Source organism: Micromonospora sp. CA-111912 (assembly GCF_050948415.1).
Classification (GTDB): Bacteria; Actinomycetota; Actinomycetes; order Mycobacteriales; family Micromonosporaceae; genus Micromonospora.
The window spans coordinates 2,334,518-2,565,203 of the sequence record NZ_CP192007.1; the positions used below are offsets into that span (position 1 = coordinate 2,334,518).

The 230,686-nt window shown below is 73.1% G+C and carries 183 protein-coding genes, 5 pseudogenes and 1 riboswitch (2 of these 189 cut by a window edge); of the genes and pseudogenes, 102 read left to right on the forward strand and 86 right to left on the reverse strand.

The window, feature by feature from the left end; translation table 11 throughout:
* A protein-coding gene (locus ACQPZO_RS09825) for an ATP-binding protein (RefSeq protein ID WP_433349002.1) crosses the window boundary here: on the reverse strand, window positions 1-1,453 show its 5' portion. It extends 1,394 nt beyond the left edge of the window; 1,453 of the gene's 2,847 nt are visible here — the first part of the coding sequence; it begins with the start codon at window positions 1,451-1,453; its stop codon lies beyond the left edge, outside the window.
* 475 nt (window positions 1,454-1,928) lie between these two features.
* The gene (locus ACQPZO_RS09830; protein WP_433349004.1) at window positions 1,929-4,763 is read right to left on the reverse strand and encodes an AAA family ATPase; all 2,835 of its coding nucleotides are present in this window, start codon (window positions 4,761-4,763) and stop codon (window positions 1,929-1,931) included.
* A 1,599-nt stretch (window positions 4,764-6,362) separates the two neighbouring features.
* On the opposite strand from ACQPZO_RS09830, the gene ACQPZO_RS09835 reads away from it, so the two are divergent.
* On the forward strand, window positions 6,363-7,745 hold the full coding sequence (locus tag ACQPZO_RS09835; RefSeq protein ID WP_433349006.1) for an AMP-binding protein: 1,383 nt from the start codon (window positions 6,363-6,365) through the stop codon (window positions 7,743-7,745).
* Between the two features lie 27 nt (window positions 7,746-7,772).
* On the opposite strand, the gene ACQPZO_RS09840 is transcribed toward ACQPZO_RS09835, so the two are convergent.
* Window positions 7,773-8,207 carry a cold-shock protein gene (locus ACQPZO_RS09840; RefSeq protein WP_433349008.1) on the reverse strand — a complete coding sequence of 145 codons (435 nt, stop codon included), beginning with the start codon at window positions 8,205-8,207 and terminating at the stop codon, window positions 7,773-7,775.
* A gap of 158 nt (window positions 8,208-8,365) precedes the next feature.
* Between ACQPZO_RS09840 and ACQPZO_RS09845 the strand changes: the two genes are divergently transcribed.
* On the forward strand, window positions 8,366-9,028 hold the full coding sequence (locus ACQPZO_RS09845) for a 4'-phosphopantetheinyl transferase family protein (protein WP_433349010.1): 663 nt from the start codon (window positions 8,366-8,368) through the stop codon (window positions 9,026-9,028).
* Window positions 9,029-9,049: 21 nt separating this feature from the next.
* Here the strand turns inward: ACQPZO_RS09845 and ACQPZO_RS09850 are convergent, their stop codons facing one another.
* Window positions 9,050-10,459 (reverse strand): acyl-CoA synthetase, encoded by a 1,410-nt coding sequence (locus ACQPZO_RS09850; protein ID WP_433349012.1) that lies wholly within the window; start codon window positions 10,457-10,459, stop codon window positions 9,050-9,052.
* Window positions 10,460-10,722: 263 nt separating this feature from the next.
* On the opposite strand from ACQPZO_RS09850, the gene ACQPZO_RS09855 reads away from it, so the two are divergent.
* The 3 genes from ACQPZO_RS09855 (at window position 10,723) to ACQPZO_RS09865 (ending at window position 13,330) form a co-directional block, all read left to right on the forward strand.
* Window positions 10,723-11,511, forward strand: coding sequence for an HAD-IA family hydrolase (locus ACQPZO_RS09855; RefSeq protein ID WP_433349014.1), 789 nt, complete (start codon window positions 10,723-10,725; stop codon window positions 11,509-11,511).
* A gap of 137 nt (window positions 11,512-11,648) precedes the next feature.
* On the forward strand, window positions 11,649-12,596 hold the full coding sequence (locus tag ACQPZO_RS09860) for an ATP-binding cassette domain-containing protein (protein WP_433349016.1): 948 nt from the start codon (window positions 11,649-11,651) through the stop codon (window positions 12,594-12,596).
* On the forward strand, window positions 12,593-13,330 hold the full coding sequence (locus tag ACQPZO_RS09865; protein WP_396674120.1) for an ABC transporter permease: 738 nt from the start codon (window positions 12,593-12,595) through the stop codon (window positions 13,328-13,330). The genes ACQPZO_RS09860 and ACQPZO_RS09865 overlap by 4 nt, the downstream gene beginning before the upstream one ends.
* A gap of 100 nt (window positions 13,331-13,430) precedes the next feature.
* Here the strand turns inward: ACQPZO_RS09865 and ACQPZO_RS09870 are convergent, their stop codons facing one another.
* Window positions 13,431-14,402, reverse strand: a complete 972-nt coding sequence (locus ACQPZO_RS09870) for an IS481 family transposase (protein ID WP_433344784.1) — start codon at window positions 14,400-14,402, stop codon at window positions 13,431-13,433.
* A 303-nt stretch (window positions 14,403-14,705) separates the two neighbouring features.
* Here ACQPZO_RS09870 and ACQPZO_RS09875 point away from each other — a divergent pair, with 303 nt between their 5' ends.
* Window positions 14,706-15,017 (forward strand): DUF5988 family protein, encoded by a 312-nt coding sequence (locus ACQPZO_RS09875; protein ID WP_433349020.1) that lies wholly within the window; start codon window positions 14,706-14,708, stop codon window positions 15,015-15,017.
* A gap of 99 nt (window positions 15,018-15,116) precedes the next feature.
* Here the strand turns inward: ACQPZO_RS09875 and recD2 are convergent, their stop codons facing one another.
* Window positions 15,117-17,372, reverse strand: coding sequence for an SF1B family DNA helicase RecD2 (recD2, locus tag ACQPZO_RS09880; RefSeq protein ID WP_433349022.1), 2,256 nt, complete (start codon window positions 17,370-17,372; stop codon window positions 15,117-15,119).
* A gap of 182 nt (window positions 17,373-17,554) precedes the next feature.
* On the opposite strand from recD2, the gene ACQPZO_RS09885 reads away from it, so the two are divergent.
* On the forward strand, window positions 17,555-19,408 hold the full coding sequence (locus ACQPZO_RS09885) for a SpoIIE family protein phosphatase (RefSeq protein WP_433349024.1): 1,854 nt from the start codon (window positions 17,555-17,557) through the stop codon (window positions 19,406-19,408).
* Here the strand turns inward: ACQPZO_RS09885 and ACQPZO_RS09890 are convergent.
* Complete coding sequence (locus ACQPZO_RS09890; protein ID WP_433349026.1) at window positions 19,368-19,883, reverse strand: 2'-5' RNA ligase family protein; 516 nt, start codon at window positions 19,881-19,883, stop codon at window positions 19,368-19,370. The two genes, ACQPZO_RS09885 and ACQPZO_RS09890, sit on opposite strands and share 41 nt — an antisense overlap.
* 82 nt (window positions 19,884-19,965) lie before the next feature.
* Between ACQPZO_RS09890 and ACQPZO_RS09895 the strand changes: the two genes are divergently transcribed.
* Window positions 19,966-20,475: a mycothiol transferase gene (locus ACQPZO_RS09895; protein WP_433349028.1), complete on the forward strand. Its 510-nt coding sequence runs from the start codon at window positions 19,966-19,968 to the stop codon at window positions 20,473-20,475.
* 39 nt (window positions 20,476-20,514) lie between these two features.
* Here ACQPZO_RS09895 and ACQPZO_RS09900 read toward each other — a convergent pair whose 3' ends face one another.
* On the reverse strand, window positions 20,515-21,564 hold the full coding sequence (locus tag ACQPZO_RS09900) for an NAD(P)-dependent alcohol dehydrogenase (protein ID WP_433349029.1): 1,050 nt from the start codon (window positions 21,562-21,564) through the stop codon (window positions 20,515-20,517).
* A 185-nt stretch (window positions 21,565-21,749) separates the two neighbouring features.
* Between ACQPZO_RS09900 and ACQPZO_RS09905 the strand changes: the two genes are divergently transcribed.
* From ACQPZO_RS09905 to ACQPZO_RS09915, 3 genes are all read left to right on the forward strand, one after another.
* Entirely contained in the window at window positions 21,750-22,208 is a 459-nt protein-coding gene (locus tag ACQPZO_RS09905; RefSeq protein ID WP_433349031.1) for a hypothetical protein, read from the forward strand.
* A 4-nt stretch (window positions 22,209-22,212) separates the two neighbouring features.
* The gene (locus tag ACQPZO_RS09910) at window positions 22,213-23,253 is read left to right on the forward strand and encodes a polyprenyl synthetase family protein (RefSeq protein ID WP_433349033.1); all 1,041 of its coding nucleotides are present in this window, start codon (window positions 22,213-22,215) and stop codon (window positions 23,251-23,253) included.
* A 74-nt stretch (window positions 23,254-23,327) separates the two neighbouring features.
* Complete coding sequence (locus tag ACQPZO_RS09915; protein ID WP_433349035.1) at window positions 23,328-24,239, forward strand: DUF72 domain-containing protein; 912 nt, start codon at window positions 23,328-23,330, stop codon at window positions 24,237-24,239.
* Here ACQPZO_RS09915 and ACQPZO_RS09920 read toward each other — a convergent pair.
* The 7 genes from ACQPZO_RS09920 to ACQPZO_RS09950 all read right to left on the reverse strand — a co-directional run bounded on the left by ACQPZO_RS09920 (window position 24,223) and on the right by ACQPZO_RS09950 (window position 31,107).
* Window positions 24,223-24,618 (reverse strand): hypothetical protein, encoded by a 396-nt coding sequence (locus ACQPZO_RS09920; protein WP_433349037.1) that lies wholly within the window; start codon window positions 24,616-24,618, stop codon window positions 24,223-24,225. The two genes, ACQPZO_RS09915 and ACQPZO_RS09920, sit on opposite strands and share 17 nt — an antisense overlap.
* A gap of 97 nt (window positions 24,619-24,715) precedes the next feature.
* On the reverse strand, window positions 24,716-25,345 hold the full coding sequence (locus ACQPZO_RS09925; RefSeq protein WP_433349039.1) for a hypothetical protein: 630 nt from the start codon (window positions 25,343-25,345) through the stop codon (window positions 24,716-24,718).
* Window positions 25,346-25,413: 68 nt separating this feature from the next.
* On the reverse strand, window positions 25,414-26,646 hold the full coding sequence (locus tag ACQPZO_RS09930; RefSeq protein WP_433349041.1) for a cellulose binding domain-containing protein: 1,233 nt from the start codon (window positions 26,644-26,646) through the stop codon (window positions 25,414-25,416).
* A 74-nt stretch (window positions 26,647-26,720) separates the two neighbouring features.
* Complete coding sequence (locus ACQPZO_RS09935; protein WP_433350912.1) at window positions 26,721-27,575, reverse strand: alpha/beta hydrolase family protein; 855 nt, start codon at window positions 27,573-27,575, stop codon at window positions 26,721-26,723.
* A gap of 83 nt (window positions 27,576-27,658) precedes the next feature.
* Window positions 27,659-28,870 carry a glycosyltransferase gene (locus ACQPZO_RS09940; RefSeq protein ID WP_433349043.1) on the reverse strand — a complete coding sequence of 404 codons (1,212 nt, stop codon included), beginning with the start codon at window positions 28,868-28,870 and terminating at the stop codon, window positions 27,659-27,661.
* A gap of 361 nt (window positions 28,871-29,231) precedes the next feature.
* Window positions 29,232-29,414: a hypothetical protein gene (locus ACQPZO_RS09945; RefSeq protein WP_433349045.1), complete on the reverse strand. Its 183-nt coding sequence runs from the start codon at window positions 29,412-29,414 to the stop codon at window positions 29,232-29,234.
* A 469-nt stretch (window positions 29,415-29,883) separates the two neighbouring features.
* The gene (locus ACQPZO_RS09950; RefSeq protein ID WP_433349047.1) at window positions 29,884-31,107 is read right to left on the reverse strand and encodes a globin domain-containing protein; all 1,224 of its coding nucleotides are present in this window, start codon (window positions 31,105-31,107) and stop codon (window positions 29,884-29,886) included.
* A 179-nt stretch (window positions 31,108-31,286) separates the two neighbouring features.
* Between ACQPZO_RS09950 and ACQPZO_RS09955 the strand changes: the two genes are divergently transcribed.
* The gene (locus ACQPZO_RS09955) at window positions 31,287-31,712 is read left to right on the forward strand and encodes an RrF2 family transcriptional regulator (RefSeq protein WP_433349049.1); all 426 of its coding nucleotides are present in this window, start codon (window positions 31,287-31,289) and stop codon (window positions 31,710-31,712) included.
* Between the two features lie 48 nt (window positions 31,713-31,760).
* Here the strand turns inward: ACQPZO_RS09955 and ACQPZO_RS09960 are convergent, their stop codons facing one another.
* Window positions 31,761-33,017, reverse strand: a complete 1,257-nt coding sequence (locus tag ACQPZO_RS09960; protein WP_433349051.1) for a hypothetical protein — start codon at window positions 33,015-33,017, stop codon at window positions 31,761-31,763.
* A gap of 398 nt (window positions 33,018-33,415) precedes the next feature.
* Here ACQPZO_RS09960 and ACQPZO_RS09965 point away from each other — a divergent pair, with 398 nt between their 5' ends.
* A complete protein-coding gene (locus ACQPZO_RS09965; protein WP_433350914.1) occupies window positions 33,416-35,455 on the forward strand; it encodes a DNA gyrase/topoisomerase IV subunit B in 2,040 nt (679 codons plus the stop codon).
* 77 nt (window positions 35,456-35,532) lie between these two features.
* Entirely contained in the window at window positions 35,533-38,022 is a 2,490-nt protein-coding gene (locus tag ACQPZO_RS09970) for a DNA gyrase/topoisomerase IV subunit A (protein ID WP_433349053.1), read from the forward strand.
* Between the two features lie 123 nt (window positions 38,023-38,145).
* Here ACQPZO_RS09970 and ACQPZO_RS09975 read toward each other — a convergent pair whose 3' ends face one another.
* The 3 genes from ACQPZO_RS09975 to ACQPZO_RS09985 all read right to left on the reverse strand — a co-directional run bounded on the left by ACQPZO_RS09975 (window position 38,146) and on the right by ACQPZO_RS09985 (window position 41,693).
* Window positions 38,146-39,492 (reverse strand): uracil-xanthine permease family protein, encoded by a 1,347-nt coding sequence (locus ACQPZO_RS09975; protein WP_433349055.1) that lies wholly within the window; start codon window positions 39,490-39,492, stop codon window positions 38,146-38,148.
* A gap of 133 nt (window positions 39,493-39,625) precedes the next feature.
* Window positions 39,626-40,261 carry an alpha-ketoglutarate-dependent dioxygenase AlkB gene (locus ACQPZO_RS09980; protein WP_433349057.1) on the reverse strand — a complete coding sequence of 212 codons (636 nt, stop codon included), beginning with the start codon at window positions 40,259-40,261 and terminating at the stop codon, window positions 39,626-39,628.
* A 106-nt stretch (window positions 40,262-40,367) separates the two neighbouring features.
* Window positions 40,368-41,693, reverse strand: a complete 1,326-nt coding sequence (locus ACQPZO_RS09985) for a polysaccharide pyruvyl transferase family protein (protein WP_433349059.1) — start codon at window positions 41,691-41,693, stop codon at window positions 40,368-40,370.
* 310 nt (window positions 41,694-42,003) lie between these two features.
* Between ACQPZO_RS09985 and ACQPZO_RS09990 the strand changes: the two genes are divergently transcribed.
* The 4 genes from ACQPZO_RS09990 (at window position 42,004) to ACQPZO_RS10005 (ending at window position 46,294) form a co-directional block, all read left to right on the forward strand.
* Window positions 42,004-43,227 carry an acyltransferase family protein gene (locus ACQPZO_RS09990; RefSeq protein WP_433349061.1) on the forward strand — a complete coding sequence of 408 codons (1,224 nt, stop codon included), beginning with the start codon at window positions 42,004-42,006 and terminating at the stop codon, window positions 43,225-43,227.
* A gap of 159 nt (window positions 43,228-43,386) precedes the next feature.
* On the forward strand, window positions 43,387-43,854 hold the full coding sequence (locus ACQPZO_RS09995) for a hypothetical protein (protein WP_433349063.1): 468 nt from the start codon (window positions 43,387-43,389) through the stop codon (window positions 43,852-43,854).
* Between the two features lie 131 nt (window positions 43,855-43,985).
* Complete coding sequence (locus ACQPZO_RS10000) at window positions 43,986-44,747, forward strand: hypothetical protein (RefSeq protein ID WP_433349064.1); 762 nt, start codon at window positions 43,986-43,988, stop codon at window positions 44,745-44,747.
* 318 nt (window positions 44,748-45,065) lie between these two features.
* Window positions 45,066-45,208: riboswitch (cyclic di-AMP (ydaO/yuaA leader) on the forward strand.
* A gap of 222 nt (window positions 45,209-45,430) precedes the next feature.
* Complete coding sequence (locus ACQPZO_RS10005) at window positions 45,431-46,294, forward strand: C39 family peptidase (RefSeq protein ID WP_433349066.1); 864 nt, start codon at window positions 45,431-45,433, stop codon at window positions 46,292-46,294.
* Window positions 46,295-46,465: 171 nt separating this feature from the next.
* Here ACQPZO_RS10005 and ACQPZO_RS10010 read toward each other — a convergent pair whose 3' ends face one another.
* The 4 genes from ACQPZO_RS10010 to ACQPZO_RS10025 form a co-directional block, all read right to left on the reverse strand.
* Window positions 46,466-48,178: a CDP-glycerol glycerophosphotransferase family protein gene (locus ACQPZO_RS10010; RefSeq protein WP_433349068.1), complete on the reverse strand. Its 1,713-nt coding sequence runs from the start codon at window positions 48,176-48,178 to the stop codon at window positions 46,466-46,468.
* 43 nt (window positions 48,179-48,221) lie between these two features.
* On the reverse strand, window positions 48,222-49,724 hold the full coding sequence (locus tag ACQPZO_RS10015; protein WP_433349070.1) for a D-ribitol-5-phosphate cytidylyltransferase: 1,503 nt from the start codon (window positions 49,722-49,724) through the stop codon (window positions 48,222-48,224).
* Window positions 49,725-49,866: 142 nt separating this feature from the next.
* On the reverse strand, window positions 49,867-50,667 hold the full coding sequence (locus ACQPZO_RS10020) for an ABC transporter ATP-binding protein (RefSeq protein ID WP_433349072.1): 801 nt from the start codon (window positions 50,665-50,667) through the stop codon (window positions 49,867-49,869).
* The gene (locus ACQPZO_RS10025) at window positions 50,660-51,562 is read right to left on the reverse strand and encodes an ABC transporter permease (protein WP_433349074.1); all 903 of its coding nucleotides are present in this window, start codon (window positions 51,560-51,562) and stop codon (window positions 50,660-50,662) included. The genes ACQPZO_RS10020 and ACQPZO_RS10025 overlap by 8 nt, the downstream gene beginning before the upstream one ends.
* Before the next feature lie 161 nt (window positions 51,563-51,723).
* On the opposite strand from ACQPZO_RS10025, the gene ACQPZO_RS10030 reads away from it, so the two are divergent.
* The 3 genes from ACQPZO_RS10030 to ACQPZO_RS10040 all read left to right on the forward strand — a co-directional run bounded on the left by ACQPZO_RS10030 (window position 51,724) and on the right by ACQPZO_RS10040 (window position 54,646).
* Window positions 51,724-52,404 carry a TetR/AcrR family transcriptional regulator gene (locus ACQPZO_RS10030; RefSeq protein WP_433349076.1) on the forward strand — a complete coding sequence of 227 codons (681 nt, stop codon included), beginning with the start codon at window positions 51,724-51,726 and terminating at the stop codon, window positions 52,402-52,404.
* Between the two features lie 92 nt (window positions 52,405-52,496).
* On the forward strand, window positions 52,497-53,606 hold the full coding sequence (locus ACQPZO_RS10035) for a DegT/DnrJ/EryC1/StrS family aminotransferase (protein ID WP_433349078.1): 1,110 nt from the start codon (window positions 52,497-52,499) through the stop codon (window positions 53,604-53,606).
* A gap of 44 nt (window positions 53,607-53,650) precedes the next feature.
* Window positions 53,651-54,646, forward strand: a complete 996-nt coding sequence (locus ACQPZO_RS10040) for a Gfo/Idh/MocA family protein (protein WP_433350916.1) — start codon at window positions 53,651-53,653, stop codon at window positions 54,644-54,646.
* A 51-nt stretch (window positions 54,647-54,697) separates the two neighbouring features.
* Here the strand turns inward: ACQPZO_RS10040 and ACQPZO_RS10045 are convergent, their stop codons facing one another.
* Complete coding sequence (locus ACQPZO_RS10045) at window positions 54,698-56,344, reverse strand: glycosyltransferase (RefSeq protein WP_433349080.1); 1,647 nt, start codon at window positions 56,342-56,344, stop codon at window positions 54,698-54,700.
* Between the two features lie 36 nt (window positions 56,345-56,380).
* Between ACQPZO_RS10045 and ACQPZO_RS10050 the strand changes: the two genes are divergently transcribed.
* From ACQPZO_RS10050 to ACQPZO_RS10065, 4 genes are read left to right on the forward strand one after another with little or no spacing between them, the layout of a single operon-like run.
* Window positions 56,381-57,697 carry a glycosyltransferase gene (locus ACQPZO_RS10050; RefSeq protein WP_433349082.1) on the forward strand — a complete coding sequence of 439 codons (1,317 nt, stop codon included), beginning with the start codon at window positions 56,381-56,383 and terminating at the stop codon, window positions 57,695-57,697.
* A 28-nt stretch (window positions 57,698-57,725) separates the two neighbouring features.
* Window positions 57,726-58,289 (forward strand): hypothetical protein, encoded by a 564-nt coding sequence (locus ACQPZO_RS10055; protein ID WP_433349084.1) that lies wholly within the window; start codon window positions 57,726-57,728, stop codon window positions 58,287-58,289.
* Complete coding sequence (locus tag ACQPZO_RS10060) at window positions 58,286-59,674, forward strand: glycosyltransferase (protein WP_433349086.1); 1,389 nt, start codon at window positions 58,286-58,288, stop codon at window positions 59,672-59,674. The genes ACQPZO_RS10055 and ACQPZO_RS10060 overlap by 4 nt, the downstream gene beginning before the upstream one ends.
* Window positions 59,671-60,291, forward strand: a complete 621-nt coding sequence (locus ACQPZO_RS10065; protein ID WP_433349088.1) for a hypothetical protein — start codon at window positions 59,671-59,673, stop codon at window positions 60,289-60,291. Before ACQPZO_RS10060 ends, ACQPZO_RS10065 begins: the two co-directional genes overlap by 4 nt.
* 51 nt (window positions 60,292-60,342) lie before the next feature.
* On the opposite strand, the gene wecB (ACQPZO_RS10070) is transcribed toward ACQPZO_RS10065, so the two are convergent.
* Entirely contained in the window at window positions 60,343-61,431 is a 1,089-nt protein-coding gene (gene wecB, locus ACQPZO_RS10070) for a non-hydrolyzing UDP-N-acetylglucosamine 2-epimerase (protein ID WP_433349090.1), read from the reverse strand.
* Window positions 61,432-61,750: 319 nt separating this feature from the next.
* Here wecB (ACQPZO_RS10070) and ACQPZO_RS10075 point away from each other — a divergent pair, with 319 nt between their 5' ends.
* The 4 genes from ACQPZO_RS10075 to ACQPZO_RS10090 all read left to right on the forward strand — a co-directional run bounded on the left by ACQPZO_RS10075 (window position 61,751) and on the right by ACQPZO_RS10090 (window position 68,736).
* A complete protein-coding gene (locus tag ACQPZO_RS10075; RefSeq protein ID WP_433349092.1) occupies window positions 61,751-63,229 on the forward strand; it encodes a glycosyltransferase family 39 protein in 1,479 nt (492 codons plus the stop codon).
* 698 nt (window positions 63,230-63,927) lie between these two features.
* Window positions 63,928-65,490 (forward strand): glycosyltransferase family 2 protein, encoded by a 1,563-nt coding sequence (locus ACQPZO_RS10080; protein ID WP_433349094.1) that lies wholly within the window; start codon window positions 63,928-63,930, stop codon window positions 65,488-65,490.
* Between the two features lie 4 nt (window positions 65,491-65,494).
* The gene (locus tag ACQPZO_RS10085; RefSeq protein ID WP_433349095.1) at window positions 65,495-66,778 is read left to right on the forward strand and encodes a nucleotide sugar dehydrogenase; all 1,284 of its coding nucleotides are present in this window, start codon (window positions 65,495-65,497) and stop codon (window positions 66,776-66,778) included.
* A gap of 209 nt (window positions 66,779-66,987) precedes the next feature.
* Window positions 66,988-68,736 carry a CDP-glycerol glycerophosphotransferase family protein gene (locus ACQPZO_RS10090; protein ID WP_433349097.1) on the forward strand — a complete coding sequence of 583 codons (1,749 nt, stop codon included), beginning with the start codon at window positions 66,988-66,990 and terminating at the stop codon, window positions 68,734-68,736.
* Window positions 68,737-68,810: 74 nt separating this feature from the next.
* Here ACQPZO_RS10090 and ACQPZO_RS10095 read toward each other — a convergent pair whose 3' ends face one another.
* Window positions 68,811-69,350, reverse strand: coding sequence for an acyltransferase (locus tag ACQPZO_RS10095; RefSeq protein WP_387018632.1), 540 nt, complete (start codon window positions 69,348-69,350; stop codon window positions 68,811-68,813).
* A 158-nt stretch (window positions 69,351-69,508) separates the two neighbouring features.
* A complete protein-coding gene (locus ACQPZO_RS10100) occupies window positions 69,509-69,847 on the reverse strand; it encodes a DUF952 domain-containing protein (RefSeq protein ID WP_433349099.1) in 339 nt (112 codons plus the stop codon).
* A 152-nt stretch (window positions 69,848-69,999) separates the two neighbouring features.
* Between ACQPZO_RS10100 and ACQPZO_RS10105 the strand changes: the two genes are divergently transcribed.
* Together ACQPZO_RS10105 and ACQPZO_RS10110 are read left to right on the forward strand one after the other, a co-directional pair.
* Window positions 70,000-70,656, forward strand: coding sequence for a response regulator transcription factor (locus ACQPZO_RS10105; protein ID WP_387018637.1), 657 nt, complete (start codon window positions 70,000-70,002; stop codon window positions 70,654-70,656).
* A gap of 6 nt (window positions 70,657-70,662) precedes the next feature.
* Window positions 70,663-72,027 (forward strand): annotated as a pseudogene (locus tag ACQPZO_RS10110) (ATP-binding protein); the annotation flags it as partial.
* A gap of 193 nt (window positions 72,028-72,220) precedes the next feature.
* Here ACQPZO_RS10110 and ACQPZO_RS10115 read toward each other — a convergent pair.
* The 4 genes from ACQPZO_RS10115 to ACQPZO_RS10130 form a co-directional block, all read right to left on the reverse strand.
* Window positions 72,221-73,174, reverse strand: coding sequence for a TAXI family TRAP transporter solute-binding subunit (locus tag ACQPZO_RS10115; protein ID WP_433349102.1), 954 nt, complete (start codon window positions 73,172-73,174; stop codon window positions 72,221-72,223).
* A gap of 79 nt (window positions 73,175-73,253) precedes the next feature.
* The gene (locus ACQPZO_RS10120) at window positions 73,254-73,946 is read right to left on the reverse strand and encodes a hypothetical protein (protein ID WP_433349104.1); all 693 of its coding nucleotides are present in this window, start codon (window positions 73,944-73,946) and stop codon (window positions 73,254-73,256) included.
* A 131-nt stretch (window positions 73,947-74,077) separates the two neighbouring features.
* Window positions 74,078-74,875, reverse strand: coding sequence for a peroxide stress protein YaaA (yaaA, locus tag ACQPZO_RS10125; protein WP_433349105.1), 798 nt, complete (start codon window positions 74,873-74,875; stop codon window positions 74,078-74,080).
* A gap of 68 nt (window positions 74,876-74,943) precedes the next feature.
* Window positions 74,944-76,557: a hypothetical protein gene (locus ACQPZO_RS10130; protein WP_433349108.1), complete on the reverse strand. Its 1,614-nt coding sequence runs from the start codon at window positions 76,555-76,557 to the stop codon at window positions 74,944-74,946.
* A gap of 130 nt (window positions 76,558-76,687) precedes the next feature.
* On the opposite strand from ACQPZO_RS10130, the gene ACQPZO_RS10135 reads away from it, so the two are divergent.
* Window positions 76,688-77,728 carry an App1 family protein gene (locus tag ACQPZO_RS10135; RefSeq protein WP_396674075.1) on the forward strand — a complete coding sequence of 347 codons (1,041 nt, stop codon included), beginning with the start codon at window positions 76,688-76,690 and terminating at the stop codon, window positions 77,726-77,728.
* A gap of 67 nt (window positions 77,729-77,795) precedes the next feature.
* Here the strand turns inward: ACQPZO_RS10135 and ACQPZO_RS10140 are convergent, their stop codons facing one another.
* Window positions 77,796-82,172, reverse strand: coding sequence for an FG-GAP-like repeat-containing protein (locus ACQPZO_RS10140; RefSeq protein ID WP_433349111.1), 4,377 nt, complete (start codon window positions 82,170-82,172; stop codon window positions 77,796-77,798).
* 242 nt (window positions 82,173-82,414) lie between these two features.
* Between ACQPZO_RS10140 and ACQPZO_RS10145 the strand changes: the two genes are divergently transcribed.
* From ACQPZO_RS10145 to ACQPZO_RS10155, 3 genes are all read left to right on the forward strand, one after another.
* The gene (locus tag ACQPZO_RS10145; protein WP_433349113.1) at window positions 82,415-88,957 is read left to right on the forward strand and encodes an RHS repeat-associated core domain-containing protein; all 6,543 of its coding nucleotides are present in this window, start codon (window positions 82,415-82,417) and stop codon (window positions 88,955-88,957) included.
* A gap of 19 nt (window positions 88,958-88,976) precedes the next feature.
* Window positions 88,977-89,321 carry a hypothetical protein gene (locus ACQPZO_RS10150; protein ID WP_433349115.1) on the forward strand — a complete coding sequence of 115 codons (345 nt, stop codon included), beginning with the start codon at window positions 88,977-88,979 and terminating at the stop codon, window positions 89,319-89,321.
* 462 nt (window positions 89,322-89,783) lie between these two features.
* Window positions 89,784-91,808: a family 10 glycosylhydrolase gene (locus ACQPZO_RS10155; protein WP_433349117.1), complete on the forward strand. Its 2,025-nt coding sequence runs from the start codon at window positions 89,784-89,786 to the stop codon at window positions 91,806-91,808.
* 816 nt (window positions 91,809-92,624) lie between these two features.
* Here the strand turns inward: ACQPZO_RS10155 and glgB are convergent.
* The 3 genes from glgB to ACQPZO_RS10170 form a co-directional block, all read right to left on the reverse strand.
* Window positions 92,625-94,727: a 1,4-alpha-glucan branching protein GlgB gene (gene glgB, locus ACQPZO_RS10160; protein ID WP_433349119.1), complete on the reverse strand. Its 2,103-nt coding sequence runs from the start codon at window positions 94,725-94,727 to the stop codon at window positions 92,625-92,627.
* Entirely contained in the window at window positions 94,715-96,808 is a 2,094-nt protein-coding gene (locus tag ACQPZO_RS10165) for a maltotransferase domain-containing protein (RefSeq protein WP_433349121.1), read from the reverse strand. The genes glgB and ACQPZO_RS10165 overlap by 13 nt, the downstream gene beginning before the upstream one ends.
* An 82-nt stretch (window positions 96,809-96,890) precedes the next feature.
* Window positions 96,891-97,739, reverse strand: a complete 849-nt coding sequence (locus ACQPZO_RS10170) for an SDR family oxidoreductase (RefSeq protein ID WP_433349123.1) — start codon at window positions 97,737-97,739, stop codon at window positions 96,891-96,893.
* Between the two features lie 235 nt (window positions 97,740-97,974).
* Here ACQPZO_RS10170 and ACQPZO_RS10175 point away from each other — a divergent pair, with 235 nt between their 5' ends.
* Entirely contained in the window at window positions 97,975-98,586 is a 612-nt protein-coding gene (locus ACQPZO_RS10175) for a dihydrofolate reductase family protein (RefSeq protein ID WP_433349125.1), read from the forward strand.
* Between the two features lie 200 nt (window positions 98,587-98,786).
* On the opposite strand, the gene ACQPZO_RS10180 is transcribed toward ACQPZO_RS10175, so the two are convergent.
* A complete protein-coding gene (locus tag ACQPZO_RS10180) occupies window positions 98,787-99,047 on the reverse strand; it encodes a winged helix-turn-helix domain-containing protein (RefSeq protein ID WP_433350918.1) in 261 nt (86 codons plus the stop codon).
* A 165-nt stretch (window positions 99,048-99,212) separates the two neighbouring features.
* On the opposite strand from ACQPZO_RS10180, the gene ACQPZO_RS10185 reads away from it, so the two are divergent.
* Window positions 99,213-99,410 (forward strand): hypothetical protein, encoded by a 198-nt coding sequence (locus tag ACQPZO_RS10185; protein WP_433349127.1) that lies wholly within the window; start codon window positions 99,213-99,215, stop codon window positions 99,408-99,410.
* Window positions 99,411-99,426: 16 nt separating this feature from the next.
* Window positions 99,427-100,623, forward strand: coding sequence for a helix-turn-helix domain-containing protein (locus ACQPZO_RS10190; RefSeq protein WP_433349129.1), 1,197 nt, complete (start codon window positions 99,427-99,429; stop codon window positions 100,621-100,623).
* Window positions 100,624-100,636: 13 nt separating this feature from the next.
* On the opposite strand, the gene ACQPZO_RS10195 is transcribed toward ACQPZO_RS10190, so the two are convergent.
* On the reverse strand, window positions 100,637-101,131 hold the full coding sequence (locus ACQPZO_RS10195) for a DUF3592 domain-containing protein (protein WP_433349131.1): 495 nt from the start codon (window positions 101,129-101,131) through the stop codon (window positions 100,637-100,639).
* 878 nt (window positions 101,132-102,009) lie between these two features.
* Here ACQPZO_RS10195 and ACQPZO_RS10200 point away from each other — a divergent pair.
* Window positions 102,010-105,222, forward strand: a complete 3,213-nt coding sequence (locus ACQPZO_RS10200; protein WP_433349134.1) for an RHS repeat-associated core domain-containing protein — start codon at window positions 102,010-102,012, stop codon at window positions 105,220-105,222.
* Window positions 105,223-106,270: 1,048 nt separating this feature from the next.
* Here ACQPZO_RS10200 and glgA read toward each other — a convergent pair.
* Window positions 106,271-107,482 carry a glycogen synthase gene (gene glgA, locus ACQPZO_RS10205; RefSeq protein ID WP_433349136.1) on the reverse strand — a complete coding sequence of 404 codons (1,212 nt, stop codon included), beginning with the start codon at window positions 107,480-107,482 and terminating at the stop codon, window positions 106,271-106,273.
* Between the two features lie 70 nt (window positions 107,483-107,552).
* Here glgA and glgC point away from each other — a divergent pair, with 70 nt between their 5' ends.
* Window positions 107,553-108,785: a glucose-1-phosphate adenylyltransferase gene (gene glgC, locus ACQPZO_RS10210; RefSeq protein WP_433349138.1), complete on the forward strand. Its 1,233-nt coding sequence runs from the start codon at window positions 107,553-107,555 to the stop codon at window positions 108,783-108,785.
* 66 nt (window positions 108,786-108,851) lie between these two features.
* Window positions 108,852-110,495, forward strand: coding sequence for a phosphoglucomutase (alpha-D-glucose-1,6-bisphosphate-dependent) (gene pgm / locus ACQPZO_RS10215; RefSeq protein WP_433349140.1), 1,644 nt, complete (start codon window positions 108,852-108,854; stop codon window positions 110,493-110,495).
* Here the strand turns inward: pgm and ACQPZO_RS10220 are convergent.
* The 4 genes from ACQPZO_RS10220 to ACQPZO_RS10235 form a co-directional block, all read right to left on the reverse strand.
* On the reverse strand, window positions 110,482-111,255 hold the full coding sequence (locus tag ACQPZO_RS10220; protein WP_433349142.1) for a GNAT family N-acetyltransferase: 774 nt from the start codon (window positions 111,253-111,255) through the stop codon (window positions 110,482-110,484). The two genes, pgm and ACQPZO_RS10220, sit on opposite strands and share 14 nt — an antisense overlap.
* On the reverse strand, window positions 111,240-111,935 hold the full coding sequence (locus tag ACQPZO_RS10225) for a sugar transferase (protein WP_433349144.1): 696 nt from the start codon (window positions 111,933-111,935) through the stop codon (window positions 111,240-111,242). The genes ACQPZO_RS10220 and ACQPZO_RS10225 overlap by 16 nt, the downstream gene beginning before the upstream one ends.
* A gap of 227 nt (window positions 111,936-112,162) precedes the next feature.
* Complete coding sequence (locus tag ACQPZO_RS10230; protein ID WP_433349146.1) at window positions 112,163-115,273, reverse strand: M14 family zinc carboxypeptidase; 3,111 nt, start codon at window positions 115,271-115,273, stop codon at window positions 112,163-112,165.
* 108 nt (window positions 115,274-115,381) lie between these two features.
* Window positions 115,382-116,659 carry a glycosyltransferase gene (locus ACQPZO_RS10235; protein WP_433349148.1) on the reverse strand — a complete coding sequence of 426 codons (1,278 nt, stop codon included), beginning with the start codon at window positions 116,657-116,659 and terminating at the stop codon, window positions 115,382-115,384.
* A 108-nt stretch (window positions 116,660-116,767) separates the two neighbouring features.
* Between ACQPZO_RS10235 and ACQPZO_RS10240 the strand changes: the two genes are divergently transcribed.
* From ACQPZO_RS10240 to ACQPZO_RS10260, 5 genes are all read left to right on the forward strand, one after another.
* Entirely contained in the window at window positions 116,768-117,895 is a 1,128-nt protein-coding gene (locus tag ACQPZO_RS10240) for a glycosyltransferase (RefSeq protein ID WP_433349150.1), read from the forward strand.
* Between the two features lie 3 nt (window positions 117,896-117,898).
* Window positions 117,899-119,203 carry a glycosyltransferase family 4 protein gene (locus ACQPZO_RS10245; protein WP_433349152.1) on the forward strand — a complete coding sequence of 435 codons (1,305 nt, stop codon included), beginning with the start codon at window positions 117,899-117,901 and terminating at the stop codon, window positions 119,201-119,203.
* 99 nt (window positions 119,204-119,302) lie between these two features.
* On the forward strand, window positions 119,303-120,235 hold the full coding sequence (locus ACQPZO_RS10250) for an NAD-dependent epimerase/dehydratase family protein (protein ID WP_433349154.1): 933 nt from the start codon (window positions 119,303-119,305) through the stop codon (window positions 120,233-120,235).
* Window positions 120,235-121,644: a lipopolysaccharide biosynthesis protein gene (locus ACQPZO_RS10255; protein ID WP_433349156.1), complete on the forward strand. Its 1,410-nt coding sequence runs from the start codon at window positions 120,235-120,237 to the stop codon at window positions 121,642-121,644. The genes ACQPZO_RS10250 and ACQPZO_RS10255 overlap by 1 nt, the downstream gene beginning before the upstream one ends.
* Complete coding sequence (locus ACQPZO_RS10260; protein ID WP_433349158.1) at window positions 121,625-123,025, forward strand: glycosyltransferase family protein; 1,401 nt, start codon at window positions 121,625-121,627, stop codon at window positions 123,023-123,025. Before ACQPZO_RS10255 ends, ACQPZO_RS10260 begins: the two co-directional genes overlap by 20 nt.
* 54 nt (window positions 123,026-123,079) lie before the next feature.
* Here ACQPZO_RS10260 and ACQPZO_RS10265 read toward each other — a convergent pair whose 3' ends face one another.
* On the reverse strand, window positions 123,080-124,333 hold the full coding sequence (locus tag ACQPZO_RS10265) for an O-antigen ligase family protein (RefSeq protein WP_433349160.1): 1,254 nt from the start codon (window positions 124,331-124,333) through the stop codon (window positions 123,080-123,082).
* A gap of 562 nt (window positions 124,334-124,895) precedes the next feature.
* Between ACQPZO_RS10265 and ACQPZO_RS10270 the strand changes: the two genes are divergently transcribed.
* The 4 genes from ACQPZO_RS10270 to wecB (ACQPZO_RS10285) are packed head-to-tail and all read left to right on the forward strand — an operon-like array spanning window position 124,896 to window position 129,413.
* Window positions 124,896-125,936, forward strand: a complete 1,041-nt coding sequence (locus tag ACQPZO_RS10270; protein ID WP_433349162.1) for an SDR family NAD(P)-dependent oxidoreductase — start codon at window positions 124,896-124,898, stop codon at window positions 125,934-125,936.
* Complete coding sequence (locus tag ACQPZO_RS10275; protein WP_433349164.1) at window positions 125,930-127,057, forward strand: NAD-dependent epimerase/dehydratase family protein; 1,128 nt, start codon at window positions 125,930-125,932, stop codon at window positions 127,055-127,057. Before ACQPZO_RS10270 ends, ACQPZO_RS10275 begins: the two co-directional genes overlap by 7 nt.
* Window positions 127,054-128,292 (forward strand): glycosyltransferase family 4 protein, encoded by a 1,239-nt coding sequence (locus ACQPZO_RS10280; protein WP_433349166.1) that lies wholly within the window; start codon window positions 127,054-127,056, stop codon window positions 128,290-128,292. Before ACQPZO_RS10275 ends, ACQPZO_RS10280 begins: the two co-directional genes overlap by 4 nt.
* Window positions 128,289-129,413, forward strand: a complete 1,125-nt coding sequence (gene wecB, locus ACQPZO_RS10285) for a non-hydrolyzing UDP-N-acetylglucosamine 2-epimerase (RefSeq protein WP_433349168.1) — start codon at window positions 128,289-128,291, stop codon at window positions 129,411-129,413. The genes ACQPZO_RS10280 and wecB (ACQPZO_RS10285) overlap by 4 nt, the downstream gene beginning before the upstream one ends.
* A 30-nt stretch (window positions 129,414-129,443) precedes the next feature.
* On the opposite strand, the gene ACQPZO_RS10290 is transcribed toward wecB (ACQPZO_RS10285), so the two are convergent.
* Together ACQPZO_RS10290 and ACQPZO_RS10295 are read right to left on the reverse strand one after the other, a co-directional pair.
* Window positions 129,444-130,499 (reverse strand): GNAT family N-acetyltransferase, encoded by a 1,056-nt coding sequence (locus ACQPZO_RS10290; protein WP_433349170.1) that lies wholly within the window; start codon window positions 130,497-130,499, stop codon window positions 129,444-129,446.
* Window positions 130,496-131,629 carry a DegT/DnrJ/EryC1/StrS family aminotransferase gene (locus tag ACQPZO_RS10295; protein WP_433349172.1) on the reverse strand — a complete coding sequence of 378 codons (1,134 nt, stop codon included), beginning with the start codon at window positions 131,627-131,629 and terminating at the stop codon, window positions 130,496-130,498. Before ACQPZO_RS10295 ends, ACQPZO_RS10290 begins: the two co-directional genes overlap by 4 nt.
* A 302-nt stretch (window positions 131,630-131,931) precedes the next feature.
* Between ACQPZO_RS10295 and ACQPZO_RS10300 the strand changes: the two genes are divergently transcribed.
* A complete protein-coding gene (locus ACQPZO_RS10300; RefSeq protein ID WP_433349174.1) occupies window positions 131,932-132,897 on the forward strand; it encodes a DUF389 domain-containing protein in 966 nt (321 codons plus the stop codon).
* Window positions 132,898-132,926: 29 nt separating this feature from the next.
* Here ACQPZO_RS10300 and ACQPZO_RS10305 read toward each other — a convergent pair whose 3' ends face one another.
* The 3 genes from ACQPZO_RS10305 to yidD all read right to left on the reverse strand — a co-directional run bounded on the left by ACQPZO_RS10305 (window position 132,927) and on the right by yidD (window position 136,540).
* Window positions 132,927-133,358: a hypothetical protein gene (locus ACQPZO_RS10305; protein ID WP_433349176.1), complete on the reverse strand. Its 432-nt coding sequence runs from the start codon at window positions 133,356-133,358 to the stop codon at window positions 132,927-132,929.
* Between the two features lie 41 nt (window positions 133,359-133,399).
* On the reverse strand, window positions 133,400-135,865 hold the full coding sequence (locus ACQPZO_RS10310; protein ID WP_433349178.1) for a Tex family protein: 2,466 nt from the start codon (window positions 135,863-135,865) through the stop codon (window positions 133,400-133,402).
* Window positions 135,866-136,027: 162 nt separating this feature from the next.
* Window positions 136,028-136,540: a membrane protein insertion efficiency factor YidD gene (gene yidD, locus ACQPZO_RS10315; protein WP_433349180.1), complete on the reverse strand. Its 513-nt coding sequence runs from the start codon at window positions 136,538-136,540 to the stop codon at window positions 136,028-136,030.
* A 134-nt stretch (window positions 136,541-136,674) separates the two neighbouring features.
* On the opposite strand from yidD, the gene ACQPZO_RS10320 reads away from it, so the two are divergent.
* On the forward strand, window positions 136,675-138,186 hold the full coding sequence (locus ACQPZO_RS10320; RefSeq protein WP_433349182.1) for a deoxyguanosinetriphosphate triphosphohydrolase family protein: 1,512 nt from the start codon (window positions 136,675-136,677) through the stop codon (window positions 138,184-138,186).
* 42 nt (window positions 138,187-138,228) lie between these two features.
* Here the strand turns inward: ACQPZO_RS10320 and ACQPZO_RS10325 are convergent, their stop codons facing one another.
* From ACQPZO_RS10325 to ACQPZO_RS10335, 3 genes are all read right to left on the reverse strand, one after another.
* The gene (locus ACQPZO_RS10325) at window positions 138,229-139,368 is read right to left on the reverse strand and encodes an MBL fold metallo-hydrolase (RefSeq protein ID WP_433349184.1); all 1,140 of its coding nucleotides are present in this window, start codon (window positions 139,366-139,368) and stop codon (window positions 138,229-138,231) included.
* Between the two features lie 156 nt (window positions 139,369-139,524).
* Window positions 139,525-140,535 carry a serine hydrolase gene (locus tag ACQPZO_RS10330; protein WP_433349186.1) on the reverse strand — a complete coding sequence of 337 codons (1,011 nt, stop codon included), beginning with the start codon at window positions 140,533-140,535 and terminating at the stop codon, window positions 139,525-139,527.
* A 117-nt stretch (window positions 140,536-140,652) separates the two neighbouring features.
* The gene (locus tag ACQPZO_RS10335; RefSeq protein WP_433349188.1) at window positions 140,653-141,837 is read right to left on the reverse strand and encodes a zinc-dependent alcohol dehydrogenase; all 1,185 of its coding nucleotides are present in this window, start codon (window positions 141,835-141,837) and stop codon (window positions 140,653-140,655) included.
* 225 nt (window positions 141,838-142,062) lie between these two features.
* Between ACQPZO_RS10335 and ACQPZO_RS10340 the strand changes: the two genes are divergently transcribed.
* On the forward strand, window positions 142,063-143,031 hold the full coding sequence (locus ACQPZO_RS10340; RefSeq protein ID WP_433349190.1) for a peptidoglycan DD-metalloendopeptidase family protein: 969 nt from the start codon (window positions 142,063-142,065) through the stop codon (window positions 143,029-143,031).
* A gap of 83 nt (window positions 143,032-143,114) precedes the next feature.
* Here ACQPZO_RS10340 and ACQPZO_RS10345 read toward each other — a convergent pair whose 3' ends face one another.
* The 3 genes from ACQPZO_RS10345 to ACQPZO_RS10355 are packed head-to-tail and all read right to left on the reverse strand — an operon-like array spanning window position 143,115 to window position 146,445.
* On the reverse strand, window positions 143,115-143,876 hold the full coding sequence (locus ACQPZO_RS10345) for a succinate dehydrogenase/fumarate reductase iron-sulfur subunit (protein WP_433349192.1): 762 nt from the start codon (window positions 143,874-143,876) through the stop codon (window positions 143,115-143,117).
* Window positions 143,873-145,810 carry a fumarate reductase/succinate dehydrogenase flavoprotein subunit gene (locus tag ACQPZO_RS10350; RefSeq protein ID WP_433349194.1) on the reverse strand — a complete coding sequence of 646 codons (1,938 nt, stop codon included), beginning with the start codon at window positions 145,808-145,810 and terminating at the stop codon, window positions 143,873-143,875. Before ACQPZO_RS10350 ends, ACQPZO_RS10345 begins: the two co-directional genes overlap by 4 nt.
* Window positions 145,811-145,812: 2 nt before the next feature.
* Entirely contained in the window at window positions 145,813-146,445 is a 633-nt protein-coding gene (locus ACQPZO_RS10355; RefSeq protein ID WP_433350920.1) for a succinate dehydrogenase cytochrome b subunit, read from the reverse strand.
* A gap of 134 nt (window positions 146,446-146,579) precedes the next feature.
* On the opposite strand from ACQPZO_RS10355, the gene ACQPZO_RS10360 reads away from it, so the two are divergent.
* Window positions 146,580-147,509 carry a LysR family transcriptional regulator gene (locus ACQPZO_RS10360; protein WP_433349196.1) on the forward strand — a complete coding sequence of 310 codons (930 nt, stop codon included), beginning with the start codon at window positions 146,580-146,582 and terminating at the stop codon, window positions 147,507-147,509.
* 199 nt (window positions 147,510-147,708) lie between these two features.
* The gene (gene rfbB / locus ACQPZO_RS10365) at window positions 147,709-148,749 is read left to right on the forward strand and encodes a dTDP-glucose 4,6-dehydratase (RefSeq protein WP_433349198.1); all 1,041 of its coding nucleotides are present in this window, start codon (window positions 147,709-147,711) and stop codon (window positions 148,747-148,749) included.
* Window positions 148,750-148,832: 83 nt separating this feature from the next.
* On the opposite strand, the gene hrpA is transcribed toward rfbB, so the two are convergent.
* Window positions 148,833-152,900 (reverse strand): ATP-dependent RNA helicase HrpA, encoded by a 4,068-nt coding sequence (gene hrpA, locus ACQPZO_RS10370; protein WP_433349200.1) that lies wholly within the window; start codon window positions 152,898-152,900, stop codon window positions 148,833-148,835.
* Between the two features lie 98 nt (window positions 152,901-152,998).
* On the opposite strand from hrpA, the gene ACQPZO_RS10375 reads away from it, so the two are divergent.
* A complete protein-coding gene (locus tag ACQPZO_RS10375) occupies window positions 152,999-153,442 on the forward strand; it encodes a cytidine deaminase family protein (RefSeq protein ID WP_433349203.1) in 444 nt (147 codons plus the stop codon).
* A 37-nt stretch (window positions 153,443-153,479) separates the two neighbouring features.
* Here the strand turns inward: ACQPZO_RS10375 and ACQPZO_RS10380 are convergent, their stop codons facing one another.
* Window positions 153,480-153,839, reverse strand: a complete 360-nt coding sequence (locus ACQPZO_RS10380; RefSeq protein WP_396674001.1) for a YciI family protein — start codon at window positions 153,837-153,839, stop codon at window positions 153,480-153,482.
* Window positions 153,840-153,980: 141 nt separating this feature from the next.
* On the opposite strand from ACQPZO_RS10380, the gene ACQPZO_RS10385 reads away from it, so the two are divergent.
* From ACQPZO_RS10385 to ACQPZO_RS10405, 5 genes are all read left to right on the forward strand, one after another.
* Window positions 153,981-156,041 carry a multicopper oxidase family protein gene (locus ACQPZO_RS10385; protein WP_433349206.1) on the forward strand — a complete coding sequence of 687 codons (2,061 nt, stop codon included), beginning with the start codon at window positions 153,981-153,983 and terminating at the stop codon, window positions 156,039-156,041.
* 53 nt (window positions 156,042-156,094) lie between these two features.
* Window positions 156,095-157,141 (forward strand): FecCD family ABC transporter permease, encoded by a 1,047-nt coding sequence (locus ACQPZO_RS10390; protein ID WP_433349208.1) that lies wholly within the window; start codon window positions 156,095-156,097, stop codon window positions 157,139-157,141.
* A complete protein-coding gene (locus ACQPZO_RS10395) occupies window positions 157,138-158,202 on the forward strand; it encodes a FecCD family ABC transporter permease (protein WP_433349210.1) in 1,065 nt (354 codons plus the stop codon). Before ACQPZO_RS10390 ends, ACQPZO_RS10395 begins: the two co-directional genes overlap by 4 nt.
* Before the next feature lie 89 nt (window positions 158,203-158,291).
* The gene (locus ACQPZO_RS10400) at window positions 158,292-159,143 is read left to right on the forward strand and encodes an ABC transporter ATP-binding protein (RefSeq protein WP_433349212.1); all 852 of its coding nucleotides are present in this window, start codon (window positions 158,292-158,294) and stop codon (window positions 159,141-159,143) included.
* A gap of 11 nt (window positions 159,144-159,154) precedes the next feature.
* A complete protein-coding gene (locus ACQPZO_RS10405; protein WP_433349214.1) occupies window positions 159,155-160,096 on the forward strand; it encodes an ABC transporter substrate-binding protein in 942 nt (313 codons plus the stop codon).
* Window positions 160,097-160,192: 96 nt separating this feature from the next.
* Here the strand turns inward: ACQPZO_RS10405 and ACQPZO_RS10410 are convergent, their stop codons facing one another.
* Together ACQPZO_RS10410 and ACQPZO_RS10415 are read right to left on the reverse strand one after the other, a co-directional pair.
* Entirely contained in the window at window positions 160,193-161,146 is a 954-nt protein-coding gene (locus ACQPZO_RS10410; protein WP_433349216.1) for an endonuclease domain-containing protein, read from the reverse strand.
* A 364-nt stretch (window positions 161,147-161,510) separates the two neighbouring features.
* Window positions 161,511-162,158 (reverse strand): hypothetical protein, encoded by a 648-nt coding sequence (locus ACQPZO_RS10415; RefSeq protein ID WP_433349219.1) that lies wholly within the window; start codon window positions 162,156-162,158, stop codon window positions 161,511-161,513.
* 290 nt (window positions 162,159-162,448) lie between these two features.
* On the opposite strand from ACQPZO_RS10415, the gene ACQPZO_RS10420 reads away from it, so the two are divergent.
* Window positions 162,449-163,354, forward strand: a complete 906-nt coding sequence (locus tag ACQPZO_RS10420; RefSeq protein WP_433350922.1) for an aminoglycoside phosphotransferase family protein — start codon at window positions 162,449-162,451, stop codon at window positions 163,352-163,354.
* Window positions 163,355-163,562: 208 nt separating this feature from the next.
* Here the strand turns inward: ACQPZO_RS10420 and ACQPZO_RS10425 are convergent, their stop codons facing one another.
* Window positions 163,563-166,076: a DEAD/DEAH box helicase gene (locus ACQPZO_RS10425; protein ID WP_433349221.1), complete on the reverse strand. Its 2,514-nt coding sequence runs from the start codon at window positions 166,074-166,076 to the stop codon at window positions 163,563-163,565.
* A gap of 148 nt (window positions 166,077-166,224) precedes the next feature.
* Window positions 166,225-166,854 (reverse strand): tRNA (guanosine(46)-N7)-methyltransferase TrmB, encoded by a 630-nt coding sequence (gene trmB, locus ACQPZO_RS10430; RefSeq protein ID WP_433350924.1) that lies wholly within the window; start codon window positions 166,852-166,854, stop codon window positions 166,225-166,227.
* Window positions 166,855-167,069: 215 nt separating this feature from the next.
* Here trmB and ACQPZO_RS10435 point away from each other — a divergent pair, with 215 nt between their 5' ends.
* From ACQPZO_RS10435 to ACQPZO_RS10450, 4 genes are all read left to right on the forward strand, one after another.
* Entirely contained in the window at window positions 167,070-167,792 is a 723-nt protein-coding gene (locus ACQPZO_RS10435; RefSeq protein WP_433349223.1) for a hypothetical protein, read from the forward strand.
* A gap of 98 nt (window positions 167,793-167,890) precedes the next feature.
* Window positions 167,891-168,553 carry a class F sortase gene (locus tag ACQPZO_RS10440; RefSeq protein ID WP_433350926.1) on the forward strand — a complete coding sequence of 221 codons (663 nt, stop codon included), beginning with the start codon at window positions 167,891-167,893 and terminating at the stop codon, window positions 168,551-168,553.
* Between the two features lie 596 nt (window positions 168,554-169,149).
* On the forward strand, window positions 169,150-169,749 hold the full coding sequence (locus ACQPZO_RS10445; RefSeq protein ID WP_433349225.1) for an RICIN domain-containing protein: 600 nt from the start codon (window positions 169,150-169,152) through the stop codon (window positions 169,747-169,749).
* A gap of 546 nt (window positions 169,750-170,295) precedes the next feature.
* Window positions 170,296-170,787: an RICIN domain-containing protein gene (locus ACQPZO_RS10450; protein WP_433349227.1), complete on the forward strand. Its 492-nt coding sequence runs from the start codon at window positions 170,296-170,298 to the stop codon at window positions 170,785-170,787.
* Between the two features lie 432 nt (window positions 170,788-171,219).
* Here the strand turns inward: ACQPZO_RS10450 and ACQPZO_RS10455 are convergent, their stop codons facing one another.
* From ACQPZO_RS10455 to ACQPZO_RS10465, 3 genes are read right to left on the reverse strand one after another with little or no spacing between them, the layout of a single operon-like run.
* Complete coding sequence (locus tag ACQPZO_RS10455; protein WP_433349229.1) at window positions 171,220-171,540, reverse strand: antibiotic biosynthesis monooxygenase family protein; 321 nt, start codon at window positions 171,538-171,540, stop codon at window positions 171,220-171,222.
* A 39-nt stretch (window positions 171,541-171,579) separates the two neighbouring features.
* Complete coding sequence (locus ACQPZO_RS10460) at window positions 171,580-172,377, reverse strand: exodeoxyribonuclease III (RefSeq protein ID WP_433349231.1); 798 nt, start codon at window positions 172,375-172,377, stop codon at window positions 171,580-171,582.
* Between the two features lie 37 nt (window positions 172,378-172,414).
* On the reverse strand, window positions 172,415-173,335 hold the full coding sequence (locus ACQPZO_RS10465) for a proteasome assembly chaperone family protein (protein ID WP_433349233.1): 921 nt from the start codon (window positions 173,333-173,335) through the stop codon (window positions 172,415-172,417).
* 410 nt (window positions 173,336-173,745) lie between these two features.
* Between ACQPZO_RS10465 and ACQPZO_RS10470 the strand changes: the two genes are divergently transcribed.
* From ACQPZO_RS10470 to ACQPZO_RS10480, 3 genes are all read left to right on the forward strand, one after another.
* Entirely contained in the window at window positions 173,746-174,738 is a 993-nt protein-coding gene (locus tag ACQPZO_RS10470) for a peptidase M23 (protein WP_433349235.1), read from the forward strand.
* Between the two features lie 100 nt (window positions 174,739-174,838).
* The gene (locus ACQPZO_RS10475) at window positions 174,839-174,985 is read left to right on the forward strand and encodes a hypothetical protein (protein WP_201754126.1); all 147 of its coding nucleotides are present in this window, start codon (window positions 174,839-174,841) and stop codon (window positions 174,983-174,985) included.
* A 47-nt stretch (window positions 174,986-175,032) separates the two neighbouring features.
* Window positions 175,033-175,794, forward strand: coding sequence for an EcsC family protein (locus tag ACQPZO_RS10480; protein ID WP_433349237.1), 762 nt, complete (start codon window positions 175,033-175,035; stop codon window positions 175,792-175,794).
* Window positions 175,795-175,811: 17 nt separating this feature from the next.
* Here the strand turns inward: ACQPZO_RS10480 and ACQPZO_RS10485 are convergent, their stop codons facing one another.
* Together ACQPZO_RS10485 and ACQPZO_RS10490 are read right to left on the reverse strand one after the other, a co-directional pair.
* Window positions 175,812-176,660, reverse strand: coding sequence for a GDSL-type esterase/lipase family protein (locus tag ACQPZO_RS10485; protein ID WP_433349239.1), 849 nt, complete (start codon window positions 176,658-176,660; stop codon window positions 175,812-175,814).
* Between the two features lie 154 nt (window positions 176,661-176,814).
* Window positions 176,815-177,453 carry an antibiotic biosynthesis monooxygenase gene (locus tag ACQPZO_RS10490; protein WP_433349241.1) on the reverse strand — a complete coding sequence of 213 codons (639 nt, stop codon included), beginning with the start codon at window positions 177,451-177,453 and terminating at the stop codon, window positions 176,815-176,817.
* Between the two features lie 230 nt (window positions 177,454-177,683).
* On the opposite strand from ACQPZO_RS10490, the gene ACQPZO_RS10495 reads away from it, so the two are divergent.
* The 8 genes and pseudogenes from ACQPZO_RS10495 (at window position 177,684) to ACQPZO_RS10530 (ending at window position 183,899) form a co-directional block, all read left to right on the forward strand.
* Window positions 177,684-177,947: a DUF6343 family protein gene (locus ACQPZO_RS10495; RefSeq protein WP_433349243.1), complete on the forward strand. Its 264-nt coding sequence runs from the start codon at window positions 177,684-177,686 to the stop codon at window positions 177,945-177,947.
* Between the two features lie 12 nt (window positions 177,948-177,959).
* Window positions 177,960-179,372 carry an NADP-dependent succinic semialdehyde dehydrogenase gene (locus ACQPZO_RS10500; protein WP_433349245.1) on the forward strand — a complete coding sequence of 471 codons (1,413 nt, stop codon included), beginning with the start codon at window positions 177,960-177,962 and terminating at the stop codon, window positions 179,370-179,372.
* Between the two features lie 38 nt (window positions 179,373-179,410).
* The gene (locus ACQPZO_RS10505; protein ID WP_433349247.1) at window positions 179,411-180,373 is read left to right on the forward strand and encodes a TIGR03885 family FMN-dependent LLM class oxidoreductase; all 963 of its coding nucleotides are present in this window, start codon (window positions 179,411-179,413) and stop codon (window positions 180,371-180,373) included.
* Between the two features lie 37 nt (window positions 180,374-180,410).
* Entirely contained in the window at window positions 180,411-181,982 is a 1,572-nt protein-coding gene (locus tag ACQPZO_RS10510) for a Na+/H+ antiporter (protein WP_433349249.1), read from the forward strand.
* The gene (locus ACQPZO_RS10515) at window positions 181,982-182,239 is read left to right on the forward strand and encodes a UBP-type zinc finger domain-containing protein (RefSeq protein WP_396673978.1); all 258 of its coding nucleotides are present in this window, start codon (window positions 181,982-181,984) and stop codon (window positions 182,237-182,239) included. The genes ACQPZO_RS10510 and ACQPZO_RS10515 overlap by 1 nt, the downstream gene beginning before the upstream one ends.
* A gap of 186 nt (window positions 182,240-182,425) precedes the next feature.
* Window positions 182,426-182,791 (forward strand): annotated as a pseudogene (locus ACQPZO_RS10520) (snapalysin family zinc-dependent metalloprotease); the annotation flags it as partial.
* A gap of 45 nt (window positions 182,792-182,836) precedes the next feature.
* A complete protein-coding gene (locus ACQPZO_RS10525; RefSeq protein WP_433350928.1) occupies window positions 182,837-183,556 on the forward strand; it encodes a S1 family peptidase in 720 nt (239 codons plus the stop codon).
* Between the two features lie 184 nt (window positions 183,557-183,740).
* The gene (locus ACQPZO_RS10530) at window positions 183,741-183,899 is read left to right on the forward strand and encodes a hypothetical protein (protein ID WP_433349251.1); all 159 of its coding nucleotides are present in this window, start codon (window positions 183,741-183,743) and stop codon (window positions 183,897-183,899) included.
* A 179-nt stretch (window positions 183,900-184,078) separates the two neighbouring features.
* On the opposite strand, the gene ACQPZO_RS10535 is transcribed toward ACQPZO_RS10530, so the two are convergent.
* The gene (locus tag ACQPZO_RS10535) at window positions 184,079-186,700 is read right to left on the reverse strand and encodes a glycoside hydrolase family 9 protein (RefSeq protein ID WP_433349252.1); all 2,622 of its coding nucleotides are present in this window, start codon (window positions 186,698-186,700) and stop codon (window positions 184,079-184,081) included.
* A 222-nt stretch (window positions 186,701-186,922) separates the two neighbouring features.
* Here ACQPZO_RS10535 and ACQPZO_RS10540 point away from each other — a divergent pair, with 222 nt between their 5' ends.
* Window positions 186,923-187,651: a PP2C family protein-serine/threonine phosphatase gene (locus tag ACQPZO_RS10540; RefSeq protein WP_433349254.1), complete on the forward strand. Its 729-nt coding sequence runs from the start codon at window positions 186,923-186,925 to the stop codon at window positions 187,649-187,651.
* A gap of 60 nt (window positions 187,652-187,711) precedes the next feature.
* On the opposite strand, the gene hrpB is transcribed toward ACQPZO_RS10540, so the two are convergent.
* Window positions 187,712-190,246 carry an ATP-dependent helicase HrpB gene (gene hrpB / locus ACQPZO_RS10545; protein ID WP_433349256.1) on the reverse strand — a complete coding sequence of 845 codons (2,535 nt, stop codon included), beginning with the start codon at window positions 190,244-190,246 and terminating at the stop codon, window positions 187,712-187,714.
* A gap of 306 nt (window positions 190,247-190,552) precedes the next feature.
* Here hrpB and ACQPZO_RS10550 point away from each other — a divergent pair, with 306 nt between their 5' ends.
* Genes ACQPZO_RS10550 through ACQPZO_RS10560 form a run of 3 tightly spaced genes read left to right on the forward strand, consistent with a single transcriptional unit; the run spans window position 190,553 to window position 193,338 of the window.
* Window positions 190,553-191,179, forward strand: coding sequence for a GOLPH3/VPS74 family protein (locus tag ACQPZO_RS10550; RefSeq protein WP_433349258.1), 627 nt, complete (start codon window positions 190,553-190,555; stop codon window positions 191,177-191,179).
* Between the two features lie 42 nt (window positions 191,180-191,221).
* Entirely contained in the window at window positions 191,222-192,748 is a 1,527-nt protein-coding gene (locus ACQPZO_RS10555; RefSeq protein ID WP_433349260.1) for an APC family permease, read from the forward strand.
* Window positions 192,745-193,338 (forward strand): GNAT family N-acetyltransferase, encoded by a 594-nt coding sequence (locus ACQPZO_RS10560; protein ID WP_433349262.1) that lies wholly within the window; start codon window positions 192,745-192,747, stop codon window positions 193,336-193,338. The genes ACQPZO_RS10555 and ACQPZO_RS10560 overlap by 4 nt, the downstream gene beginning before the upstream one ends.
* 181 nt (window positions 193,339-193,519) lie before the next feature.
* On the opposite strand, the gene ACQPZO_RS10565 is transcribed toward ACQPZO_RS10560, so the two are convergent.
* Complete coding sequence (locus ACQPZO_RS10565; RefSeq protein WP_433349264.1) at window positions 193,520-194,347, reverse strand: SigB/SigF/SigG family RNA polymerase sigma factor; 828 nt, start codon at window positions 194,345-194,347, stop codon at window positions 193,520-193,522.
* Window positions 194,348-194,818: 471 nt separating this feature from the next.
* On the opposite strand from ACQPZO_RS10565, the gene ACQPZO_RS10570 reads away from it, so the two are divergent.
* Window positions 194,819-195,571 carry a hypothetical protein gene (locus tag ACQPZO_RS10570; protein WP_433349266.1) on the forward strand — a complete coding sequence of 251 codons (753 nt, stop codon included), beginning with the start codon at window positions 194,819-194,821 and terminating at the stop codon, window positions 195,569-195,571.
* On the opposite strand, the gene ACQPZO_RS10575 is transcribed toward ACQPZO_RS10570, so the two are convergent.
* Window positions 195,520-197,097 carry a phospholipase D family protein gene (locus ACQPZO_RS10575; protein WP_433349268.1) on the reverse strand — a complete coding sequence of 526 codons (1,578 nt, stop codon included), beginning with the start codon at window positions 197,095-197,097 and terminating at the stop codon, window positions 195,520-195,522. The two genes, ACQPZO_RS10570 and ACQPZO_RS10575, sit on opposite strands and share 52 nt — an antisense overlap.
* Window positions 197,098-197,242: 145 nt before the next feature.
* Between ACQPZO_RS10575 and ACQPZO_RS10580 the strand changes: the two genes are divergently transcribed.
* Window positions 197,243-197,371, forward strand: coding sequence for a hypothetical protein (locus tag ACQPZO_RS10580; protein ID WP_433349270.1), 129 nt, complete (start codon window positions 197,243-197,245; stop codon window positions 197,369-197,371).
* Window positions 197,372-197,443: 72 nt separating this feature from the next.
* Here ACQPZO_RS10580 and ACQPZO_RS10585 read toward each other — a convergent pair whose 3' ends face one another.
* Together ACQPZO_RS10585 and ACQPZO_RS10590 are read right to left on the reverse strand one after the other, a co-directional pair.
* Window positions 197,444-198,430, reverse strand: a complete 987-nt coding sequence (locus ACQPZO_RS10585) for a pirin family protein (protein WP_433349272.1) — start codon at window positions 198,428-198,430, stop codon at window positions 197,444-197,446.
* Window positions 198,431-198,441: 11 nt separating this feature from the next.
* On the reverse strand, window positions 198,442-198,921 hold the full coding sequence (locus ACQPZO_RS10590) for a MarR family winged helix-turn-helix transcriptional regulator (RefSeq protein ID WP_387018878.1): 480 nt from the start codon (window positions 198,919-198,921) through the stop codon (window positions 198,442-198,444).
* Between the two features lie 154 nt (window positions 198,922-199,075).
* On the opposite strand from ACQPZO_RS10590, the gene ACQPZO_RS10595 reads away from it, so the two are divergent.
* Complete coding sequence (locus ACQPZO_RS10595; RefSeq protein ID WP_433349274.1) at window positions 199,076-199,606, forward strand: GNAT family N-acetyltransferase; 531 nt, start codon at window positions 199,076-199,078, stop codon at window positions 199,604-199,606.
* 145 nt (window positions 199,607-199,751) lie between these two features.
* Here the strand turns inward: ACQPZO_RS10595 and ACQPZO_RS10600 are convergent, their stop codons facing one another.
* Window positions 199,752-200,339 carry a general stress protein gene (locus ACQPZO_RS10600; RefSeq protein ID WP_433349276.1) on the reverse strand — a complete coding sequence of 196 codons (588 nt, stop codon included), beginning with the start codon at window positions 200,337-200,339 and terminating at the stop codon, window positions 199,752-199,754.
* A 226-nt stretch (window positions 200,340-200,565) separates the two neighbouring features.
* Here ACQPZO_RS10600 and ACQPZO_RS10605 point away from each other — a divergent pair, with 226 nt between their 5' ends.
* Both ACQPZO_RS10605 and ACQPZO_RS10610 read left to right on the forward strand, forming a co-directional pair.
* A complete protein-coding gene (locus ACQPZO_RS10605; RefSeq protein ID WP_433349278.1) occupies window positions 200,566-202,410 on the forward strand; it encodes a glycoside hydrolase family 15 protein in 1,845 nt (614 codons plus the stop codon).
* Complete coding sequence (locus ACQPZO_RS10610) at window positions 202,410-203,189, forward strand: glucose 1-dehydrogenase (protein ID WP_396673962.1); 780 nt, start codon at window positions 202,410-202,412, stop codon at window positions 203,187-203,189. The genes ACQPZO_RS10605 and ACQPZO_RS10610 overlap by 1 nt, the downstream gene beginning before the upstream one ends.
* 119 nt (window positions 203,190-203,308) lie before the next feature.
* Here ACQPZO_RS10610 and ACQPZO_RS10615 read toward each other — a convergent pair whose 3' ends face one another.
* Complete coding sequence (locus tag ACQPZO_RS10615; protein ID WP_433349280.1) at window positions 203,309-204,715, reverse strand: glycoside hydrolase family 6 protein; 1,407 nt, start codon at window positions 204,713-204,715, stop codon at window positions 203,309-203,311.
* Between the two features lie 129 nt (window positions 204,716-204,844).
* Between ACQPZO_RS10615 and ACQPZO_RS10620 the strand changes: the two genes are divergently transcribed.
* Window positions 204,845-205,357: a metallophosphoesterase family protein gene (locus ACQPZO_RS10620; protein ID WP_433349282.1), complete on the forward strand. Its 513-nt coding sequence runs from the start codon at window positions 204,845-204,847 to the stop codon at window positions 205,355-205,357.
* A gap of 121 nt (window positions 205,358-205,478) precedes the next feature.
* On the opposite strand, the pseudogene ACQPZO_RS10625 reads toward ACQPZO_RS10620, so the two are convergent.
* Window positions 205,479-205,637: pseudogene (locus ACQPZO_RS10625) on the reverse strand (XRE family transcriptional regulator); the annotation flags it as partial.
* A 94-nt stretch (window positions 205,638-205,731) separates the two neighbouring features.
* Here ACQPZO_RS10625 and ACQPZO_RS10630 point away from each other — a divergent pair.
* The gene (locus ACQPZO_RS10630; protein ID WP_433349284.1) at window positions 205,732-206,697 is read left to right on the forward strand and encodes an NAD(P)/FAD-dependent oxidoreductase; all 966 of its coding nucleotides are present in this window, start codon (window positions 205,732-205,734) and stop codon (window positions 206,695-206,697) included.
* Between the two features lie 214 nt (window positions 206,698-206,911).
* Here the strand turns inward: ACQPZO_RS10630 and ACQPZO_RS10635 are convergent, their stop codons facing one another.
* The gene (locus tag ACQPZO_RS10635; RefSeq protein ID WP_433349287.1) at window positions 206,912-208,189 is read right to left on the reverse strand and encodes a cation:proton antiporter; all 1,278 of its coding nucleotides are present in this window, start codon (window positions 208,187-208,189) and stop codon (window positions 206,912-206,914) included.
* Between the two features lie 129 nt (window positions 208,190-208,318).
* The gene (locus ACQPZO_RS10640) at window positions 208,319-208,483 is read right to left on the reverse strand and encodes a hypothetical protein (RefSeq protein WP_433349290.1); all 165 of its coding nucleotides are present in this window, start codon (window positions 208,481-208,483) and stop codon (window positions 208,319-208,321) included.
* A 242-nt stretch (window positions 208,484-208,725) separates the two neighbouring features.
* Here ACQPZO_RS10640 and ACQPZO_RS10645 point away from each other — a divergent pair.
* Window positions 208,726-208,905 (forward strand): annotated as a pseudogene (locus ACQPZO_RS10645) (DUF397 domain-containing protein); the annotation flags it as partial.
* Between the two features lie 55 nt (window positions 208,906-208,960).
* Here ACQPZO_RS10645 and ACQPZO_RS10650 read toward each other — a convergent pair.
* Window positions 208,961-211,087, reverse strand: a complete 2,127-nt coding sequence (locus ACQPZO_RS10650; RefSeq protein ID WP_433349291.1) for a SpoIIE family protein phosphatase — start codon at window positions 211,085-211,087, stop codon at window positions 208,961-208,963.
* A 211-nt stretch (window positions 211,088-211,298) separates the two neighbouring features.
* Between ACQPZO_RS10650 and ACQPZO_RS10655 the strand changes: the two genes are divergently transcribed.
* Window positions 211,299-212,186, forward strand: a complete 888-nt coding sequence (locus ACQPZO_RS10655) for a mechanosensitive ion channel family protein (protein WP_433349293.1) — start codon at window positions 211,299-211,301, stop codon at window positions 212,184-212,186.
* A 54-nt stretch (window positions 212,187-212,240) separates the two neighbouring features.
* Here ACQPZO_RS10655 and ACQPZO_RS10660 read toward each other — a convergent pair whose 3' ends face one another.
* A complete protein-coding gene (locus ACQPZO_RS10660; protein ID WP_433349295.1) occupies window positions 212,241-212,615 on the reverse strand; it encodes a DUF6401 family natural product biosynthesis protein in 375 nt (124 codons plus the stop codon).
* A 164-nt stretch (window positions 212,616-212,779) separates the two neighbouring features.
* On the opposite strand from ACQPZO_RS10660, the gene ACQPZO_RS10665 reads away from it, so the two are divergent.
* Window positions 212,780-213,226: a hypothetical protein gene (locus ACQPZO_RS10665; RefSeq protein ID WP_433349297.1), complete on the forward strand. Its 447-nt coding sequence runs from the start codon at window positions 212,780-212,782 to the stop codon at window positions 213,224-213,226.
* A 45-nt stretch (window positions 213,227-213,271) separates the two neighbouring features.
* Here the strand turns inward: ACQPZO_RS10665 and ACQPZO_RS10670 are convergent, their stop codons facing one another.
* On the reverse strand, window positions 213,272-213,484 hold the full coding sequence (locus tag ACQPZO_RS10670) for a hypothetical protein (protein WP_433349299.1): 213 nt from the start codon (window positions 213,482-213,484) through the stop codon (window positions 213,272-213,274).
* Window positions 213,485-213,683: 199 nt separating this feature from the next.
* Here ACQPZO_RS10670 and ACQPZO_RS10675 point away from each other — a divergent pair, with 199 nt between their 5' ends.
* Window positions 213,684-214,880, forward strand: a complete 1,197-nt coding sequence (locus ACQPZO_RS10675) for an MFS transporter (RefSeq protein WP_433349301.1) — start codon at window positions 213,684-213,686, stop codon at window positions 214,878-214,880.
* A 109-nt stretch (window positions 214,881-214,989) separates the two neighbouring features.
* On the opposite strand, the gene ACQPZO_RS10680 is transcribed toward ACQPZO_RS10675, so the two are convergent.
* The 4 genes from ACQPZO_RS10680 to ACQPZO_RS10695 form a co-directional block, all read right to left on the reverse strand.
* Window positions 214,990-215,253, reverse strand: coding sequence for a hypothetical protein (locus ACQPZO_RS10680; RefSeq protein ID WP_350882246.1), 264 nt, complete (start codon window positions 215,251-215,253; stop codon window positions 214,990-214,992).
* Between the two features lie 110 nt (window positions 215,254-215,363).
* A complete protein-coding gene (locus ACQPZO_RS10685) occupies window positions 215,364-215,825 on the reverse strand; it encodes an SRPBCC family protein (protein ID WP_433349303.1) in 462 nt (153 codons plus the stop codon).
* Between the two features lie 52 nt (window positions 215,826-215,877).
* Entirely contained in the window at window positions 215,878-216,294 is a 417-nt protein-coding gene (locus tag ACQPZO_RS10690) for a DUF2795 domain-containing protein (protein WP_433350930.1), read from the reverse strand.
* Between the two features lie 84 nt (window positions 216,295-216,378).
* On the reverse strand, window positions 216,379-217,359 hold the full coding sequence (locus tag ACQPZO_RS10695) for a YihY/virulence factor BrkB family protein (RefSeq protein ID WP_433349305.1): 981 nt from the start codon (window positions 217,357-217,359) through the stop codon (window positions 216,379-216,381).
* A 196-nt stretch (window positions 217,360-217,555) separates the two neighbouring features.
* On the opposite strand from ACQPZO_RS10695, the gene ACQPZO_RS10700 reads away from it, so the two are divergent.
* The gene (locus tag ACQPZO_RS10700) at window positions 217,556-217,957 is read left to right on the forward strand and encodes a ChaB family protein (RefSeq protein ID WP_433349307.1); all 402 of its coding nucleotides are present in this window, start codon (window positions 217,556-217,558) and stop codon (window positions 217,955-217,957) included.
* A 32-nt stretch (window positions 217,958-217,989) separates the two neighbouring features.
* On the opposite strand, the gene ACQPZO_RS10705 is transcribed toward ACQPZO_RS10700, so the two are convergent.
* Window positions 217,990-219,423: an aldehyde dehydrogenase family protein gene (locus tag ACQPZO_RS10705; RefSeq protein WP_433349309.1), complete on the reverse strand. Its 1,434-nt coding sequence runs from the start codon at window positions 219,421-219,423 to the stop codon at window positions 217,990-217,992.
* A 72-nt stretch (window positions 219,424-219,495) separates the two neighbouring features.
* Between ACQPZO_RS10705 and ACQPZO_RS10710 the strand changes: the two genes are divergently transcribed.
* Window positions 219,496-221,100: a phytoene desaturase family protein gene (locus ACQPZO_RS10710; protein WP_433349311.1), complete on the forward strand. Its 1,605-nt coding sequence runs from the start codon at window positions 219,496-219,498 to the stop codon at window positions 221,098-221,100.
* 82 nt (window positions 221,101-221,182) lie between these two features.
* Here the strand turns inward: ACQPZO_RS10710 and ACQPZO_RS10715 are convergent, their stop codons facing one another.
* Both ACQPZO_RS10715 and ACQPZO_RS10720 read right to left on the reverse strand, forming a co-directional pair.
* Complete coding sequence (locus ACQPZO_RS10715; protein ID WP_433349313.1) at window positions 221,183-221,950, reverse strand: polyprenol monophosphomannose synthase; 768 nt, start codon at window positions 221,948-221,950, stop codon at window positions 221,183-221,185.
* Window positions 221,951-222,069: 119 nt separating this feature from the next.
* Window positions 222,070-222,498, reverse strand: a complete 429-nt coding sequence (locus tag ACQPZO_RS10720; RefSeq protein WP_433349315.1) for an SRPBCC family protein — start codon at window positions 222,496-222,498, stop codon at window positions 222,070-222,072.
* 156 nt (window positions 222,499-222,654) lie between these two features.
* Here ACQPZO_RS10720 and ACQPZO_RS10725 point away from each other — a divergent pair.
* The 8 genes and pseudogenes from ACQPZO_RS10725 to ACQPZO_RS10760 form a co-directional block, all read left to right on the forward strand.
* Window positions 222,655-224,325: pseudogene (locus tag ACQPZO_RS10725) on the forward strand (HAD-IIIA family hydrolase); the annotation flags it as partial.
* An 80-nt stretch (window positions 224,326-224,405) separates the two neighbouring features.
* On the forward strand, window positions 224,406-225,380 hold the full coding sequence (locus ACQPZO_RS10730) for a glycosyltransferase (protein WP_433349317.1): 975 nt from the start codon (window positions 224,406-224,408) through the stop codon (window positions 225,378-225,380).
* Entirely contained in the window at window positions 225,365-226,582 is a 1,218-nt protein-coding gene (locus ACQPZO_RS10735) for a glycosyltransferase (protein WP_433349319.1), read from the forward strand. Before ACQPZO_RS10730 ends, ACQPZO_RS10735 begins: the two co-directional genes overlap by 16 nt.
* Window positions 226,582-227,370 carry a D-sedoheptulose-7-phosphate isomerase gene (locus ACQPZO_RS10740; RefSeq protein WP_433349321.1) on the forward strand — a complete coding sequence of 263 codons (789 nt, stop codon included), beginning with the start codon at window positions 226,582-226,584 and terminating at the stop codon, window positions 227,368-227,370. Before ACQPZO_RS10735 ends, ACQPZO_RS10740 begins: the two co-directional genes overlap by 1 nt.
* A gap of 12 nt (window positions 227,371-227,382) precedes the next feature.
* Window positions 227,383-228,888, forward strand: coding sequence for a PfkB family carbohydrate kinase (locus ACQPZO_RS10745; RefSeq protein ID WP_433349323.1), 1,506 nt, complete (start codon window positions 227,383-227,385; stop codon window positions 228,886-228,888).
* Between the two features lie 11 nt (window positions 228,889-228,899).
* A complete protein-coding gene (locus tag ACQPZO_RS10750) occupies window positions 228,900-229,586 on the forward strand; it encodes an SDR family oxidoreductase (RefSeq protein ID WP_433350931.1) in 687 nt (228 codons plus the stop codon).
* Window positions 229,583-230,581 carry a glycosyltransferase family 9 protein gene (locus ACQPZO_RS10755; protein ID WP_433349325.1) on the forward strand — a complete coding sequence of 333 codons (999 nt, stop codon included), beginning with the start codon at window positions 229,583-229,585 and terminating at the stop codon, window positions 230,579-230,581. The genes ACQPZO_RS10750 and ACQPZO_RS10755 overlap by 4 nt, the downstream gene beginning before the upstream one ends.
* Window positions 230,565-230,686, forward strand: the 5' portion of a protein-coding gene (locus ACQPZO_RS10760) for a DNA topoisomerase IB (RefSeq protein WP_433349327.1). Its footprint extends 862 nt past the window's final position; 122 of the gene's 984 nt are visible here — the first part of the coding sequence; its start codon is at window positions 230,565-230,567; its stop codon lies beyond the right edge, outside the window. The genes ACQPZO_RS10755 and ACQPZO_RS10760 overlap by 17 nt, the downstream gene beginning before the upstream one ends.

Below are 230,686 nucleotides of genomic sequence, written 5' to 3' on the forward strand. Positions count from 1 at the left end.
CGCTGACCGCCTCGGTGGCCTCGTCCACCCGGCCCTGCCAGAGCAGGTACGGCACGGTGGACAGGGCTGCGGTGGTGGACCACCCGGCAGCCCGGGCGGCCTGCACCAGCTCGGTCAGGTGCCCGTTGACGGTCAGCGGGTTGACCTGCCAGCGGGCGTTGACCAGCATCGCGGTGTTGGTGCTGCGCTGCTGCTCGTCCACCTCTGCCCGGCCGAGCAGGCGCAGGCAGGCGGCGGCGAGGTCGGGGCGGCCCGAGGCCAGCGCCTGCCCGGCGGCGTCGGAGAGCACCGGCACCGACCAGGCGCCGTCCGCCCAACCGGCGGCGACCAGGTGCTCGGCGATCACCCCCGGCTCGGCGCCGTGCTCGTGCAGCACCTCGGCGGCGCGCTGGTGCAGGGCCCGACGCTCCTCGGGGGACATGTCGGCCAGGATCGAGCGCAGGATACGCGGGTGGCGTAGCTGGTCGATCTCCATCAGCCCGGACGTGCGCAGCACCCGCACCGCCGGCACGGCGGACTCGGGCACCACGTCGAGAAGGTGACCGAGCAGCTCCGTCGGGGCCGGGCGGTTCAGCACCGCCAACGCCTGGGCGACCCGCCGCACCCCCGGCTCGTGCCGGTAGAGGCAGCCGAGCACGGCCTGGTCGAACCCGTCGCCGTCGGCCGGGTCGGAGGTGGCGTCGTCGGCCGATTCGGCCCGGCCCCGCTCGTCGAGCAGGGCCCGGGTGAGCAGTGGATTGCCGCCGGTCATGCTGAGCAGGCTCTCGGCCGCCTCCCGGGCCTGCGCGTCCTCGGTGTCGTCGCCGATCATCCGGGCGATGGCGTCGACGGTCAGCGGCGGCAGGCTGATCCGGGAGAAGTACGGCTGGCTGAGCAGCTCCGCCCGGAACAGCGGGTGCGACGGGCGCAGCGTCGACGCCTCGGCGAGCACGATCATGATCCGTGCGTGCCGCAGCCGGCGGGTGACGTAGAGCAGGCAGTGCAGCGAGGCCGGGTCCGCGTGGTGCACGTCGTCGACGGTGAGGACCAGCGGCCCGGACCTGGTCAGGTCGAGCAGCGCGGTGAACAGCCCGTGCAGCAGCGGTGCCCAGGCCTGTTCCTCGGCGGCGACCCCATCGGCCGTCTCACCGCCGGGCTCCGGCAGCGGTACGGCGGAGGCTGCGTCCCGCATCAGCTTCTCGACCCGGTCGGCCGACTCCTGGTCCAGCCGCGCGCTGTGGAACAGCTGCCCCAGGACCCCCAGGCGGAGTCCGCGTTCCGCCCGCGAACCGGCCGCGTTGAGCATCCGCCCTCCGGCGGCCACCACCCACCCGTCGAGCGTCTCCAGCAGACTCGTCTTGCCGCTTCCCACTGCGCCCGTCACCAGCGCCACGTGTCCGCGTTGCTGCTCCTCGCAGGCGCGAAACGCCCTTCGGAGCAATGCGATCTGTTCGTCCCGCTGCACCAGAACCACTCGTGTCAGCCTCTCTCATATGTGGTGCCGAACCGGGTTACCGGTGCTGACCGACACCACCCCTCCCGAGCCGCACGGCAGCCCTCTCACCGCTCCCACCCGGCGCGCCGGATAGGGGTGAGGCACACCGGGCCGCCGTGCCGGGTGGACCTGTGATCTTCCTGTCGGACCGCGCTCCCCAGCGGGCGGTCCGGAATTCTCAGGCGAGTCTGGCACCGGGTCGGGTGTGCGACAACGGCCTTGAGACCCCATCGTTCCCGCCCGAAACCTACGGATCTCATTCGCCGATAGGGGTTGCGGAAGGGGGTAGGAGGGGAGTGCCCGCCCGGGGACGAAATCGGCTGGGACACGATGGACGGTCCGCTACGGCGCCGTGACTCAATGTTGCCACAACGCCGTCGCCGACACCTGTCCAGCGCCTCCACAAGCGAACGGCAGGGGCCGGCGGGAGGTGGGAGAAGCAGACGGGCGAGGGCTAGCGCTCCGGGTCGCCCGGGGTCGACGGCGCGTCGCCGTGCCCCGTCGGGGCCGGGCCGGGGCGGCCCAGGCGCAGCCGGACGGCGAGGTCGCTGCGGGAGTTGACGTCGAGCTTGCGGTAGATCCGGGTCAGTCGCTGCTCGATGGTGCTGACCGTGAGGAAGAGCCTCTCGGCGATCTCCCGGTTGGTGTGGCCCCGCGCGGCCAGCGTGGCCACCCGCGACTCCGCGTCGCTGAGGCCGTCGACCAGCACCGCCACGTCGGGGGCGGCCTCGCCGGACCCGGCGGCCCCGGTGGCGACGCTGGGCCGCAGCAGCGGGATGCCGCACTCCTGGGCCAGGGTGTGGGCCGCGCGGATGGCGTTGCGCGCCTGCCGCAGGTCGCCGACCTCCTGGTAGACGTGGCCGAGGTCGACGAGGCTGTGGGCGAGTTCCGCCCGGTCCCCGCACTGGCGCAGCAGCCGGACGGCGGCGCGCAGGTGCTGGATCCGGTCCGGCCCTTCCCCCGTCGCGGCCAGGACGCGCAACGCGAACCCCCGGTACCGCACGTGCGTGGGCCGCAGCCGGGTGAGCTCCTCGCGGACCAGCTTCTCGGCCTGCTCTCGGCGACCCATCCGCAGCAGTGCCCGGGCCGACTCGGTCCGCCAGGGTACGAGGGCGGGCAGGTCCAGCCGCCAGGAAGTCATCAGCTGACCGCAGAGCTGGAAGTCGGCGAGGGCGGCCTCCGGGCTCCCCGTGGCCAGGGCGTACAGGCCGCGCGCGTGCAGGTAGTGCAGCCCGAACGGTGTCTCGAACATCGTCTGGGGCACCGGGACCTGGAGGCAGCCGGCCGCGGCGTCGAGTTCCTCCATGAGAGTGAGTGCCCGCAGGCGGACGGCGAGCGGTATCCCGATCACCACGCCCCAGCCCTTGTGGGAGAGTTGGGCCAGCGCGGTGTCGGCGAGGTCCCGGGCCCGGCTCAGGTCGCCGAGGTGCCCGGCGACCACCGCCTTCATGGCGGTGATCACCCCTGCCGGGGTGGGCTGCCGGTGCGCCGCCGAAGTGCCGCTCAGCTTCTCGGACCAGTCGCCGGCCAGCTCCAGCCGGTCGGCGTAGATCGTCGCGATGAGGGCGCAGATGGCGGTCCACATGTTGCGCTCGTCGTCGAGCCTGATGGTGGACAGCACCCGTTCGGCGTCCTCGACCACGCCGACGTCGCCCCGTTCGAGCACGGTGCGTAGCATGGTCACGCCCTGGAGCCGCCGCTTGACCCTGGCCAGGGTCAACGGGTCCCGGAGGGCCGGCGATGGCATCGGCCGGTTGCCCGTCGCCCTGGGGTAGAAGGTGGACATCCACCCCTTGATGATCATCAGTGCCGCGGCGGAGCCCGGGTCGGCGCTGTCGGCGCGTTCGCCGAGGTGGTGGACGAGCTCGACGGCCTTGTCGATCTGGCCGTGCCAGAGCAGGTACTGGATGGGGCTGGCGGCCTGCCGGCTGCTGAGGTGCCCCGCCCGTACCGCGGAGGCGACGCCAGGCAGGTGGGGGACCGCGGCCTGCGGGTCCAGCCGCCACTCGGCCCGGGCGAGGGCGGAGCGGATGCGGGCTCGCAGGCAGGCGTCGGTGCAGTCGCGGTTGGCCCGCCGCAGGTAGCGCAGGGCGGTACCGGGTTCGCCGTCGATCAGCGCCTGCTCGCCGGCGTCCAGCAGGGTCTGGGCCATCCACGGCTCGTCCAGCTCCTCGGTCCTGACCAGATGGCGCGCGATGCGCTCCGGCGCGGTGCCGTCCTCGTGCAGCAGGCAGGCGGCCTCCCGGTGCAGCCGGGCGCGTTCCTCGGCCGTCATCCCGTCGAGCACGGCCTGGACCACCGCCGGATGTCGCAGCCCGTCCGCGGTGACCAGGCCGCCGCTGGTCGGCCCGTCGATCGCCTGCAGCGCCGACTCGGCGCGGACGTCGACGAGGTGGGACAGCAGGCTCCCGTGCAGCGGCTCCCCGGTCACCGCGAGCGCCCGGGCGGCCTTGAGCACCAGGTGCTCGCAGCGGTAGAGGCAGCTCAGCACGGCCTCCCGGAACGCCTCGCCCACGACTGGCCGGTCCGGGCGTTGCCCGGTGGTGGCCAGGTGGTCGTCGCTGAGCGCCCGCACCAGCAGCGGGTTGCCGGCGGTGATCTCGTGGCACTCGTCGGCGATACGGCGGGCGGCGGGCGCGCCGAGTCGGGCGGCGAGGAGTTGGTACGTCCCGTCGGCGGTGAGCAGGGGCAGTCGGATGCGGTGCAGCCGCGCGGGTTGCAGCAGCTCGGCGTACACCTCGGGATGCCACGGCCGGGTGCGGGGCGACTCGGTGAGCACGATCAGCACGGGGAGGCCGGCGATCCGCCTCGCCGCGTAGTCCAGACAGCGCAGTGAGGGCATGTCGGCGTGGTGGGCGTCGTCGACCGCGATGACCAGGGGTGCCCGGCTGGCCAGCTCCACCAGCGCGCTGCCGAGCGCGGCGGTGGTCAGGGCGGGGCCCTCCAGGTCCCGGTCGTCGGCGTCGCCCCAGGCGAGGGCGCCCCGGTCGATCAGCCGGCCGAGGCGCTCGCGGTCGCCGTCGCCCAGCGGCGCGGCCCGGACGAGCTGACGGATGACCTCCAGCGGGACGGTGCGCTCGGCGCGGGACGCGCCGGCGGCGAGGAAGCGGACGCCGGACCCGGCGACCTGCCGGGCGAACGCCTGCAGCAGCGTGGTCTTGCCCCCGCCGACGGGGCCCGTCAGGACGGTCAACGGCCGGTCGTCGGCGAGTCGGCCGGCCGGCCGGAGCCGGTCGGCGAGCCGGTGCTCCAGGAAGGCGAGCTGGCTGCTCCGTTCGGTCAACTCCATGGTCGTGGCCTCGGAAGGAGCGCGGGGTCCGCCGACACCGGGTGCGCCATCTTCCCAGGGCTGCCGAGGGGCCTGACGACATCGGAGACCGGCAATTTTCGACCCATTCCCAGATAGGCGAATATAGACAGCCGTCTCATTCGGGAGACGTGCCATCGATTAACTTGACTGCATGGCGCCTCTGAATCGTGGCCCCACCAGCTTCATCGGCAATTCCCGCCCCCTCGGGGCTTGTCCCTCGCTATCGACCGCTGTGCATGGTGGAGTATGTCAGCCCCGGAATTGGGCGGCAAGCCGGAAGTTGTAAAGGATAGGCAAACATCGGTTCGGTGCGGACGGGGTGGCACCTGCCCTGCCGCACCCTCCGCAACGGAAAGTCGTCAGCCGAATTCGTAACGTGATGCAGTTCGTGGAGTGGGCCGCTCGCGGGCGCTTTCGGCACTTGCCGGAGATTGGTGGGGAGGTGTCGCGGCGTTCGGCGCCGGTGCCCGCGCCGCCGTCGCGGGTGTTCGGGCGACGCGCCCGGCGGCCTGCCCGTCGGGCGTCGTGTCCGGAGCAGGTGGCCCGCGCGAGCGGCGGCCCCGGAATCCGCTTTTCGTGCCCAGGGTGGCCGGTCGCGGCCCGGGCCCGGTTCGCCCGTCCGGCGCCGGGCCGTCGCCGTGTGTGAAGAAGGTGCAGCTCAGGACCCCGATCGCGGGGCCCGGCACCGACGGGTCGGGCTGAAATCTGGTGCTCACCGGGCCGGGGTGTGCCGCCGGCGGACTCCGCCGCCGGGCCCCCGGGTGGGTGGGGCCGGCGGCGGACCGGCAGCACACCCCGGGCCGGGGCTTCCGGTGCGCCTCCCGGTTGCCGAGAGGTCGGTACCCCGTCGGCGAAAGTTAAAAGAATTCGCCTTCCGCTCCGGCGCGCCCGCCCTGCGGGTGCGCGCCGGTCGCCGGCTGGCCCGCGTTCGAGGACGTCGCTAACGGCGGATGAAACGGGAGGATCCGCATCGGCGGCATCGCCGCACTCTTGCCCGATTCGAACCTTTAACAGCGGATAGGCGAGATAGACGTTAATTAAGACATATGTGGCGTCGGCGGTTGTCCGTGCGCCGCGTTCGCGCGGTTGCCACAATGGCGTCCGATGCATTCGGTCGGCGGCTCCGCCTCAATACCGCGAAGGCCGACCTGAATCTGATCGCCATTCTACTGCAATGGTCGTCGCCAATTATTCCCGACCCCGTCCGGACCGAGCTTCCTCGAATGTGCGTCCCGGCGGAATGTGCCGCCGCGGCGCCCTCGCCCCGCTGCCGCCCCGCCGTCGCCCCACGCCCGTCCTGCCCCTGTCTTACCGTCGCACTCCGAGCCGGCGCGGATCGCGTCCTACCTGGCCCGTCGGCCCGTCACGCCCCGGCAGCCCGCCCGCCAACGGCGCGGCGGGCCCGCGCGGCTAGGGGTTGTGCCAAGCGAATGGGCAGCCTAATTTCGGAGCACCCGCGCGGACAGCGGGGAAGGCCGGATATGGGGCTGCACGCACCCATGACGCGAAGGGTTCTGTGGCCGTGATGTCCCAGCCACTGCCGAGACTCCACCACGTCCCCGACAGGGGTTTACGGAGATGACACTGCTGCCGGCACTGTGCGGTCACGGTACCGACCGGGCCGACGCGGTCAGGGTCGCCGGGCGGACCCTCTCCAGCGAAGCGCTGCTCGGCTGCGTGAACGCGGTCGCCGACCGGATTCGGGGTGCCGGCGCGGTCGCCGTCGATGCGACCCCCAGCCTGGAGGCGGTGGTCGGGATGGTGGGCGCCGTACGCGCGGGCGTGCCGCTGGTGCCCGTACCGCCGGGCGCCGATGAGCGGGAGCGCAGTCGCATCCTGCGCGAGGCCGGGGTGACCGTGGTCCTCGGCCGGGACCGCCCCGGCAGCCTCGGCCTGCCGGTTGTTCCGGTCGACCTGCGGCAGCGATCCTGGACCCGGCAGCCCGAGCCGGAGCCGGGCGCCGACGCGGTGATCCTCTACACCGGAGGCACCAGCGGGCCGCCGCGCGGCGTGCGCATCTCCCGCCGGGCCATCGCCGCCGGCCTGGACCTGCTGGCCGACGCGTGGCGCTGGACCGGGGACGACGTCCTGGTCCAGGGCGCCCCGCTGTTCCGGGCGTACGGCCTGGTGGTCGGGCTGCTCGGCGCGCTGAGGGTGGGCAGCCGCTTCGTCCACCTCGACCGGGAGGCCGTCGCCGGCCCGGCCGGCACCCTGTACCTGGCGGTGCCCGGGCAGTGGGCGAGGATCGCCCGGAACCGTCACTGGGCGCACAGCCTAGCCGGCGCCCGGCTCCTGGTCTCCGGGGACGCCCCGCTCGTACCCGCCGTGACCGAACGCCTCCGGCTGCTCACCTCGCACTCGCTCCTCCAGGGCTACGGCACCACCGAGACCCTCATCGCGTTGGCCGGGCGGGTGGACGCCCCGCCGGCCGTCGGCGCAGTCGGCGCGCCCCTGCCCGGGGTCCAGGCCCGGGTCCTGGGCCGGGACAACCTGCCGGTGCCCAACGACGGCGAGTCGGTCGGCGAGCTGAGCATCCGGGGGCCGACGCTGTTCAGTGGATACGTCGACCGGCGCGGGCAGCGCACCGGCACCGACGGGTGGCACGCCACCGGTGACCTCGCGACCGTGGCGGCGGACGGGTCACACCGGATCATCGGACAGCGCCGCACGGACGTCGTGCACGGTCGCGTCCGCGTGTACGCCGGCCAGGTCGAGGAGGCGCTGCTGGGTCATCCGGGGGTCCACGACGCAGCCGTGGTCGGTATCCCGCACCCGGTCCTGGGCGAGCAGGTCACCGCGTACGTCGTCGCCGCCGAGGGGCTCACCGCCCAGGCGCTCATCGACCACGTCGGGCGGTACCTGTCGGCCTGCCAGCGGCCCCGTCGGGTGCACTTCGTTGACGAGCTGCCGCGCAGCGTGCAGGGTCGGATCAGGAAGTCGCTGCTGATCGCCGCCGGCTGAACGCGCCCCGGCCGGTGCGCCGGAGCGTCAGCCCTCCACCCAGCCGTGCCGTCGGGCCAGCGCCAGCATCCGGGCGCGTACCGCCAGGATCTGCGCGCCCGTCAGGTCCGGCACGGCGGTCAGCAGGGCCTCCGTGGTCTCCGCGAAGAAGGCCCGCTCGGAGAGCACGTCGCACAGGCCCTCCTCGTCCTCCGCGCCCGCCGGGACCTCCCGGGCGCGCACGGCACCGGCCGTGGCGCTCCGATCGGCGCCGGGGGCGGGGCCGATCACCCGCACCGTGAGCGCCTTCGGGCCGCGGTCGCTCTCCACCGCCTCGTACTCCACCGGTACGCCGGGCACCATCGTCCACTTGTCGCCATCGACGGTGTTCGCGTGGACGAACACGTCGTCACCGCCGTCGTCCGGGGCGATGAACCCGTAACCCCGCACCTCGTCGAACCGCACCACTTTGCCTCTGAGCATCGCTTTCCCGCATCCGTCCGACCACTCCGCACGCTCCGGCCACCCGGGCCGGCACGCCACAGACTGGCAGGCGCCCCGGGCGGCGGGCACCCGTACCTTACCCCTATCGACCACCCCAGGGTGCCGGTGCGGCGACCCGACGCACCTACCATCGGCGGGTGATCGAGCAGATCCTGCCCCCCTCCGTGGCCGTGGCCGAGTCCTTCGAGGATCCCGCCGGACTGACCCTGTTCCCCGAGGAGGAGGCGCTCGTCGCGAACTCGGTGCAGAAGCGGCGCCGGGAGTTCACCACCGTGCGGCACTGCGCCCGCCGGGCGCTCGGTGAACTGGGCGTCGAGCCGGTGCCGATCGTCTCCGGCGCGCGCGGCGCCCCGGCCTGGCCGGCCGGGATCGTCGGCAGCATGACCCACTGCGACGGCTACCGGGCGGCAGTCCTCGGTCGGGCGGCGGCATTCGCCACCCTCGGGGTGGACGCGGAGCCGCACGCGCCGCTGCCCGAGGGGGTGCTCGAGGCGATCGCCCTGCCGGCCGAGCGGACCCGCACGGCCGCGCTGGCCGCCGCCCGTCCCACGGTCTGCTGGGACCGCCTGCTGTTCAGCGCCAAGGAGTCGGTGTACAAGGCGTGGTTCCCGCTCACCGGCCGGTGGCTGGACTTCGCCGAGGCGGACATCGTCGTCGACCCGGCCGGGACCTTCGTGGCCGAGCTGCTGGTGCCCGGCCCGGTGCTGGGCGGCGTGCCGGTGACCGCCTTCACCGGCCGGTTCCTGGTGGGCCGGGGTTTGGTGCTCACCGCGATCAGCATCCCGACGCCCACCGCCTGAGCGGAGCCGACCGGCGGCCGGTCAGTCGGCCGTCAGCCTCGTCTTCTGCACCTTGCCGAGGGCGTTGCGGGGCAGCGCGTCGACGAACCGCACCTCGCGGGGGCGCTTGTGCGCGGACAGTTGGCGGGCCACGAAGTCGATCAGCTCGGGCCCGTCCACCCCGTCACCCACCACGTACGCCGTGACCTGTTGGCCCAGGTCCGGGTGCGGGGTGCCGACCACGGCGGCCTCCCGGACGCCGGGGTGCGCCAGCAGGGCGTCCTCCACCTCGCCCGCGCCGATCCGGTAGCCGCCACTCTTGATCAGGTCGGTGGCGGCCCGGCCGACGATCCGGTGCCAGCCGTCCGGGTCGACGGTGGCCACGTCCCCGGTGCGGAACCAGCCGTCCGGGGTGCGGGTCGCCGCGTCGGCGTCCGGCCGGTTGAGGTACCCGTCGAAGAGGGTGGGCCCGCACACCTGGAGCTCGCCCATCGCCGCGCCGTCGGCGGGCAGCGCCGCGCCGTGCTCGTCGACCACCCGGGTACGCACGCCGGGCAGCGGCACGCCGACCGTTCCCGGCCGGCGGGGCCCGTCGGCGCGGGCGCTGACCGTGATCAGCGTCTCGGTCATCCCGTACCGCTCGACCACCCGGTGGCCGGTGAGCGTGGCGAGATCGGCGAAGACCGCCGCCGGCAGGGCCGCGCTGCCCGAGACGAGCAGCCGCGCCGGGCGCAGCGCCCGCGCCGCGTCGGGGTCGGCGGCGATCCGGGACCACACGGTGGGCACGCCGAAGTAGACGGAGCCGGCCGCCGCCGCGTACCGGTCGGGGCGGGGGCGGCCGACGTGGTGCAGCCGGCTGCCCAGCCTCAGGGGGCCGAGCACGCCGAGCACGAGCCCGTGCACGTGGAACAGCGGCAGGCCGTGCACCAGCAGGTCGTCCGGGGTCCAGGACCAGGCGTCGGCGAGGCCGTCCAGGCAGGCGGCGACCGCCGCCCGGGAGATCACCGCGCCCTTCGGGGCCCCGGTCGTCCCGCTGGTGTAGAGGATCAGCGCGGTGCCGGCCGGGTCCGGCTCCGGGTGGACGGTGTCCGACCCGCGGCTCGGGTCGACCGGGACCACCGGCGGGCCGGCGCCGCCGACCGGCTGCGGGCCGTCCGCCGGGACGAGCAGCGCCGCCGCGCCCGAGTCGCGCAGGATGTGCTCGCGCTCCATCGGCCCCGCGTCCGGCGGCACCGGTACGACCGCCGCGCCGGCGGTCAACGCGCCCACCACCGCGACCACCGTCTCCAGGGTGGCGGTGGCCTCGACGGCCACCCGGTCGACGCCGCGCAGCTCGTCGGCGACCGCCGCGGCCCGGCGGCGCAGCTCGACCCAGGACACCGCCCGGTCGTCGACCCGGACCGCGCCCGGGCGCTCGTCGTCGGACTCTGCCAACCAACGCAGCAACGTCATGCCCTGCGCCCCTCTCCAGCGGCTCGGATCCGGCGCCGCCCGGCGCGCTGGGAGTCGACGCCACGCCGGACCGTCGCCGGCCCGCCGGCCCGGCCGGATCGCCGGTAGGGTTCGCGTGGGCGTCGGCGGGGTGCGCGTCGTCGCCGGAGGCCCGGCACGGCGGGTCCCGGGACGACCCGACCGTAGTCGGGGCGCCCCCGGCCCGGCCACCCCTACCGGCCGCCGCCGGCCGTGTCGTCGACGTCGCTCAGGAGGTGCCGCCGGTGACCGGTGAGGCGGGAGACCGGCGGGACGCGTCCGGCCCGGTCCGGGCGGTCGTGTTCGACCTCGACGGCGTGCTGGTGGACAGCCTGGCCGTGGCCCGGGAGGCGTTCGCCCTCGCGTACGCCGAGGTGGTCGGCGACGGGGTGGCGCCCGTCGAGGAGTACTGCCGGCACCCGGGCCGGTACCTGCCCGAGGTGCTGGAGCTGCTGGGTCTGCCGGCGGCGATGGCCGGCCCGTTCGTCCGGGAGAGCAGCCGACTGGCGTACCGGGTGACGCCGGTCGACGGGGTGGTCGAGCTGCTGGGCGTCCTGCGTGGGCGGGGGCTGGGCCTGGCCGTGGCCACCGGGCGCAGCGGGAAGCGGGCCCGGGACCTGCTCGGTGGGCTCGGCATGCTGCCGCTGGTCGATCACGTCGTCGGCGCGGACGAGGTACCCCGGCCGAAACCGGCCCCGGACATCGTGCGGCGGGCGCTGGAGCTGCTCGGGGTGCGCCCCGGCGAGGCGGTGCTGCTCGGCGACGCACCCGCCGACCTGGTCAGCGCCCGGGCCGCAGGGGTGGTGGCGGTCGCCGCGTTGTGGGGTGAGTCGGGCCGGGAGGTCCTGCTCGCCGCCGGCCCCGACGCCGTGCTCGCCCGCCCGGCGGATCTGCTGCCGCTCTGCCCGCCACCCGGTCCCGGGTCGCCCACCGCCCGGCCCGGCGCGGCGACGGGCACGCGCGGTGACCGGCGGGCACCCCTGTCGGGCCGTTCGGCCCCGGATGACACCCCGGTTCGTCAGCCGATGGGTTGATTCGTGATTCAGATCGCCGGATGATGTCCGGCGTCGGTCGCCGCCGCGCGGACCGATTCCGCGTACCGCAACACGCCGCGATCCCAGAGGGTCCCGCCCTCCCGACGGCAACCCGCACGTGACGGAGGACGACGCCAATGCCGGTCATCGAGGTGGAGCACCTGCACAAGCGGTACGGGGAGAAGGTGGCCGTCGACGACGTGTCCTTCACCGTCGAGCAGGGCGAGATCTTCGGCGTGCTCGGGCCGAACGGGGCGGGCAAGACGACCACCGTCGAGTGTGTGCAGGGGCTGCGCCGCGCCGACGGCGGCACCGTGCGGGTGCTCGGACTGGATCCGATCCGGGACCGCACCGAGGTGCGCCAGCGCGTCGGCGCCCAGTTGCAGGAGAGCCAGCTCCCCGACAAGCTGCGGGTCCGCGAGGCGCTGGATCTCTACCGCTCCTTCTACCGCCAGAAGGCCGACATCGACGAGCTGCTCGCCGACCTGGGCCTGGCCGAACAGCGCAACACCGCCTTCCACAAGCTCTCCGGTGGGCAGAAGCAGCGGCTCTCGGTGGCCCTGGCGCTGGTCGGGCGCCCCGAGGTGGCCATCCTCGACGAGCTGACCACCGGCCTGGACCCGCAGGGCCGGCGGGACACCTGGGACCTGGTCGAGCGGATCCGCGACCGGGGCGTCACCGTCGTGCTGGTCACCCACTTCATGGAGGAGGCGGAGCGGCTCTGCGACCGGCTGGCCATCATCGACACCGGCCGCATCGTCGCCATCGACACCCCCTCCGGCCTGCTCACCCGCGTCGGCACCGAGCACCGGGTGCACTTCCGCCCGCTCGACGGGCTGGACGACTCGTTGCTCGCCGCCCTGCCCGCGGTGACCGGGGTCAGCCGCAGCGGCGACGAGGTGACCGTGACCGGCCCGGAGGAGGTGCTCCAGGTGGTGCTCGCGGCGCTGACGGAGCACAAGGTCCGGTACGCCGCCCTCCGGGTCGAGCAGCCCACCCTGGACGACGCCTTCGTCTCGCTCACCGGTCGCCACGCCGGCCGGGCCGCCGCCCCCCAGAAGCCGACCGACAAGAGGCCCTCGTGAACGCCCTGACCAAGCTCATCGCCGTCGAGATGAAGCTGTTCGTACGCGAACCGGTGTCGCTGTTCTTCGTCTTCGTGCTGCCGATCGGCCTGATGCTCGTCTTCGGGCTGCCCCAGCGGGGATCGTCCACCCAGGGCACCGGGCAGCACGGCGAGCTGACCTTCCTGCCGGCGCTCGCCCTGGCCCTCACCATCGGAATGCTGGCGCTGTTCACCCTGCCGATGGCGCTGGGCGTCTACCGCGAGCGGCGGGTGCTGCGCCGGCTCGCCACCACCCCGGTCCACCCGGCAATGCTGCTGGTCGCCCAGGTCGTGGTGAACCTGGTGATGGGGGTGGCCGGCGCGGTGGTCACCGCGATCGGCGTACGGTTCCTGCTCGACCAGTCGTCCCCGGCGAACATGCCCGGCTTCGTGCTGGCCTTCCTGCTCGGCGTGGCGTGCCTGTTCGCCATCGGCCTGCTCATCGCGGCGCTCGCGCCGTCGGCCCGGGCGGCGCAGTCCATCGGTCCGGCGCTGTTCTTCCCGCTGCTCTTCCTCGCCGGGGCCTGGCTGCCCCGCGACCAGATGCCGACCGTGCTGGCCCGCATCGCCGACTACTCGCCGCTGGGGGCCACGGTGGACACTCTCGCCGCCTCGTGGGCCGGCGACAGCCCGGCGCTGTCGCAGCTCCTCGTCCTGGCGGCCACCGCGGTGCTCGGATCCGTGCTGGCCACCCGCTTCTTCCGCTGGGAGTGACGAGGGCCCAGCGGCGCTGCCGGAAGTGAAGCGAGGGCCCTTCCCGCCCGGGTGGCGGGGAGGGCCAGTCCCGTCTGCGCCGATCCGAATGCCGTTCGCCCTAGGTGTAATGCCCAGCACCGTTGTTGACGCGGGTGATGGGTGGTTTGCCGCCGAGTGAGGTGTGGTTGCGGTGGTGGTTGTAGGTGTGGATCCAGGTTGGTAGGGCGTCGGTGCGGTGTTGGTTGCTGGTGTAGGGCTGTTGGTAGGCCCATTCGTCGAGGAGGGTGCGATTGAAGCGTTCGGCTTTGCCGTTGGTCTGTGGGCGGTAGCGGCGGGTGAAGCGGGCTTGGGCGTTGAGGTCGGCCAGGGCGTCGCGCCAGGCTCGTGAGCGGCGGTAGGCCATGGCGTTGTCGGTCATGACTCGTTCGATGTGGGTGATGCCGTGGGTGGTGAAGTGCTCGGCGGCGCGGCGGAGGAAGCTGGCGCAGGTGTCGGCTTTTTCGTCCGGGTGGATTTCGGCGTAGGCGAGGCGGCTGTGGTCGTCGATGGCGCAGTGGACGTAGTCGAAGCCGACGCGGGTGGCGTAGCGGGCGCGGCGGCTTTCGATGCTGTCGCGGCCGTGGACGCGCCAGCCGCCGCCGTCGCGCAGGCGGCCGAGCTTCTTCACGTCGACGTGGATCAGTTCGCCCGGCCGGTCCCGTTCGTAGCGGCGGATCGGCTCGCCGGTGGGCCGGTCCAGCCAGGCCAGACGGTGTAGGCCGTGGCGGGTCAATACCGCGTGCACCGTGGAGGCCGGTATGCCGAGTAGCGGCGCGATCCGGCGAGGTCCGAGTTTGCGGTCCTGACGTAGTTGACAAATCGCTGTCTCGACCGTGGCTGGAGTCTTGTGGGGCAGATGGTGAGCGGTGCTGGGTCGGTCCCGTAGTCCTTGATCTCCCTCAGCACGCCACCGGGCCAACCACTTGTAGCCGGTGGCGCGGGAACAACCCAGCTCTTTCACGACGTGGGCCACGGGTCGGCCCTCGCCGACGACACGCGCGATCAACAGCCGCCGGCCGTGCACTGTCAGACGGGCATTACGGTGGGGCATGAGACCTCCGGTCCGGTTGTGGGCGTCAGCACCTCACACCTCGCCGGAGGTCTCACCTCATATCAAGCCGCCACGCCGTCAACAACGCTCATGGTCACTACACCTAGGGGTTGTTAAGGGTGTTCGGGTATTGTGACCTGAATTACATTCAACCTGAACGAGGCCGGTCACCGGGGCGCGGGAGGGCGTTCTCCCGCCACCCGTTCCGTGTCCGCGGAACGGGGTGTCGCCCCCGCCGGTGACCCGCGCCGCACCGACGACTCACGCGTCCGGGGCGGAGCGACAAGCGACGGAGGTCGTGCGATGACAGATTCTTCCGAATCCGCCACCGTTGTCAGGACAGCGGACCGGATCGTCAACGATGACGACCGGAGCGCCTGGTCGGCGCGGGTGCCGATCGGCGGGGACGCCGCCAGCATCATCGATGTGGTGTTGGAGGGCGGCCCGACCAATCTCCCCGCCGAGCAGCGCAGCCACCGGATCTCTCCGGCGGAGGACAAGATCAAGGTAAGCCACTACGGCGGGTACGAGCACTTCGAGCGGGACTCGGTCCGGGTCGCCGACGAGCTGCCCGTGGTCTTCCGCTGGACCGGCCGCACCAGGATCGCCGAGTAGTCGAAGGCCGCGCCGGGCGGTCGTCGGCGCCACGCGCACCGGTGGCGCCGACGGCGGCCGGGCGCGGTCCGGCCGCCGCCGCCCCGACCGGGCCCCGGCTCAGGCCCGGTCGGGGGAGAGCCGGTGGGTGAGCGCGGTGTGCCGCCGGCCGGTGCCCGCGGTGCGCACCGCGATGGCGAGCGCCTTGCGCGACCCGGCCAGCACCACCAGCTTCCGGGCCCGGGTGACCGCGGTGTAGAGCAGATTCCGTTGCAGCATCGTGTACGCGCTCATGGTCACCGGCACCACCACCGCGGGATACTCGCTGCCCTGCGACCGGTGCACCGTGATGGCGTACGCGTGCTGCAACTCGTCGAGCTCGTGGAACTCGTAGCCCACGTCCTCGTCCTCGTCGGTGCGTACGGTCAGCGTCTGGTCGTCCAGGTCCAGGGCGGTGACCACCCCCACCGTGCCGTTGAACACCCCGGCGGTGCCCTTGTCGTAGTTGTTGCGGACCTGGATCACCTTGTCGCCGATCCGGAACACCCGGCCGCCGTGCCGCCGCTCCGGGGCGCCGTCGCGGTGCGGGGCGATCGCCTGCTGCAACAGGGTGTTCAGGTTGCCGGCGCCAGCCGGGCCGCGCAGCATCGGGGTGAGCACCTGCACGTCGCGGGGGCGCAGGCCGAACCGGCCCGGGATCCGCCGGGCCACGATGTCGACCACCTGTTCGGCGGTGACCTCCGGTTCGTCGCTGGGGAACAGGAAGAAGTCGGGGTGCTCACCGAACACCGGGGCCTGGCCGGCGTTGATCCGGTGCGCGTTGGCCACCACCCCGGACTCCTGCGCCTGCCGGAAGATGCGGGTGAGGCGGACCCGGGGCACGGTGTCGGCGGCCAGCACGTCGCGCAGCACCTCGCCGGCGCCGACCGAGGGCAACTGGTCGACGTCGCCGACGAGCAGCAGGTGCGCGCCGGGCGGGACCGCCTTGACCAGCTTGTTGGCGAGGATCAGGTCGAGCATGGACGCCTCGTCAACCACCATCAGGTCGGCGTCGATCGGGTTGTCCCGGTCGAAGGTGGCGTCCCCGCCGGGGCGGAGCTGGAGCAGCCGGTGCACGGTGGTGGCCGGGTGGCCGGTCAGCTCGGTGAGCCGCTTCGCCGCCCGGCCGGTGGGCGCGGCCAGCACGATCTTCGCCTTCTTCGCCGCGGCCAGCTCGATGATCGACCGCACGGTGAACGACTTGCCGCAGCCGGGACCGCCGGTGAGCACGGCCACCCGGGAGGTCAGCGCCAGCCGTACCGCCTGCTCCTGCTCCGTCGCCAGCTCGGCCCCCGTGCGGGCCCGTAGCCAGGCCAGCGCCCTTGGCCAGGCCACGTCGGCGAAGGCTGGCATCCGGTCCACCGGGTCGCGCAGCAGCCGGACCAGGCTCGCGGCGAGGGCCGACTCGGCCCGGTGGAACGGCACCAGGTAGACCGCCGGGATGACGGCACCCTCGTTGCTGCGGTTCGGCACCGCCTCGCGGACCACGCCGTCCTCGGTGGACACCAGGTCGGCCAGGCCGGCGGCGACCAGCGTCGCCGGCACCTCCAGGATCGCGGCGGCGTCGGCGACCAGGTTCGGCTCGGGCAGGTAGCAGTGCCCGCCGTCGGCGGCCTCGGAGAGGGTGTAACGGATGCCGGCGCGCACCCGCTGAGGGCTGTCGTGCGGGATGCCCACGGCCTTGGCGATGCTGTCGGCCGTCCGGAACCCGATGCCCCACACGTCGGCGGCCAGCCGGTACGGGTCGTCGCGCACCACCGCGATCGACGAGTCGCCGTACTGCTTGAAGATGCGCACGGCGTGCGAGGTGGAGACGCCGACGCCCTGGAGGAAGATCATCACCTCCTTGATGGCCTTCTGCTCCTGCCACGCCGCGCCGATCGCCGCGGTGCGCTTCTGGCCCAGGCCGTGCACCTCGACCAGCCGGCCGGGTTCCTCCTCGACGACCCGCAGGGTGTCCACGCCGAAGGCGGCCACGATCCGGGCCGCCATCTTCGGGCCGATCCCCTTGATCAGTCCCGAGCCCAGGTAGCGCTCGATGCCCTGCACCGTCGCGGGCAGCACGGTGGTGCAGTGCTGCACCTCGAACTGCCGCCCGTAGCGCGGGTGTGAACCCCACCGGCCGACCAGCCGCAGCCGCTCCCCGGGCTGCGCGCCGGGCAGCGGGCCGACGACGGTGAGCAGGTCGTCGCCGGAGCGGTCGGTGGCGACCCGGGCGATGGTGTACCCGGTCTCCTCGTTGGTGTAGGTGACACGTTCCAGCACCGCCTCGAGCACGCTGCCCCGCACCGGGGCGGCCGCGGTGTCGGCGGTCGGCGCGGACGGGTTGGCGGACATCGTGACGATGATGGCAGACCTCCCGCCCGGGGTGCCGTGGCGGCCCGGGGGGTCGGGTCCGCGGTGGCGCTCGCCGCGACCGGCGACCCGGACGCGGCTACGCTGGCTGGGATCAGACCGGCCAGTGGGCACCGCCCGCGCGTCGCCGGTCCGGGCGACTGCCCGGGGCGACGGGAGGACCGATGCACGCTGACCACGCGGGTCGTACCGCCGACCCGGTGGATCCCACCCGGAAGGCCCGGCTCGCGTCCCGGCTCGGCGGAACGGTGGCCGCCCGCTGGTTCGAGGCGCTCTACGAGACCCCGCTGCTGTTCGCCGCCATCCTCGACGACGCCGGCCGGGTGCTCGACGCCAACCAGCCCGTCGTCGAGGGCTGCGGCCTGGAGCGCGCCGAGGTGCTGGGCCGGCCGTTCTGGGCGTGCGGCTGGTGGACCCCGGACCCGGAGCTGAGCGCCCGGCTGCGCGGCTGGTGCGAAGCCGTGCTGCGCACCGGCGAGCCGCTGCGGACGCGGAGCCACTTCTTCCTCGGCGACGGCACCCGGCGCCTGGTCGACCTGGTGCTCTTCCGGGTCGGCGACGACGACGGGGCCGGCTACCTCATGGTGACGGGCCTGGACGTCACCGACGCGCTGGCCACCCAGCGGGAGCGCGAGCACCGGGTCGACGTGCAGGCGGACGCCCTGCACCAGGTGGCCGAGGCCCGGCAGCGGGCGATCGAGACGGTGCGGCGCGCGGAGTGGCGCGCCGAGGAGCGGCTGCGTCGGCTGGTCGTGGTGGCCCTGGAACTGCTCGGCGCGGAGACGGTGGCGGACCTCACCACCATCGTCGTGGACCATGCCGTGCCGGTGCTCGGCGCCGACGGCGGCGCGCTGGTCGTCCGGCAGGGGACCGACCGGCTGCGCGTCGTGGTCGGCGAACGACTCGGGCGGCAGGTGCAGGCCGGCGGCGACCTGCCGTACGACAGCCCGCTGCCGGCCGGCCACACCGCCCGCACCGGGGAGCTCCTGCTGCTGCCCGACCGGGCGGCCGGGCTGGCGTTCACCCCCCAGATGGCCGAGGTCTACCGGATCACGGAGCGCGACGCCTGGGCGTTCCTGCCGCTGCGCGTCGGCACCGGGCTGCTCGGCGCGCTGGCGGTCTCCTGGCGCGACGAGCGGGAGTTCGCCCCCGACGAGATCGCCGTGCTGGAGGCGTTCGCGGCGCAGACCGCCCAGGCGCTGGACCGCATCCAGCACCTGCGGGCCCGCCGGGAGAGCGCCCTGGCCGCGCAGCGGCTCTCCGAGGCGTTGCAGTACAGCCTGCTCACCCAACCGCCGACCGCGGCGCTGCTCGACATCGCGGTGCGCTACCAGCCGGCAGCGCACGAGGCGAAGGTCGGCGGCGACTGGTACGACGCCTTCGAGACCGCCGACGGGGCGACCATGCTGGTCGTCGGCGATGTCACCGGGCACGACCGGGAGGCGGTCGCCGCGATGGGCCAGATCCGCAACCTGCTGAGGGGCCTCGGCTACGACAGCGGCGACGGCCCGGCGGCGCTGCTCGGCCGCCTCGACCGGGCGTTGCGCGGCCTGCGGGTCGGTGCGCTGGCCACGGCGGTGCTGGGCCGGGTGGAGCGCGACCCGGAAGACCCGCCCGGAATGCGCCGGCTGCGCTGGTCCAACGCCGGCCACCCACCGCCGTTGCTGCGCGGGCCCGACGGGTCGGTCCGGGTGCTCGCCGCCCATGACCTGCTGCTCGGCGTCGACCCGGACGCGAACCGCCGCGAGCTGGTCGTCGAACTGGCCGAGGGCAGCACCCTGGTGCTGTACACCGACGGGCTGGTCGAGCGGCGCGACGGCGTGCTCGACGACGGGATCGAGGTGCTGGCCCGCCGGCTCGCCGAGATCGGCGACCGCCCCGCCGAGGAGGTCTGCGACCTGCTGCTCCGGGTGGCCCCGCCCGGCCACGAGGACGACATCGCCCTGCTGGTGATGGGCCTGCGGCCGACCGCGCCGGTCAGGGCAGCGGCCGGCAGACGCCCCGGGCGTGGTCGGTGACCGCCGCGCCGACCACGGTCGCCTCCAGTGGCAGCACCTCCAGGCAGCGCCGCACCGCGGCGGACAGCAGGGCGTTGGGCACCCGCATGGACAGCGTGCAGTGCGGCACCCAGCGCCCCGGCCGGTAGTGTTCGGCCAGTCCGACGCCGGCGGCGGCGAGCCGGCCGTGCACGAGCGCGTGGTGGGCCAGCAGCTCGGCGTTGGGGGCCGGCCCGAGCCACAGCACCCGCCCGACGAACTGCCCGGCGTGCTGGAACGTCAGCCGCAGCGGCGCCGCCACCACCGTGCCGGCGAGGGCCGCGGCGACCTGCTCCGGGTCCAGCCGCGGGGCCACCGCCAGCGACACGTGCGGCCGGTGCCGCCGCTCCAGCAGGGAACGCATGCTCTGCACCCCCTCGGACTCCAGCGCGTCCCACAGCACCCGGATCCGCCGGGTGGCGTCGGTGTCCAGATACAGCTCCAGTGCCGCGACCACGCCGACCACCCTAGGGCCCGAGGTTTGCCGGCCCGCTGACGCGGTACTGCGTCGGGGGAGTCCAGCGTCGAGGAGGAACCCGGTGGACGTGAGTGATGTGCTGACCGAGGCGTACGGCCGGCTGCCCGGGCTGGTCCGCGGCGCCGTCGACGGTCTGTCGCCGGAGCAGCTGCGCCGGGCGCCGGCGACCGGCGCGAACCCGGTGGGCTGGCTGGTGTGGCACCTGACCCGGATCCAGGACCACCACGTCGCCGACCTGCTCGACGCGGAGCAGGTGTGGGTGACCGGGGGCTGGGCGGGCCGGTTCGGGCTGCCCGCCGACCCGGACGACGTCGGCTTCGGGCACACCCCGGAGCAGGTCGCCACCGTCCGGCCGGAGAACGCCCAGGCGCTGCTCGACTACTTCGACGCGGTCGCCCAGCGGACCCGGGGGCTCCTCGCCGGGCTGCGGCCGGCGGACCTGGGCCGGGTGGTCGACGAGGCGTGGGACCCGCCGGTGACCCTCGGGGTGCGGCTGGTCAGCGTCATCGATGACGACCTACAGCACGTCGGTCAGGCCGCGTACGTGCGCGGCCTGCTCGGGGCGGACTGACCGGGCGGGGCCACGCGTCGTGCGCGGCCCCGCCGCCGGTCACGGCACGATGACGGCGCGGCCCTCCAGGGACCCGTCCCGTATCTGCCGGTACGCGTCGACCGCGTCGTCCAGCCCGAACGTGGTGATCTTCGGCCGGATCAGCCCGCGCGCGCCGAGGTCGAGCACCTCGATCAGCTCGGGCCGGCTGCCCCAGTACGTGCTCTGGATGCTGAGCTCGTACGGCACGGAGAAGAACGAGACCGACAGCGTGCCGCCGCCGATGCCGACGACGGTGAGATCCCCGACGGTGCGGGCGGCGGCGGCGCCGAGCGCCATCGTGGCGTCCACGCCGACGAAGTCCAGGACGACGTCCGCGCCCCGGCCGCCCGGGGTGGCCCGCCGGATCTCCTCGGCGGTCCGGTCGCCGGAGCGCAGCGTCAGGTCGGCCCCGTACTCCTCGGCGAGCTTGAGCGCGTCGGCGCGGGTGTCCACCGCGATCACCCGGGCCGCCGTGGTGGCCTTGAGGATCTGCACGCCGACGTGCCCGAGACCACCGACGCCGATCACCACGGCGGTGCTGCCCGGCGGCAGCTTGTGCCACGATCGCCGGACGGCGTGGTACGGGGTGAGGCCGGCGTCGGTCAGCGGCGCCGCCTCCACCGGGTCGAGGCCATCGGGCAGTGGCACGATGTGCCGGGCGTCCGGGACCAGCTCGTACTCGGCCATGCCGCCGTCCAGGCCGAGCCCGCCGCCCCCGCCCGGCACGGGCGCCCCGGCCGGGTTCTCGCAGTACGGGTCCACGCCGACCCGGCAGCGGGCGCAGGTGCCGCAGCCCCACGGGCCGTAGACGGCCACCGGCTGGCCGACCTCCAGGCCGGTGACCCCGGCGCCGAGGGCGTGCACCCAGCCCGCGTTCTCGTGGCCGAGGGTGAACGGCGGGTTCCAGGGGACCGCGCCGGCCTCGAAGTCGTGCATCAGGTGCAGGTCGGAGTGGCAGGCACCGGCACCGCCGATCTTCACCACCACCTGGCCCGTGCTCGGCGTGGGCTCGGGCACCTCGACCAGTTCGGGTTCGGACTTCCACCTCGGCAACCGCAGCGCGCGCATCCGTGTCTCCCGTTCTCCGCGTCGGGCATCTCCCCGGTGACCTGCCCTTTCGTCGCCCGAACAAACGGGCGGCGGCCACGAGAGCCGCCGCCCGTCCGGCCGGGTCGGGATCCTTACAGTCCGCCGCTTCGCCTCCCCTTCGGTGCGAGACTCCGCCTCAGGTGAACGTCGGTGGAGGAGAAGCCATGTCAGACCCGAACGCGCAGGCCAGAGGCTCCGACGAGCGGTTCGACCGGGTCGGTGGGACCTTCTCGGAGGCGGTGACGCGGGCGGCGTCCGTGCTGGAGGAGGAGCTGGCCGGGGGCGTCGACAGCGCCCGGCGGCTCACCGAGCGGCTCACCGCGGACCGCCGGGTCGACCCGGCGGCGTTCGACGAGGTGGTGGGGCGGGTCCGTAAGGACACCCACTCCCTGATCGACATGGTGGTCGGCCAGCTTCCCGCTCCGGCCTCCGGCGACGACCTCACCCGCCGGTACGCGGCGGACGCCCACGACGCGCTGGACAGCCTCCTCGACCTGGCCCGGCTCACCCCCGAGTTCGCCAACGGGCTGCTCGACCGGGTCTCCGCCGGCACCCGCCGGGCCGAGGGAGACCCGGTGGCCGCCCCCGACGCCGAGCCGGGCGCACCCACCGACGGCCGCTGAGCCGGTGACCGCCACCGTGACCGACGGCCCGGTCGACACGCTGCTCGCGCGCTACCGGGCCCGCACCATGGCCACCCTGCTGGCCGAACTGCCCACCGGCGGCCCCCGGTATCTGTACGACCTGGTGGCCGACTACCCCGGCCGGTCGGGCAAGGGGCTGCGGGCGGCGCTGTGCGTGGCGACCTGCCGCGCGTTCGGCGGCACCGACGACGACACCGTGGTGAACGTCGCCGCCACCGTCGAGCTGTTCCACAACGGATTCCTCATCCACGACGACATCCAGGACGGCAGCGAGCAGCGTCGGGGCGCCCCCACCCTGTCGGCCCGCTACGGGGTTCCGGTGGCGCTGAACGTCGGCAACATGACGAACCTGCTCGCCCTGGAGCGGCTGCTGGCCAACCGGGACCTCCTCGGCTCCGGCACGACCTGGGAACTGGTCGAGCAGACCCGGTTGATGCTGCGCCACTCCCTGGAGGGGCAGGCCATCGAGATCGGCTGGATCCGGGACAACGCCTGCGACCTCACCCCGGACGACTACTACCGGATGTGTCTGAAGAAGACCTCCTGGTACACGTGCGTGTATCCGTGCCGCACCGGCATCCTGGCCATCGGCGACGGCCGGCCCGGGATGGACCGGCTGGACCGGTACGGCTGGTTCCTCGGCGCGGCCTTCCAGATCCAGGACGACGTGCTCAACCTCGTCGGTGACTACGCCCGATACGGCAAGGAGATCTCCGGCGACCTGTGGGAGGGCAAGCGGACGCTGATCCTGATCGACTTCCTCGATCGGTGCACCCCGGCCGAGCGGGAGCGGGCGGTGCGCTTCCTCGGTGCCGCCCGCGCCGCGCGGACCGCCACGGAGGTGCGCTGGCTGCACCGCCGGCTGCTCGCGTACGACAGCGTGGCGGCGGCCCAGGGACAGGCCCGGGACCTGGCCGACGCCGCGCGCACGGAGGTCGCGGCGGCGCTGGGCGAGCGGGCGGACTCCGAGGACGGCCGGTTTCTGATCGCCCTCGCCGACTACGTCGTCGACCGGTCCCGGTGAGCCGCGGGCGGTCAGCCGGCGCGACGGCGCCGCTCCGGTTGCCGATCCGGCCGGGGCGCGGTCCACTGATCCACATGGGCGAGATCAAGGTGGGCACGTCGTCGTGGGCCGACCGGATGCTGCTGGGCTCCGGCTGGTACCCCCGCTCGGTCAACACCCCCGCCGGCCGCCTCCGCCACTACGCCGAGCGGTTCGCACTGGTCGAGGTGGACACGTCCTACTACGCGGTGCCGACGCCGGAGACCACCGCCGGCTGGGTGGCCGCCACCCCGCCCGGGTTCACCTTCGACGTCAAGGCGTTCAGCCTCTTCACCGGCCATCCCACCCCGGTCGCGGCGCTGCCCCGGGACCTGCGACCGGCCGGCGGCCCGTCCCGGATCCGGTGGCGGGACCTGCCCGCCGGGGCGTACGACGAGCTGTGGAGCCGGTTCCGTGCGGCGCTGGAGCCGATCGCGGCGGCCGACCGGCTCGGCGCGGTGCTGCTCCAGTTCCCGCCGTGGCTGGCCCGCAGTGCCGCGGCCGAACGGCGGATCGTCGCCACGGCCGAGCGGCTGCGGCCGTGGCGGGTGAGCGTGGAGCTGCGGCACGCCTCGTGGTTCACCGAGGACGCCGTCCTGCGCACGCTTGCCCTGCTGCGTGAGCACGACCTCTCCTACGTCTGCGTGGACATGCCGCAGGGGTTCGTCTCGTCGGTGCCGCCGATCCTGGTCGCCACCGCCGCACCGGCCGTGGTCCGCTTCCACGGCCACAGCGCCGCCTGGGCCAGCGGAGACAAGCAGGACAAGTACCGGTACGCCTACGGCGAGCGCGAGCTGCGGAACTGGTCGCGGCTGCTGGTCGAGCTGGCCGACACCAGCGACGAGCTGCACGTCCTGTTCAACAACTGCTGCGGCGACCAGGCCCAGCGCGACGCCGCCCGCCTGGTGGAGGTCCTGGCGGAGGCGGGCGTGCCGGCCGGTGGGGCGCCGGTCAGCCGCGCCGGTTGATCCCCTCCGGGTGCATCCCGGTCGCCTCCTCCAGCGCGTTGTCCGGCAGGTCCCCGCCGGCGCTGTCGTTCGGGAACGCGCGCCGCGACGGCGCCGGGTCGGGTGGCGCGCCCGGACCCGCCTCGGCAACCGGCCTGTCCTCGATGTTGCCGAACCCGTGCCGCCCCGCGGGCCCGGTGGGCTCGGCGGGCGCGCCGGCCCGCCGGTCACCGAGGCTCCCCTGCGGCACGGCGGTCTCCTCGCTGCCCTCGTCCATCGGGGAGTCCTCGCCGGCCCCCCACGGCGGCCCGGCGTCGAACCCGTCGCTGGTGCCGAACGGGGCGGCGGACCCCGGTCCGCGTTCGTCCCCGCCGGTCGTCGATCCGTCCCTGCTCGTCATGGCCACCTCGCTGGTCGGGTCGGGTACGGGCGCTGATCGCCCGCCTGCGCGCCGCCCATGCCCCACCGGTCCGATCGGGCACGGGCGGCGTGGCGGGTCAGCGGCCGGACATGGCCATGTGCCGCCTGGCCGCGCCCATGGCGGCCACCTTCCCCATCGCCCTGGGCGCGCTGGCCAGCCCACCGGCGCGCCCGAGCAGACCCCGGAGGACCTGCCCCGGCTTCTGCTGCTCACCCATGTACGCGCTGACCACCACCAGCGCGCCGGTGAGCGCCGGGACGGCCCACTGGAGCAGCTTCAGCTGCCGCTGGCAGGAGGCCACGTTGGTCGGCGTCTGCGGGTTCGGCTCGGTCGTCCCCTCGACGGACGGGCCGCCCGCCTTCTCCAGCCGCATGCCGAGCAGCCGGCTGTACCCGGTGACCGCGAGCGCGGCGACCGTCAGGGCCGTCTTCACCGTGCTCACCCGGGCCACCCCCGACTGGGCGAACACCCGGGGGCTCTCGGTCGTCAGCTCGCCGACCGCGCCGGCCAGGTGCGCGCCGATCGCCGCCGCGTTGACCGGGGTCCACCGGGCCCACCCGGCCGAGGCCACCGGCAGTCGCTGGGTCGAGTCGTTGATCTGTGCCGCAGCGCCGTTGACGCCGAGCGCTCCCATCAGGGAGCCGCCGAACCAGGCAGCCAGGCCCAGGTCGTGCATCGAGCGCAGTGCGGTGTGCCGTTCGGACATCTGATCCCCTTCCACGGTACGGGCGATGCGGCATACCCACCGATCGGGGGAGTACGCACCGTGACCGGTCAGAGGCCGTAGCGGTTCTTCAGGTGGCGCCACCAGTCGCGGAACATCCACTTGTCGAACTCGGTGATGGTCGTCGCGCTGCCGGCCTTCATCAGGAAGCCACCGACGCCGGTGGGCGTCCAGTCGTAGAAGTCGTCGAGCCCGAAGGTGTGGCCGATCTCGTGCAGCAGGATGTGCATCGAGTCGGTGTTGAGGTTGGCCATGAAGTACTCGCGGCCGACCCGTTGGCCCCAGTCGCCGCCCGCGCCGCCGCCGAACCCGTCGGTCAGCCACAGGGACTGGTCGTAGTGGTGGCTGGTCCCACCGGGGCAGTTCGGGTACTGGCCGCTCTGGTTGAAGAACCGGCCGCAGGGCTCGGCGCACTGCGGGGCGTTCTCGCGGATGTTGTTGACGTAGATGTCGACGGAGTTGTCCGACCACTGCAACTGGTTGCGGTCGCGGACGGCCCAGCCGACGACCCGGACGGGCACGTCGCCGTACGGCCAGCCGTTGTGGCCGGCCATGACGTCCATCCACTTCTTGTACTGCCGGGAGAGCGCGGCGTGGATCTGGTCGCGCTGGGCGGCGGTGACCGTGGCGCCGGAGTCCCAGCGCACGCAGAAGTTGAGGTAGCCGCGGTTGGCGGAGACCTGGTCCCAGCCGTAGTTACGGAAGCCGTACAGGTTGGTGTAGGTGCTCTCCTGGTGGGCCCACACCTCGTTCAGCGGGGTCACCAGGTTCGCCGGCGGGCTCCACCCGGAGCCGGGCGGCCCGGTGGTGGGCGCGGGCGTGGTGGGGGTCGGTGCCGGGGTGGTGGGGCCGGGCGTCGGGGCGCCGGTGCACGTCACGCCGTTGACGGCAAAGGACGCGGGGGCCGGGTTGCTCGCCGCGTTCCAGGTGCCGTTGAAGCCGAACGTGGCGCCGCCCCCGGTGGGCAGGTTGCCGTTGTGGCCGACGTTCGTCGCCGTGACCCGGGCGCCGCTCTGCGCGACGGTCGCGTTCCATGCCTGGGTGACGGTCTGCCCGGCGGTGAAGGACCAGGTCAACGTCCAGCCGGTGAGGGGGTCGCCGAGGTTGGTCACGGTGACGTTCGCGCCGAAGCCGCCGGGCCACTGGTTGGTGACCTGGTAGTCGACGCGGCAGCCGGCGGCTGCGGCCTGGGCGCCGGTGACCGCGAGGCCCGCGCCGGCTGTGGTGGCGAGGGTGGCGACGACGGCCGTCGCGAGCCGGGCGCCTGTTCGGGACAGTGTCATGGATCGTCCTCCGCCTGGGCCCGGTGACCGCCCGGCTCGACCACCAGGGAGAGTTTGATTGTTGTGAATATAAATTAACCCGAGTGGCGGGAGCCTGGCAAGCCGGCGGCGAAGGCGGCCACCCGCGCGGCCACCGGCGCGCTGGCGCGTACCCAGACGAAGTGGTCGAGCGGGGCGGCGGCCTGCGCGGTCGTGTAGCGCTCGCGCGCGACGGTGGCCGCGGCGAGCTTGCCGCAGAGCTGGTCCAGGGTGGCGTGCGGGGTGTACTGGTCGTCGTCCACGCTCACCGCGAGGACGGGGACGTCGAGCGTGCGCAGCGCCGCCTCGACGTCCACCCCGTCGAGGGTGGGGAAGCGGCCGGTGCGGGCCGTGTACGCCCAGTCCCGGATCACCCCGCGCGCCTGCCGGCCGCCGAAGCCCCAGCCCGGCCAGACGCCGAGCAGTCGGGCGGTCGCGGCGATCCCCTGGGTGTACGGCAGGACCCCGTACCTGCGTGGGGCCGGGTAGCCGCGCCAGTACGGCACGCCGACGGCGACCAGGGCCAGCCCGTCCACCGCGTCCGTGCCGTGCAGGGCCAGGTGCAGCAGCGCGGCCTGGCCGCCGAGGGAGTGCCCGAGCAGGATCGTCGGCCGGCCGTCCAACCGGGGCTTCAGCGCGGCCAGCACCGCGCCGACGTCCGCGGCCAACTCCACGTAGCCGTACCGGCAGGCCCGGCTCGGCGCGGGGGTGCTCGCTCCGGTGCCGCGCAGGTCGGCGACGACCACAGCGAGGCCGGCGGCCCGCAGCTCGGCGGCGAACGGCCGGTAGTACCGGGCCCGTACCCCCATCGCGGGCCAGATCACCACCACCGGGGCGTCGGCGGCCCCGTCGGGTTCGGGGTACACCTGCACCCCGAGCCGGGCGCCATCGACGTCGACGAACTCCTGCATGTACTCCTCGGTCGCGCTCACCGGCCCAGCGTACGGCCGTAAGCTACCGGCGGGTAGCAAGGGGTGGCGTGGGTGCCCGGCGGTCAGGCCGCGGCCGGAGCCGGCACCGGGCGGGCAACGGTGGCCACCGCCTCGTACACGACGTTGAGTTGCTCGGCGCAGCGCCTCCACGAGTACCGGCTACGGATCCGGTCCAGCGCCGCCGTGGCGTACGCGAAGCGCCGCACGTTGTCGCCGAGCAGCCGGCGGATCGCGGTGCCCAGTGCCCGGGGGTCGCGCGGCGGCACCAGGTCGCCGGTGAGCCCGTCGATGACGGTGTCGGCGATGCCGCCCACGTCGGTGCCGATCACCGGGACACCGCAGGCCATGCCCTCCAGGGCGGTCAGGCCGAACGGCGCGTGCCACGGGGCGGCGACCAGCAGGTCGGCCGAGCGGTACCAGGCGGCCAACTTCTCGCGGGGCACCCCGCCGATCAGCTTCACCCGGTCGGCCACCCCGCAGGACCGGGCGAGGGCGGTCAGGCGCCGGGCGGAGCCGTCGGTGGGCAGTTTCTCGGCCGGCGGGCCGCCGACGATCACGCACTCGGCCTCCGGCGCCGCGGGCATGGCCCGGACGACCTCCTCGAAGCCCATGCTCTCCGTCAGCCGGCCCACGGTCAGCACCCGGGGGCGGGCCGGGTCACGCGGGGCGACCGGGCCGTCCGGGCGGAAGATCCGCTCGTTGACCCCGGCGGGCACCAGAGACATCCGGGACCGGGGCACCCCGAGGCGGACCAGCTCACCGATCTCGTCCTGAGACTGCACCACCACCCGGTCGGCAGCCCGGCCGAGCGCACGCTCGTAGCCGGTCCGGCCCGGTGGGCCGGTGTCCCGTGCGCCCCGCTGCGCCGTGCCGAGGGCGTGGTAGGTCAGCACCACCGGCACCCCCGTGCGCCGCCCGGCGTGCACGGCGGCGAGCCCGCTCCGCCAGAAGTGGGCATGCGCGACGGCGGGCAGCCAGGCGTCGCGCCAGTGCCCGGCCAGCCACCGGCCGAACTCGCCGGTGTGCGGCAGCAACTCGTCGCCGGGCAGCAGGCGCGGCGGTCCGGCCGGCACGTGCAGCACCTCGTAGCCGTCCGGGGTCGCCACCGCCTCGGGCAGGGTGGGGGAGTCGCGGCGGGTGTAGACGCGTACCTCGTGGCCCCGGTCGACCAGGGCCGCCGCCAGCTCCGCCACGTGCGTGTCCTGGCCGCCGGTGCTCCTCCCGCTGAGGGCGGCGAGCGGGCTGGCGTGCTCCGAGATCATCGCGATCCGCATTCTTCCTCCTCCATCCGCCCGTCCCGGCCGGCGGGGACCCGTCGAGCCGGCGGGGTCCCTGGACGCGCACGTCAGGTCCCTACCCCCGCCTTCGCGTCCTAACCTCCTCGGCCCGCCCGGTCGTCGCGCCCACGACCGGTCGACGAGTAGGTCACCGGAGCCAGGAAGGCCGGTGGCCGACGCGCCGCCCCGTCCACAGTGGCGGGCGCGGGCGACGGCGAGGACGTCGTCGGTGACGGTGGTGGGACGTCCGCCGTGCCGGCCGGCGGCGGCTGCGGCGCGTAGTCCGTCGAGGGTGCGGTCGCGGATCAGGCTGCCGCTGGAACGCCGGATCGAGACAGCTCCCAAGAGCTTCCCGGTGTTATTCGCGCCGGAGGTCTTCGCTGCTGGTTCTGAGCAGGGTGCCGCCGTAGACGACTGCGGTGAGCAGCACGACGGCGGTTGCCGTGAGGCCAACCTGTATGAGCAGGATCTCCCCGAACCGGCGCGTGGTGACCCCGGTGATCTCGATGGCGACATGGACGGCACCCGCGGTCGCCGCCATCGCCGATGCCGCCGGCGGGCGTGGCTGATGTCGTATCCGACTCAGCTCCATAGGCGCCGGGAGGCATACCTGCCGTGGAGCGGCGCCCACGCCAGGAACACGAGAGGCCGGCAGAAGCGTCATGCTCCGCGAGCGTTGCACAGGGGGCAGCAGAGCAAAGGGGGGCGCTGCGGTGTTGCCCGCTGGTCGGCGACGACGTCAGCGTCGGCGTTCCCGCCCCCGTCCCGTCCTTGGGGTGGGACTTCACGATCGTCTGCTGATTTCGGAGAACTCGCCCGGCGTGTCGTCTCACAAATCAGCAGACGATCATGGCACGACAGGCTGCCGTGCACCCCAGACCTCTTGATCGTGAACCGCCCGCCCGGGCCCACCCCCGCCCAGCCCTCGCCGCCGGCCCGTCAACCAGCGCCCCGGCTGAGGCACCACCCCCGGCTGGCACCGCCGGTATGCGGGCGGGGCCGGCGGCGGGTCAGGCCCCGTCGCGGAGCATGCCGGGGCCGAAGACCTCGTAGGCGATCCGGTCGCTGGGGACGCCGCGGCGCAGCAGGTTGCTGCGGACCTGGTTCATGAACGGCAGCGGGCCGCACAGGTGGACGTGGGCGCCGGGGGCGAGCGGGATCAGCTCCGGGTCCACGCGCCCCGGGCTGACCCGCACCGGCAGTTCGGCGAGCGGCCCGTCGGCGGCGTCGACGTGCTCGTACCAGAGCGCGGTGCGCAGGTTGGACAGGGCGTGGTGCAGCCGGGGCAGCTCGTCGCGGAGCACGTGCGCGGTGCCGGCCCGGTCGGCGTGCACCAGCGTCACCGGCCGCTGCGATGCGGTGGCCGCGAGGTGCTCCAGCGCGGCCATCGCGGGGGTGAGCCCGATACCGGCGCTGACCAGCACCAGCGGTCCCTCCCCGGCCACGGCGCTCACCTCGCCGAACGGCGGGCTGAGTCGCAGCGTGTCGCCGACGGCCACCCGCTCGTGCAGGAATGTGGAGACCATGCCGTCAGGCGCGCCGGCGGTGCCGCGTACCCGCTTCACGGTGATCCGCCACCGGGCCGCGCCGGGCCGGCCGGAGAGGCTGTACTGCCTGATCTGCTGCCCCCGGCCGCCGTCGAGGTCTACCGCGACGGAGACGTACTGGCCGGGGACGAACTCCGGCACCGGGCCGCCGTCGGCCGGCTCCAGGCCGAACGACACGACGTCGGCGGTCTCCTGGACCCGCTCGGCCACCTGCCATGCCCGCCAGACCGACTGCCCCTCGGCCACCCCGGCGCCCTGGTAGAGCCGGGCCTCCCGGGCGATCAGCTCGCAGGCCAGCAGCCAGTACGTCTCGTCCCAGGCCGCGGCGACCTGCGGGGTGACCGCGTCGCCGAGCACCTCGCCGACGGCGGCGAGCAGGTGTCGGCCCACGACGGTGTATTGCGCCGGGGTGATGCCGAGCGAAACGTGCTTGTGTGCGATCCGGTCCAGGATCGGCCCCCACGGCGCGTCGCTGGCGCCGACCAGGTGCTCCGCGTACGCGACGACGGCGGCGGCCAGCGCGGCCTTCTGCTGCCCGGTGGCCTGGTTGCCCCGGTTGAACAGGTCCAGCAGCTCCGGATGGGCGTCGAACATCCGCCGGTAGAACCGGCCGGTGATCGCCTCGCCGTGCGCCTGGACGGCGGGCAGGGTCGCCCGCACCACCGCCGCTGATGACTCCGTGAGCATGACATGTCCTCCTGCGGTCGTCCGTTGTCGTCCGCTTGCGTCGACGACGTGCCCAATAAACAGGAGTCCCAGATTCCTCTTCAGGGTCGAAGGTCCCGGTTGAGGAGTCGCCTGGATCACACCGGGGGCGGGTCGCCCGGCCCGGGTCACCGCACGTCCGCGGTGGCTAGGGTCGGTGCGTGAAGCTCAACCGGTCCACGGACATGGCCCTGCGGATCGCCATGCTGACCGCCGCCTCCCAGGCCCGTACGACGGTGGACGAGCTGGCCGAACAGCTCGCGCTGCCGCGCAGCCACGTCGCCAAGGTGGTGCAGCGGTTGCAGAGGATCGGGGTGCTGGTGACCATCCGGGGCCGCTCCGGTGGGGTGGTCATCGCCGAGGCGGCCGGCGAGCTCACCGTCGGGGCGGTCGTGCGGGCCTTCGAGGGCGACGACGAGGTGGTCTCCTGCGAACAGCCGGCCTGCCCCCTGGCCGCCGACTGCCGGCTGCGTGGTCAGCTGCGCCGCGCGCAGGAGGCGTTCCTCGCCGTCCTCGACGAGACGCGGCTCGGCGACCTGGTCGACGGCCAGACCGGCCCGCTCCTGCTCACCCTCGGCCGGAGATGACGAAGGGGCCCCCGGCAACAGGGGCCCCTTCGCACCGGCGGTGGGCGGTCAGCCGACGCTGATCGTCCCGTCCCCGGAGCGGACGCAGGCCACCGCGCGAGCGGTGGTGGAGGAGGCCCCGGCCAGGCAGCGGCCCAGCACCTGGTGTCCGGCCACGTTGGGGTGCCACGACTCCTGGCACGTCTGGAAGTAGCTCACGCAGGTGTTGGCGATCCGCTGGATGGCGATCTTGTCCTTGCCGGCGAGGCTGGTGACGAAGGTGCCGGTCGCGCCGTCCTGGAGCCGGATCGGCGTGGCGAGCGCCCCGGACGGGCTGGTCGGCTGCTCGCAGAGCCGGGCGCCGTCGAACGCCCGCTGCACGTTGAGGTAGACCAGGTCGGCGGCGGGGAACTGGCTGGCCAGGCTGTCGCGCGTCGCGCGGACCAGGGTGCCCAGCCCGGAGGAGAAGTTGTGCCCGGGCCGCAGGCTGGCCCGGTGGATCGGGCAGCCGGCCGCGTACCGCTCGGCGCCGAGGTCCCGGAACTTGTCCCGGTCGTCCTGCCGCCCGTCCTCCTCCCAGTAGTTCGAGGCCAGGTCGAACGGCAGCGGGTTGGTGTAGTCCTGGAACACGATCCGGTGCTGGCCGTCGGCGTCGATCTGGTCGAGGGTGGTGAGGATCTGCCGTACGGCGGCGGTGGTCTCCGCGGTCGCGGCGCTCAGCTGCGCCGCGGTGGCCAGGTCGGCGTCGCTGCACGGCTTCTGCTCCACCGGCCCGCCGAGGTACGCCCAGAACTCCCACCAGCCGGTCCACGCGTCGGCGATGAACCGGTTGGCGCACTTCTCCGCCACGCTGCCGAAGGTGAACGAGCTGTTGTTCGAGCCCAGGCCCACCAGCACCAGGTCGATGTCGTGGGTCTGGCCCACCGCGCGGAGCTGGTCGAGCTGGGAGGCGACCGAGCGCCCCTTGACCCGGTTGACCGACGCGTTGCCGATGTCGTACGGCTGCCCGCCCGAGCAGGCCAGGTTGAACCGGTCCTGGATGCCCGGCAGGTTGGCCTGGAACAGCGAGGCGTTGGGGGAGCGGTGGCAGAAGTAGGCGTTGCTGTTCGGCGCGGTCCAGCCGGGGAAGCCCTGGCTGATGCCGTTGACGTCGGAGACCGGGGAGTAGGCCCCGGCCCCCTCGCCGCTGATGAAGCTGTCGCCGAGCGCCACGGCGGCGGTGGGGAGGGCGGCAACCGCCGGGGCGGGCGGTGCGACGGCGGTCGACAGCGCCGCCGCCGCGACGGTCAGCACCGCCGCGAGCGCGGTACGACGGAACACGGACATACGCGTCCTCCATCAGTCCATGGAAATATGAAAGTTTCTATGAGGCGGTGATCACATCACGATCGAGTGACGGGCGTCAACGTCCGGCCATCCCCGCACGGGTTCGGGCAGGGGCGTCCCGGGACCGCCGGGCCGTGGCGCGGGCATCTCGTCCGGGGTTCGCCGGGCGGGATGAATCCCGGGGTCGGTGGCGTTGCCGCAAAGGTGGACGTCCTCCGGGCCGCCCATTGGCAGGGCCGCCGCCGGCGGCGGGGCGACCCGCACACTGCGGGGTGCCTACGTCCTGTCCCACCTCCCGGTTAGGCTCGCTGCGGCGCGCCGCGCGATGTGATCGAGCCGGTGAGCGGCACCACACCGCCGAGACCTGGGAGTACGACCAGTTGACCGCACAGCCTGAGATGCTCTACGGGGCCGACGACCTTACGCACCTGGAGGGCCTGGACGCCGTCCGCAAACGCCCCGGCATGTACATCGGCTCCACAGACAGCCGTGGCGTGGGTCACCTCGTCAACGAGATCCTCGACAACTCCACCGACGAGGGTGTCGGGGGCCATGCCACCCGGGTCGAGGTGATCCTGCACGCCGACGGCTCGGTGCAGGTCGACGACGACGGCCGGGGCATCCCCACCGACGTGCACGCCAAGTCCGGCATCTCGGGCGTCGAGCTGGTGCTCACCCGGCTGCACGCCGGCGGCAAGTTCGGCGGCTCCGGCTACAAGACCTCCGGCGGCCTGCACGGCGTCGGCGCCTCCGCCGTCAACGCCCTGTCCCGCCGCTTCGACGTCACGGTCCGCCGCAGCGGCAAGGTGCACGCCATGTCGTTCCGGCACGGCGTGCCGGGGGTCTTCGACGGCCCCGGCCCCGACGCCCCGTTCACCGCCGGCCCGGGTCTCCAGGTCGCCGGCGCGATGAAGCGCGGCACCGGCACCGGCACCTCGATCCGCTACTGGCACGACGCCCGCTACTTCGAGACCGGCGCCGCACTGGACGTCGATGCCGTGCGGCTCAAGCTGCGCAACACCGCGTTCCTCGTTCCCGGCGTGAGCTACCTGCTGCGCGACCTCACCGGCGAGGAGCCGGTCGAGGAGACCTTCCACTTCCCCGCCGGCCTGACCGACATGGTGGAGTTCCTCGCCCCGAGCGGCGACCGGCCGGTCTCCGGCACCCTGCTGGTCGTCGGCGAGGGCACCTACCGGGAGAACGCGGCCGACGCCAACGGCGTCATGCAGTCCAACGTGCAGCGACGTGCCGAGGTCGAGGTGGCGTTCCGCTGGGGCACCGGCTACGAACGCACCGTCGAGTGCTTCACCAACACCATCCGCAACGCCCACGGCGGCACCCACCGCAAGGGCTTCGAGCGCGCCATGGCCCGCACCCTCGCCGACGCGGCCCGCAACGCCCGAGGGCTGCTCAGGCCCAAGGAGGACGCGCCCACCCTGGACGACGTCCTGGAGGGGATGACGGCCGTGGTGCACGTGCGGATCCCCGAGCCGCAGTTCACTTCGCAGACCAAGGACGAGCTGTCCACCGCCGGCATCACCAAGGTGCTCCAGGGGCTGATCGAGGCGCACCTGAAGGCGTGGTTGGAGGACCGCCGCACCAAGGTCGAGGCCCGCACGGTGCTCCAGAAGATCGTGGACGCGGCCCGGGTCCGGCTGACCCAGAAGCAGCAGAAGGACGCCGCCCGCCGCAAGACCGCCCTGGAGGGCGCGTCCATGCCTCCGAAGCTGGTCGACTGCCGCGCCACAGGTATCGACAGAAGTGAATTGTTCATCGTGGAGGGGGACAGCGCCCTCGGAACAGGCCGGCTCGCCCGATCCGCCGAGTACCAGGCGCTTCTCCCGATTCGCGGCAAGATCCTCAACGTGCAGAAGGCCAACCTCCAGCAGGTGCTGGACAACGCCGAGTGCGCGGCGATCGTCCAGGTGCTCGGCGCCGGCTCCGGCCGCACCTTCGACCTGTCGGCGCTGCGGTACGGCCGGGTGCTGATCATGGCCGACGCCGACGTGGACGGCGCGCACATCCGTACCCTGCTGATCACGCTCTTCGCCCGGTACATGCGCCCGCTGATCGAGGCCGGCCGGCTCTACGCCGCGATGCCGCCCCTGCACAAGATCACCACGAAGGGGCGCAACCCGCAGACCACCTACACCTACACCCAGGCGGAGATGGAGGCGTTGGTCCGCAAGCTGGAGAAGTCCGGCAAGCAGATCGTCACCCCGATCCCCCGGTTCAAGGGCCTCGGCGAGATGAACGCCGACGAACTGTGGGACACCACGATGAACCCGGCCACCCGGGCGGTCCGCCGGATCACCCTCGACGACGTCGACGCCGCCGAGCGGATCCTGGAGCTGCTGATGGGGGAGAAGGTCGAGCCACGCCGCAACTGGCTGATCGAGTCCGCCGACCGGGTCGACCGCGACGCCATCGACGCATGAGGACCGCCCGCCGCCAGACCGTGGCCCCCCGGGGACAGCGCCGGCCGACCGTGGCCCGCCGAGGAGAGAGCTGAACCATGGCACGCCGTAAGAACACCGGTCCCCGGGCGGACCTTGCCGCCTTCGATCAGGCTGGCGCGCGGGTCTTCGACAACCCGCTGGTCACCGAGGTCTCCGACTCCTATCTGGAGTACGCCTTCTCGGTGATCCACTCCCGCGCCCTGCCGGACGCCCGGGACGGCCTCAAGCCCGTGCACCGGCGCATCCTCTACTCGATGCACGAGGCGGGCCACCGCCCCGACCGGGCGCACGTGAAGTCGGCCCGGGTGGTCGGCGACGTGATGGGCCGGTACCACCCGCACGGCGACACCGCGATCTACGACGCGATGGTCCGGCTGGCCCAGGACTTCTCGCTCAACGTCCCACTCATCGACGGGCACGGCAACTTCGGATCTCCCGACGACGGCCCGGCCGCCGCGCGCTACACCGAAGCCAGGATGTCCCGGGAGGCGATGCTGCTCGTCGGCGAGCTGGGCGAGGACACGGTCGACGTCGAGCCGAACTACGACGGCTCGCTCACCCAGCCGACCGTGCTGCCGGCCGCGTTCCCGAACCTGCTGGTCAACGGGGCGTCCGGGATCGCGGTCGGGATGGCCACCAACATGATCCCGCACAACCTGGGCGAGGTCGTCTCCGCCGCCCGGTGGCTGATCAACCACCCGGACGCCGACCTCGACAGGCTGATGGAGTTCATCCCCGGGCCGGACCTGCCGACCGGCGGCGTGCTGCTCGGCCTGGACGAGGTGCGCCGGGCGTACGAGACCGGGCGCGGCGTGGTCCGGATGCGCGGCCGGGTGGAGATCGGCCACCTGGAGGGCAGCCGGGGCCGGCAGGCGATCACCGTCGTCGAGCTGCCCTACGGCGTGGGCGCGGAGAAGGTCATCGCCGCGATCACCAACGAGGTCAACAAGACCAAGCGGCTGACCGGCATCGCCGACGTCAAGGACCTGACCGACCGGGAGAACGGCACCCGGCTCGTGATCGAGTGCAAGGTCGGGGTGAACCCGCAGGCGCTGCTGGCCGACCTCTACCGGCTCACCCCGCTGGAGCAGTCCTTCGGCGTCAACAACCTGGTGCTGGTGGACGGCCAGCCGCGGACCCTCGGGCTGAAGGCGCTGCTGGAGGTCTTCCTCCGGCACCGCTACGAGGTGGTGACGCGGCGCAGCGCGTACCGCAGGCGCAAGCGCGAGGAGCGGCTGCACCTCGTCGACGGTCTGCTCATCGCGCTGCTGGACATCGACAAGGTGGTCCGGCTGATCCGCGCCAGCGACGACGCCCAGGCCGCCAAGGACGGCCTGATGCGCCAGTTCTCGCTCTCCGACATCCAGGCCGGGTACATCCTGGACACTCCGCTGCGCCGGTTGACGAAGTTCGACCGGATCGAGCTGGAGGCCGAGCAGGAGCAGCTCCGCAAGGAGATCGCCCAGCTCTCCACCATCCTCGACGACGAGAAGGTGCTGCGGAAGGTCGTCTCCGACGAGCTGGCCGCCGTGGTGAAGCAGTTCGGCACCGAGCGGCGTACCACCCTGGTCGACGGCGACCTCAAGGAGGTGCTGGCCGCGTCCGCGCCGGCCGGTCCTCTTGAGGTGGCCGACGACCCGTGCCAGGTGATCCTCTCCGCCGCCGGGCTGGTCGCCCGGACCGCGGCCGAGTCGGAGGAGGCGTCCGAGGGGCGCCGGCGCAGCGGCCGGGTCAAGCACGACGCGGTACGGGCGGTCGTGCACTCCACGGCCCGGGGCCGGGTGCTGCTGGTGACCAGCGCGGGCCGGGCGTTCAAGGTCGACGTGCTGCCGCTGCCGGTGCTCCCCGAGCAGGCGGGCACGGTGTCGCTGCGCGGCGGCATGTCCGCCGCCGAGCTGGTGCCGCTGGGGCCCGGCGAGACGGTGGTCGGCCTGGCCCCGCTCGGGGCGACGGCCGAGGGGTCGCCGGGGCTGGCGTTGGGCACCCGGCAGGGCGTGGTGAAGGTGTGCGCGCCGGACTGGCCGGTCCGCTCGGACGAGTTCGAGGTGATCGGCCTGCGCGAGGGCGACGAGGTGGTCGGGGCGAGCTGGCTCGCCGACGGCACCGAGACCCTCGCCTTCGTCTCCTCCGAGGCGTCGCTGCTGCGCTTCGCCGCGTCGCTGGTACGCCCGCAGGGGCCCAAGGGCGGCGGAATGGCCGGTATCAACCTGCCGGCGGAAGCCAGGGTTGTCTTCTTCGGGGCGATCCGCACCGACGACCCGGGGCACGGCGAGCCGATGGTGGTCACGTCCACGGGCGCGACGGTGAAGGTGACGCCGTTCGGGGCGTACCCGGCCAAGGGGCGGGCGACCGGCGGGGTGCGCGCGCAGCGGCTCCTCAGGGGTGAGACGGACCTGGTGGTGGCCTGGATCGGCCCGCGCCCGGTCGGCGCGACGGCGACCGGCGACCCGGTGGAGCTGCCCCCGGCCGACCCCCGCCGCGACGGCAGCGGCTTCGCCGTAATGCTCGGCCCCTCGACAATCGGCCACCAGATCGAACGCAACTGACCCCACCCCACCCTCCGCGTTGATCAAGAGGTTCGCGTCAGCCCGAGCTTTCCGGGCGACGCGAACCTCTTGATCAACTCTGCGGGGGCGGGGCGGGGCGGGGCGGGGGTGGGGTGGGTCGGGTCAGAGTTCGGGGTCTGGGGCTTGGCGGGGTGCCGGGGTGGTGCCGCGGAGGCGGGCGACCAGGCGCATGCCGTGGTAGATGACCAGGGCGGCGGCGGTGCCGAGGGCGATGCCGTTGAACGAGAGGTCGCCTGCGGTGAGGGTGTAGTTCGCCGCGCCGACGATGAGGGCCACGGCGGCGGTCATCAGGTTGACCGGGTCGTGGAAGTCGACCCGGCTCTCGATCCAGATTCGGGCGCCGAGCACGGCGATCAGGCCGTACAGGGCGGTGGTCGCGCCGCCGAGCACCCCCGCCGGCACGGTGAGGATCAGCGCGCCGAACTTGGGGCTGAGCCCGAGCAGCACCGCCGCCACCCCGGCCACCCAGTATGCGGCGGTCGAGTACACCCGGGTCGCCGCCATCACGCCGATGTTCTCCGCGTACGTGGTGGTGCCGGAACCGCCGCCGGAGCCGGCGAGCACGGTGGCCAGGCCGTCGCCGAGGAACGCCCGGCCCATGTCCCGGTCCAGGTTGCGGCCGGTCATCGCGGCGACCGCCTTGACGTGCCCGGCGTTCTCGGCGATCAGCACCAGGATCACCGGGATCACCAGCACGACCGCGCGCAGGCTGAACTGCGGCGCGTGGAACTCGGGCAGGCCGACCCAGGCCGCCTCGCGCAGCCCGTCGACGGCCTTCGGGTCGAGGTCGCCGAGTGCGGCGGCGAGCAGCCAGCCGACCGCCACGCCGACCAGGATGGACAGCCGGGCCAGGAAGCCCCGGAACGCCACCGTGGTGAGCAGGATCACCGCCAGGGTGATCACCGCGATCATCGGCTGCGCCCGGAAGCCGGTGCCACTGCCGCCGCCGTCCCAGGCGACCGGGGCGAGGTTCAGCCCGATCAGGGCGACGATCGCGCCGGTGACCACCGGCGGCATCAGCGCGTCGATCCAGCGCGACCCGGCGAGCTGCACGACAAGACCGACCACGGCCAGCGCGACGCCGGCCACCACGATCCCGCCGAGCGCGGGGCCGATGTCCCCGCCGGCCTTCGCGGCCAGCACCGGGGCGATGAACGCGAACGACGACCCCAGGTACGACGGCAGCCGGTTGCCGGTGATCAGCAGGAAGAGCAGGGTGCCGATGCCGGAGAAGAAGAGCGTGGTGGCCGGCGGGAAGCCGGTGATCAGCGGCACGGTGAAGGTGGCGCCGAACATCGCCACCACGTGCTGCACGCCCACCCCGAGGGTGCGCGGCCAGGAGAGCCGCTCGTCGGGGTGGACCACGTCGCCGGGGCGGACGGACCGGCCGTTGCCGTGCAGGGACCACGGGGACCAGCGGGCGCGCGGCTCGGTGGGGGTGTGGGTCATGGGACGCCCTTCGCGTCGAGGTGCTGACGGGGGCGTGGACGACCCTGGGAGTTGTTTCTAGCAGAGGCCGCCCGACCCGCATATCCGCAGGGTCCGGGTCACCTGGAGGCACAGCGCCGGCACGGGTGGCCGCTCAGGCGACGCCGGCGGGACGGAACTGGACGCTGACCCGGGGCCCGACCGGCCGGACGGTCTTCGGGATCGCGTGCTCCCAGGTGCGCTGGCAGGTACCGCCCATCACCACCAGGTCGCCGTGCCCGAGCGGGAAGCGCAGGCTCGCGGTGCCCCCGCGCGGACGCAGCAGCAGCGGGCGGGGCGAGCCGAACGAGACGATGGCGACGATGGTGTCGGTGTGCGCGGAGCGGCCCTGGGTGTCGCCGTGCCACGCGACGCTGTCCCGCCCGTCCCGGTAGAGGCACATCCCGGCGGTCACGAGCGGTTCGCCCAACTCGGGCGTGTAGTGCGCGGTCAGGGCCGCCCGCGCCGCGGTGAGCACCGGGTGGGGCAGCGGCCGGCGGGCGGCGTACCAGCAGAGCAGCCGGGGTACGTCGACCTCGGCGTCGTACATCGTGCGGCGTTCGGCCCGCCACGGCACCTCGGTGAGCAGGGTGTCGAGCACCTGGTCCGAACCCAGGACCCAGCCGGGCAGGTGGTCCACCCAGGCGCCCCGGTCGAGCGGGTGCCGGCGCAGCTGGCCGGCGAGCGGGCCCAGCGAGGGCTCGTCGGGGGTGAAATCGAGCATCGACGGCTGGTAGGCGGCACCGGACATGCGCCCACCCTAACGGCTTGTTCGTACACCCGTACGACTGCCGTCCCCCGTCTGTCGGCTGCACCGGACGGTCGTACGCGTACGAGGTCACGCACCCCGGGGATGGTCAGTGGTGCAGTATCCGGCGTACCCGCCCCTTGACCGCGGCCCGTACCCGGGTCCGCAGCCGCTGCGCGTCCAACTCCTCGACGCTCTTCTTGAGCTCCTGGTTCCCGTCGCGCAGCCACTGGATCCGGGCGATCAGCTCGCTCGGGTCGGTGGCCGTCTGGGCGCGGACCGCCGGGGGATAGCTCGTCTCGGCGACCTGCCGGTCGAAGCGCGCCGCGGCGTCGCCATCGGCGAAGGAGTGGCCGAGGTCGTGCCGGGCCAGGAACGACATCATCGTCTCGAACCGGGCCTTGTGCCCGTTGTTCAGCGCGGTGTAGTCCGCCTCGTCGTAGAGCGCGACGGCGTCCACGTCGGCCGACACGTCCTTCATGATCCGGTGCGGGATGTCGAAGTACCGGGCCAGCTCCAACGTGCGCGAGTCATGCGCGAACAGGTAGCCCGGGGTGCCGGCGATCAGTGCCGTGATGGTGCCGTGGATGCGGGTGCCGAAGTTGAAGTCGAACCCGGACAGGTAGTCCATCCAGGTCCACGGGTCGACGAACATCCGCACCTTGTCCTCGACGAAGAGCGGGTGCGAGGTGTGGATCGGGATGGCGGCCTGCTTGCCCCGCTCCTGAGGCAGGTCACCGTAGAGCAGGGTGCCGAGGGTCTTCAGGTCCTGCGGGAGGTAGCGCAGGTTCGGGTAGCGCTGGTGGTGCGAGGTGATCACCTTAGCCATCGACTTGACGTACGGGGAGACGGTCAGCGCCACCCGGTCATCGACGGTGAGCGTCGCCTTCCGCTTCTCCACCCGCAGGCTGTCGCCGTGCAGGAACATCGACGGGCAGCCGATCACGTCGACCGCGGAGAAGCCGAGGCTGCGCAGGTACCCCTCGGTGATCTCGCCGCGCACGCCGATGCTGTGCGACCGGTCGAGCACCGCCTTCACGAACGGCTTGACCGCGTCGTCGATCGGTCGCAGGTACTCCCGGTCGCCGTTGACGTCGGTCTGCGCGCCGACGCCCAGCACCACCACCGGGATCTTCAGCCGCTCGATGAGCCGGGTCATGTTGACCAGCCGGTGGGCGTAGCTGCGCCGGAACGCGTTCGCCAGCGGCACCACGAAGACGTCGTACCGCTCGTTGATCTCGTCCGCGTCGCGCAGGTTGGCCTGGAACTTCGACGAGGTGATCTGCGCCGTCGAGGTCCGCAGGATCTTGTGCGCCGAGTGGCTGAACACGAGGTTGCCGGTGTTGTCACCGATCCAGTTGCGCTCGAACGTCTCCTCCGGCGAGTAGACGTCGAACGGGCCCTTCTTGGCCCGGAGCAGGATCCGCTGGTGCATCGGTGCCGTCCTTCTCGTCGTGTCCGCCCCGTCAAGGGTGCGCCGGCGGGCGCCGACCGGGCGTGGCCCGACGAGGTCGGGGCACGCCCGTTGGTTCCGAGACCGCGATATTAGGCCATCGGACACCTGCTCCTGGCATTCGCGTCTCCCCGGCGAACGCCGACGCGAGGACCGGGCGGGCACTGCGGGTAGGGTGCCCGGCGGGCGGCACCCCACCGGCCCGCCACGACGCGGCGGCGCCGGCTGCCCGGCGCGACACGAGGCGAGGAGGCGCGGTGTTGGTGACCCTGCGGACGGACGGACCGCCGGCATGACCAGCACACCGACCGTCGTACGATCCGAGCCGCTGACCCGCCCGGCGAGCCGGCTGCCCTCGCTGACCGGGCTGCGCTGGATCGCCGCCCTGCTGGTCTTCGGGTACCACGTCGGCACGATGCGGATCGTCGCCGAGCCCGACTACCAGGCCGTCATCGACTGGCTGTTCACCCTGGGCCTGTCCGGGGTGGAGTTCTTCTTCATCCTCAGCGGGTTCGTGCTGGTCTGGTCGGCCCGCGACGGGGACCGCCGCCGCGACTTCTGGCGCCGCCGGCTAGCCAAGATCTACCCCAACCACCTGCTGATGTGGGCGGTGGTGCTGCTCACCGGCGTGTGGGTCTTCGCCGACCCGGTCAACCCCCGCGCCGCGGTGGAGAACCTCCTGCTGCTCCAGGCCTGGGACCCGACCCCCGGCTACTTCTACAGCGTGAACTCGGTGAGCTGGTCGCTCTCCTGCGAGCTGTTCTTCTACTTCTGCCTGCCGTTCGCGCTGCCGCTGGTCCGCCGAGCGCGGCCCGGGGTGCTGTGGGCGGTGGTGATCGCGGTGCCGCTGCTGATCGTGGCGCTCTGGCCCGGTCAGCGCCTCGTGCCGCAGGAGAGCACCTGGTGGTTCACCCAGGTCTTCCCCGTCGTGCGGTCCCTGGAGTTCTGGATGGGCGTCGCCGCGGCCGAGCTGCTGCGCCGGGGGCGCTGGCGGGGCCCCGGCCTCACCGCGGCCAGCGTGATCTTCGTGGCCACCTGGGTCGTCGCCTCGCAGTGGATCCGCGCCGAGTTGTGGGCGGCCCTGCTCGCGGCGGCGTACCTGTTGGTCATCGCAGCCGCCGCCGACGCGGACGTGCGCGGGGCGCGGACGCCGTGGCGGTCCCGGCCGATGGTCTGGCTCGGCGAGGTCTCCTTCGCGTTCTACCTGGTGCACGTCTTCGTCATGGTCACCGTGCTGCGGCTGGCCGACCGGCTCGGCGTGGGGCTGCCCGGCTGGTGGGGACCGCTGGCCGTGGTCGGCTTCCTGCTGGTGAACCTGGTGCTGGCCGCGCTGCTGCACCGGTGGGTCGAGATGCCGCTGACCCGCCGGCTCGGGCCGCCCCGCCGGCCCCGCCCGGCGACTCCCGGCGGCGGGCCGGTCCCCGGCGACCCGGCGGGGCCACCCGGGCCGGCGACGACGGCCGCCCCCGCGCCGGAGCACCCCCGCGAGCAGGTCGCCGTCCCCGAGCGGCGCTGACCGCCCCGATCCCGCGCCGCCCCCGCCGGGGCCCGGGGCGGCACCCACGGCCCCGTGGCGTACTCGCGGGAGTGGGCCGGGGAAGAACCGGACGATCGGGACGTCGCGACACGCCCGCCATCGGTGCGTCCCGCGATAGGGCTTCGGTAGCGTGAGCGTGTGCTTTCCGCCGCGCCGACCTGTCTCCTGTGGTGGGTCGCGCGCTGGACCGCCCGGATGCTGACCAGCCTGGCCGTCGCGGTCGCTTTCTCGCTGGGCGCCGGGTCGCTGTCGTTCGACCCGGCGCCGCCCGCCGGGGCCGACGCCGCGGGCGGGTCCGCGGCCTGGTCTCCGGCGGACAGCCCGGCCGTCCTCGGGGTGCCCGACCCCGACCTCGGCCGGGCCTGGTCTCCGGCCGGCAGCCCGGCCGTCCTCGGGGCGTCCGATCTCGGCCCGGTCCCGGCCGCCGGGATGCGTGGGGCCGGCCCTGGCCGGGCCGCCGCCGACGTCCCGGCCGCCCCCGCGCACCCCGGCGCGGTCCCGGCCGCCCCGGCGGGCCGGTCCGTGATCGACCCGGCCCCGGTGCACCGGATGCCCGTCGGGCCCGCCGCGAGGACCGCCGGGTCGCGCGCGCCGCCGCGCGGCTGACCTGTCCGCGACACCGCCGTCTCGCGACCGCACCACCGCACCCGTCCGCCCGGCCCGGTGGCGCCCCCGCGCCCCGCCCGGTGGCGCGGAGCGCCCGCTTCCCGCATCCACCCGCCCGTTAGGTGCCGACCATGGACATCGTTCTCCACCAGTTCCTCGTCGAGGTGCCGCTGGCCGCCGCCATCTGGTCGGTGCTGCTCGTGGTGGCGCTGGGCGTTCTCACCGCCCTGGTAGCCCGCCCGCAGCGGGACCGGCCGGTGGTCGACCCCACCCCGCCCGCCGTCGACCCGGCCATCGAGGAGGCCGTCGACCTGCGCCGGTACGCCGAGGAGGTGGGGGTGGCCGCCGCCGGCGCCGCCCAGACCGCCCGCCGGCGACGCGACGCGTGGCTGGCCGCCCAGGACGCCCTCGATCGGGCCTGGCAGGCGTACGACGAGGCGGAGGCCGCCGCGCGGCGCTTCTCCGGCGCGGGGGCACTGCCGGTGCCGCGTACCCCCCGCACCCCCGCCGAGTACGCCGCCCGGGAGCGCTGGCTGCACCACGCCGCCACGGCCGCCCACCTGCGCGGCGAGCTGTCCATCCGGCAGCTCTGCGACGTCTTCGCGCACCGGGACGGCTGGGACCCCCGGCTGCATCCGGTTCAGCAGGAGGTCGTGCTGGCCCGGGCGGTGCGGGACGGGAGGCAGGCCGGCCACCGGGCGGCGGCGGCCCGGGAGCGGGCCGCCTGGCGTGCCGCCGAACTGGCCGCCGAGGCCGCCCGGGCGCTGGCCGTCGAGGCGTGCGCTGCCGCGGAGCGGGCCCGCCCCGTCCGGGTGCCCGCGCCCCGGGCCGCGACGGCGAACGCTCGCCGGACCGTCCCGGCCGCCCGCTGGCACCCGGCCCGGGCCGGCTGACCTGACCCCCGACCCGGGTGGGTCGCGGTGCGGCCCGAATTTTCTTTATGACGCCGGTCACATCTCCCGGGTAAACGGGCAGTCGACCCATCGGGGCGGGTCCACCGACATAACTCGCCGACGATCAAGACTGATCGTCCGGTTGTCGCCCGGGGGCCCCTCGAAGGCTCGTAATCCCATTGAGTCACGTCAGTTCCCAATGGGTCGCAAGAAAGCTGATCGGAGAGGGTTTAAGCAGGTGGGAAGGGCTTGGCAGGGTCTCGACCGGCCAGTAATGTCGGCCCGTCCGGTGCGGTACCCGATCGCTAGAGGCGACGCCGCGCGGGCCCGCTCAATCGTGACCATCACGAACCGGGGACCCAGTGCACGTGTGGGGTGAATCCGCGGGCCACGGCCTGCGGTAGGGCGATCTTCCCGCCCGAATCCGTCAGCTAACCCGGTAGGCGGTGTCGGAAGGAGTGCCATCCTCGTGCAGCGCGACCCCATCCCTCGGTTGTTCCTCCACCGCGGCGCCGTGGTGCCCGCGTCCGTCGCCCCCGGGCTGACGAACTGACCGGCGCACCCGCCCGTACGCCCGGCTGACCGGGCATCTTCCCAGAGCGGACCTGACCGGCTGTGGACGTCTCGTCCACGCCACCGTGCGACGACGCATGCCCAGGTGCCCCCGCTCTCCGCCCCATCCCGTGGAGGAACACGTGAACGACCACCTCAAGCGGCAGTTGCGACGTCTCGCCACCGAGCGCCCGTACCAGGTCGTCGCCGGCTCGGCCGCGGCGCTCCTGCTGGCCTCCGGCACCGGTGCGTTGCTGGCCGGCGCCGACGACACCCCCGCCCCGCGGCAGACCACCAACGCCGCCGTGGCCGAGATCGCACCCCGCCTCGACAGCGCGGCCAGCCGCGCCCAGGCCCGGGCAGGCGCGACCGCGTCCTCCAGCGCCTCGCCGTCGCCGAGCGCCACCACGGCCGCGCCGAACCCCGACCTGACCACCAAGGCGGCCCCGAAGCAGACCACGGCGCAGCCGGTCACCCCGAAGTCGCCGTCGTCGAAGGTTCTCGACTACGCCTACCAGGCGCAGACCACCTACTACTACTGCGGCCCCGCGGCGGTGCGCAACGCGCTCTCCGCCACCGGCGTCGGGAGCACCCAGGACGGGCTGGCCAGCCGCCTCGGCACCACCGAGATGGGCACCAACTCGGCCGAGGACACCACCCGGGTGCTCAACGGGATGGTCAAGGGCGACCCGTACCAAACCCGGATGATCCCGGGCGGTGCCGCCACCGGGGCCCAGATCGACCGGCTCAAGGCGGACGTGGTGAAGGCGGTCGGCGCCGGGCGCGGCGTCGTGGTGAACATCGCCGGTGACGCCACCGACGTCGACGGCGGCTGGCATTCCTTCCCCGGCGGCCACTACATCGCCGTCGTGGGCTACCGCAACGAAGGCCGTACCGTGCGGATCGCCGACTCGGCCAACCCGGCCGCCTCGGCGTACTGGATCAGCACCACGGCCCTGGCGCACTGGGCGGCGACCAGGGGCTACTCGGCCTGATCACCCTTCCCCCACCGGGCCCCGGCTCTCCCCGTGAGCCGGGGCCCGGTGCTGTCCCGCGCCGTCCGGCACCGGGCCGGGCCGGCACCGCGGCCGTCCGGGTGCCGTCCGGCACCGTGGCCGTGACCGAACCCGTCGGCTCCGGCCTCAACCCTGACGCGAACTTCTTGATTACCGCGGGAAGCTGGAGGGGGTGGGGGAGGGCGGGGTGGGGGTCGGGCGGGGGGTGGGTGGGGTCCAGGTCGGGGTCAGCTCGCGGCGGGCCGCTGCCAGGAACGCCTCGGCGTACTGGTGGGTGGGGAAGTCGCCCAGGTAGCGGGAGCGGGTGGCCCAGCGGGCCGTTGCCTGCGGGTCGGTGTCGAGCAGGTGACCGAGCACCTCGTCGAGGTTGGCCGCGTCGCGGCGCAGCACGTAGCCCGAGCCGGCCAGGGGGAACCGCTCGACGAACCGGTCGCCGTCGCCGCCCATGTCCGTGACCGCGTACGGCTTGCCGGAGTAGAGGTAGTCGGAGATCACCCCGGAGACGTCCGAGAGCAGCGCGTCGGAGCGGTTCACGCAGTCGACCAGGGACATCTCCCGGCTGGCCGCAGCGCCCCAGACGTGCTGCCGGCCGGTGCGGGCCCGGTCCGCGGCGAGCAGCTCCGTGAGCCGGGCGAGCTGCCGCGCCGACGCCGGATTCTGCCCGGTGTACGGGTGGGCGCGCAGGATCACCGTCGCGCCCCGGGCCAGCAGCCCTCGGACGAGGGTCTCGCCCACCGGCAGGGAGCAGTAGTTCGCGTCGGCGTGGTGCCCGGTCCAGGTCGGGGTGTAGAGCACCGTCGGGTTCGGCAGGCCGGTTGCCGGCTCCCGGCGTACCTCGATCGACTCGACCTGCGGGCGGCCGACCACGACGAACTTCTCCGCCGGGATGTCCACCCCCGCGCGGGCGTACCGCTCGATCGCGGCCGGGCCGGCCACGAAGATCCGGTCGAAGATCGCCGAGACCGGGTTGGCGCTGGGCGCCTTGTCGCTGTCGCCGTGGTGGATCTGCACGTGGGTGAGCTGGGTGAACCGGATGCAGTGGCTGTTCTTCGCCCCGTGGTTGACGTAGAACGCCACCTTGAGACTCGGCACCAGCGCCTCGTCCATCGCCTTGAGGGTGGGGCAGTACACCACCGGGGCAGTGGTGGCCGCGGCGATCGGGGCGAGGAACTCCGGCTCCCGCACCATCACGAGGAACGGCCGGCCGATCCGCTCCAGGTAGGGCAGCCACATGGTGACCTGGTACTCCGACCCCGGCGGGGCGGAGAAGTGCAGCAGGAACTCCGGCTGGTGCGCCCGCAGCGCCCGGGTCACCGCACCGCCCCCGGTCCCCGGCCGGAACCGCCGGCGGGCCAGGTCCAGGGCCACCGCCCCGGTGCCCGCGCCGACGCCCAGCGCCAGCAGCAGGGCGACGAACGCCGGCAGCGCCAGCGCGGCGGCCAGCGCCACTGCGGCGAGCAGCACCAGCAGGGCGTCGGCCAGCCGACCGGCGACCAGCGGGGCCCACGACCGGACCGGGAGGTTGGCGGCCCGGATCTCCAGGTCACCGGCCTGCCGCAGCGGCCCCACCAGCAGCACCAGCCCCAGCAGCACCAGGGCCGTGGCGGCCAGCGCCGGGTCGAAGCCGGCGTCGAGCCGGCGGGCGTACCCGACCAGGATGCCGGCCGCGAGCAGCACCGACTCGGCAGTGCTGTCGGCGGCCGGCCGGACCCGGCGCTCCCAGCCGGCGGCGGCCAGGGCCGTCACCGCGAGCGCCAGCCCCCAGCCGGTCGCCCCGGTCAGCGCGAGGGCGAGGAACGCCAGCACCGCCAGGCCGGTGGTCGCCACCCGGGCGGTCAGCTTCCTGACCAGGTCACCACGCATGTCGTTTCCGCTTCTCCCGCCGTGCTGCGGTGGCCGTCGTCGCTCAGCCGGCCGTGGCCGGGGTCGCCGTCGGGCCGCCCTGGGCGGGAACGTTCGCGGCGGGCCCCTCGCCCGGTGCCCGCCGGACGTCGATGACCTGCCCGGTCAGCTCGGAGATCAGCACGTCCAGCGAGGACTGGGCGACGGTCTCCGCGGCGAGCAGGGTGTGCTCCGGCTCCTCGCCGAACGCCTTGGTGCGCATCGGGGTGGCGGTGCGCTCCGGGTTGATGCAGTTGACCCGTACGCCGAACTCGGCCCACTCGTCGGACAGCGCCTGGGTCAGGTTGACCAGCGCGGCCTTGGTGGCCGAGTAGAGCGCGTAGCGGGCCCGGCCCCGGGTGTACGAGCTGGACGTGTAGAGCAGGAGCTGGCCCTTGGTCTGCTGCAGGTACGACAGGGACTGCCGGGCGATGGTGACCGGGCCGACGAAGTTGACCTGCAGGACCCGGTCCATGGTCTCCTGGTCCATCTCCGACAGCTCGCCCTTCTCCAGGACGCCGGCGGTGACCACCACGTGGTCGATCCGGCCGGTGGCCTCGAAGGCGGTCTTCAGCGCGGCCTCGACGTCGGCGGCCCGCTCGACGTGGGTGCCGGTGGTGGAGCGGCTGAACGGGAAGACCTGCGCGCCGTAACGGCGGGCCAGTTCGGTCAGCTCGTGACCGATGCCGTAGCTGCCGCCGAACACGACGACGGTCCGGCCGGTCAGCTCCTCGGTGTAGGAACGGTGGTCGGTCAGCTTGGGTGCCTGCGCGGCGGCGAGCTGGAAGAGCTTGTCCGCGAGGTGCACGTCGACCGGGTGGGTGACCTTGATGTTCTCGTCCGAGCCGTCGATCACCTTGATCGGGGTGCCGGGCAGGTAGCGCAGCACGACGCCGCAGTCGTCGGTGGCGGCGAAGTTCGCGTCGCCACCGGCGATCCGGTACGCCTCCCGGATGGTGCCCGAGCGGAACGCCTGCGGGGTCTGGCCCCGGCGCAGGGTGGACCGGACCGGGATGTCGGTGATGCACTCGTTCTCGTCGACCTGGATGATCGTGTCGGCCGAGGGGATCGCCACGTCGACCGCCGTGTAGGTCCAGAGCGCGTTCACGCACTCCCGGACGATCCGGCCGCTGAGCAGCGGGCGCACCGCGTCGTGGAAGAGGATGTTGACGTCGCCCTCGCCGATGGCGTCCAGGGCGATCCGGGTGGTCGCGTTGCGGGTGTCGCCGCCGGAGATGACCTTGCTGACCTTCCGGAAGCCGGCCTTGTCGACGATCTGCTGGGCGTCGGGGACGTGCCCGGCGGCCATCAGCACGATGATCTCGTCGATCTCGGGGGCCGCCTCGAAGACCGCCAGGGTGTGCTCGATGATCGGCTTGCCGGCGATCTTCAGTAGCTGCTTCGGGATGCCCAGGCCCAGCCGGGTCCCCGTGCCCCCCGCGAGGACCACCGCCACCGTCCGCGAGGGGCGCCAGGGAGCCGGGCTGGCCGGCGTGGCGTCCGGTGCGGCGGTGTGGTCCTGCGTCATTTGCCGTTCCTCACTTCTGCGTGGGGTGGGGGATTCACGCCTCGATGACCGGTTGGTGGATTCTGACCGGCGTTGAGGGAAACCTTAACGCGGGTGACGGAGCGCCCGGCCGGGGCAGCCTCGGCCGGTGCGCTCCGCCGTCCTACTTGTGGCTCTCGTACGCCTTGCAGACCTCGTCGGTGGGGCCGTCCATCTTCAGGACGCCACCCTCCAGCCAGATGGTCCGCTCGCAGGTGTCCCGGATCGAGCTGATCGAGTGGCTGACCAGGAACACGGTGCCCGCGCTGGCGCGCAGCTCCCGGACCCGCTGCTCGCTGCGGGCCCGGAACTTGCGGTCACCGGTGGCCAGCGCCTCGTCGATCAGCAGCACATCGTGCTTCTTCGCGGCGGCGATGGCGAAGCGGAGCCGGGCGCCCATGCCGGAGGAGTAGGTCCGCATCGGCAGCGAGGCGAAGTCGCCCCGCTCGTTGATCCCGGAGAACTCGATGATGTCGGGGGCGAGTCGCTTGACCTCCTCGGGGTGCATGCCCATGGCCAGGCAGCCGAGCACCACGTTGCGCTCACCGGAGAGGTCGTTCAGCAGGGCCGCGTTCACGCCGAGAAGCGACGGCTGGCCCATGGTGTAGACCGCGCCCCGGGCCGGCGGGAGCAGCCCGGCGATCGCCCGTAGCAGGGTCGACTTGCCCGAGCCGTTGCTGCCGATCAGCCCGATCGCCTCACCCTGGTACGCGGTGAAGCTCACCCCCTTGACCGCGTGCACCTCGCGGATGTTCGGCGCGTTGGTCCGGGACACGATGCGCTTCAGGGCCGAAACCGGGCTGCTGCCGCCGGTGGCGCCCTTGTGGATCCGGTAGATCACGTGCACGTCGTCCACGACGACGGTGGGGATCCGTCCGGCGTCCACCACGACGGCCCCGCCCGCCGGCTGGGTCTGGTCAGCCACGGCCGTACTCCTTCTCTCCGCGCCAGAAGTAGACGAATCCGCCGATCCCCATCACGACGGCCCAGGCCAGCCCGAGCGTCCAGAGCCGTAGCGGGGACGTCACCAGCTGCGCCTGGTTGGACTCCAGCAGCGCGTACCGGGCCAGCTCGATGTAGATCAGCGGCGGGTTGCACTCCAGCAGGGACGCCGCCCAGCTCGGCAGGTGGTCTCGGAACAACACGACCGGATAGAGCACGCCGGACGCGTACAGCCAGGTCCGCATCACGAACGGCATGACCTGCTTGAGGTCGGTGAGCTTCGCGCCGAGCCGGGCCATCACCATGGTCAACCCGATGTTGAAGACCGTCTGGAGCGCCAGCGTGGGCAGGAGCAGCAACCAGCGGAAGGTCAGCGGCTCACCGGTCGCCAGCACGATGCCCGCGAGCACCACCATCGACATGAGCAGCTGCTGGAACTGCACCAGGGTGACGGTGATCGGCAGCGCGGCCCGGGGGAACTGCAGGGCCCGGATCAGGCCCAGATTGCTGGTGATCGCGTTGGTCCCGTTCTGCACCGCCGTCTGGGTGAACATGAAGACGAAGACACCGGTGCAGAGGTACGCGATGAAGTTCGGGACGTTCCGGTCCTGGGACATGATCACGCCGAAGATCAAATAGTAGACCGCCGCGTTGGTCAGCGGGGTCAGCACCTGCCACAGCTGGCCGAGCTGCGTGTTGCTGAACGTCGAGGCGACCTTCGCCCGCGAGTACGCGGTCATGAAGTGTCGGTATGCCCACAGCTTGCGGGCGTACTCGGCCAGGGAGGGGCGTTCCCCGGCGACCCGCAGACCGTACCGCTTCGCGAGTTGGGCCCGGGTCAGCCCGGATTCGGGGTCGGCCACCGCGGTGTTGGCCATGGTCAGGCGCTCCGATCTTTCGTGCCGATGGGGAGCTGGTGATGTGTCGCGGCGAGAAATTCGGCGTCGCCGGTGCGGAGAGGGTGCCTCGCTGCTGCGTGGAAGGTAGTCCAAACCACGTCGGGACGCAACCGTATCGTCGTTGCGCTACATTGTCCCACGTGACGACGGAGAAGAGGCGTGCCCCGGCCGGTGCGGCGGTGCTGCGTGGTGAGATAACCACGGCCATCCGCGCTGCCGTCATGCAGGAGTTGGCCGAAGTCGGCTACGGCCGCCTCTCGATCGAGGCGGTCGCCCGGCGGGCCGGTGTCAGTAAGACCGCCATCTATCGCCGCTGGCGCTCCAAGCTCGATCTGGTGCTCGACATGGTCACCGCGGTCGCGGGGCGCAGGCTGCCCCTGCTGGACACCGGCAGCCTGCGCGGCGACGTGGAGGTGCTGCTGCTCGCCGCCTCGACGGCGCTCGGACATCCACTGGCCTCGCAGATCATCCCGGACCTGCTGGCGGAGGCGGCGCGTAACCCGCAGATCGCCGAGACCCTCCACCGGGCGATGCGCGACTACCAGGTCCGGCTCGGCGAGATCGTGATCGGCCGGGCGGTCGCCCGCGGCGAACTGTCGACCGGCGCCGACCCGTGGGCCGTGGCCGATCTGATCGTCGGCCCGGTCTACTGGCGGTTGACGATCTCCCGGGCATCCCTCGACGCCGCGCAGTTGAGCACCATGGCGACGGCCGTCGTCGCGGCATTGCGAGTAGCATGTGCTGGCTCACCGGATCGGGAAAAAGAAGTGTGGGACGACCGCGCACTGCCCGAATCTGAACCGCGCCGGGTCGGCGCGTGAACGTCGCGGTCGCACGGCTCGGCCACGCCGGCACCGGCTAGTATCGCCATCCGAACCCCCACCGCCCCCACCCGACACAGGAGGATCCCCCCATGGCTGGGCAGCACCCAGACTTCATCCCACCGGCGCGGCCGATCATTGGCGAAGCCGAGATCGAGGCAGCTGTGCGGGTGCTGCGCAGTGGCAAGGTGGTGCAGGGGCCCGAGGTAGCGGCGTTCGAGGAGGAGTTCGGCGAGTTCGTCGCCGGGCGGCACTGCGTCGCCGTCAACTCCGGCACGTCCGCGCTCCAGTTGACCCTGATGGCGCTCGGCTTCGGCCCGGGCGACGAGATCATCGTGCCGTCGTTCTCCTTCGCGGCCAGCGCCAACGCCGTCCGGTTGGTCGGTGCCGAGCCGGTCTTCGTGGACATCGATCCCAACAGCTTCTGCATCGACCCGGAGGCGGTCGCCGCCGCGATCACCCCGCGGACCGTCGGCATCATGCCGGTGCACCTCTACGGGCACCCCGCCGCGATGGACCGGATCATGGCCATCGCCGAGCGGCACAGCCTGGCGGTCGTCGAGGACGCCGCCCAGGCCCACGGCGCCTCCCTGCACGGCACCCCGGTCGGCGCATTCGGTGCCGCCGGCTGCTTCAGCTTCTACCCCACGAAGAACATGCACGCCCTGGAGGGCGGCATGATCAGCACCGCCGACGCCGGCCTCGCCCGCACCCTGCGGCTGCTCCGCAACCAGGGCATGGAGCAGCGGTACGCCAACGAGATCGTCGGCGCCAACATGCGGATGACCGATGTGGCCGCCGCCATCGGCCGGGTGCAGCTCGGTCAGCTCGGCGACTGGACCGAGCAGCGCCGGGCGAACGCCAAGTTCCTCGACTCCGCCATCACCGGCATGGTGACCCCGCCGGTGGCCGACGCCGCCAAGCACGTGTACCACCAGTACACCGTGCGGGTCCGTGGCAACCGGGACGCCGCCCAGGCCCGGCTGACCGAGCTGGGGATCGGCAACGCCGTCTACTACCCGACCCCGATCCACCGGCTCAAGCCGTACCTCACCCAGGACGGCACGCCGGGTCCGTGGGAGCTGCCGGAGACCGATCGGGCCGCAGCCGAGGTGATCTCCCTACCGGTGCACCCGTCGCTGAGCCAGGCCGACCTCGAGCGGATCGCCGAGGGCGCGAACCTCGCCGGTGGTGCCCGGTGACCGCGGGTCGCAAGCTGCGCGCCGGCCTGATCGGCCTCGGCGCGATGGGGCGCAACCACGCCCGGGTCCTCTCCGGCCTCGACGGCGTCGAGCTGGTCGGCATCGTCGACCCGGCCGGCGACGTCACCGGCACGCTCCGCGCACCGGTCGTGCCGGAGCTGGCTGACCTGCTGGCCATGGGCATCGACTACGCGGTGGTCGCCTGCCCGACCGCGCTGCACGAGCGGATCGGCCTGGAGCTGGCCGGCAACGGGGTCTGCGCGCTGATCGAGAAGCCGCTGGCCCAGTCGGTCGAGGCCGCCACCAGGCTGGTGGAGGCGTTCGAGTCCGCAGGCCTGGTCGCCGGCGTCGGTCACATCGAGCGCTACAACCCGGCCCTGCAGAGCCTGCGTACCCGGCTCGAGGCGGGCGAACTGGGCGAGGTCTTCCAGGTCGTCACCCGGCGGCAGGGGCCGTTCCCGCACCGGATCGCCGACGTCGGCGTGGTGATGGACCTGGCCACCCACGACATCGACCTGACCGCCTGGGTGACCGGCCAGGAGTACAGCTCGGTGGCGGCCCGCACCGTGTCGCGCAGCGGCCGGCTGCACGAGGACATGGTCGCCGTGGTCGGCCAGCTCTCCGACGGAACGATGGTCAACCACCTGGTCAACTGGCTGAGCCCGCTCAAGGAGCGGTCCACGGTGATCACCGGCGACCGGGGCTGCTTCGTGGCCGACACGCTCACCGCCGACCTCACCTTCTACGCCAACGGCGCGATCGACACCGAGTGGGAGGCGCTGCGCGCGTTCCGCGGGGTGGCCGAGGGCGACATGGTGCGCTTCGCGATCCCGAAGCGGGAGCCGCTGCTCGTCGAGCACGAGCGGTTCCGCGACGCGGTCGAGGGCAAGCAGAGCGACATCGTGACCCTGCGCCAGGGCCTGCGTACCGTGCAGGTCGCTGCGGGGCTGCTCGAGTCCGCCTCCGACGGCAAGACCATCATGGTGAACTCGACCGGCCTCGCCGACGCGGTTCGCGCGTCCGAGACCGCCGCACCCTGACCCTGATTCGGGAACCCGGACCGGACCGCACGGTCCGGGCTCCCGAATCAGTCAGTCCTGCCCGACCCCCAGCATCGCGTCGAAGTGCGGCGCGTTGACCGACCAGTCCCAGGTCGCCAGGGCGTGGTCCGACACCGCCGCACCGGTGGCCCGCCAGACCTCCTCGTCGGCGGTCGTGGCGCGGATGCGGGCGGCCGCCTCGGCCGGGGTGGCGACCACCCAGTCGGCCGGGAAGACCGTGCGTGCGCCGTGTGCCTGCCCGGCGAAGAAGGGCCAGTCCCGGACCACCGGCACCGCCCCGCTGGCGGCACCCTCCACCACCGCGCAATGGAAGCTCTCGCGGACCGAGCTGCTGAGCACGACACCAATCTCGGTCAGCACCTTCGGCACGTCGTCCGTCTGACCGATCCGCCGCACCGCCCCGGCCGGCTCCAGCTCGGCCAGGTCCGCTTCCAATGCCGCCGAGTAGTGGCGGACCGCCGTACTGATGCCGGTGTCGAGGCCCTTGCCGACGAGGAACAGCCGGTACCGCTCGTCCTCGGCGCGCAGTAGGCGTAGCACCTCGATCGCCCACCGTGGGTCCTTGGCCACGGCGCTGGTTCCCACGAGGCCCAGGGTGAAGCGGGCGGCCAGGTCCTTGGGCTGTCGGTACGGCCGTAGGTGCAGCGCGTTGGTGAGCACGCGCGACCGGGGTGCGTTCGCGCCCGTGAGCCCCGGCACCACCGCGGCGGCGAAGTCACGTAGATGCGCGGAGACGAAGACGACGTCGTCCACCCGACTGAAGTCGATCAAATGGGGCCACTGGCCGAACGCCTCGTAACTGTGCAACCGGACAACGACGCGGGTGTCACCGGGATCGACCAGGGTGACCATCGCCGCGGTGGCGACGGCCCAGTCGATGAAAACGGTGTCCGCCCACTCCAGGTGCGGCTGAAGCCAGCGCTTCACCTGCGCGCCGTAATCCGTGCCGCCGAGCAGCGCCTCGGCGACCATCCGGCCGTTCTGGCGCGTCAGCGGCGCGGCCACCGGATCGTCGGCCAGGTGCAGGTAGCGCAACTCAACCCCAGGGTGGCGCGCGTACCGCTCGCGGATGGCATGCAGGAAGTGGGCGCTGCCGTTGATCAGTAGCAACAGTCGCAGTGGCCGGTCGGTGGGTGCCGGGGCCGCCGATACCGCCCGGCCACGGGGCGCCAGCACGGCGCGTCCCACGGTGCTGCGGCGCAGCGGCCCGAGGTAGCCGGCGGGGTCGTCGACCAGAGGAGACGTGAGCTGATCGAAGTGCAGCACCCGGTGGAACTGGGTGCGCAGGGCACGGTGCAGTCGCCGGGCGGCGGCGATCCCGTCGCCCCGTACGTACGCCTCGTCGGCCGCGGCCAACTCCGCCGAGACGGCCTCCATCAGGTGGGCGGGCGTCCGGCCCTCGGTCAGCTCGTCGGTGGCCTCCTGGATGAGGAGGTCAGCGCGGGTGGCCGGATCCACCGCGCGGGCCACCGCCGCCAGGGCCGCGCGGGACTCGCCCGCCGGCCAGCCGGCCCGGGTCATTCCGGAGCGCAGTCGACGGGCCAGCGCCCCTCGCGCTCTGATCGGCAATAGCGGCGTGGAGGTGAGCCCGCGGAGCAGGCGCGCCGCCGTGCGATGCCGGACCACCCGGGGGGCCGTGACCCGGCGAAGTGCGGTGTCCACCAGCTTGTTGCCCATCAGGGCAGGTCTTCTCGGAGCATGGACGTTCTCCCGGTGGCTGTGCAGGACCCACCGGCCCGTGCGGGCCAGCTGAGCACGATGGACAGCGTGCATGTTAGCGTGAGGGCGTACGGGCGTACGGCGAGGAAGGTTCGGGTGCCGGCAATTTCTGAACGGGACGTCGTCGTCATCACACCGTGGTTTCCGACCCGGGAACTGCCCTTCCGCGGGTCGTTCGTGCAGGCGATGGTCGATGCCACCGCACCCGGTTGCGACCAGATGACGGTCTACCACTGCGACGCGTGGGTGGCCGCGCTTGATGCCGAGGCCGAGCGCGGAGTGCGTCAGGCCCACCACACACTCCTCTCCCGCGCGCTGCACCGCACGCCGACCGTCGGCGGTGCCGATCTGGTCTTCCTTCCGGTGCCCGTGCCGCGTGGCCTGGGACACGCCGAGATCGCCGAACGGCATGACGACGCGCTCCGCGCCGCGCTCGGCGGTCGACCGATCCAGGCACCTGTCGTGCACGCCCACGTCGGCCTGCCGAGCGGTTGGGCGGCGGTCCGCAACGCCGGGCCCGGCACCAGGGTCTTCGTCACCGAGCACGCGAGCTTCCTGGACAAGGTGCTCGAGACCCCGCGTGGTCGGGAGATGTACGACGAGGTGCTGCACAGGTGCGCCGGATTCCTCGCGGTCGGCGAGGGGGTGCGGCGCCCGCTGGTCGAGGCGTTCCCGCACCACGCCGAGCGGATCGGTTCGATTTCCAACCCGATCTCCTTCGACCGGCTTCGGCCCGACCCGGTCACCGAGCTTCGGCGCTGGCTCTTCGTCGGCGCGCTCTCCGAGCTCAAGGGCGTGCCGCTGCTGCTCGAGGCGTTCGCCCGGTGTCGGCTGGAGGACTCCTCCCTGACCCTCACCCTGGTGGGGGAGGGGGCGCTGCTGGCGAGCCTGACCACCCGGGCGGCGGAACTCGGCGTGGCCGACGCGGTCACCTTCACCGGTGCGGTCCCACCGGACCAGGCGCTCCGCCTGATGCGCGAGCATGACCTGCTGGTGCACCCGAGCCGCAAGGAGACTTTCGGCGTGGCGGTGATCGAGGCGATCGCGGCAGGACTGCCGGTCCTGGTAACCCGCTGCGGCGGACCCGAACGGACCCTCGCCGGCATCAAGGAAGCGGCCGGCGTGATGATCGACGTGACGGACGACCCGGAAACCATCGTCGCCGGCTACCAGCAGTTGAGGTCCCGCTTCCCAGCCGGCTTGGACCCGGCGCTCGTCCGCAAGGTGCTGTCCGCCCGCTACGGATACGCTGCGGTCGCCGACACGCATCACCGCCTGTGGTTCTCCGACGAGGCCGCTCCGTCGGCCTGACACCGGGAGCCGGAGCTGATGGAGTGACATGCACGTCCTTTTCCTGTCGATCGGCGCCGTCCGACGGCGCGCGGTCGTGGAGGAATCCGCCCAGGTCGTCGCCGACGGCGGCACAGCCACCGTGGTGGTCGACCGGATCAGTCCCTGGAACCGTGAGACATTCGCGAACGGTGTCCGGGTCATCGAGTTGGCCGCCCTGCAGAGGCGGACGCCGGTGGCTCGGATCGAGCAGGCGGTGCTGTTCAAGGCGCCCCGCAAGATCCTGCGAACGGTCGGGCGGGGCCCACTGCGTGGCTTCTCCAAGCGGGCCGAGCGGGCGTATCAGACGCGGGTGGCCGATCGTGCCCACCGGGCCTTCGTCCGGTTGCGGGGCGACAACCGGGCCAAGTTGATCGAGCGGGTCGGTGCCCGGTCCCGGGTGGATGTGCTCGTGGTCACTGATCCGATCGCCATGCCGTACGCCGCGCGCCTGACCGGCGGCCACCACGCTCCGACGTATCCGAGAGTCTGCTTCAGCTACGACTACGCTGGTGTCACGCCTGAAGGTCAGCACCGGCCAGATTCGGACTTCGTCCAGGGGGACAACCAATGAACCGGTCGCGGACGCCGCGCCGACCACGCATTCTCTACCTGTCGTTCTACTTCCCGCCGTCGCGTGCCAGCGGCGTGTACCGGGCCCGCGCGACCGCGAACTACCTCGCCGCGAACGGCTGGGAGGTGACCGCCTTCGCGTCCCCGCTGAGCTTCCTACACAAGGTGATCGGCTCGGTGGACGAGCAGCTGGCCGAGACGGTCGATCCGACGATCCGGGTGGAGCGTCCCAGCATCAGTCACTTCGCCTGGGAGCGTGACCTGCGGGAGTACGGCCGGTTTCGTGGCCTGTCCCCGATCCTGGCCCGCAACCTCTACAACTTCGGGTTGAAGAAGCTCTTCCCCGAGCACTACCTCTCCTGGGCAGCCGCGTCGGTGCGCAAGGCCCTGCGGATGCACGCCCGGCGGCGGTTCGACGTGGTACTCGCGACCGGCAACCCGTTCGCCTCGTTCGCCGCCGCCTGGTTGATCCACAAGGCGACCGGCGTGCCGTTCGTCGTCGACTACCGGGACGCCTGGACGCTCAACATGTTCACCGAGGAGCCGGGGTACGAGCCGGGTCACCCCGCCTGGAAGTGGGAGCGGCGTATCCTGCGCGACGCGGCGGCGTCGATCTTCGTCAACCAGCCGCTGCAGGACTGGTACGCCGAGCGCTACCCGGACTCCGCCGACCGGATGATGGTGGTGCCGAACGGCTGGGATCCGGACCTGCTCACCCAGTTGGAGCCGGCAGGCACGACGACCACCGCCGACCGAACCCGTCCCTTGCGCTTCGCCTTCCTGGGCACGATGAACAGCACCCAGCCGGTGGAGCAACTCGCCGAGGCGTTCCAACTGGCCCGGCGCCATCCCGACCTGGCCGACGCCGAGCTCAACATCCACGGGCACCTGGGCTACTTCAAGCAGGGCAAGGGTGAATTGATCGACCGACTCGGTTTGACCGAGGACGAGCACGGCAACTCGTTGCCGGACACCGGCATCCACTACCGCGGTCCGGTCTCGAAGACCGAGGTGGGCAGGGTCTACCAGGAGAGCGATGTCCTGGTCTTCCTCGCGGGCGGCGCACGGTACGTGACGTCCGGCAAGATCTTCGAGTACATGGCCAGTGGCAGTCCCATCGTGTCCGTCCACGCTCCGGGCATCGCCGCGCAGGACGTCCTGGCCGGCTATCCTCACTGGTTCAACCCGGACAGCCTGGACGTCAACGACATCGCTGAGTCGATGATCGCTGCTGGCAAGGCCGCGCGGGACATGTCGCCCGAGCAGCGGGCCGAGGCTCGCGTCCACGCCGCGACGTTCACCCGCGAAGCGGTGACCGCGCCGCTGGAGGCCCGGCTGCGGACCATGATCAGGCAGAAGATCGCCGCGGGGAGGATCGGATCGTGACGTTCGTCGACGAACACGGGGTGCAGGCCACGGAGCCAGGTGCGGCCCGAAAGCCGAGGGTCCTGCTGCTGGCGTTCAACCGGCAGCCGCACGAGCGGGTCGTGGCGCTCGCCGAGCGCCTGCTCGGCGAGGGTGCCCGTGTGGACGTGGTGGTGCTCGGCGACAAGAACTGGACCGAGCTGTCCGACCGACCTGATCTGCGCTTCTTCGCTCTCGGCCCGGCGGAGCAGCGGCATCCGCTGATGCGTGCGGAGCGCATCGTCGTGACCAGCGGGCCCCGACGGGTGCTGAGCGGGCTTGGTCGGCTCTCCGGCGAGGGCGCGGCGGCCCGCCCGATCGAGGGCCTCAGCCGAGGGCAGCAGCGGGTGAGCAAAGCCTTCCACAAGCGGGTTTTCATGAAGGTCTACCAGAACTTCCGACCGCTGCTGCTGGCCCGGCTGTTCGACAAGTGGCTACCCGAGATCGATCTCGATCGCGATCCCGTGGACCTGATCGTGGCCTCCGACGCGCTGTCGATCACGCTCGGGTGGCGGCTCGCCCGCCGTTACCCGCACGCGGTCGCCACCACCTCGCTGGTCCCGCCGCCGATCGCCGAGGTGGCGGCGGCGCGGTCCTGACCGCAGGGACGTGCCCAGGGGGTGGCCGCGACCGGCCACCCCCTGCGTCGTTCAGCGCAGGTGTTCGGCGAGGATGCGCACCACGTTCTGGGCGGCCCGGCCGTCGCCGTACGGGGTGCCCCGCTCCGCGCCCGGCCGGGGCCGGGTCGCCGTCTCTACCCAGCCGGCCGTGTCCAGCGCGGACGGGTCCGGGACCAGCCGGTTCCAGTCGTCGTGCAGGGTCTCGACCCACTCGGTCTCCGGCCGCAAGGTGGTGCACGGCCGGTCCAGCAGGTATGCCTCCTTCTGCAGGCCGCCGCTGTCGGTGACCACGCCGACCGAGCCGAGCACTGCGGCGACCATCGCCGCGTACGGCAGCGGACGCCCCACGTGCAACGAACCGGCGGCCAGCTTGATGCCGTGGTCCTCGGCCCGGGCCAGCAGCCGGGGGTGGGCCAGCAGGGCCACCGGCACGGGCAGCTCGGCCAGGGCGGACACCAGCATCGACAGCCGGGCAGGGTCGTCGGTGTTCTCCGCCCGGTGCAGCGTGGCCAGCAGGTACGGCGCGTCGGGGTCGACGCCCTCGGGCAGCTCGGGACGAGTCTGCCCGCCGGCCCGGACCGCGTCGCGGACGCGCAGGCAGACGTCCACCATCACGTCGCCGGCCAGCACCGCCCGCCTCGCCAGCCCCTCGGCGCTCAGGTGGCGCATCGCCTCCTCGGTCGGGGCGAGCAGCAGGTCGGCGCAGTGGTCGGTGAGCACCCGGTTGTGCTCCTCGGGCATCCGCCGGTTGAACGAGCGCAGCCCCGCCTCGAGGTGTGCGACCGGCAGGTGCATCTTCACCGCGGACAACGCGCCGGCCAGGGTCGAGTTGGTGTCGCCGTAGACCAGCACCCAGTCCGGCTGCTCGGCGGCGAGCACCGGGTCCAGGGCGGCCAGGGTCCGACCGGTCTGCACGCCGTGGCTGCCGGAGCCGATGCCCAGGTGCACGTCTGGGTCCGGGATGCCCAGGCCGGAGAAGAACACGTCGGACAGGTCCGCGTCGTAGTGCTGGCCGGTGTGCACGATGACGTGCTCGTGGTCGGTGGCGGCGAACGCCGCGGCGATCGGCGCGAGTTTGACCAGCTGCGGCCGGGCTCCGACGATGCTGACGACCTTCATCTGGCTGATTCCTCCGATTGTCCTGTCCGCGGTCGGCTGGTCCAGCCCTCCCCCGCCCCCGGTCCACCGGGCCCTCGGCGCGCGGACGGCACCCACGGGACCATGGGCCGGAGGGACGTGGTGTCCGTCTCGCCGGGTTGAGGGCGACCTAGGCTAACATCGCCTGCCCCGGAGCCGACCCTTCCCCAGAGCGGCCGGGACACCGAACGTGGCGGGCACTGCCCGCGCTGATCACGTACCCCGGCACCGGGGCGCGGTCGCCTAGAGTGTGCCTCGGTGGTGACCGGTGGCGGCTCAGCCTGCGAGCAAGGGAATCGATGTGAACGAAGCACGCCGTGACGACGTGGCCAAGAGTGGTGGGGGCACCGGCGTGACTGCGACCATGGCCCCTGACCCGCCGCCCGGGGCGGCTGAGCCGACGTCGACGCCGACGGTGCGGTGGCGGTACTGGCCGGTGGTCGCCATGGCGGTGACGGGTGCGGTGCTCTACGGCTTCTGGAATCTGAGCAAGCTCCTGCCACCGATCGGCTACGGCTTCTTCGCCCGTCCTCCGATCTACGGCATCATGGTCCCGATCTGGGATGAGCTCGCGCTCACCGTGATCCCGGCAGCGGTGCTGCTGGCCGGAGTCGGCTGGCTGATCACCTCCTGGCGGCGGGTGCCCTCCTGGCTGGCCCTCACGCTCGTCGTGCTCGCCGGTGCGGTCACCGCAACCACGGTCAGCCTGGTTCGTGGCGAGGTGGGCGACCTGACCCGGGGCGTCGACACCGGCCCGAAGTCGCCCTACTACACGTCCGACCTGCACCTCGTCTACGAGTTGGGGCTGCGGGAGTTCGTCGAGCGGCACGCCGAGATCACTGACCGGTTCCACTCGTACAGCTCGCGGACCCACCCAGCGGGCGTGTTCGTCTTCCTCTACCTGCTGTTCCGGGTCCTCGGTGCGTCGCACGAGCTCCAGATCACCGCGGTCATCGCCCTCGTCGCCTTCACCTCGGCGGTCTCTGCCTGGCTGATCGGCCGGACCCTGGGCGGCGAACGGGCCGGCCGGATCAGCGCGGTGCTGTTCGCCGCGGCTCCCGGGCCGCTGATGCTCGCGTACAGCAATCTCGACACCGTGTTCGCGGTGCCGATGACGCTGAGTGCGGCACTCTTCGTGCTGGCCGCGCAGCGGCGTTCGGTGAAGGTGGCCGCGGCCGCAGGGGTGGTGCTCGGCGTCGGCACCCTCATGACCTTCGCCACCTCGTTCATCGTGTTTGCCGCCACGATCGCGCTGGTGATCCAGACGGGCTGGCGCACCGCTGCCCGGTTGCTGGCCGCGGCGGCGGCCGGTGGGGTGGCCGTGCTGTTGCTGGCCTGGCTGACGCTCGGGTTCGACATCCTCACCTCCTACCAGGCGTCGCCCTCGTCGTCCTCCAACAGCTTCCGCTTGTACTGGGTGGTGGGGACCCCGGCGGCCTGGCTGATGTACGCCGGGCTGCCACTGGCCGCCCTCGGGGTCTACGCGCTGTTCCGCCGGGTGCCGGGTGCCGGGCGGCCGGTGCTGGTGACCGTGCTCGTGGTCGCCCTGGTCGTCTGGGCGTCCCTGCCGCCGGAGCTGACCAAGCTGCGCCAGGGCGAGGTCGAGCGGACCTGGGCCTTCCTCTACCCGATGGTCGCCGGCTGCGCCGGGCTGGTGGTGGATCGGTGGACCGCCGGATTCGACCGGCGCTGGCTGCGCGGCGCCGTCGTCGCGGCGCTGGTGCTCCTGTCGGTCGGTCAGGCGGTCTTCCTCCAGGGGCTCTACGACAACTTCTTCTGATCCCCGCACGCCGCGAAGGCGGTGAAGATGCCCTCGCTTTAGCTCATCGACTGGACGATGCCGTGCGGCAGCGCCCCCCAGAGAACGGCGAGCAGGATGCCGACCCGCCGTGCTGGGCGATGCCGAGGTACCACCTGCCGTCGGATTCGGTGAGCAGGCTGCCCGGTCGCTCGCCTAGGTTGCGGGCCCAGACGTGGAGGGGTGAGCGGCCCGACGAGTCGGACGACAACTTCGCCGGTGAGCGCGGGCAGGGCGGACCGGAAGGCGGCCACCAGCCGGGCCGAGGGGGCGGGGCGGACGGGCCCGTCCGCGGTTGCCGGCCTCAGCGGCGGGTGCTCCTCGCTCGTCAGCAGGGTCATGTCCGAGTCCTGTCCGAGTCCTGTCCGCGTGGTGTCCGGCGTGCCATGACCGGCCTGGCTCCGGGGGCTGGCCTGTGGTGACGAGGATCTGGTCAGATCAGGAGCCGCGTGCAGGGTGGCAATGGCCGCGACGCGCCCCCGGAACACCCGATGGCGACGACTTCCGGCGGTCGGGTTGTCGTAGACTCGCTCGGGTCCGCGGGTGCGGTGCTTGTTGACACGGAGACGGACGGGCATGGGTTCTGACGGCACGATCGCCGCGGCGGGCCTGCGGGCGGGCGACCCGGGACGGGGCGACTTCATCGACTCAGCGCCGTGGCCGGGGAAGGCGGCAGGACGGTGACGCAGCCCGACGTGACCGTCGTCGTCGCGGTGTACAACACCATGCCGGATCTGACCACCTGCCTCCGGTCCCTCGTCGACCAGTCGATCGGCCACGAACGGCTCGAGATCGTGGCGGTGGACGACGGTTCGACCGACGGCAGCGGGGCCGAGCTGGACCGGTTCGCCGCGGCCCATCCCGATGTGATCAAGGTCCGCCACCAGGAGAACTCCGGGGGGCCGGCGGCGCCCAGCAACCGGGCACTCGAGCTGGCCACCGGACGGTACGTGTTCTTCATCGGCGCCGACGACCATCTCGGCCGGGAGGCACTGGAGCGGATGGTGACGGCCGCCGACCGGTGGGGCTCGGACGTGGTGCTCGGCCGGATGGTGGGCGTCAACAAGCGGTACGTGCACCAGGAGATCTTCGACCAGACCAGATCCGACGTCGATCTGTTCAGCTCGGCGCTGCCGTTCGCCCTGTCCAACACCAAGCTCTTCCGGCGTGAGCTGGTGGAACGGTACGGCCTGCGGTTCCCGGAGGACATGGCTGTCGGCAGCGATCAGCCGTTCACCATCGAGGCGTGCTGCCGGGCCGGCCGCATCTCCGTGCTCGCCGACTACGACTACTACTACGCCGTCAAGCGACTCAACGCCGGTAACATCACGTACCGTAGCGACCAACTGGCCCGGCTGGAGTGTGTCGAGCGCATCGTCCGGTTCGTCGCCGAGCTGATCGAGCCCGGAGAGAGCCGCGACGCGGTGCTCAGGCGACACTTCGCGTGGGAGCTCGCCAAGCTGCTCCGGTCCGACTACCTCAAGCTCGACCACGACACCCAGGAGCAGATCCGTGGCCGCGTCGGCAAGCTCGTCCGGGAGTACCTGACCGATCGCATCCGCGACCAGCTCGAGATCTCGGCGCGGGTGCGGCTCGGCACCGCCGCGTACGGACGGGCGGCGGACCTCCTCGCCATCGTCAAGCAGGACGCGAACGAGGGACTGCCGCCCACGGTGGTCAGGGATCAGCGCTGGTACGCGGCCTATCCGGGTTTCGGTGACCCGGAGTCGGGTGTCACCGACGAGTGGTTCGAGCTGGACACCGCCGCGACCCGGTGGCTCGCCAGGCTGGATGCGGCATCGGTACGCTGGGTCACCGGAGCCGACGGCGAACGGGGGATCCAGGTCTTCGTCCGGAGCCCGCGCTCCGACCTCGCTGAGCTGGTCGGTGGTGATCTCTCCGTGTTCGTGGGGAAGGTGGAGGCCGTCGTGCGGCCGCTGCCGTCGGACCCGATGGGGACGACCGTGGGCGCCACGTTCCGGATCCGGGACCTGCTGGCCGAACTGGGTTCGGCCGGGGGTAGCCGGGCAGTCCGTGCCCGGGTGGCCGGAGGTTCCGGCATTCCGGTACGAGGTCTGCGGCCGTCGACCGTGCAGCGGGTACTGCACCGCGACGGTGGCCAGTTCCATATCGTCACCGTCACCAACAACCACAGAGGTCAACTGGCGTTCACCGTCTCGCCGGTGACGCTCCGCCGAGTCGTGGCCCGCCTTCGCCGCCGGCTTCCCCTAGGAGGAAAGTAGTTACATGGACATCTGCGTCGTCGCGCTCGGAAAGATCGGCCTGCCGCTTGCCGTGCAGTTCGCCTCGAAGGGGCACCGGGTGGTCGGTGCCGACGTCTCCGAGCGGGTCGTCCAGCTGGTCAACGACGGTGCCGTGCCGTTCCCCGGCGAGGCCGACCTCGACGTCAAGCTGAAGGAGGCGGTGGCCGCCGGTCTGCTGTCGGCCACCACCGATACCGCCGCCGCGGTCGCCGGGTCCGAGGCGGTCGTCGTGGTCGTACCGCTCTTCGTGGACGCGGACGGTGTGCCGGACTTCGGCTGGATGGACGACGCCACCCGGGCCATCGCTCGCGGCCTCAAGCCGGGCACCCTGGTCAGCTACGAGACCACCCTGCCGGTCGGCACCACCCGCGCCCGCTGGGCGCCGATGCTGGAGGAGGGCTCCGGTCTCACCGCCGGCAAGGACTTCCACCTGGTCTTCAGCCCGGAGCGGGTGCTCACCGGCCGGGTCTTCGCCGACCTGCGCCGTTACCCGAAGCTGGTCGGCGGCATCGACGAGGCGTCCGCCGCGAACGGCGTCCGCTTCTACGAGGCCGTGCTGGACTTCGACGAGCGGCCCGACCTCGACCGGCCCAACGGCGTCTGGGATCTGGGCTCCGCCGAGGCGTCCGAGCTGGCCAAGCTCGCCGAGACCACCTACCGGGACGTCAACATCGGTCTGGCGAACCAGTTCGCCCGGTTCGCCGACACGGTGGGGGTGGACGTCACCAAGGTCATCGATGCCTGCAACACCCAGCCGTACAGCCACATCCACTCGCCGGGCATCGCCGTCGGCGGCCACTGCATCCCGATCTACCCCCGGATGTACCTGTGGAACGACCCGGCGGCCACCGTGGTGCGCTCGGCCCGCGAGGCCAACGCCGCCATGCCCGAGTACGCCGTCGACCTGCTCGCCGCCGCGTACGGCGACCTGACCGACGTGGGGGTGCTGGTGCTCGGCGCGGCGTACCGGGGTGGGGTCAAGGAGACCGCCTTCTCGGGCGTCTTCCCGACCGTGGAGGCGCTGCGCGAGCGGGGTGCCAAGCCGTACGTCTCCGACCCGATGTACACCAACGAGGAGCTGACCGCGCACGGCCTGCCCGGCTACGACGGCGAGCCGGTCGGCGCCGCTGTCATCCAGGCCGACCACGTCGAGTACCGCAGCCTCACCCCGGCCGACCTGCCGGGCGTCTCGGTGCTGGTCGACGGCCGTCGGATCACCGATCCGGCCCGCTGGACCGGCGTCCGTCGGGTGGTCATCGGCGGCTGACCCGGTCCGCCCGGTGTCCGTGGGCCTCGGCCGCTCGCCGGCCGGGGCCCACTGCTTTCGTGGCTCGACCGATACGTTCGGTGAGCGGCATCCTCGGCTGTTCATCCGCCGGACACCCCAGCAATACTTGTGTTACTTGCCCCGTTTAGGGTCGCAGATGCCTGGTATCGGACCCATCGACGCCGGCGAGTAGACAAGGGAGCGTGTCGTTGTTCAGCAGAGTGCGAAACCAGCTGGGTCTCGCCGTCGTCGGTGTGACCCTGCTGGGCTACGGGGTCATGGTCCTGTCCGGTGTCTTCGGCTGGCTGATCCCGTACGTGGTCGCCGCGTTGGTCGCCGTCGCCGGTGAGTTGGCCCTCGCCACCCGGTTCGCCGCGGCGGGCGAGCTGCTCCAGAAGGCCGGGCTCGGACCGGTCTGGCGGTGGCTCGTCCGTGACCTGTCGGTCGTGCTGCTGATCGTCAGCGCGGTCGGTCCGGCAGCCGGCGGGACCGTCGCGGTCCTGTTGCTGCCGGCCGCGCTCTGGAGCGTTGCCGTCGGCAGCGGTGCCCTCAGCGCGGTCGACGAGCACCGCGCTTCGACCTTGGCCTTCACCCGCAACATCGACCTCGCCCGCACCGCCGGGGTTCCGGGTCCGCCGGCCTGGGCGCGGCGGATCGCGGGCCTGCGACTGCCGTTGATCAACGTGCTCCTCGTCCCGGCGGCCGTGCTGGCCGTACTGGTCGACCGGGTCGCCCCCGTGGTGGTGACCGGGCTGGTCACCCTGGCGGTGGGACTGGTCACGGTAGCCGTGCTGACGCTGGCCGGGCGGGGTGGGCGTGGCCGGGGGCAGGGGTCGCTGTCAGCCGTGCACGCCTGGCTGGCTCGGGAACAGCCCGAGGTGGCGCTCTACTTCGCCGGCCCCGCCAAGGACGTCTACCAGGCCAACATGTGGCTTGCCCCGGTCGAGGCGGCCGGGCGCCGCGCGGTGGTGCTGCTCCGTAACGACGAGGCGTTCCGCGAGCTGGCCGACACCCGGTTGCCGGTGATCTGCGTACCGGCCGGGGTCGACTTCATGAACCTCGACCTCAGCTCGATCCGGGTCGCCCTGTACGCGGCGAACGTCGGCGCCAACATCCACATGCTGCGTGAGCCGGGCATGAGGCACGTCTTCGTCGGCCACGGCGACAGCGACAAGCAGGCCAGCGTCAACCCGTACAGCAAGGTGTACGACGAGGTGTGGGTGGCCGGGGCGGCCGGTCGGGAGCGGTACGCCCGGGCCGGGGTGGGCGTCCTCGATCGCGACATCGTGGAGGTCGGCCGCCCGCAGCTCGCCGGGGTGCACACCTTCGGCGCGGAGTTCACCGACCGCCCGTTCACCGTGCTCTACGCCCCCACCTGGGAGGGGTGGCTGGACGACGACCCGTATCACACCTCGCTGGTGCTGATGGGGGAGCGGATCGTCGCCGGGCTGCTCGCCGCCGGCGGCGTCCGGGTGGTCTACAAGCCGCACCCGCTCACCGGCAACCGGTCGAAGAAGGCCCAGGCGGCGCACGAGCGGATCGTCGCCCGGCTCCGGGCCGCCGGCGGGCAGGTCGACCCGACCTCGCTGGGCGGCACCGCGCACCTAGTGGTCACCGGCCGCACGCCGGCCCTGTTCGACTGCTTCAACGCCACCGATCTGCTGATCAGTGACGTGTCGAGCGTGGTCTCCGACTTCGTGCAGAGCGAGCGGCCGTACGTGGTGGCCAACCCGGCGGGTCTGTCCGAGGACGAGTTCCGCCGGACGTTCCCCACCGCGCGGGCGGCGTACCTGCTCTCGCTCGACTGCGGCGAGCTGGAGAAGGTCCTCGCCCTCGCCCGGGGCGGGAACGACCCGATGGCCGAGGCGCGGCGGGAACTGAAGGAGTACCTGCTCGGACCGGCCGGGTCCAACCCGATGGACCGGTTCCGGCAGGAGATCGGCCGCCTCTGCGGTTGACCCGCTCGGGTCGGGGACGAGAGCCGGGCGGCGGTGGACGGCGAGGAGCCGTCCACCGCCGCCCGGTCATGTCGTCAGCCGCGCTGCGGCGGGTTGTCGGCGTCGCGGGAGACGACCTCGCCGCGCTCGTCGACCCAGCCCTTGGGCCGTGCCGGGTTGCCCGCCACCAACTGGTACGGCGCGACGTCCCGGGTGACCACCGAACCGGCGGCGATCATCGCGTACTCGCCGACCTCGATCCCGCAGACCAGGGTGGCGTTCGCGCCGATCGAGGCGCCCCGGCGGACCAGGGTCGGGGTGATGGTCCAGTCCGGGTTCTGCGCCCGGGGGCGGAAGTCGTTGGTGAACACGGCACACGGGCCGACGAAGACCTCGTCCTCGATGGTCACGCCCTGGTAGACCGAGACGTTGTTCTGGATCTTCACGAGGTCACCGACGGTGACGCCGGCATCGACGTACACGTTGCGACCGATCACGCAGCCGGCGCCGACCCGGGCGCTCGACCGGATGTGGGCCAGGTGCCAGACCTTGGTGCCGTCGCCCACCTGGGCACCCTCCTCCACGTCTGCGCTCGGGTGGACGAAGACGTCGGGCCGGTCGGTGGTGTCAGTCATCGCTGCTCGCATCGCTCGGGGCGCGCCGTCGCGCCGGCGGGTGGACGCGTCGGGACGGCGACGGGTGCCGGCCGCCCGCGCGGATCGGACTGCCACGCCCGCCGGCGGGCTGCGGTCACCCCGGCCGGCGCGCGGACTCGGGTGAGCATAGCGATCCCTCAGCGGAGCAGTCGCGCCACCGCGTCGGCGGTCGGGACGTCCGCCGGCAGCGGGTGGGCCGCGGCCACGGCGGCCACCGGCAGCGTCCCGTACAGGTGCGGGAACGGCGCCCCGCCCCGGGACGGCTCCCAGCGCAGCGCCGCACCGAGCGCCGCCGGGTCCACCGCCAGCAGGGTGAGCCCGGTGGCGCCGGCGAAGTGCCGCCGGGCCGTCTCGACGAGCTGGTCGGCGGCGGAGAGGTGGATGTACCCGTCCTGGCGGTCCACCGCCGAGCCGGCGAAGTGCCCGGCGTCCCGGGCGGCGTCCCACTCGGTCGTGGCCAGCAGTTTGTAGATCACCCCGGCAGCCTACGGCGACCGGGGCCCCGCGCCCCGGGACGCGCCCCGCCTGGCCCTCGGCCGGCGGGAAGGGTCTGACCGGCCGGCCCTCCCGTCCGGGCGGTGCTTCTGCGACCATTCGACGACCGAGCAACGAGGAATGGAGGTGCGGGGTGCGCATCCTGCTGGTCGAGGACGACCGACGGGTGGCCGCCGCCCTGTCGTCCGCCCTGACCCGCCGCGGCTACGAGGTGGAGCACGCCGCCACCGTCGCCGCGGCGCTGTCCGCCGCGCCCTGCGACCTCGTGCTGCTCGACCTGACCCTGCCCGACGGCGACGGCACCGACCTGTGCCGGGTGCTGCGCCGGCGCAGCGCCCAACTCGGCATCATCGCGGTCACCGCCCGGGGCGAGGAACGTGACCGCGTCCTCGGTTTGCGACTGGGCGCCGACGACTACGTGGTGAAGCCGTTCTCGATGGTCGAGCTCCAGGCCCGGATCGAGGCGGTGCTGCGCCGGGCCGCGCACGCCGCCCCGGAGCGGGACGTGATCCAGGCCGGCCCGGTCCGCATCGACGTCGCCGGGCGGACGGTCACAGTCGACGGTCGGGAGGTGACCCTCACCCGCAAGGAGTTCGACATCCTGCTCTCGCTGGCCAGGCAGCTCGGGGCGGCGGTGCCCCGGGACCGGATCCTGCTCGACGTGTGGGGCACCACCTGGGCGGACCGGCACACCGTCGAGGTGCACGTCGGATCGCTGCGCGGCAAGCTGGGCGACGCCCGGCTGGTGGAGACGGTCCGCGGGGTCGGCTACCGGCTGCGCGGGGAGTGAGGGCCGGTGCGTCGTCGGCTGGTCATCAGCTACCTGCTGCTGATGGTGCTGGTGCTCATCGCGTTGGAGACGCCACTCGCCACCACCCTGGCCACCCGGGAGACCGACGAGGTGCGCGCCGACCGGCTCGCCGACGCGACCCGGTTCGCCTCGCTGGCCGGGCCGGCGCTGCGCGGCGGCGTCCCCGGCCCGATCGGGGGCGAGCTGAGCAGCTACGACGAGTTGTACGGCATCGGCGCGGCCGTGGTGGACCGGGACCGCCGTACGGTGGTGGCCTCGCGCAGCTGGCAGGTCGGGCCGGGCACCGAGGCGGCATTGGACAACGCGCTGTCCGGCCAGCAGTTCAGCGTCCCGGAGTCGGTGTGGCCGTGGACCGGCGGGCCGGTCGTGGTGGCGGTGCCGATCAACGACGGCGGTGAGGTGCTCGGGGCGGTGGTGATCGCCTCCCCGGCGGACGGGGTCCGGCGCACCGTCACCGCGTGGTGGCTGCTGCTCGCCGCGATCGGCATCTTCGCCGTGCTGGCCTGCGTGCTGACCGCGTTCGGGCTGGCCGGCTGGGTGCTGCGTCCGGTCACCGAGCTGGACGCGGTCACCCACGAGATCGCGGAGGGGGACCGGGGGGCCCGGGTGCAGCACCGGCTGGGCCCGCCGGAGCTGCGCCGCCTGGCGGTGAGCTTCAACAACATGGCCGACGCGGTGTCGGACGTGATGGACCGGCAGCGGGCCTTCGTCGCGCACGCGAGCCACCAGCTGCGCAACCCGCTGACCGCGCTGCGGCTGCGGGTGGAGGAGCTGGGGCCGAGCCTGACCGACGAGCCGGGGCGGGCCGAGCACCGGCTGGCGCTGGAGGAGACCGACCGGCTGGCCCTGCTGCTGGACGCCCTGCTCACCCTGGCCCGCGCCGAACGCGAGGAAAACGAACGGGTCACTGTGGACGCCGCGGCGGTCGCCGCGTCCCGGGTGGCCGCCTGGCAGCCGCTGGCCCGGCACCGGTCGGTCGCCCTGCGGCTGGCCCCGGTCGCCGATCCGGTGTACGCCCGGACCGTGCCGACCGCCGTGGACCAGGCGCTGGACGCGCTGATCGACAACGCGATCAAGTTCAGCGGCGCGGGTGGGGAGGTGACCGTGGACGTCCGGGCGGCCGACGACGGGGTCGCGCTGGAGGTCCGCGACACCGGCCCCGGCATGACCCTCGACCAGCTCGACCAGGCCACCGAGCGGTTCTGGCGGGCCCCCGAGGTGCAGAACGTCGACGGCGCCGGGCTCGGGCTGACCATCGTCGCGGTCCTGGTCGACGCCTCCGACGGCCGGCTCACCATGCGCCGGGCGCAGCCGCGTGGCCTGGTGGCCGGCCTCTGGTTCCCGGCCGCCCCCGACCCCGCGACGGCCGCCGACCCGCTCCCGCCGGGCACCGCCGCGCCGACGGGTGGGACCGGGCCGACCGGTGGGACCGGGCCGACCGGTGGGACCGGGCCGACCGGTGGGACCGGGCCGACCGGCGACGCCGCGTCGGCCCGGGACGCCCCGCTGGCCGACGGAACGGTGGCCCCGGCCGGCTGACGGGTCAGGGCTTGTTCGACCGGTACCAGTCGGCCGCGCCGGGATGCAGCGGCAGCGGGGCGGTGGCGATCGCCGAGCGGGGGCTCATCCGGCCCGCCGCGGGGTGCGCCGCGGCCAGCTCGGCCCGGCGTTCCATCAGCAGCCGGGTCACCTCCCGGACCAGCGAATCCGGCAGGTCGGCCCGGACGACCAGGTAGTTCGGGTTCGCCACCGTGGTGACCGGCTCGACCCCGTACACCGAGCGGGGAATGTCCCGGGAGACGTAGACCTCCCGGTAGCTGCGCCGCAGGGGCTCCGTCCAATCGCCCAGGTCGACGATCCGGGTGGCGCCGTCGGCGGTCAGTTCCTCGACGCCACGCACCGGGAGCCCACCGGAGAAGAAGAAGGCGTCGATCCGCCCGGCGCGCAGCGCGTCGACCGAGGCATCCAGCCCCAGCCGCTCCCGGCGGACCGTAACCCCGCCCAGCTGGGCGACCTCCAGCAGGCGGGTGGCGGTCACCTCGGTGCCGGAGCCGGGCGCCCCCACGGAGACCCGTCGGCCACGCAGGTCGCCCACCGAGTGGACCGGGCCGTCGGCCCTGGTGACCAGGTGCAGCAGGTCGTCGTAGACCCGGGCCACGGCCAGTACGCTCGGGCGGTCCTCCCGGCCAGTGGGGAGCACGTCGGCCTGGGTGAAGCCCAGCTCGACGTCCCCCGTGTCGAGCAACCGCATGTTCTCCGCCGACGCGGCGGTGACCACCACGCTGGCCAGCACCCCGGGCAGCTCCCGGTTCAGGACGGCGGCCAGCGACTGGCCGAACGCGTGGTAGACGGCGGTGGGGCTGCCGGTGGCGATCCGGATCTGGATCGGCTCGCTCGGCGAGTCCCGGCAGCCGGCGAGCCCGGGCGCAGCCACCAGCACCAACAGCAGCACGGCCACGCCGGCGGCGCGCGGTGGCACAGACCAGCTACGGCTCACCCGGTGCACTCTGCGCGTGCGACGCTCCCGGCGCAAGCCCGCCGGCCGACCGCGCTCGGCTTCCGCCGGCCGGCGGTCCTCAGTCGACCGCGGTCACCCCCGGCCCGGTCGCCGGGTCCAGGGTCACGCTCTGCAGGATGCGGTCCCGGTCCGAGCCGTCGGCCACGCTCACCACGTAGCAGCCCGCCCCGGGCCGCAGCAGTGCCGGCACCTCCAGCAGGGCGGCGCCCCGGACCAGCACGGCGGCCAGCTCCCGGTCGGTCAGCCGGATCCCGAGGATGTGCCGCCGGACGTGCCGGCCGCCTGCCAGCAGCGCCGCCCGCCAGGCCGCGGCGGCGAGCCGGGGACGCCACACCCGGCGGGCCGTGGACGCGCCCGCCATGGGCCCGCCGAGCAGCTCCCGGCGGCCCTGCCGCCAGCCGATCTCCACCAGCGTCGCGTACGTCGCCCCGTGCTCGCGGGGCACTTGGAGCCGGTGCAGCTCGAAGCGGCGGCGCAGGCCGCCGGTGGTCACCTCGTGCCCGACCGGGATCTCCAGCCGGGCGAGGAGCTGGCGCATCCGGTGCGCCGCGTCCTCCCGGTTGAACTCGGCGGCTTGGCCGATGCGGGCGGGGGCCGGGGGGCGGCGACCCGCCCCAGCCGGGGCGGCCGGCGCGGAGGCGCAGCGCAGCAGGCAGGCAACCTCGAACGCGTCGGCGAGGGTCAGCCAGTCCAGCGGGGGCGGGGTCGTGGGAAGACGAGGCCGGTCGAGCAGCGTGGGTTCGGGGGCCACCACAGTCTCCTTGTCGGCGTCAGGTTCCCCTTACCGTGGCCTCCCGCGCGGCCCCGTGGTAGCCGTGGCCGCGAGCCTTGAGGAAATCTTGCGACAGTCGCTGTCGGTGACGCCCATCTGTGCGCGATCCGTCACAACTGGGTCACCACGACGTCCACCGCCCGGGGCCGTCCGGCGGTCACCGGCTGCTCCAGGACGGTGTACTTCAGGTCCCGCAGCGCGGTCACCAACTCGCCGGCGCGGCGCGGGCGGGCACCCGCGGTGAGCAGGTCGCGCACCAGCCGCCCCTTGGTCGCCTTGTTGAAGTGGCTGACCACCGACCGGACCGGCCCGTCGGGGGTGTTCCGCTCGTGCAGCACCCGCACCGTCACCGTCCGCCCGGCCAGCTCGCCGCCCGGCGTCCAGGTCGTCGCGTACGCGCCCGAGCGCAGGTCCAACACCGCGCCGCCGCCGGCCGCCGCCGCCATCGCCGGGGCCAGCTCCCGCCGCCAGTACGCCGACAGTGCCCCCACCCCGGGCAGCCGCGCCCCGATCGGGCAGCGGTACGGCGGGATGCGGTCGGTGAGCCGCACCGCCCCCCACAGCCCGGAGCTGACCAGCACCGACCGGCGGGCCGCCCGCTGCGCCGCGGGTGCAAGCGTCGCCAGGTCGAGGGCCTCGTAGAGCACGCCGGTGTAGATCCGGCCCGCCGGGGCGGTGGCCGCCCGCTCCAGCCGGGCGTTGCGGCGCAGCTCGCCGGCCAGCCCAGGGGGCAGCCCCAGCGCGTCCAGGGCCGCCGCCTCGTCCGGCCCGGCGCAGAGTTCGACCAGTGCCGCCAGCACCTCCGCGCGGGCCGGGGCCAGCTCGGGCAGGGACAGCCGGGTCGGGTCCAGCCGCCGGCCGGTGCCGGCGTCGGCCTTTCCCTCCGAGGGCGGCAACAGGATGAGCATCTCGGTACGACTCCTTGGTGCGGCGGCACGCCGGCGCGTGGCGGTCCGGCCAGCGTACGGCCCGCCGGTCAGCGCCACGGCCGCACGGCCGTCTCCGGGTGGTACACGCGATAGCCGCCGACCTCGGCGAGCAGGGCGGAGCCGGTCCCCACCCCGAGCAGCTCCCGCAGCCGCCGGTCGGCGGGGCCGCCGGCCGCCAGCACGTACCCGGGGCGGTCGGCCCGCCCCACCTGCTGCCAGTACGGCCGGTACCGGTTCTGTCCCGGGGTCAGGTCCCCGTCGAGCACCCCGCAGACCACCGCCTCGGCGGTGTTGAAGACCAGCCGGTTGCAGGTCCAGTAGTCGGCGTACACCGTGCGCAGCCCGGCCCGACGGACCGTGTCGGCCAGCTCCCGCGCCCGCCGCTCCTCCGCCCGCAACCCGCCGGCACCGGCCACGAACAGGCCGGTGGCGACCAGCACGGTGGCGGCCAGCCCGGCCAGCGCGGCGGTGGCCGACGCGCCGGCCAGCCGCCCGACGACCCCCGTCGTGCCCCGCCAGGCGACCCTCGCCGCCAGCCACAGCGGCCACAACGCCGCCGGCAGCGAGAGCTGGAGCACCGACAGGTAACGGGCGTTGCCCAGCGGGTCGGTGGCGGCCAGCGGGCTGCGGACGTACGCCGCCAGGGTGAGGCCGGCGCCCGCGACCAGGGCGAGCTGCGTGGCCGGCCCGACCCGGTCGGCGCCGGGCCGGCCGGCGGCCCGCCGGTACGCGACCAGCGCGAGGATCGCGGTGCCCACCAGCAGCACCGGGTAGAGCAGTCCGAACCACTGCTGCCAGCGGGCGCAGCCGTCGACCGGGCACAGCCCGGTGGCCAGCGGCACCCCCTCCAGCAGCCCGCCGCGCAGCCGGTCAACCAGCGGCGGCGCAGGTCCGGCGGCGGCGCTGATCCGGCGCAGGACCGACAGCGAGTCCTGCCCGGGCGGCGCGCGCAGATTGTCGGCGATCAGCGGCGCCGCCCCGACGGCGAACCCGGCCACCAGCAGCGCCCCCGCCCAGCCCAGCAGCTCCCGGCGGAGCACCCAGGCCAACAGCAGGCCGGCCACCGCCAGGTACGGCACGATCAGCCAGTCCGACCAGACGGCCACCCCGGCGAGCAGGCCGGCCGCCCCGGCCGCCAGCCGCCGGGCCCCGATCCGCCGGTCGGCCAGCCCCAGCGCGATCAACAGCACCAGCGCCACGGCCGGTTTCACCTCGGGCCGGCCGCCCACCACGGTCAACTGGTCGCGCACCACCCGCTCGGGGCCGAGCGCGAGCAGCCCCACCACCAGCACGGCGCACCACGGCGAGCAGATCCGGCGGGTCAGCCGGTACATCAGCCACGCGAAGACCGCCCAGAGCGCCAGCATCGGCAGCCGCAGCACCGGCCAGCTCGGCCCGGCGACGGCGACCAGCGGCGCCGCCAGGTACGCCTCCAGCGTGCCCATGTAGCGCTGCCCGTACAGGAAGACCGGGTGCTCCCGGCCGGCGGCGATGTGCAGCGCGGCCAGGCCGAAGGTCGCCTCGTCGCTGTTCGACCCGGGCAGGGTGAGCAGCGTCAGCGCCAGCCGGTAGCCGAGCCCGGCCAGCCCGAGCAGCAGCGCCACCAGCGCCGGCCGGTCGGACGGGCGCCACCGCCCGCGGTGCTGCACACGTGTCGACACGACCAACGCCCCCGTCGCCGCCCCGACCGGAGTCTGTCACGCACGCGGTCCGGACCGGGGCCGATCGGGGAGAACCCCCTCGTCCCCGCCTCGCGTGGCCGTCCCCGCCGGGGTGTGGCAGGGTTGCAGCGTGCCACCCACAACCGCGGGCGAACTTGCCCTACCGAACCTGCACCGGGCCGCGCGGATCGAGGACGCCGTGCACAACCTGGTGGAACGCCGGCTGCGTCGCACCGGGTGGCAGACCAACATCGTCGCGTACGCCGGTTACGGCGCCCCGGGTTGGGCGCGGGTGCTGTGCCGGGTGCTGCTCGGCCGCCCCGACACCCGGTCCGGGCAGCGGCTGGACAAGGTGCGCGGCTGGCGCAGCTTCACCACCCTGCCCGCGAAGCACGTGACGGTCACCATCGAGGCCGGCGGGGTGAAGCACGAGGCGAAGGCCGACCGCAGCGGCTTCGTCGACACCGTGGTCGAGGCCGACCTGACGCCCGGCTGGTCGTCGGTGCGGCTGAGCGTCGCCGACGCCGAGCCGGTGGAGGCGCTGATCCGCGTCCTCGACCCGAACGTCCGCTTCGGCATCCTGTCCGACATCGACGACACGGTCATGGTGACGGCGCTGCCCCGGCCGCTGCTCGCCGCGTGGAACACCTTCGTGCTCGACGAGCACGCCCGCAACGCGGTGCCCGGCATGGCGGTGCTCTACGAGCGGCTGGTCACCGCCCACCCCGGGGCGCCGGTGTTCTACCTGTCCACCGGCGCCTGGAACGTCGCGCCGACCCTGACCCGGTTCCTGTCCCGGCACCTCTACCCGGCCGGGCCGCTGCTGCTCACCGACTGGGGGCCGACGGCCGACCGGTGGTTCCGCAGCGGCCGGGAGCACAAGCGCGCCACCCTGGCCCGGCTGTCCCGCGAGTTCCCCGACGTGCGCTGGCTGCTGATCGGCGACGACGGCCAGCACGACCCGGAGATCTACCGCGAGTTCGCCGCCGGCCACCCGGACAACGTGGCAGGGGTGGCGATCCGCCGCCTCTCGCCCACCCAGTCGGTGCTGGCCGGCAGCCTGCCCACCCCGTCCGGCAGTTCGTCGTCCGGGCCGGTGGGGCAGAAGTGGCTCTCCGCCCCCGACGGCGCGGGGCTGTGGAAGCTGCTGCGCGACGCCGGCCTGGTCTGAGTTCTTCCGGGACAGCCGACGGGGCCGGCCGTAGCTCGCGCCACGACCGGCCCCGTCGGGCCGGGCCCTAGAAGATCCGGTTGTACATGGTCCAACCGGTGCCGATGAGCCGGCCCCATGCGTACGGCTGGCCGTTGCTGCTGGTGTTGATGTTGTTGCCGTAGTACCAGAGGGTGCCGTCGGGCTTGCTCGCGATCAGGTCGACGTATCCGTCACCGCTGACGTCGCCGGGCACGATCCGGTTGAATGCGTTGAAGCCTGTGCCGATCTGGACCGGGGTGGTGAACGGCCAGCTCGGGGTGGTGGCGTAGGCGTTCTGGTAGTACCAGAGGGTGCCGTCGGCCTTGGAGGCGATCATGTCGGCGTACCCGTCGCCGTTGATGTCACCGGCCATGATTCGGTTGAACACGGACCAGCTCGTGCCGATCTCGACGCCGCTGCCGTAGAACGGGGCGGTCGAGTTGGTCGCCCACCGGTTGTGGTGCCAGATCAACTTGCCGTCGGACCGCAGGCTGATCATGTCGGCGTACCCGTCGCCGTTGATGTCCCCGGCCGTCGTCTTCGGCAACTGGTCCCAACCGGCGCCGACCTGTCGGCCGGACCCGTACGGTTTTCCGGGGGTCACATTGACGTTGTTGCCGTAGTACCAGAGGGTGCCGTCCGGCTTGGTGGCGACGATGTCCGGGTAGGTGTCGCCGCTGATGTCGCCGGTCATCACCCGGTCGAACGAGTTCCAGCTGCTGCCGATCAGGTTGCCCCAGGCATACGGCTGGGAGAGCGCCCCGCTGTTCTGGTAGTACCAGAGCGAGCCGTCCGTCTTGGTGGCCACGATGTTGGCGTGCCGGGCCACCGGGGCCGGCGCGACGCTCCACGCCTCGTCCCAGGACTGGACGAAGGCCATTTCGCCGGCGAACCAGCCGCCGTAGGTGGTGGCAGCGGTCTTGTGGCTGCCGATCCGTAGCCCGCCGGTCGCGTTCCAGACGGTGCTGTGGCTGGCCCGGCCGGCGTTCGCTCCGTTGACGTAGATGGTCATCAGGTTCAAGGGCTTCTGGAAGTTGACCGTCACCTGCGTCCAGACGCCCACCCGGGCGCTGTTCGCACCGGCGCTCGCCGTGTCGTACGTCGGTGCGACCACGTCCGTGCGGGGCATGGCGAAGCGCCAGGACTTGTCGCTGGCATCGGTGTAGAGCCTGAAGCCGGCGGTGTTGGTGCCGTTCTGGGACAGCACCGTGCCGCCGAGGGTGGTCGGCTTGACCCAGGCGGAGAGGGTGAAGGCGTTGCTGGTGTTGACCGCCGGGCCGGCGGTGGTGAGGGTGCCGGTGGTGCCGTCGAAGAGCACGTCGGGATCGAACGTGTCGCCGGTGCTCCAGGTGGCGCCGGCGTTGCCGGTGGCGTGCAGCGTGCCGGCGGTGTCCAGGGCCGTGCCCACCGCGTCGCTCCCCGCGCCGCTTGCCCCGTCGTTGAGCTGCCAGCTGTGGTCGGAGGTGATCAGGGTCCGAGTGGGCTGGGCGGCGAGGGTGCCGGTCCCGGGGGTGCCGGCGGTCAGCCCGCTGACCTTCCAGAGGGTGGTGCTGCCGCCGGTGCCGGTGGTCCAGAGGTCGGGGGTGCCGTCGGCGTCGGCGTCGGCGGCGCGGAGGGTGAGGGTGGCGCCGGTGTTCCAGCTGGCGGAGAGGGTGTACGGGGTGTGGGTGAGTTGGCCGGTGTCGAGGTCGACGGTGATGCCGGTCCACAGGTGCAGGGCGCCGGTGGTGCGGTTCCACAGGAACATGGCGGTGCCGTCGTCGAGTTGGGCGGTGGTGATGGTCCAGTTGTCCCAGTCGGTGCCGCCGCTCGGAGTGGCGGTGGTCAGGTTCGTCGGAACGCCGTAGCCGTTGGGGGTGCCGGAGTTGGAGTAGTAGGTGAGTTGGTAGCCGTTGGTGGTGTCGCCGCTGGTGCCGATGAGGTCGGGGTAGGGCGAGCTGAGGCGGCGGGTGTCGCCGGCGTTGGCGAGCTGGGCCGGTCGGTTGCCCTGGTTGTCGAGGAACTGTGCTGTGTGGATGTTGTATTGGTTGCCGTTGATGTGGGACTGGAGGAGGGAGCCGTCGCCGTTGGCGCCCAGGACGCTGGCGCCGCCGGCGTTGGTGCCGGTGGGGAAGTAGACGAGGACGTCTTGGAGGCCCGTGCCGGTGAAGCGGCCGGTGAGGGCCTGGGCGCCGTCGAAGTCGGCGGGGGAGTTGTTGCCGTTGCCGCGGGCGCCGATGTTGGTGGCGGGCAGGGCGGCGCCCTCGGTGTTGCCGGCGCCGAGCCAGAGCCCGGAGGGCAGGCCGTTGGTGGCGCCGACGGTGAGTAGGTCGGCGGCACCGTCGCCGGTGAGGTCGGCGTCGGCGGCAGTGGCGGCCGGGTTCGAGTTGAAGGTGACGCTGGCCGAGTCGCCGAAGTTACCTCCGGCCGACACGCTCGTCACGGTCAGCGTGTTCGTGAACCGGGTGGGGGAGACAGCGATCGTGGCGTTGCCGAGGCTGTCGGCGGGGACGTCGTTGGGTGGGCCGGCGTTGAGTTGGTAGACGTAGCCGGTCGGGGTGCTGCCGGTGCTGCTCTCCGACTCAGCGATGGTGAAGGTCGCCGGCTCGCCCACGGTCGTGGTCAGGTCGCCCGGGTGGGAGACGGATGGCGCCCCCGGCCGGGTCGGGTCGAACTTGAACGTGCAGGGGTTCGACCAGTCACTGGGCGTACGGAAGTCGGTGGCCTGGACCTTCCACGAGAATCTCATCGGCGTGCCGTTGGCAGCAGTCCGGAGCGTGGCCGCGGGCACGACGAACACCGCCGTCGAGCCGGAGGAGTAGGTCAGCAGGTTCGGGTTGGAAGTGGCGAGGGCGGTCTCGGTGGTGTCGTCGGTCTTCCAGAGTTTGAAGCTCACGCCGAGGGTGCCGCCGTTGCGGTCGGACACCGGGGCGTACAGCGAGACCGAGGCGTCGCCGACGACCGTCGGGGTGGCGGCGGCGCAGACGGTCTTCGGGGAGGTCGTCAGGCCGGCGGGCTTGTTCGGCTTGTGGTTGTAGCGGATGGTGAGGGTGGGGGTGGTCTTGTCGAACTCCTTCCAGCTCTGGGTGTCGCTGGCCTCGTTGGCGGCGACCATCCAGAGGGTGCGGGTGCTTCTCGTCGCGGTGACGTCGGCCTTGATCTGGTCGGTGACGTCGAAGGAGACGGCGGCGGCGTCGCAGCCGCTGTAGCCGTAGGCGAAGCTCTTCGACGCCACGGCGCTGCCCTTGCTGACGCCTTCCCAGTGGTTCCAGGTGGCGTTGGCGGAGGAGAGGGGGGCGGTGGGGGCGTAGATGTTGACGGTCTTGGCGGTGCAGTTCCAGGACAGGGTGTTGGTGATCTTGAAGAAGGCGTCGGTGATCTCTGCCCCGGTCAGGGTGCTGTAGGGGACCGGGAAGTTGATCAGGGTTTGGGAGCGTTGGCTGCCGGAGTTGCCGACCTGCATCCGGTCGTTCAGGTCCGGGGTGTCCTTCCAGTAGTTGGTCGACTGGTGCTGGTAGGAGATGGTGGCCCAGCCGGACATCTTCGGGCTGACGGGCGTCCAGGTGAACGTCGGGTCGATGAAGACGGGGTAGACGGTCGCGGGATTGTCGAGCAGCTTCCGGTCCGGGGTCAGGCGTAGCTTGGCCGGGCCGATGGCCACGCCGATGGCGGCGCTGCGGGCGGCCCGGCCCGGCTCGGCGGGGCTTGAGGCGACCGCTCCGCGCTGCGCCGCGGCGGCCTGGGCCGTCGCGCTGGAGTCCCACATGGTGGGGGCGGGGGCGGTGAGCACGGCCTGGCCGGCGTGGTCGCGGCCGGTGATGTTCCCGGCCGCGTCGGCGGCGAGGGCGATCCCCTTGGCGTTGGTGGTCAGCTCCAGGGCGGCGAGTTTCGGGTGCTGCGCGGCCTGGCGGTTCTTGACGACGAAGACGTGGGAGAAGCCACCCTCGTCGGTGACCCGGACGGTGAGGTCGACCCCGGGCAGGACCTCGGGGTAGGTGGCGGTGGGGCCGGCCAGGGTGGGCCTCGGCAGGGTGAGGGGTGCGGTGAGCGTCAGGGCGCGGTCGCCGCTGGTCAGTTCGGCCAGGGGGCCGGTGCCGCCGGGGGAGAGGCGGACCTGGTTGGTCGTCACGGCCGGGGTGATGCTGCCGTCGGCGTGCCGGACGAGAGTCGGGTCGAGGTTCTTCCACGCCCCGTCGACCCGGGTCCGGGTCGGCACGGCGGTCTGGGTCAGCTCGACCGTGCCGTCGGGACGGGCGGTGAGGGTGGCCGTGGACGTGCCGGCGGCGGTGGCCTCGACCGGCTTGCCGGTGCGCCGGGCCTGCGTCATCGCTTGATCGACGCCCATCGAGGCCGGTGCCGGCTTGGCGGCTGTGGGAGTGGCGGGCGCTGCGGCGGCCGGTGGGGCGGTCAGGCCCGTGGCCACGCCGGCCACGAGGAGGCTCACCACGGTGCTCGCCGCGAGAGCCCTCGTCGGTCTCGTCCGCCGGGGCGGGTGATTTTTGGGCATGACGGTGGTTCCTCCCCGTGTGCGGATGTCCGGTGGACGTGCGGGTGCGTCCGGTGGGCGGCCACAGTGAACCAGTCCGTGTGCCCCTTGGGGAACACCTGACGTCACACGGTGCTGCCCCTTTAGGACTCAGTGCAACGTATTTGATCACTGTGACATTTGTCTATCGTTACCTTCCCGTGACCATCGAGTCGGTCGAACGTGAAACATTGTCGGCGGCCATGGAGAGTGCGTGTTCGGACACTCTGCGTGGCTTTACTGATTCCTTGCAGAGTGGGGTGCGCATGGTCGGGTACGGGGGCATACGCCTGCTGTCTCGTCCGCGACGGTTGGTCGCGGTGGTCGCCGCGGCGTCGCTGGCGGCGGGATTGTTGTCGGGCACGCCGGCGGCGGCGAAACCGGGGAACGGGGAGGCGGGGAAGCCTCCGGCGACGTCGCCGGGCCCGTCGGTCAAGGGCGTGAAGCCGTTGCCGACGCGGTTCGTGACGCCGCCGGACGACGCGAAGTCCACATACCGTCCATTTCAAACGGCGTGGCCGAAGGCCGCGGCCTCGCAATTGGAACTCGCGGCGCCGCAGGCGCTGTCGGCGCAGTCGGTAAAGGCGCGGGCGGCGGGCACCCCGGTGTGGGCGCAGCCGGTGGCGGCCAAGGACGGCCGGTACGCGGGGCCTGACCGACTCGCGGTGACTGTGGCGGACCGCAAGGCCGCCGAGGCGGCCGGGGTCGATGGCGTTCTGCTCAGCGTCGCCCCGGCGGGATCCTCGGGCTCGGGCACCGTGCGGGTGGGGGTGGACTACGCGGGGTTCGCGGAGGCGTTCGGCGGCAACTACGGCTCGCGGTTGCGGCTGGTCCGGCTGCCCGAGTGCGCGTTGACCACCCCGAAACTGGCGGCCTGTCGTACGGTCGAGCCGCTGTCCTCGACGAACGACTCGGCGGCCAGGACGGTTTCGGCGGAAGTGCCGCTGGCCGTATCCGGGGCGGGCGCGCGAACGGTGCTGGCGGCGGTGGCCACGGCGGGTGAGGAGGGCGGCAAGGGGGGCACCTACGCCGCGACCGACCTGAAGCCGTCGGGTTCCTGGACCGGCGGTGGCAGCACGGGATCGTTCACGTACTCCTATCCGATCACGGCGCCGCCTGCGGCGTCGGACCTGGTGCCGACCGTCGCCCTGTCCTACGACTCGGGCAGCGTGGACGGGCAGACCGCCTCGACGAGCGCGCAGTCCTCGTGGGCGGGCGACGGCTGGTCCACCCCCCGTTCGTACGTCGAGCAGACGTTCGCCTCCTGCATGGACGAGCCGGGCGGCACCGTGTCGCCGGTGAAGACCTCGGACCGCTGCTACGACGGGCCGGTCCTGACCCTGTCGTTGAACGGCGCGTCGACGTCGTTGGTGTGGGACTCGGGCCAGAGCGTGTGGAAGCCGGAGTCGGACAACGGTGAGGTCGTCACCCGGGTCGTCAACTCGAACAACGGCAGTGGCACGTACAACACGGACTACTGGCGGGTGACCCTGCGCGACGGCACTGTCTACGAGTTCGGCCGCAACCGGCTGCCGGGGTGGACCGCGACCAAGGCGGAGACGAAGTCGGTCGACCACAGCCCGGTGTACTCCCCGCACTCGGGGGACCCGTGCTACAACTCGGCCGGGTTCTCCTCGTCGGTGTGCACGATGGCGTACCGGTGGAACCTGGACTACGTCAAGGATGTGCACGGCAACGCGATGGCCTACTACTACAACCAGGCCACCAACTACTACGGCCGCAACAAGGGCGTTACCGACGTCTCCTACATCCGCGACAGCAGCCTGGCGCGGATCGACTACGGGTTCACCGACGGTAACGCCTACGGCACGGTCCCGAACCGGGTGGTGTTCAACACCGGCGACCGCTGCCTGTCCGGCACCTGCCAGCCGTTGAACGCGGCGAACAAGGCGAACTGGCCGGACGTACCGTTCGACCTGATCTGCAACTCCGGCACCGACTGTGATGACTGGAGTCCGTCGTTCTTCTCCACCGTCCGGCTGACCTCGATCGAGGCGCAGCAGTACAACGTGGCGACGTCGACCCACGAGAAGGTCGATTCGTACGCGCTGACGCACACGATGCCGGCCACCGGTGACGGCACGTCCCCGACGCTGTGGCTGACGTCGATCGCCCGCACCGGGCACGACACCAGCGCGGGCGGCTCCGGCGCACCGATCACCCTGCCGTCGATGTCGTTCTCCGGGATCAAGCTGGCCAACCGGGTCGACGTCACCGGCGGCCTACCGAACTTCTATCGGCAGCGCATCTCCGCTGTCACCACCGAGACCGGCTCGGTCATCTCCCCGACGTACGAGTTGCCGGTGCCGTGCACCGCACCGGTCACCACCGATCCGGCGACGAACACCAAGTCGTGCTACCCGGTGTACTGGACCCCGGACGGGTATGTGAACCCGTTCCGGGACTGGTTCCACAAGTACGCCGTCACTCGCGTGACGTCGACCGACCCGACCGGCGGGGCGGCGGCGCTGTCGACCAGCTACAGCTACCTGGGTGGGGCGGCGTGGCACTACGACGAGAATGAGGTCGTCAAGAAGAAGTACCGTACCTACGGCCAGTTCCGGGGCTACGCCAAGGTTCGCACCTTCAACGGCGACGGCGTCAACGACCGCCGGACCCAGTCGGAGACGGTCTACCACCGCGGCATGAGCAAGAACAACAACACCACCGTGGTCAACCTGACCGACTCCGCCGGTGGCACCCACGAGGACATCGACGAGCTTGCCGGCAAGGAGCTGGAAAGCACCCAGTACCTCGGCGAGAACGGCCGGGTCGACTCCTCGACGATCACCTCCTACTGGGTGTCCGGCGCGACCGCCACCCGGTCGCGGACCGGCCTGTCGGCGCTGACCGCGCAGTGGGTGGAGCCGATCAAGACGTACGCCCGCCAGGCGGTCACCAGCGGCGGCTCCGTCACCTGGCGGTACACCGCCAGCGACAGCGCCTACGATGCGAACACCGCCAGCGCCACCTTCGGCGAGCTGAAGCACACCTACACCTACACGGTGCCGATCAACGCCGCGCACGACCAGTGCACCAGCCACACGTACGCCCCGGTCAACACGACCAAGAACCTGGTCGGCCTGGTCAGCCAGACCGAGACCGTGTCGGTGGCCTGCGGCGGCTTCACCCAGGGATCCCCGGCCTCGAAGCCGGGAAGCGTGAACACGCTGACCGCCCCGGCGGCGGTCAGCCGGCCGGCGCAGGTGGTCAAGGCCGAGCGCAACTTCTACGACGACCCGTCCTTCGCCACCACCTTCCCCCAGGCGGCAGCCCCGTCCAAGGGCAACGTCACCATGACCCAGCTCGCCAAGGACTACACCTCCGGTGCCTACACCTGGCAGACCGAGGGGAAGACCGTCTACGACTCCTTCGGCCGGGCGACTGGCTCCTATGACGCCAAGGGAAACCAGACCACCAGCGCCTTCACCATGAACAGCGCCAATTTGGTCACCGCGATGTCGACGACGAACGCGTTGAGCCAGACCTCGTCGACCACCGTGAACCCGAGGCGCGGCAGCGTCCTCACCAGCACCGACGCGAACAACGTGGTGACGCGTCAGCAGTACGACGCGCTGGGTCGCAGCACGGCGGTGTGGTTGACCAACCGGGCGACGAGCAGCCCGGCCAACCACAAGTTCAGCTACGCCGTGTCGAAGACCGGTGTCACGGCGGTCACCAGCGAGCGACTGAGCGAATCCAACCTCTACCAGGAGTCGGTCACCCTCTACGACGCGCTGCTGCGCGAGCGGCAGACCCAGTCGGTCACCCCCCGGGGCGGCCGGATGGTCACCGACAAGTTCTACGACACCAGGGGCTGGACCCGGGCGTCGTACAACGGTTGGTGGGACGACACGACCACGCCGACGGTTACCACACCCGTGTCGGCGACGGGCCTGGGCAAGCAGGTGCCCAGCCAGACCTTCACCACCTACGACGGACTCGGCCGTGCCATCGTCACCACGGCGGCGAACAACGGCGTGACCGTCTCCACCACCACCACGGTTCACAGCGGGGACCGCACCACCGTCATCCCGCCCGACGGTGGGGTCGTCACCGCCACCGTCACTGACGCGCTGGGCCGGAAGACGGAACTGCGCGAGTACTCCGCCCGTCCGACGGTCACGACTCCGGCTGACACCTTCACCGGCGACTTCACCGTCACCGGCGGCACGGTCACGGTCAGCGGATACGGCTACGACGGCCACGGGAACCAGGCGACGCTGACCGACACGGACAACAACGTGTGGACCTCGACCTACAACCTCCTCGGCCAGGTCGTGTCCAAGTCCGACCCAGACGCCGGCAACAACAGCATGGTCTACGACGCCAACGGCAACCTCGTCGAGTCCACCGACGCGCGAGGCAAGGTCCTGTCGTTCACCTACGACGCCCTGGACCGCAAGTCCGGCGAGTACGCCGCGACGGTGGCCAACCAGTCGGCGGGGAACCAGCGCGCGGCCTGGGTCTACGACAACAGCAACGCCGTCGCCGGGGTCACCAACCCCATCGGCAAGCTCACCACCACGATCGCCTACCGGGGTGGGCAGGCGTACACCGACCAACAGAAGGCGTTCGACGTCTTCGGCAACAGTCTCGGGAACACCGTCACCATCCCCGCCACCGAGGGCGCGCTCGCCGGATCCTACGTGTTCGGCCACACATACAACCCATTGCTCGGCCAGCCGTGGAGGGATACCTATCCAGCCAAGGGTGCCCTGCCGTCCGAGACGGTGCAGCATGGCTACTCGGGAGAGCTGGACCTTCCCACCACCCTTACCGGGCTGGCCACCTACACCACTAACGTCACCTACGACGCGTGGGGGCGAGTCAACCAGCAGAGGATCGGCTCCGCCACCAGTTACGCCGCCGTCACCAATACCTACGACACCCACAACGGCCGGCTCACCAACCAACTCGTCACCCGCAACGTCACGACACCGAGCACGGTGGACGAGCAGGAGTACCAGTACGACCTGGCCGGCAACATCACCCGCAAGATCAGCAAGCGCCTCGGCGTCAGCACCCCGGCCGAAACCCAGTGCTATGGCTACGACGGCCTCGCCCGCCTCACCGAGGCATGGACCGCCACCGACGCCTGCGCTGTCGCCCCCACCACCGTCAACAAGGCGATGGTCGGCAACACCATCGGTGCCGGCAGCGCCTACTGGACGAGCTGGCAGATCGACCCGATCGGCAACCGCACCCAGCAGGTCGAACACAACCTCGGTGCGGGCAGTGACACCACCACCAACTACACCTACGACGGCAACGGCCAGAACAAGCCCCACACCCTGACCTCCACCGCCACCACCGGCGGCGCCACCGGGTCCACCTCCTACACCTACGACGCCGCAGGCAACACCGGCGGCCGCAACGCCGCCCAGGGCAACCAGACCCTCACCTGGGACGACGCCGGCAAACTCGCCGGAGTCACCGGCGGCACCAGCGGCGGCAACACCTTCACCTACGACGCCGATGGCAACCTGCTGCTCCAGAAGGAACCCGGCAAGACCACCCTCTACCTACCCGGGCAACAACTCACCCTCAACACCACCACCAACGTCATCGACGGAAACCGCTACTACGACCTGCCGGGCGGCGGCAGTTGCATCCGCTCCGGCAGCGGCACCGCCTACACCTTCGCCATCGCCGACCACCAGGGCACCCCAACCCTCTATCTCGACAGCACCGCCCAGAACCCCACGTGGCGCCAGTACACCCCCTATGGCGGAGCTCGCGGCGCGACTGTTGTGGCACCTGACAACCGGGGTTTCCTCAACAAGCCGATGAGCCCCACCGGACTCACCACCGTTGGTGCCCGCTCCTACGACCCGGAGCTGGGCCGATTTATCTCTGTCGACCCGCTTCAGGACCCTGTCCAGCCGCAACAATGGAATGGCTACTCCTACGCCAACAGCACACCGGTGACGTCCAGCGACCCCACCGGCCTGATTCCCGAAGACTGCAAGCACTTCGACTGCTACGGCTACGACGTCAAGAAGGGTTGCCCGGGTGGTTGCGGCTCCACCGATAATGTGAAATATGGCAAGAAGAACAAGCTGAGCAGCACCAAGATGAAGCGTGGTAAGTACGTGCCACCGCCTCGCACCAAGCCGGCGCCGAAGCGTGACAAGTGCTCGGCCTGGTCCTGGGTATGTGGGACCGGCAGGGCGCTCAAGAATACGTACCATGATGTCGGGGATGGGCTCAGTTCAGCTGGCAACTGGGCTTTGGAGCACAAAAACGAGATCCTGACCGGCGCTGCCGTCCTGGCAGCCGGTGTCTGCATCGTGGCTTCTGCCGGTGCCTGCCTCGTCGTGGCGGCCGGAGCGGCCGGCGTCAGCGCTTCTTACCGCGTGCACGATTTCTCGGCGAGCGACAAGACTAAAGCGGACTACGCGAAGCTCGGTGTCGGTCTGGCCACAGATGCCGGATCGGTGTTTATCCCGGGTGCACGCGTAGTCACGGGCGCTAACAAAGTCGGAGGACGGGCGGTGACTAGTGTTCCGCTGGGTCGTTTGGGTCACTCATTGACCGGGGCGAAGTACATCAATTTCGGGACCGGTCGGTACGAAGCGGCGACCCGTATTGATCCGCTGCGTGCCTCGGGGGTCGTGGGTGGATGGATTACGGCCAACCATGACCCCCTTACTGGCGCTGTAGGCTCTCTGCTGGGCTGACAGCTTCTGGAGGTGGAGCATGTTCGTGAAATCGGTCATTACGGTGCTGCTGATTATTGCTGGATTGGCGGCAATAATCTGGGTTGCCAACTGGCCTTTCAATACTCCATGGGAAAAGGATCTCGACGCCGAGCAACGTCGGATTAACGTCGCGCATAATCGGCGTCATCACCGCGGTGCGGCACGATTGGTATTGCCAATATTTGCCATCGTTCTTGGAATCACTTCGGCTAGTCTTTTGGCCGGCCCGAAAGCTGATCGATTCGCGGCACTCATCATGGGCATATGTTCAGCCGTGTGCCTAGGCGTGTTCGGTGCGCTGATCAAGAGCGACCGCAGACGGCGGTCTTCGACTCGGCGATGAATCTCTACTGCGGATGACCTGATGTATGGCTCATCCATCCAAGGATTCAGTTGGCGTATGGCGGGTGTGTGACGCGGGTTGAGGGTCGGCGTCAGGGGTTTCCCCTGGGTGACCCGCCTCCGGCCGCAGAACATTGTGTTGGCCTGCCCGACCTTTCATGGGGTCGGGCAGGCCAGCTTTTGTTATTCATCAGGAGGAGATCATGGGGCGCGTACTGCCCGCCGCTTGCCTCCTCCTCCAGTGCGTCGGCGGCGCAGGGTGGAGAGAGTGCGGGTGCGCCGTCCTGTCGATTGAAGACTGCATCGGTCCTGCTCCTGGCCGTCTGGGCCGGTAGGCAGCCGAGTGGCGTGGGGTAATCCACGCGTGTGGAGGAGCCCTCGCCCTCGGGTGCCGGAACGCCTCGATCGGTGAAAATGGTGAAGAATACTTGCGCAGCGGGCCGCTAGCCCTGAAGATTCCTTCGTGTCCAGAGATCATGGCCGATTCCTGTCCGGCGCGGCGCTGACGGTGGCGCTGGCGCTCGGCGTGGCCGCCCCCACGGGCGCCCTCGCCTCCCCGCCCTCCGAGCCGGACCTCGCGCCGGTGGCCGCCCAGGCGGCCTGCGTGACCGATCCGGCCACCCCGAAACGGCAGTTCCGGGGCATGTGGATCGCCAGCGTGGCCAACATCGACTGGCCCAGCCGCACCGGGCTCACCCCGGCCGCCCAGCAGGCGGAGTACCGGGGCTGGCTCGACCTGGCCCAGCAGCGGCGGATGAACGCAGTCGTCGTGCAGATCCGCCCCACCGCCGACGCGTTCTGGCCGTCGACCTACGAGCCCTGGTCGCACTGGCTCACCGGCACCCAGGGCGGCAACCCCGGCTACGACCCGCTGGCCTTCATGGTGGCCGAGGCGCACGCCCGCAACCTGGAGTTCCACGCCTGGTTCAACCCGTACCGGGTCGCCAACCACACCGACCTCACCAAGCTCGTGGCGAGCCACCCGGCCCGCAAGAACCCGGGCTGGGCCGTCGCCTACAACGGCCAGCTCTACTACAACCCCGGCATTCCTGCGGTCCGCGCCTTCGTGCAGGACGCCATGATGGACGCCGTCCGTCGCTACGACCTCGACGCGGTGCACTGGGACGACTACTTCTACCCGTACCCGGGCAGCGGGGGCGGCTTCCCCGACCAGGCCACCTTCGCCCAGTACGGCGCCGGCTTCAGCAACATCAACGACTGGCGGCGCAACAACGTCAACCTGCTGGTCCAGGAGATGCACGCCAAGATTCAGGCGGTCAAACCGTGGGTGAAGCTCGGCGTGAGCCCGTTCGGCATCTGGCGCAACGCCGGCACCGACCCGCTCGGCTCGCGCACCACCGGCCTCCAGTCGTACGACGCGATCTACGCCGACACCCGCCGCTGGGTGAAGCAGGGCTGGATCGACTACATCGCCCCGCAGATCTACTGGCACATCGGCCACCCCTCGGCCGACTACGCCGAGTTGGTCCGCTGGTGGTCGGAGACCGTGACCGGAACGAACGTGCAGCTCCTCGTCGGGCAGGCCACGTACCGGGCCGGCGCGTCGGGGCAGGACGCGGCCTGGCAGGACCCGGCCGAGCTGACCGACCACCTCACGCTCAACCGCACCTACCCCCGGGTCACCGGGGACATCCACTTCAGCGCCAAGGACGTCCGCGCCGACCGAATCGGTGCCGTCACCCGGGTGGCAACCGACCACTATCGCCGGCCTGCGCTCGCGCCCGCCGGGGTGGGCGGTGCCGCGCCCGCCGCGCCGAACCTCACCTCGGCGCTACGCGGCACCGGCGGCGTGACCCTGACCTGGCAGCGCGGCGCCACCGGCAGCACCGCCGCGTACGCGGTGTACCGGCTGCCCGGCGACGGTGCGGTCGACGCCTGCGACCTGGCCGACGCCCGTAACCTGCTCGGCACGGTCCGCGCCTCGGGCGCCACCGGGACGTTCACCGACGCCACCGCCGCGCCCGCCTCGACCTACCGCTACCTGGTGACCGCCCTGGACCGGCTGCACCACGAGAGCCCGGCCAGCAACGGGCGGGTGGTCACCGGCACCGGCGGCACGTTCAGCGTGATCGTGGACAACGCCACCGCCGGCGGCTTCACCGCCGCCGCCACCTGGGGCACGTCGTCGTACTTCACCACGCGGTACGGCGCCAACTACCGGTTCGCCGAGCCGCAGGCGGTCAGCGACCCGGCCTGGTTCACCGCGACGCTGCCCGCCGCCGGCTCGTACCGGGTTGAGGTCTGGTATCCGTCCGACCCTGGCTACAACAGCGCCACGCCGCACCTGGTGGCGACGGCGAACGGGACAGTGACGGCCAAGGTCGACCAGCGCACCGGCGGCGGGCAGTGGCGGGTGCTGGGCACCTACGACTTCGCCGCGGGAACGCGCCAGGTCGTCGGGGTCAGCCGCTGGACCAGCACGACGGGGTACGTCGTCGCCGACGCCGTCCGGATCACCCGCCTCTGAGTCAGCAGAACCCGCCGAACCCGGAAGCCGCAGCCGGTATGGGTGACGCCGCAGCGGGTGGAGGTGGCGCGCATCTGACGGTACGGTTATCCGGAATCGGGAAAGTGGGTAGGGAAATGGCAGAGTTCGGTTGGCCGCGCCTGGCGGACGGTGAGAAGATTGTTTTCACGCAGAGGGCGTACTTGCCTTTTGGAAGGACCATCCTGTCCGCTTTTGGTGTGCTGCTCATCCTGACTGACTCCCGGCTACTCTTCGCCCCTCGCCGAATCCTGGGAATGCCTGGTCTTGGGGAATCGGTAGTGCGGGCCAAGGCGGTGAGCATTCGGGACATCACTGCGGTGGATCCGGTTGCCGAAGGGGCGATTAACATCACCACCAGGTTTGGGGACGAGGTATTCGTTCGGATACTGCCCTCAACGGGGCCCACTTTCGTTTGGTCGCTAAAGCGAGCAGGGCCGTACCGGGACGAAGCTGTGAGACGGATCAGAGGGGCCTGCGCGCAGGCCAGAGCCTGACAGCGCCGCAGGCGGAACGACAGGGCGGACCCCCCTCGGGAGCCCCGTCTCGCCGCGTCGCCGCTACGCCGCCCATGCCGTCCCGCATACCGGGTAGTCCGACGGCGGCCTGGCGAATGCCCGCCCACCTGGTTGGAGACATGCCCGGCGGCCCCTTTGGAGCTGCCCCGTCTACGCTCCCACCCCGCCGATAGCACAAACGGGGCAGCTCCATAGGGACCGAAGGAGCCCAGGCCGACCCAGCGGCCGTACCTCGCTCCGTCCTCACCCTCCGAGGTGCGGATCCCGACTGACGCCCGGCTCAGTCGCGGCGCAGCCAGAGGGCGCCGAGCGGCGGCACCCGCAGCGCCACGGAGGCCGGCAGGCCGTGCCAGGGCACGTCCTCGGCGTGCACCTCGCCAAGGTTGCCCACCCCCGACCCGCCGTAGTGGTGGGCGTCGGTGTTGAGCACCTCCGTCCACGTACCGGCGGCGGGCAGCCCGATCCGGTAGTCCTCCAGCGGCAGGGCGGAGAAGTTCGCCACGCAGACCAGGGTCGCGCCGTCGGGGGCGATCCGGACGAACGACACCGTGTTGTGGGTGACGTCGTCGCCAGCGATCCAGCGGAACCCGGCCGGTTCGGTGTCCTGCGCCCACAGCGCGGGGGTGCCCCGGTAGACGCGGTTGAGGTCGCCGACGAGGCGCTGCACGCCGGCCCGAACCGGGTCGTGCAGCAGGTACCAGTCGAGGCCGCGCTCCTCGCTCCACTCCCGGTCGTCGCCCAGCTCGCAGCCCATGAACAGGAGCTGCTTGCCCGGGTGCGCCCACATGTACGCCAGCAGCGCCCGCACGTTGGCCAGCCGCTGCCAGGTGTCCCCGGGCATCTTGGCGGCAAGGGAGCCCTTGCCGTGGACCACCTCGTCGTGGCTGATCGGCAGCACGAAGTTCTCGCTCCACGCGTACGCGAGGGAGAAGGTGAGCTGGTGGTGGTGGTGCTGCCGGTGGATCGGGTCCTTCGAGGTGTAGAGCAGGGTGTCGTGCATCCAGCCCATGTTCCACTTGAACCCGAAGCCCAGCCCGCCGTCGGCGGTCGGCCGGGTCACGCCCGGCCAGGAGGTGGACTCCTCGGCGATCATCACCACCCCGGCGTGGTGCTTGTAGACGGTGGCGTTGACCTCCTGCATCAGGGCGATCGCCTCCAGGTTCTCCCGGCCGCCGTGCTCGTTGGGCAGCCACTGCCCCTCGGGGCGGGAGTAGTCCAGGTAGAGCATCGAGGCGACGGCGTCGACCCGCAGCCCGTCGACGTGGAACTCGTCGCACCAGTACAGCGCGTTGGCGACCAGGAAGTTGCGCACCTCGCGGCGGCCGAAGTCGAAGACGTACGTGCCCCAGTCGGGGTGCTCGCCGCGGCGCGGGTCGGGGTGCTCGTACAGCGGGGTGCCGTCGAACCGGCCCAGGGCCCACTCGTCCTTGGGGAAGTGCGCCGGCACCCAGTCCAGGAGCACCCCGATCCCGGCGGCGTGCAGGGTGTCGACGAGGTGCCGGAAGTCGTCCGGGTTGCCGAACCGGGACGTCGGCGCGTAGTAGCCGGTCACCTGGTAGCCCCAGGAGCCGCCGAACGGGTGCTCCATCACCGGCATGAACTCCACGTGGGTGAAGCCCAGCTCGGTGACGTACGCGGTGAGCTGCTCGGCCAGCTCCCGGTAGCCGAGGCCGGGCCGCCACGAGCCGAGGTGCACCTCGTACACGCTCATCGGCTCCTGGTGTGGCTGCCGCCGCGCGCGTCGCGCCAGCCAGTCGGCGTCGTTCCACTCGTACGTCGAGCGGTGCACCACCGACGCGGTGGCCGGCGGCACCTCCGCGTACGCGGCCATGGGGTCGGCCTTGTCCCGCCAGTGCCCGTCGGCCCCGAGCACCCGGTACTTGTACCGCGCGCCCTCGGGCGCGTCGGGGACGAAGATCTCCCACACCCCGCTGGAGCCGAGCGAGCGCATCGGCCAGCCGTCGTCCGGGCCCCAGCCGGTGAAGTCGCCGATCACCCGCACGCCGCGCGCGTTGGGCGCCCACACGGCGAACGCCACGCCCCCGTCGCGGACCCGGGCGCCGAGCGCCTCCCACAGCCGCTCGTGCCGCCCCTCGCCGATCAGGTGCAGGTCCAGCTCGCCGAGGGTGGGCGGGTGACGGTACGGGTCGTCGTGCACCGCGCCGTCGACCTCGACCCGGTAGTCGAGCACCTCACCGGGCAGGACGGCCTCGAAGACGCCCGCGTCGTGCACCCGGGTCGCCGGGTGCCGCTCGTCGCCGACGAGCACGCTCACCGCCTGAGCGCCCCGGCGCAGGATGCGGACGGTGGTGCGCCCGTCGGCGGGGTGCGCGCCGAGCACGGCGTGCGGGTCGTGCGCCACGCCGGCGATCAGCTGGTCCATCGTGCGTCGTCCTTGTCAGCCGCAGCGGTGGGGGCGGTGCCCCCGGAGAGTTCGGAGGGCACGTCCTGCACGGTCAGGTCGGGCGCGGCTGGCGCGGTCGGTTCCACCGGGGGCGGGACCGGCCGGCGCACCGTGAACACGTGCGCGGGTTGCAGGTACGGGTCGAGCCGTACCGCGTTGTGCTGCCCCCAGTCGTAGCTGGCGCCGGTCAGCTCGTCGTGCACGGTGAACCGCTCGTGCCAGTCGAGGCCCAGCGCCGGTATGTCGAGGGTGGTATTGCCCCACTGCACGGCCTGCGAGTCGAACGAGCAGACCACGATCACCGCGTTGCCGGTGTCCGGGTCGTGCTTGGACCAGCACAGCAGCGCCGGGTTGTCGATGTCGTGGAAGACCAGGTTGCGCAGCCGGTGCAGGGCCGGGTTGTCGCGCCGGATCCGGTTGAGGGTGGCGACGAACGGGGCCAGCGAGCGCCCCTGCTCCTGCGCGCTTGCCCAGTCCCGGGGGCGCAGCTCGAACTTCTCGTTGTCCAGGTACTCCTCCGCGCCGGGGCGGGCGGTGTGCTCGAACAGCTCGTAGCCGGCGTACATGCCCCAGGAGGGGGAGAGCAGCGCGGCCAGCACCGCCCTGATCTTGAACATCGGCGGCCCGCCGTGCTGCAACGTCTCGTGCAGGATGTCCGGCGTGTTCGGCCAGAAGTTCGGCCGCATGTGGTCGGCCGAGGCGACCAGTTCCTCGCAGTACTCCCGCATCTCGGCCGGCGTCGTGCGCCAGGTGAAATAGGTGTACGACTGGGTGAAGCCGATCTTTCCGAGCCCGTGCATGATCGCCGGCCGGGTGAACGCCTCGGCGAGGAACAGCACGTCCGGTTCGACCTTCTTGACCTCGGCGATCAGCCAGTGCCAGAAGTCCAACGGCTTGGTGTGCGGGTTGTCCACCCGGAAGATCCGGATCCCCTCGCCGATCCAGTGCAGCACCACCCGCAGGATCTCCACCCGGATGCCCTCCGGGTCGTTGTCGAAGTTCACCGGGTAGATGTCCTGGTACTTCTTCGGCGGGTTCTCCGCGTACGCGATGCTGCCGTCGGCCCGGGTGGTGAACCACTCCGGGTGCTCGGTCACCCACGGGTGGTCGGGGGCGCACTGCAACGCCAGGTCCAGCGCCACCTCCAGGCCCTGCTCGGCGGCTGCGGCGACGAAGTCGCGGAAGTCCGCCGGCGTACCCAGGTCGGGGTGGATGGCGTCGTGGCCGCCCTCGGCTGCGCCGATTGCCCACGGCGAGCCCACGTCGTCGGGGCCGGCGGTGAGCGTGTTGTTGGGGCCCTTGCGGTTGACCCGGCCGATCGGGTGGATCGGCGGCAGGTAGAGCACGTCGAAGCCCATCGCCGCGACCCCGGGCAGTCGGTCCATCGCGGTGACGAACGTGCCCGACCGGGCGGGCGCGTCGACCGTGGCGGGGATCGCCCCCTCCGAGCGGGGGAAGAACTCGTACCAGGCGGAGAAGAGCGCCCGGGGGCGATCCACCCAGAGCCGGTGCTCCTCGCCGGTGGTGACCAGCTCGCGCACCGGGTGCGCCCAGAGCAGGTCGGCCAGGTCGAGGGCCGGGGCGACCCGCCGGGGCAGGTCCAGCCGCTCGTCGCGTAGCGCCGCCACCGCCGCCGTCACCCGCTCGGCGTCGCCGGCCGGCACGAGGTCCACGGCGGCGGTCAGCACCCGCGCGCCTTCGGCCAGGTCGTTGGCCAGCTCCGCCGGGCCCTGGCCGGCGGCGACCTTCTTGGTCACCGCGTTCTGCCAGGTCAGGTACGGATCCTGGAACGCCTCGACGGCGAAGGTCCACGCGCCGACGGCGTCGGGGCGGATGGTGGCGTGCCAGCGGTCCTGGCCGGGCTCGCCGGGGCGCATCCGGGTGAACGGCCGGGCCTTGCCGTCGGGGCCGAGCCAGACCACGTTGCAGCCCAGCGCGTCGTGCCCCTCCCGGTAGGCGCGCGCCGACACGGGCACCGCCTCGCCGACCACCGCCTTGGCCGGGTAGCGACCGCAGGAGACGACGGGGGAGACGTCTTCGATCGGGAACCGTCCAGTCACTCCGCCAACCTACTGTGCGAGATCGTCTCGCGCTCGGTTGCGCGCTCCTTCGGCTCCGCTGCCCGCCGGACGGCTGGCCGGGTCAGTGTCGGCTGGTCCGCCATGCCTTCGCGCGCCGCAGGTAGCGGATGATCCCGGCGGGGCCGGTGGAGGCGGGCCAGTCGTCGGTGCGGAAGTAGGCGTCGGAGCCGCCGTCCAGGAAGATCACCGAGCCGCAGAGGAAGTCGGCGGCCGGCGACAGCATGAACGCCACCCACTCGCCGACGTCCGCCGGCTTGCCGCGTCCGCCGATCGGCACGGCCAACTGCTCGACCGACTCCTTCTCGCCCCGGGCGATCTGCTCGTCGAGCAGCGGGGTAGCGATGATGCCTGGGGCGAGGACGTTGACCCGGATGCCGGCGCCGGCCCACTCCGGCGAGATCGCGCTGCGGCGCGCCCACCGCGTCACCGCCATCTTCGAGCTGGCGTACGCGAAGGGTGCCGACCGTTTGCCGAAGCGCCCCACCACACGCAGCGCCTTGTCGGGGTTCCGGGCGAGCAGGGCCCGCACGGCGCCCTCCGGCACCATCGGGGTGAGCGTGACGGAGTTCGAGCCGAACACCACGACCTTGCTGTTGCCGGCTGCGGCCAGCGCGGGCCGCCACGCCTCGAGCAGATCCACGACGCCGAAGAAGTTGACCTGCTGCACCATGCGGTCCCGCCCCGGGATGCCACCCAGCCCGGCAGCGCAGACCGCGCCGTCGAGCCGGCCCCCGACGCGCTCCAGCACCTCGGCCGCCGCCGCCGCGCGGCCTGTCGGCGTGGACAGGTCGGCGATGACCTCGACGTCCCGCAGGTCCACCCCGACGACGGTGTGCCCGTCACCGCGCAGCCGCTCGGCGGCGGCCCTGCCCATGCCCGAGGCGGCACCCGTCACCGCGTACGTGCCCATGTCGGTTCCCTCCCGTTCGCCAGCAGCCGGTCGGACCCGGCCCGTTCAGTCTCGCCGGATGCTGGCACTTGGTGGTCGCTTCGGCCCGACAAACGCGTCAAATCGCTAACTGGTTCGTTACGGGTTCGCGGCGGAAAGTCGGCCCGCCGCGTGACGCCGGCCGGCGAGACCGTCAGACGGGTACGCGAGGATGCGGCCACCTAGCACTGCTGACAGACTCGAAAGGATCATGGCGATGGCCAAGGTTGTCTCCACGCTGTTCATCTCCGCCGACGGGGTGGCCGAGATCGACCCCGACTGGCACTTCCCGTACTTCGACGACAACATGGGCCGCGCCGTCGGCGAGGACTACGACACCGCCGACGTGCTGCTCATCGGCCGCGAGACCTACGACAGCTTCGCCGGCGCCTGGCCCGATCGCGAGGCTGCGGGCGGGGACGACGCGGCGTTCGCCAAGCAGCTCGGAGACACGCGCAAGTTGGTCGTCTCGCGCCAGCGGCCGGAGTTCTCCTGGCGGAATTCCGAGCTGATCCAGGGCGATCTCGTCGACGCCGTCACCGTTCTCAAGGCCGACGCCGGCATTAGGGGCATCCTCATCCCCGGGTCGATCTCCGTGGTGCAGCAACTGCTCGCCGCAGGGCTGGTCGACGAGCTGCGCCTGCTGGTGCATCCGGTGGCGGCGCGTAAGGGACGCAAGCTCTTCGACGACGGCGACGTGCCGTACCACCTGCGGGTGGTGGCGACGGAGGTGTTCCCGACGGGCGCGATCCGCGTGATCTACTCGCCGACCGCCGCACCCGCGGAGGCCGGCTACGACGACGTCAAGGACCAGGTGCCCGCCGGGTAGCCGTACGCCCTCGTGCTTGAGGCGTCCCCTTGATCGTCTGCTGGCCGGTCATCAGCGCTCCCCATGATCGTCTGCTGAAAACTGACACGACACGCCGGCGGAGTTGTCCGTAAACAGCAGACGATCATGGGCAGCCACCTAGCAGCCTGACGGGGCGGGCGGCGCCAGGCGGGGTGCCGACGCCTACGTGGACATGGGCTTCAGGCGGGCGGTTCTGGTGCCACGAACGAGCCCTTGCCCTGGTGCACCTCGATCCAGCCCCGCTCGTCAAGGATCCGTAGGGCCAGCCTGATCGGCGTTGCGCTGGCGCTGTACTGCTCGCAGAGTTCCGCGATGGACGGCAGCTTGGCTCCGGGTTGCAGTGCCCCGGACTGTATTGACGCGATCACATCGGTGATGACTTGGTCGTACACGGGTTGTCTGGGCATGGCAAGGCCGCCTCTCGTCAGCCCATTGAGCATGTCACCCAACACAACATCCTGTGCATGTTGTGTTGACTCTGTACTCACTGCACTCTAAGTTGCGAGTAGAGGTCCTCTCGTCAGCAGCGGAGCACCTCTACTGGCGGGGTGGTCTCCCCTTGCCACCCCGCCCTCTGCCCTGACACTCTCCGCTAGGAGGCACAGATGCCCGAGCGCCCGCATGACGGTCCGCTGCCGGCGGCGTACCCGGTTCCGGGTGCCCGGCCTCCGCACCCCGACGGGGACCGGGTGCCCTGTCCGCCCCGCCCGGACCGCAGGCCCCTCACCCGGCGGCAGTACACCTATGGCCTCACGGTCGCGCTGGTCGTACTCGTGCTGCTCCTGCTCGGGATCTTCGGATGAGCGGGACGGGTCGGCGGTGAACGAGTTGCCGGTGGGCCGGCGGGTCGCCCAGTGGCGGGTGCGGCGGAACATGACGCAGCAGCAGTTCGCCGACCGCCTCGGCAAGTCGAAGAGTTGGGTGGACAAGGTCGAGCGCGGGGTGCGCCGGCTTGAACGGGTCTCCAACCTGCGGGAGATCGCCGACGCGCTTCGTATCGATCTGGAGGCCCTGCTCGCGGAGCGGCCGGGGCAGCCGGACCCCGCCGCCGCAGGCGTGGAGCGGGTCCGGGCCGCCCTGGCCCGGTACCACGTCGAGGCCTCGACCCGGCCGCCCGACGTCGCGGAGCTGCGGGCCCGTCTGGGCCACGCGGAGCAGAGCTACCGGCACGCCCGTTACCCGGAGCTGCTGACCCTGCTGCCCGGCCTGCTCGACGCCGCCCGCGCGGCGCGGGCCACCCGCCCCGGCCGGGCGACCGACGACCTGTTGGTACCCGTGTACGGGCTCATCGCCCTGGTGCTGGTGAAGGTCGACCAGGGGGAGCTGGCCTGGCTGGCCGCCGACCGGGGGATGGCCGTCGCCATGGCCACGAACGACCCGAAGGTGGCCGCCGTCGCCACCGTGCCGCTGGCTCAGGCCCTGAGGTACGGCGGCCGGCAACGGTCCGCGATGGAGGCTGCCGTCGTCGCCGCCCATCGCATCATGCCGCCCCGGCCCGGTGCCGATCCTCCGGCCGATCCGTCCCTGCTCGGCACCCTGCTGCTCCAGGCCGCCCTCGCCGCCGCCGGGCGGGGGGACGAATGCGACGTCCAGGAACTGCTCGCCCAGGCTGCGGAGGCCGCCCAGGCCGCGCGGACTGCGGAGGCCGTCCGGGACGTCGGGGTCGGCGACGGAGGCTTCGGGCGGGCGGCGGTCGAGGCCGCCCGGGTGGTGGCCGAGGCGGCCCTCGGGGACGTCGCGGCGGCGGTGGTACGGCACGAGCGGCTGACGGCCGGCGACGAGTGGCGGTGGCTGCCGCCCGAGCATCGGGCCGCGTACCTCATCGACGCCGCCCGCGCGTACGCGCAGACGGGCGACATGCTCCGGGCGGGCCGGGCGCTGCTGGACGCGGAACGCACCGCGCGCGGCGAGGTGCACGACCGGCCGGCGGTACGGGACGTGGTCGCCGTCGTGGCACGCTCCGCCGCTGCCCCGGCCGGCGTGGCCCGGCTGGCCGCCACCCTGCACGTCACCTGATCCCAGCCTGCCGTCAGGCGAAGTGGCGCCCGGACCGCCAGTCCTCGGCGTTCTCGCGCCACATCGACCAGGTGCGCCACAGGAAGACGGCACCCCCCGATCCCAGCGCCGCACCCAGGCCGAAGCCAACCCACGCGGTGAGGTGGTCGTCGCCGATGCGCACGTCGCGGACGATCGCGTCGGGGGAGGCGGGGTCGTAGAGCACGGTGGCCGCATCGCCCACCCGCGGCCGTGGATTCCAGTAGTAGTCGGTGATCTGCGTGACGACGTGGTGGCCGTCGGCGGTGGTGAACGAGGCCACCACGTACGAGTTCTGCCCGAGGCCGTGTACTTCCAGCACCGTCGCCGCAGCGTGCACGCCGTACGTGTTCAAGCGGTGGGTGCGGTAGGCCGAGTCGATTCCGAGCAGCAGGAGCCCCACCGCTGCGAACAGCAGGACCACGAGGCTGAGCAGGGGGTGGCGCAGCCAGTACCCGGGCAGCCAACGGCTGCGCAGCCGGTTTGGCACACGTCTTCTCCGCCAACCCATGCCGCCATCCTGCCGGCCGTTGGCAAGAGTGGCCTTGCTGCCTCACCCGAACAGCGAGCGGTAGAGCTCAGGGTGCGGGCGGCGCCGAGTACACCGCCGGGCAGCCCTGCACCACCGAAACCGACGACACCGGCCTGCGGCAGTGGCAGAAAGACGAAACCAACGCCGCGATCGGCCAGCACCTCCCCGCAGCTCAGCCACCAGGCCCTCGACCTCGGCGGCGCATCCGGGTGAACGGCCGGGCCTTGCCGTCGGGGCCGAGCCAGACCACGTTGCGCCCCAGCGCGCCCGACGGACTCCGGCTCCCGTATACAGCGTGATCACGTAGAGCTACCGACTGGAGCTGATTCGCGTGCTTATGCAGCTTTGGTCCCTTCCGTTTGTAATCGTCCTTGACCTGCCGTCTGGTCGGCAGATAGCTTGTGTCAAAGCAATGATTGATGGATGACAATTAGCGGCATCTACGGGGGATACATGAGTCAGGACGAGAGCCGAAATTTACCCAGCTCGCGGTGTTGACGATGCGCATTGTTGCGCTCTCCTGCGGGCTCACGGTCGCGGCGTGGCTTGTTCCGCTGTTCGCGGAGGCGGCGTCCCGCGTTAATCGGGATCTGGCATCTCTGGCAGGGGTGGAGCCGACGTGTGAGGCGGTCGTTCACCAGCGGTGCGCCGACGACTGACCGAGCATCAACTTTCGCGAGACAGTATTTTTCTACTTCTTACCTTCTTGGCGCCTGCATAGCCGGGTGCTGTTTCAGCCTGCGCCGGTTCCGGTTTGTGTCGTGCCGGGTGCGGTGAAGTGTGTCCAATTTCCGGTGGAAACAGGTCTGCCGGTCATCCATTGATCAGGGGTGTTCATGGTTCAACGTCATGCGGCTATAGGGGTGGCGTCCGCGCTGCTGGCCGCTTCGGTGCTGGCGGTTCCGCCGGCCGTGTCCGCCGCGCCTGCGGCGGCGAAGGAGACGACGTCGACGCCGCAGGTGTCGCCGCGGTCGTCGTCGAAGGTGTGGTTGTTCAACAGTCCGCGGCGTCAGGCGCTGCCGGTGTCGGCCGCGGGGGCGGCGCCGTCGGTGCCGAAGGGCACCGGGCCGGTGCGCAACGGCACGCAGGTGTCGTTCTCGCTGACCGACCGCCTGGAGGCGAAGGTCAACGTCGGGTCCGGCAACCTGATGCTGCTTAGCACGGACCTGACGCTGCCGGGGATCGCCGGGAACGTAACGCTCGGCGCGGCGTTCAACAGCCTGATGCTGGGCAGTGACCTGGCGGTCGGGGCGCACGGCCCGGGTTGGCGGACCCGCTCCGGGCAGGACGTCAAGCTCTACCCCGCCGACGACGGTTCGGTGACCTACGCGGCCGCCGACGGGGTGGTGGGTAAGTTCACGGCCTCCGGTTCGGCCTACACCTCGCCCGGGGAGCTCAAGGCCACCCTCGCGCACAACGGCACGGGGTGGAAGCTGACCGAGCACGGCAGCGGTAAGGAGTTGTTCTTCACCTCCGACGGTCTGTTGGACAAGACCGAGGACCGCAACGACAACGTCACCGACTACGTCTACAGCGGCGGGCAGCTCACCCAGGTGACGTCGGACCGGGGCGGCGCGTACGCCCGCAAGGCGACCGCGACGTTCGCCAACGGCCGGCTGACGAAGTACCAGCAGAGCGACGGATACGACGTGCTGCGGGAGGTGACCTACGAATACGACACCAACAACCGGCTCAAGGCCATCCAGACCCCGGCGTCGGCCCGGCGGTGGGCGTTCGAGTACAACACCGCCGGTGACCTGGTGAAGATCTGGACCAAGGACGACACCTACAGCACCGTCACCTACGACGGTCAGCACCGGGTCACCTCGTTCACCCAGGTCACCAACAACGCCACCGGCCAGGGCGCGACGACCCGGTTCGCCTACCCCACCTCGTCGCAGACCAAGGTCGCCGACCCCCGGCAGGACCTGTCCCAGCCGGTCGCGTCGGTGCCACACACCACCTACGACCTCAACAGCGACAAGCGGGTCACCAAGACCACCGACCCCGCCGGCAACGAGCGCTCCAAGACCTACACCCCGTTCAGCGACGTCGCCACCGACGTCAGCCCCGAGGGCAGCACCGTCACCAACACGTACGGCGCCAACGCCGGCGAGTCGCTGACGAAGTCCGCCTCCCCCTCCGGGGCGAGCGCCTCGGCGGCGTACGCCAACGCGGCGACCTCGACGAACCCGACGGCGAACTTCCAGCCGTCCTCGTCGATCGACACCCAGAGCAACTCCTCCACCTACACCTACAACGGCGCCGGTAACCGCACCTCCACCGCCGACGCCCTCGCCGCCAAGGCCGACGTCGACTACAACACCAACGGCACCGTCAAGTCCTCCACCGACCCGGCGAACACCAACAACCCCACCACCTACACCTACGACAGCGACAAGCAGATCACCACGCTGACGCCGCCCACCGGCAACGGCCTGGCGGTGAAGACGTTCACCTACGACGTCCTCGGCCGGATCGCCACCGTCACCCAGGGCGGGTGCACCACCACGAACGAGTGGAGCAAGGACGACCGGGTCCAGAAGACCAGCTACTCCGGCTGCGGCACCCTCACCGACGTGACCTTCGTGTACGGCCGGGCCGGCAACGCGATCAGCCGCACCGACTCCACCGGCACCACCACCTGGGAATACGACCAGCTCAACCGGCTGCACAAGCGCACCAACCCCGGCACCGCCGCCTTCGTCTACGAGCACGACCTCGCCGGCAACCTCACCGAGTTGACCGACGGCCGGGGCACCACCACGAACTACTACAACACCCGCAACTGGCTGGTGCGCACCGACACCGCCAGCGCCACCCGCTACAACTACTCCTACGACAAGGACGGCAACCGCCTCAACACCTGGTTCGCCACCGACGCGACCAACAGCGTCTACGCCCTGCGGGTCAAGACGGTCTACGACAAGTCCGACCGGCCCACCCGCATCACCGCCACCCGCAACTCCGCCGCCCCCGCCACCGTCTTCGACGTCACCTACTGCTACGCCGAGTACACCTCCGGGCAGCCCTGCTCCACCGCCACCGCCGACGACACCGGCCTGCGCCAGTGGCAGAAGGACGAGGTGTCCAGTGCGATCAGCGAGTTCACCTACGACAACGCCAACCGGCTGACCAAGGCCACCAACTACAACAGCAAGACCTACGAATACGCCTACAACAGCAACGGCAACCGCACCAGCGTCAAGGTCGACGGCACCACCACCCAGACCCTGACCTACAACACCGCCAACCAGATCACCACCACCTACAACACCTACGACAACCGCGGCAACCAGACCCGCGCCAGCAGCCCCACCGTCAACCCCATGACCTACAACGGCGCCAACCAGATGACCGCCGCGAACACCGGCACCTACGCCTACGCCGGCACCGACCAGGTCGAACTCACCCGCGCCGGCACCACCACCCTGCAGTACGGCTACGAGGACCAGAACGGCATGCCCTGGCTGCAGTCCTGGACCGCGAGCGGCAGCACCGTCTACGTCGAACGCGACGCCATCGGCACCCCCCTCGGCCTGCGCATCGGCACCACCGACACCGCGTTCGTCCTCGACGGACTCGGCACCCCCGTCGCCGCCGTCAAGGCCAACGGCACCCTCGCCGCCACCTACAAGTACGACCCCTACGGCAACGCCACCACCACCGACGAAACCAACCTCGGCACCACCAACCTCATCCGCTACACCGGCGGCACCTACGACTCGACCACCGGGCTCACCAAGTTCGGACAACGCTGGTACAACCCCCAACAGGGCCGCTTCACCCAACAGGACAACCTCAGCTTCATCGGCAGCCCGAAGACCGGCAACCGGTACGCCTACGCGGCTTGCAACCCGGTGAACTACCTCGACCCGACTGGCCAGACATGTAAGACTAAAGTTTTGGCCACAGTTGCAGCGGCGATCATCTTCGAAGTCGCTGTCTTGACAACCCCCGTAACTATCGCGAGCGGCGCCGTCGCCGTGGCAAGCCTGTTTGCGTTCGGGGCGGAAGGCAAGGAGATGGTCGATGAATGCGGATGGTAGGAGTTCCATTTGAAACAGAAATTGCTTCGCTATCTCCTGGTATTAGCGATGCTCCTGGCAGGAACGGCTGCGACCGTGGAGATCGCGACTAGCGGTTGGCGTTCAGCGGGACTATCCGTAGCGATCTTACTCATGAGCGTCCTGCTGCTCATCCTCATTATGCGCAAGAAGTCATCGCGGCAGTAGTACAGGAGGCCTGGTGAGTCGTCATCGGCACTGCGCTTATCGTCGGTGGAGCGATTCTGTTGGCGATAGGATTGGCGGCGTGGCTTCGTCGTCGGCGGCGCAACCACTAACCCCTTTTCGGTGACCTATGGGCCGGGGCGCGGATTGAACACAATCCGCGCCCCGGCGGCGCTTAAGGAAGCTCAGGAACTCCCGCCAGCGTTTGCGGCCGCGGATGCCTGCTCGGTGCTGTTCCCGGCAGGACCGCGTGGGGCCTGTCGGGCGGCAACCCCATTGTTGCAGGACGAGACAGCTTACTCCGAGAAGTTGGCCAGAGACGCCATCTGGCGTGACGAGCGGAGTATGCAACTCCTTTTGACTTGCCGCCACGTTGGCGTCAGCCGCTACCTCTCGCCGTAGTGACCGCTGCCGTCGCCGCGCACCGCATCACGCCGCCCCGGTTCGGTGCCGATCCTCGCGCCGACCCGTCCCTGCCGGGGACCTGCTGCTCCAGGCCGGCCTGGCCGCCGCCGACCGGGGCGACGGGCGCGGGGCCTGCGACCTGCTCGACCGGGCGGGGCAAGCGGCCCGCGAGGCCGAGGCCGCCGGCATCGCGGGCGGCGTCGTCGCGGTCGAGGCCGCCCGGGTGGTCGCCCGGGCCGGGCGGTGCTGGAGGCCGAGCGCACCGCGCGCGGCAAGAGGTGCACGACCGCCCGGCGGCACGGCACCTGGTGGCCGTCGTGGCGCGTTCCCCCACCGCGCCCGCCGGCCTGACCCGCCTCGCCGCCACCCTCCGCGTCACATGACGTCGGTCACCGGCGCGACCCGGCCCGACCGACCCGGCCCGACGTCGGTCACCGCCCCGGCACCACCATGTCACCCGTCAGAGTAGGGAGCGGTAGAGCGCCAGGGTCTGCTCGGCGACGGTGTCCCAGGAGAAGTGCTTGACGGCGCGCCGCCGCCCGGCCCGGCCGAACTCGGCGGTGCGGGTCGGGTCGGCCAGCACCTCGTTGATCGTCGCCGCCAGGTCGGCCACGAAGCGGTCCGGGTCGAGTGGCCGGCCCGAGCCGTCGCCCGCCTGGTCGATGGGCACGAGCAGCCCGGTCTCGCCGTCGGCGACGACCTCGGGGATGCCGCCGGTGGCGGTGGCCACCACGGCCGTCTCGCAGGCCATCGCCTCCAGGTTGACGATGCCCATCGGCTCGTATACCGACGGGCAGGCGAAGACTGTGGCGTGGGTGAGCACCTGGATCACCTCGTGCTTGGGCAGCATCTCGGCCACCCAGACCACTCCGGACCGGTTCGCCCGCAGCTCCGTGACCAGGCCCTCGACTTCGGCGGCGATCTCGGGGGTGTCGGGGGCCCCGGCGAGCAGCACGAGCTGGGTGTCGGCCGGCAACTCCCGGGCCGCCCGCAGCAGGTAGGGCAGCCCCTTCTGCCGGGTGATCCGCCCCACGTACACGACGCTCGGGCGGGCCGGGTCGATGCCGAGCCGGTCCATCACGTCGGTGCCGGTGTCCGGGGCGTACTGGATGGTGTCGATGCCGTTGTGGAGCACCCGCACCCGGTCCGGGTCCACCATCGGGTACGCCGCCAGCACGTCCGCGCGCATTCCCGCGCTCACCGCCACGATGGCGTCGGCCGACTCGTACGCCGTGCGCTCGCACCAGGAGGACAACGCGTAGCCGCCGCCGAGCTGCTCGGCCTTCCACGGTCGCAGCGGCTCCAGGCTGTGCGCGGTGACCACGTGCGGGACGCCGTGCAGCAGCTTCGCGGTGTGCCCGGCGAAGTTGGCGTACCAGGTGTGGCTGTGCACCACGTCGGCCCCGGCGCAGCCGGCGGCCATCTCCAGGTCGACGCCCATGGTGCGCAGCGCGGCGTTCGCGCCGGCCAGGCCGGCCGGCTCGGCGTACGCGGTGACGCCCGGCTCGGTGCGGGGCGCGCCGAAGCAGTGCACCCGTACGTCGGCGAGCCGGCGCAGCTCCCGGGCGAGGTACTCGACGTGTACCCCGGCCCCGCCGTACACCTCCGGCGGGTACTCGCGGGTGAGCAGGTCGACGCGGAGTGCTGCCGTGGCCGGGGAGGAGTCGGTCATGCCCGCACCCTAGTGCAGAAGTCCGCCCGTCCGAGTGGTGAAGTGGCGGGCGGGTGGTTAGCGTCTGGTCATGGCTGACAAGGTGCTCGCGATCGTCCTGGCCGGTGGGGAAGGCAAGCGCCTGATGCCGCTCACCACGGACCGGGCCAAACCGGCCGTCCCGTTCGGCGGGATGTACCGCATGGTCGACTTCGTCCTGTCCAACCTCGCCAACGCCAGCTTCCTCAAGATCGTTGTGCTGACCCAGTACAAGTCCCACTCACTGGACCGGCACATCACCAAGACGTGGCGGATGTCGACGCTGCTCGGCAACTACGTCACGCCGGTGCCGGCGCAGCAGCGCCGGGGCCCGTGGTGGTTCGCCGGGTCGGCCGACGCCATCTACCAGAGCTTCAACCTGGTCCACGACGAGCAGCCGGACTACGTGATCGTCTTCGGCGCGGACCACATCTACCGGATGGACCCCCGGCAGATGGTGGACGACCACATCGCCTCGGGCGCCGGGGTGACGGTCGCGGGCATCCGCCAGCCGCTCTCGATGGCCGACCAGTTCGGCGTGATCGAGGTCGGCGAGGACGGCCGGCGCATCCGGGCGTTCCGGGAGAAGCCCACCGACGCTGCCGGGCTGCCCGACGCGCCGGACCAGGTCTACGCCTCGATGGGCAACTACGTGTTCACCACGAAGGTCCTCCTGGAGGCCGTCGAGCGGGACGCGGAGGACAAGACCAGCAAGCACGACATGGGCGGCAGCATCATCCCGATGATGGTCGAACGGGGCGAGGCGAACGTCTACGACTTCCGCGACAACGAGGTGCCCGGCAGCACCGACCGCGACCTCGGCTACTGGCGGGACGTGGGGACGCTCGACTCGTTCTACGACGCGCACATGGACCTGATCAACGTGCACCCGGTGTTCAACCTCTACAACTTCGAGTGGCCCATCTACACCGATCAGCCGCCGTACCCGCCGGCGAAGTTCGTCCACCAGTGGGGCGAGCGGGTCGGCCGGGCCGTGGCGTCGATGGTCTCGCCCGGCGCGGTGATCTCCGGCGGCCTGGTGGAGAACTCGATCGTCTCGCCGAAGGTCAAGGTGCACTCCTGGGCGCACGTCGACGGCGCGGTGCTGATGGAGGGGGTCGAGATCGGCCGGCACGCCGTGGTCCGCCGCGCCATCCTGGACAAGAACGTCATCGTTCCCGAGGGGGCCGAGATCGGTGTCGACCTGGAGAAGGACCGGCAGCGCTACACCGTTTCCGACAACGGGATCGTGGTGATCGGCAAGGGCCAGCGGGTCGAACCCTGAGTCACGTGTGACCCCGGCCGTCTCCGGGAAAGAGTCAGCGTCCGTCCCGTCCCTGGAGGTTGCGCAGTGGCCCACCCCCGTGCCGGTCAACCCGCCGAGCCCGCCGACCTGGTCGACGTGCCCCGGCTGGTCACCGCCTACTACGCCGAGCACCCCGATCCGGACGACCCGACGCAGCAGGTGTCCTTCGGCACCTCCGGGCACCGGGGGTCGAGCCTGCGCAACGCGTTCAACTCCGACCACATCCTCGCCGTCACCCAGGCGCTCTGCGACTACCGCCGGGAGCAGGGCCTCGACGGTCCGCTCTTCCTCGGCCGGGACACCCACGCGCTGTCCGCCCCGGCGGCCGTCGACGCGCTGGAGGTGCTCGCCGCCAACGGGGTCACCGTGCTGCTGGACAGCCGCGACGGCTACACCCCCACCCCGGCGGTGTCGCACGCCATCCTCACCCACAACCGGGGCCGCACCTCCGGCCTGGCCGACGGCATCGTGATCACCCCGTCGCACAACCCGCCCGACGACGGCGGGTTCAAGTACAACCCGACCAACGGCGGTCCGGCGGACACGGACGTCACGAGGTGGATCCAGGACCGGGCGAACGCGATCCTCGCCGCCGGGCTCAAGGAGGTGCAGCGCATCCCGTACGCGCGGGCCCGCGCCGCCGACACCACCGGTGAGTACGACTTCCTCGGCCGCTACGTCGACGACCTGCCCGCCGTGGTCGACCTCGACGCCGTCCGGGACGCCGGGGTGCGCATCGGCGCCGACCCGCTCGGCGGGGCCAGCGTGGCGTACTGGGGGGAGATCGCGCAGCGGCACCGCCTCGACCTCACGGTGATCAACCCGACGGTCGACCCGACGTGGCGGTTCATGACCCTCGACGGCGACGGCAAGATCAGGATGGACTGCTCGTCGCCGAACGCGATGGCGTCGCTGATCGCCGCCCGGGCCGACTACCAGGTCTCCACCGGCAACGACGCCGACGCCGACCGGCACGGCATCGTCACCCCCGACGGCGGCCTGATGAACCCCAACCACTTTCTGGCGGTGGCGATCGGCCACCTGTTCCGCACCCGGTCGCAGTGGGGCCCGGCCGCCGCCGTCGGCAAGACCCTGGTCTCCTCCTCGATGATCGACCGGGTCGCCGCCGACCTGGGCCGGCCGCTGCTGGAGGTGCCGGTCGGGTTCAAGTGGTTCGTGCCGGGCCTGCTCGACGGGTCCGTCGGCTTCGGCGGCGAGGAGAGCGCGGGGGCGTCGTTCCTGCGCCGCGACGGGAGCACCTGGACCACCGACAAGGACGGCATCCTGCTCTGCCTGCTCGCCTCGGAGATCATCGCGACCACGCAGAAGACGCCGAGCCAGCACTGGGCCGAGCTGGCCGAGCGGTTCGGCGCCCCTGCGTACGCCCGGATCGACGCACCGGCGAGCCGGCAGGAGAAGGCGGTGCTCGCCAAGCTCTCCCCGGACCAGGTGACCGCGACCGAGCTGGCCGGCGAGCCGATCACCGCGACGCTGACCACCGCCCCGGGCAACGGCGCGGCGATCGGCGGGCTCAAGGTGACCACCGCGTCCGGCTGGTTCGCCGCCCGTCCCTCCGGCACCGAGGACGTCTACAAGATCTACGCCGAGTCCTTCCAGGGCCCCGACCACCTGGCCCGGATCCAGCAGGAGGCGCGGGAGCTGGTCTCGGCGGTGCTCAACCGGGCGTGACGGGCCGCAGCATCCTGGTGAACCGGGCGAAGCCCTCGGCGTCCCACCCGTCCCGGACGGCCCAGGCCCGGGTGGCGCCGAGCGGCCCGGCGAGCGTCGTGGCGAGCCCGCCGGCCTCCGGGCCGGCGGGCACCCGCAGCGTCGGGCCGACCGCCCGGACGGTCACCGGGCCGGCGGCGGTGAGCACCCGCAGGTCGCCGAAGCCGTAGGCGGCGCGGTGGGCGGCGAAGGCCGGCCAGTCGGCGAAGCGGGGTCCGGGGCCGGCCCCCGCCGCGATCGGCACCTCCGCCCAGGAGCTGTGCGACCGGCCGGCGAAGCCGAAGCGCCGGTACAGCCGCCGGGCGCCGGCATTGTCGCGCGACACGTCCAGGGCCAGCGCGGCGCACCGCAGCCGGCGGGCCAGCCGCAGGCCGTCGGCCAGCAGCGCGCCGCCCAGGCCCGAGCCCCGCGCCCCCCGGGCCACCGCGATCCCGTTGAGCAGCAACTGCCGCCCGAGCCACCGCCAGTCCGCCACGGCCAGCACGTCCGTGCCGTCCCGGACGCAGCGCAGCAGGACGGTGCGGGAGCCGGCCGGAGGGGCCAGCGCGGCGGACAGGAACGCGGCGTACCCGGGCGCGTGGTACGGCACCAGGCCCGCGCAGTCGGCCGGGATCGCCTCGGCCAGCAGCCGGGTGACCGGGCCCAGCGCGGGGTCGGCGGGCCCGTCGAGGGCGGTGACCCCGGCGGTGACCCCGGCGGCGGCGGTCAGGACGGCAGGCACGTGAGCTGCCGCTCCTGGTCGAGGTCCAGCATGTGCGCGGACGGGTCGAGGACGACGCCGGTGCCCCGCAGCACCTTCCCGACCGTGCGGACCAGGATCCACAGGTCCAGCCGCAGCGACCACTCGTCGACGTAGCGGGTGTCCAGGGCGAGCCGGTCGTCCCAGGCGAGGGTGTTGCGCCCGCTGATCTGTTGCAGGCCGGTCAGCCCGGGCGGCATGAGGAAGCGACGCCGCTCCGGGTCGGAGTACCAGGGGTCGTAGCGGGGCAGCAGGGGCCGCGGGCCGACCAGGCTGAGGTCCCCGCGCAGGACGTTCCAGAGCTGGGGCAGCTCGTCGATGCTGAGTCGACGCAGGACGGGACCGACCCCCCGGCAGCGGACCCCGTCGGGCAGCAGGACACCGTCGGCGTCGCGCTCGTCGGACATCGTCCGCAGCTTGTAGATCCGGAACCGCCGCCCGTGCCGGCCGGTCCGGACCTGGCTGAAGCACACGGGCGGGCCGAACTGGGCCAGCACGAGCAGCGCGGCGACCGCCACGAGCGGCGCGGTGAGCACCAGTATGGCCAGCGCCAGCAGCACGTCGACGGCGCGCTTGACCCGCAGTTGGGCGGACGAGGGACGCCCGCTCACCGGGCGGTTACCGATCCCCGTGGTGTCGCCAGCTGCCAGGCGAACGTTCACGTTCCGACCTCCCAGGACTCGACGGTGAACAGGCCGAATCGTGTTTCTATCAGCCTTGGGAGGCTTTTGTATGATGTTTCCGATTTCTGCTCTCGGACCGCTTCCCGGCACCGGAGGCGCGGCGGCGCGTCGACCCCGGCGCGCCGGGCGGACACACGGGTGCGCCGGCGGCATCCCACCACCGGCGCACCCGTCACCCGGTCAGCGGCGCACCGCGCCGCGCGACGTCACCGGCGGGAACCGCCGAGCAGGTGGGTCAACGACCGGGCCACCAGATCGTTGCGGGCCGCCGGTGCCAGCCCCTCCAGGCCGAAGCCGAGGTAGACGGTGTCCCGGGTGACCACCGCCGCCCCCTCCTCGAACGCCTGCTGGCTGCGCGACCAGTCGTTCGCCCCCGGCGCGGAGCCGGGCGGCGGGCCGGACACCGTCCAGCCGCCCAGGTCGGCGGCCTCGAACGAGGTCTCGCTGACCGTGGCGCCGTCGACGATCACCCGGGCGTCGTCGAGGAAGACGCCGAGCCCCTGGGTGCCCCAGTCGGAGACGGACGAGATGGAGATCTCGACCTTCTTGCCCGCGTACGCCGACAGGTCGACCGCGAACTCCTGCCAACCGCCGGACGCGCCGGTGGCGGCGTGCCAACTCCCGGTGCTGCCGGTGGGGGAGCAGTCGGTGCCCTGGTAGTGGGCCAGGAACGGGTGCAGCTCGTTCGCCCAGCCGGCCTCGCAGCTCTCGCCGGTGGCGGTGCCGGTGTGCCCGTTGGCGTCCGGCAGGGTGGTCCAGTCGTCGCTGCCCACCTCGTGCGCCTCGACGGTCAGGAAGTCCCAGTTCTCCTCGATGTCGTAGGAGGTGAAGAAGCGGAGCTGGGCGCTGCCGGCCGAGGTCAGGTCGACGGTCCGGGTGAGTCGCTTGTACGACTCGTCGGCCCGGCCGCTGTACAGGTACCACTCGCCGGTACGCGGGTCGAACGGCGCGCTGCCCGGGCGGACCCAGTCCACCGTGGCCGCCCCGCCGAACTGCGGGAACTCGTCCGGCGGCAGGAAGCTCGACGTGGTCAGGAACGACGCGGTGTGGTCCTGGTTGCCGGCCGAGCCGTCGGCGTTGAGCCGGCCGGCGAACCCGGCGAAGGCCCCGGCGGACCCCTGGACCGGGTACGGCGTCCCGTCGGCGTCGCCGCCCCCGCCGCTGACGTACGTGTACGCCCCCAGCCAGTACTGCTGGAAGTCGTTGAGCACCGGCAGGCAGGTGGCGTCGTCCGGGTCGGTGCACTCCGGCGGGGCATCCGGGCGGTACAGGTAGGAGCCGTTCGCGGCCTGGGCGAACAGCGCGTACTTGCCGCTGACCAGCACCTTGCCGCCCTCGTTGAGGTAGTCGCGCACCGCCAGTTCGGTGGTGAGCGCGGCCTCGGCCGTGGTGCCGCCCACCTGGCCCGGGGCGCGCAGGATCACGTCGTCCCCGGTCTCCCAGACCACCGCCCGGTAGTGCGACAGCACGCCCAGCGGGTGCGGCGCGCGGCGGCCCATCGCGTCGAAGTCGTACACGTCGCTGCTGCGCCCGGCGGCGCTCAGCGCGCCGGCGACCTCGTCGGCGTACTTCGCCGTGGTGGCGTCCTGGACGGGGCTCAGCCCGGTGACGTCCTCCATCGCGAGGACCAGCACGTCCCCGCCGACGTCGGTGTGCACCCGGTAGGTGAACCGTTCGCTGGCCACCGGGCCCTTGCGCGGCTTGACCCCGGTGAACCAGACCTCGACCCGGTCACCGGGTTTCGTGCCGGTCACCGTGCCGCGCTGCTCGGCGTACCAGACGTTGTTGGTGTCCCCGTACCGCTCGCCGCCGCGCCACTCGCGGACCTTGACCGTCTTGGGCCGGCCGCCGTTGATCACGTAGTGCATCCGCACGTCGCGCAGCGCCCGCCGGGCGATCGTGGCCACCTGCTGGGTCCGCCCGTACGAGGTGTCGAAGGCGTCCACCACGAAGTCCGGGGTGCTGCGGCCGACCACCGACACCGGCTCGTCCGGGTCGGCCGCCGACTTCGCCACGGCGAGGGCGAACGGCAGGTTCTTGGCCACCTCGGCGGAGATCAGCTTCTCGTCGTCGGGGAAGACGAAGCCGCTGACGCAGTCCTCCGGCCGCCACTGGTCGTCCGGGTCGACGGCAGAGGCCGTCTCGCAGGTGGACATCTCCGGGGTGAAGCCGAGCGTGCCGTAGCGGACCTGGGCGTGCGAGTCGGTGTCGCCGTTGGTGGTGTACAGCTCGGCGGAGAGGTCCGGGTCGTAGCCGGGCACCGCCGGGTTCGCGTCGTCGCCGGCCATCGCCTGGTAGATCACGTCATCGGGGGTGGGGGTGCTCACCTGCCAGCCAGCGCCGTAGAGCAGCAGTTGGGCCGCCGAGTGGTAGTTGACGAAGAACTCGAAGCCGACCCGCCGGAACAGTCGGTCCAGGGCCTTCGTCTCCGGCTCCGAGCCGGCGGCGGTGCCTCGGTAGGTGTCACTGTTCGGCTCCGGCGAGGAGCCCTCGTTGTCGTACCCCCACCGGTAGCCGAAGTTGCGGTTCAGGTCGACGCCGTCGGCGGTGGTGATCCGCCCGTCGCCGTCGTTGTCCCGCAGGTTCTTGCGCCACAGCCGGTTGCCGGGGGTGAACGTGTGGTCGTAGCCGTCGGGGTTGGCCACCGGCAGGAACCACAGCTCGGTGGTGTTGAGCAGCCGGGTGATCCCGGCGTCCGTGCCGTAGTTGTCGAGCACGTGGTGCAGCAGCCGGCGGGTCATCTCCGGGGTGATCCACTCCCGGGCGTGCTGGTTGCTGGCGTACAGCACCGCCGGGCGCTTCCCGTCCGGCACCGTCCGGGCGTCCCGGGTGACCTTGACCGCGAGGATCGGCTTGCCCTGCACCGTGCGGCCGATGGTCTCCACCTTGGCCAGCTTCGGGAAGCGCGCGGCGGTGGCCGTCAGCTCGTCGCGGATGCCGCCGGCCTCGCTGTACGACCGGAACGCCGACCACCCGGCGGCGGCCTGCTCGCGCAGGGCCTGGGAGGCGTCCCGGCCGTGCACCCGCTTCACGGCCAGCCGGACGCCCTGGCCGGCGAGCCGGTCCGCCTGCCGCCGGCTCAGCACCGTCTCCACGCGGGTGGCCCCGGCCCCGTCGGTGCCGCGTTGGTCGTGGCCGAGGTCGACCCCGGCCGCCCGCAGCTTCTCCCGCTGCTCCGGCGTGACCGTGCCGACGTACACCTCCAGGCCGTCGCGGCCGGCGGGGTCCGACGGTGGCCGGGCGCCCGCCGGCGGGGTCAGCGCCAACGCGCCGACCAGTGTCAACACGCCGGCTATCGCCAGCCGTGCCTTCTTCATCCGCGCTCCTCGGTGTGCAGGGACCTGTAGCGTGAGCCTTCTGGTGCGTGATAGGTATGTCAATGCCTCGATGTGTGGTCGAGGTCGGCGCGGTGCTGATCCGCCCGGTCACCGGCTGACCCCGGACGAACTGGCCGCGCTGGCGGACCTCGCCGGTGCCCCGTCGGGGGCGGCCCCCGGGCCGGCGACGAACGTGCTGACGACCGGGGCCCACAACCGGTAGTCGAAGGACCCGGCTCGTTCCCGGGCGGCCCGGCTCATCGCCCGCCAGCCGACGTCGTCGAGGGCCAGGGCGCGGACCAGCCCGTCCCGGACGTCGTCGGCCGTGGGCCCGGCGAGCACCAGCCCCTCCCGGCCGTCCACGACGTACCGTCCCAGGTCGCTGGTGGAGTTCAGCAGCACCGGGCACCCGGCGGCGAGGCTCTCCGGCACCTTCGAGGGGAAGCCCGCCTGTGCGTACCCGGCCAGGGGCCGGACCAGCACGGAGAAGTGCGACCGGCGCAGCTCCGCCAGCACCCGGTCGCGGGGCACCCGGCCGAGGAAGGTGACCCGGTCGGCCAGCTCCGTGAGCAGGCCCTCGTCGAGGTCCGACAGGCTCGCCGCCCGGTCCCGGTCGAAGCCGGCGATCACCAGGTGGACCCGGTCCCGCTCGGCCCGGGGCAGTCCCCGCACGCCCGTCAGCACCACCGACAGCAGGTCCTTCGGCCCTGCCGAGCCGGCGTAGAGCAGCCGGACCCCCTCGGCGATCGGTGGCGGCGACGCCGGCGCGGTGTGCTCGGCGAGGTCGACCTGCGGCGGTACGACCAGGGTCGGCCGTCCGTGCCGGACGAGGTGCCCGGCGAGCGTCTCGGACACGGCGATCACCCGGTCGGCGAGCCGGCTGGCCAGGAACAGGCCCCACCGGTGCCGCAGGAAGTAGGGGGTGAGCCGGCCCCGGGGGAACTGCTCCGGGTCGTGGCGTTCGAGTACGTCCACCGTCACCTGGCAGCGCGTCGCGACACGCAGCACCGCCCAGGTGGTGAGGTCCAACAGGTTCACCGGCAGGTAGACGCCGGTCAGGTCGCGGGGCCGCACCCCGGCGCGCCGCAGCGCGGCCAGCACCCGCAGCGGCCGGGCACGCCGGCGCAGCCAGCGCGCCAGCGGCCCGTGGGCGCCGCCGCCGAGGTAGATCAGTCGTACGCCCGGCGGCAGGGGCGGATCGGTGGGCGGCCGGGTCCCGTCGTCCGGCCAGTCGTTGACCACAAGGGTGGGCGTGCCGGGCGGGGTGGCGGACCGGGCGAGCTGGAGCAGCCGGTTGGACATCGCGTCGCCGTGCGGGAACCGGAAGGCCGCCAGCGCGAGCAGCCGTGGCGGCTGGGCGGTGTCATCAGCAGATGATGTCGGCATATTCCCCATCTTTGCGTGTCTGGGACTTGTGCCCCATAGATCGGTTTAGTGTAGGCACTCCGGCGGGGCGGGGCCCGTCTCCTGCCTGGCGCGTCGATAGGAGCGGGTGTGGACCTGAGCACTGACCTGGCTGGTATCGGGCGCGCGGGGCCCGGGACCCGCACCCGTCCCGTGGTGGTGCAGCACTCGGCCGGGACGCCGGGCGCGAACGGGCCGCTCACCGCCGTCGAACGGGTCCTCGCCTCCCGGCTGGCCGACCGGTACGACTTCGTCCGGATGCACCAGACCAGCGGCAACGGCGCGCTCAACGTCGGCCTGCTGCGGGACTGGGTCGCCCTGCTGCGCCGGGTCCGGCCCGACCTGGTGCACGTGCGCGGCCTGCAGAACGAGGGGTTCCACGGCGTCCTCGCGGCCCGGCTGGCCGGCTGCCGGCGGGTCCTGGTCACCGTGCACGGGACCGTGCGGGACCTGCGGCGGGTCGACCGCCCGGTGCGTCGCGCGCTGCTGGTGCGCGGCGCCGAGCCACTGACCCTGCGGGCGGCCAGCCACGTCGCGACGGTCTGCGAGTACGCCGCCGGCCGGGACTTCCTGCGCGGCTGCACCGACCGGTTCCTCGGCGTCATCCCGAACGGGGTGCCCGTGCCGGCGCGGCCGGACGCGGCCCGGGACCGGATCCGCGCCGACCTCGGGCTGCGCCCCGACGACCTGGCGATGATCGTGGTGGCCCGGCTGACCTGGGAGAAGGGCTTCGGCGTGCTGGCCGAGGCGCTGCGCCGGCTCCCACCTTCCCCGGACCGCCCGGTGCTGCTGGTGGCCGGCGACGGCCCGGCCCGCGCCGACGTCGAGGCGGCCCTGCGAGGTGCCGGCACGGCGCGGGTACGGATGCTCGGCAACCGCGCCGACGTGCCGGACCTGCTCTGTGCCGCCGACCTGTTCGTCTTCCCCACCCTGCACGAGAACTTGTCCAACGCCCTGCTGGAGGCGATGGCCCACGGGTTGCCGGTGGTGGCCTCGGCGGTGGGCGGCAACGTGGAGGTGCTGCGCGACGGCGGCGGGCGGTTGGTGCCGGCCGGAGATCCGACGGCGTTGGCCGACGCGCTCGCCGCGCTGCTGGGCGACGCCGGGACCCGGGCGCGGCTCGGCGCGCGGGCCCGCCGCACGGTCGTCGACCGGTACAGCCTGGACGCGATGCTCGGGGCGCTGGACACGGCGTACCAGCGGATCCTGGCGGGCTGAGCGGTGCCGGCCGGCGACGCGCGTGACCCGGAGGTGCCGCCCGGGGTCGTCCTGCTCGGCTTCACGCTGCCCGACGAGGCGCTGGACCGGGTGATGGCCGGGGACGCCGTCCACTCCACCCAGACCCACGCCTTCGCCTGGGGGCTGGTGAGGGCGTTGCGCGACGCCGGCTGCCCGGTCCGGCTGCTGTCCGCCGCCCCGGTCTCCACCTACCCCCGCAACCCCCGGATCCGGTACCGGGCCGCCCGGTTCCGCCACGCCGGGGTGGACGGCCAGCTCCTCGGCTTCGTCAACCTGCTCGGCCTCAAGCACCTCACCCGGTTCGTCGCGGCCTGCCGGCGGGGCTCCCGGATGCTGCGGGAAGAGCCCGCCGACGTGCTGCTGGTCCACGGGGTGCACACACCGTTCCTCTGGGCCGCCCTGGTGCTGGGCCGGCTGCGCGGGGTCCGGGTCGTGCCGGTGCTGACCGACCCGCCGGGGGTGCCGCTGCCGCACGAGGGCCGGCTGGTCCGGCTGCTGCGGTCCGTGGACGTCGCGCTGGTCCGGGCCGCCCTGCGCCGGTGCGCCGGCGTCGTCGCCCTGACCGGGCCGCTCGCCGAGGACTTCGCGCCCGGCCGTCCCCGGCTGGTGCTGGAGGGGATCTGCGCCCCGCCGGTCGCGGTCCGGCCCCGGGCCGACGTCGCCGCCGCCCGGCAGATCGGGTACGCCGGCGGGCTCAGCCGCGCCTACGGCGTGGACCGCCTGGTCGAGGCGTTCCGCGGGCTGCCGGGGCCGGACCTGCGGCTGTGCGTCTTCGGGCGGGGCGAACTGGCGGGGTGGCTGCACGAGCAGGCCGCGCTCGACCCGCGCGTCGCGCCACCGCGGCTGCTGGACCGAGCCGACCTGGCCGGGTGGCTCGCCGGGGCGGCGGTGCTGGTCAACCCCCGGCCGGTCGACCAGCACTTCGTGCCGTACTCGTTCCCGTCCAAGCTCATCGAGTACCTCTCGGCGGGGGTCCCGGTGGTGACCACCCGGCTGCCCGGCATCCCCGCCGACTACGACCCCCACCTGGTGTACGCCGACGACGACAGCGCCGCCGGGCTCCGGGACGCGATCCGGCGCGTGCTGGAGCTGCCCCCGTCGACGGCCGCCGCGCTCGGCGCGGCGGGACGGACCTTCGTCGCCGAGACCAGGAACCCGGCCGCGCAGGGCCGCCGGCTGCGGGCGTTCCTCGGCGCGCTCGGTTCCGCCGCCGGCCGGATCGACGCCGGCGGGCACCGGGCCGGGGGCGCCCGGCAGCCGGCCCCTCCTCCGTCCCTTTTGCAGTAACTTGCCGGATCGGCGGTCGTTGTTCAGCGGGTGGCCCGGCTACGCGCCGGCCGCCGCCGTGCAGACCGACCAGTGCTGGGGGAGATCGTGAAGGTAGTGGTGACCGGAGGCGCCGGTTTCATCGGCGCCAACCTGATCCGGGCGCTGTGCGAGGCCCCGCAGGTGACCGACGTGGTGGCGGTCGACGACCTCTCCACCGGTGCGGTGGAGAACCTGCTCGACGTGCCGGTCCGGCTGGCGCGGGGCACCGTCCTCGACCCGGACCTGCTCGACGAGGCCTTCGTCGGCGCGCAGAGCGTGGTGCACCTGGGCGCGCTGGGCTCGGTGCCCCGCTCCATCGACCGGCCGCTGCCCAGCCACCACGCGAACGCCACCGGCACCCTGATGGTGCTGGAGGCAGCCCGGCGGCACGGGGTGCCCCAGGTCGTCCTCGCGTCGTCCTCCTCGGTGTACGGGGCGAACCCCGTGCTGCCCCGGCGGGAGACGCTGCGTCCGATGCCGGTCAGTCCGTACGCCGTGTCCAAGCTGGCCGCCGAGGCGTACGCCCTGTCCTACGCGTCCTGCTACGGGCTGTCCGTGCTGCCGTTCCGCTTCTTCAACGTGTTCGGCCCCCGGCAGGCGGCACACCACGCGTACGCCGCCGTGGTGCCCCGCTTCGTCGCCGCCGCGCTCGCCGGCCGGCCGCTGCTGGTGCACGGCGACGGCCGGCAGACCCGCGACTTCACCTACGTGGGCAGCGTGACGGCGGTGATCGTGGAGGCGGTGCTGCGCCGGGTGGCGGCGCCCGACGCGGTCAACCTGGCGTTCGGGGCCCGGGTGTCGCTGCTCGACCTCGTCTCCGAGTTGGAGGACGTGCTCGGCCGCCGGCTGCCGGTGGTGCACGAGCCGCCCCGCCCCGGCGACGTGCGCGACTCGCAGGCCGACTGCGGTCGGCTGCGGGAGCTGTTCCCCACGGCCCGCCCCGTGCCGCTGCGCGTCGGTCTGGAGGAGACCGTGGCCTGGATGGCCGGCCACGTGCTCGCCGGACACTAGTGCCGAGCGTCCCGGCCGGACTCGTCGAGCGGGAGAGACCCCCGCCCGGGGCCCACCGGCGCGCGCCCGACCGCACCCGCCGGCTCGTCACCGGCGTCTGCACCGCCGTGCTCAGCCGGCTGGCCGGGTTCGTGGTCCCGATCGTGCTGGTCCCGGTGACGCTGCCCTACCTCGGCACCGACCTGTACGGCCTCTGGATGGCCGTGGCCGCGCTCGCCGGGATGGCCGCCTTCGCCGACCTCGGCCTGGGCAGCGGCCTGATGACCAAGCTGGCGCCCTGCCAGGCGGCCGGCGACCACGAGCTGGCCCGTCGCTACGTCTCCAGCGCCTACCTGACGCTGTCCGTGCTGGCGGTCGCCCTCTGCGGCGTGCTCTGGCTGCTCGCCGACGCGGTGCCCTGGGCGTCGGTGTTCAACACCACCGGTCAGATCACGCCCGGGCAGGCGCGGACGATCGCCCTGACCTGCCTCACCGCGTTCGTGCTCAACGTGCCGCTGTCGCTGATCGTCCGGGTCCAGTACGCCTGCCAGCAGGTCGCCCGGAGCAACCTCTGGCAGGCCGGGGCGGGCCTGGTCGGGCTGGTGGTGGTGCTCGGCATCGTCCGGGCCGGGCTGCCACCGGTGACGATCATCGCGGCCTCGGCCGTCGCGCCGCTGGTGGTCAACCTGCTCAACAGCCTCTGGTTCTTCTGGCGCGACGGCTCCCAGATCCGGCCCCGGCTGCGCTGCGTCGACCCGCGAGCCGCCCGCGAGCTGCTGAGCCTCAGCGGGCTGTTCTTCGTGGTGACCGTGGTGACGTCCGTCGCGACCAGCGTGGACACGCTGATCGTCGCCCACGCCCTCGGCCTGTCCGCCGTCGCCGCCTACGTGGTGCCGGCGAAGCTGCTCGCCCAGCTCGGCCAGCTCGTGGTGCTGGTGAACGTGCCGCTCTGGCCGGCCAACGGGGACGCCCTGGCCCGGGGTCAACTGGCCTGGGTGCGGCGGATCACCCGCCGGATGACCGTCGTCTCGGTGCTGGCCACCCTGCTGCCCACGGTCGTCCTGACGTTCGCCGGTCAGCAGCTCCTCGACGCCTGGCTGCCCGTGCCGATCGGGGCCGACCCGTGGCTGCTGGCCGGGCTGGGCGCCTGGTGGGTGGTGCAGGCGGCGCTCTCGCCGCGCTTCATGGTGCAGAACGCCGCCGGCGTGGTCACCCCGCAACTGGTCGGCTGGGCGGTGTTCGCCGTCCTGTCGCTGGTCGGCAAGTGGTACGGAGCCTCCTGGTTCGGGCTCTGGGCGGTCCCCTGGGTCGCGGTGGCCGGGTTCGCGCTCACCGTCGTCCCCGCCGCCCTGTACGGCTACCGCAAGGCGCTGCGCCGGGCCGGGCGTCCGACGCCGGAATGGAGATCCGATGGACAACTGGTCGGCTGAGGAACATCCGCGGGTGCTGGTCGTCGGCGCGGCGGTGTTCGGCCGCACCTCGGGCACCGGGATCACCCTGTCCAACCTCTTCGCGGGCTGGCCTCGACAGCGGCTGGCCCAGCTCTACGCCGAGGACCGGGAACCCGACACGGACGTGTGCCAACGGTTCCTGCGGCTCGACCCGCGCTCCGCGCCCGTGGAGTACCACCTGTTCCGCTGGCGGGCCCGGACCACCCGGGGGACGTCGTCGGGTGCGCGGAACCGCTCGGCCGTCGGCGGGGCGCGGAACGGGTCGGCTGTCGGCGGGGCGGGCGTCGAGCCGGGGCCGCTGCGCGCCCGGATGCGGGCAGAGCTGCGGGCGTTCGTCGACCTCAGCCCGCTGCGGGTGCCCGCCGGGACGCGCCGGTGGCTGCGGGAGCAGCGCCCGCAGGTGGTCTACGCGACGCTGGGCAGCATCCGGCAGATGCGGCTGGCAGTGCTGGCGGCCCGGGAGTGCGGGGTGCCGCTGGTGCCGCACTTCATGGACGACTGGCCCACCACCCTGTACACCGACCGGCAGACGCTCGGCGTCGCCCGGCCCGTGCTGCTCGCCGGGGTCCGGGAGGTGGTCCGGCACTCGTCGTACGGACTGGGGATCAGCGAGCCGATGGCGCGGGAGTACCAGCGCCGCTACGGGCTGCCCTTCGCGGCCTTCGGCAACTGCGTCGACCCGGCGGACTTCGCCGACCGGCCGGGCCCGGCCCGGCCCGCCGGGGCGGTGCTGGACCTCGTGTACGTCGGCGGGCTGCACCTGGACCGTTGGCGGTCGCTGCGCCGGGTCGGCGAGGCCCTTGGCCGGCTCGCCGCCGACGGCCTGCGGGCGCGGTTGACCGTGCACGCGCCCCCGCAGGACCTGGACCGGTACGGCGAGCGGCTCGGGCTGCCCGGCGTCCGGCTGGGCCGGTCGCTGGCCAGCGACGAGGTCGCCGCGGTGCTGCGCCGCGCCGACGTGCTGGTGCACGTCGAGTCGTTCGCCGAGGAGCACCGCCACTACACCCGGTACTCGCTGTCCACCAAGATCCCCCAGTATCTCGCCGCCGGCCGCCCGGTGCTCGGCTTCGGCCCGGCGGAACTGGCCTCGATGGCCCACCTGGGCGCGGCCGGGGCCGGCGCGGTGGTCGGCGTCGACGATCCCGACCGGCTGGCCCGGGAGGTCGCCCGGCTCTGCGCGGATCCCGCGCTGCGCGAGCGGCTGGGCCGGCAGGGGCTGGCCTTCGCCGTCCGCCACCACCGGGCGGACCAGGTGGCTGCCCGGTTCGCCGAGACCCTGGCGCGGGCCGCCCGGCGGCCGGTCGGTCCCGCGCCGGAGTCCCGGCGCGACCCGGCCGGGGCAAGGGCCGGCCTGGGGTGAGGGCCGGCCTGGGGTGAGGGCCGGGCGGGGCCGGACCACGTGTTCCGCCCGGGCTCACCCGGTGGCGGGCACCCTGGGTGTCGGCCGAGGCCCCGCGCTCGGGGCCTGCGGTGTCGCCGGGGCGTGCAGGGTGGGCAGCACGGTCAGCATGGCCAGGACCAGCCAGGCGGCCGGCGACGCCTCCCACTGGCCGGTGAGCCAGATCGGCAGCATCAGCGCGGTGAAGCCGCAGGCCAGCAGGCGGCCGACCGGCGTGGCCCGGGCGGTCGCCACCAGGGCGGCGGCGATCGTGCCGAAGTAGAGCAGCACGCCGATCAGTCCCAGGTCGTTGCCGACGGTCAACAGCAGGTTGTGCGGGCCGACGCCGTACGGGTTGGTCGCCATGAGCACCCCCGGCCCGGAGCCGGTGAGCAGGTGCTCCGACCAGGTGGTGACGGCGTATGGCCAGAGCCACAGCCGCCCGGAGATGTCGCCGGTCGCCCGGCCGTACATGCCGTCGAGCCAGGTCATCGTCCAGCTCGGGGTCCTGCCCAGTGGCACCAGGAAGAGCAGCGCGGGCCCGAGCACGCCGAGGCCGAGCACCGTCGGACGGGACCAGAACCGGGCCGCCAGCATGGCGAGCACGCCGAGCAGCACCCCGATCGCGGCGCCCCGGGAGCCGGTGAGCAGCACGGCCCAGAGCAACAGCGCCCCGGCGGCCGGCGGCACGAGCCGCCACCGCCGGTGACGTGCCACGGCCGCGGTGAGGATCGCGGCGACCACGATCCCGGCGACCAGCGTGTAGGCGGTGAGATTCACCTCCCGGCCCTCGACACCGAACCGATGGGCGACGTCGAGCACCTGCCCCCGCGAGCGGAGGTCCTCGGCCGCTCCGGTGACCACCTCTTGGGCGACGACCACGCAGCCGGCGAGGAACGTCCCGCCCACCAGCAGCAGGTCCCGCCGGGTGCGCAGCACGTGCCGGCAGGCCACGAAGAGCAGGCAGACCGTCGCGTACCGGTAGGCGCCCATTGCCGTGAGGTCCGGCCGGTCCGACCAGAGGTTGGTGTTGTACGCCCAGCCCGCGGTCGCCGCCGCCAGGGCGTCCGCCCAGCGCGGCCGGGGCAGCCGGCCGCTGAGCAGCAGCGCCACCACGGCCATCGGGGCCAGCCAGTTGAACGACCACCACGGCGGGCGGGCCGCCCAGAACGCGATCCAGCAGAGCAGGACGACGCTGGGCAGGCCGGTCGGCCACGCGCGGAGCAGCCACGCGGCGGGTCCATCCGCCCGGCGGCGCCGCCGCCCCGGGCCGGACGGGACCGGTCCCATCGGGCGGTCCGTTGCCCGCGACTGCCGCGCCCCGGCGGGGGTACGCGGGCCGAGTCGAGGTGGCGAGGTGGTCATCGGAGCGTGCACCGCCCGGGGGCGGCCACGGTCGGGCTCGCGCCGGCCGGGCGGCACCGGGCCGGGTGCGCTGTTCGAACTGGCGGCATGGTGCTCCTTCGCTGACGGACCGCGCCGCCGCCCCGGTCGACCACTCTGCTGTGGAGCGTGACGGGACCGGTCGGGACCGCATGGTCCGCGCCCTTTGTACCAGTTGTGGGGTGCCGAGGTGGGTGAATCGGCGCGAACCGCCCTCGATGGGCCCGCCCACGGCAGGCCCGCCAAAGCGGCTCCGGAGGAGTGGTTTCCCCCTGTCTCATCCGCTTGAGAGCGATTCGAGGATATAACCCGAAACGCGTATCTGCGGGTACGGGCCGTCGTTGACCCGGGTGCCGCACCGGAGCCAGGTCAGGTCCGGGCGGTCGCCCGCGCGGCCGGCGGATTCGGCGGGGCACGGGCGGGCGGAACGGGGAAAGCCGTCCGCCGGCCGTGACGAACGGGAGAGGCTATGGCTTTCACGACCTCGGGCCGCCGGGTGCTCATCACCGGCGGCACCGGTTCCTTCGGACAGACCATGACGCGCCGCCTGCTGTCCCAGGACGTGGGGGAGGTGCGCATCCTCAGCCGCGACGAGGCCAAACAGGACGCGATGCGCCGGACCCTCGGCGACGAGCGGGTTCGCTACCACGTCGGCGACGTCCGGGACCGGGACACGGTCGAACGGGCGACCCGCGAGGTCGACTTCGTCTTCCACGCGGCGGCGCTGAAGCAGGTGCCGTCCTGCGAGTTCTTCCCGCTGGAGGCGGTGCGCACCAACGTTCTCGGCAGCGCCAACGTGGTCGAGGCCGCCGCGCGTAACGGGGTCGGCTCCGTGGTGGTGCTCAGCACCGACAAGGCGGTCTACCCGGTCAACGCGATGGGCATGAGCAAGGCCCTGATGGAGAAGGTGGCCCAGGCCCACGCCCGCAACGACCCGCGCAGCGCCACCACGGTCTCCTGCGTGCGGTACGGCAACGTGATGTACTCGCGCGGCTCGGTGATCCCGCTCTTCGTCGAGCAGATCAAGGCCGGCCGGCCGCTGACCGTCACCGACCCGACGATGACCCGGTTCCTGATGTCGCTGGCCGACTCGGTCAACCTGGTCGAGCACGCCTTCCACCACGCGCAGCCCGGCGACGTCTTCATCCGCAAGGCAGCCGCCGGGACCATCGCGGACCTCGCCGAGGCCGTCTGTCGGCTGTTCGACGTGCCGTGCAAGCTCGACGTCATCGGCGTGCGGCACAGCGAGAAGTGGCACGAGACGCTGGCCAGCCGGGAGGAACTGGCCCAGGCAGACGACTTCGGGGAGTTCTTCCGGGTGCCGATCGACGGGCGGGACCTGAACTACGCGCTGTACGTCTCCGAGGGCGAGCTGGGCGAGGTGCCCCGGGAGGACTTCAACTCGGCCAACGCGCCCCGGCTCGGCGTACCGGAGATCATGGAGCTGCTGCGCGGCCTGCCGGAGATCCGCGCGGAGCTGGCCCTGCGGGACCCGGTGCCGGCGTGCTGAGGCTGGCCGTCACCGGCGCTGGTGGCTTCCTCGGCTGGCACGTCCGGACGCTGCTGCGCGCCCTGGGCCGACCGGAGCCCGTCGTCGTCACCCGGGCGGACCTGACCGACCCGGACGCCGTCGCCGCGAAGCTCTCCGGGGTCGACCGGGTGCTGCACCTGGCCGGTGTGAACCGGGGCGACCCCGCCCAGGTGGCCGCCGGGAACGTCCAGCTCGCCGCGCAGCTCGCACACGGGCTGCGGCGCTGCCCCGCCCCGCCGGCGGTGGTCTTCGCCAACTCGGTCCAGGCCGGCAACGGCACCCCGTACGGCGACGCGAAGGCCGCCGCGGCGGAGATCCTGGCCGGCACCGGGGCCGCCCTCGACGACGTGCTGCTGCCCAACCTGTACGGCGAGCACGGCCGGCCCTTCTACAACTCCGTGGTCGCGACCTTCTGCCGGCTGCTCGCCTCCGGCGACACGCCGCAGGTGCAGCTCGACCGGGACATGGAGCTGGTGCACGTCACCGACGCCGCCGCCCGGCTCGTCGGCGTGCCGGCCGGCGGGTCCTGGGACCCGGCCATGCCGGCGCTGCGGATCGGGGTGGGTGAGCTGGCCCACCGGCTGACCGGCTTCGCCGACGCCTACCGCCGGGCGGAGGTCCCGCCGCTGCGGGACCGCCACTACGTGCGGCTGTTCAACACCTACCGCTCGCACGTCTTCCCGTCCGGCGTCCCGATGCCGCTGCCCCGGCGCTCGGACGCCCGGGGCGAGCTGGTGGAGACGGTCAAGGTGCACGACGGCGGCGGCCAGAGCTTCTGCTCGGGCACCCACCCCGGGGTGACCCGGGGGGAGCACTTCCACCTCGCCAAGATCGAGCGCTTCGTCGTGCTGCGCGGCTCGGCGGAGATCGCGCTGCGCCGGGTCGGCCACGCCGACGTCGTCCGGTTCGCGGTCGCCGGGGACGAGCCGGTCGCCGTGGACATGCCGACGATGTGGGCGCACCGGATCACCAACACCGGGCCCGGTGAGCTGGTCACCCTGTTCTGGGCCAACGACATCTTCGACCCGGACCGGCCCGACACGTACCCCGAGCCGGTCGACCTGCCGGCCCTGGTGTCGAGCGCGGTGGTCGCCGGATGAGGATCGGCCTGGTCAGCCAGTGGTACCCGCCGGAGGGCGCCTTCATCCAGGACAACCTCGCCGCGGAACTCGTCGCGCGCGGACACGAGGTGAAGGTGCTCACCTCCTTCCCGAGCTATCCGTACGGCCGCGTCTATCCCGGCTACCGGCAGCGGTGGTACGACTGCGTCCGCACCGGAGGGCTGACCGTGCGTCGGGTGCCGGCGTACCCCAGCCACGACCGGTCGCCGGTGCGCCGGGCGGCCAGCTACCTGTCCTTCGCGGCGACGAGCGCGGTCGCCGGGGCGCGCTACCTCGCCGACGTCGACGTGACGTACGTCTACCACCCGCCGCCGACGTCCGTCGCCGCGGCCGTCGTCGGCCGGCTGCTGCGCGGCACGCCGGCCGTCCTGCACGTGCAGGACCCGTGGCCGGAGTCGGTGCTGCACTCCGGGATGGCGCCGCAGGGGCGCGCGGGCCGGCTGCTCGACGGGGCGATCGCCGCGGCCATGCGCCGGATCTACCGGTCGGTCACGGCCGTCGCGGTGATCTCGCCGACGATGGCCGAACTCGTCATCGAGCGGGGCGCGGACCCGGACCAGGTGCGGGTGGTCTGGAACTGGACCGACGACCGGCTGTTCCGGCCGGTGCCGGCCACCGACGCCGCCCGCGCCGCCATCGGCCACACCGGACGCTGCACGATCATGTTCGCCGGGAACCTGGGGCTGCTCCAGGGGATCGAGACGGCGGTCCGGGCCGCCGCCGCGACCCGCGACCTCGTCGACCTGGTGCTGGTCGGATCGGGGGTGCAGGAGGAGAGCGCCCGCCGGCTCGCCGCCGACCTCGGCGCCCACAACGTCCGGTTCCTCGGCCGCCACCCGCCGGAGCGGATGGCCGAGCTGTACGCCGCGGCCGAGCACCAGCTCATCTGCCTGCGGGACGCGGCCGGCCTGCGGGGGACCGTCCCGTCGAAGCTCCAGGCGGCGCTGGCCTGCGGCCGTCCGGTGATCGTCTCGGCGGGCGGCGACACCGCCCGGCTGGTCCGCTCGGCCCGGGTCGGACTCACCTGCCCGCCGGAGGACTGGCGGGCGCTCGCCGACCGGTTCGCCACCGCGGCGGCCCAGCCCGTCGCCGAGCGGCGGGCGACGGCCGACCGCGCCCGCCAGGTGTATCTGGACCGCATGTCGCTGCGGGTGGGAGTCGACCAGTTGGAGGACATCATGATCAAGGCCGCGGACCGGGGGAGGCGTCGATGACGCGCGTCATGACGGTGGTCGGGACCCGACCCGAGATCATCCGGCTGTCCCGGGTCATCGCCCGGCTCGACCGGACGGTCGACCACGTGCTGGTGCACACCGGGCAGAACTGGGACCCGACCCTGTCCGACGTCTTCTTCACCGAGCTGCGGCTGCGCCAGCCCGACCGCTACCTCGGGGTGGACACCACCTCGCTGGGCAGCGTGCTCGGCGGCGTGCTGACCGGGGTGGAACGGGCGATCGAGGACCTGCGGCCGGACGCCCTGCTGGTGCTCGGCGACACGAACAGCTGCATCGCCGCGCTGATCGCCCGGCGGATGCGGGTGCCCGTCTACCACATGGAGGCCGGGAACCGCTGCTTCGACCTGAACGTGCCGGAGGAGACGAACCGGCGGGTGGTCGACCACGTGGCCGACTTCAACCTGGTCTACACCGAGCACGCCCGGCGCAACCTGCTGGCCGAGGGGCTGCACCCGCGTCGGATCATGCACACCGGGTCGCCGATGCGGGAGGTGCTGGAGCACTACCGCGCCGAGATCGACAAGTCCGGCATCCTGGAGCAGCTCGGGCTGACCCCAGGCGGCTACTTCCTGGTCAGCGCCCACCGGGAGGAGAACGTCGACGACGCCCCCCGGCTGGCCCGGCTCCTGGACTGCCTGCGGGCGGTCCGGGAGCACTGGGACCTGCCGGTGCTCGTCTCCACCCACCCCCGTACCCGCAAGCGACTGGCCGAGCTGGCACCCGACCCGGCCGACCTGGCCGGCATCACGTTCCACGAGCCGTTCGGCCTGTTCGACTACGTACGCCTGCAGGCGCAGGCCCGCTGCACCCTGTCCGACAGCGGCACGATCAGCGAGGAGGCGGCGATCATCGGCTTCCCCGCGGTGACGCTGCGCAACTCGATCGAACGCCCGGAGGCCCTGGACAGCGCCGGCATCCTGCTGACCGAGCTCGACCCGGACGCGGTCCGCGAGGCGGTGACGGTCGCCGTCGCCCAGGTGGCGTCCGCGGGCGTGCCCTGCCCGGCGGACTACCAGGTCACCGACACCTCCCGCCGGGTCGTCAGCTTCATCCTCTCCACGGTGCGGCTGCACCACGGTTGGGCCGGCATCCGGCGCTGACCGGCCCGATCGGGCCGGACCGGGCGCGGGTCAGCGCCCGCCGGCCCGGTAGGCGGGGAAGAACCCGCCGGCGTGCAGGTCGGTGACCGGGCGGCCCAGGCGGTGGGCGCGGGCGGCGGTCAGCGCCGCGTACCGGTCCCGGTCGAGCACCACCGCGCCCGTCCACCAGGGGACGAGGGCGCCGCCGAACGACGTCTTGAAGCGGAGCAGCCCGTCGTCGCCGCGCACCCCGCCGCCGAGGTGCACCCGGGCGCAGCCGGTCTCGGCGGCCCACTCCAGGATGCGCCAGACCAGCAGGTTGTTGGCGCCGTCGCGGGCCGCAGCCGGCTCCGAGCCGGCGAGGTGGTAGTGCGCCCGGTCCCGGTGCCGCAGCACGAGGGCCGCCGCGACGACCTCCCCGTCGGGGTCGCGTACCGAGGCGAGCAGCAGGTCCTTGTCCAGCCCCGACGACAGCAGCCGGTAGTAGCCGTCGGGGAACAGGTAGCGTTCGGCGCTGCCGATGCGGCGCATGGTCCGTTCGTACACCCGCCGAAACGGCGCGGCGGCGGTGAGGTCGAGGGCCGTGGCCGGCCGCAGCTCGGCCGTCAGCCCCGCGTTCCCCGCCTTGCGGACGGCGGTGCGGGCCCGGCCCGCCATCGCCTCCCACACCCGGCGGGGGCCCGCGTCCACGGCGACGGCCACGGTCTCGCCGTGCTGCGCCAGCCGCACCGTCCCGAGTGCCCGGACGGCCGCCACCGGCGCGGGATCCAGCGGCGAGAAGCGGAGGAAGAGGCTCACCATGCCCTGGTCGCGCCAGCAGGCCACGGCCCGGGCCCAGAACCGGGCCAGGTCCTCGGGCGGGCAGCCGGGTTCGACGTGCAGGCCGCAGTAGCCGTACGGGCTGACCCCGTCGGTCACCCCGTCGGCGACGGCCCGCAGCACGTACGGGAGCTGGATCCGCCGCCCCAGCCGGGCGCTGTGCCAGGCGCCACCCTGCGCCGCGGCGTCCGCCGTACCGTAGCCGGCGGTGAAGTAGACGTCGGGACAGTCGGCGTCGAGCCGGCCGGCCTGCGGGCCCGGTCCGGTCAGGGCGAAGTCGCCCGTCACCGGCGGTCCAGGAACCGTTCGACGGCCCCGCACACGCGGTCGACCTGCCGCTCGTCGAGCGCGGACCCACTCGGCAGGATGAGACCGGTGTCGAAGAGGCGCTCGGCGACGCCGGTGACCGACGCGGGCGCGTCGGCGTAGACCGGTTGCAGGTGCATCGGCTTGAACACCGGCCGGGTCTCGATCTCGTCGAGGGCGAGCGCGGCGGCGAGGTCCGTCGCCCGCCAGCCCGCCCGGGCGGGGTCCACGACCACGGTGGACATCCAGCAGTTGCCGCCGCCGTCGTCGTCGCCGAGCAGGCGTACGCCGGGCACGGTGGCGAACAGCTTCGCGTACCGCTCCCGCAGCAGCCGCCGCCGGGTCAGCATGCCGTCCAGGCGGTGCAGCTGGCCGCGACCGAGCGCGGCGAGCAGGTTGCTGGGGCGGTAGTTGTACCCGACCTCGGTGTGTTCGTAGTGCACCACCGGCTGGCGGGCCTGCGCGGCCAGGTACCGGCAGCGCGCGACGAACGCCTCGTCGTCGGAGAGCAGCATCCCGCCGCTCGACGTGGTCATGATCTTGTTGTGCTGGAAGGAGAGGATGGCCGCGCGGCCGAACGAGCCGGCGGGTCGGCCCCGGTGGGTCGCGCCCAGCGACTCGGCCGCGTCCTCGATCACGGGCACCCCGGCGTCGGCGCACACCGGCAGCAGCGAGGTGTAGTCCGCGCAGGTGCCGAAGAGGTCCACGGACATGACCGCCCCGACCGGCGTCCCCGCCGCCCGCAGGCGGGCCAGAAGGGCGGCCAGCAGCGGCACGTCGAGGTTCCCGGTCTCCTCGTCGCAGTCCACGAAGACCGGCCGGGCACCGGTGTACGCGACGGCGTTCGCGGTGGCCGCGAAGGTCAGCGTCGGGACGATCACCACCTGCCCGGGGCCGACGCCGAGGCCGAGCATGGCCAGGTGTAGGGCGGCCGTTCCGGAACTGGTCGCCAGCGCGGCCCGGGTGCCGACCCGCTCGGCGGTCGCGTGTTCGAGGGCGGTGATGTCCGGGCCGAACGGGCCGACCTGCCGCGCCCGGAACGCGGCCAGCAGGTAGGCCTCCTCCACCGGCCCGAGGTCGGGCGGGGAGAGGTAGACCGGGTCGGCGGTCATGACGCCACGGACCCGGCCGTGCCGGGCGGAAGGTCGGTACCGCACTGCGGAATACGGGAGGAATCCACGTTTTCTCCGTCTCTCGCCTGGACCACGTCACATCGGTCAGAACCGTTCTACCAAACGGCGGACCGGCGACCGTCGTTTTCACGTATCGGGCGTGGTCGCGCGGGTCGGGCCGGGTGGGCCGGCAGACAGGCCGCCGGGGGCCTGTCTGCCGGCGGGCCGGGGGATGGGCCGGCGGGCGGTAGAGTGCTGCCGGCCGCGCCTGGCGGCTCGGGCTAGGCGTGAGGGGACGGGCCGTGCTGCACCTCAGGGTGATCGCCCCGCCGGACCAGTCGTCGGCCGTGACCGACCTGCTCGCCGCCGATCCCGGCGTCACCCACCTGGCGGTGCTCCCCGGGGCGGCCCGGCAGCCGGCGGGCGACCTCATTCTTTGCGACGTGGTCCGTGAGCGAGCCGACAACGTATTGCGCGGGTTGCAGGAGTTGGGCGTCGAGGCACGCGGCGGGATCGCCGCCGACGACGTGGAGCTGACGGTGTCCAGCGCCGCCGACCGGGCCGCCGAGGAGGCTCCCGGCAGCGGGGCGGACGCGGTGGTCTGGGACGAGGTGGCCGCGAAGACCGGCGAGCAGACCGAGCTGTCCGCCACCTACCTGGTGCTCATCGTGGTGGCCACCATGATCGCCGGGATCGGGGTGCTGCTCGACCAGCCCATCCTGATCGTCGGCGCGATGGTGGTCGGGCCGGAGTTCGGCCCGCTGGCCGCCCTCTGCGTGGCCCTGCTGCGCCGCCGGCCGGCCGTCGTCGGCCGCTCCGTGCAGGCCCTGGTGGTGGGCTTCCTGGCCGCCATGCTCGCCACCGTGCTCAGCACCTGGGCGCTGACGCTGGCCGGCCTGGTCGACCGGGACATGCTGCTCGCCGCCCGGCCGCTGACCGACTTCATCTGGCGACCGGACGCGTTGTCCTGGGTCGTCGGCCTGCTCGCCGGGATCGCCGGGATGCTCTCGCTGACCTCGAAGAAGTCCGGCTCCCTGGTGGGCGTCCTGATCTCGGTCACCACCGTGCCGGCCGCCGCCAACGTCTCCGTCGCCGCCGCGTACGGGGTGTGGCACGAGGCGGCCGGGTCGGCGCTGCAGCTGGTGATCAACCTGTGCGCGATCGTGCTAGCCGGGCTGGCCACCCTGGGTGTGCAGCAGGCCTGGTGGTGGCACGTGGCCCGGCGGGTCCGCCGCCGCACGGCCCGGTCCCGGCCGGCCGGCGGCTGACGCGACATCCCCGGCCGGGTCGCCCCGGGTCACCAGTCGTCGCCGGCGGCCAGCCGCCGGGTGAGCAGGTCACGCAGCGGGACCGAATCGCCGTCCCGGCCACCCTCGCCGACGATCAGGGGCGCGGGGACGGGCTGCGGGTCGGCGCCGAGGAGCCGGGCCCGCAGGCCCGCCGGGACGGTCAGCAGGTACCACCGGCCGGCGGTGTCCACCGCGCGGGAACGGGCCCGGTCGACGTACCAACCGGTGAGCCGGGTGCGGTACCGACCCTGGCCCGCGTACGGCACGGCGGCCAGCCGGGTCGGCCGCAGCCCGCGCCGGGTCGCCTCGGCCGTGAACCAGGCCACGATCTGTGCCGCCTCGGCGCGTTCGGCCGCCCGCCGCCGCTCGTCCGCCTCGGCGTGCGCGCGCACCGCCCGCCGCTGCCGCTCCCGCCACTGGACGTCGTCGTCGCCACCCATGCCGGCGACGGTACGCGCCGCGCCCGCCCCACCGCGACCGGTCAGGCCAGGCCGGCCCGGCGCAGCGCCTCGGCCATCGGCCCGTCGGCGGGCGGGGGAGTCCCGCCGCCCCGGCCCGACCGCTGCTGCGAGCCGCCGCGCCCCTGGCCGTCCCCACGGGGACCGCCCCGCCCCTGGCCGCCGCCGGACTGCTTCCCCCGGCCGCCGCCGGACGGCTCGCCCCGCCCGCCGCCGGACTGCTCGCCCCGCCCGCCCCCGGATGGCTCGCCCCGGCCGCCGCGCTCGCGTCGCCCGTCGTCCGGGCCACGCCGGCCCGCCTCGGTCTCGTTTTCCAGCCGCAGCGTCAGCGAGATCCGCTTGCGCGGCACGTCGATGTCGAGCACCCTGACCCGGACCACGTCGCCCGACTTCACCACGTCGCGCGGGTCCTTGACGAAGGTGCGGGACATCGCCGACACGTGCACCAGGCCGTCCTGGTGCACGCCGACGTCGACGAACGCGCCGAACGCCGCCACGTTGGTGACCACGCCCTCCAGCACCATGCCGGGGGTCAGGTCGCCGATCTTCTCCACGCCCTCGACGAACGTCGCGGTCCGGAACTCCGGTCGCGGGTCCCGCCCGGGCTTCTCCAGCTCGGCCAGGATGTCGGTGACGGTGGGCAGGCCGAACGTGTCGTCGACGAAGTCGGTGGCCCGCAGGCCGCGCAGGATCGTGCTCTGCCCGATCAGCGAGCGCAGGTCCTGCCCGGTGCGGGTGAGGATCCGCCGCACCACCGGGTATGCCTCCGGGTGCACGCTGGAGGAGTCCAGCGGGTCGTCGCCGCCGGGGATGCGCAGGAAGCCGGCGCACTGCTCGAACGCCTTCGGGCCGAGGCGGGCCACCTTCTTCAGCTCCTTGCGGGAGCGGAACGGGCCGTTGGCGTCCCGGTGCAGCACGATGTTCTCCGCCAGCCCGGCGCCGATGCCGGAGACCCGGGTCAGCAGCGGCGCGGAGGCGGTGTTGACGTCCACGCCGACGGCGTTCACGCAGTCCTCGACCACGGCGTCCAGCGACCGGGAGAGCTTCACCTCGGACAGGTCGTGCTGGTACTGACCGACGCCGATCGAGCGCGGGTCGATCTTGACCAGCTCGGCGAGCGGGTCCTGGAGCCGGCGGGCGATGGAGACCGCGCCGCGCAGCGACACGTCCAGCTCGGGCAGCTCCTGCGAGGCGTACGCGGAGGCGGAGTAGACCGACGCCCCGGCCTCGGAGACCACCACCTTGGTCAGCGGCAGCTCCGGGTGCCGCTTGATCAGGTCACCGGCGAGCTTGTCGGTCTCCCGGCTGGCGGTGCCGTTGCCGATGGCGATCAGCTCGACGCCGTGCGCCCCGGCCAGCCGGGCGAGGGTGTCGATCGAGGCGTCCCACTGCCGGCGCGGCTCGTGCGGGTAGATCGTGTCGGTGGCCACCACCTTGCCGGTGGCGTCGACCACCGCGACCTTCACCCCGGTGCGCAGGCCCGGGTCGAGGCCCATGGTCGGCCGGGTGCCGGCGGGGGCGGCGAGCAGCAGGTCGCGCAGGTTGGTGGCGAAGACCCGGACGGCCTCCTCCTCGGCCGCCTGCCACAGCCGCATCCGCAGGTCGGCGCCGAGGTGGATGAGGATCCGGGTGCGCCAGGCCCAGCGCACCGTGTCGGCCAGCCACCGGTCGGCGGGCCGGCCGTGGTCGGTGACCCCGAACCGGCCGGCGATCGCTCCCTCGTACCGGCTGGGGCCGGTCGGCGCGGCGTCGGGGTCGCCCTCGGTCTCCGGGGCCATCGTCAGGTCGAGCACGCCCTCCTTCTCGCCCCGGAGCATCGCCAGGATCCGGTGCGAGGGCAGCTTCGGGTACGGCTCGGCGAAGTCGAAGTAGTCGGCGAACTTCGCCCCGGCCGACTCCTGACCGTCGCGTACCCGGGAGACCAGCCGCCCCCGCGACCACATCTGCTCGCGCAGCGTGCCGATCAGGTCAGCGTCCTCGGCGAACCGCTCGATGAGGATGGCCCGCGCACCGTCCAGCGCGGCGGCGGCGTCGGCCACCCCCCGCTCGGCGTCGACGAACCCGGCGGCCCGCTCCCGAGGGTCCTGCCCCGGGTCGGTCAGCAGCGCCTCGGCCAGCGGCTCCAGCCCGGCCTCGCGGGCGATCTGCGCCCGGGTCCGCCGCTTCGGCTTGTACGGCAGGTAGATGTCCTCCAGCCGGGACTTCGAGTCGGCCGCCATGATCTGCGCTTCCAGGGCCTCGTCGAGCTTGCCCTGGCCGCGGATGGACTCCAGCACCGCGGCGCGACGCTCGTCGAGCTCACGCAGGTAGCGCAGCCGCTCCTCCAGGGTGCGCAGCTGGGCGTCGTCGAGCAGGCCGGTGGCCTCCTTGCGGTAGCGGGCGATGAACGGCACGGTGGAGCCGCCGTCGAGCAGCTCCACGGCCGCCCGTACCTGTCGTTCGGCGACGCCGAGCTCGTCGGCGATCCGCTGGTGCACAGACTGGGTCACGATCTGATCCGCCTTCTGAGTGGGTTCCGCCCTGCATTGTGCCGTCCGCCCCCGACGCCGCCGCCCTGACCCGCCGCCCGCGCACGCCGCCCGAGGAGCGGGTGGCTGGTCCTGATCCCAACGGCTTCCCCAGCTTCATCCCAAGCTGAGCGGCGGGGGCGGTCAGGGCAGCGGGTCGGCGGTTCCGAGCGGCACCTGCGGCCGGCAACGGCGTAGCCGGGCCGCCGCGAGTCGCCCGCCGACGGCCAGCCCGTACCGGTCGACGGCGGCGAGTCCGTACGCGCTGCAGCTCGGGGTGTACCGGCACTGCCCCGGCCAGCGGTGCGACAGCCACCGGCGGTAGCCGCGGATCGCGGCGAGGCCGGCCCGGTCCAGCGGTCCCGGCCGAGTGCCGGCCGTCCGGCCCCGGTGGGCGGGTGCCTTGCTGCCGGCGGCGGCCGCGACGGCGGCGCCCAGGGTGAGCAGGGTGGAGTAGAGCCCGAAGTCGCAGCAGCCCGGGCTGCTGCAAGGGTCGTCGCCACAGGAGTCCAGGGCCCCCTTGCGGCCCTTGCAGCCGGGTCCCTGACGACGCGCGCCGACCTCGCCGTGGCAGTGGCCCGTGGCATGGCAGTGGGTCGGCTTGCGGCAGGGGCAGGGCCCCTGGCCGCCGGAGTCGCCGCCGCCGGTGATCTTCATGGGCGACATGATGCCTGGTCGGGGCCAGGCGTTCAGCCGGAGCCGCCCCGGTGGGCCGCCCGACCCGTGAGGATCCACAAAACGTGACCGGAAACGCGGTGAACATCTGTCGACACCGCACTAGCGTGGCGATCATGGAACCTCCCGCTGACCCGCGGGCGCGTCGGCTCTTCGGCGGTAGCGCCCGGGCCCTCGGCGATCTCGCCGGCAGCCCGTTCCGGGCCGACCGGGACCGGATCGTGGCCTCGCCCTTCTTCACCCGGCTGGGCGGGGTCACCCAGGTGATCAGCCCCGGCGGCTCCGGGCTGCTCGTGCACAACCGGCTCACCCACAGCCTCAAGGTGGCCCAGGTGGCCCGGGCGATCGCCGAGCGGCTCACCGCCGACGATCGCTGGCGGGGTCTGCTGGAGAAGCTGGGCGGCTGCGACCCGGACGTGGTGGAGGCCGCCGCGCTCGCCCACGACCTCGGCCACCCGCCGTTCGGGCACCTCGGGGAGCGGGTGCTCGACCGGCTGGCCCGGCACCGGCTTGGCCTGGCCGACGGGTTCGAGGGCAACGCACAGTCGTACCGGATCGTCACCAGCACCGAGATCCGGGGCGCGGCGACCACCGGCCTCGACCTGACCGCGGCGGTCCGGGCGGCCCTGCTGAAGTACCCGTGGACCCGGCTGGACCATCCGGACCCGCACCCCCGGCACCTCGACCCGCCGCCCCGGGGCGCCGCCGCCCCGCCCGCCGACCCGGACAGCGGCTCGGCCAAGTTCGGCGCGTACCGCACGGAGCTGGCCGACCTGCGGCAGGCCCGGGAGCCGTTCGTCGGGCGGATCGCCGACTGGCAGCAGACCGTCGAGGCGTCGGTGATGGACACCGCCGACGACATCGCGTACGCCATCCACGACGTGGAGGACTTCTACCGGGTCGGGGTGCTCCAGCAGGGGGCCGTGGCCGCCGAGCTGACGGCCTGGCAGCGGGAGAACGGGCACTTCCGGGCGGTCACCGAGCCGGCCCTGGCCGGGGCGGCCCGGCGGCCCGGGGCGGCGATCGAGCGGCTGCGCCGGCAGTTGCACCGCAAGGACGCCTGGATCACCGACGACGAGGCGTTCGCCGCCGCCGTCGAGCACGTCCGCGAGGAACTGGTCGAGGGGCTGCTGGCCATGCCGTTCGACGGCTCTGTCGAGGCGGAGCAGTACGTGGCCCGGTTCTCCGCCCGGTGGACCACCCGGTTCGTCGACGCGATCACCGTCGCCGAGGCCCCGTCGATGCGCTCCGGGCACGTGCTGCTCGCCCCGGCGCAGTGGCACGAGGTGCAGGTGCTCAAGTTCGTCCACCACCGGTTCGTGCTGGCCCGGCCGGACCTCGCCCTGCACCAACGCGGCCAGGCCCGGCTGCTGGACACCCTCGTCGAGGCGCTGTGGGAGTGGCTGCTCGACCCGGAGGAGGAGTCCCGGTTGCCGCGTCGGCTGCACGACCTGGTCGAGCTGGCTGAGGCGGAGCTGCACCCGCGCACCCCGGACCGGGTCGGCCGAGCCCGGGGGCGGGCGATCATCGACTTCGTCGCGCAGCTCACCGACGGCCAGGCGGTGGCGATGCTGGACGCCCTCTCCGGCCGCTCCGGAGCGCTGTGGACGGACGCCTTCGTGCTGTAAGGGCACGCGGGCAGCGCGGCGCGGACGGGGCGGCGCGGGCGCTCAGGCGATCGACTGCCACCAGCCGTCGACCGCGGGCGGGTCGTCGACCACCACCCGCTCGCCGGGGCGGGGCACGGCCAGCCGCACGTCGCGGGCCTTCGCCTCGGCCCAGATCCGGTCCACCGGCTCCGACCAGTCGTGCAGGGCCAGGTTGAACGTCGCCCAGTGCACCGGGACGAGCAGCCCGCCGCGCAGGTCGAGGTGGGCCGCCACGGCCTCCTCCGGGAACATGTGGATGCCCGGCCACGCCCGGTCGTACGCGCCGATCTGCATCAGCGTGACGTCGAACGGGCCGTGCTCCGCGCCGATCTCGGCGTACCCGTCGAAGTAGCCGGAGTCGCCGGTGTAGAACAGGCGGCGGTGCGCGCCGGCCACCACCCACGAGCTCCACAGCGTGCCGTCGCGGCGCAGCCCCCGGCCGGAGAAGTGCTGGGCGGCGGTGGCGGTGATCGTCAGCGGCCCGACCCAGTGGCTCTCCGACCAGTCCAGCTCGATGATCCGGTGCTCCGGCACGCCCCAGCGGTCCAGGTGGGCGCCGACGCCCAGCGGCACCAGGAACGGTGCCGACTGCCCGGTCAACAGCGCCCGCACGGTGGCCATGTCGAGGTGGTCGTAGTGGTCGTGGGAGATCAGGATCGCGTCCACGGCGGGCAGCTCGTCGAGGCCGACCGGCGGCTCGTGCAGCCGCCGCGGCCCGACCAGCGCCGACGGCGAGCACCGGTCGCTCCACACCGGGTCGATCAGCACCCGGCGCCCCTCGATCTCGATCAGCGCCGACGCGTGGCCGTACCAGACGACGTTGAGCTCGCGCTCGGTCGCGGCGGGCACGTCGGCCGGGCGCAGCAGCGGGACGGCGGCGGCCGGCCGGCGCTTCTGCTTGCCGAAGATCAGCTCGCGGACCAGGTTGCGGTCGAACGCGCCGGGCGACGTGCGGGTGCTCGGCCGGTTGTGGAAGGTGCCGTCGCGGAACTGCGGCGAGCGGGCCGCCCGCGCGGCGCGCGCCCCGGTCAGCCGCCCGCCCAGCGCCGCCGGAACGTCCCGCGCCACCCAGGCCAGGCCGGCGAGCGCGGCCAGCCCGGCCGCGCCGCGCAGCCGCCGCCCGAGTGCCCGCGCAACGGCCCGTTCCGCTGGTTCCCCCATCGTGGTGCCCCCTCCGCCGGTGTCCCGCCAGTCAACGGTAGTCCGCCGCCCCACCCGCGCGCCGGTCGGCTCGGCCGCGCGGGTGCCAGGGACGGGGGATCGTCGAGTTCGAGCGGCGGTATGCGCAGGAGGAGCGGGCGCGGTGGCCCGGCCTGGTCAGCCGCCGTTGCTCGGCCGCTGCACGGCCGGCCGGTGGATGGCACCGCCGCCGGTCAGCCCGTCGACGGCGGCCAGGAAGCTGCGCCCCATTCGGGCCCGGGCCTGCACCGCCGGGTGGGTCGCGCCGAAGTTGCCCGCGTCGGCCTGCCCGTCGGCGAACAGGGTGTACGTCAGCACCGCCGCGCCGGCGGAGTCGAAGATCACCCCGGCCTCGTGCCGGGCGCTGCCGAACCAGCCCGCCTTGGTGGCGATCCGGGCCCGCTGCGCGGAGGACATCTCGCGCCGGATGCCGTCGGTGAACGCGACGGGGGAGCGCAGCAGCCCGAGCAGGAACGCCGTCGAGGACGCCGACAGCAGCGTGCCGGCGACCAGCGCCCGCAGCAGGTTGTGCGCCTCGCGGGGGGTGCTGGTGCCGAGGAAGAACCGGTTCGGGTTGGCCACCGGCTGCACCTGCGTGTTCGGGAAGCCCTTCGCCACCAGGATCTGGTTCAGCTCGGCCGCCGGGCAGACCAGGCCGCAGAGCCGGACGGCGGTGTCGTCGGAGACGGTGAGCAGGTTCGCCAGCGCGTGCCCCAGGGTGACACTGCTCGGGTACGCGCCGTCCAGGCTGAAGATCCCGTCCCCGCCGGGCACCACGATCGACGCCGTCACGTCGACCTGCTGGGCGAGCGTGAGCAGCCCCCGGTCGACCTTGTCCAGCACCGCGGTGGCCACCGCGATCTTGTTCACGCTGTACGCCTCGATCTGGGCGTCCGCCTCGTCGGCGACGGCCACCAGCGGGGCACCGGACGAGTTGGCGACGGTCACGTACGCCTGCCAGTTGCCGCCGGCCCGGGAGGACTCCTGGGCGTACCTGGCAGCCACCCAGCTCGCGGCCTCGGCCGCGGTGGCCGCCGCCCGGGGGCGCGAGGCGGCGGCGGAGGCCGGCGTGCCGGCGCCGAGCACCGTGCCGGCGGTCGCCACCGTGCCGAGCCCCAGCGCAGCCCTGCGGTTCACCCTGATCGTCATTCGTCTCCCCCGTCGGTGGTGGCTGATCATCCGTACCATCGCCACCCTAGGGGAGTAGATCGATTCCTGTGGGCCCCGAAACCGGTCATCGGGGCCGCCGGCCGACGACCGTACGGGTCACGGCGCGAGCACGACCTTGACGCAGCCGTCCTCCTTCTTCTGGAACATCTGGTACGCCTGCGCCGCCTGCGTCAGCGGCATCCGGTGGGTCCGCAGGTCCTCCACGCCCAGCGGGTCGCCGTCGCCGGAGAGCAGCGGGATGATCTCGTCGGTCCACCGGCGCACGTGACACTGCCCCATCCGAACCTGGACGCCCCGGTCGAACATCTCCATCAGCGGCAGCGGGTCGACCTCCCCGCCGTACACCCCGGAGATCGACACGGTGCCGCCCCGGCGGACCGCCTTCAGCGCGGCGTGCAGCACGGTCAGCCGGTCCACGCCCGCCCTGTCCGTCATGGTCCGGGCCAGCTTGTCCGGCAGCATCCCGGCCGCAGCCTGCGCCAGCTTGCCCGAGGTGGAGCCGTGCGCCTCCATGCCGACCGCGTCGATCACCGCGTCCGGTCCGCGCCCGTCGACCAGGTCGATCAGCGCGTCGGGCACGTTGTCGAGCCGGCTGACGTCGAGCGTCTCGATGCCGTGCCGGCGGGCCATCTCCAGCCGCTCCGGCACCAGGTCCAGCCCGATCACCCGGTCGGCGCCGAGGTGCCGGCCGATCCGGGCGCAGAGCTGCCCCACCGGGCCCAGCCCGAACACCGCGAGGGTGCCGCCGGGCGGGGTGTCGGCGTACCGCACCGCCTGCCAGGCGGTGGGCAGGATGTCGGACAGGTACAGCCAGCGCTCGTCCGGGCCGGTCTCCGGGACCTTGATCGGCCCGAACTGGGCGTGCGGCACCCGCAGGTACTCGGCCTGCCCGCCGGGCACCGAGCCGTACAGCGAGGTGTAGCCGAACAGGGCGGCGCCCTTGCCCTCCGAGGTCACCTGGGTGGTCTCGCACTGGGCGTAGAGCTGCCGGTCGCACATCCAGCAGGAGCCGCAGGAGATGTTGAACGGGACCACCACGCGGTCGCCCGGCTTGAGCCGGGTCACCCCGGACCCGACCTCCTCGACGATCCCCATCGGCTCGTGGCCCAGCACGTCGCCGGGCTTCAGGTACGGCCCCAGCACCTCGTACAGGTGCAGGTCGGAGCCGCAGATCGCGGTGGAGGTGATCCGGACGACGGCATCGGTCGGCTCCTCGATGCGCGGGTCCGGCACCTCCTCGACCCGGACGTCCCGTTTGCCCTGCCAGGTCAGTGCCTTCATGTCGTCATCGTCCCCTCGTCGGTGCCGCCGCTACGGAACTGCTACCCGCGTCGGGGCCGTTGAACCGGAGGCGCGGGCGCCGGTGGCTCGCACGTCGACCCGGCGATGGCCTGCTCCGCCTGCGGCTCCCGCAGCGGTCCGGATATTGATCCGTCGATATGGAAGATCTACGATGGCCGCCACCGGATCGTCCACCGGCCACGACACGAGCATCGGGAGACAACAATGAGCGACGATTCGGAACCGGGCCGCCTACTCGACGCGCCGGCTCGGCGCCGCACCCTCCTCACGGCGCTGGGCGTCGGGATCGGGGTCGGGGTCGTCGGCGTGCCCAGCCCGGCGATGGCGGCGGTCGCCGGCTGGAGCAACCCGACGCTCGGCGCGCTGACCTCCGGATACAAGACCCCCGGCCGCCCCACCCACACGGGCTGGGACGTGGCGAACAGCCAGGGCACCCCGGTCTACGCGACGGCCGCCGGAACGGTCCGGGACATCAAGACCAACTCGTACCCGGGCGACACGTCGAGCGGCCCCCTGGGCGGTCGCAGCGGCAACAGCGTCCACCTCAACCACGCCGACAGCTACTTCTCCTACTACGGCCACCTCCACCGGGTGCTGGTCAGCGACGGCCAGCAGGTCAGCTGCGGACAGCTGATCGGCCTGATGGGCACCACCGGCAACTCGACCGGCCCGCACCTGCACTTCGAGATCCACCGACCCCGGTTGACCTCGACGGACCCCCGGGTCTTCCTGGCCAACCGGGGTATCACCCTCGGCTCGACGGCCCCCGTCGGCAGCACCGGCTACCCGAGCGTCAGCCAGGGCGCGTCGGGGTGGGCGCCCAAGGTGATCCAGTACCTGGTGCGGGCGCGCGGCATCTCCGTCGTCGTGGACGGCGTCTTCGGGCCGGCCTGCGCCTCGGCGGTCAGGTCGTTCCAGAGCGGGCGAGGCCTCTACGCCGACGGCATGGTCGGCCCGATCACCTGGACGGCCCTCGTCCTGCCCCTGCAGGAGGGCAACTCCGGCGACCTGGTCCGCGGCCTGCAGACCGCGCTCAACGGCCGGGGCGCGGGCCTCGTCGTGGACGGCGGTTTCGGTTCGGTCACCACCAGCGCGGTACGCGGCTTCCAGAGCCGCAACGGTCTCGTCGCCGATGGTCTCGTCGGCCCGGTGACCTGGAGCGCGCTGATCTGAGCCGTACGTTGAGCTGGGCTGGAGACGGACCGACCGCCGGCCCTCGGTGGGGCGCGGCGGTCGGTCGTCGGGGTGCGGTCGGGTCAGGAGCCCGGGGTGCCGCGGCCCTTGGCGGTCGCCGTGAGGTAGTCGCGGTTGAGTCGGCCGATGGTGTTCAGCGGGATGCCCTTCGGGCAGACCGCCGTGCACTCGCCGGCGTTGGTGCAGCCGCCGAAGCCGGCCTCGTCGTGCGCGTCGACCATCCCGATCACCCGGGTGTACCGCTCGGGCTGGCCCTGCGGCAGCAGCGAGAGCTGGGTGAGCTTGGCGGCGGTGAAGAGCATGCCGGAGCCGTTCGGGCAGGCCGCCACGCAGGCCCCGCAGCCGATGCAGGCGGCCGACTCGAATGCGGCGTCCGCGTCGGCCTTGGCCACCGGCGTGGCGTGCGCGTCGGGGGCGCTGCCGGTCGGCGCGGTGATGTACCCGCCGGCAGCGATGATCTTGTCGAAGGCGTCCCGGTCGACCACCAGGTCCTTGATGACCGGGAAGGCGCGGGCCCGCCACGGCTCGATGTCGATCGTGTCGCCGTCGGAGAACTGCCGCATGTGCAGCTGGCACGCGGTGGTGCCGCGCTGCGGCCCGTGCGCGTCGCCGTTGATCATCAGGCCGCACATGCCGCAGATGCCCTCGCGGCAGTCGTGGTCGAACGCCACCGGCTCCTCCCCGGAGAGGATCAGCCGCTCGTTGAGCACGTCGAGCATCTCCAGGAACGACATGTCGGGGGAGACGTCCTCGACCTGGTAGGTCACCATCCGACCCTTGTCCTCGGGGCCGGGCTGGCGCCAGATGCGCAGGGTCAGGTTCACTTGTAGCTCCGCTGCGTCGGGTGCACGTATTCGAACTTCAGGTCTTCCCTGTGCAGCACGGCCGGCTCACCGGGGGTGGTGTACTCCCAGGCCGCCACGTAGGCGAACCGGTCGTCGTCGCGCTGCGCCTCGCCGTCCGGGGTCTGGTGCTCGGCCCGGAAGTGACCGCCGCAGGACTCCTCGCGGTGCAGGGCGTCGACACACATCAGCTCGGCCAGCTCGAAGAAGTCGGCCACCCGGCCGGCCTTCTCCAGCGACTGGTTGAGCCCCTCGCCGTCGCCCGGCACCCGGACCCGCTGCCAGAACTCCTCGCGCAGCGCGCGGATCTCGTCGATCGCCTTGCGCAGCCCGGCCTCGCTGCGCTCCATCCCGCAGTGCTCCCACATGATCTGGCCCAGCTCGCGGTGGAACGAGTCGACCGTCCGGTCGCCGTCGACCGCCAGCAGCCGCCGGACGCGATCCTCCACGTCGGCGCGGGCCTCGACCGCCGCCGGGTGGCTGGCGTCGACCTTCTCCAGCGGCCCGGAGGCCAGGTAGTTGGCGATGGTGCTGGGCAGCACGAAGTAGCCGTCGGCCAGGCCCTGCATCAGCGCCGAGGCGCCGAGCCGGTTCGCACCGTGGTCGGAGAAGTTCGCCTCGCCGATCACGAACAGCCCGGGGATGGTCGACTGGAGGTCGTAGTCGACCCAGAGGCCGCCCATCGTGTAGTGCACGGCGGGGTAGATCCGCATCGGGACCTGGTACGGGTCCTCGCCGGTGATCCGCTCGTACATCTCGAAGAGGTTGCCGTACTTGGCCTCGATGGCCTTGCGGCCGAGCCGGTCGATCGCGTCGGCGAAGTCGAGGTAGACGCCGAGCTTGGTCGGCCCGACGCCCCGGCCGGAGTCGCAGACGTTCTTCGCGGCCCGGGAGGCGATGTCCCGGGGCACCAGGTTGCCGAAGGAGGGGTAGATCCGCTCCAGGTAGTAGTCCCGCTCGTCCTCGGGGATGTCCCGGGGCGCGCGGTCGTCGCCGGTGGCCTTCGGCACCCACACCCGGCCGTCGTTGCGCAGCGACTCGCTCATCAGCGTCAGCTTCGACTGGTGGTCGCCGGAGACGGGGATGCAGGTCGGGTGGATCTGGGTGTAGCAGGGGTTGGCGAAGTAGGCGCCCTTGCGGTGCGCCCGCCAGGTCGCGGTGACGTTGCAGCCCTTGGCATTGGTGGAGAGGTAGAAGACGTTGCCGTACCCGCCGGAGGCGAGCACCACCGCGTCGGCCATCTCGGTGCTGATCACGCCGGTGACCAGGTTCCGGACCACGATGCCCCGGGCCCGTCCGTCGACGACGACCAGCTCCAGCATCTCGTGCCGGGCGTTCATCTCGACGTTGCCCAGGCCGATCTGCCGCTCCAGCGCCTGGTACGCCCCGAGCAGCAGCTGCTGGCCCGTCTGGCCCCGGGCGTAGAAGGTGCGCTGCACCTGCGCGCCGCCGAACGAGCGGGTGTCGAGCAGGCCGCCGTACTCGCGGGCGAAGGGCACGCCCTGGGCGACGCACTGGTCGATGATGTTGACCGACACCTCGGCCAGCCGGTGCACGTTCGACTCCCGGGAGCGGAAGTCGCCGCCCTTGACGGTGTCGTAGAACAGCCGGTGCACCGAGTCGCCGTCGTTGCGGTAGTTCTTGGCGGCGTTGATGCCGCCCTGCGCGGCGATCGAGTGGGCCCGGCGCGGGCTGTCCTGGTAGCAGTACGACCTGACGCGGTAGCCCTGCTCGGCCAGCGTGGCGGCGGCCGACCCGCCGGCCAGGCCGGTGCCCACCACGATCACCGTCATCTTGCGGCGGTTGGCCGGGTTGACCAGCTTGGCCTCGAAGCGGCGGGTGTCCCAGCGGGCCTCGACCGGGCCGCCGGGAGCCGACGTGTCGGCGATCGGGTCGCCCTCGGTGAACAGATCCATGGTCAGGCCACCAATCCGGTGAGTACGGCGAACGGGACCGCCAGGTAGCCGGCGCAGAGCACGACGGCGAGGACGAGTGCGGCGGCACGCGCCCGGCGCTCGCCCCCGGGGGTCTGCTGGCCGAGGCTGCGGAATGCGCTGAACGCCCCGTGGCGCAGGTGGAAGCCGAGCGCCACGATCGCCAGGGTGTAGAAGAGCGTGACGTACCAACGCTCCGGCGCGAAGTCGGCGACCACGTTGCCGTACGGGTTGCTGGGATCGCCCTTGGGGTTCAGGTGACCGGTGGTCAGGTCCAGGATGTGGTAGATCACGAAGAGCAGGATGATCACCCCACCCCAGCGCATGGTGCGGGCCGCGTAGCTGCCCCGGATCGCCTTGCGGTGGGCGTACCGCACCGGGCGGGCGGCGCGGGCGCGCGCGGCGAGCACCGTGGCGGCGGCGATGTGGCCCAGCACGGCCACCAGCAGCGCCGTGCGCTGGATCCACAGGAACCAGGTCGACGGGAGCAGCGGCGTGCCGAGGTCGCGCAGCCAGTGCCCGTAGTGGTCGAACGCGGTCTCGCCGGTGAAGATCTTCAGGTTGCCGAGCATGTGGGCGATCAGGAACAGCATGAGGAGGATGCCCGTCACCGCCATGACGGCCTTCAGGCCGACGTTGGAGCGGATGGGCGACCGAGTTTTCGTGAGTACCACTCGACCGACGCTAGGAGCACTTCGACCAGTCGTCCAATGCATCGACCTCGCAGTCTTGATAGCCATAGGCTATGTAGATGCAGCTCCATCAGCTCCGCTACTTCGTCGCAGTCGCGGAAGTGCGACATTTCACCCAGGCGGCCGATGTCGTCGGCATAACCCAGCCCTCGTTGAGTAAGCAAATTCACGCCCTGGAGGCCGACCTCGGGGCACCGCTGTTCGAGCGGGTGCGGGGCAACATCGCCCTCACCGCCGCCGGCGAGGTGCTGCTCCCGCTGGCCAGGCGGATCCTCGCCGACGTCGAGACCGCCACCCGCGAGGTCCAGGAACTGGTCGGGCTGCGGCGCGGCCGGGTCCGGCTCGGCGCCACCCCGAGCCTGGCCACCGCGCTCGCCCCGCCGGTGCTGCGCCGGTTCCGCGACGCCCACCCCGGCGTCGACCTGCGGGTGGAGGAGGGCGGCTCGCAGAACCTGGTCCGCGACCTGCTCCGCGGCGACCTCGACCTGGCGTTGATCATCATGCCCGCGCACGGCGCGGATCCGGGGCTGCACACCGAGGAGATCCTGCGGGAGAGCCTGGTGGTGGCCTCGCTCGACGAGGTCCCCGGCACCTCGGCGGCCGGCGAACTGCGCGTCACCGACCTGCGCGGCCAGCCGCTGGTCATGTTCCGCGAGGGCTACGACCTGCGCGACGCCACCCTCCAGGCATGCCGGGAGGCCGGCTTCGAGCCCACCCTCTCCGTCGACGGCGGCGAGATGGACGCCGTGCTCAGCTTCGTCGAGGCCGGGCTCGGGGTGGCGCTGGTGCCCGGCATCGTGGTGGCCCGCCGCCCCGCCATCCGGGTCACCCGGCTGGCCCCGCCGGGGGTGCGCCGGACCATCGCCGTGGCCCGCCGCCGCGACGTCGTGCCCACCCACGCCGGGCGCGAGCTGCGCCGCATCCTGATGGACTACGTGCACACCGCGATCGAGGCGGACGGCCTCCCGCCCGGGGTGGAGCCGAGGTGAGGGACCCCGGTCGGGGGAATGTTGCGACCCTGCCGTCCGCTTGTGCCGTGCTTGAGTTAAATAGTCCTTAAGGGCGTTGTATCAGCCGCGTTGCTCCTGTTGGTCCCCTATGGTGAAGCCTTGCACAGGCACGACGCCCCGTCGGCCTGTCGAAGACGAAGTCGAACGCGCGGGCTTCGCGTGGCAGGGAGGCCACCACATGAGGATCCTGGTTACCGGCGGTGCCGGCTTCATCGGGTCACACTTCGCCCGGAGCCTGCTCAACGGGCGGTACACCGGCTTCGAGGACTGCCACGTGACGGTCCTGGACAAGCTGACCTACGCGAGCGACCGCAACAACCTGCCCGTCAGCCACCCCCGCCTGGCCTTCGTCCGCGGCGACATCTGCGACCGGCCGCTGCTCGCCGACCTGGTCCCCGGGCACGACGCGGTGGTGCACTTCGCCGCCGAATCACATGTGGACCGCTCCATCGACGACCCGGCCCCGTTCTTCGAGACGAACGTGATGGGCTCGCACCGCCTGATGGCCGCCTGCGCCCGCGCCGGCGTGGGCCGGGTCGTGCACGTCTCCACCGACGAGGTATACGGGTCGATCACCGACGGCGCGTGGACCGAGCGCTGCGTGCTGGAGCCCAACTCGCCGTACGCGGCGTCGAAGGCGGCCAGCGACCACGTCGTGCGCTCGTACTGGCGCACCTTCGACGTCGACGTGTCGATCACCCGGTGCGCCAACAACTACGGGCCCTACCAGCACGTGGAGAAGGTCATCCCGCGCTTCGTCACCAGCCTGCTCACCGGTGGGGACATCACCCTGCACGGTGACGGCGGCGCGGTCCGGGAGTGGCTGCACGTCGACGACCACTGCCGGGCCATCGCGCTGGTGTTGGGCAAGGGCCGCGCCGGGGAGGTCTACAACATCGGCGGCGACGTCGAGCTGACCAACAAGGCGCTGGCCGAGAAGATCCTGCTGCTCGCCGGGGCCGGCTGGGAACGGGTGCGGCACGTCGCCGACCGCAAGGTCCAGGACCAGCGGTACTCGCTCGACTACACCAAGATCTCCGACGAGCTCGGCTTCGAGCCGCGGATCCCGTTCGCCGAGGGGCTGTCCGAGGTCTTCCACTGGTACCGGGAGAACCGGGCCTGGTGGGCGCACGCGTACCCGGAGGCCCGCTCCGGCGGCCTGACCAACTCCGTGCGGGGGCTCCCGGTCGGCCGGGCGGTGCCCGCGCCGGTGCACTGACCCGCCGCCAGCACGCCGTCGGTCCCCGGGCGGCGGCGGCCGTACCGCCCGGGGGAGGGCCGGTCCGACCCGCCCCGGACGGCTCAGCGGCCCTCGGCGTCGTCCATCGCCCGGTAGATCCGCTGCTCGGAGACCGGGTACGGGGTGCCGAGCGCCTGGGCGAACACGTTCACCCGCAACTCCTCGATCATCCAGCGGATCTGCCGCACCGCCGCCGACTGCCGTCGGCTCGGCGGCAGCGCGGCGAGCAGGTCGGCGTACTCCTTCTGCACCACCGCGATCCGGTCCTGCTGCTGGCGGTCCCGCTGCGGGTTGCCCGGCAGCCGGTCCAGCCGCCGTTCGATCGCGGTCAGGTAGCGCAGCAGGTCGGTTAGGCGGGCGTACCCGGTCTCGGTGATGAAGCCGGCGTGCACCAGGCCGGAGAGCTGGACCCGGATGTCGGCCAGGGCGGCAACCACGGCCAGGTTCTGGGTCTTGCCGAGCCGCTGCTCGACGGCGTACCCGGCGGCGAGCACCTGCCGCACCCGCCCCATCACCTCGACCACGGTGTCCACCAGGTCGGCGCGGACCCGCTCGCGCAGCGCGGCGAAGCCCTCGGCGTCCCACGCGGGGCCGCCGGCCTCGGCGATCAGCCGGTCGATCGCCGCCCCGGCGGCGTCGGAGATGAGCTGCTGCACGCCGCCGTGCGGGTTGCGGCTCAGCGCCAGCTTCGCCTCGTTGGACAGCCGCCCCTGGAGGAACTTCGCCGGGGACGGCACGGTCAGCCGCAGCAGCCGCCGGGTGCCGGCCCAGTGCGCGGCGGCCTGCTCGGCCTCGGAGTCGAAGACCTTCACCCCGACCGTCTGCCCCTCGTCGACCAGCGCCGGGTACGCGGTCACCGCGTACCCCGCGCGGACCTGTTCGATGGTGCGTGGCAGGGCGCCGATGCTCCACTGGGTCAGCCCGGTGCGGGCCACCTCCGGCGCGGCGGCGGCCACCACCTGGCGCACCTCCTGGCGGAGCTGGAGTTGCAGGGCCGGCAGGTCCTTGCCCTCGGCGACGGGCTTGTTCTCCTCGTCGAGCACCCGGAAGCTGACCCGCAGGTGGGCGGGGAGTTTCGCCGGTTCCCAGGCGTCCCGGGGCACGGTCACCCCGGTCATCCGGCGCAGCTGCCGGGTCAGCGCGTCCAGCAGCGGCTCCTCGCCCGGGGTGATCGCGGCGAGCGCCGCCCGGGCGTAGTCGGGGACCGGGACGAAGTTGCGCCGGACCGGCTTGGGCAGCGACCGGATCAGCGCGATCACCATCTCCTCGCGCAGGCCGGGGACCTGCCAGTCGAAGCTGTCCACCGGCACCTGGTTGAGCAGCGGCAGCGGGATGTCCACCGTCACCCCGTCGGTCGAGGTGCCCGGATCGAAGGTGTAGGTCAGCGGGAGGGCGACGCCCTCCGTCCGCCACTCGTCCGGGTAGTCGGCCTCGGCGACCCCGCCCCGGCCGGCGTTGACCAGCAGCTCCCGGGTGAACGTGAGCAGGTCGGGCCGCTCCCGGCGGGTCTGCTTCCACCAGGCGTCGAAGTGCCGCCCGGATACCACGTCGGCCGGGATCCGCTCGTCGTAGAACTGGAAGATCGTCTCGTCGTCGACCAGGATGTCCCGCCGTCGGGCCCGGTTCTCCAACTCCGCGATCTCGGTCAGCAGCCGCTGGTTGTCCTGCCAGAACTGGTGGTGGGTCTGCCAGTCGCCCTCGACCAGGGCGTGCCGGATGAACAGCTCCCGGGACAGCGCCGAATCGATCCGGCCGAAGTTCACCTTCCGGGCGGTGACCAGCGGCACGCCGTACAGGGTGACCTTCTCGTACGCCAGCACCGCCGCCTGCTTCTTCTCCCAGTGCGGCTCGCTGTAGCTGCGCTTGACCAGGTGCTGGGCCAGCGGCTCGACCCACTCCGGCTCGACCCGGCCGGCCACCCGACCCCACAGCCGGGAGGTCTCCACCAACTCGGCGGCCATCACCCAGCGCGGCGGCTTCTTGAACAGCGCCGACCCCGGGAACAGGGCGAACTTCGCGCCCCGCGCGCCCAGGTACTCGTGCTTCTGCGGGTCCTTGAGCCCGACGTGGGACAGCAGGCCGGCCAGCAGCGACTGGTGCACCTTCGGGGTGTCGATCTCCTCCGGCAGGTCCGCGGCCGGGCCGCGCCGTCCGCCGTCCGCCCCGGCCTCCTTCGCGTCGCGCCCACCCCGTCGGCCGTCGCCCTGCTCGGGGGTACGGAGCACCTGGCGGAGCTGGCTGACGATGTCCTGCCACTCGCGCACCCGCAGGTAGTTGAGGTACTCCGCCTTGCACATCCGGCGGAACGCGCTCGACGACAGCTCCCGCTGCTGTTCCCGCAGGTACCGCCACAGGTTCAGCAGCGCGACGAAGTCGGATTCCCGGTCGGCGAACCGGGCGTGCGCCTGGTCGGCCTGGGCCTGCCGCTCCGCCGGCCGCTCGCGTGGGTCCTGGATGGATAGCGCGGCAGCGATCACCATCACCTCGGTGGCGCAGCCGTTGCGCTCGCCCTCGAGGACCATCCGGGCCAGCCGGGGGTCGACCGGGAGCTGGGCCAGCCGCCGGCCCAGCGGGGTGAGCCGCTTGTCCGGGTCGGTCTCGGCGGGGTCGAGCGCGCCCAGCTCGTGCAGCAGGTTCACCCCGTCGGCGACGTTGCGCCGGTCCGGCGGGTCGATGAACGGGAACGCCGCGACGTCGCCCAGCCCGATCGAGGTCATCTGGAGGATGACCGAGGCCAGGTTGGTGCGCAGGATCTCCGGGTCGGTGAACTCTGGGCGGGACAGGAAGTCCGGCTCGTCGTAGAGGCGGATGCAGATGCCGTCCGAGGTGCGCCCGCAGCGGCCCTTACGCTGGTTGGCCGATGCCTGGGACACCGGCTCGATCGGCAGCCGCTGCACCTTCAGCCGGCTGGAGTACCGGGAGATCCGGGCGGTGCCCGGGTCCACCACGTACTTGATGCCGGGCACGGTCAGCGAGGTCTCCGCGACGTTGGTGGCCAGCACCACCCGGCGCCCGCCGTGCGGGGCGAACACCCGGTGCTGCTCGGCGGAGGACAGCCGGGCGTACAGCGGCAGGATCTCGGTGCCGAGCAGCGACCGCTTCCTCTCCACCAGCCTGGCCAGCGCGTCGGCGGTGTCCCGGATCTCCCGCTCGCCGGAGAGGAAGACCAGGATGTCGCCCGGCCCCTCGGCGGCCAGCTCCTCCACCGCGTCGCCGATCGCCTGGACCTGGTCGCGGACGTTCTCCTCGTCGTCGGTCTCGTCGGCCTCGGTTTCGGTGACCTCGACCAGCGGCCGGTACCGCAGCTCCACCGGGTACGTCCGTCCGGACACCTCGACGACCGGCGCCGGTCTGCCCTCCGCCTCCCCCTCGACGGGCGGGGCGGCGAAGTGCCGGGCGAACCGCCCGGTCTCGATGGTCGCCGAGGTGATGATCACCTTGAGGTCGGGGCGGCGGGGGAGGAGCTGCCGCAGGTACCCCAGGATGAAGTCGATGTTGAGGGAGCGCTCGTGCGCCTCGTCGATGATCAGCGTGTCGTACTGGCGCAGCATCCGGTCGGTCTGCAACTCGGCCAGCAGGATGCCGTCGGTCATCAGCTTCACCAGGCTGCGGTCGCCGACCTGGTCGTGGAAGCGGACCTTGTAGCCGACCACGTCGCCCAGCTCGGTGCCCAGCTCCTCGGCGATCCGGTCGGCCACCGTCCGGGCGGCCAGCCGGCGCGGCTGGGTGTGCCCGATCAGCCCGTGCACCCCACGCCCCAGCTCCAGGCAGATCTTCGGCAGCTGGGTGGTCTTGCCGGAACCGGTCTCGCCGGCCACGATCACCACCTGGTGGTCGCGGATCGCGGCGGCGATGTCGTCCCTGCGTTCGCTGACCGGCAGCCCGGCCGGGTAGGTGATCACGGGCACGGCCGCCCGACGGTCGGCGAGCCGCTGCTCGGCCCGGGCCACGTCGGCGGTGATCTCGGCCAGGGCAGCCTCGCGCCGCTGCGGGTCGCGCAGCCGCCGGGCGCCGTCGAGGCGCCGCTGGAGCCGGCGCTGGTCGCGGAACATCAGGGTGGGCAGGCGGCGGTGCAGCTCGCGGACGGTGTCGGACGCGGCCGGTGCGGCGGGAGCGGCTGGATTCTGCATGTCGTCGCCAAGGATAGGCAGCCCGAGTGCCGGCCGCCCCCCGGTTATCGCGGTCTAGAGTTGACCGCCGACCGACACCGACCGCGGGGACGCCGAGAATGACCATGCGAGACACCGACCGGGCGCTGGTACAGGCCGCCACGGCGGTCGCCAAGCTGCGCTGTCGCAGCGACAACCACACCGTCGCCGCCGCCGCCCGCACCGCCGACGGCCGGGTCTTCACCGGCGTGAACGTCTACCACTTCACCGGTGGGCCGTGCGCCGAGGTGGTCGCGATCGGGGCGGCCGCCACTCAGGGCGCGGGCGAGTTGGAGACGATCGTGGCCGTGGGCGACCGGGGACGGGGCGTCATCCCGCCGTGCGGCCGGTGCCGACAGGTGCTGCTGGACTACTTCCCGTCGATCCGGGTCATCGTCGGCCCGGCGGACGCGCTGCGCGCCGTGCCGGTCGCCGAGCTGCTGCCCACGGAGTACGTCTGGGCCGACCACCAGGTCGACGCCGGTGTCGGGGTGCCGGCGCCCCGCGAGGACGCCGCCGGCTGACCACCCCGGCGGCCCCCGGCCCCGTGCCGGCCCCGGCTCAGTCGCCCGCCGCCATCTCCAGCATCGACCGGGGGATCGGCACGCCGCCGAACCGGACGTTGCCCTGCGGCACCAGCCAGCTCATCACCCGCACGACGAGCCGGCCGGCCCGGACCGCCGGGTCGTTGCCGTACAGCTCGCGGGCCGCCGCCCGATCGACCGCGAGCACCGCGAAGCCGCGCAGCCGGTCGTCGTCGGGGTCGAGGAAGGGGCCGGCCGCCAGGACGAGGCCCTGCTCCACCAGCCCCGCCTGGTGGGCCAGGTGGGCGTCGCGCAACCGGTCCGCAGCGTCCCGGGGCAGTTCCGGCGCGTCCTCGGGCCAGGCCAGGAGCACGACGGTGTGCTGGTCGAATTCCATGCGACCAGCGTATGGGGGTGAATGGTGCCGTCATCGCCTGAACGAGGGTTTCCGAGAAGATGGCGGCTTTTGCCCCTTCGAGCGAAATTCATTCCCTCTAGCCTCGGTCTCAGGACGACGACGCGGGGGAGGTGCGGGGGAATGGTCTCCAGGAGAGGTCTGCTCATCGCGGGGGCGGCGGGTGGCGCGGTCGCGCTGACACCGGCCGGGTGGGCCGTCGCCGGGCCGCGTCCGGCCCCGCCGCTCGACCCGCGCGACATCCCGAAGTACGTCACCCCGCTCCCGCTTCCCCGGGCCATGCCCCGGGACCTCGGGGGCCCCGACGCCGACGAGTACGCGGTCGCGGTGCGGCAGTTCCGCCAGCAGGTCCTGCCCCGGTCGTTGCCGCCCACCACCGTCTGGGGCTTCGGCTCGGCGGCCCACCCTGGCAGCTTCCGGTACCCGGGCCCCACCATCGAGGCCCGGGCCGGCCGGCCCGTCCGGGTCACCTGGCTCAACCAACTCCTCGACCGGCGCGGCCGACACCTGCCGCACCTGCTCCCGGTGGACCCCACCCTGCACTGGGCCAACCCGGCCGGCGGCGACGAGGGGCGGGACCACGCCGGCCACTTCCGCCGCACGCCGGGGCCCTACCTGGGGCCGGTGCCGCTCGTCGTGCACCTGCACGGCGGGCACAACCGGCAGGAGAGCGACGGCCACCCGGAGGCCTGGTACCTGCCGAACTGCCGCGACCTCCCGGCCGGGTACGCGCGGTACGGCAGCTCGTACCGCGAGTTCGGCGACCGGTACGCCGACTACCGGGGGACCCGGTGGTCGCCCGGCGCGGCGACCGTCGAGTACGCCAACGACCAGCGCGCCACCGCCCTCTGGTACCACGACCACGCCCTCGGCCTGACCCGGTTGACCATGTACGCCGGCCCGATCGGCCTGTACCTGTTGCGCGGCGGCGCCGCCGACCTGCCGCCCGGGGTGCTCCCCGGCGCGGCGACCGGCCCGGCCGGCGGTTCCGCCCGCGGCCACCACGAGATCCCGCTGGTGATCCAGGACCGCAGCTTCACCGCCGACGGCTCGCTGCGCTACCCGGCCAGCCGGGCCGAGTTCGACGGCCGTCCCGGCCGGTACGTGCCGGAGACGGACGTGTCGCCGATCTGGCACCCGGCGGTCTTCGCCGACACCATCGTGGTCAACGGCCGCACCTGGCCGGTGCTGGAGGTGGAACGCCGGCGCTACCGGTTCCGCCTGCTCAACGGCTGCAACTCACGGTTCCTGCTGCTGTCGGTGGCGGCGCACCCCACGGCCCGGCCCGCCCGGCCGGCGGTGCCGTTCTGGCAGCTCGGCAGCGACGGCGGCTTCCTGCCGGCGCCGGTGCGACTGGGCAAGCTGCCGCTGGGCGGCGGCTCCCGGGTCGACGCGGTGGTCGATTTCTCCGACGTGCCGGCGGGAACCGAGCTGTACCTGGTCAACGAGGGCCCGGACGGGCTGTCCGGCGGCCCGGGGGCGGACCTCGAGCCGGCCGACCCGCACACCACCGGCCAGGTGCTGAAGCTCGTCGTCACCGAGGCGAGCGGCCCGGACCGCAGCGTCCCGCCGGACCAGCTCGACCTGCCGTCGTCGCGACCGCTCGGCCCGGCCGAACGGGTCCGCCGGCTGTCGCTGAACGAGACGATGTCGACGTCGCCCGGCGCCGGGCCGGTGGCCGCGCTGCTGGGCACTGTCGACCGGGCCGGCCGGGCGGTGCCGCTGCGCTGGAACGCGCCGGTCACCGAGACGCCCCGGCTGCACGGCACGGAGGTCTGGGAGTTCCACAACTTCACCCCGTTCGCCCACCCGATCCACCTGCACCAGGTGCAGTTCGAGCTGGCCGGGCGGGGGCCGACCGGCCAGCAGCCGCCGAGCCCGGCCGAGCGCGGGTGGCTGGACACGGTGGCCGTGCTCCCCGGGGAGGTGACCCGGATCAAGGCCCGGTTCGACCTTCCGGGCCGCTTCGCCTGGCACTGCCACCTGCTGGAGCACGAGGACAACGAGATGATGCGGCCGTACGACGTCGTGCCCTCCGGTGGGGCGGCGACCGGCGACGGCGGGATCAGCGCGGAGGGCTCCTCCGGGCTCGGCCTGGCCGGCATGGCGGCCCTCGGGGCCGCCGCCCTGGGCGCGGGAATGCTGCACGGCGCGCGCGATCCCGGATCGACATCTGTTGGTTAGGCGGGTCTGAGCAGCTCAGCTAAGGTAAGCCGAACCTAAGCTGAGGGAGTTTCGTGACCACCGTCGTCGCGCGGCCGATCCGGGCCGCCAGCCGGCCCGCCCGCGGGTCGGGCCGACGGGTGGCCGTCACCGTGGGGGCGGCGGCGGTGCTGGCGCTCGCCGTGCTCGCGAGCTTCGCCCTCGGCAGCCGGCCGCTCGCGCCCGACGACGTGTGGCACGCGCTGGTCGCCCCCGACGGCGGGGACGCCACCACCATCGTGCGCGAGCTGCGGATGCCGCGCACCACCCTGGGCATCGTCGTCGGCCTCGCCCTCGCCGTCGCCGGCGTGCTGTTCCAGGCGCTGACCCGCAACCCGCTGGCCGAGCCGCGCATCCTCGGCATCAGCGCCGGCGCGTCGTGCGGCGTGGTGCTGGCCATCGCCGTCTTCGGCGTCGGCAGCCTCGCCGGGTACGTCTGGTTCGGCGTCGCCGGGGCGCTCCTGGCCGGCCTGGCCGTGTTCGCGGTCGCCAACCGGACCCGCGAGGGCGCCTCGCCGGTCACCCTCGCGCTGACCGGCGCCGCGCTCGACGCCAGTCTCGGCGCCGTCGTGTACGCGCTGCTCAGCATCGACGCCCGCACCTTCGAGGAGTACCGGTTCTGGGTGGTCGGCGGGCTGACCGGCCGGGACGTCGGCGTCACCGGTCAGGTGCTGCCGCTCGTCCTCGCCGGGCTCGTGCTGGCCGCCCTGGTCGCCCGGGGCCTGGACGCGCTCGCCCTCGGCGACGACGTGGCCCGGGGACTGGGCCACCGCATCGGCCTGGTCCGCCTCGGCGGCGGCGCGGCCGGGGTGCTGCTCACCGGGGCGGCCGTGGCGGCGGCCGGGCCGATCGCGTTCGTCGGGCTCGCCGTGCCGCATCTGGCCCGGGCCCTGGTCGGCGCGGACCACCGGTGGACCCTCGCCGTCGCCGCCCTGCTTGGACCCGCCCTGCTGCTCGGCGCCGACGTCGTCGGCCGGCTCGTCGCCCCGCCCGGCGAGGTGCCCGCCGGGGTGATCACCGCGCTGATCGGCGCCCCGCTGCTGGCCTTCCTCGTCCGCCGCGCCCGGGTGGTCACGGCGTGAGCGCCCTCGCCACCGGGGCCCGCCCCCGATCCGCCCCGCCCGGCCGGACCCTGCTGCGCCTCGGCCCGCTACGGGTGCCGGTACGCCGCCGGCCGGTGCTGGTCGCCGCCGCGTTGACCGGGCTGCTCGTCGCCGCCGGGGTGTTCAGCCTCTCCCTCGGCACCCCGTACGTCGCCCCGGCCGACGTGCTGCGCGCCCTCTCGGGCGCCGGCACCCCGTACGACCTGGTGGTGCTCGACCTGCGGCTGCCCCGACTCGTGCTCGCGGCGGTGGCCGGCGCGGCGTTCGGCGTCGCCGGCACGCTGATCCAGAGCGTGGCCCGTAACCCGCTGGCCAGCCCGGACGTCATCGGCATCACCCAGGGGGCCGGGCTGGCCGCCACCATCGCCCTGACCGGCGGGGCAGCCGCCGTCCTGGTCGCCCCGGCGGCGCTGCTCGGCGGGCTGGCCGCGGCGGCACTGGTGCTCGCCCTCGGTGCCCGGCACGGGCTGGCCGCCCAGCGGTTCGTCCTCGCCGGGGTCGCGGTGGCCTTCGCGCTGCGGGCGCTGATCGAGGTGGTCCTGATGACCGTCGACCCGATCGACGGGATGCGCGCCCAGATCTGGCTGGTCGGCACCCTCGCCGGAAAGGGATGGACCGAGGCGGCATGGATCGCGGTCACCCTGCTGGCGCTGCTGCCCGTGCTGCTCTGGGCCGGCTGGGCACTGAACAGCACCGCCCTGGACGACGACACCGCACGCGGGATCGGCGTCCGCCCGGTCGCCCGCCGGATCGGCCTGGCCGGCACCGGGGTGCTCGCCGCCGCGATGGTCACCGCGCAGGTCGGCGCCGTCGACTTCGTCTCCCTGGTCGCGCCCCAGCTCGCCCGCCGGCTGGTCCGGGCCGAACGTCCCCCGCTGCTCTGCTCCGCCCTGCTCGGCGCGCTGCTGCTGGTCCTCGCCGACCTCGCCGGCCGCCGGCTGCTCGCCCCCACCCAGCTCCCGGCGGGCGTGCTGACCGCCGCGATCGGCGGGCCGTACCTGATCTTCCTGCTGCTGCGCGGACGCCGGAGGCCGTCCTGATGCCCACGACCGCCCCCGATCCTGTCTCCACCCCTCGACCCGCCGTCCCACCCGTATTCCCTTCCGTCGCCCCCTCCCGAGGAGCCGCGATGCTCTCCACCCGCGACCTGGTCGTCGGCTACGACGAGCGGACCGTCCTGGACGGCCTCGACCTCGAACTGCCCGCCGACGCCTTCACGGTCGTCGTCGGCCCGAACGCCTGCGGCAAGTCGACGCTGCTGCGCACCATGGCCCGGCTGCTCACCCCCAGCCGGGGCGCGGTGCTGCTCGACGGCACCGCGATCCGGGACCTGCCGACCCGGGAGGTCGCCCAACGTCTCGGCGTGCTGCCGCAGAGCCCGCTGGTGCCCGAGGGGGTCACGGTCGCCGACCTGGTCGGCCGGGGCCGGCAGCCGTACCAGCGGTGGTGGCGGCAGTGGTCGGAGCAGGACAGCGCCGCCGTCGACGAGGCGATGGCGCTCGCCGACGTGGCCGGCCTCGCCGACCGGCCGGTGGACACCCTCTCCGGCGGGCAGCGGCAGCGGGTCTGGATCGCGATGACCCTGGCCCAGGACACCGAGGCGTTGCTGCTGGACGAGCCGACCACCTTCCTCGACCTGGCCCATCAGGTGGAGGTGCTGGACCTGCTGCACCGGCTGCGCGCCGAGCGGGGCCGGACCGTGGTCGCCGTGCTGCACGACCTCAACCAGGCCGCCCGGTACGCCGACCACCTGATCGCCATGCGCTCCGGCCGGGTGGTGGCCGCCGGCCCGCCCCGGGAGATCCTCACCGTGGAGCTGGTCCGCGACGTCTTCGGGCTCGACTGCGTCGTCGTGCCCTGCCCGGTGACCGGCGCGCCGCTGGTCGTACCGGCCCTCACCAGCCCCTCCCTGGCAGCCCCCGCTCGGGCCGCCTCCTCCGTCACCTCCTCCTCCGGCCCACCGGCCGGCGGAACCCTGTGAAAGGAACATCGATGCGTCGTCTCGCCGCCGTGCTCACCGCGGCCGTCGCCCTCAGCGTCGGACTCACCGCCTGCGGAGAGAGCGACCCCGTCGCCGACACCGCCGCCGGGGACACCCGGGAGATCACCCACGCCATGGGCACCACCAAGGTCCCGGCCGACCCGAAGCGGGTCGTGGTCCTCGACACAGACAAGATCGACACAACACTCTCGCTGGGCATCACACCGGTCGGTGCGGCGACCGCGGGCGAGGCGAAGGGCTGGCCGACCTACTTCGGCGAGGAGAAGCTGGCCGGGATCAAGCCGGTCGGGGTGGTCACCGAGCCCGACCTGGAGGCGATCAACGCCCTCAAGCCCGACCTGATCCTGGGCAGCAAGTTCCGCCAGGAGAAGTTCTACGACGAGCTGGCCGCCATCGCCCCGACGGTGTTCACCGAGCAGGTGGGCATCACCTGGAAGGAGAACCTCCTCCTCGACGGCAAGGCGCTCGGCAAGGAGGAGCAGACCCGCGAGCTGCTCACCACGTACGAGAAGCGGGCCGCGGACTTCGGCGCGAAGCTCGGCGACGCCGCCCAGCGGAAGATCTCCATCGTGCGCTTCATGCCCGGCTCGATCCGGGTCTACGGCCCGGACTCCTTCTCCGGCATCGTGATCGGTGACACCGGGCTGGGCCGCCCCGAGCGGCAGCAGCTCGCCAACAAGGAGGACAAGCGCTTCGACGCGGTCAGCCCCGAGCGGGTCAACGAGGTCGACGCCGACGTCATCTTCGTGACCGCGTACGGCGAGAAGGCCGCCGCCGAGCAGAGCACCGTCTCCGGCGGCACGTTGTGGAAGGGCCTGTCCGCGGTGAAGGCCGGCAAGGCGTACCCGGTCTCCGACGAGGTCTGGATGACCGGCATCGGCGTCGGCGCCGCCAACAAGATCATCGACGACCTGGAGAAGTACCTTTCCTGACCGGCCCTCGCGGCCCCGCGTGGCATGATCACGCTCGATCCAGGAAGCAGTGGCCTCTGACGCACAGGAGGCCACTACTTCCATGTTCGAGCGCGATCATGCCCGGGTGCGGCGGTGGTCGCGGGAGCGCAGCGTCGCCCGCACCTCGGCGACGAAGCCGTCGAAGTCGTCGCGCAGGCGCCGCGCCGTCACATGAAGCACGAGCCAGCCCTCGCCGAGGAGCCGGTTGAGCCGACGGCGGTCGCGGTGGAACTGCTCGGGGTCGTCGTGCCAGAGCCCGTCGTACTCGACGGCGACCCTGAATTCGGGCCAGGCCAGGTCCAGCCGGGCCACGAACCGCCCACCGTCGGAGACGACCCACTGGGTACGCGGCCGGGGCAGCCCGGCCAGCACCAGCCGCACCCTGGTCCGGGACTCCTGCGGCGACTCGGCCCCCGGGTCGGCCAGGTCGACCGCGCGCAGCAGGCAACGCCACCCCCGCAGCCCGGCCCGGGCCAGCGCGTACTCGCGCAGCGCCGGAACGTCGGTGAGGCGACGCGCCAGCAGCCCGTCGATGACGACGACCGCCTCCACGACGTCCAGCCAGCGGGCCAGGTCCCAGCAGGTACGGGCCGCAGTGGTCACGAGCACGCCCACCCGATCGACGACGTCCGACGGATCCACCTCGCCCCGATGCACCTGTAGCCCCGTCACCGGTCCCTGCCGGCGTCCCACCCTCGGGTCCTGCCGATCGCCCCCTGCTGGTACCGGCCGGGGGTCACCTCCTGGTTCCTGCCGGTGGGGCGCTGCCGTCGGGTGCGAGGAGAGGGGGAACGGCCCCTTGGGCGTCAGGACGTCGACCGGCTCGTCGAGGGCGACGCGTCCCACCCCGTACAACGCCGCCGCCGATCGCCCGGCGACGGCCGTGCCGGGCGGCACCAGCCAGCGGACCACCGCGGAGCACCGGTGGCGGTGGGTGACCGTGAGGCGGGCGTCCGCGTACACGTCCCGGAACAACGGACGCCAGGCGGAACTGCGCAGTTCGTTGCGGGTGAGGAGACCTTTGGACACGGCCACCGATCCACGGAAGATGCGCCCCCGCAACTGCGGAGGTCGTAGGGGAGCTTTTGGCATCCCCCGACTCTGCCGATTCCGGTCGGACTCCGCCGTCCCCTGTGGATAACCCCGTTGTGGCCCGTCAAGGTCGTGCTCGATCCGGGAAACAGGGGCCTCCGGCGCGATGGTGACCACTGTTTCCCGGATCGAGCGTGATCTTGCAGCGACCTCCGCGCGCGGAATGCTTCGCGCGGGCCGCACTTCACGCGCGCCGCTTCCACGGCCGGCCCGGAGCGGGCCTCCCACGGCCGGCGCGGGACGGGCCGGCGCGCCGCCTCCCGGGGACGGGTGGGAGGCGGCGCGTCGGGTTGGGGCCGGGTCAGGCGGCGGTGGACCAGATGGCGCGGAAGGCGGCCGCCTCGCCGGCCAGCCACTGCTCGATCTGTTGGGGCTTGGCGGTGTTCGGCATCCGGTATGCCTCGCCTCGGCGGACGTCCACCAGGACCGGGGCGGCGTGGGGGAGGACGGCGTCCATGTGTCGGGCCATCAGGTGCAGGGTGGCCAGGGCCGCCTCCTCGCTCGGCGGGGCCTCGTCGAAGTGCAGGCGGACGGCCTCGGCGCGACCGTCCTCGGCGTACCGGATGCCGAAGTGGGGGTTGATCTTGACGGGGAGGTCGCCGAGCATGGCCAGGGCGTCGCGGGTCTGGGCCAGGTCGACGGCGGTCGGCTCGCCGAGGGAGCGCAGCCAGGTCGTCGCGCCCGGCACGAGCGCCTGGTAGAGCGGGCGCCAGCGCGGCTTGACCACGTCGGCGACCTGCGCCAGGTGGGTGCCGCCGGTGTGGAACGCGACGTCGGCCTTGAGCGCCTTGACGAACTGGCCGTGCGGGTTGAAGCCGTGCCGGCTCGCCCGCTGCTTGCGCAGGCCCCCGACGAAGCTTGCCTTGGTGGGCCCGGTGCGGTCGACGTACCGGGTGAAGCCGAGGAGGGTGGCGTAGGGCGGGAGGGTGCTGGAGGTGGACGCGTTCACGGAAGTCCTCCCAGGTCAGGACTTGGTTTAGTACACACATTCTAATCGATGTGTCTGACATCGCCCAGTGAAAAGGAGGGGCAGCAAGAGACCAGTCGCGGTGCGGTCCGACTACCTCGACACCCCCGCACCCTGGCCGACCCGTGACTCACCACCAACACCACGCGGAGGACGACCGCTGCTCGGACACGAACGCAAGGCCTTCCTCAGCTCACACGGCTGAGACCAGATGACACTGCCGAGAATTCGGCTGGTCTGGGGTCTCCTGCCCCGGAAAGATCTCTGCCGTGATGCTTCACGAAAACGAGATCCCAGTCGACGAGAAAGTCGTCAAGTCACTTCTGCGGAAGCAACGCCCGGACTGGGCTTCGCTGCCCCTGTCGCCAGCAGGCGCCGGCACTGACAACACCATGTATCGGCTGGGAGATGACCTCCTTGTCCGGATTCCGCGAACAGCCGGCAAGGTTCGGTCCCTGAACAAGGAGTGGACGTGGCTCCCCCGGCTGGGACCACTTCTGACATGCCGGATCCCGGAACCGGTCTACGCCGGCACACCGGCCCCCGAGTTCCCGCTTCCCTGGTCGATCTACCGCTGGATCGACGGAACCGAAGTCGACGCGAATGCCGTCCAGGACTGGGCCGCCCTCGGAACCGAGCTGGCGACGTTCGTCCACGAACTGCACGACATCGACCTCATGGGCGCCTCTCGCACTGATGAACTGAGCTGGTACCGCGGAGGCAGCCTGAAGGACTGCGAAAAGGACATCAGCACCTATTTCGCGGACTGCCGGACCACTACGGATGACGACCTCGATGTCGAAACCTTGGAACAACTCTGGCGCGCCGCCATCAGACTGCCCGAGCCCTCCAGCCCTCACGTGTGGCTCCACGGTGACCTCCGTCCCGCCAACCTCCTGGCCGCGAAGGGACAACTGCACGCCGTCATCGATTTCGGGGGTCTGTCCGTCGGCTTTCCTGCTGCCGAGCACGCCCCGGTCTGGGACCTGCCGGATCCAGCGCGACAGGCCTACTGGAGTGCCATGAACCTTGACGACCTCACCTGGGCGCAGGCTCGGGCATGGGCCATCGCCGTTGGCATCAGTGGAATCTCCTACTACCGGAACACCTGGCCCGCCTTCGTGACCGAATGCCGGACACGGCTCGAAACGATCCTCACAGACGCCGCAACACGCTGACCCCGAACGCTCAAGAAACCGCCCAGCCCACCGCGACGCCCGGGCCCGCAGAACGCCGACGCTGGAATCCGCAAAGTAGATCCGGACAACCGGCTCCACTGATGTCCAGATCGATCTTGCGAGGCGCTGGTCAGCGTCCTGGCCATCCACAACTCTGAGCCGGACGCGGCAGTCCGGACGTCCGGACTGCCGCTCCTGTGACGATCTTCTAGAGCTGGCCGACGTCCGTGATCCGGACGGCGGCGGCGCCCACCTCGTCGGAGGCGGCCAGGTCGATCTCGGCGCTGATGCCCCAGTCGTGGTCCTCGTCCGGGTCGTCGAGGATCTGCCGGACCGTCCACCGCTCCCGGCCCTGCTCGATCATCAGCAACGCCGGGCCGCGGGCGTCCGGACCCACCCCGATCGAGTCGTACGATTCGAAGTACGGCTCCAGCGCCTCGGCCCACGCGTCGGCGTTCCAGCCGTCCCCGCCGTCCAGCTCGCCCAGGTCGTACCAGCGGCGCAGGGCAGCCAGCTCGACCCGACGGAACAGCGCGTTGCGCACCAGCACCCGGAACGCCCGGGCGTTGCGGGTGACCGCCGGCGGCCGGTCGTCCAGGTTGGCGTACGCCTCGGCGGCCTCGGCCACGTCGGACGGGTTCTTCAGCCGCTCCCACTCGTCGATCAGGCTGGAGTCGACCTGGCGGACCAGCTCGCCCAGCCACTCGATGAGGTCGACCAGCTCCTCGGTCTTGGCGTCCTCGGGGACGGTCTGGCGCAGCGTCTTGTACGCGTCGGCGAGGTACCGCAGGACCAGCCCCTCGGAGCGGGTGAGGGAGTAGAACTGCACGTACTCGGTGAAGGTCATCGCCCGCTCGTACATGTCGCGGACGACCGACTTGGGGGAGAGCTGGTGGTCGGCGACCCAGGGGTGCCCCTGCCGGTACATCTCGTACGCGGCTTCCAGCAGCTCCGCGAGAGGCTTCGGGTGGGTCACCTCGTCGAGCAGTTCGAGGCGGGCCTCGTACTCGATGCCCTCGGCCTTCATCGCGGCGACCGCCTCGCCGCGGGCCTTGAACTGCTGCGCGGAGAGGATCTGCCGGGGGTCGTCGAGGATCGACTCGATCACCGAGAGCACGTCGAGGGCGTACGACGGGGACTCGACGTCGAGCAGCTCGATGGTGGCCAGGGCCAGCGGCGACAGCGGCTGGTTGAGCGCGAAGTCGAGCTGGAGGTCGACGGTGAGCCGGACCCGGCGGCCGGTCTCGTCCGGCTCGGGCAGCTCCTCCACCACCCCGCCGGCCCGCAGCGCCCGGTAGATGGCGATCGCCCGGCGAATGTGCCGGCGCTGGGCGGTCCGCTCCTCGTGGTTGTCGGTGAGCAGGTGCCGCATCGCGGCGAACGCGTCGCCGGGGCGGCCGATGACGTTGAGCAGCATCGAGTGGCTGACCTGGAAGCTGGAGGTCAGCGGCTCCGGCTCGGCCTCGACGAGGCGGTCGAAGGTGGGCCGACCCCAGCCGATCGAGCCCTCCGGCGGCTTCTTGCGGACCACCTTGCGCCGCTTCTTCGGGTCGTCGCCGGCCTTGGCGAGGGCCTTCTCGTTGTCGATGACGTGCTCGGGGGCCTGCACGACGACCCGGCCGATGGTGTCGTAGCCGGCCCGCCCGGCCCGGCCGGCGATCTGGTGGAACTCGCGGTTCTTGAGCAGCCGGGTGCGGATGCCGTCGTACTTGCTCAGACCGGTGAACAGCACGGTGCGGATCGGCACGTTGATGCCGACGCCGAGGGTGTCGGTGCCGCAGATGACCTTGAGCAGCCCGGCCTGGGCCAGGGTCTCGACGAGCCGGCGGTACTTCGGCAGCATGCCGGCGTGGTGCACGCCGATGCCGTGCCGGACCAGCCTCGACAGGGTCTTGCCGAACCCGGAGGTGAACCGGAACCGGCCGATCGCCTCGGCGATCATGTCCTTCTCGGCCCGGCTGGCGACGTTGACGCTCATCAGCGCCTGGGCGCGCTCCAGGGCGGCGGCCTGGGTGAAGTGCACGACGTACACGGGGGCCTGCTTGGTCTCCAGCAGCTCCTCGAGGGTCTCGTGCATCGGCGTCATCGCGTACGAGAAGATGAGCGGTACCGGCCGCTCGGCCGAGCGGACGACGGCGGTCGGCCGGCCGGTGCGCCGGGTGAGATCGTCGACGAAGCGCGTGGTGTCGCCGAGGGTGGCCGACATCAGCACGAACTGCGCCTGGGGCAGCTCGATGATCGGCACCTGCCAGGCCCAGCCCCGGTCCGGCTCGGCGTAGAAGTGGAACTCGTCCATGACCACCTGGCCGACGTCGGCCCGCTCACCCTCGCGCAGCGCGAGGTTGGCCAGGATCTCGGCCGTGCAGCAGATGATCGGGGCGTCGGCGTTGACGCTGGCGTCGCCGGTGAGCATGCCGACGTTGTCGGCGCCGAAGACCTCGCAGAGGGCGAAGAACTTCTCCGACACCAGGGCCTTGATCGGGGCCGTGTAGAAGGTGGTTCGGCTGTCGGCCAGGGCGGCGAAGTGCGCGGCGATCGCCACCAGGCTCTTACCCGAGCCGGTCGGCGTGTTCATGATCACGTTCGCGCCGGAGACGATCTCGATGACCGCCTCCTCCTGGTACGAGTAGAGGTCGAGGCCGCGCTCCTTCGCCCAGCCGGCGAACGCGTCGAAGAGGGTGTCGGGGTCGGCGCTTGTCGGCAGCGCGGCGGTGAGCGTCATAGCCCGTCCATCGTGCCTGCCGCAGGCCCTCCCGCGCCAACCGGGCCGCCGTTCATCCGTCGGGCGCCGGCCGTCACGAGAGGGCCGCGTCCGACGACAGGAGTGTCAGACAGGGCCGGCGGGAACCCGCGCCGGGGGTGCCTGCCGGTCACGCCCGACGGTGGATCAGGTCGAGGACCGGGCGGCCGGCGGTCAGCGCGCGGCGCTCGAACCTGGTGACCGGCCGGTGGGCGGAACGCGGGGCGTACCCGTCGTACACGTCGGCCAGCCCCGGGTCGGCGGTGAGCGTCTCGCGCATCGACTCGGCGTACTCGGCCCAGTCGGTGGCGCAGTGCAGCGTCCCACCGGGGACCAGCCGGGAGCGCAGCAGCGCCACGTGCGCCGGCTGGATGATCCGCCGCTTGTGGTGTCGCGACTTCGGCCACGGGTCGGGGAAGAACACGTGCACCGCGTCCAGCGAGCCCTCCGGCAGCGCCCGGACCAGGTCCAGCGCGTCGCCCCGCCCGACCCGCACGTTGCCCAGGCCGTGGCGCTCCACCAGGCCCAGCAGGTTGGCGATTCCGGGCGTGTGCACCTCGACGGCCAGATAGTCTCGCTGTGGGTCGGCGGCGGCCATCTCGGCCGTTGCGTCACCCATGCCGGAGCCGATCTCCAGCACCACCGGGGCCCGGCGACCGAACAGCGTCGCCAGCTCCACCGGGGCGGCGAGGCCGTCGGGGATCAGCAGGCCGTACGCCGGCCAGAGCCGCTCCAGGTCGGCCACCTGACGCTCGCTCATCCGGCCACGCCGGGGGTGGAAGGTGCGGATGCGGGTGGGGTGCGACGGAGGCACGGTCGCGGCGGGGCTCGGGTCGGTGGAGGTCACAACGACCCGAGCGTACGCGACGGCCGCGCCGGAACGGGTGTGAGATACGCCGGGGATGGCAGGCTTCATCCCGTACGGCAGGCCGGGCGAGCGCTGCCAGGCCACGTGCTAGCGCGCCGGGAGGGGTCATGGGGTCAGCGACACGCCTCGGCACTGCGCTGGCGGTCGCGGGCGTCGTGCTCGCCGGGCCGCTCGCGGGGAGCGCGTCGGCGGCCGACGCGCCGATGACAGTCTTCCCCGCCGGCCTGGCCGGGAAGGTCGCAGCCGTTGCCGGGGTGCCCGCGTTGGCGCCCGCCCCCGGCCCGCCCGGTGCCCCAGGCGACGAGCAGTCCGGCGACGAGCAGCCCGGCGGCGGTCCGGTGGCCGGCTCGCGGGTCTTCGTCGAGATCAGCCCCGGCGCGGTGCAGCCCGGCTACCTGGTGGGCATCCGGGCGAGCTGCCGCGACAATTCGGTGCCGGCCATGGTGGTGTCCGACGCCTTCGGCCGGGTCGCCGTGCGACCGGAGTGGGGGCTGCTCACCGCGTCCCCGATGATCCGCGAGCGGGTCTGGGCCGGCAACTACCCGGTGAAGCTGGAGTGCCGGGACGGGGAGACCGCCAAGACGATGGTCCAGGTGGTGAAGAAGGTGCCCTCGCCTGCGCCCACCCACGCGCCGACGTACCAGCCGGCCCCGAACCCACCGCACCCGCCGGCCCCGCGCCCGAGCCGGGGGCCGAACACCGGCTTCGGCGGCACGGCCGGGAGCGGCACCGGCGGGCTGCTGCTGCCCGGGGGCGTGGCGCTGGCCGTGGCGGGGGTGACGATCGGCGTGGCGACGCGACGTCGACCCCGCGCCGCGTCCCGCCGCTGAGGCCGGCCGTGACGTCTGCACGCGTGCCCCGGTCGGCGGTGACGTCCGCGACTGCGGCCCGGTCGGCGGTGGGCGGTGCGGGCGTACCCCGGTCGGGGGTGGCGTCCGCGCCCGCAGGGCCGGCGGGCGGTCCCGGCCCACGGCGCTGGTCGGTGCCGCTGGCCGTGGTCATGGTGCTGGTCGGAATCTTCGCCACCGGCGCGGGGCTGGGCCGCGCCGCCGGGCCGTTCGAGTGGGTCGCCGGTGCCGCCGGCCGGGCCACCTCCGTGACCTCCGTCGCCGCCGGGCCGGGGCTCGTGGCCAGTCGCCCCGTTCGCCTGAACGTGCCCGCGATCCGGGTGGCCGCGCCCGTTACACCGGTCGGAGAGGCTGCCGACGGGTCGATCAACGTGCCGCCGCTGGAAAAGGCGGCCGAGACCGGCTGGTACGACCGCGGCCCGACACCCGGCGAGCCGGGCCGGGCCGTGATCGTCGGACACGTGGACACCAGGAGCGGACCGGCGGTCTTCTACGAGTTGGGCAAGCTCAGGGTCGGTGACCGGATCGAGGTGAGCCGGGACGACCGGACGGTGGTGGTCTTCGCGGTGGACTCGGTCGAGCACTTCGGTAAGGAGGAGTTGCCCGCCGACCGGGTGTATGGCGACAATGGCCCGCCGGAGCTGCGGTTGATCACCTGCGGCGGCGCGTGGGTGGGCGGCCGGACGGGTTACGCCGACAACGTGATCGCGTTCGCCTCGTTGGTCGACACCCGCCGTCGGTGACGGGCGGCGGAGCGGCCGGGCAGCAGGCACCGTCGGTGGCAACGACGGGCGCAGGGCAGGCGCGTCGCGTCTTGGCGTCCCCTGTGCCCCTCCGGTGATCCTCGGCGCAGGAGGTGTCGCCGATTGGGAGGGTTTCCGCGCCAAATTTCTGTCGGCCCGGGTGGCGCAAATAAGGCTATTCCCCCTCCCTCTTTAGATTGGGTGCCGACCGCTTTCGGCGTTTCCATTCGTGACGGCTCTCGCGCGTTCCGTGTTCTCGGTGCTCGGCAGTATCAGGATTCGGGATTTGGACGCGCTGCGCTGAGAGACCGTGGCAACCCCTTTTAGGGGGCGGCCGACGTCCCCCTGGCGATTCTTTGCGAAACCGATTGAGGGACACCTCCCGCATCACTCCTGTTCGGGTTGTTCGCATTTTGAGACGTCGTTTGTGGACTTTTGCCACTCATCCGCATGTACGTAAGACTTTCCAGGACGCGTTACGGAGACGGTGCGCGCGCGAAATCTTTACTTCTTCGGTTGAGGGCGTTCTGTGTGCCCTGTTTAAGGATGCCCAGCAGGGGCGCGTTGTTACTCCTGGAAAAAGTGTTGGAGAAAGCGTGAAGAATGGTCGACTCAAGCGGGTAATGGCCCGCTTGGTAGTGCTGCTGGTGGCAATCTGTGGTCCGGCGTTGGTTACGGCGGCACCCGCCAAGGCGGAATACCACTCCGTGAATGTGCTGCCTACCGACCTGTTCAACTTTGCCTACAACCAGAAGTGCAACCTCTGGCGGTTCGAAGCGATCAATGATGTCCAGATGTCGATCAACAACAGGACCCCGTGGCTGATCCTCGATGGCCCGCCCAACGGGCACATCATCGCTGTGGACGGATCCTGCCTGGACAGCAACTCCGCCGGTGGCGTCTACCTGATGAAGTGCTCCAGCGGTGTCAACATGCACCAGCGGTGGCACTTCAACTCAAAGGGGAGGAGGCAGATCATCGACGGTGGCCATTATGACTACAACTACGAGATCATTAACACCGCGACCGGCCGTTGTCTGGACGCGAACGCCTCCGACGCGTACACCCAGCCCTGCAACAACGGTGACCACCAGCGGTGGGCCCGTGGACCAAGCTCGGCGAGACGGGCAGGTTCCGCTGGTCCACCTGCTACCAGGTCAGCGGCGACACCGGCGCGCACATCCACCTCGAAGTGATCAACCAGCACCGCTACTCGTGCTACATCGCCCGTGGGGCGAACACCGCCCTCAACGACCTGACCGTGGTCGGCAGGGTCGGCAAGCATTACAGCGGACCGCGTCAAGCCTGCTGAACGGCGAACGGGCCCGGCGGGCCGCCGTCGTCGGGCGGGGTGTCGATGCGTCGGAACGACGGTCGGGACGGTCGGCGGGTCAGGGGCAGGGGCGAGGGCCGGCCGACCGGGTGTACGGCGACGGCAGGCCGCCGGAACCGGAGCCGATTGCCTGCGGTGGCCGGTAAGTGGGTGAGTTACGCAACGCGATTGCCTCCGCCTCTCCGGGTGACACTCGCGGCCTCTGCTGAGCTTGCGTGTCGCTGTTGGGGCCTTCTTGCGTCACTATCCATGTTGAGCGAATGGCGTCGAGGGGGACGTTGTCATCCCCTTTTAGGGGAGTCGTCTGCAGTGGAGCTTGCCACTGATGAAGGTGCCTGCGAGACTGTCCGTGCGTGTTACGTGAACGTTGCGCGCGCGTGAATCTGTGGCAAGGGAGAAGGAAGAGAATATGAGAGTTGGAAGAATCAAACGAGCCATTGCCAGGTTGGCAGTGGTAATGGTGGCGATCGGTGCCCCGGCGATGGTAACGGCGACGCCCGCCCAGGCTCAGTACGTCTCGGTCAACGCCTGGGGTTTCCTCTATAATGGGACCTCGATTGCCAAATCTTTGGCTGTGTCAAATGGTGTAGTTAAGCTTTCCAGCAACCAGCCACGGCAAGCTTGGATAATTCAGGACAATGCGCCCAACGGGCATACTATTTTCCACGCCACGGGTTGCCTGGACAGCAACCGCTGGGGCCAGGTCTACATCTTGGGGTGCAACAACGGTGATTATCAGCGGTGGCACTTCAATAAGGTGAGCACCTCCGGACCAGTGCAATGGGAGATCATAAACAAGGCGACCGGCAATTGCCTGTCGGTAAACGTGCCGGAGAACGGAACGGCGTACACCAGCGGTTGTTACAATTCTTCCAACCAGGACTGGTTTATTCCTAGCTGATCTGGGGTTCTCGATAGATTTCGGTTACGCGCCTGGTGCTGGAGGTGCCAGGCGCGTAACCGCGAGGAAAGCGGTGGTGTGGCCCGCGCCTACTCGCTGTCGGGTCAGGGTCGGAGCGGCGCTTGCGCGACCACGAAACCGATTGCGGGGCATCCCGTGTCACTCCTGTTCGGAGTGTTCATGCTTCGGGACGTCCACAGCGGAAGTTTACCAATCATATGTATCTGTTAAAGATCGCGCCTGGCGGTGCGGAAGGTGCGCCGGGCGGGTAACCGACGCGGGCGGATGAGTGCCTACCCACCCGCGCTGACGTGGCGAACCGGAGCCGCCAGGCCGTGACCGACGACGCGTGGGTGGGTGGCGGCCGCCGCCGCTGCGGGAACCGTGGCCCCTCCGCTAGGAGCCCGTGGGCAGCTGAGTCGCCGATCCGGATCAGGGCCGGGGTGACACCTGCAGGACCACGTCGAACTCCAGCAGGCTCGCGCCGGAGGCCACCGGACGCCGCTGCTCGCCGCCCTCGCCGCCGGCGTGCGCGGCCCGGGACGGCCCGGCGGCCCACGCCTGGTACGCCTCCTCGGTCTCCCACTTCGTGTAGACGAAGTAGCGCTTCTCGCCGCCGACCGGGCGCAGCAGCTCGAAGCCGAGGAAGCCGGGGGAACCCTCCACCGCGCCGGCCCGGGCGGCGAAGCGCCGCTCCAACTCCTCGCCCGCGCCCTCGGGGACATCGATTGCGTTGATCTTCACGACTGCCATGGACCCACCCTAACCGCCGCCGAACCGACCCGGCCGGGATCAGGGCGTCGGCGCGACCGGGCTCAGGTCGGCGTCCACCACGATCGGGGCGTGGTCCGACGGGCCCTTGCCCTTGCGGGCCTCCCGGTCCACGTACGCGGCGCGGACCGCCAGAGCTAACGGCGCGGACGCGTACACCAGGTCGATTCTCATGCCCTTGTTCTGGTGGAACATCCCCGCCCGGTAGTCCCAGTACGTGTAGGGGTGCGGGCCCTTCATCGGGGTGGGCACCACGTCGTGCAGCCCCAGGTCGCGCAGCGCCGCGAGGGCGGCCCGCTCGGCGGGGGTGACGTGGGTGGAGGCGGCGAACAGCGCCGGGTCCCAGACGTCGGCGTCCGTCGGGGCCACGTTGAAGTCGCCGCAGACCGCCACCGGCGGCCCGCCGGCCAGCTCGCGCTCCAGCGCGTCCCGAAGGGCGGCGAACCAGGCCAACTTGTACGCGTAGTGCGGGTCGTCGACGGCGCGGCCGTTGGGCACGTACACCGACCAGACCCGCAGCCCGGCGCAGGTGGCCGAGATGGCCCGGGCCTCCGGCTCGGGGAAGCCCGGCTCACCGGGGAAGCCGACCGTCACGTCGGCCAGGCCGACGCGGGACAGGATCGCCACCCCGTTCCACCGGCCGTCGCTGTGGCTGGCCACGGTGTAGCCCAACTCGCCGACCTCGGCCACCGGGAACGCCCCGTCGGGGCACTTGGTCTCCTGAAGGCAGACGACGTCGGGGCCGGTGGCGGCCAGCCAGTCGAGCAGCCGGGGCAGGCGGGCCTTCACCGAGTTCACGTTCCAGGTCGCCAGGCGCATGCCTCCAGCCTGCCGTATTCCCGCCCCGACCGCCCGGTCAGCTCCCCGGGGTGTCGCCCGGTCGGCCCTGCTCGGCCAGGAACCGTTCCAGCTCGGCGCCCAGTTCGTCGGCAGTGGGCAGGGGACCGGCCTCCTCGGCGAGCAGGTTCTTCTCGCCCCGGCCCCGGGCGAACGCGTCGTACTGCTCCTCCAGGGCCGAGACGAGGGCGGCGGCGTCCTCGGTCTGGGCGACCTGCCGGTCGATCTCGACCCGGACCACCTCGGCGGCCGAGCGCAGCCCGTCGCGGGGCAGCAGCAGCCCGGTGCTGCGGGACACCGAGGCGAGCAGCACCTCGGCGGCGGCTGGGTACTCGGCCTGGGCGACGTAGTGCGGCACGTGGGCGGAGAAGCCGAGCGCGTCGCGGCCCAGCTCGCCGAGGCGGAACTCCAGCAGGTGCCCGACACTGCCGGGGACCTGGACGCGTTGCAGCCACGGCTCGTACCCGGAGATCAGCTCGCGTCTCGTGGCGTGTGCGGTGACCCCGGTCGGCCGGGTGTGCGGGACCGCCATCGGGATCGAGTTGAGCCCGACGGTGAGCCGGACGTCGAGCCGGGCCGACAGCCCGCCGACGGCGGCCACGAAACGCTCCCACTGCAGGTCCGGCTCGGGGCCGGTGAGCAGCAGGAAGGGGGTCTCGTCGTCGTCGCGCAGCAGGTGCACCTCCAGCGTGGGCGCCTCGTACTCCTCCCAGTGGTCCTCGACGAAGGTCATCGGCGGGCGCCGGGACCGGTAGTCGTAGAGCTGGTCGACGTCGAAGCGGGCGACCTGGCGCGCGTCGAGGGAGGTGAGCAGCTGCTCCCGGGCCAGCCGGGTGGCGCTCCCGGCGTCGACGAAGCCGGTGAGGGCCTGGATGAGGACCGGCTGCCCGAGGTCGGGCAGCTCGTCGGTGAGTTCATAGAGCTCGTGTGGGTCGAGCACCGGTGCGGACCTCCCTGGAATGTGCCAACGGGGCGCCGTGCCGCGCACAGCCCCCGGTTCGGGGAACGTACCCGCCATCCTCGTGCATTCCTGCGTCGACGGTCCGACGGGAAGGTTCATGATCACAATTAGGTGAACGCCCCACTCCGGCGGCGTCGCCCGTCCCGCCGGGGCCGGACGGTCGACCCGGTGTCGGCCGAACGGGGGAGCGGTCGGTCTCCCCGCTCGCCGTGGGTGTTAGCTGCCCGGCTCGGTGCGCCTCCGCCGGCCCCGGAGGTTCGTCCGGTCCGCCCGGCTCGTGCCGGTGCGGCCCGCCGGCTGCCGGGGTGCCCGGCGTGGCGGGCGGAAGTGTGACGATGGACACCCATTGGCCTGGGGTCATCCGGATTTGTCCCGCCTAGTGTCGGCGGATGCGTGACGACGGCACCCTCGACGACCAGCAGAACCCGGGCGTGGCGGCTGGCCGTTCGGACGTTACCACCTCGTCCGAACGGCCAGCTACTACTTCCACCACCACCGACGGCACCCGCCCCGAGCGCCACCGGATTCCTTCCCCTGGCGGTACGACTACCCGCTCCGGGCGGTTGCGTAACCTGCTCGCCCCCGGCCGTTCCGCGTCCGGTCCCGCCGCCCCCGGCGGCCCGTCGCGCCGGCCCGGGCGGACCGTGGTCGCCCTCGCCACCGGCGTGACCTGCTGCCTCGGCCTCGCCGCCCTGGCCCAGGCCCGGCAGGAGACGCGGGAGGACACCGCCGCCCGGGCGGCCGTCGCCGGCGCCGACCTGGAGCGGCGTGCCGCCGCCGACGCCGCCTCCCGGTCGCTGGACCGGGTGTCCGCGACGGCCCCGTCCGCGACCGTCAGCCCCTCCGCCGCGACCCCGTCCGCCTCCGCCACCACCGCCGCTCCGGACACCAGCCGCTCGCCCGCCCCCCGCAAGCGGCCCGCGCGCCCGGCCGATCCCGCCCCGGTCGCCGGACTGACCAAGGCGCAGATGGCCAACGCGAAGGTGATCGTGCGGACCGGCAAGGCGATGGGGGTGCCCCGCAGAGGACTGGTCATCGCCGTGGCGACGGCGATGCAGGAGAGCAACCTCTACAACGTGGCCAGCGGCGTGCTGCCCGAGTCGCAGGAGTACCCGCACCAGGGGGTCGGCTGGGACCACGACTCGGTCGGGCTGTTCCAGCAGCGGGCCAGCAGCGGCTGGGGCGAGGTGGGCCAGCTCATGGACCCGGCGTTCGCCACCCGGCAGTTCCTCGCCGCGCTCCAGCAGATCCCCGGCTGGCGTGACCTGCCGCTGACCGTGGCGGCCCAGTCCGTGCAGATCTCCGCATATCCGGACCTGTACGCCCAGCACGAGTGGCGGGCGACCGAGGTGGTCGACGCGCACCTGGCCGCCGTGAAGTGACCACCGGGCGGGCCGGGCACGCACAGTGACGCCCACAGTGGACGCATAGCGGTTGCCCCCACGGGGTACACATGGTGCAGGCAACTTACAGGAGGACGACATGTCAGCACTGGTGCAGCGGATCAGCCGGTTCCTCCGCTCCCCGCAGGGACAGAAGATCGTCGACCGGGGCCGCCGCGAGATGGCGAAGCCGGAGACCCAGCGCAAACTGAAGCAGTTGGCCTCCCGCCTTTCCACCCGGCGCTGAACGCCCGCGCCGTCGTACCCGCACGTCACCGACCCCCGGGAGCCTCCGTGACCGACCCCGCCCCCGTCGACGGCCAGCCCAGCACCCCCGCCCCGGAGCCGGCCGCCCCGCGTCCACCGGCGGTGATCCCCACCGCCGCCCCGGACGTCCCGGAGGCGCCGCCGGCCCGGCTCTGGGACCGGATGCGGGAGGACCCGCAGTACGCCCCGGAGCACCTCGCTCTGGAGGCGGTGCGCCGGCTCGGGCCCGAGGCGGCCCAGTGGGCGGCCCGGGCGCGGGCGGAGCGGCCGGGCGTGCCGGCCGAGGAACTGGCCGACCAGGCGGTCCGCAAGTTCGTCACCCTGGCCCGGCTCTCCGGCGCGGTCTCGGGCGCGGCCGGGCTGCCCGGCGCGGTGATCGACGTCGGGGTGCTGGCCTGGACGCAGGCCCGGATGGTGCTGCACATCGCGGCGGCCCACGGGATCGATCCGGCCCACCCCGACCGCGCCACCGACCTGCTGGTGCTGCAGAAGGTGCACAAGGTCGCCGGGACCGCCCGGCTGGCGCTGGGGGTGGCCGCCGGGCGGGAACGGGCCGGGGCGCTGTTCGGCTCCGGGGGCCAGAACGCGCTGGGCAAGGCGATGATCCGGCTGAGCGTGCGGCTGGCCCAGATGGCCGGGGTGCGGGCGGCGAAGCGGGTCTTCGCCAAGGTGATCCCGGGCGCGGCGATCATCCTCGGCACCTGGGCCAACTCGTCGGCCACCAAGGATCTCGCCGAGCGCTCCCGGCAGCTCTACCGCAGCACGGGCGCGACCGGCTCCCCCACCTGACACGGGGGCCTGGCGGTTCAGTCGAAGCCGGCGGCCCGCCAGGTCGCGTCGGCCAGCCGGCCCTGCCCGGCGACGTTGGGGTGGAACCAGTCCAGCGCGTTCACCAGGTCGAGGGTGAAGCGCACCCGGTGCACCGCCCCGCCGTCGTACCGGCACCGCGAACCGTGCGACCGGCAGGCAGCCTTCAACTGCGCGTTGTAGGCGTCGATCCGGTCCCGCACCCTGGCCCGGCGGGCCACGTCGGCGGGCGCGGTCGAGGTCGCGTCGGCCAGCAGCGCCGGGCAGATGCCGTGCCGCCAGGCCCGTACCGCCCGGGAGTCCGTGTGCCCGACCTCCCACAGCCGGTACAGGTCGGGGATGCTGACCACCAGCACCCGCGCCTTCGGGCGACCCTTGCGCAGCACCCGCAGGCCCCGGTCCACCTCGCTGCGGAAGGTCGCCACCGGGGTCATCGCGTCGACGTCGTCGCGGCACACGTCGTTCGCGCCGATCAGCACCGTGACGTAGTCGGCGCGGTCGCGTACCGCCGCCTCGGCCTGCCCGGCCAGCGCTGCGGCCCGCGCGCCCGGCTTGGCGTGGTTGTACGCCTTCCCGCGCAGCTTCGGGTTCCGGTCGACCAGCCGCTGGAAGTGGCTGTCCACCCGCAGCCCGTCCCCGGTCGACCAGGAGTTGCGCTCGCACGAGCTGAGCATCAGGCAGGAGCCGAAGCCGGCGCTGATCGAGTCACCGAGCGCGGCCATCGCGGCCGGCGTGCCGGGTGCGGGCGATCCGCCCGGCGGACGGGGCTGGGCGCTGCCCCCGTCCTCACAGGCGAGCGCGACCAGGGCCGCCAGGCAGGCGACCGCGGCGACCCAGCGTCGAGGCATGATTCCCCAGTCCCGCGGCGGAGTGCGACAGCGCGGTAACCCTATGCGGGACACCGGGTCAGGGGGTGGCCTCCTGTCGGATTTCCGGCAGTCTGTCCCATCCATGCCCTGCGCGTGATAAAGGGGCGCTTCGCCCTGCGCGTGATGGAGGGGCTCAGCGGGGCGCGCGCCACGGGGCCGACTGACCGTGCAGCCACCAGTGCAGGGCCCGGGTGATCTGGGGCAGAACCAGGTACGTCATCAGCGGAGTCAGGCACAGTGTCATGACCAGGGTGCGGACGGCCACCGGCACGTCCCCGATGAACCGGCCGGTGAGCAGGGTCGCGGTCAGGCTCAGCGGGAAGAACGCGAGCCAGATCGTCACCGCCTGCTTCCACCGGGGCGGCGACGCCGGGGCGACCGACTCGACGCCCGCCGGCGTGACCATCTCCACGACGTGATCGACCGGCGGGTCGAACCAGCCCTCGATCCCGGTCCGTCGTTCGGTGCGGGTGTGCTCGACGATGCCCTGGGCCGAGGTCAGCCACCAGTGCCGCTGCGGCGACTCCTCCCAGCGGCACAGCGTCTCGGCGTCGGCGAAGCGGTAGAGCATGTGCCACTCCGGCGAGCCCGGAGCGTTCTGCACCCAGCCGGCGCCGAGGAAGCCCGGGAAGCCCTCGGCCAGCCCGGTGCCCGCCCGCATCCACGCGACCATCTCGTGGCTGCGCGCCGGGTCGGCACGCCGGGCGATGGCGACGGTCACCGGCGCCGCGTCGGTCGTGGCGGTCACCGGCGCCGCCTGGGTCGTGGTCATGCCCCCATCCTCGCGGGCCGGACCGGCGGTGGCACCGTTTCGGCGGGCCGGTGTAACGCACCCCACGACGGGTGTGTCCCGGCCCACCGGGCTGTCCGAAGGGTGGGACTGACCGGCCGGGTGTTCGGAGCACGCGAGCCGGGCGGGCGGCGCCGGCCGGGTGGCGTGCTTCCGGGGCGGCCGGCGCGGCCGGGTCGGTTAACCGCGCCGATCGGGGGTAGCTCGCAGGGATGACGAGATCGCAGCCCCGACGCGCCCGCGGAACGGTGGGCCACGCGTACAGCGCGCTCAACCTCCGCCTCGCGCTCGCCGGCTTCGGGCTGGTGACCATGGCGGTCTTCGCCGTACTGGCGTTCCGGGCCGACGTGGTGTGGCTGGGCGTGGTCTGCGCGGTCTTCGCTGCCGTCGCCGTGGTCGACCTTTTCGTCATCCAGCGCCGTCGGGCCGCGCGCCGCCGGGAGCAGCCGGGCGCGCGGCACTCGCTGTTCGAGTGACAGGAGTACGAGATGCCCATCGCCACCACCAACCCCGCCACCGGGCAGGTGCTCAAGTCGTACGACCCGATGTCGGCCGAGCAGCTCGACGCGGCGATCGAGCGGGCCGACCTGGCCTTTCGGGACCTGCACCGGACCACCGTCGCCCAGCGGGGGCGGTGGCTGGGCGCCGCCGCCGACCTGCTCGACGCCGAGCGCGACGACACCGCCCGGCTGATGACCACCGAGATGGGCAAGACGTACGCCGCCGCGCGGGCCGAGGTGACCAAGTGCGCGTCGGCCTGCCGGTTCTACGCCGCGCACGCCGAGCGGATGCTCGCCGACGAGCCGGCGGACGCCCGCGCCGTCAACGCCACCCGCGCGTTCGTCCGGTACCAGCCGATCGGGCCGGTGCTCGCGGTGATGCCGTGGAACTTTCCGCTCTGGCAGGTCATGCGGTTCGCCGCCCCGGCGCTGATGGCCGGCAACACCGGCCTGCTCAAGCACGCCTCGAACGTGCCGCAGACCGCCCTGTACCTGGAGGGCCTGTTCCGCCGGGCCGGCTTCGCGGAGGGCGCGTTCACCACCCTGCTCGTCGGCTCGGACGCGGTCGACCGGATCCTCAGCGACCCGAGGGTGCGCGCCGCCACCCTCACCGGCAGCGAGCGCGCCGGCCGGTCGATCGCCCAGATCGCCGGCCGGGAGCTGAAGAAGACCGTGCTGGAGCTGGGTGGCAGCGACCCCTTCGTGGTGATGCCCTCGGCCGACGTGGACCGGGCCGCCGAGGTCGCCACCACCGCCCGCTGCCAGAACAACGGCCAGTCCTGCATCGCCGCGAAGCGGTTCATCGTGCACACCGACGTCTTCGACGCGTTCGCCGAGAGGTTCGCCGCGAACATGGCCGCGCTGCGGGTCGGCGACCCGATGGACGCCGGCACCGACGTGGGGCCGCTGGCCAGCTCCGGCGGCCGGGACGAGGTCCACGCCCAGGTACGGGACGCCGTGGACCACGGCGCCACGGTGCTGTGCGGCGGCGAGAAGCCGGCCGGGGACGGCTGGTTCTACCCGCCGACCGTGGTCACCGACCTGACTCCGCAGATGCGGATGTGGACCGAGGAGGTGTTCGGGCCGGTCGCCGGGCTCTACCGGGTCTCCTCGTACGCCGAGGCCATCGAGGTGGCCAACGGCACCGCGTTCGGCCTCGGCTCCAACGCCTGGACCACCGACCCGGACGAGCAGGAGCGCTTCGCCGCCGACCTGGACGCTGGCAACGTCTTCGTCAACGGGATGACCACCTCGTTCCCGGAACTGCCCTTCGGCGGGGTGAAGAACTCCGGGTACGGCCGGGAGTTGTCCGCGCTGGGCATGCGCGAGTTCTGCAACACCAAGACCGTCTGGGTTGGCCGGGGCGAGGCCTCGGCCGGTGCCGGGGCGCACGCCGAGTAGCGATTGGCCGGACACCGTCATGGGTAGGAGGTGCGCTCATGACGGTGTTCGGCTTCCACGCGTCCCACGAGCAGATCCACCCGGCCAAGCTGCTGGAGGCGGTGATCCACGCCGAGCGGGCGGGCTTCGACGCGGCCATGTCCTCGGACCACTTCTCCCCGTGGAGCGCCCGGCAGGGCCAGTCCGGGTTCGCCTGGTCCTGGCTCGGCGCCGCCCTCCAGGCCACCGACCTGCCCTTCGGCGTGGTCAACGCGCCGGGGCAGCGGTACCACCCGGCGATCATTGCGCAGGCGATCGGCACTCTCGGTGCGATGTACCCGGGCCGCTTCTGGGCTGCCCTGGGCACCGGCGAGGCCAGCAACGAGCACATCACGGGGGACGCCTGGCCGCGCAAGGACGTCCGCACCGCCCGGCTGCGCGAGTGCGTCGACGTGATCCGGGCGCTGCTGGCCGGCGAGGAGGTCAGCCACGACGGCCTGGTGACGGTCGACCGGGCGAGGCTGTGGACCCGCCCCGAGCAGCCGCCCGCGCTGATCGGCGCGGCGGTCAGCGTGGCCACCGCCCGCTGGTGTGCGGAGTGGGCCGACGGGCTGATCACCGTCAACGCCCCCACCGATCACCTCCGGCAGATGATCGACGCTTACCGGGACGCGGGCGGCCGGGGGCCGCTGCACCTGCAGGTGCACGTGAGCTGGGCGCCCGACCAGGCCGAGGCCGAGGCCCTCGCGTACGACCAGTGGCGCAGCAACGTGTTCGCCCCGCCGATCTGCTGGGACCTGGACACGGCCGAGCATTTCGACGCCGTCTCCGCCGACGTGCCGCTGGAGAAGGTGACCTCGACGGTCAACGTCTCTGCCGACCTCGGCCGGCACGTCGGGTGGCTCCAGGAGTACGTGGAGCTGGGCTTCGACCAGATCGCCCTGCACCACGTCGGGCAGGAGCAGCGGGCCTTCATCGACACCTTCGGCGCCGAGGTGCTGCCGAAACTGCGAGCGGCGTGATCCGCCCGGACGGGGGCGCAGCCTAGGCTCGTACCCCATGGAGTCACTGTTCGAGGTCGTCGTCTTCCTCGCGATCGCGACGCTCGGCGCGGCGCTGGCCCGCAGGCTCGGCCTGCTGGCGCCGATCCTGCTGGTGGTCGTCGGCCTCGTACTCTCCTTCGTGCCCGGCTTCCCCCAGGTCCGGCTCGACCCGGATCTGGTGCTGGTGGGCATCCTGCCGCCGCTGCTGTACGTGGCGGCGCTGGAGACGTCGGTGCCGGCGTTCCGGCTCAACCTGCGGCCGATCCTGCTGCTCGCCGTCGGCCTGGTGATCTTCACGGCGTTCGCCGTCGGCCTCGTCGTGCACCTGCTGCTGCCGGCGGTGCCGTTCGCGGTCTGCCTGGCCCTCGGCGCGGTGGTGGCCCCGCCCGACGCGGTGGCCGCCACCGCGATCGCCCGGCGGATCGGGCTGCCCCGCCGGGTGGTGACCATCCTCGAGGGCGAGAGCCTGATCAACGACGCCACGGCGCTGGTGCTGCTGCGGGTGGCCACGATGGCGACGATCGGCACCTCGGTCGGGGTCGGCGACGTGGCCTGGGAGGTGGTGGCGGCCACCGGCGGCGGCATCCTGGTCGGGTTGGCCGGCGTGGTGGTCTTCGGGTTCCTGCACAAGCGGATCAGCGACGCCGTGCTGGACAACGCGCTGTCGCTGATCGTGCCGTTCGCGGTGGTCTTCGCCGCCGAGGCGATCCACGCCTCCGGGGTGGTCGCGGTGGTGGTGACCGGGCTCGGGATCGGGCACCGGATGCCGATGCTGATGTCGGCGGCCTCCCGCCTTCAGATCGGCGCGTTCTGGCGGCTGACCCGGTTCCTGCTGGAGGGGCTGGTCTTCCTGCTCGTCGGCCTGCAACTGCGCGAGGTGGTGCGGGACCTCGACGAGCCGCTCGGCTTCCTGACCGCGATCACCGCGGCGGTGCTGGCGACCGTCGTCCTGGCCCGGTTCGTCTGGATCTTCCCGGCCACCTACCTGGCCCGGCTGGTGCCCCGGATCCGGCAGCGCGAGACGAGGCCGTCGGCGAAGTTCCCGATCGTCATCGGCTGGGCCGGGATGCGCGGCGTGGTGACCCTCGCCGCCGCGTTGGCCCTGCCACTCACCCTCGCGGAGGACCGCCCCTACCCCCGGCAGTTGTTCATCTGGCTGGCCTTCGCGGTGATCGTGGTGACGCTGGTCGCCCAGGGCGCCACCCTGCCGGCGGTGGCCCGCCGGCTCAGGCTGCCGCCGGACGACCCGATGCAGGACGCGCTCTCCGCGGCCGGCGTCCAGCAGCAGGCCAGCCGGGCCGCCCGGGAGCGGCTCGACGCGCTGGCGGACAGCGCGCCGAAGGCGGTCGTGGACCGGCTGCGCCGGGGGCTGGAGGACCGCACCAACCTGGCCTGGGAGCGGCTGGGCGGCGCCGTGCGGGAAACCCCGTCCCAGGCGTACGGTCGGCTGCGGCAGGAGATGATCGACGCGGAGCGGGAGGTGTTCCGGGCCGCCCGCGACGCCGGCCGGATTCCCGAGGAGGTGCTGGTGCGGGCCTACCGTGACCTGGACCTGGAGGAGTCGTTGCTGCGACAGGAGACCGAGTGATGAGCTGCCAGCATCTCACCGAGGCAGGTGCCGTCGAGCCGCTGACCACGGCGGAGTGCCCCGACTGCGTGGCCGTCGGCAACGACGACTGGGTGCACCTGCGGGCCTGCCTGGCCTGCGGGCAGGTGGGCTGCTGCGACTCCTCGCCGTACCAGCACGCGACGAAGCACTTCGAGGCCACCGGGCACCCGGTGATGCGCTCGATCCAGCCGGGCGAGGCGTGGCGCTGGTGCTTCGTCGACGAGGAGATCGGCTGACGCCTCCCGCGCTCCGTGGTCGTATGACGCAACCGCTATGCGCCGGATCGACCGAGGTCGAATTATTGTCGACGCACATCGATGGAGGCGGCAGCGCCGCCGTGATCCAGAGGAGTGCGTGTGATCCGACGACACCTGCTGCGCACGGTGGGAGCCGTGGCCGCGGTGGTCCTGTCCGCGGCCGGCATGCTGGCCGCCACCGGCACCAGCGCGTCCGCCGTCCGCACCGTCTACTACGACGCCAGCCGGGCCGGCGAGTTCCGTACCAACTTCGACCAGGCCGCCCAGATCTGGAACGGCAAGGTCAGCACCGTCCGGCTGCTGCCCGCCACCCCGGGCAACATCACCATCTACGTCGACGCCGGCTGGCCCCGGGCCCAGACGACCTCGCTCGGCAACGGTCGGGTGTGGATGGGCTGGCAGGCGGTGAACCAGGGGTACAACCGGACCCGGATCGCCACCCACGAGATCGGCCACATCCTGGGCCTGCCCGACAACCGCACCGGGCTCTGCACCGACCTGATGTCGGGCAGCAGCGCGCCGGTCTCCTGCGCCAACGCGAACCCCAGCGCCGCCGAGGCGTCCCGGGTCAACTCGCTGTTCGCCGGCGGCCTCGCCGCCGCGCCGACCGCCGCGAAGACGTACGTCTGGAACGGCGAGGAGGCCGACGGGGACATCACGCCGAACGTCGTCGGCGGCGTCCCCGCCTCGGAGAACTACTCCTTCCTGGTGTACAGCTCCGGCTGCACCGCCTCGCTGATCAAGGCCAACTGGGTGGTCACCGCGAAGCACTGCCCGACGCCGGCCTCGGTGCGGGTGGGCAGCACCAACCGCACCAGCGGCGGCACCGTCGTCGGGGTGAGCCGGGCGGTCAACCACCCGTCGATCGACGTCAAGCTGTTCCAGCTCGCCAGCTCGGTCAGCCACGCGCCGGCCACGATCCCGACCACCTCGGGAGCGGTGGGCACCGCCACGCGGATCATCGGCTGGGGCCAGACCTGCCCGACGTCCGGCTGCGGCTCCGCGCCGACCGTGGCCCGGGAACTGGACACCTCGATCGTGGCCGACAGCCGGTGCAGCGGCATCAACGCCACGTACGAGATCTGCACCAACAACACCGGCGGCGTCGCCGGCGCCTGCTACGGCGACTCCGGCGGCCCCCAGGTGCGCAAGGTCAGCGGCGTGTGGAACCTGATCGGCGCGACCAGCCGGGCGGGCAACAACAACCCTACCTGCGCCACCGGCCCGTCCATCTACGGTGACCTGCCGTCGATCCGCACCTGGATCAACACCCAGGTCGGCGGCCTCCCCGCCTGACCCTGGCGCGTCACGGCGTCACTCGACGCCACCGTGTCATCCGGCACCACCGGGGCGCCCGCTCCTCCCGCAACACGAGGGGAGCGGGCGCTCCGGCTCTCTCCTCGGCCAACGGTTTGCCTGTGGCCGGAGGCCCGCCCGTCCGGCGAGCCGGTCGCCTTCGTGGTGGTCGACATGGTCGACGGTGCCGCCCACGTGGAACGCCCCGTACTACGCCCGCTGTGGCTTCTGCGAGCTGATGCCGGAGGAGCTGACCCCTGGCCTGACCGCCGTGCTGGCCGCCGAGGCGGGGCTGGGGCTGGACCCGGCGGCCCGGGTCGCCATGCGCCGCCCGGCGGGGTGACTCGCCCCGGGCCGCGGTGGAGCTGAATCGTTTGCGACATCGGCTCCCCGTGCGGCCCACGGCGGGAACGCGGGTGATCCGTGCAGAAACACGGAAATGGTGGCCTCCCAGCGCGGGGGAGGCCACCAATTCCAGGAAATTGCGCGAGCTTGCCGTCTAGTGGGGTGAAGTGGGGTGGGTCAGGAGAGGGTGCAGGGGGAGCCGTTGACCGTGACCAGGCCGGGGGCGGGGTTGGCGCCGCCGGCGGTGGTCGCGTTGAAGCCGAACATCGCGGTGGCGCCCGGGGCGATCCGGACGTTGTACGACTCGTTCTTCGCGGTCACCGTGGCCCCGGACTGGGTCACCCTCGCCATCCACGCCTCGCGCACCCGCTGGTCGCCGGTGAACGCGAACCGGGCGGTCCAGCCGTTCACCGCGGCGGTGCCCGTGTTGCGGATGGTCACCTGGGCGGTGAACCCGGTGCCGCCGGACCAGGCGCCGTAGTTGGTGTACGACACGGCGCAGGTCGGGGCCGGCACGGCCGCCGCGTCGTCCTGGTCGGCGAGGAACGAGGCCAGCCAGGCCAGCGCCGAGTTCCAGTTGATCGCCACCTCGTTCGTCGAGTACGAGTTGATGTCGTCGATGTAGCAGAACTGCGGCTCGCAGCCGGCCAGCAGGTTCGCCGAGAACGGGTCCTGGAGGGCGGCGTTCGCGCCACCGGCCAGCGAGCCGGCCGGCGGGTTCGGCAGGGTCGGGTCGAACTGGTTGCCGAACATCCGGCTGTGCTGGTTCCGCGCGGCGTGCTCGCCCCACCCGGTCACGTACGAGATGTTGAGCGCGTTGCGGCCGAACAGGTAGTCCGCGGCCTGCACCGCCCCGTCCCGGTACTTCGAGTCCCGGGTCAGGTCGAAGGCGGTGCCCAGCACGACCGCGTGGTTGGCGATGTTGCCGTTGCCGCCCCAGAAGTAGCTGGCCGAGTCGCCGGGCATCGGCAGCCCGTACGCCTGGCCGCGCAGGATCTCCAGGTAGCGGTCGGCGGCGGCGGTCACCGAGGCGCGCACCCGGTCCCGGTCGGCGGCAGGCAGGCCGCTGGGCACGGTGGCCAGGTCGAGCCGGCCCAGCGCGGCGACGCCCTGCCAGCCGAAGCCCTGGTCGCCGAAGATCGCGCCGGTGTGGTGCTTGGAGGCGGTCACGTCGGTCAGATACGCCGGCTGGCCGGTGGTCAGGTACAGCTCCGCAGCGGCCCAGTAGAACTCGTCGCTGACGTCGGTGTCGTCGTACGCGCCGCCGCCGGTGGCGTCGGCCGGGCTGGCGTACACCGCCGGGTGGGCCTTGGCCGCCGCGTACGCGGTCTTCGCGGTGGTGCCGCAGCGGGTGGCGAACGCCGCGTCGTACGGGGCGAACAGCCGGGCGCACTGGGCGGCGACGGCGGCCAGGTTGAGGGTGGCGGCCGTGGACGGCGGGTGCAGTTCGCGCGGCTGCGGGTCGGCGGCCGGGTCGAGCGGCAGGCCGGTCCAGTTCCTGTCATGGATCTTGTGGTGGGCCATCCCGGCCAGCGGCTTGCCGGCCGGCACCTGCATGCGCAGCAGGAACTCCAACTCCCAGCGGGCCTCGTCGAGGACGTCCGGCACGCCGTTGCCGCGCTCGGGCACCCGCAGCGAGCCGTCGGCCAGACCCGCGCCGCCGTCGGCCGTGGCCGCCGTCTTGGTCCGCTCGAAGGCGTTCAGGAGCTGGTAGGTGGCGATGCCGCCGTTGACCACGTACTTGCCGTGGTCGCCCGCGTCGTACCAGCCGCCGCGCACGTCAAGGGAGTAGTCACAGACCCCCGGCTGGCAGGGCACGCTGGTGTCGCCCTGGTTGGGGGCGACGCCGAGGTGGCCGGCGGGGCGGGCGTACTCGTCGCCGACCAGGTCGCCGTCGATGGCGATGCCGCTGCGCTGGACGTAGAAGAACTGGAGGGCGTCGGCGCGTAGCTTGTCGTAGAGCGTGCCGGAGATGTCGAACGGGTGGCTGGTCTCGCCGTCGGCGACCAGGGTGTAGCCGGTGCCCGGGGTGCGGTAGGCGGAGAAGTCGACGGTCTGCACGTTCTGGCCGGACGCCTCGTCGACCCCGCGCGGGGTGCTTCGCCCGCCGGCCACCACCGCGCCGGCGGCGGAGCGGAGCTGCCAGTCGAGGGGGGCGGTGGCCTCGGTGACCACGGTGGCGTTCTTGGGGCCGCCGGGCAGGTAGCCGACCTGGTTCACCCGTACCCGGGGGCCGGTGTCCGGCTCGTACGGCTCGGGCGGCTCGCCGCCGCGCAGCGAGACGTTGTCCAGGCAGACCGTCTGCTCGGCGGCGGCACCGCCGACCTGGAAGATGAGCTGCGCGCCCGGGTTGTCCTCGCCGGCGGTGAAGGTCTTGGCGAAGTGCTGGCTGCCGCTGGTGGCGGCGGCATCCACGCTGGCGTACTGCGTGTAGGGGGCGGCGCCGAGCTGGAGGACGGCCTTGACGTTCGCCCCGGGGGTGGCGGAGATGTCGAAGGCCAGCTCGTACTCCGCGCCGGCCTCCAGCGGCACGGCGTCCTGGCCGATGCCGGCGTCCCAGGGGTTGGTCAGCCCGCCGGGGACGGTGGCGCAGAGCCGGCCGTCGGTGACGCCGAGCGGGCCGGTGCCGTAGGAGAACCAGGGGGCGACGCCCGCGCCGAAGTCGCCGTTCTTCAGCTGCTCGGGGGCGTCCGGTGGGACCTCGGCGTGGGCCACGCCGGCGGTGGTGCCGGTGAGGGCCAGGGCGGTCGCCGCGGCGAGTGCCGCGAGGCGGCGTCGGCGGCGTCGGGATGGCGTCACGGGGGTTCCTTCCGGGGGGACGGGCTGCACCAATTCCTGGGAGCGCTCCCAGTGTCGCTCCGATGTTTCCAGCGGGTGTCCGCCGTGTCAATTGAGGATGCTGAATAAACTGGACCCGTTCACGCCCCTGGTCCGGTCCGCCGCGTGAGATTCGCCGCGCCACGCGACGTCGTGGCGATCTCCTAGAGACAACTGCGCCCTCCAACTGGCAGGCTGCGTCCCATGACCCTGAAGCTGCGTTCCGTGGGGGTGAGTGACCGCGGGCTGATTCGCAGCGGCAACCAGGACGCCCTGCACTCCGGCACCTGGCTCGTCGCCGTCGCCGACGGCATGGGCGGGATGGCAGCCGGCGACCTGGCCAGCCGGATCGCGATCGACGCGGTCGGGCCGCTGGACCTGGCGACCCCGGAGGACGCCCTGGTCGCCGCCCTGCAGAGCGGGATCGAGCTGGCCACCGCGGGGATCCGCGAGGCGGTGCGGGAGGACCCGGAGCGGCAGGGCATGGGCACCACCCTGACCGCCCTGCTCTTCGCCCGAACCGGAAGCTGCCTCGCCCTGGCCCACGTCGGGGACTCCCGCGCCTACCTCTACCGGGAGGGGGTGCTCAAGCAGATCACCCGGGACGACACCTTCGTGCAGATGCTCGTCGATCAGGGCGTGATCACCGCCGACCAGGCCGCGAGCCACCCCCGCCGGGCCGTGGTCACCCAGGCGTTGCAGGGCGAGCAGGTCTCCCCGGCGTACGCGACGATGGTGCCCCGGGCCGGCGACCGGTGGCTGCTGTGCAGCGACGGGTTGTCCAACGTGGTCCGCCCGGACACCCTCGCCGAGGTGCTCGGCGCCCACCCGGACCGGGACGGGTGCGCCCGGCGGCTGATCGATCTGGCGTTACGCGCCGGCGGCCCCGACAACATCACCGTCGTCGTCGCCGACGTGGTCGCCGAGGCCTGACCCGGCCCCCTTGCGCACCCGTCCTGCCCCGCCCGGCCGGCGGCCCGGCGCGGCGGCGGGTCAGCGGCGGCGCGGGGCGGCCCGGCGGGTGGGCTCGGCGGTGGTCGGGTCCTCCGGCCAGGGATGCCGGGGGTAGCGCCCGCGCAGCTCGGCGCGGACCTGCGGGTAGCCGGTGCGCCAGAACGACGCCAGGTCCGCGGTGACCGCCACCGGGCGGCCGGCGGGGGAGAGCAGGTGCAGCAGCACCGGCACCCGACCGCCGGCGATCCGGGGCGCCTCGGCCCAGCCGAAGGTCTCCTGCAGCTTCACCGCCAGGACAGGGGCGGCCGGGTCGGCGTAGTCCACCCGGACGCGGGAGCCGCTGGGCACGGCGAGCCGCTCCGGGGCCAGCTCGTCGAGCCGGGCGGCCTGCTGCCAGGGCAGCAGCCTGCGCAGGGCGGCGGTCACGTCGACCCGGGCCAGGTCGGCCCGGCGTCGGGCGGCGGCCAGCTCCGGGCCGAGCCAGGCGTCCACCCCGGCGAGCAGCGCCTCGTCGCCCACGTCCGGCCAGTCCGGGCCGAGGGCGTGCCGGCAGAACGCCATCCGCTCGCGCAGCGCGCGCGCGGCCGGGGTCCAGGTCAGCAGCGTCAGGCCGCTGCGGCGCAGCCCGTCGCGCAGCGCCGCGGCCACCAGCGCCGGCTCCGGCCGGACCAGCGCCCGGGCGACCAGCTCGATCGCGCCGAGCCGGACCACCTCCCGGGCCACCACGTCGCCGCCGGACCAGGTCACCTCCCGAGCGGAACGTAGCAGCGGGCCGCCGGCCTCGCGGGCGGTCGCCTCGTCCAGGCCGGTGGCCAGCCGGACCCGGGCGGTCGGCGCGCCGGGGGAACGGTCGGCCACCGCGATGGCCAGCCACGTCGCGCCGGCCAGCCCCGAGCCCGGCGCCAGCTCCGCCTCGGTTCCGCCCGCCATCAGGTACGCCGACCCGCCGGCCCGGCGCACCCGGGCCAGCCGCTCCGGGTACGCCAGCCCGACCAGCAGCCCGGCGGCGAGATCGTCGGGCAGTCGGCCCTCCCCGCGTTCCCGCGCGGACGTGCGGCCGTCCGCCCCGGAGGGTAGGGCGGCGCGGAGCCGGCGCACCTCGGCACGCCAGCGGGCCGTGGCGCCCGGGTCGGCACCCGAGCGCACCCGGCGCCACCCGGCGGTCAGGTCGTCGCCCGGCCCGGCGACGGTGTCCTCGGCGAGCAGCGCCACCACCTCGGCGGCCCGGTCGGCGCCGACCACCGCTGCTCCGTCCAGCAGGGCCCGGGCCAGCCGGGGATGCGCCCCCGCGCCGGCGATCGCCCGCCCCCGGGCGGTGATCCGGCCGGCCGCGTCCAGCGCGCCGAGGGTGGTCAGGGTCTCCCGGGCGACCGTCATCGCGGCGGCCGGCGGGGGGTCGGGCAGGGCCAGCCCGCTGCCGTCCGGCTCGCCCCAGGCGGCCAGCTCCAGGGCGAACCCGGTGAGGTCGGCGGTGGCGATCTCCGGCTCCGGTTGCGCGGCGAGCCGGGCATGGCTGGCCTCCGACCAGCACCGGTACACGTGCCCGGGGGCCTCCCGGCCGGCCCGGCCGGCCCGCTGGGTGGCGGCGGCCCGGGACACCGGCACCGTGACCAGCGCGCCCAGCCCTCGGGCCAGGTCCACCCGGGGCACCCGGGCGAGCCCGGCGTCGACCACCGTCCGGACCCCGGGGACGGTGAGGCTGCTCTCCGCCACGGCGGTGGCCAGCACCACCCGCCGCCGGTCGGCGGGACGCAGCGCGGCGTCCTGCTCCGCCCCGCGCAGCCGGCCGTGCAGCGGCAGCAGGGCGACGGAGCCCCGCAGGTCGGCCAGTCGGCGGGTCACGGCCGCGATCTCGCCCACCCCGGGCAGGAAGACCAGCACGTCCCCGTCCCGCTCGGTCAGGGCCCGGCGTACGGTCGCCGCGACGTGGTCCAGCAGCGCCGGGTCGACGCGGCCGGCCCCGGAAGGGGTGACCGGCCGGGGCGGCGGGGCCCAGACCCGGGTCACCGGGTGCAGGGCCGAGGCGGCCCGGACCACCGGGGCGGGCGTGCCGTCGGCGCCGAGCAACTCGGCGAACCGGTCCGCGTCCGGGGTGGCCGACATGGCGGCCAGCCACAGGTCGGGGCGCAGTGTCGCCCGCGCCTGGACGGTGAACGCCAGCGCCAGGTCGGCGTCGAGCTGCCGCTCGTGGCACTCGTCCAGCAGCACCGCGCCGACCCCGGGCAGCTCCGGATCATGGTGCAGCCGGCGTACCAGCAGGCCGGTGGTGACCACCTCGACCCGGGTGGCGGGGCCGACCCGGCGCTCGCCGCGCACCGCGTACCCGATCCGGTCGCCGACCCGCTCGCCGAGCAGGGCGGCCATCCGGTGCGCCGCCGCGCGGGCGGCCACCCGGCGGGGCTGGGCGATCACCACCCGGCCGGCGACCGCCCCGGCCACGGCCAGCGGGGCGAGGGTGGTCTTCCCGGTGCCCGGGGGCGCCACGAGGACCGCGCCGCCGGCCGCGCGCAGCGCGTCGAGCAGCGCCGGCAGCGCGGGCCGGACCGGCAGGTCGAGGGGTACGTCGTCGAGCACCCACCTACTGTCGCACCGACGGCGCGGGCGTCCGTCGGGGCGTACCGCGTCGAGGCCGGCGGGTGGGTGTGCCGCGTAGCGCTCTCGATCAACGCCTCGGCGTCGTCCCCGGGCGACCCGGTAAAGCGCCGGCGCGGCGCGGACGATCGGGTCGGCGGTCACCCTCCGAGTCCGTCTCGACAAGATCCGCAGGTCGCATGTGCACGGAGTGCAACTGCCAAGACTGGGAGTTGCGTTGCAAACAGAGGGCGTGCATCCTTTCACCCGGCGTTGATCTGTTGTGGACAATCCGTTCGGGAGGCTCGTTTGCTCATCGCCGACGAGTTCTATCTGATCGCCCACAACGACAGCCGGGGCCGGGCGAAGCTGCACCCCAGCGCGGCGGGCATCTGCCTGGCGGCCGGGCTCCTCGGCGAGCTGGTCCTGTCCGGCCGGATCACCGTCAGCGCCGGCAACGTGACGGTGATAGACCGTCGCCCGCCGGCCGACGCCCTGGCGCACACCGTGCTGGACCAGCTGATCGGCGAGCCCCAGCACCAGTCGGTCCGCACCTGGCTGAGCTTCCTCGGGCAGTCCGCGGCAACGTCGGTGGCGGAGCGGCTGGCCCGGGCCGGGGTGCTGCACCGGCAGGAGAGCCGTCGGCTGCTGCGCACCACCATCGGCTACGTACCGATCGACCTGAACGCGGTGGCCTGGCCGGCCACCCGGCTGCGGGCCCTGCTGGACCAGCCGGAGCCGCCGGCCGTGCCGGACGCGCTGCTCTTCGGCCTGGTTTCCGCCGCCGGGCTCACCCGCGAGGTGCTGTGGAGCGCCAACCCCCGCGCCCACCACCGGCTCGGCGTCCTCATCCCCGCGTTGCCCCCGCCGCTGAAGGAGCTCGTCGCGCACGCCGAGGCCGCCGTGGGCGCGTCGGTGCTGCGCGGCATGCCCTGACCGGCCGGGCCCTCACCCCTCCCTGGAACCGGAGCACCCCCAATGTCCCCAACAGCGACCGTCCAACGACCGAGCAACGTCTCCGACGCGTTGGCCCGCGGTCGGCTCGGTGTGCCGTCGGTGATCTTCTTCGTGCTGTCCGCGGCCGCCCCGCTGACCGTGGTGGCCGGCGTGGTCACCACCGGGTACGCCGTCACCGGCGTCACCGGCATGCCGCTGGCCTTCCTGGTGGTCGGGGCGGTGCTCGCCCTGTTCTCCGTCGGCTACGTGGCGATGGCCCGTCGGGTGGAGAACGCCGGTGCGTTCTACGCGTACGTCTCCCGAGGGCTGGGCCGGCCGGCCGGCGTCAGCGCGGCCTGGATCGCCATGATGTCGTACAACGCGCTCCAGGTCGGGCTGTACGGCGCGATCGGAGCGGCGGCCTCCCCGGTGCTGCAACGGCTCTTCGACGTCGACCCGGCCTGGTGGGTGGTGGCGCTGGCCGCCTGGGCCATGGTCGCCGTGCTCGGCCTGCTCCGGGTCGACGTCAACGGCATGGTGCTCGCGGTGCTGCTGGTCGCCGAGATCGTGGTGATCCTCGTGTTCGACCTGGGGCAGCTCAGCCACCCGGCCGGCGGCTCGGCCAGCTTCACCGCCCTCTCCCCGGCGAGCCTGCTCGTCCCGGGCGCGGGCGCGCTGCTGGTGATCGCCGCGACCGGCTTCGTCGGCTTCGAGTCCGCGGTGGTGTTCAGCGAGGAGAGCAAGGACCCGAAGCGCACCGTCCCGATGGCCACCTACCTGTCGGTGGCCATCATCGCCGGGATCTACGCCCTGTCGTCGTGGACCATGACCGTGGCCACCGGCCCGGACCAGGTCTCCGCGCAGGCTGGCGAGCAGAGCGTCGAGCTGATCTTCAACCTGGCCGGGGCGCACCTCGGCGACACCGCCGTCACCATCGGCCAGGCGCTGTTCATGACCTCCGTGCTGGCCGCGATGATCTCGTTCCACAACACCACCGCCCGGTACATCTTCGCGCTCGGCCGGGAGCGGGTGCTGCCGGAGGCGTTCGGGCGGACCTCGCCGCGTACCGGGTCGCCCCGGGTCGCCTCGCTCGCGCAGAGCGTCCTCGGCCTGCTGGTGATCCTGCTGTACGCGACCAACGGCTGGGACCCGGTGCGCCAGCTCTTCTACTACACCGGTGTCGGCGGCGGCTTCGGCGTGCTGCTGCTGATCGCCACCACCTCCATCGCGGTGATGGCGTACTTCGCCCGCACCCGCGTCGAGGAGAGCCTGTGGCGGCGGTTGGTCGCCCCCGGGCTGGCCGCCGTGGCGCTGGTCGCCATCATCATCGTGGCGTTGGACAACTTCGCCGTCCTGCTCGGCGTGGCACCCGACTCACCGTTGCGCTGGGGCGTTCCGGCGGCGTTCCCGGTGGTGGCGCTGCTCGGCCTGCACTGGGCGCTGGTGCTGCGCCGCAGACGGCCGGACGCCTACGCCCGGATCGGACTGGGCGCGGAGAGCGCGGCCATGCTGGTCACGCCGGGTCCTTCCGGTGAGCAGGTTCCGGTGGGGACGGGGGGTCGGCGGTGAGCGACGTGCGCGTCGAGCGCCTCGGCGCGGCCGAGACCCGGCTGGTGGCCGAGCGGATCGCCCGGGCGTTCCTGGTGCTTCCGGTGAGCCGGTGGCTGGTGCCGGACGACTCCGAGCGGGAGGCCGTGCTGGCCGGCAACTTCGAGATCTTCGTCGGGCACGCAATGGCGCACGGCCAGGTGTACGCCACCGCGGACCGGGCGGCGGTGGCCGTGTGGTTTCCGCAGGTCGGCGACGAGGTCCCGCCGCCGGTGGACTACGACGCCCGGCTGGCCGCCGCCTGCGGGGAGTGGGTCGAGCGGTTCCGACACCTCGACGTGCTGTTCGCCGCCAACCACCCGCACGCCGCCCACCACCACCTGGCCTTCCTCGCCGTCGCGCCGGACCGGCAGGGGCAGGGGCTCGGCTCCGCGTTGCTGCGGCACCACCATGCCAGGCTGGACGCCGACGGGGCGCCGGGCTACCTGGAGGCGAGCAGCGAGATCAGCCGGGACCTGTACGCGCGGCACGGCTACCGGGCGCGGGACAGCTTCCGGCTGCCGGACGGCACGCCGTTCTACCCGATGTGGCGGGAGCCGGCGGGGGGCTGACCCGGCGGGGGGCTGACCCGGCGGGGGGCTGACCCGGCGGGGGGCTGACCCGGCGGGGGAAGGACCGGAGCGGGCAGGGCCAGCACGGCCGGCACGGCGAAGGCCCGGTCGGCGCATCGCCGACCGGGCCTTGCGGGTTCACCGGTGGTCGGGCCCGCCGACCGGACCACCGGTGGTGCCCCTAGTACGTGCCGTCGAGCTGCCCGCGCAGCTTGGTCAGCGCCCGGGCCAGCAGCCGGGACACGTGCATCTGCGAGACGCCGATCTGGTCGGCGATCTGCGACTGGGTCAGGTTGCCGTAGAAGCGCAGGGTGAGGATCTTCTGCTCGCGCTCGTCCAGCGTGGCGAGCGCCGGGCCCAGGGCCACCCGCAGCTCGGCCAGCTCGAACTCGCCGTCCTCGCCGCCGAGCATGTCGCCCAGTTCGGTGGCCCGGTCGCCGTCGCCGGTCGGGGTGGACAGCGACACCGCGTTGTACGCGCGGGCGCCCTCCAGGCCCTCCAGGACCTCTTCCTCGGTGACCTTGAGGTGGGCGGCGATGTCGGCGACCGTCGGGGAGCGACCCAGCGTCTGCAGCAGCGAGCTGTTGGCGTCGGAGATGGCCAGCCGCAGCTCCTGGAGGCGACGCGGCACGCGGATGTCCCAGGTGCGGTCGCGGAAGTGGCGCTTGAGCTCGCCGATGATGGTGGGGATGGCGTAGCCGGCGAAGTCGACGCCGCGGGACGGGTCGAACTTGTCGATGGCCTTGATCAGGCCGATGGCGGCCGTCTGCGCCAGGTCGTCGGTGGGCTCCCCCCGGCCGCTGTAGCGGTGGGCGAGGTGGTTGGCGAGCGGCAGCCAGGCTTCGATCGCCCTGTCCCGCAGTGCGGCGCGCGACGGGTGGTTGGCGGGCAGCGCTGCCATCGCGTTGAGGACGTCGGCCGCGCTGTCGGTGAGCGCTCGCGGGTCCAGCTTCTTGGTGGCGACGGCCGGCGCTGTCTTCGTCTGCTCGCTGATCGTTGGCGCGGTCATTCGGTGGTCCTCCCTGCACCTCGTCCGCGGATAAAGGCGTGACGCTGTGGTTTAGATTCAGATCGTCCGTTCGGGACTCACCTTAACCTGATCGGCTCCCCAAAATCTAGCCGAAAGTACGATGTACTTAAGGTATTTCTGGGAACAAGCCTCGCGAAAGGTGCGTAGAGACCGGAAGGTGTGATCGTGATTACCGGTTCGCTAGCCGATCGGCCAGTCCGGCACGGGCCGGACGGCCCACGCCGCGCAGCTGTTCGGCGGCCGTCACCACCCTAGGGCGAGGGCTGCGCGGCAGGTCGGGGCCTGCACCCGGCTGGCTCGCCAGGTCGCGGTGTCCGATCGGCCGATGTGCACGTGGCCCACGTCAACATGAAAGCCGACAGACGGGCGCGCCTGTCGGCTTTCCGTCCTTGTCCCGCCCGAGGGGCCGCCCGTAGCGTCGCGGGGAAATCCCCCTGGCCCGGAGGCAGCGTGCTCGACCCCGCCGATCCGCACCTCGTCGTGCACAGCCGGATGATCTATCTGAGCTGGCTACCGGCGGAACCGGACGTGATCGCCGCCCTGCTGCCGGCAGGCCTGCGCGCCGGGGAGGACCGCCGGGTCTTCATGAACCAGTACGTGGTCGACGACGAGACCCAGACCTCCGGATTCGGCGCGTACTCGCTGACCTATCTCGGCGTGTCGGTCGCCGGCCTCGACGCCCCGGACCGTCCTCTGGCGGGCGGCTGGTGGACGCACTACCTGTGCTCCAGCCCCCGGGTGCGCGGTTACGCCGCCGCGCGCGGCGCCCCGGTCGCCGCCGGCCGCACCTGGCTGGAGCAGCGGGGCGACACGCTGGTGGCGCAGACCGAGGTCGACGGGGTGCCCCTGATCCGCACCCGGGCCCGGGTCGGCGACACCGGGCACGTCATCCGCAGCGGCCACCACCGGTACCTCACGGGCCGGGGCGACGCCCTGGTCAGCGGCGTCTATCCGTACCTGGCCGAGCCGGTGGCCCCGTTCGAGGTCGAGTCGGTGGACTTCTTCGACCCGGACCACCCGGTCTACCCGCTCCGCCCGGCCAACCCGCTGGTCATCACCGCCGGCTTCTACTCACCGCGCGCGTCGTTCGCGTACCCCGGCGGGGAGAGCGTGCTCGCCCGCAGCCCGGCGGCGACGGTCGGCCGGGCCGGTCACCAGGTGCCGGCCAGCCGGGCCCGCAGCGGCCTGCCGTCCGGGTCGTAGACCACCCGGTACGCGGGCAGCGCCCACGCCCGGGTGTACCAGGGCAGCCGCTCCGGCCGGTGCGGGCGCAGCCGGCCCGACGGCCGGGGCCCGACCCGGCCCGAGTCGTGCCAGCGTTGCAGCGCGTCGGCCGACGCGGTGATCGTCTCGACCGCCGACGCCGGGTCCAGCAGGCCGTCGTCCGAGCCGCCGTCCGGGTCCCGGTCCAGGTGCTCGCGCCACAGCCGCAGGCGCAGCTCCCGGGCGAACAGCCGGGCCCCGTCGCCGAGGCCACCCGGGTCCAGCGGGGCCCGCTCGTCCCGGGTGTCGTCGAGCACCGCGCAGGACAGCTCGCTGTCGTGGGTCCACGAGCGGCGGTTGAAGTTGTCGCTGCCCACGCTGGCCCACGCGTCGTCGATCACGCACACCTTGGCGTGCACGTACACCGGGTCGCCCGCGTGGTTCTCCACGTCGAAGACGTGCACCCGGCCCGGGGCTGCCCTGCCGCACAGCGACAGCGCCTGCTCCCGGCCGACCATGTTCGGCGGCAGGGCGAACCGGCCGTCCACGTCGGGGTGCCGCGGGACGACGGCCACCAGGTGCAGGTCGGGGTTGTCGCGCAGCGCCCGGGCGAACAGGTCGGCCACCTCGGTCGACCAGAGGTACTGGTCCTCCAGGTAGATCAGCCGGCGGGCCCGGCGTACGGCCTTGGTGTAGCCGCGCGCCACCGTGCGCTCGCCGTCGGGGGCGAAGGAGTAGCGCGGGCGCACCGCCGGGTAGGTGCGCAGCACCTGGATCCGGTGCGGGCCGCACGGCGGGGGGTCGGCCGGCTTCTCGGGCAGCGGGTCCGAGCCGCGCAGCCGATCCCGCAGGTACGCCAGCGGGTTCTCCGAGTCCAGCGGCATCGGGTCGGTCCACCGTTCCCGGAAGACCGTGTCCAGCGCGCCGACCACCGGCCCGCGCAGGGCGAGCTGCACGTCGTGCCAGGGCGGGGTGTCGCCGTACCGGGGGGACATCCCGACCGCCTGCGGGTCGCCGTGGTGCTCGGCGTCGTCCCGGCGGCTGTGGCACAGGTCGATCCCGCCGGCGAAGGCGACGTCCCGCTCAGGGGCGGCGGAATGGCGCAGCACCACCAGCTTCTGGTGGTGCGAGCCGCCGCGGCGGACCCGCTGGTCGAGCAGCACCTCCCCGCCGGCCGCGCAGATCGTCTCGCTGAGGCTGCGGTTCTCGGCCTCGCTGAACGACAACGAGTCCAGGTGCGAGCGCCAGAGCAGGCCCTTGACCACCACGCCGCGCTGGGCGGCGCGGCTGAAGAGCTGGGCCACGGTCGGCCCGTCCGGGCGCATCCGCTCGTCGGGGTCGCCGCGCCAGTCGGTGAAGAAGAGGTGGTCGCCCTCCTGAAGCGCCTCCACCTCGCTGACCAGCCGGTCGAAGTAGGCCGCGCCGTGAATCAGCGGCTCGGCGAGGTTTCCGGTCGTCCAGACGGGTAACTCGGAGGCTGGGTTGGCGCGTTCCTGCGCGGTGAGGAACCAGTCCCGTATCGGCACGCTCCATCCTCCCGAGGTCGACAACGTCCTCACGGTAGGCCCCCCGCGCCGGGTCTGCACGCCGGCCGGCACCCCCGGTGACCTGGCCGACGTTTCCCGCGCGACGCCCGACGACCCTGACGCGAAACACCGAGGAGGCCACACGATGCCCATCGAGACGACCGACGCCGTGACCGAGGACCGCGAACAGCCGGTGGAGAGCGAGCGCGGGGCCCTGGTGGCCGTGTTGGTGATGGTGCTGCTGGGGGTGGCGGGGATCTTCGCGGTCTCCTGAACCCGCCGCGGTCTCCTGAACCCGGCGGCGGGCGTCACCGGGGCACCCGGTGACGCCCGTCACGGTCCGCGGTCAGGGGCGGTCGCCCTGGCCGCCGGTGTGCGGCAGCCGCTCGGCCGGGACCACCCCGAGCCGGCCGGCCTGGAAGTCCTCGAACGCCTGGATCAGCTCGTCGCGGGTGTTCATCACGAACGGGCCGTAGTGCGCCACGGGCTCCCGGATCGGCTGCCCGCCCATCACGTAGAGCTCCAGGGCAGGGGTGTTCGAGTCCTGCTTCGCGTCGGCGGTGACCCGCAGCGCGTCGCCCGGGCCGTGGGTGGCGAGCTGGCCGGTGTGGAAGGGCCGGCGGTCGGTGCCCACCGTGCCGCGCCCGGCGAGCACGTAGACCAGCGCGTTGAAGTCCGGCTGCCAGGGCAGGCTCAGCTCGGCGCCGGGCTGCACCGTCACATGGGCGATGCTGATCGGGGTGTGGGTCGAGCCCGGCCCCCGGTGCCCGGCCACCTCGCCCGAGATGACCCGGATCAGCGCGCCGCCGTCCGGCGTGGTGAGCAGCGCCGACTCCCGGCCGCGGATGTCCTGGTACCGCGGCGGCATCATCTTCGCCACCCTCGGCAGGTTCACCCAGAGCTGGAGGCCGTGGAAGAGGCCCCCGCTGGCCACCAGGTGCTCCGGTGGCGCCTCGATGTGCAGCAGGCCGCTGCCGGCCGTCATCCACTGGGTGTCGCCGTCGGTGATGGTGCCGCCGCCGCCCTGCGAGTCCTGGTGGTCCATGATCCCGTCGATCATGTAGGTCACCGTCTCGAAGCCGCGGTGCGGGTGCCACGAGGTGCCCTTCGGCTCGCCCGGCGCATAGTCCACCTCGCCCATCTGGTCGAGGTGGAGGAACGGGTCCAGCTCGTGCGTCGGCACCCCGGCGAAGGCCCGGCGGACGGGGAAGCCCTCGCCCTCGTGCCCGCTGGGGGCGGTGGTCAGCCGGCGGACCGGCCGGTAACCGGTGGTCTCGTCGAGCCGGGGCAGGCGGGGCAGGACGAGGACGTCGTCGACGGTGATGGCGGGCATCTCGAACTCCTTTATTCGCTCAGGGTGGACGAGTCGTCGCGGTCGGCGCGCAGGCGTCGGCCGAGGCGTTCGAAGACCCGGTTCAGGCAGGCGATCTCGGCGTCGTCGAGGTCGTCCATCAGGTGGGTGCGCGCGGAGCGCAGGTGGTGCGGCGCGGCCTCGCGCAGCGCCAGCAGCCCGGCGGCGGTGAGCACCGCCTCGCTGCCGCGCCGGTCCGCGGGACAGGCCTCCCTGGCCACCAGGCCGCGCTTCTGCATCGAGGAGATCTGGTACGTCAACCGGCTGGGTGAGAAGACCAACCGGCCGGCCAGCTCGCCCATCCGCAGCCGCTGCCCCGGCGCCTCGGAGAGCAGGACCAGCACGTGGTAGTCGGCGAAGCTCAGCTCGCTGTCGGCCCGCAGGTCGTCCTCGAGTTGGGTGAACAGCCGCTGGCTCGCCTCGATGTAGGCACGCCAGCAGGCCATCCGCTCGCCGTCCAAACTCTCCGTCATGCCGAAACAGTAGCACTCTTTCAAAATTTAACAACTGACTCGGGGCTGCGTCGGGGGCATGGGCGTGTGTTTCAGGCTGGGAAGCTTCGGATTTGAAGGGACGCGACCGGGGAAACCTCCGCATGGCCGGGCCGGCGGCGTGTCAGACTGCCCCGTGGACCACGTCGTACTCGCCGCCCCCGGCCTGCTGCTGCGCCCCTGGCGGGCGGCCGACGCCCTCGACGTGCTGGCCGCCCTGGGTGACCCGGAGGTGGCGACGTGGAACCCGCAGGGCGACATGGACGAGGCGCGGGCGCGCGACTGGGTACGCCGGCGGGCGGACTGGTCGAGCGGCGAGCACATGTCCCTCGCCGTGGCCGACCCGGGCGACGCCGAACTGCTCGGGGCGGTGTCGCTGCACCGGATCGGCGGCGGCAACGCCAGCATCGGCTACTGGACCGTCCCCGCCGCCCGGGGGCGGGGCGTCGCCACGGGCTCGGTCCGGCGGCTCACCACCTGGGCCTTCGCGGCGCTGGGCCTGCACCGCATCGAGCTCTGTCACGCCGTGCCGAACGTGGCGTCCTGCCGGGTGGCCGGCCGGGCGGGCTACCTCGTCGAGGGCACGCTGCGCGAGTCGTACCGCTACGGCGACGGCCGCCGCCACGACGAACACCTGCACGCGCGCCTCGCCACCGATCCGGGCTAGAGCTCGTGCTGGATCGCGTTGGCTCAGGGAACAAGATCGTGCTCGATCAGGGAAGGTGTGGCCTCGTTATGGGTGGGAAGCCACACCTTCCGGGATCGAGCACGATCTTGCACGCCTAGCCGATCGCCGGCGCTTTCCGTCGGCCTCAGCGGGCCGTCGCGCCCGTCGGCGTCAGGTGCATCCGGCCCAGCAGCTGCCGGGCCTGGTCGGCCTGGTCGGCGTCGACGGTGACCGCGTACTGGCTGGCGCGCAGGGAGCTGGCGGACGTGAAGTCCCGCTGCCCACCGGTCATCGCGTGCGCGACCGCGCCGAACACCGCGCCCCAGATCGCGCCGATCACCAGGCCGACGAGGATCACCGCCACCCAGCTACCGGTGGTGAAGATGCCGAAGAGCAGCCCGATGAACAGGCCGAACCAGGCGCCGGTGCCCGCGCCGACCAGGGCCGACCGGCCCGTGGTCATCCGGCCCAGCACCGTCTCGACCAGGGTGAGGTTCGTCCCCACGATCGCGGTGCGCTCCACCGGGAACCGGTTGTCGGCCAGGTAGTCCACCACCCGCTGCGCGGACGGATAGTCCGGGTACGACCCGATCGTCACGGTCGGGCCCCCGGTTGGCGGGCCGTGGCCGTGGCCGCCGGGTGGGGTGGGGTGGCCCGCCGGGCCGGACGGGAGGTTGTTTCCGCCCGACGTTCCGGATTGCAGGGTCGCGGTGGGATTCGAGGGTCTGTTCATGAGCATCCTCCTTCGTCGACCTCCCGCCTTCCCCCGGGCAGCGGCCGGTAACGCGCCGCCTTCCCCGGTCCGGGAGGTCCCCCCGCCGCGATCCGGATGCCCGACGCGGCGGGCCGGTCTCCGGTCATCTCGCCCCCGACCGGGGAGGGACGACGCGCGGGACCGTCCGGCCGTATCCGGCGGTGCCCCGACGAATGCTGGTCGGCGCCGCCGGGTAGGCACGGCCGTGGACAGCGGACGGATCAGCGAGCACGGCTTCCTGGCCGACGGCCGCAGCGCGGCACTGGTCGACCGGGCCGGCTCGGTCAACTGGTGGTGCCCCGCGCGGTTCGACGCCCCGTCGGTCTTCGGGCGGCTGCTCGACGACGACGCGGGCCACTGGTCGATCCGGCCCGACGGCGACTTCACCACCGAACGCTCCTACCTGGAGGACACGCTGGTACTGCGGACCGTCTTCACCACTCGGGACGGGTCGGTGGCGGTGACCGACACGCTGGCGCTGGAGCCCGGAGCGCGTGGCCACGACATCGGGCTGCACTCGCCCCGGGTGCTGGCCCGGCTGGTGGAGGGCGTCTCCGGCGCGGTGCCGGTGCGGCTGCGCTACCGCCCCCGGTTCGAGTACGGCCGGGTCGTCCCGTACCTGGTGCCCATCGACGACGGGGTGGAGGCGACCGCCGGGGCGGCCCGCCTGCGACTGCGCGGCGACGTGCCCGTGCGGTGCGGCGAGGGCGAGGCCGCCGCGACCTTCACCGTCCGGGCCGGCGAGTCGTACGGCTTCACGCTGGGGTACGGGCCGACCTACGACTCCGACCCGCCCGTGACGCCGGACGCCGCACCGACGGTTGCCGAGGCGGTGGCGGGCTGGCGGTCCTGGGCGGGGCTGCACCCGTACCACGGCCGGTTCGCGGAGCAGGTGCGCCGCAGCGCGCTGGTCGTGCAGGGCATGACCTACCAGCCCAGCGGCGCGATCGTCGCCGCGGCGACGACCTCGCTGCCCGAGCAACTCGGCGGGGACCGCAACTACGACTACCGCTTCGTCTGGGTCCGCGACTTCAGCCTCACCCTGCAGGCGCTCTGGCTGGCGGCCTGTCCCGATGAGGCAAACCGGCAGTTCGCCTGGGTGGCCCGCGCGATGGGCCGGATCGGGAACCAACCGGTGCCCATCATGTACGGCGTGGAGGGGGAGCGGGACCTCACCGAGCACCGCCTCGACAACCTCGCCGGGTACGCCGGCAGCCGGCCGGTCTTCGTCGGCAACGACGCCTGGAAACAGCGGCAGACCGACGTGCTCGGGGAGGTCCTCGACGCGGCGTGGCTGATGCGCCACTACCTCGATCCGATGGACCCCGAGGTGCACCAGCTCCTGCGCGCCCTCGCCGACCAGGTGGTCGCCGACTGGCACCGCCCGGACGCCGGAATGTGGGAGGCCCGGGACGCGGAGCGGCACTACGTCTCGTCGAAGGTGCAGTGCTGGACCGCGCTGGACCGGGCGGTGCGCTTCGGCCCCCGCCTCGGTGACTGCGCCGACGTGGCCCGCTGGGCCGCCGCCCGGGACGAGGTCCGAGCGACGGTGCTGGACCGGGGCTGGAACGACCGGCTCGGCGCGTACACGGGGGCCTTCGGCTCGGACGAGTTGGACGCCTCGGTGCTGATCATGCCGCTGGTGGGGTTCCTGCCCGCCGACGACGACCGGATGCGTTCCACCATGGACGTCGTCGAGGCCCGGCTGTCCCACGACGGCCTGCTGCGCCGCTGGGACGGAGATCCGGCCGGCTTCGTCATCTGCTCGTTCTGGCTGGCGAGCTGCCTGGCGCTGGCCGGCGAGCTGGACCGGGCCGAGCGGATGTTCACGTCGCTCGCCGGCCGGACGAACGACCTGGGCCTGTTCGCCGAGCAGATCGACCAGGCCACCGGGGAGCAGCTCGGCAACTTCCCGCAGGCCTTCTCGCACATCGGACTGATCAACGCCGCCGGCTGGCTGACCGAGGCCGGCGAGCGGCGACGCCAGGGCGCGGACAGCCCGCGCCGGACCGTGCCGACAGGCGCGGGGCGAACGGAGGGAGCACGCTGATGACCGGACGGCTCGACGGAAGGACCGCCCTGATCACCGGCTCGGACTCGGGCATCGGCCAGGCCACGGCGATCGAGTTCGCCCGCGAGGGCGCCGACGTGGTGGTGCACTACCTGCACGACCACGCCGGGGCCAACCACACCAGGGACAAGGTGGCGCAGGCCGGCCGGCGGGCGGTGGTGGTGCAGTGCGACATCACCGACGAGTCTCAGGTCGAGGCGATGTTCGACGAGGCCCTGGCGGAGTTCGGGGCGCTCGACGTGCTGATGAACGACGCCGGGGTGGACGCCTCCGGCATCCCGGTGGCCGACCTGGACACCGAGACCTGGGACCGGGCCATCCGGACCAACGTCTACGGGGCGTTCTTCTGCTCCCGCCGGTTCGTCCGGCACCGTCGGGACCAGGGCGGCCACGGGAAGATCATCAACATCACCTCGGTCCACCAGGAGGTGGCCCGGGCCGGCGGCTCCGACTACGACGCCAGCAAGGGCGCGCTGCTGGAGTTCGCCAAGAGCCTGGCCCTGGAGGTGGCGCCGATGCATCTCAACGTCAACAACATCGGGCCGGGGATGGTGCTCACCCCGTTCAACCAGAAGGCCATCGACGACCCGGCGTACCTCCAGGAGCAGGTGCAGAGCATCCCGTGGAAGCGGGCCGCCCAGCCGGAGGAGATCGGCAGGCTGGCGGTCTTCCTGGCCAGCGACGACGCCGACTACGTGACCGGGTCGACGTACTTCATGGACGGCGGGCTGATGCAGAATCAGGGCCAGGGCGCCTGAGCGCGTCCCCCTCGATCGCCGACGCGAGCCGGCCGACCCGCGGGCGTTCCCCGGTCAACGGCCGACCCGGCGGGGCCCCGCACCCGGGGCCCCGCCGGTCCGCTGGCGTCCGCGTGGGGTCAGGAGCAGGGCGCCCCGTTGAGGGTGAAGCCGACCGGGGTGGGCAGCGTGCCGCCGGAGTAGGTGCCCTGGAAGCCGACGCTCAGCGTGCCGCCGGCCGGCAGGCCGCCGTTCCAGGGCGAGTTTCGCACGGTGATCTGCTCGCCGCTCTGGCTCCACTCGCCGTTCCAGCCGCTGGTGAGCCGGACGCCGGGGCCGGCGGCGAAGGCCACCGTCCACGAGCTGAGCGCGCCGCCCCGGTTGGTCACCCGCAGTTCGGCGGTGAACCCGCCGGGCCAGGTGTTCGGGGTGAAGGTGACCGCGCAGCCGCGGGCCGGCGTGGTCGGCGGGTCGACGGTGGGCGAAACGGTGGGCGGCGGGGTCGTGGTCGGGGGCGCGGTCGTGGGCGGGGCCGTGGTGGGCGGGGCCGTGCTGGGGGCGGGGGTGGTCGGGAGCGGCCCGGCGGCGACCGCCAGGTCGTACGCCCGCTGCGGGACGAACTGGCCGGCCCCGGCGAGGCAGCCGTCGGCCTCGCCGGGCAGCTTCACCCAGAGGTACGCGTCGATCGCGCCGTCCCCGGTGGCGGTGGTGCTCGGCGTGCCGATCGCCCGCCCCGGCGGGTCGCACCACTCCGAGCCGGCCGGACCGTTGCCGTTGCGGCTGGTGTCGACCACGGCCTTCAGCCGGGACACGCCGGTGGCGGCGATGACCTGCTTGGCGTACCCGACGGACTCGGCGGTGGTCCGGTAGTTGGAGACGTTGAGCGAGATGCCGTCGGCGCTGTTGGCGATGTCCGCGCCGGTCAGCCGGGCGGCGATGTCGGCGGGGGAGAGCCACGCCGAGTGCCCGGCGTCGAAGTAGACCTTCGCCTGCGCCGAGCCGGCCTTGAGCTTCTTGCCGGCGTACGCCATGGACGCCTTCGTCTCGGCCTGCTGGGCCGCGCTCTGGCAGCTCGTCATCAGCGGGAGCACGTCGGGCTCCAGCACGATCGAGGCGGGCCGGCCGGCCAGTCCGGCGGCCACCTGGTCGACCCACTGTCGGTAGCTGGCGTGGTTCGGCGCACCGCCGCCGCTGGCGCCGCTGCAGTCCCGGTTCGGGATGTTGTAGACCACCAGGATCGGGATCCTTCCCGCCGCGGCGGCGGCCCCGACGAACTGGTCCACCTCGGACCGTACGGTGGAGGTGTTGGTTCGGGTGTACCAGCGGGCCTGCGGGACGGCGGCGATCCGGTCCCTGATCACGGCGGCGCGCTGGTCGCCCGGATTGGCGGCCACCCACTGGGCGGCGTTGGTCTGCGGGTCGACGTAGAACACGGAGTCGGCGGCCACGGCCGGCGCGGATCCGACGAGGCCGACCGCGACGGTGGCGGCGGCGGTGAGTGTGGTCGCGCCGGCGGCCAGGGCCGCGAGCGCCGGTCTGCTTCGCATGGGGCGTCCTCCACGGATCGATCAGTGTGCGTGGAAGCGCTCCCACGCGTTCCCGTCAAGGTACGCGCCCGTTGCCGACCTGTGAAGACCCGGTGCCCCTCGTCGGCCCTCGGGGCGAGAATTGCGGGCATGCGCCTGGTGATCACGGCCGACACCCACGTACCGAAGCGGGCCCGCGACCTGCCGGAGCCGCTCTGGGCGGCGATCGACGCCGCCGACGTGGTGCTGCACGCCGGGGACTGGGTGGACGTCGCGCTGCTCGACGCCATCGAGGCCCGGGCCCGCCGCCTGATCGGCGTGTACGGCAACAACGACGGGCCCGAGCTGCGGGCCCGGTTGCCTGAGGTGGCCCGGGTCGAGCTGGACGGCCTGCGGGTCGCCGTGGTGCACGAGACCGGCCCGCGCGCCCGCCGCGAGGAGCGCTGCGCCGCTGCGTACGGCGATGTGGACCTGCTCGTCTTCGGCCACTCGCACATCCCGTGGGACACCGTCGCCCCGGGCGGCCTGCGGCTGCTCAACCCCGGCTCGCCGACCGACCGCCGCCGTCAGCCGTACGCCACCTACCTGACGGCGCGGGTGGCGGCGGGGCGGCTCGACCGGGTCGATCTGCACCGCCTGCCGCCACGCCAAGGCGGCCGTTGATCGTCTGCTGTTTACGGACAGTCCGCCCGGCGTGTCGTGTCGGTGAACAGCAGACGCTCAAGGAAGTCATCTGTGGGGGTGAGGCGGGGACGCCGGGCACGGGCCTGGGCCGACCGTGGGGTCAGCGCTCCGGGGGGTGCTGCGCCTTTGGCCGGGCGCGCAGGTGGGCGCGCTCACCCTGCCTGCCGAAGAGGCTGAGGAACTCGACCGGCTCGCCGTCGGCGGCCCCGAACCACTGCGGCACCCGGGTGCCGAACTCGGCCGCCTCGCCGGGGGCCAGCTCCATCACGCCTGGATGCCACCGGCCCGCCGGGTCGCATGCCGGCCGCGCATGCCGGGCCCGGGCCGGCGGCGAACGCCTTACCATCACCAAGATGGATACGGACCGGACAGGGGTCGTGGTGGTCGGGGCGGGGATCGCCGGGGTGGCGTGCGCCGCCGAGTTGGCCCGGGCGGGTGTCCCGGTGCAGATCCGCGAGCGTGCCCGGGTGGCGGGCGGCCGGATGGCCAGCAAGCGGTTCGACGGGCGCCCGGCGGACATCGGCGCGGCGTACTTCACCGTCAGTGACCCGGACTTTGCCGAGGTGGTGCGCGGCTGGGCGTCCGCCGGGCTGGTCCGGGAGTGGACCGACACCTTTGTGGCGTACTCCGCGCAGGGCCGGCGCGAGGTCCCCGGGCCGATGCGCTGGGCGGCCCCGCGCGGGCTGCGGTCGCTGGTCGAGCACCTGGCGGCCGACCTGCCGGTGGTGGTCGACCGGCTGGTGCTCGGCGTCGACCACGGGCCGGCCGTCGACGGCTCGCCCTGCGCCGCCGTGGCGCTGGCCGTGCCCGGCCCGCAGGCGGCCCTGCTGCTGGACCCGGCGCTCGCTGCGGCCACCGCCGCGGTGCAGGCGCAGCGGTGGTCGCCGACGCTGAGCGCGGTGCTGCGCTTCCCGGCCCGGTCCTGGCCCGACTTCCGCGGCGCGTTCGTCAACGACCATCCCCTGCTCATGCTCGTCTGCGACGACGGCGACCGGCGCGGCGACGGTGCCCCGGTGTTGGTCGCGCACACCACGCCGGCGTTCGCCGCCGGTCACCTCGCCCAGCCGACCGGGGCCGGCCAGGCCATCGAGCAGGCCGTCCGCGACCTGCTCGGCCTGCCCGAGCCCGCCGCGCTCGTGCACGTGCACCGCTGGACGTACGCCACGCCGACCGTGCCCGGTGGGGCCGGGACGTACCACCTGGACGCCGACGGCATCGGGCTGGCCGGCGACGCCTTCGGCAAGCCCCGGGTGCAGAGCGCCTGGCGCTCGGGCCGCGACCTGGGCCGCGCCCTGGCCACCCGCCTAACCCCCACCTGACCCGCCCCCGCCCCGCCCCGCCCCGCCCCGCCCCGCCCCGCAACGGTCTCCGTCCCCGCCTTGTCCTCGTCGATCTTGCACTTGCGGCCCGCTTTTTGCGGCCTTCGCCCGTTATGCCCGGGCCGCAAGTGCAAGATCGACGGTGGGCCCGGGCGGGGCCCGGGCGGGGCGGGGTTGGGCGGGGCCCGGCAGGGCGGGGCGGGGTGGGGTGGGGTCAGGCGGGGGTGGGGGTGGGGGTGCGTTCGGAGGGGTCCTCGGTGCGTTCGCCCGCGCGGTCGAGGAGCTGCATGACCGGGGTGGCGGCGACCCCGTGCACCACCACCGAAACGATCACCACCAGCCCGACCGTGGCCCAGATCAGGTCGGCCTGCGGGAAGTCCGCCTTCGTCGTCGCGTACGCCAGGTAGTAGAGCGAGCCGACGCCCCGGATGCCGAACAGCGAGATCACCCAGTGTTCCGCCGGTCGGCCCGGCGCGCCGCGCAGCGACAGCCACCCGGCCAGCGGTCGGACCACGAAGACCAGCGCCAGCCCGACCAGCGCGGCCGGCCAGGTCAGTGGGGCGAGCAGACCGCCGACCACCGCGCCCCCGAAGAGCAGCAGCAGCAGGACGGTCAGCAGCCGCTCGATCTGCTCGGCGAAATCGTGCAGCACCGAGTGGAACTTGTGGGTCCGCTCGGCCGCCCGGATCGCCCGGGCCGCCACGAAGACGGCCAGGAAGCCGTAGCCGCCGACCACCTCCACCAGCCCGTACGCGAGGAATGTGGCGGCCAGCGCGAGGAAGCCCTCGGCGTGCCGGGCGAGCCGCAGCTCGCTCGGGGCCCGGAAGAACAGCTTGCCGAGCAGCCAGCCGATCAGCAGCCCGCCGCCGACGCCGGCGGCCAGCTTGTACAGCACGTCCACGGTGAACCAGTCGGCGAACCAGTCCGCCGGGGCGAGGCTGGTGCTGGCGATCGCGATGGCCGCGTACACGAAGGGGAAGGCCAGGCCGTCGTTGAGGCCGGCCTCGGAGGTCAGCGCGAAGCGCACCTCGTCCTCGGAGTCCTCCACGTCGGTCGGCTCGCCGACCTGCACGTCGGCGGCGAGCACCGGGTCGGTCGGGGCCAGCGCCGCGCCCAGCAGCAGCGCGGTGGCGGGCACCAGGCCCGCCCACCACCAGCCGAGCAGCGCCACGGCCGCGATGCAGATCGGCATCGCGATCGCCAACAGCCGCCAGGTGGACGACCACCTGGCCCAGCTCAACGGCCGGTCGATCTTGAGACCCGCGCCCATCAGCGCGACGATCACGCCGATCTCGGTGAGGTGGGTGGCGACCTCGGGATGCGCCAGCGGGTCCGGGCTGGGCAGCCCGGTGGGCAGGATGAAGATCAACATGCCCAGGCCGAGGAACGCGATCGGCATCGACAATGGCCGGCGCTCCAGCAGCCGGGGGAGGATCCCGGCGAGCAGGGCGCCCAGCCCCACCACCGCGAACGCGACGTCTACCGGTTCCACCGCACCACCCTTCGCCACCTGCCCACGGCCGTGGGCAGGTGGTGACGGACCTTGCCCCGTCGGCGGTCCCGGTATGCGTGCCGCCCACAACTGATCCGCCGGCCCTGCCGGCGCGCGGGCTCCGCGCGGTCAGCCCCGGGCCCGGGCCAGATCGAAGTAGATGCTGATCCTGGAGCGGTCGGTCCCGCTGGTCGCGGTGCTCGACGCGATGGTGCCGCGCCGCCCGATCGAGGCACCCGGCGCGCTGCCCGACCAGCTCATCCACCTGGCCAAGGTCGCTGATCTGCCGCCCATGCGCAATCTCGTGGTGCCGGAGGGGCACCGAGATCTACTCTGGACCGCAGGGCGGCTTCGTTCTGGTCACCCTGGCGGACGGATCGGTGGTCGCGCACCTCGATCAGCAGGTCCGGAAGCACGTGGTGACCCAGGCGGACGACCTTGTCGCCCCTCCAGCGCACCTAGGAAATCGTCCAGGGCGAGGCCCTCTCGCGGCGGCAGTCACTCGATCTGATCAGGGAGGCGGTGCAGGCATGGACGTGACCGGGGCCCGGTGGCACAAGTCGACCCGATCCGGCACCGACGGTGGGTCCTGCGTCGAGGTGGCGGACAACCTGCCCGGGGTGGTCCCCGCCCGGGAGACGAAGGGTCGGGACGGCGGGACGCTGCGGTTCGACCCGGGATCGTGGCAGGCGTTCGTCGACCTCGTCCGGCGCCACCGGGTTCTCGGTGGCCGTACGTCCGCTCCTGCCCGGTCCGCCCGCCGACGCCCGGCTACCCGGCCGGGACGAGGATCTCGAACCAGACCGTCGAGCCGCGCACCGTCGGGTCGGTGCCCCAGGCGTCGCTGAGCTGCTCGATCAGGCCGAGCCCGCGGCCCCGGCTGCTCAACGTGTCGGTGCGGGCCCGGGTCACCGTGCCCCGGGTGCCGGAGTCGGCCACCGACACCAGCAGCCGCTCCGGGCTGAGGTCGATCTCGACCCGGGCGGCGGTTCCGGCGTGCAGCAGCGCGTTGGTGGTCAGCTCGCTGGTGCACAGCACGGCGGCCCCGACCACCGACTCGGGCACCTGCCAGCCGGTCAGCTGGGCCGTCAACCAGTGCCGAACCCGGCTCGGCGCGGTCGGCTCCGCCGGCACCTCCATGCTCGCCGAGCGGCTCGGCATCAGCGCGTGCTCCACCGCTAACACCGCGACGTCGTCCTCGGTGGCGCCTTCCACGGCGGCGGTCGCGACCGCGCACAGCGCCCGGGGGTCGCCGCTGGGGGCGCCGGCCACGGCGACGGCCAGGTCGTTGAGCCCGGCGGTGAGGCTCTGCCACCGCCGCTCCACCACCCCGTCGCTGAACAGCAGCAGGGTGTCCCCCGGGGCGAACGGGACCGTGGTGGTGCGCGGAGCGCAGCCCAGCCCGAGCGGGGCCCCGGGCGGAACGTCCAGGTACCGCGCCACCGGCTCGCCGTCGGGGCCGGCGCGGCGTACCAGCGGTGCGGGGTGCCCGGCGCTGGCCAGGGTGAGCAGCTTCCGCTGCGTGTCGACCACCCCGAAGATCACGGTCACGAACAGCTCGTACGTGCCGGTCTCGGTGCCGAGGCTGCCCACCAGGCGGTCCAGCCCGGTGAGCACGGCGTCCGGCCGGGGGTCGGCCAGGGCCAGCGCGCGCAGCGCCGCCCGGACCTGGCCCATCCTCGCCGCCGCCTGCACGTCGTGCCCGGCCACGTCGCCGAGCACGATGCCCAACTCGCCGGTGGGCAGCAGGAACGCGTCGTAGAAGTCCCCACCGGCGGCGTTGCCGTCGACGCCGGGGTCGTACCGGGCGGCGATCCGCAGCCGGGGCAGGTCCGGCAGGCGCGCGGGCAGCATGCTGCGTTGCAGGAGTTGGGCGGTGCCGTGCTGGGTCTCGAATCGGCGGGCGCGCTCGGCGGCCTGACCGATCAGCTCGGCCGAGGCGGCCAGCAGGGCCCGTTCGGCGGCCGGCCACGGGTGGGCCTCGTGGTAGCCGACGGTCAGTCCGCCGCGCAGGACCGACGTCCGCAGCGGCTGGGCGGCCAGCGCCCGGACCTTCTGGTCGTGCCGGTCCACCGCGATGTCCCGCAGCGGCTGCCCGTCGCCGACGAACTGGGGCACGCCGCTGCGGGCGGCCACGACCAGCGGCCCGGGGGAGTCGGCGGGCGAGCGCCGCCAGAGCGGGGGCAGCCGCTCGTCGGCCTCGTCCAGCAACTCGCCGCGTACCCGCCGGACCGTGCGCCAACCCGCGCCGTCGTCCACGCCGAAGGTGACCCGGTCGGTGTCGAACGCGGTCAGCAGGTAACGCAGGGCGACCCGGGCGACGTCGTCCAGGGTGAGCGTGCCGGCCAGCGCGGCGGCCACGTCGCTGAGGCTCTGCAACTGCTCGGTGACCTGGCTGGTCTCGGCGGCGACGGTCAGCACCCCGACGATCCGTCCCGCGCTGTCCCGCACCGGGGAGTGGCCCCGGGTGAACACGGCCTGCTCGCGGGAGCCGGGGCGGTGCCGGTCGAACGGGAGCGCCGCCTCCTTCTCCAGGGACGACTCGCCCTGCCGGTAGGCGCGGTCGATCACGTCGCCGACGCCCGGCTCGGCCCACACGTCGGCGAACACCTCGGCTGCCGGCCGCCCCACCGCGCCCGGGTGGCGGTCGCCGATCAGCGCCGCGTACCCGTCGTTGTAGAGCAGTAGGTGGTCGTCGCCGTACGTGAACGCCATCGGCACCGGCGAGGCGAGGATCAGATCCACCACCCCGCGTAACCCAGGGTCCCAGCCCTGGGGCGGGCCGAGCGCCGTGCCGGCCCAGGGATGGCCGAGAACGACGCTCGCCGCCCCGGAGGCCCCTGTCTCCGACGCGGCGCGCGTTGCTGGCGTGGGTACTCGCCCGACCGTGCCTGGCATGCCCGCAGCCTAGCCGGAGCGCCCTGACGGCGGCCCGATCGCGTGCCGGGGTGGCGGCACGCCGCCCGCCGTCGCCCACTCCCGGTACGCATCAGTGCAGGTCAGGGTGCTTCTGGACGGAGATGCCGGGAAAATCGTTGCCCGCCGCGCGGCGTGCTGCCAGGCGGACCGGGTATGCGCGCGCCGAAGTCCATGCGACAGGAGGGACACCATGCAGAAAACCCTCGCGGTCGGGCAGGTAGACATCGGGGACGCCCTGACCGATATGTGGAGGTCGGTGCTGCTCTTCATCCCGAGGGCGATCGCGTTCGTCGTGATCCTCGTGGTGGGGTGGCTCATCGCCAAAGCGGTCCTCAAGATCGTGGACACGGTACTGGAACGGGTGGGGTTCGACCGCGCGGTCGAACGGGGCGGCGTGAAGCGCGCGCTGGAACGCACCAAGTACGACGCCAGCGACATCCTGGCGAAACTGGCGTACTACGCGGTCCTGCTGTTCACCCTGCAGTTCGCCTTCGGGGTGTGGGGGCCGAACGCGATCAGCGACCTGATCCGGGGCGTGGTCGCCTGGCTGCCCCGGGCGTTCATCGCGATCATCGTCGTGGTGGTGGCCGCAGCGATCGCCAACGCGGTGCGCGACCTGGTCACCGGCTTCCTGGGCGGGCTGTCGTACGGCCGGGTGCTGGCCGACCTGACAGCGATCTTCATCCTGGCGCTCGGCGTCATCGCCGCGCTGAACCAGGTGGGCATCGCCACCACCGTCACCACCCCGGTGCTGATCGCGGTGCTCGCCACGGTGGCCGGCATCCTGATCATCGGCGTCGGCGGCGGTCTGGTGCGGCCGATGCAGAACCGCTGGGAGGGCTGGCTCAACCGGGCCGCCGAGGAGTCCCGGGCGTTGCGGGAGCACCGTCAGGCCCAGGCGGCCGGCCGAGGCGACGTCGAGCGCCAGATGGCCGACCGGGCGGGCGCCGAGCGCACCCAGGGCATGCCCCAGCCCGGGGGTTCGATGTCCGGCGCTCGCGGCGGGCAGCAGGGCATGCACCGCTCCGGCGGCATGCCGGGGGACGAGACCCAGCAGTTCGGCCGCCCGGGTAGTTGACGGGAGGAGCACGGGGGAGGGGGTCCGCGCGGGCCCCCTCCCCGCTCGCGTACGTCAGAGGGTGGGCAGCGGCGCCGGGCCGGTCTCCAGCGAGCGGGCCAGGGCGCAGACCGCCAGCAGGCGGGCCAGCGGCCAGTCGGGCTCCGACCAGTCCGTCGACCGGGTGGGCGGCTGCCAGCCGTGCTCCCGCGCCGCGTCCCGGACGCCCTCGGCGTACCCGGCGAGCGCGGCGGGGCTCAACGGCCGGCGATCGCCGTCGAGGCTGTCCCGGACGGCCGCGGCGTGCTGGTCGATCTCGGCGAGCAGCCCGGGCCGGGCCGCCGCCGCCGTGAGCCCGGCGGTGCCGATCACGACGGTCAGCCGGGCGAGGACGGTGTTGGCGGAGTCCGCTGCGGAACGGCTGACCACCTGTTTCGACGGCACACGCATGAGAAACGAGGTTAACCGTCGGGTAATCCGGGCGGAGTCGGCCGCTCGGCCGGTACCGGGTCGTCCACCCATCGGCCGGGACCCGGCCAGGGGGATTGACCCGGTCGCGACGGGGCAGAGGGGAGGACGCGCGTACGCCGCGCGGCCGACACGTGGAGGGACGGATGGGACACCAGGACGGGCCCGACGAGCAGCACCGCCGCCCGCCGGGGGCGAGCGACGCCGCCGTGGAGGCGCTGGGCCGGCTCAGCGAGGCGCTGGAGACCGTGGAGCGGGCCCGTGGGCACCTCTACTCGATGCACCAGCTCATCGGCCACGCCGACCTGATGCTCGACGACGCCGTGGCGAAGTTCCGCGCGGCCGGGCACGACGCGATCGCCGATCGGATCGCCACCGACCTGCTCGGCCGCAACGTGATCGCCGGCCGGTGGACCTTCCAGATCGTCGAGGACTTCGACGACGGGTACCACGCGCTGTTCCGGGACCTCGACCGCCGGGCCCGTGAGGAGCTGGTCGGCGGCCGGCGGCACCTGTACGAGGCGGAGATGAAGGAGCGGCGGCGCACCCCGGGTCGGGCCGGGCACGAGGCGCGGCCGGACGGCGAAGGCTGAACCCGCGCCCCGCGCCCCGCGCCGGACACGGGGGTCGGCCGGAGGCTAGTCGGAGGAGGGCGCGCCGGCGGGGCGACGTCGCGAGGCGTCGTCCGCGACGATCACCGTGGCCACCATCAGGGCGACACAGAGGCTGAACAGCCAGGAGTCGTCGGTGGCGAACCTGGCGGCCACCGGCGCCTGGACGGCGGCGAGGAGGAAGCCGAGCCAGGCGAGGCGGCGTTGACGAACGGTGAGGAACCCGGGTGCCTGTTGCATTCCGAAAGTCTTGCGCGGTACCCGTCGATCGCCGTCACCCGATCGGTCGATTCTGGATGACCTGTCCGCCTTTACGGCCACCCGTACCGCGTTTCTTGTCGTTTCGGGGGTAGCGATCGCCGCGGGTGTTTGTTCCCGGCGGACGTGGTCGGACCGGCCCGTGGCGGGGCCGGCCGGGGGTGGGGCAGGATGGGCGGCCGTGTCCACCCCCGCCCCGCCCCGCGCCTCGCTGCTCCTGCTCGCCTACCTCGCGTTCGTCAGTCTCGGCCTGCCCGACGGGCTGATCGGGGTCGGCTGGCCGTCCATCCGGGCGGACTTCGACGTGCCCACCGAGGCGGTCGGCCTGGTGCTCACGGCCGGCACCGTGGGCTACCTCACCTCCAGCGTGCTGGCCGGGTTCACCCTGGCCCGCCTCGGCGTCGGTCGGCTGCTGGCCGGCAGCACCCTGCTGGCCAGCCTGGCCCTCACCGGCTACGCCACCAGCCCCGTCCTGGCCGTCATGACGGCCTGCGCGCTGGTGCTCGGGCTCGGCTCCGGGGCGATCGATTCCGGGCTCAACGCGTACGCGGCCGGTGCCTTCGGGCCGCGCCACATGAACTGGATGCACGCGTTCTTCGGCCTCGGTGTGGCCATCGGCCCGCTGATCATGACCGGGGCGCTCGCCACCGGCCTCTCCTGGCGCTGGGGGTACGGCCTGGTCGCCGCCGTCCAGCTCACCCTCGCCGCCGCGTTCGCCCTCACCGTGCGGGCGTGGCGGGACCGGGGGGCCGCGGGTGCGGGCGGGCCGGGATCACCCGACCCCGGGCCGCAGGAGGCCGTCGCCCCGGTCCGGGTACGCGAGACCCTGCGACTGCCGGCCGTCTGGCTGGGCTCGCTCGCCTTCGCGGTGTACGTCGCGATCGAGGCAGCCGCCGGGCTCTGGGCGTTCCTGCTGCTCACCGAGGGCCGCGGGCTGACCGCCGGGGTGGCCGGCGTCTGCGTCTCCGGCTACTGGGGGAGTCTGTTCGTGGGGCGGGTGGTCCAGGGCATCGGGTCCGAACGGCTCGGCGCCGCGAACGTGCTGCGCGGGAGCCTGCTCGGCATGGCCGCCGGCGCCGTGCTGATCGCCCTGCCCGCCCCGGCCTGGGTGGCAGTGGCCGGCCTGCTGGTGCTGGGCTTCGCCGCCGCGCCGGTGTTCCCGCTGCTCATGCTCACCACCGCCGAGCGGGTCGGCGCCGCCCACGCCGACCGGACCATCGGGGTGCAGATCGCCGCCGCCGGGCTGGGCGGCGCGCTGGTGCCCACCGGGATCGGCGTGCTGGTCGGCAACACCTCGGTCCAGGCCCTCGGGCCCGCGCTGACGGTCCTCGCCGTGGCGCTGATCGCCCTCGTCGCCGCCACCTCCCGGCGGCGCTGACCCGCCCCGCCCGTCCGTCACGGCGGCGCTGACCCGCCCGCCACGGTGGCGCCGACCACGGTGGCGCCGACCCGCCCGCCCGTCGTCGGGGCGGGGCGGGGCGGGGGAATCACATGTTGTCCGGGCCGGTCCGCCCCATGGTCGACGCCCGGTACGCCCGGTCGGCGTCCGTGCGTTCGCGCTCCCGCTCGGCCGGCGCCGCGCCGCGGTCCACCGCCTCCGGGCCGTGCCCGAAGGTGGCCTCCTCGCCGGCGTCGTTGGCCGTCACGTCGTCGGACTGCCCGTCGAGCGTCGACCGGGCGATCGCCCGGTCCAGGTCCTTCAGCGGGAGCCGTTCCTCGTCGCGCCACACGTGGCTGTCGTTGTCAGTCATGTTGTCGCGGTACCCGGGGCCGGTGATCACAAACGGCCGCGCCGCCGCCGTACCCGGACACGATGATGGCCGCCGAAGCCGGCGGCCATCGTCAACGCGTGTCCGGGGGATCAGGGCTGGGGTCGGTCGACGGCGCCCCGCCAGGCGCCGGTCTCCTGACCGCGCCGCTCGATGAACTGCTTGAACCGTTCCAGGTCGCCCTTGGCCCGGCGGTCGACGACGCCGAGCTTGTCGCCGGCCTGCTCCACCACGCCGTGCGGCTCGAACTCGAGCTGGAGGGTGACCCGGGTCTTGCCCTCGTCCAGGCGGTGGAAGGTCACCACGCCGGCCTGCTGGGTGCCGCCGGTGGACCGCCAGGCGACCCGCTCGTCGGGCAGCTGCTCGGTGATCTCGGCGTCGAACTCGCGCTTGACCCCGGCGACCTCCACCGTCCAGTGGGTCTTCGTGTCGGAGACCTGCCGGACCTCCTGCACCCCCTCCATGAAGTGCGGGAACTCCTCGAACTGGGTCCACTGGTCGTACGCGGTCCGGATCGGGACGGACACGTCAACGTGCTCGGTGATTCCACTCATCGACAATCCTCCTCAGTGCGCCGGTGCGTCGTCGGATCATGGGCCGATCCGGTCACCAGCGCGTCGTCTCGTTCTTGTGCCCGAGGGCGGCCCACACCTCGGAGACCGTCTGGTAACGGGTGCCCGGCGGCAGGCCTTCCAGGGCGGCGACGATGTCGTCGGGCGCGTCGTTGTCCCGTGCGTTCGCGACCAACGCGTCCCGGTCGCCGGGTAGGGCGGTCATCGTGATGAACCGCCCGAGCCGACTGCGCGCCTCCACGTCGGAGGAGCTCATGCCCTGCGGGGAGCCGGTGCGCAGCTCGCCGCCCGGCGCCGTGGTCGGCTCCGGCTGGTCCTCGCCCGCGGGCTCGGGCTGCCGGGACTCGTCGACCCGCGAGCCACCGGTCCCCGGGCCCTGCACCAGGCCGCTGACCTCCTGGCTCATCTGCTCGTCAACCCTTGGGCTGTGCTTGCTGCTGCCACGTTCCAAACGTTCCATGTCTCCTGCGCTACCCGGGGGGGCCGCCGGTAAACCGAAGGGGGCGCCCGGAAGGCGGCAGAAGGCGGCAAACAGTCACGAATCGGCCGGTGACCTGGGCTGCAGCACCGGCTCGCCCGGGTCGGGGTCGCCGGCCTGGATCTGCCGGCCCCGTTGCAGCTCGGCGTTCATCTGCACGCCGAGCATCAGTGCGCAGTTGGACAGGTAGAGCCAGACCAGGAACGCGATCACCGCGCCGAGGCTGCCGTAGGTGACGTCGTACGAGCCGAAGTTCGCCACGTACAGGCCGAAGCCGAAGGAGGCCAGCGCCCAGGAGACCAGGGCCACCGTCCCGCCCGGGGTGAGCCAGCGGAACCGCGGCTGCCGCACGTTCGGGGCGATCCAGAACAGCAGCGACAACAGCACCATCATCACCATGGCCAGCACCGGCCACTTCACGACGCTCCACACCGTCCGGGTCAGCCCGCCGGCGTTGATCAGGTCGCCCACCGCGTCGGTGACCGGGCCGCTGACGATCAGGGCGGTGGCCACCACGGCCAGCAGCACCAGCGTCACGGCGGCCAGGCCGATCTGCAACGGGCGCAGCCTCCAGACCGGCCGCCCCTCCTGCACCCCGTAGATGGCGTTGGAGGCCCGGGTGAACGCCCCGATGAACCCCGACGCCGACCAGAGCGCGCCGAGCAGACCGAAGCTGAGCAGCACCTTCGCGCCGCTCTGCTGGTCCACCACGCCCCGTACGACGCTGACGAAGCCGTCGTTGCCGACCACCGACCCGGCCCCCACCTCGCGGGCCAGGTCGATCACGGTGTCCACCGTCCGCTCGCCGTCGGAGACGAGCCCGACCAGGGCGACCACCACGATGGTGGACGGAAACAGCGCGAGCACCCCGTAGTAGGTGAGCGCGGCGGCCCAGTCCGCGCAGTTGTCCTTCACGAAGTTCCGACCGCTGCGCACCAGCACCCCGCGCCAGGTGTGCCAGCTCAGCTGGCGTACCCGCCGGGGGAGCCGCAGCGGCCCGCCGGGAGGAGCCGTGCCCGATTCCGTCGTCGCTGTCATGACCGCCCCCTGCGCCCCGGCGGCCCGGGTGCCGGCCACCCCGTCGCTCACCTGGCCCCGCCGGTACCCAACCCCAAAAATCGACAAACCCGCCCCTCCCCCGCGTGTTCCCGTGGGGGGTGGCGGGGGCGGTTTGGCGGTGTGGGCGGCGGGAACGGTGGGAGTCAGCCATCCCGTCGACGCGGAGGAGGACGACATGCCCGGGCGCGAGGTACTGCCCAGCACGCTGCGGCGCTCTCCGGACAAGGCGCAGCGCACCTGGGAGAAGACGCACGACTCGGCGGTGGAGACGTACGGCGAGGGGGAGCGGGCGCACCGCACCGCCTTCGCCGCCGTGAAGCATGAGTTCGAGAAGGTGGGCGACCACTGGGAGCCCAAGGGCCGCAAGGGACCCAGCGACCGCCAGGCGGCCGGCGGGGGCCCGGAGCGGCGGGCCCCCACGGCGGGCGGGGTGGACGCCAACGCCACCAAGGACCACCTGATGGGGGTGGCCCGCAAGCTGGACGTCCCCGGCCGTTCCCGAATGACCAAGCCCGAACTGGTCAAGGCCATCGAGAAGGCCAACGACCGCCAGACCCGCAGGGCCCGCGGCGACTGACCCCGCACCGCCACCGCCCCGGCGGGGGTCACTCACCAGTGGCCGCCGCCGGGGGCCTGCAGGTGGACGGCCTTGGTGGCGGTGAACTCGTCGAGGAGTTCCGGGCCGTAGCCGAAGCCCTGGCCGCTGGCACGGCGCGGTTGGGCGGCGCCGCCCGGAGCGCCGCCGAAGACGGCGTTGACCTTGACCGTGCCGACCGGGAGTTCCCGCCAGGCCCGATGGGCGTGACTCATCGACGCGGTGAGCACCGTGGCGGCCAGCCCGTACGGCGAGTCGGCTGCGCACCGCAGCGCCTCGCTGAACGAGTCCACCACGACCACCGGGGCGACCGGGCCGAACGTCTCCTCGCGGACCAGGGCCATGTCGTGCCGGCAGTCGGTGACCACGGTCGCCGGGTAGAACGCCCCCGGCCCGTCCGGCAGCGCCCCCCCGGTGCGCACCCGCGCCCCGTCGGCCACCGCCGCCGTCACCTGCCCGTGCACGTGGTCCCGGTGCCGCCGGTCGACCAGTGGCCCGAGTTCGGTCCCCGGGTCCCGCCCGGGGCCCGTCCGCAGCGCCTCGGCCCGCCGCACCAGGGCGTCGGCGAAGTCCTCGGCGACGTCGCGGTGCACGTAGATCCGCTCCACCGCGACGCAGATCTGCCCGGCGTTGGCGAACGACCCCAGCGCCGCCTGCTCCGCCGCCCAGACCGGGTCCACGCCGGCGTCGACGACGAGCGGGTCGCTGCCGCCGTTCTCCAGCAGCGCCTTGGCCCCGGTCCGGGCCGCCGCCGCGGCGATCGACCGGCCGGTGGCGGTGGAGCCGACGTGCGCCACCACGTCCACGTCGCCGGCGGCCAGCGCCGCGCCGACCTCGCCGCCCCCGGTGAGCAGCGACAGCACCCCGGGCGGCAGCGCGCCGTCCAGCGCCCTGGCCAGCAGCCACCCGGTCGCCGGGGTCCGCTCGCTCGGCTTGTACAGCACCACGTTGCCGGTCACCAGGGCCGCGCCGAGCAGCCCGCAGGCGACCGCAACCGGGTCGTTCCACGGGGTGATCGCGGCGACCACCCCGCGCGGCTGCGGAGTCATGAAGTCGATGGCGTCCGCGCCACCGAGCAGGGTCCGACCGCCGCGCAGCGGGGCCAGCTCCGCGTACTGTCGCAGGGTGCCGACACCCGCCTCGACGCCGCCCCGGGCGTCCGCCAGGGGCTTGCCCATCTCGGCGGTGATTGCTGCGGCCAGCTCCTCCGTCGTGGCCTCGACCGCGTCCGCGGCCCGGTGCAGGGCAGCCGCCCGCTCGGCCGGGGCGGTCGCCGCCCAGTCGGCCGCCACGCCCCGCGCGGCCTCCACCGCCTTGCCGACCTCGTCCGCCGTCGCCACCGGCACGGTGCTGACCGGTGAGCCGTCGGCCGGGTCGCGTACGACCAACTCGCCGCCCGTGCCGCCCGCGCCCCACACTCCACCTATGAGCTGCGAAACCGTGTACATGCGGCGGTGGATGCCCCGGGTCCGGCGCCGCAAACGCGTTTCACCCGGTAACCGGCCGGGTAGCCGGATCGGATGATCTCGACCGGGGTGCAGACGGCGGACGCCGTGGTCGTCGGCGCGGGCCACAACGGTCTGGTGGCCGCCAACCTGCTGGCCGACGCGGGCTGGGACGTGCTGGTGCTGGAGGCGACCGGCGCGCCCGGCGGGGCGGTGCGCTCGGCCGAGGTGACCGCCCCCGGCTACCTCAGCGACCTGTACAGCTCCTTCTACCCCCTCGGGTACGCCTCCCCGGTGCTGGCCGGCCTGGAGCTGGGCCGGCACGGCCTGAGCTGGACCGAGGCCCCCGACGTGCTGGCCCACCTGCTGCCCGACGGCCGGGCGGCGGTGCTGAACCGGAACATCGACGTCACGGCGGCCTCGCTGGAGGCGTTCGCGCCCGGCGACGGCGAGCGGTGGCGCCGCTCGTACGCCGAATGGCTGGACGTCGCCGGGCCGATGCTGGAGACCATCACCACCCCGTTCCCGCCCGTGCGCGGCGGGCTCGGCCTGCTGCGTCGGCTGAGGGTGGGCGGGGCGCTGCGGCTGGCCCGCCGCCTCGTCGTGCCGGTGCGCAAGCTCGGCGACGAGATGTTCGACGGCGAGGGCGGCACCCTGCTGCTGGCCGGCTGCGCCCTGCACACCGACCTGTCGCCGGAGGAGGCCGGCTCCGGCGTGTACGGCTGGCTGCTGGCCATGCTCGGCCAGCAGGTCGGCTGGCCGGTGCCGGTCGGCGGGGCACAGCGGATCACCGACGCGCTGGTGGACCGGCTCATCGCCCGGGGCGGCCGGATCCTCTACGACGCCCGGGTGGACCGGGTGCTCACCGCCCGGGGCCGGGCCATGGGGGTACGCACCGTCGGCGGCACCGCCTGGCGGGCCCGCCGCGCGGTGCTGGCCGACGTGCCCGCCCCCGCGCTCTACCTGGACCTGGTCGGCCCGGCGGCGCTGCCGCCCCAGCTGGTGGAGGACCTGGCGCACTTCCGGTGGGACGGGTCCACCCTGAAGGTCGACTGGGCGCTGTCCGGGCCGGTGCCGTGGGCCAACCCGACGGTGGCCACCGCCGGCACCGTGCACCTCGGCGCCGACCTCAACGGCCTGACCGGCTACGCCGCCGAGCTGGCCCGGGGCGAGATCCCCCGGGGCCCGTTCCTGCTGCTCGGGCAGATGAGCGTCGCCGACCCGAGCCACTCGCCGGCCGGGACCGAGTCGCTCTGGTCGTACACCCACCTGCCGTTCCGGCGGAACTGGCGGGCCGAGGACGTCGCCGCGCACGTGGACCGGATGGAGGAGGTGCTGGAGGCGGCCGCCCCCGGCTTCCGGGCCCGGATCGTCGGGCGGCACGTCGCCGGCCCGGCGGACCTGGAGCGGGGCGACCCGAGCCTGGTCGGCGGGGCGCTGGGCGGCGGCACCGCCGCGGCGTACCAGCAGCTCTTCCTGCGGCCGATCCCCGGCCTGGGCCGCGCGGACACCCCGGTGGACCGGCTGTACCTGGCCAGCTCCTCGGCGCACCCGGGCGGCGGGGTGCACGGCGCGCCGGGCGCGAACGCGGCCCGGGCGGCGCTGGCCCGCGACCGGGCGCTCACCGGCGGCCTCTACGCCGGGGTGGTCGGCGCGGCTCACCGGGCGGTCTACCGCTGAACTCGCCGGCCCGCCGGCCCGTGGCCGAGCAGCGACGGGGTGGCGCGGGCCCGGGCGCTTCGGGCGCCCGGGCGGCGGGCCGTCAGCGCTCGATGTTGCGGTGCCGGGTACGCAGCTTGAACGGCATCAGCGCGCTCTCGATCTTGGTGGCGGTGGTCATCTTCGAGTCGCCGTCGCGGCGCTCCTCGAAGCGGATCGGCACCTCCAGGATGGTGTGGCCGAGCTTCGTGGCCAGGTAGTGCATCTCCACCTGGAAGCTGTAGCCGTTCGACTGCACCCGCTCCAGGCCGATGTCGCGCAGCGCGTCGGCCCGCCAGATCTTGAAGCCCGCCGTGAGGTCGCGGATGCGCACCCTCAGCAGCGTGTGTACGTAGAGGTTGGCCCAGCCGCTGAGCGCCCGGCGGTACAGCGGCCACGCCTCATCGAGCTGGCCGCCGGGGACGTAGCGGGAGCCGATGACCACCCCCGCCCGGGTGGACAGCAGCGCACCGAGCATGCCGGGCAGCGCCTCCGCCGGGTGGGACAGGTCGGCGTCCATCTGCGCCACGTACTCGGCGCCGTCGTCGAGCGCCCGGCTGATCCCGTCGACGTACGCCCGGCCGAGCCCCTCCTTGCCGGCCCGGTGCACCACCCGCACCCGGTCGGGGTGTTCGAGCGCCAGCTTGTCGGCCACATCGCCGGTGCCGTCCGGCGAGTTGTCGTCGGCGACCAGCACTGTCAGGCCCGGCAGCGGCAGCGCGAGAAGTCGCTCGACCAGCACCGGCAGGTTGCCCGCCTCGTTGTAGGTGGGGACCACGACGGTCAGGCGCGCGTCTCGCCACGGCTCGGGCAACAGCACGGGTTCGATCATGACGGACATCCTCGGTTTGCCGACAGGTTCACCAAGAGGGTATCCAGTTTCCCATTCCCTGTCGTAAGGGCTCCCCGTCAGCACGTGTGACGTGGTGTGTTTCCCGGTTGGGCGGCCGGTCACCGGTCCGCCTTCTGCCGGGTCGAGATGTCGGCGAGGCGGCGCAGCGTCTCCTTGTTGCGCTGGTGCAGCACCAGGTCGTTGAGCTTGTTCCGGATCCAGCGCAGCGGGCCGGCGGCGAAGTCCTCGCCGATGCGGACCCGGGTGGCGTGCTCGCCGACCGGTTCCAGGGTGAACACCACGATCGCCTCGCCGGCCGGCCACAGCCCGGCCCTGAGCACCAGCTTGCGCGGCGGCTCGTGGACCAGCACGGTGGAGACGTCCTGGAGGGAGAACGGCCACGGCCCGGCCTTGTGGTGCAGCCGGGCGCCGACCCGGGGCCAGGCGTCGTCGACGTCGCGCACGTGCACCGTGCCGACCACCCAGTCGCTGTACGTCCAGCCGTCCGCGAGGACGTCGAAGACCCGCTGTGGGGACGCTCCGATCACTTTCTCCACAATCGCCACTGCGCTCCCATACCCGGCTCCCGGCGGGGCTAACGACCGGCGGGTTAGCTTCTCCGGTGCGGCGGGTACCGGTGCGGTGGTGGTAGTACCGCGCCGGGGTCGACGTTTACTCCTCGGGGCGCAGGGAACCCGCCGCCCGTGCGACGGGACCAGTTGGAGCCGGATCGGCGCAGGTCAGCCCGGGTGGACCCGGGTGCTGACCGCGGTCGGTCCGGCGGTGTCCTGTTCGACGCCGTGCTGTTGGACCGGGACGGGACGTTGGTCGAGGACGTGCCGTACAACGGGGAGCCGGAGAAGGTACGGCCGATGCCGGGGGCGCGGGAGGCCCTCGACCGGTTGCGGGCGGCGGGGCTGCGGCTGGGGGTGGTGACGAACCAGTCGGGCCTGGCCCGGGGATGTTTCACCGCTGGGCAGATGGGTCGGGTGCACGCGCGGATCGAGGAGTTGCTGGGGCCGTTCGACACCTGGCGGGTGTGCCCGCACGACGACGGGGCCGGGTGTGGGTGCCGTAAGCCGGCACCGGGGCTGGTACGCGCCGCCGCCGCCGATCTGGGCACGACTCCGGGGCGGTGCGTGGTGGTGGGGGACATCGGTCGGGACATGACCGCCGCCCTCGCGGCGGGCGCGTCCGGGGTGTTGGTGCCGACGCCGGTGACCCGGGCCGAGGAGGTCGCCGCCGCCCCGCACATCGCCCCGACGCTGCCGGCCGCGGTGCAGGAGATCCTGCGCCGGCAGGCCGCCGTCGTTCCCGCCGTGCCGCGTACGGCGGGAACGGTGTTGGTGGTGCGGTCGGACTCGGCGGGGGACGTGCTGGTGACCGGGCCGGGGGTCCGGGCGGTGGCGGCGCACGCGCGGCGGGTCGTGCTGTTGTGCGGGCCCCGGGGTCGGGCGGCGGCGGGGTTGCTGCCGGGGGTGGACGAGGTCGTCGAGTGGCCCCTGGAGTGGATCGACCCGAACCCGGCCTCGGTCGACCCGCGGCGGATCGGTCGGCTGGTGCGGCGGCTGGCGGCGGTGGGGGCGGACGAGGCGGTGATCTTCACCAGCTTCCACCAGTCGCCGCTGCCGCTGGCCCTGCTACTGCGCCTGGCCGGGGTGCCCCGGATCGCCGCGATCAGCGACGACTACCCGGGAAGCCTGTTGGATGTTCGCCACCGGGTCCCGTCGGGGGTGCCGGAGCCGGAGCGGGCCCTGTCGTTGGCCGCCGCCGCCGGTCACGCCCTGCCCGCCGACGACGAACCCCGACTGTGCCTGCGCCGGGACGCGGTGCCGGCCGCGCCGTCGCAGCTCGGCCCGCCCGGGTACGTGGTCGTACACCCCGGCTCGTCGGCCTCGGCCCGGGCCTGCCCGCCGGAGTTGGCCGCCCGGATCGTCCGGGTGCTCGCCGATGCCGGTCACCGGGTGGTGGTCACCGGCGGGCCCGGCGAGCGGGAACTGACCGCCCGGGTCGCCGCCGCCGGGGGCACCGACCTCGGCGGACGTACCGGACTCGCCGAACTGGCCGGGATCATCGCCGACGCCGGTGCCCTCGTCGTCGGCAACACCGGCCCCGCCCACCTCGCCGCCGCGCTCGGCACCCCGGTGGTCAGCCTGTTCGCCCCGACCGTCCCGTTCGGGCAGTGGGGGCCCTACCGGGTGCCGACCGTCCGACTCGGCGACGCCGACGCCCCCTGCCGCGACACCCGCTCGGCGGGCTGTCCGGTCGCCGGGCATCCCTGCCTCGCCGGGGTCGACCCGGCAGCGGTTCTCGACGCGGTCGGGCTCCTCGGCGTGCCCACGGCGGGGGCCGCCCGCGCCGCCGCCGCGGCCGGAGCCGACAGCCTGGCCGGCGCCGACGCCACGGCGGGCGGGTCGCCGGCGTTCGCCGTGCCGGCCGGTGGCGGGAGCGGCCGATGAACGTCCTGGTCTGGCACGTGCACGGCTCCTGGGCCACGTCCTTCGTGCACGGCAGGCACCGCTACCTGGTGCCGGTCACCCCCGACCGGGGCCCCTACGGCCTCGGCCGGGCCCGCACCTACCCGTGGCCCGACGGGGCCGTCGAGGTCACCCCGGCCGAGCTGCGCCGGGCCGAGGTGGACGTGGTGGTCCTCCAGCGCCCCGAGGAGTTCGAGCTGGCCTCCGAGTGGCTCGGCCGCCGGGTCGGCCGGGACGTGCCGGCCGTCTACGTCGAGCACAACACCCCCAAGGGGGAGGTGCCCAACACCCGTCACCCGATGGCCGACCGCGACGACCTGCTGCTCGTCCACGTCACCGGATTCAACCAGCTGTTCTGGGACAACGGCGGCACCCGCAGCACCGTCGTCGAACACGGCATCGTCGCCCCGGACGTCGAGTGGACCGGCGAACTCGACCGGCTCGCCGTCGTCATCAACGAGCCGGTACGCCGCTGGCGGGTCACCGGCACCGACCTGCTGCCCCGGTTCGCCGCCCTCGCCCCGCTGGACGTCTTCGGCATGGGGGTCGCCGGGCTGGCCGACCGGCTGGGGCTGCCCGCCGACCGGGTCACCAGCCACGACGACGTGCCGCAGGACCGGATGCACGCCGAGCTGGCCCGGCGGCGGGCGTACCTGCACCTGTGCCGGTGGACCTCGCTCGGGCTCAGCCTGATCGAGGCGATGAGCATCGGCATGCCGGTCGTCGCGCTGGCCACCACCGAGGCGGTGGTGGCGGTGCCGCCGGAGGCCGGCGCGCTCTCCACCCGCGTCGACGACCTGCTGGCGGCGACCCGCCGGTTCCTCGACGACCCGCCGGCCGCCCGCCGGGCGGGCGCGGCGGCCCGGCGGGCCGCCCGGGACCGCTACGGCCTGGACCGTTTCCTCGCTGACTGGGACCGGCTGCTGGAGGAGGAAGTATGCGCATCGCGATGATCTCGGAGCACGCCAGCCCGCTCGCCGTCCTCGGCGGCGAGGACGCCGGCGGCCAGAACACGCATGTCGCGGAGCTCTCCGCCGCGCTCGCGGCGGCCGGTCACGACGTGCGGGTGTACACCCGTCGGGACGCGGTGGACCTGCCGGTGACCGTCCGCAGCCCGGACGGGTACGACGTGGTGCACGTGCCGGCCGGGCCGGCCGAGCCGGTCGCCAAGGACGCGCTGCTGCCACACATGCGGGCGTTCGGCCGTCGGCTGGTCGACTGGTGGCGCACCGGGGACTGGACGCCCGAGGTGATCCACGCCCACTTCTGGATGAGCGGCCTGGCCGCGCTGGCCGCCGGCCGGCAGACCGGGGTGCCGGTGGTGCAGACGTACCACGCCCTCGGCGCGGTGAAGCGCCGCCACCAGGGCATCCAGGACACCAGCCCGCCCCGTCGGATCGCCCACGAGCGGGAGCTGGGCCGGGCCGTCGACCGGGTGGTCGCCCAGTGCCAGGACGAGGTCGGCGAGCTGGTCCGGCTCGGGGTGCCCCGGTCCCGGATCACCGTCGTCCCGTCCGGGGTCAACCTCGGGACGTTCACGCCGCTCGGACCGGCCGTCGAGCGGAACCCGGGGCGGGCCCGCCTGCTCACCGTGGGCCGCCTGGTGGAGCGCAAGGGCTTCCAGGACGTGATCCGCGCGATGCCGCTGGTGCCGGACGCCGAGTGCGTGGTGGTGGGCGGCCCGCCGGAGGGGCTGCTGGAGACCGACCCGCACGCCCGGCGGCTGCGGGCCCTCGCGGAGTCCAGCGGGGTGGCCGACCGGGTGACGCTGGTCGGGGCGGTGCCCCGCGAGGAGATGAGCCGCTGGTACCGCTCCGCCGACGTGCTGGTGGCCGCCCCCTGGTACGAGCCGTTCGGGCTGACCCCGTTGGAGGCGATGGCGTGCGGTGTGCCCGTGGTCGGCACGGCCGTCGGCGGGCTGACCGACACCGTGCTCCACGGGGTGACCGGCGACCTGGTGCCGGCCCGGGACCCGCGCGCGCTGGGCGTCACGATCCGGCGCCTGCTCGACGACCGGTTCCGCCGGTTCTCCTACGCCGGGGCGGCCCGTGACCGGGCTCGGCGCAGCTACTCCTGGGCCGCCACGGCCGAGCGGCTCACCGACGTGTACGGACAGGTGGCGGCGGTGCGCCGGCCCACCCGGGTGGTCGCCTGATGGCCGCCGCGCTACCTGGTCCCGCCGGCCAGCCCGGTCCCGCCGGCCCGACCGCCTCGCCGGCCGGTCCCGCCGGCCCGACCGCCCCGTCGGTGCTCGACGGGCACCTGGCCAGCCTGGCCGCGGCCCTGCTGCCGTACCGCAGGTCGGAGGAGGTGCTGGCCCGGTGGGGCGGGGAACTGGCGCACCGGCTCGCCGCCGGCGGCCGGTTGCTGGTGGCCGGCAACGGCGGCAGCGCCGCAGAGGCCCAACACCTCACCGCCGAACTCGTCGGCAAGCTCCGCGACGACCGGCAACCCCTCTCCGCCATCGCCCTGCACGCGGAGACCTCCGCCCTCACCGCCATCGCCAACGACTACGGCTACGACCACACCTTCGCCCGTCAGGTCCGCGCCCACGGCCGGCGGGACGACATCCTCCTGCTCATGTCCACCAGCGGCACCAGCACGAACCTCCTCACCGCGGCCCGCGCCGCCATTGAGGCCGGCCTGCGCTGCTGGGCCCTCACCGGTCCCACCCCCAACCCCCTCGCCGACGCCTGCCACGACGCCCTCGCCATCGACTCGCCGGACAGCCAGGTGGTCCAGGAGCTGCACCTGGTCTCCGTCCATGTGCTCTGCGAGTACGTCGACCGGGTGCTCCCCGCAGCCCTCGCGGCGGCGGGCGAGCGCGGCCCGGGCGGCGTGGTGCCGGCGGTGGGCACGGCCGGCGGGCCGGACCGGCCGGTGCGTGCCGGGGTCGAGGTGGTGCTGGACGGCGAGGCTGGCCGGCAGGTCGAGGCGGGCTGAGGAGGCGAGCTGATGGCGGGACCTGTGGTGGTGGTCGGTGACATCCTGCTCGACCGGGACGTCGAGGGGGTGGTGAACCGGCTCTGTCCGGACTCCCCGGTGCCGGTGCTCGACGAGTCGACGGCCGTGGACCGGCCCGGCGGCGCCGGCCTGGCGGCGGTCTTCGCCGCCGCGCTGGGCGCCGAGGTGGCCCTGGTGACCGCCCTAGCCGACGACGAGGGCGGGGCCCGGCTGAGCACGCTGCTCGCCGCCGCCGGGGTGCAGCTGTACGCGCTGCCGCTGCGCGGCGCCACCCCGGAGAAGATCCGGCTGCACGCCCGGGGACGGGTGCTGCTGCGCCACGACCGGGGCGGACCGGCCGGGGAGCCCGGCGAGCCGAGCGAGGCCGCCCTGCGGCTGCTCGCCTCCGCGTCCGCCGTGCTGGTCAGCGACTACGGCCGGGGGGTGGCCCGGCAACCGGCCCTGCGCTGGGCACTCGCGGCGACCCGCGCGCCCGTGGTGTGGGACCCGCACCCCCGGGGTCCGGCGGCGGTGCCGGGGGTGCACCTGGCCACCCCGAACGAGTCGGAGGTGCGCGAGCTGGTGAAGGCCGGGCCGGGCGCGTCCCGGCTGGCCACCGCGTCCCGGGGCGCGCAGGAGCTGCGCCGGCGCTGGCGGGCCGGCGCGGTCACCGTCACCCTGGGCGGCGACGGGGCGCTGCTCTGCCACGCCGGGTCGACGCCGCTGGTGGTGCCCGCCCCGGCCAGCGCCGAGGGGGACACCTGCGGTGCGGGCGACCGGTTCGCCGCGACCGCCAGCATCGCCCTGTCCCGGGGCGCGCTGGTGTCCGAGGCGGTGCAGGCGGCGGTCACCGAGGCGTCGGCGTACGTCGCGGCCGGGGGAGTGGCCACGGCCCTGCCGCCGCCAGCCCGGACGGTCCCGGTGACCGGGTCCCGCCCCGGCGGCGGCGACCGGGTCGGGGTGGGCGCCGCCGCCGCGGTGGTCGCGGCGGTCCGCGCGGCCGGCGGCACGGTCGTCGCCACCGGCGGGTGCTTCGACCTGCTGCACGCCGGGCATGTGGCCACCCTGGAGGCGGCCCGCCGGCTCGGTGACTGCCTGGTCGTCTGCCTCAACTCCGACGCCGGCGTGGCGGGGCTGAAGGGGCCGGACCGGCCGGTGGTGCCGCAGGGCGACCGTGGCCGGCTGCTGGCGGCGCTGGGCTGCGTCGACGCGGTGCTGGTCTTCGACGAGCCCACCCCGCAGGCGGCCCTGACCTGGCTGCGCCCCGACATCTGGGTCAAGGGCGGCGACTATGCCACCGGTGGCGGCGAGCCGGGGCTGCCCGAGGCGGAGCTGCTGAGCCGTTGGGGCGGGCACACGGTGGTCGTGCCGTACCTCGACGGGCGCTCCACCACCGACATGATCGCTGCCGCCCGCGCCGGTGGCGGGACGACCGGGCGGCCCGGCGACCGGGTGTCCGGGCCGCCGCCGGGCGTGGCGGTGGGCGTGGACGTCGCGACGGCGAAGGGGGCACGATGACCGGCAACGCTGTGGGGACGGGGCCGACCGTCCTGATCACGGGCGGGTCGAGCGGGTTGGGGGCGGCCGTGGTGACGGCCGTGGCCCGGGCCGGCGGCCGGCCGCTGGTGCTGGACCGCAACGCCCCGGCCGACGGGGTGCCGTGGATCGAGTGCGACCTGGCCGACACCCGCGCCGCCGAGGCGGCCACCCGGCGGCTCGCCGAGCGCTCCGGGGGCCTCGACGCCGTCGTCACCGCCGCCGGCATCGATGTGCCCGGCCGGCTCGCCGACGTGCCCGGGGAGACCTGGGACCGGATCATCGCCGTCGACCTGCTCGCCACCGCCGCGGTGATCCGGGCCGCCCTGCCCTGGCTGGAGGAGTCGCGGGGCAACGTCGTCACGGTCGCCTCCACCCTCGGCGTGAAGGCCGTCAGCGACGCCACCGCGTACTGCGCCGCGAAGTTCGGCGTGGTCGGCTTCACCCGCGCCCTCGCCGCCGAGCTGGCCGGGGCGGTCGGCGTCACCCTGCTCGTCCCCGGCGGGATGCGCACCGCCTTCTTCGACGAGCGGGACGCGCAGTACCGGCCCGGCCCGGACGCCAACCTCAACGAACCCGCCGACACCGCCGCCGCCGTCATGTTCGCCCTGTCCCAACCGCCCGGAAGCGCCGTCCGCGAGCTGGTGGTCTGCGCCGAGCGGGAGTCGTCGTACCCGTGATCCTCGTGCTCCGGGCGCTCGGCGTCGGTGACCTCGCCACCGGGGTGCCGGCGTTGCGCGCCCTGCACGCCGCGTACCCCGACCGGGAGCTGGCCCTGGCCGCCCCGCGCTGGCTGGCTCCCCTGGTCGATCTGGTCGGCGGCGTCGACCGCCTGGTGCCGGCGGACGGCCTGGGGTCCCTGGGGTGGTCCGGCCCGCCGCCGGAGCTGGCGGTCAACCTGCACGGCCGTGGCCCCCGGTCGCACCGCGTGCTGGCCGCCACCCGCCCCGGCCGGCTGCTCGCCTTCGCCAGTCCCGACGCCGGCCACGCCGACGGCCCCGACTGGCGGGCCGACGAGCACGAGGTCGACCGATGGTGCCGCCTGCTCGGTTGGTACGGCCTCCGCGCCGACCGCGCCGACCTCGCCCTGCGCCGTCCCGCGCCCGGCGGCGTGCCGACCGGGGCGACGGTGGTGCACCCCGGCAGCAAGGTCGTGGCCAAGCGCTGGCCGGCCCGGCGGTTCGCGGCGTTGGCCCGGGAGCTGACCGGCCGGGGACACCGGGTGGTGGTCACCGGCTCGGCCGGTGAGCGGGAGTTGGCCGGGTGGGTGGCGTACCACGGGGGGCTCGCGCCGGACGCGGTGCTCGCCGGCCGCACGGACCTCGGCGACCTCGCCGCCCTCGTCGCCCGCGCCCGGCTGGTGGTCAGCGGGGACACCGGCGTGGCCCACCTCGCCACCGGGTACGGCACCGCATCGGTGGTGCTCTTCGGCCCCGTCGCGCCGGCGCGGTGGGGGCCGCCGCCGGACCGCCCGTGGCACCGGGTGCTCTGGCACGGCGACGTTGGCCCGCGCGACCGGCCCGCCGTCCAGTCTCCCGGAGCGCGGGGCGATTGGCCCGTGTTCGATGGGGTGACAACCGATTCGACACTGGCGGCCGTCTGCCTCGACGAGGTGCTGGCGGCCGTGGACGACGCGGAACGAGCGGTGCGGATCTCCGGTGCGGTTACGGCGTAGCGATCCGGGCAGGCCGGGGTACGGCCGCCGGCGAAGCGGCAGGGGCTGGACCTTCCTCGACCCGAGGGGCGAGCCGGTCCGCGAGCCCGGCGAGTTGCCCCGGCT

Coding starts and splice junctions, on each gene's coding strand:
- ACQPZO_RS09935 (WP_433350912.1), bottom strand. CDS start 27,575: ATGCAGGAGTTCGTCGACGTCGATGGCGCCCGGCTCGGGGTGCAGGTG.
- ACQPZO_RS10010 (WP_433349068.1), bottom strand. CDS start 48,178: ATGCGTGGTGACCTGGTCAGGAAGCTGACCGCCCGGGTGGCGACCACC.
- ACQPZO_RS10600 (WP_433349276.1), bottom strand. CDS start 200,339: ATGAACAGACCCTCGAATCCCACCGCGACCCTGCAATCCGGAACGTCG.
- ACQPZO_RS09980 (WP_433349057.1), bottom strand. CDS start 40,261: ATGTCCGGTGCCGCCTACCAGCCGTCGATGCTCGATTTCACCCCCGAC.
- ACQPZO_RS10385 (WP_433349206.1), top strand. CDS start 153,981: ATGGTCTCCAGGAGAGGTCTGCTCATCGCGGGGGCGGCGGGTGGCGCG.
- ACQPZO_RS09885 (WP_433349024.1), top strand. CDS start 17,555: ATGCACGCTGACCACGCGGGTCGTACCGCCGACCCGGTGGATCCCACC.
- ACQPZO_RS10665 (WP_433349297.1), top strand. CDS start 212,780: ATGGGACACCAGGACGGGCCCGACGAGCAGCACCGCCGCCCGCCGGGG.
- ACQPZO_RS10610 (WP_396673962.1), top strand. CDS start 202,410: ATGACCGGACGGCTCGACGGAAGGACCGCCCTGATCACCGGCTCGGAC.
- ACQPZO_RS09835 (WP_433349006.1), top strand. CDS start 6,363: ATGACACTGCTGCCGGCACTGTGCGGTCACGGTACCGACCGGGCCGAC.
- ACQPZO_RS10325 (WP_433349184.1), bottom strand. CDS start 139,368: ATGGGGGAACCAGCGGAACGGGCCGTTGCGCGGGCACTCGGGCGGCGG.
- ACQPZO_RS09930 (WP_433349041.1), bottom strand. CDS start 26,646: ATGACACTGTCCCGAACAGGCGCCCGGCTCGCGACGGCCGTCGTCGCC.
- ACQPZO_RS10355 (WP_433350920.1), bottom strand. CDS start 146,445: ATGGCGGTGACGGGCATCCTCCTCATGCTGTTCCTGATCGCCCACATG.
- ACQPZO_RS10555 (WP_433349260.1), top strand. CDS start 191,222: ATGTCCCCAACAGCGACCGTCCAACGACCGAGCAACGTCTCCGACGCG.
- ACQPZO_RS10360 (WP_433349196.1), top strand. CDS start 146,580: ATGCAGCTCCATCAGCTCCGCTACTTCGTCGCAGTCGCGGAAGTGCGA.
- glgA (WP_433349136.1), bottom strand. CDS start 107,482: ATGACCGACTCCTCCCCGGCCACGGCAGCACTCCGCGTCGACCTGCTC.
- ACQPZO_RS10540 (WP_433349254.1), top strand. CDS start 186,923: ATGACCCTGAAGCTGCGTTCCGTGGGGGTGAGTGACCGCGGGCTGATT.
- ACQPZO_RS10015 (WP_433349070.1), bottom strand. CDS start 49,724: ATGACGCAGGACCACACCGCCGCACCGGACGCCACGCCGGCCAGCCCG.
- ACQPZO_RS10475 (WP_201754126.1), top strand. CDS start 174,839: ATGTCAGCACTGGTGCAGCGGATCAGCCGGTTCCTCCGCTCCCCGCAG.
- ACQPZO_RS10180 (WP_433350918.1), bottom strand. CDS start 99,047: ATGCTCAATGGGCTGACGAGAGGCGGCCTTGCCATGCCCAGACAACCC.
- ACQPZO_RS10350 (WP_433349194.1), bottom strand. CDS start 145,810: ATGGATCTGTTCACCGAGGGCGACCCGATCGCCGACACGTCGGCTCCC.
- ACQPZO_RS10630 (WP_433349284.1), top strand. CDS start 205,732: ATGGATACGGACCGGACAGGGGTCGTGGTGGTCGGGGCGGGGATCGCC.
- ACQPZO_RS10470 (WP_433349235.1), top strand. CDS start 173,746: ATGCGTGACGACGGCACCCTCGACGACCAGCAGAACCCGGGCGTGGCG.
- ACQPZO_RS10280 (WP_433349166.1), top strand. CDS start 127,054: ATGAGGATCGGCCTGGTCAGCCAGTGGTACCCGCCGGAGGGCGCCTTC.
- ACQPZO_RS10035 (WP_433349078.1), top strand. CDS start 52,497: ATGGCTGGGCAGCACCCAGACTTCATCCCACCGGCGCGGCCGATCATT.
- ACQPZO_RS10735 (WP_433349319.1), top strand. CDS start 225,365: ATGCGCATCGCGATGATCTCGGAGCACGCCAGCCCGCTCGCCGTCCTC.
- ACQPZO_RS10500 (WP_433349245.1), top strand. CDS start 177,960: ATGCCCATCGCCACCACCAACCCCGCCACCGGGCAGGTGCTCAAGTCG.
- ACQPZO_RS09900 (WP_433349029.1), bottom strand. CDS start 21,564: ATGCGCGCGCTGCGGTTGCCGAGGTGGAAGTCCGAACCCGAACTGGTC.
- ACQPZO_RS10585 (WP_433349272.1), bottom strand. CDS start 198,430: ATGCCCGCCATCACCGTCGACGACGTCCTCGTCCTGCCCCGCCTGCCC.
- ACQPZO_RS10590 (WP_387018878.1), bottom strand. CDS start 198,921: ATGACGGAGAGTTTGGACGGCGAGCGGATGGCCTGCTGGCGTGCCTAC.
- ACQPZO_RS10450 (WP_433349227.1), top strand. CDS start 170,296: ATGAGAGTTGGAAGAATCAAACGAGCCATTGCCAGGTTGGCAGTGGTA.
- ACQPZO_RS10505 (WP_433349247.1), top strand. CDS start 179,411: ATGACGGTGTTCGGCTTCCACGCGTCCCACGAGCAGATCCACCCGGCC.
- ACQPZO_RS10495 (WP_433349243.1), top strand. CDS start 177,684: ATGACGAGATCGCAGCCCCGACGCGCCCGCGGAACGGTGGGCCACGCG.
- ACQPZO_RS10380 (WP_396674001.1), bottom strand. CDS start 153,839: ATGGAATTCGACCAGCACACCGTCGTGCTCCTGGCCTGGCCCGAGGAC.
- ACQPZO_RS10425 (WP_433349221.1), bottom strand. CDS start 166,076: ATGACGCTCACCGCCGCGCTGCCGACAAGCGCCGACCCCGACACCCTC.
- ACQPZO_RS10040 (WP_433350916.1), top strand. CDS start 53,651: ATGGGGCGCAACCACGCCCGGGTCCTCTCCGGCCTCGACGGCGTCGAG.
- ACQPZO_RS10305 (WP_433349176.1), bottom strand. CDS start 133,358: ATGGGTGGCGACGACGACGTCCAGTGGCGGGAGCGGCAGCGGCGGGCG.
- ACQPZO_RS10270 (WP_433349162.1), top strand. CDS start 124,896: ATGGCTTTCACGACCTCGGGCCGCCGGGTGCTCATCACCGGCGGCACC.
- ACQPZO_RS10620 (WP_433349282.1), top strand. CDS start 204,845: ATGCGCCTGGTGATCACGGCCGACACCCACGTACCGAAGCGGGCCCGC.
- hrpA (WP_433349200.1), bottom strand. CDS start 152,900: ATGCAGAATCCAGCCGCTCCCGCCGCACCGGCCGCGTCCGACACCGTC.
- ACQPZO_RS10295 (WP_433349172.1), bottom strand. CDS start 131,629: ATGACCGCCGACCCGGTCTACCTCTCCCCGCCCGACCTCGGGCCGGTG.
- ACQPZO_RS10700 (WP_433349307.1), top strand. CDS start 217,556: ATGCCCGGGCGCGAGGTACTGCCCAGCACGCTGCGGCGCTCTCCGGAC.
- ACQPZO_RS10660 (WP_433349295.1), bottom strand. CDS start 212,615: ATGCGTGTGCCGTCGAAACAGGTGGTCAGCCGTTCCGCAGCGGACTCC.
- ACQPZO_RS10085 (WP_433349095.1), top strand. CDS start 65,495: ATGGACATCTGCGTCGTCGCGCTCGGAAAGATCGGCCTGCCGCTTGCC.
- rfbB (WP_433349198.1), top strand. CDS start 147,709: ATGAGGATCCTGGTTACCGGCGGTGCCGGCTTCATCGGGTCACACTTC.
- ACQPZO_RS09905 (WP_433349031.1), top strand. CDS start 21,750: ATGTCAGACCCGAACGCGCAGGCCAGAGGCTCCGACGAGCGGTTCGAC.
- ACQPZO_RS10685 (WP_433349303.1), bottom strand. CDS start 215,825: ATGAGTGGAATCACCGAGCACGTTGACGTGTCCGTCCCGATCCGGACC.
- ACQPZO_RS10740 (WP_433349321.1), top strand. CDS start 226,582: ATGGCCGCCGCGCTACCTGGTCCCGCCGGCCAGCCCGGTCCCGCCGGC.
- ACQPZO_RS10435 (WP_433349223.1), top strand. CDS start 167,070: ATGGGGTCAGCGACACGCCTCGGCACTGCGCTGGCGGTCGCGGGCGTC.
- ACQPZO_RS10710 (WP_433349311.1), top strand. CDS start 219,496: ATGATCTCGACCGGGGTGCAGACGGCGGACGCCGTGGTCGTCGGCGCG.
- ACQPZO_RS09850 (WP_433349012.1), bottom strand. CDS start 10,459: ATGACGTTGCTGCGTTGGTTGGCAGAGTCCGACGACGAGCGCCCGGGC.
- ACQPZO_RS10655 (WP_433349293.1), top strand. CDS start 211,299: ATGCAGAAAACCCTCGCGGTCGGGCAGGTAGACATCGGGGACGCCCTG.
- ACQPZO_RS10510 (WP_433349249.1), top strand. CDS start 180,411: ATGGAGTCACTGTTCGAGGTCGTCGTCTTCCTCGCGATCGCGACGCTC.
- ACQPZO_RS10235 (WP_433349148.1), bottom strand. CDS start 116,659: ATGCCGACATCATCTGCTGATGACACCGCCCAGCCGCCACGGCTGCTC.
- ACQPZO_RS09940 (WP_433349043.1), bottom strand. CDS start 28,870: ATGCGGATCGCGATGATCTCGGAGCACGCCAGCCCGCTCGCCGCCCTC.
- ACQPZO_RS09860 (WP_433349016.1), top strand. CDS start 11,649: ATGCCGGTCATCGAGGTGGAGCACCTGCACAAGCGGTACGGGGAGAAG.
- ACQPZO_RS09950 (WP_433349047.1), bottom strand. CDS start 31,107: ATGCTCACGGAGTCATCAGCGGCGGTGGTGCGGGCGACCCTGCCCGCC.
- ACQPZO_RS09875 (WP_433349020.1), top strand. CDS start 14,706: ATGACAGATTCTTCCGAATCCGCCACCGTTGTCAGGACAGCGGACCGG.
- yaaA (WP_433349105.1), bottom strand. CDS start 74,875: ATGCTCATCCTGTTGCCGCCCTCGGAGGGAAAGGCCGACGCCGGCACC.
- ACQPZO_RS10615 (WP_433349280.1), bottom strand. CDS start 204,715: ATGCGAAGCAGACCGGCGCTCGCGGCCCTGGCCGCCGGCGCGACCACA.
- ACQPZO_RS09870 (WP_433344784.1), bottom strand. CDS start 14,402: ATGCCCCACCGTAATGCCCGTCTGACAGTGCACGGCCGGCGGCTGTTG.
- ACQPZO_RS10455 (WP_433349229.1), bottom strand. CDS start 171,540: ATGGCAGTCGTGAAGATCAACGCAATCGATGTCCCCGAGGGCGCGGGC.
- ACQPZO_RS10045 (WP_433349080.1), bottom strand. CDS start 56,344: ATGGGCAACAAGCTGGTGGACACCGCACTTCGCCGGGTCACGGCCCCC.
- ACQPZO_RS10715 (WP_433349313.1), bottom strand. CDS start 221,950: ATGATCGAACCCGTGCTGTTGCCCGAGCCGTGGCGAGACGCGCGCCTG.
- ACQPZO_RS10400 (WP_433349212.1), top strand. CDS start 158,292: ATGCTCTCCACCCGCGACCTGGTCGTCGGCTACGACGAGCGGACCGTC.
- ACQPZO_RS10515 (WP_396673978.1), top strand. CDS start 181,982: ATGAGCTGCCAGCATCTCACCGAGGCAGGTGCCGTCGAGCCGCTGACC.
- ACQPZO_RS09915 (WP_433349035.1), top strand. CDS start 23,328: ATGGGCGAGATCAAGGTGGGCACGTCGTCGTGGGCCGACCGGATGCTG.
- ACQPZO_RS10680 (WP_350882246.1), bottom strand. CDS start 215,253: ATGACTGACAACGACAGCCACGTGTGGCGCGACGAGGAACGGCTCCCG.
- ACQPZO_RS09920 (WP_433349037.1), bottom strand. CDS start 24,618: ATGACGAGCAGGGACGGATCGACGACCGGCGGGGACGAACGCGGACCG.
- ACQPZO_RS10330 (WP_433349186.1), bottom strand. CDS start 140,535: ATGACGATCAGGGTGAACCGCAGGGCTGCGCTGGGGCTCGGCACGGTG.
- ACQPZO_RS09840 (WP_433349008.1), bottom strand. CDS start 8,207: ATGCTCAGAGGCAAAGTGGTGCGGTTCGACGAGGTGCGGGGTTACGGG.
- ACQPZO_RS10230 (WP_433349146.1), bottom strand. CDS start 115,273: ATGAAGAAGGCACGGCTGGCGATAGCCGGCGTGTTGACACTGGTCGGC.
- recD2 (WP_433349022.1), bottom strand. CDS start 17,372: ATGTCCGCCAACCCGTCCGCGCCGACCGCCGACACCGCGGCCGCCCCG.
- ACQPZO_RS09960 (WP_433349051.1), bottom strand. CDS start 33,017: ATGTCCGTGTTCCGTCGTACCGCGCTCGCGGCGGTGCTGACCGTCGCG.
- ACQPZO_RS10695 (WP_433349305.1), bottom strand. CDS start 217,359: ATGACAGCGACGACGGAATCGGGCACGGCTCCTCCCGGCGGGCCGCTG.
- ACQPZO_RS10335 (WP_433349188.1), bottom strand. CDS start 141,837: ATGAAGGCACTGACCTGGCAGGGCAAACGGGACGTCCGGGTCGAGGAG.
- ACQPZO_RS10405 (WP_433349214.1), top strand. CDS start 159,155: ATGCGTCGTCTCGCCGCCGTGCTCACCGCGGCCGTCGCCCTCAGCGTC.
- ACQPZO_RS10460 (WP_433349231.1), bottom strand. CDS start 172,377: ATGCGCCTGGCGACCTGGAACGTGAACTCGGTGAAGGCCCGCCTGCCC.
- ACQPZO_RS10150 (WP_433349115.1), top strand. CDS start 88,977: ATGTTCGTGAAATCGGTCATTACGGTGCTGCTGATTATTGCTGGATTG.
- glgB (WP_433349119.1), bottom strand. CDS start 94,727: ATGGACCAGCTGATCGCCGGCGTGGCGCACGACCCGCACGCCGTGCTC.
- ACQPZO_RS10185 (WP_433349127.1), top strand. CDS start 99,213: ATGCCCGAGCGCCCGCATGACGGTCCGCTGCCGGCGGCGTACCCGGTT.
- ACQPZO_RS10000 (WP_433349064.1), top strand. CDS start 43,986: ATGGACATCGTTCTCCACCAGTTCCTCGTCGAGGTGCCGCTGGCCGCC.
- ACQPZO_RS09830 (WP_433349004.1), bottom strand. CDS start 4,763: ATGGAGTTGACCGAACGGAGCAGCCAGCTCGCCTTCCTGGAGCACCGG.
- ACQPZO_RS09985 (WP_433349059.1), bottom strand. CDS start 41,693: ATGCACCAGCGGATCCTGCTCCGGGCCAAGAAGGGCCCGTTCGACGTC.
- ACQPZO_RS10265 (WP_433349160.1), bottom strand. CDS start 124,333: ATGGGACCGGTCCCGTCCGGCCCGGGGCGGCGGCGCCGCCGGGCGGAT.
- ACQPZO_RS10670 (WP_433349299.1), bottom strand. CDS start 213,484: ATGCAACAGGCACCCGGGTTCCTCACCGTTCGTCAACGCCGCCTCGCC.
- ACQPZO_RS10745 (WP_433349323.1), top strand. CDS start 227,383: ATGGCGGGACCTGTGGTGGTGGTCGGTGACATCCTGCTCGACCGGGAC.
- ACQPZO_RS10705 (WP_433349309.1), bottom strand. CDS start 219,423: ATGTACACGGTTTCGCAGCTCATAGGTGGAGTGTGGGGCGCGGGCGGC.
- ACQPZO_RS10055 (WP_433349084.1), top strand. CDS start 57,726: ATGCACGTCCTTTTCCTGTCGATCGGCGCCGTCCGACGGCGCGCGGTC.
- ACQPZO_RS09970 (WP_433349053.1), top strand. CDS start 35,533: ATGGCACGCCGTAAGAACACCGGTCCCCGGGCGGACCTTGCCGCCTTC.
- ACQPZO_RS09945 (WP_433349045.1), bottom strand. CDS start 29,414: ATGGCGGCGACCGCGGGTGCCGTCCATGTCGCCATCGAGATCACCGGG.
- wecB (WP_433349168.1), top strand. CDS start 128,289: ATGACGCGCGTCATGACGGTGGTCGGGACCCGACCCGAGATCATCCGG.
- ACQPZO_RS10420 (WP_433350922.1), top strand. CDS start 162,449: ATGCTTCACGAAAACGAGATCCCAGTCGACGAGAAAGTCGTCAAGTCA.
- ACQPZO_RS09975 (WP_433349055.1), bottom strand. CDS start 39,492: ATGACCCACACCCCCACCGAGCCGCGCGCCCGCTGGTCCCCGTGGTCC.
- ACQPZO_RS10170 (WP_433349123.1), bottom strand. CDS start 97,739: ATGGGCACGTACGCGGTGACGGGTGCCGCCTCGGGCATGGGCAGGGCC.
- ACQPZO_RS09965 (WP_433350914.1), top strand. CDS start 33,416: ATGCTCTACGGGGCCGACGACCTTACGCACCTGGAGGGCCTGGACGCC.
- ACQPZO_RS10580 (WP_433349270.1), top strand. CDS start 197,243: ATGCCCATCGAGACGACCGACGCCGTGACCGAGGACCGCGAACAGCCG.
- ACQPZO_RS10260 (WP_433349158.1), top strand. CDS start 121,625: ATGGACAACTGGTCGGCTGAGGAACATCCGCGGGTGCTGGTCGTCGGC.
- ACQPZO_RS10640 (WP_433349290.1), bottom strand. CDS start 208,483: ATGGGCGGCAGATCAGCGACCTTGGCCAGGTGGATGAGCTGGTCGGGC.
- ACQPZO_RS10485 (WP_433349239.1), bottom strand. CDS start 176,660: ATGCCTCGACGCTGGGTCGCCGCGGTCGCCTGCCTGGCGGCCCTGGTC.
- ACQPZO_RS09990 (WP_433349061.1), top strand. CDS start 42,004: ATGACCAGCACACCGACCGTCGTACGATCCGAGCCGCTGACCCGCCCG.
- ACQPZO_RS10375 (WP_433349203.1), top strand. CDS start 152,999: ATGACCATGCGAGACACCGACCGGGCGCTGGTACAGGCCGCCACGGCG.
- ACQPZO_RS10095 (WP_387018632.1), bottom strand. CDS start 69,350: ATGACTGACACCACCGACCGGCCCGACGTCTTCGTCCACCCGAGCGCA.
- ACQPZO_RS10200 (WP_433349134.1), top strand. CDS start 102,010: ATGGTTCAACGTCATGCGGCTATAGGGGTGGCGTCCGCGCTGCTGGCC.
- ACQPZO_RS10650 (WP_433349291.1), bottom strand. CDS start 211,087: ATGCCAGGCACGGTCGGGCGAGTACCCACGCCAGCAACGCGCGCCGCG.
- glgC (WP_433349138.1), top strand. CDS start 107,553: ATGGCTGACAAGGTGCTCGCGATCGTCCTGGCCGGTGGGGAAGGCAAG.
- yidD (WP_433349180.1), bottom strand. CDS start 136,540: ATGAAGATCACCGGCGGCGGCGACTCCGGCGGCCAGGGGCCCTGCCCC.
- ACQPZO_RS10060 (WP_433349086.1), top strand. CDS start 58,286: ATGAACCGGTCGCGGACGCCGCGCCGACCACGCATTCTCTACCTGTCG.
- wecB (WP_433349090.1), bottom strand. CDS start 61,431: ATGAAGGTCGTCAGCATCGTCGGAGCCCGGCCGCAGCTGGTCAAACTC.
- ACQPZO_RS10025 (WP_433349074.1), bottom strand. CDS start 51,562: ATGGCCAACACCGCGGTGGCCGACCCCGAATCCGGGCTGACCCGGGCC.
- trmB (WP_433350924.1), bottom strand. CDS start 166,854: ATGAGCGAGCGTCAGGTGGCCGACCTGGAGCGGCTCTGGCCGGCGTAC.
- ACQPZO_RS10340 (WP_433349190.1), top strand. CDS start 142,063: ATGAGCGACGATTCGGAACCGGGCCGCCTACTCGACGCGCCGGCTCGG.
- ACQPZO_RS10175 (WP_433349125.1), top strand. CDS start 97,975: ATGGCCAAGGTTGTCTCCACGCTGTTCATCTCCGCCGACGGGGTGGCC.
- ACQPZO_RS10730 (WP_433349317.1), top strand. CDS start 224,406: ATGAACGTCCTGGTCTGGCACGTGCACGGCTCCTGGGCCACGTCCTTC.
- ACQPZO_RS10490 (WP_433349241.1), bottom strand. CDS start 177,453: ATGACCACGACCCAGGCGGCGCCGGTGACCGCCACGACCGACGCGGCG.
- ACQPZO_RS10320 (WP_433349182.1), top strand. CDS start 136,675: ATGGAACCTCCCGCTGACCCGCGGGCGCGTCGGCTCTTCGGCGGTAGC.
- ACQPZO_RS10565 (WP_433349264.1), bottom strand. CDS start 194,347: ATGACCGCGCCAACGATCAGCGAGCAGACGAAGACAGCGCCGGCCGTC.
- ACQPZO_RS09925 (WP_433349039.1), bottom strand. CDS start 25,345: ATGTCCGAACGGCACACCGCACTGCGCTCGATGCACGACCTGGGCCTG.